The 230686-nt window shown below is 71.0% G+C and carries 205 protein-coding genes, 1 tRNA gene, 1 rRNA gene, 3 pseudogenes and 1 riboswitch (1 of these 211 cut by a window edge); of the genes and pseudogenes, 138 read left to right on the forward strand and 72 right to left on the reverse strand.

Translation table 11 applies throughout. The annotated features are described in order from the left end of the window. The 4 genes from rrf to ITJ60_RS15725 form a co-directional block, all read left to right on the forward strand. Window positions 1–109: ribosomal RNA gene (gene rrf / locus ITJ60_RS15710) — 5S ribosomal RNA — on the forward strand; the annotation flags it as partial. A 97-nt stretch (window positions 110–206) separates the two neighbouring features. After that, window positions 207–1337 carry an ROK family protein gene (locus ITJ60_RS15715; protein ID WP_194648619.1) on the forward strand — a complete coding sequence of 377 codons (1131 nt, stop codon included), beginning with the start codon at window positions 207–209 and terminating at the stop codon, window positions 1335–1337. A gap of 92 nt (window positions 1338–1429) precedes the next feature. After that, window positions 1430–3445 carry a beta-galactosidase gene (locus ITJ60_RS15720; RefSeq protein WP_194648620.1) on the forward strand — a complete coding sequence of 672 codons (2016 nt, stop codon included), beginning with the start codon at window positions 1430–1432 and terminating at the stop codon, window positions 3443–3445. Further along, window positions 3442–5604, forward strand: a complete 2163-nt coding sequence (locus tag ITJ60_RS15725; protein WP_323749200.1) for an alpha-galactosidase — start codon at window positions 3442–3444, stop codon at window positions 5602–5604. The genes ITJ60_RS15720 and ITJ60_RS15725 overlap by 4 nt, the downstream gene beginning before the upstream one ends. 45 nt (window positions 5605–5649) lie before the next feature. On the opposite strand, the gene ITJ60_RS15730 is transcribed toward ITJ60_RS15725, so the two are convergent. Next, entirely contained in the window at window positions 5650–8358 is a 2709-nt protein-coding gene (locus ITJ60_RS15730; protein WP_194648621.1) for a glycoside hydrolase family 2 protein, read from the reverse strand. Between the two features lie 117 nt (window positions 8359–8475). Here ITJ60_RS15730 and ITJ60_RS15735 point away from each other — a divergent pair, with 117 nt between their 5' ends. From ITJ60_RS15735 to ITJ60_RS19390, 6 genes are read left to right on the forward strand one after another with little or no spacing between them, the layout of a single operon-like run. Then, window positions 8476–10161, forward strand: a complete 1686-nt coding sequence (locus ITJ60_RS15735; protein WP_194648622.1) for an ABC transporter substrate-binding protein — start codon at window positions 8476–8478, stop codon at window positions 10159–10161. Between the two features lie 34 nt (window positions 10162–10195). Then, window positions 10196–11185 (forward strand): ABC transporter permease, encoded by a 990-nt coding sequence (locus tag ITJ60_RS15740; protein WP_111086984.1) that lies wholly within the window; start codon window positions 10196–10198, stop codon window positions 11183–11185. 12 nt (window positions 11186–11197) lie between these two features. Then, on the forward strand, window positions 11198–12232 hold the full coding sequence (locus ITJ60_RS15745) for an ABC transporter permease (protein WP_159573964.1): 1035 nt from the start codon (window positions 11198–11200) through the stop codon (window positions 12230–12232). Then, on the forward strand, window positions 12229–13101 hold the full coding sequence (locus ITJ60_RS15750) for an ABC transporter ATP-binding protein (RefSeq protein ID WP_181437678.1): 873 nt from the start codon (window positions 12229–12231) through the stop codon (window positions 13099–13101). The genes ITJ60_RS15745 and ITJ60_RS15750 overlap by 4 nt, the downstream gene beginning before the upstream one ends. Then, window positions 13098–13991, forward strand: coding sequence for an ABC transporter ATP-binding protein (locus ITJ60_RS15755; RefSeq protein WP_194648623.1), 894 nt, complete (start codon window positions 13098–13100; stop codon window positions 13989–13991). The genes ITJ60_RS15750 and ITJ60_RS15755 overlap by 4 nt, the downstream gene beginning before the upstream one ends. Further along, complete coding sequence (locus tag ITJ60_RS19390; RefSeq protein ID WP_194648624.1) at window positions 13952–16099, forward strand: glycoside hydrolase family 36 protein; 2148 nt, start codon at window positions 13952–13954, stop codon at window positions 16097–16099. The genes ITJ60_RS15755 and ITJ60_RS19390 overlap by 40 nt, the downstream gene beginning before the upstream one ends. Before the next feature lie 102 nt (window positions 16100–16201). Here ITJ60_RS19390 and ITJ60_RS15765 read toward each other — a convergent pair whose 3' ends face one another. Together ITJ60_RS15765 and ITJ60_RS15770 are read right to left on the reverse strand one after the other, a co-directional pair. Next, entirely contained in the window at window positions 16202–17011 is an 810-nt protein-coding gene (locus ITJ60_RS15765) for an ABC transporter permease (protein WP_194648625.1), read from the reverse strand. Then, window positions 17008–17847, reverse strand: a complete 840-nt coding sequence (locus ITJ60_RS15770) for an ABC transporter ATP-binding protein (RefSeq protein ID WP_194648626.1) — start codon at window positions 17845–17847, stop codon at window positions 17008–17010. The genes ITJ60_RS15765 and ITJ60_RS15770 overlap by 4 nt, the downstream gene beginning before the upstream one ends. Window positions 17848–18139: 292 nt before the next feature. Here ITJ60_RS15770 and ITJ60_RS15775 point away from each other — a divergent pair, with 292 nt between their 5' ends. Next, entirely contained in the window at window positions 18140–19072 is a 933-nt protein-coding gene (locus ITJ60_RS15775) for an NADP-dependent oxidoreductase (RefSeq protein ID WP_194648627.1), read from the forward strand. 111 nt (window positions 19073–19183) lie between these two features. On the opposite strand, the gene ITJ60_RS15780 is transcribed toward ITJ60_RS15775, so the two are convergent. After that, window positions 19184–20395: a hypothetical protein gene (locus ITJ60_RS15780; protein WP_194648628.1), complete on the reverse strand. Its 1212-nt coding sequence runs from the start codon at window positions 20393–20395 to the stop codon at window positions 19184–19186. A gap of 196 nt (window positions 20396–20591) precedes the next feature. On the opposite strand from ITJ60_RS15780, the gene ITJ60_RS15785 reads away from it, so the two are divergent. The 3 genes from ITJ60_RS15785 to ITJ60_RS15795 all read left to right on the forward strand — a co-directional run bounded on the left by ITJ60_RS15785 (window position 20592) and on the right by ITJ60_RS15795 (window position 23785). Beyond that, complete coding sequence (locus ITJ60_RS15785) at window positions 20592–20912, forward strand: nucleotide pyrophosphohydrolase (RefSeq protein ID WP_194648629.1); 321 nt, start codon at window positions 20592–20594, stop codon at window positions 20910–20912. Beyond that, window positions 20899–22611 carry a DNA/RNA helicase domain-containing protein gene (locus tag ITJ60_RS15790; RefSeq protein ID WP_194648630.1) on the forward strand — a complete coding sequence of 571 codons (1713 nt, stop codon included), beginning with the start codon at window positions 20899–20901 and terminating at the stop codon, window positions 22609–22611. Before ITJ60_RS15785 ends, ITJ60_RS15790 begins: the two co-directional genes overlap by 14 nt. A gap of 379 nt (window positions 22612–22990) precedes the next feature. Continuing rightward, window positions 22991–23785 (forward strand): hypothetical protein, encoded by a 795-nt coding sequence (locus tag ITJ60_RS15795; RefSeq protein WP_194648631.1) that lies wholly within the window; start codon window positions 22991–22993, stop codon window positions 23783–23785. Here the strand turns inward: ITJ60_RS15795 and ITJ60_RS15800 are convergent. The 7 genes from ITJ60_RS15800 to ITJ60_RS15830 form a co-directional block, all read right to left on the reverse strand. Beyond that, on the reverse strand, window positions 23770–24177 hold the full coding sequence (locus tag ITJ60_RS15800) for a (deoxy)nucleoside triphosphate pyrophosphohydrolase (protein WP_194648632.1): 408 nt from the start codon (window positions 24175–24177) through the stop codon (window positions 23770–23772). The genes ITJ60_RS15795 and ITJ60_RS15800 overlap by 16 nt on opposite strands. Continuing rightward, window positions 24141–24626, reverse strand: coding sequence for a DNA mismatch endonuclease Vsr (gene vsr, locus ITJ60_RS15805; protein ID WP_194648633.1), 486 nt, complete (start codon window positions 24624–24626; stop codon window positions 24141–24143). The genes ITJ60_RS15800 and vsr overlap by 37 nt, the downstream gene beginning before the upstream one ends. A gap of 64 nt (window positions 24627–24690) precedes the next feature. Next, window positions 24691–25716 (reverse strand): MupG family TIM beta-alpha barrel fold protein, encoded by a 1026-nt coding sequence (locus ITJ60_RS15810; protein WP_194648634.1) that lies wholly within the window; start codon window positions 25714–25716, stop codon window positions 24691–24693. After that, complete coding sequence (locus ITJ60_RS15815; RefSeq protein WP_194648635.1) at window positions 25716–27269, reverse strand: PTS transporter subunit EIIC; 1554 nt, start codon at window positions 27267–27269, stop codon at window positions 25716–25718. Before ITJ60_RS15815 ends, ITJ60_RS15810 begins: the two co-directional genes overlap by 1 nt. 50 nt (window positions 27270–27319) lie before the next feature. Next, window positions 27320–28246 (reverse strand): N-acetylmuramic acid 6-phosphate etherase, encoded by a 927-nt coding sequence (gene murQ / locus ITJ60_RS15820; protein WP_194648636.1) that lies wholly within the window; start codon window positions 28244–28246, stop codon window positions 27320–27322. An 8-nt stretch (window positions 28247–28254) separates the two neighbouring features. Further along, complete coding sequence (locus tag ITJ60_RS15825; protein ID WP_194648637.1) at window positions 28255–29160, reverse strand: MurR/RpiR family transcriptional regulator; 906 nt, start codon at window positions 29158–29160, stop codon at window positions 28255–28257. Window positions 29161–29245: 85 nt separating this feature from the next. Continuing rightward, window positions 29246–29890 (reverse strand): NUDIX hydrolase, encoded by a 645-nt coding sequence (locus ITJ60_RS15830; protein ID WP_194648638.1) that lies wholly within the window; start codon window positions 29888–29890, stop codon window positions 29246–29248. A gap of 91 nt (window positions 29891–29981) precedes the next feature. On the opposite strand from ITJ60_RS15830, the gene ITJ60_RS15835 reads away from it, so the two are divergent. After that, window positions 29982–30923 carry an ADP-ribosylglycohydrolase family protein gene (locus tag ITJ60_RS15835; protein WP_194648639.1) on the forward strand — a complete coding sequence of 314 codons (942 nt, stop codon included), beginning with the start codon at window positions 29982–29984 and terminating at the stop codon, window positions 30921–30923. Window positions 30924–31070: 147 nt separating this feature from the next. Here the strand turns inward: ITJ60_RS15835 and ITJ60_RS15840 are convergent, their stop codons facing one another. The 4 genes from ITJ60_RS15840 to ITJ60_RS15855 form a co-directional block, all read right to left on the reverse strand. Next, window positions 31071–31547, reverse strand: a complete 477-nt coding sequence (locus ITJ60_RS15840) for a DUF4395 domain-containing protein (RefSeq protein ID WP_194648640.1) — start codon at window positions 31545–31547, stop codon at window positions 31071–31073. Beyond that, window positions 31544–32008, reverse strand: a complete 465-nt coding sequence (locus tag ITJ60_RS15845; protein WP_194648641.1) for a TlpA family protein disulfide reductase — start codon at window positions 32006–32008, stop codon at window positions 31544–31546. The genes ITJ60_RS15840 and ITJ60_RS15845 overlap by 4 nt, the downstream gene beginning before the upstream one ends. A 134-nt stretch (window positions 32009–32142) precedes the next feature. Then, complete coding sequence (locus ITJ60_RS15850) at window positions 32143–32514, reverse strand: hypothetical protein (protein ID WP_194648642.1); 372 nt, start codon at window positions 32512–32514, stop codon at window positions 32143–32145. An 18-nt stretch (window positions 32515–32532) separates the two neighbouring features. Further along, complete coding sequence (locus ITJ60_RS15855; protein ID WP_194648643.1) at window positions 32533–33132, reverse strand: TMEM175 family protein; 600 nt, start codon at window positions 33130–33132, stop codon at window positions 32533–32535. A gap of 33 nt (window positions 33133–33165) precedes the next feature. Between ITJ60_RS15855 and ITJ60_RS15860 the strand changes: the two genes are divergently transcribed. Then, window positions 33166–33411 (forward strand): DUF1653 domain-containing protein, encoded by a 246-nt coding sequence (locus ITJ60_RS15860; RefSeq protein ID WP_173168319.1) that lies wholly within the window; start codon window positions 33166–33168, stop codon window positions 33409–33411. On the opposite strand, the gene ITJ60_RS15865 is transcribed toward ITJ60_RS15860, so the two are convergent. Genes ITJ60_RS15865 through ITJ60_RS15875 form a run of 3 tightly spaced genes read right to left on the reverse strand, consistent with a single transcriptional unit; the run spans window position 33384 to window position 37830 of the window. Beyond that, entirely contained in the window at window positions 33384–34748 is a 1365-nt protein-coding gene (locus ITJ60_RS15865; protein ID WP_194648644.1) for a hypothetical protein, read from the reverse strand. The two genes, ITJ60_RS15860 and ITJ60_RS15865, sit on opposite strands and share 28 nt — an antisense overlap. Continuing rightward, a complete protein-coding gene (locus ITJ60_RS15870) occupies window positions 34745–35458 on the reverse strand; it encodes an ABC transporter ATP-binding protein (RefSeq protein WP_194648645.1) in 714 nt (237 codons plus the stop codon). Before ITJ60_RS15870 ends, ITJ60_RS15865 begins: the two co-directional genes overlap by 4 nt. Beyond that, window positions 35455–37830, reverse strand: coding sequence for a phosphotransferase (locus ITJ60_RS15875; protein WP_194648646.1), 2376 nt, complete (start codon window positions 37828–37830; stop codon window positions 35455–35457). Before ITJ60_RS15875 ends, ITJ60_RS15870 begins: the two co-directional genes overlap by 4 nt. A gap of 298 nt (window positions 37831–38128) precedes the next feature. On the opposite strand from ITJ60_RS15875, the gene ITJ60_RS15880 reads away from it, so the two are divergent. Then, the gene (locus ITJ60_RS15880) at window positions 38129–41623 is read left to right on the forward strand and encodes a TM0106 family RecB-like putative nuclease (RefSeq protein ID WP_194648647.1); all 3495 of its coding nucleotides are present in this window, start codon (window positions 38129–38131) and stop codon (window positions 41621–41623) included. 225 nt (window positions 41624–41848) lie between these two features. Here the strand turns inward: ITJ60_RS15880 and ITJ60_RS15885 are convergent, their stop codons facing one another. From ITJ60_RS15885 to ITJ60_RS15900, 4 genes are all read right to left on the reverse strand, one after another. Then, window positions 41849–42265 carry an SseB family protein gene (locus ITJ60_RS15885; RefSeq protein WP_194648648.1) on the reverse strand — a complete coding sequence of 139 codons (417 nt, stop codon included), beginning with the start codon at window positions 42263–42265 and terminating at the stop codon, window positions 41849–41851. Window positions 42266–42369: 104 nt separating this feature from the next. Then, window positions 42370–43173 carry an SDR family oxidoreductase gene (locus ITJ60_RS15890; protein WP_194648649.1) on the reverse strand — a complete coding sequence of 268 codons (804 nt, stop codon included), beginning with the start codon at window positions 43171–43173 and terminating at the stop codon, window positions 42370–42372. Between the two features lie 103 nt (window positions 43174–43276). Further along, on the reverse strand, window positions 43277–43942 hold the full coding sequence (locus tag ITJ60_RS15895; protein ID WP_165932341.1) for a GOLPH3/VPS74 family protein: 666 nt from the start codon (window positions 43940–43942) through the stop codon (window positions 43277–43279). A gap of 76 nt (window positions 43943–44018) precedes the next feature. After that, window positions 44019–44807, reverse strand: coding sequence for an HNH endonuclease family protein (locus ITJ60_RS15900; protein WP_194648650.1), 789 nt, complete (start codon window positions 44805–44807; stop codon window positions 44019–44021). A 157-nt stretch (window positions 44808–44964) separates the two neighbouring features. On the opposite strand from ITJ60_RS15900, the gene ITJ60_RS15905 reads away from it, so the two are divergent. Then, window positions 44965–45744, forward strand: coding sequence for an aldo/keto reductase (locus tag ITJ60_RS15905; RefSeq protein ID WP_228510542.1), 780 nt, complete (start codon window positions 44965–44967; stop codon window positions 45742–45744). 50 nt (window positions 45745–45794) lie between these two features. On the opposite strand, the gene ITJ60_RS15910 is transcribed toward ITJ60_RS15905, so the two are convergent. Beyond that, a complete protein-coding gene (locus ITJ60_RS15910) occupies window positions 45795–49238 on the reverse strand; it encodes an SNF2-related protein (protein ID WP_194648651.1) in 3444 nt (1147 codons plus the stop codon). Between the two features lie 127 nt (window positions 49239–49365). Here ITJ60_RS15910 and ITJ60_RS15915 point away from each other — a divergent pair, with 127 nt between their 5' ends. Then, a complete protein-coding gene (locus tag ITJ60_RS15915) occupies window positions 49366–49563 on the forward strand; it encodes a hypothetical protein (RefSeq protein WP_123292404.1) in 198 nt (65 codons plus the stop codon). Between the two features lie 185 nt (window positions 49564–49748). Here the strand turns inward: ITJ60_RS15915 and ITJ60_RS15920 are convergent, their stop codons facing one another. The 3 genes from ITJ60_RS15920 to ITJ60_RS15930 form a co-directional block, all read right to left on the reverse strand. Then, entirely contained in the window at window positions 49749–49934 is a 186-nt protein-coding gene (locus tag ITJ60_RS15920) for a hypothetical protein (RefSeq protein WP_159573692.1), read from the reverse strand. 27 nt (window positions 49935–49961) lie between these two features. Beyond that, window positions 49962–50633, reverse strand: a complete 672-nt coding sequence (locus ITJ60_RS15925; protein ID WP_194648652.1) for a D-alanyl-D-alanine carboxypeptidase family protein — start codon at window positions 50631–50633, stop codon at window positions 49962–49964. A 433-nt stretch (window positions 50634–51066) separates the two neighbouring features. Further along, entirely contained in the window at window positions 51067–52488 is a 1422-nt protein-coding gene (locus tag ITJ60_RS15930; RefSeq protein WP_159573690.1) for an amino acid permease, read from the reverse strand. A gap of 190 nt (window positions 52489–52678) precedes the next feature. Between ITJ60_RS15930 and ITJ60_RS15935 the strand changes: the two genes are divergently transcribed. Further along, window positions 52679–53170, forward strand: a complete 492-nt coding sequence (locus ITJ60_RS15935; protein WP_123292406.1) for a DUF427 domain-containing protein — start codon at window positions 52679–52681, stop codon at window positions 53168–53170. Window positions 53171–53195: 25 nt separating this feature from the next. Here the strand turns inward: ITJ60_RS15935 and ITJ60_RS15940 are convergent, their stop codons facing one another. Continuing rightward, window positions 53196–53531 carry a hypothetical protein gene (locus tag ITJ60_RS15940; protein ID WP_194648653.1) on the reverse strand — a complete coding sequence of 112 codons (336 nt, stop codon included), beginning with the start codon at window positions 53529–53531 and terminating at the stop codon, window positions 53196–53198. 76 nt (window positions 53532–53607) lie between these two features. Between ITJ60_RS15940 and ITJ60_RS15945 the strand changes: the two genes are divergently transcribed. The 3 genes and pseudogenes from ITJ60_RS15945 (at window position 53608) to ITJ60_RS15955 (ending at window position 55216) form a co-directional block, all read left to right on the forward strand. Beyond that, entirely contained in the window at window positions 53608–53988 is a 381-nt protein-coding gene (locus tag ITJ60_RS15945) for a hypothetical protein (RefSeq protein ID WP_194648654.1), read from the forward strand. Beyond that, window positions 53955–54497, forward strand: a pseudogene (locus tag ITJ60_RS19015) (DUF6264 family protein); the annotation flags it as partial. The gene ITJ60_RS15945 and the pseudogene ITJ60_RS19015, both read left to right, overlap by 34 nt. A 281-nt stretch (window positions 54498–54778) precedes the next feature. Then, the gene (locus ITJ60_RS15955) at window positions 54779–55216 is read left to right on the forward strand and encodes a hypothetical protein (RefSeq protein ID WP_194648655.1); all 438 of its coding nucleotides are present in this window, start codon (window positions 54779–54781) and stop codon (window positions 55214–55216) included. Window positions 55217–55244: 28 nt separating this feature from the next. Here ITJ60_RS15955 and ITJ60_RS15960 read toward each other — a convergent pair whose 3' ends face one another. Next, window positions 55245–55865 carry a hypothetical protein gene (locus tag ITJ60_RS15960; RefSeq protein ID WP_123340324.1) on the reverse strand — a complete coding sequence of 207 codons (621 nt, stop codon included), beginning with the start codon at window positions 55863–55865 and terminating at the stop codon, window positions 55245–55247. 308 nt (window positions 55866–56173) lie between these two features. Continuing rightward, the gene (locus tag ITJ60_RS15965) at window positions 56174–57628 is read right to left on the reverse strand and encodes an APC family permease (protein ID WP_123292412.1); all 1455 of its coding nucleotides are present in this window, start codon (window positions 57626–57628) and stop codon (window positions 56174–56176) included. A 98-nt stretch (window positions 57629–57726) separates the two neighbouring features. On the opposite strand from ITJ60_RS15965, the gene ITJ60_RS15970 reads away from it, so the two are divergent. Beyond that, window positions 57727–58155: a DUF6892 domain-containing protein gene (locus tag ITJ60_RS15970; protein WP_159573685.1), complete on the forward strand. Its 429-nt coding sequence runs from the start codon at window positions 57727–57729 to the stop codon at window positions 58153–58155. 21 nt (window positions 58156–58176) lie between these two features. On the opposite strand, the gene ITJ60_RS15975 is transcribed toward ITJ60_RS15970, so the two are convergent. The 3 genes from ITJ60_RS15975 to ITJ60_RS15985 are packed head-to-tail and all read right to left on the reverse strand — an operon-like array spanning window position 58177 to window position 60862. After that, entirely contained in the window at window positions 58177–58797 is a 621-nt protein-coding gene (locus tag ITJ60_RS15975) for a uracil-DNA glycosylase (protein WP_194648656.1), read from the reverse strand. 1 nt (window position 58798) lies between these two features. Continuing rightward, window positions 58799–60016, reverse strand: coding sequence for a glycosyltransferase (locus ITJ60_RS15980; protein WP_194648657.1), 1218 nt, complete (start codon window positions 60014–60016; stop codon window positions 58799–58801). Between the two features lie 9 nt (window positions 60017–60025). Continuing rightward, a complete protein-coding gene (locus ITJ60_RS15985; protein WP_194648658.1) occupies window positions 60026–60862 on the reverse strand; it encodes a DUF429 domain-containing protein in 837 nt (278 codons plus the stop codon). A gap of 32 nt (window positions 60863–60894) precedes the next feature. On the opposite strand from ITJ60_RS15985, the pseudogene ligD reads away from it, so the two are divergent. Continuing rightward, a pseudogene (gene ligD / locus ITJ60_RS15990) lies at window positions 60895–61914 on the forward strand (non-homologous end-joining DNA ligase). A gap of 20 nt (window positions 61915–61934) precedes the next feature. Here the strand turns inward: ligD and ITJ60_RS15995 are convergent. The 3 genes from ITJ60_RS15995 to ITJ60_RS16005 form a co-directional block, all read right to left on the reverse strand. Next, window positions 61935–62078, reverse strand: a complete 144-nt coding sequence (locus ITJ60_RS15995) for a hypothetical protein (protein WP_159573682.1) — start codon at window positions 62076–62078, stop codon at window positions 61935–61937. Then, window positions 62075–62236: a hypothetical protein gene (locus ITJ60_RS16000; RefSeq protein ID WP_159573681.1), complete on the reverse strand. Its 162-nt coding sequence runs from the start codon at window positions 62234–62236 to the stop codon at window positions 62075–62077. The genes ITJ60_RS15995 and ITJ60_RS16000 overlap by 4 nt, the downstream gene beginning before the upstream one ends. Window positions 62237–62374: 138 nt before the next feature. Further along, window positions 62375–63418, reverse strand: a complete 1044-nt coding sequence (locus tag ITJ60_RS16005) for an ATP-dependent DNA ligase (RefSeq protein WP_194648659.1) — start codon at window positions 63416–63418, stop codon at window positions 62375–62377. A gap of 159 nt (window positions 63419–63577) precedes the next feature. On the opposite strand from ITJ60_RS16005, the gene ITJ60_RS16010 reads away from it, so the two are divergent. Beyond that, window positions 63578–64621 (forward strand): MBL fold metallo-hydrolase, encoded by a 1044-nt coding sequence (locus tag ITJ60_RS16010; protein WP_194648660.1) that lies wholly within the window; start codon window positions 63578–63580, stop codon window positions 64619–64621. Between the two features lie 2 nt (window positions 64622–64623). Here the strand turns inward: ITJ60_RS16010 and ITJ60_RS16015 are convergent, their stop codons facing one another. From ITJ60_RS16015 to ITJ60_RS16040, 6 genes are all read right to left on the reverse strand, one after another. Next, window positions 64624–65256: an FMN-dependent NADH-azoreductase gene (locus tag ITJ60_RS16015; protein ID WP_194648661.1), complete on the reverse strand. Its 633-nt coding sequence runs from the start codon at window positions 65254–65256 to the stop codon at window positions 64624–64626. A gap of 193 nt (window positions 65257–65449) precedes the next feature. After that, entirely contained in the window at window positions 65450–67081 is a 1632-nt protein-coding gene (locus ITJ60_RS16020; RefSeq protein WP_194648662.1) for a putative Ig domain-containing protein, read from the reverse strand. A 205-nt stretch (window positions 67082–67286) separates the two neighbouring features. Next, window positions 67287–68729, reverse strand: a complete 1443-nt coding sequence (locus ITJ60_RS16025) for a hypothetical protein (RefSeq protein ID WP_194648663.1) — start codon at window positions 68727–68729, stop codon at window positions 67287–67289. A gap of 230 nt (window positions 68730–68959) precedes the next feature. Beyond that, window positions 68960–70471, reverse strand: coding sequence for a hypothetical protein (locus ITJ60_RS16030; protein WP_194648664.1), 1512 nt, complete (start codon window positions 70469–70471; stop codon window positions 68960–68962). A 183-nt stretch (window positions 70472–70654) separates the two neighbouring features. Beyond that, window positions 70655–72499, reverse strand: a complete 1845-nt coding sequence (locus tag ITJ60_RS16035) for a cadherin repeat domain-containing protein (protein ID WP_194648665.1) — start codon at window positions 72497–72499, stop codon at window positions 70655–70657. A 200-nt stretch (window positions 72500–72699) separates the two neighbouring features. After that, window positions 72700–73602, reverse strand: a complete 903-nt coding sequence (locus tag ITJ60_RS16040) for a LysR substrate-binding domain-containing protein (protein WP_194648780.1) — start codon at window positions 73600–73602, stop codon at window positions 72700–72702. An 81-nt stretch (window positions 73603–73683) separates the two neighbouring features. Between ITJ60_RS16040 and ITJ60_RS16045 the strand changes: the two genes are divergently transcribed. From ITJ60_RS16045 to ITJ60_RS16055, 3 genes are all read left to right on the forward strand, one after another. Beyond that, on the forward strand, window positions 73684–77154 hold the full coding sequence (locus ITJ60_RS16045; RefSeq protein ID WP_194648666.1) for a proline dehydrogenase family protein: 3471 nt from the start codon (window positions 73684–73686) through the stop codon (window positions 77152–77154). A 157-nt stretch (window positions 77155–77311) separates the two neighbouring features. Further along, window positions 77312–77752 (forward strand): VOC family protein, encoded by a 441-nt coding sequence (locus tag ITJ60_RS16050; RefSeq protein ID WP_194648667.1) that lies wholly within the window; start codon window positions 77312–77314, stop codon window positions 77750–77752. Window positions 77753–77799: 47 nt separating this feature from the next. Continuing rightward, window positions 77800–77949, forward strand: coding sequence for a hypothetical protein (locus ITJ60_RS16055; RefSeq protein ID WP_194648668.1), 150 nt, complete (start codon window positions 77800–77802; stop codon window positions 77947–77949). Between the two features lie 44 nt (window positions 77950–77993). On the opposite strand, the gene ITJ60_RS16060 is transcribed toward ITJ60_RS16055, so the two are convergent. Both ITJ60_RS16060 and ITJ60_RS16065 read right to left on the reverse strand, forming a co-directional pair. Continuing rightward, on the reverse strand, window positions 77994–78437 hold the full coding sequence (locus ITJ60_RS16060) for an acyl-CoA thioesterase (protein WP_194648669.1): 444 nt from the start codon (window positions 78435–78437) through the stop codon (window positions 77994–77996). After that, entirely contained in the window at window positions 78434–79042 is a 609-nt protein-coding gene (locus tag ITJ60_RS16065) for a QsdR family transcriptional regulator (protein ID WP_194648670.1), read from the reverse strand. The genes ITJ60_RS16060 and ITJ60_RS16065 overlap by 4 nt, the downstream gene beginning before the upstream one ends. A 47-nt stretch (window positions 79043–79089) precedes the next feature. Between ITJ60_RS16065 and ITJ60_RS16070 the strand changes: the two genes are divergently transcribed. Then, window positions 79090–80283, forward strand: a complete 1194-nt coding sequence (locus ITJ60_RS16070; RefSeq protein ID WP_123672576.1) for an acyl-CoA dehydrogenase family protein — start codon at window positions 79090–79092, stop codon at window positions 80281–80283. A 124-nt stretch (window positions 80284–80407) separates the two neighbouring features. Here ITJ60_RS16070 and ITJ60_RS16075 read toward each other — a convergent pair whose 3' ends face one another. Then, on the reverse strand, window positions 80408–82477 hold the full coding sequence (locus tag ITJ60_RS16075) for an alpha/beta fold hydrolase (protein ID WP_194648671.1): 2070 nt from the start codon (window positions 82475–82477) through the stop codon (window positions 80408–80410). Further along, window positions 82474–83370 carry a patatin-like phospholipase family protein gene (locus tag ITJ60_RS16080; RefSeq protein WP_194648672.1) on the reverse strand — a complete coding sequence of 299 codons (897 nt, stop codon included), beginning with the start codon at window positions 83368–83370 and terminating at the stop codon, window positions 82474–82476. The genes ITJ60_RS16075 and ITJ60_RS16080 overlap by 4 nt, the downstream gene beginning before the upstream one ends. A 113-nt stretch (window positions 83371–83483) precedes the next feature. Here ITJ60_RS16080 and ITJ60_RS16085 point away from each other — a divergent pair, with 113 nt between their 5' ends. After that, window positions 83484–84293, forward strand: a complete 810-nt coding sequence (locus ITJ60_RS16085) for a hypothetical protein (protein WP_194648673.1) — start codon at window positions 83484–83486, stop codon at window positions 84291–84293. Window positions 84294–84334: 41 nt separating this feature from the next. Continuing rightward, window positions 84335–84520 carry a hypothetical protein gene (locus tag ITJ60_RS16090; protein ID WP_148053868.1) on the forward strand — a complete coding sequence of 62 codons (186 nt, stop codon included), beginning with the start codon at window positions 84335–84337 and terminating at the stop codon, window positions 84518–84520. Between the two features lie 70 nt (window positions 84521–84590). Here the strand turns inward: ITJ60_RS16090 and ITJ60_RS16095 are convergent, their stop codons facing one another. Further along, window positions 84591–85622: an NADPH:quinone reductase gene (locus ITJ60_RS16095; RefSeq protein ID WP_194648674.1), complete on the reverse strand. Its 1032-nt coding sequence runs from the start codon at window positions 85620–85622 to the stop codon at window positions 84591–84593. 164 nt (window positions 85623–85786) lie between these two features. Beyond that, window positions 85787–86149, reverse strand: a complete 363-nt coding sequence (locus ITJ60_RS16100) for a winged helix-turn-helix transcriptional regulator (protein ID WP_111086871.1) — start codon at window positions 86147–86149, stop codon at window positions 85787–85789. Between the two features lie 112 nt (window positions 86150–86261). Here ITJ60_RS16100 and ITJ60_RS16105 point away from each other — a divergent pair, with 112 nt between their 5' ends. Beyond that, window positions 86262–86909, forward strand: a complete 648-nt coding sequence (locus ITJ60_RS16105; RefSeq protein ID WP_194648675.1) for an NAD(P)-dependent oxidoreductase — start codon at window positions 86262–86264, stop codon at window positions 86907–86909. 219 nt (window positions 86910–87128) lie between these two features. On the opposite strand, the gene ITJ60_RS16110 is transcribed toward ITJ60_RS16105, so the two are convergent. Further along, window positions 87129–88451, reverse strand: a complete 1323-nt coding sequence (locus tag ITJ60_RS16110) for an MFS transporter (RefSeq protein WP_123292432.1) — start codon at window positions 88449–88451, stop codon at window positions 87129–87131. A gap of 159 nt (window positions 88452–88610) precedes the next feature. Here ITJ60_RS16110 and ITJ60_RS16115 point away from each other — a divergent pair, with 159 nt between their 5' ends. After that, window positions 88611–89468, forward strand: coding sequence for a LysR substrate-binding domain-containing protein (locus ITJ60_RS16115; protein ID WP_123292823.1), 858 nt, complete (start codon window positions 88611–88613; stop codon window positions 89466–89468). 38 nt (window positions 89469–89506) lie between these two features. Here ITJ60_RS16115 and ITJ60_RS16120 read toward each other — a convergent pair whose 3' ends face one another. After that, entirely contained in the window at window positions 89507–90598 is a 1092-nt protein-coding gene (locus ITJ60_RS16120) for a hypothetical protein (protein WP_194648676.1), read from the reverse strand. A gap of 155 nt (window positions 90599–90753) precedes the next feature. On the opposite strand from ITJ60_RS16120, the gene ITJ60_RS16125 reads away from it, so the two are divergent. Then, window positions 90754–91722: an aldo/keto reductase gene (locus ITJ60_RS16125; RefSeq protein WP_194648677.1), complete on the forward strand. Its 969-nt coding sequence runs from the start codon at window positions 90754–90756 to the stop codon at window positions 91720–91722. A gap of 115 nt (window positions 91723–91837) precedes the next feature. Here the strand turns inward: ITJ60_RS16125 and ITJ60_RS16130 are convergent, their stop codons facing one another. Continuing rightward, on the reverse strand, window positions 91838–92473 hold the full coding sequence (locus tag ITJ60_RS16130) for an NADPH-dependent F420 reductase (RefSeq protein ID WP_194648678.1): 636 nt from the start codon (window positions 92471–92473) through the stop codon (window positions 91838–91840). 76 nt (window positions 92474–92549) lie between these two features. Between ITJ60_RS16130 and ITJ60_RS16135 the strand changes: the two genes are divergently transcribed. The 4 genes from ITJ60_RS16135 to ITJ60_RS16150 all read left to right on the forward strand — a co-directional run bounded on the left by ITJ60_RS16135 (window position 92550) and on the right by ITJ60_RS16150 (window position 94389). After that, on the forward strand, window positions 92550–92846 hold the full coding sequence (locus ITJ60_RS16135; RefSeq protein ID WP_111087034.1) for a GNAT family N-acetyltransferase: 297 nt from the start codon (window positions 92550–92552) through the stop codon (window positions 92844–92846). A gap of 22 nt (window positions 92847–92868) precedes the next feature. Then, entirely contained in the window at window positions 92869–93330 is a 462-nt protein-coding gene (locus ITJ60_RS16140) for a VOC family protein (RefSeq protein WP_194648679.1), read from the forward strand. 82 nt (window positions 93331–93412) lie between these two features. Then, entirely contained in the window at window positions 93413–93883 is a 471-nt protein-coding gene (locus ITJ60_RS16145; RefSeq protein ID WP_194648680.1) for a MarR family winged helix-turn-helix transcriptional regulator, read from the forward strand. Continuing rightward, complete coding sequence (locus ITJ60_RS16150; protein WP_194648681.1) at window positions 93880–94389, forward strand: metallophosphoesterase family protein; 510 nt, start codon at window positions 93880–93882, stop codon at window positions 94387–94389. Before ITJ60_RS16145 ends, ITJ60_RS16150 begins: the two co-directional genes overlap by 4 nt. A gap of 55 nt (window positions 94390–94444) precedes the next feature. Here ITJ60_RS16150 and thiD read toward each other — a convergent pair whose 3' ends face one another. The 3 genes from thiD to thiM form a co-directional block, all read right to left on the reverse strand. Further along, on the reverse strand, window positions 94445–96064 hold the full coding sequence (thiD, locus tag ITJ60_RS16155; RefSeq protein ID WP_194648682.1) for a bifunctional hydroxymethylpyrimidine kinase/phosphomethylpyrimidine kinase: 1620 nt from the start codon (window positions 96062–96064) through the stop codon (window positions 94445–94447). Next, the gene (thiE, locus tag ITJ60_RS16160) at window positions 96061–96810 is read right to left on the reverse strand and encodes a thiamine phosphate synthase (protein ID WP_194648683.1); all 750 of its coding nucleotides are present in this window, start codon (window positions 96808–96810) and stop codon (window positions 96061–96063) included. The genes thiD and thiE overlap by 4 nt, the downstream gene beginning before the upstream one ends. Continuing rightward, window positions 96807–97679 carry a hydroxyethylthiazole kinase gene (thiM, locus tag ITJ60_RS16165; RefSeq protein ID WP_194648684.1) on the reverse strand — a complete coding sequence of 291 codons (873 nt, stop codon included), beginning with the start codon at window positions 97677–97679 and terminating at the stop codon, window positions 96807–96809. Before thiM ends, thiE begins: the two co-directional genes overlap by 4 nt. Next, window positions 97668–97763: riboswitch (TPP riboswitch) on the reverse strand. It overlaps the preceding gene by 12 nt. An 82-nt stretch (window positions 97764–97845) precedes the next feature. Between thiM and ITJ60_RS16170 the strand changes: the two genes are divergently transcribed. Next, window positions 97846–98751, forward strand: coding sequence for an NUDIX domain-containing protein (locus ITJ60_RS16170; protein ID WP_194648685.1), 906 nt, complete (start codon window positions 97846–97848; stop codon window positions 98749–98751). 5 nt (window positions 98752–98756) lie between these two features. Here the strand turns inward: ITJ60_RS16170 and ITJ60_RS16175 are convergent, their stop codons facing one another. Continuing rightward, window positions 98757–100001 carry an MFS transporter gene (locus ITJ60_RS16175; RefSeq protein WP_323749201.1) on the reverse strand — a complete coding sequence of 415 codons (1245 nt, stop codon included), beginning with the start codon at window positions 99999–100001 and terminating at the stop codon, window positions 98757–98759. Further along, on the reverse strand, window positions 99998–100639 hold the full coding sequence (locus ITJ60_RS16180; protein ID WP_194648686.1) for a GntR family transcriptional regulator: 642 nt from the start codon (window positions 100637–100639) through the stop codon (window positions 99998–100000). The genes ITJ60_RS16175 and ITJ60_RS16180 overlap by 4 nt, the downstream gene beginning before the upstream one ends. 138 nt (window positions 100640–100777) lie before the next feature. Here ITJ60_RS16180 and ITJ60_RS16185 point away from each other — a divergent pair, with 138 nt between their 5' ends. The 3 genes from ITJ60_RS16185 (at window position 100778) to ITJ60_RS16195 (ending at window position 103675) form a co-directional block, all read left to right on the forward strand. Further along, window positions 100778–101524, forward strand: a complete 747-nt coding sequence (locus ITJ60_RS16185; protein WP_123292443.1) for a phosphotransferase enzyme family protein — start codon at window positions 100778–100780, stop codon at window positions 101522–101524. Then, entirely contained in the window at window positions 101521–102612 is a 1092-nt protein-coding gene (locus ITJ60_RS16190) for a winged helix DNA-binding domain-containing protein (RefSeq protein ID WP_194648687.1), read from the forward strand. The genes ITJ60_RS16185 and ITJ60_RS16190 overlap by 4 nt, the downstream gene beginning before the upstream one ends. Window positions 102613–102709: 97 nt before the next feature. After that, on the forward strand, window positions 102710–103675 hold the full coding sequence (locus ITJ60_RS16195) for a J domain-containing protein (RefSeq protein WP_194648688.1): 966 nt from the start codon (window positions 102710–102712) through the stop codon (window positions 103673–103675). A 31-nt stretch (window positions 103676–103706) separates the two neighbouring features. Here the strand turns inward: ITJ60_RS16195 and ITJ60_RS16200 are convergent, their stop codons facing one another. Then, entirely contained in the window at window positions 103707–104069 is a 363-nt protein-coding gene (locus tag ITJ60_RS16200; protein ID WP_123292446.1) for an RNA-binding S4 domain-containing protein, read from the reverse strand. Between the two features lie 33 nt (window positions 104070–104102). Here ITJ60_RS16200 and ITJ60_RS16205 point away from each other — a divergent pair, with 33 nt between their 5' ends. Together ITJ60_RS16205 and ITJ60_RS16210 are read left to right on the forward strand one after the other, a co-directional pair. Beyond that, window positions 104103–104360 carry a hypothetical protein gene (locus ITJ60_RS16205; protein ID WP_323749202.1) on the forward strand — a complete coding sequence of 86 codons (258 nt, stop codon included), beginning with the start codon at window positions 104103–104105 and terminating at the stop codon, window positions 104358–104360. A gap of 236 nt (window positions 104361–104596) precedes the next feature. Next, window positions 104597–105754, forward strand: a complete 1158-nt coding sequence (locus ITJ60_RS16210) for a hypothetical protein (protein ID WP_194648689.1) — start codon at window positions 104597–104599, stop codon at window positions 105752–105754. Window positions 105755–106005: 251 nt separating this feature from the next. Here the strand turns inward: ITJ60_RS16210 and ITJ60_RS16215 are convergent, their stop codons facing one another. Next, window positions 106006–107523: a S1C family serine protease gene (locus ITJ60_RS16215; RefSeq protein WP_228510546.1), complete on the reverse strand. Its 1518-nt coding sequence runs from the start codon at window positions 107521–107523 to the stop codon at window positions 106006–106008. Between the two features lie 177 nt (window positions 107524–107700). Here ITJ60_RS16215 and ITJ60_RS16220 point away from each other — a divergent pair, with 177 nt between their 5' ends. The 5 genes from ITJ60_RS16220 (at window position 107701) to ITJ60_RS16240 (ending at window position 111790) form a co-directional block, all read left to right on the forward strand. Beyond that, window positions 107701–108741 carry a FecCD family ABC transporter permease gene (locus ITJ60_RS16220; protein ID WP_194648690.1) on the forward strand — a complete coding sequence of 347 codons (1041 nt, stop codon included), beginning with the start codon at window positions 107701–107703 and terminating at the stop codon, window positions 108739–108741. Window positions 108742–108743: 2 nt separating this feature from the next. Continuing rightward, window positions 108744–109748 carry a FecCD family ABC transporter permease gene (locus ITJ60_RS16225; RefSeq protein WP_194648691.1) on the forward strand — a complete coding sequence of 335 codons (1005 nt, stop codon included), beginning with the start codon at window positions 108744–108746 and terminating at the stop codon, window positions 109746–109748. Window positions 109749–109861: 113 nt separating this feature from the next. Next, window positions 109862–110341 (forward strand): FHA domain-containing protein, encoded by a 480-nt coding sequence (locus ITJ60_RS16230; protein WP_123292449.1) that lies wholly within the window; start codon window positions 109862–109864, stop codon window positions 110339–110341. Continuing rightward, window positions 110341–111045 carry a MerR family transcriptional regulator gene (locus ITJ60_RS16235; protein WP_194648692.1) on the forward strand — a complete coding sequence of 235 codons (705 nt, stop codon included), beginning with the start codon at window positions 110341–110343 and terminating at the stop codon, window positions 111043–111045. Before ITJ60_RS16230 ends, ITJ60_RS16235 begins: the two co-directional genes overlap by 1 nt. 184 nt (window positions 111046–111229) lie before the next feature. Beyond that, the gene (locus ITJ60_RS16240) at window positions 111230–111790 is read left to right on the forward strand and encodes a MerR family transcriptional regulator (RefSeq protein ID WP_111085817.1); all 561 of its coding nucleotides are present in this window, start codon (window positions 111230–111232) and stop codon (window positions 111788–111790) included. A 440-nt stretch (window positions 111791–112230) separates the two neighbouring features. Here the strand turns inward: ITJ60_RS16240 and ITJ60_RS16245 are convergent, their stop codons facing one another. Further along, window positions 112231–113052, reverse strand: a complete 822-nt coding sequence (locus tag ITJ60_RS16245) for a ParA family protein (protein ID WP_123939176.1) — start codon at window positions 113050–113052, stop codon at window positions 112231–112233. A gap of 60 nt (window positions 113053–113112) precedes the next feature. On the opposite strand from ITJ60_RS16245, the gene ITJ60_RS16250 reads away from it, so the two are divergent. The 3 genes from ITJ60_RS16250 (at window position 113113) to ITJ60_RS19175 (ending at window position 117285) form a co-directional block, all read left to right on the forward strand. Then, entirely contained in the window at window positions 113113–116523 is a 3411-nt protein-coding gene (locus ITJ60_RS16250) for a pyruvate carboxylase (protein WP_194648693.1), read from the forward strand. Window position 116524: 1 nt separating this feature from the next. Continuing rightward, complete coding sequence (locus ITJ60_RS16255; protein WP_123292453.1) at window positions 116525–117028, forward strand: peptide deformylase; 504 nt, start codon at window positions 116525–116527, stop codon at window positions 117026–117028. A gap of 125 nt (window positions 117029–117153) precedes the next feature. Then, a complete protein-coding gene (locus ITJ60_RS19175) occupies window positions 117154–117285 on the forward strand; it encodes a hypothetical protein (RefSeq protein WP_260095359.1) in 132 nt (43 codons plus the stop codon). A gap of 123 nt (window positions 117286–117408) precedes the next feature. On the opposite strand, the gene ITJ60_RS16260 is transcribed toward ITJ60_RS19175, so the two are convergent. Next, window positions 117409–119382 (reverse strand): AMP-dependent synthetase/ligase, encoded by a 1974-nt coding sequence (locus ITJ60_RS16260; protein ID WP_194648694.1) that lies wholly within the window; start codon window positions 119380–119382, stop codon window positions 117409–117411. 122 nt (window positions 119383–119504) lie between these two features. Here ITJ60_RS16260 and ITJ60_RS16265 point away from each other — a divergent pair, with 122 nt between their 5' ends. From ITJ60_RS16265 to ITJ60_RS16275, 3 genes are all read left to right on the forward strand, one after another. Continuing rightward, on the forward strand, window positions 119505–120458 hold the full coding sequence (locus ITJ60_RS16265) for an ROK family glucokinase (protein ID WP_111085799.1): 954 nt from the start codon (window positions 119505–119507) through the stop codon (window positions 120456–120458). Window positions 120459–120519: 61 nt separating this feature from the next. After that, window positions 120520–121245, forward strand: coding sequence for a lysophospholipid acyltransferase family protein (locus tag ITJ60_RS16270; protein ID WP_123292455.1), 726 nt, complete (start codon window positions 120520–120522; stop codon window positions 121243–121245). Between the two features lie 93 nt (window positions 121246–121338). Then, the gene (locus ITJ60_RS16275; protein WP_123340362.1) at window positions 121339–122724 is read left to right on the forward strand and encodes a class II 3-deoxy-7-phosphoheptulonate synthase; all 1386 of its coding nucleotides are present in this window, start codon (window positions 121339–121341) and stop codon (window positions 122722–122724) included. 299 nt (window positions 122725–123023) lie between these two features. On the opposite strand, the gene pknB is transcribed toward ITJ60_RS16275, so the two are convergent. Both pknB and ITJ60_RS16285 read right to left on the reverse strand, forming a co-directional pair. After that, on the reverse strand, window positions 123024–125090 hold the full coding sequence (pknB, locus tag ITJ60_RS16280) for a Stk1 family PASTA domain-containing Ser/Thr kinase (RefSeq protein ID WP_194648695.1): 2067 nt from the start codon (window positions 125088–125090) through the stop codon (window positions 123024–123026). A gap of 82 nt (window positions 125091–125172) precedes the next feature. After that, a complete protein-coding gene (locus tag ITJ60_RS16285; protein WP_323749203.1) occupies window positions 125173–126474 on the reverse strand; it encodes a LysM peptidoglycan-binding domain-containing protein in 1302 nt (433 codons plus the stop codon). Between the two features lie 171 nt (window positions 126475–126645). On the opposite strand from ITJ60_RS16285, the gene ITJ60_RS16290 reads away from it, so the two are divergent. Continuing rightward, a complete protein-coding gene (locus ITJ60_RS16290) occupies window positions 126646–127002 on the forward strand; it encodes an Rv2175c family DNA-binding protein (RefSeq protein ID WP_111085815.1) in 357 nt (118 codons plus the stop codon). Between the two features lie 70 nt (window positions 127003–127072). On the opposite strand, the gene ITJ60_RS16295 is transcribed toward ITJ60_RS16290, so the two are convergent. After that, window positions 127073–128191: a polyprenyl synthetase family protein gene (locus tag ITJ60_RS16295; RefSeq protein ID WP_111085795.1), complete on the reverse strand. Its 1119-nt coding sequence runs from the start codon at window positions 128189–128191 to the stop codon at window positions 127073–127075. A gap of 110 nt (window positions 128192–128301) precedes the next feature. Between ITJ60_RS16295 and ITJ60_RS16300 the strand changes: the two genes are divergently transcribed. The 26 genes from ITJ60_RS16300 (at window position 128302) to ITJ60_RS16425 (ending at window position 158067) form a co-directional block, all read left to right on the forward strand. Continuing rightward, window positions 128302–128703 (forward strand): DUF3040 domain-containing protein, encoded by a 402-nt coding sequence (locus ITJ60_RS16300; RefSeq protein WP_131846264.1) that lies wholly within the window; start codon window positions 128302–128304, stop codon window positions 128701–128703. A 622-nt stretch (window positions 128704–129325) separates the two neighbouring features. Next, entirely contained in the window at window positions 129326–129757 is a 432-nt protein-coding gene (gene mraZ, locus ITJ60_RS16305) for a division/cell wall cluster transcriptional repressor MraZ (protein WP_071254530.1), read from the forward strand. A 106-nt stretch (window positions 129758–129863) separates the two neighbouring features. After that, window positions 129864–130841, forward strand: coding sequence for a 16S rRNA (cytosine(1402)-N(4))-methyltransferase RsmH (rsmH, locus tag ITJ60_RS16310; protein ID WP_194648696.1), 978 nt, complete (start codon window positions 129864–129866; stop codon window positions 130839–130841). 1 nt (window position 130842) lies between these two features. Then, window positions 130843–131559, forward strand: coding sequence for a hypothetical protein (locus tag ITJ60_RS16315; RefSeq protein WP_194648697.1), 717 nt, complete (start codon window positions 130843–130845; stop codon window positions 131557–131559). A gap of 49 nt (window positions 131560–131608) precedes the next feature. Next, a complete protein-coding gene (locus ITJ60_RS16320) occupies window positions 131609–133378 on the forward strand; it encodes a peptidoglycan D,D-transpeptidase FtsI family protein (RefSeq protein WP_194648698.1) in 1770 nt (589 codons plus the stop codon). Between the two features lie 14 nt (window positions 133379–133392). Beyond that, a complete protein-coding gene (locus ITJ60_RS16325) occupies window positions 133393–135057 on the forward strand; it encodes a Mur ligase family protein (RefSeq protein ID WP_194648699.1) in 1665 nt (554 codons plus the stop codon). Further along, window positions 135054–136562: a UDP-N-acetylmuramoyl-tripeptide--D-alanyl-D-alanine ligase gene (locus ITJ60_RS16330; protein WP_194648700.1), complete on the forward strand. Its 1509-nt coding sequence runs from the start codon at window positions 135054–135056 to the stop codon at window positions 136560–136562. The genes ITJ60_RS16325 and ITJ60_RS16330 overlap by 4 nt, the downstream gene beginning before the upstream one ends. After that, a complete protein-coding gene (gene mraY / locus ITJ60_RS16335) occupies window positions 136559–137662 on the forward strand; it encodes a phospho-N-acetylmuramoyl-pentapeptide-transferase (protein WP_194648701.1) in 1104 nt (367 codons plus the stop codon). The genes ITJ60_RS16330 and mraY overlap by 4 nt, the downstream gene beginning before the upstream one ends. 4 nt (window positions 137663–137666) lie before the next feature. Continuing rightward, the gene (gene murD / locus ITJ60_RS16340; RefSeq protein WP_194648702.1) at window positions 137667–139196 is read left to right on the forward strand and encodes a UDP-N-acetylmuramoyl-L-alanine--D-glutamate ligase; all 1530 of its coding nucleotides are present in this window, start codon (window positions 137667–137669) and stop codon (window positions 139194–139196) included. Further along, window positions 139165–140424, forward strand: coding sequence for a putative lipid II flippase FtsW (ftsW, locus tag ITJ60_RS16345; protein WP_194648703.1), 1260 nt, complete (start codon window positions 139165–139167; stop codon window positions 140422–140424). The genes murD and ftsW overlap by 32 nt, the downstream gene beginning before the upstream one ends. After that, complete coding sequence (locus ITJ60_RS16350) at window positions 140421–141536, forward strand: UDP-N-acetylglucosamine--N-acetylmuramyl-(pentapeptide) pyrophosphoryl-undecaprenol N-acetylglucosamine transferase (protein ID WP_194648704.1); 1116 nt, start codon at window positions 140421–140423, stop codon at window positions 141534–141536. Before ftsW ends, ITJ60_RS16350 begins: the two co-directional genes overlap by 4 nt. Next, the gene (gene murC, locus ITJ60_RS16355; RefSeq protein ID WP_123672599.1) at window positions 141533–142936 is read left to right on the forward strand and encodes a UDP-N-acetylmuramate--L-alanine ligase; all 1404 of its coding nucleotides are present in this window, start codon (window positions 141533–141535) and stop codon (window positions 142934–142936) included. The genes ITJ60_RS16350 and murC overlap by 4 nt, the downstream gene beginning before the upstream one ends. Further along, window positions 142933–144309 (forward strand): FtsQ-type POTRA domain-containing protein, encoded by a 1377-nt coding sequence (locus ITJ60_RS19395; RefSeq protein WP_194648705.1) that lies wholly within the window; start codon window positions 142933–142935, stop codon window positions 144307–144309. The genes murC and ITJ60_RS19395 overlap by 4 nt, the downstream gene beginning before the upstream one ends. A 145-nt stretch (window positions 144310–144454) precedes the next feature. Then, on the forward strand, window positions 144455–145615 hold the full coding sequence (ftsZ, locus tag ITJ60_RS16365; protein ID WP_111085783.1) for a cell division protein FtsZ: 1161 nt from the start codon (window positions 144455–144457) through the stop codon (window positions 145613–145615). A gap of 7 nt (window positions 145616–145622) precedes the next feature. Further along, on the forward strand, window positions 145623–146348 hold the full coding sequence (locus ITJ60_RS16370) for a YggS family pyridoxal phosphate-dependent enzyme (protein WP_194648706.1): 726 nt from the start codon (window positions 145623–145625) through the stop codon (window positions 146346–146348). Between the two features lie 43 nt (window positions 146349–146391). Further along, window positions 146392–146973 (forward strand): cell division protein SepF, encoded by a 582-nt coding sequence (locus ITJ60_RS16375; protein ID WP_194648707.1) that lies wholly within the window; start codon window positions 146392–146394, stop codon window positions 146971–146973. 70 nt (window positions 146974–147043) lie between these two features. Further along, the gene (locus tag ITJ60_RS16380) at window positions 147044–147340 is read left to right on the forward strand and encodes a YggT family protein (RefSeq protein ID WP_111085780.1); all 297 of its coding nucleotides are present in this window, start codon (window positions 147044–147046) and stop codon (window positions 147338–147340) included. 253 nt (window positions 147341–147593) lie between these two features. Further along, entirely contained in the window at window positions 147594–148280 is a 687-nt protein-coding gene (locus tag ITJ60_RS16385) for a DivIVA domain-containing protein (protein WP_194648708.1), read from the forward strand. Between the two features lie 2 nt (window positions 148281–148282). Then, window positions 148283–149014 carry a signal peptidase II gene (gene lspA, locus ITJ60_RS16390; RefSeq protein WP_228510548.1) on the forward strand — a complete coding sequence of 244 codons (732 nt, stop codon included), beginning with the start codon at window positions 148283–148285 and terminating at the stop codon, window positions 149012–149014. Continuing rightward, a complete protein-coding gene (locus tag ITJ60_RS16395; RefSeq protein WP_194648709.1) occupies window positions 149011–149940 on the forward strand; it encodes an RluA family pseudouridine synthase in 930 nt (309 codons plus the stop codon). Before lspA ends, ITJ60_RS16395 begins: the two co-directional genes overlap by 4 nt. A 456-nt stretch (window positions 149941–150396) precedes the next feature. Continuing rightward, complete coding sequence (gene dnaE / locus ITJ60_RS16400; protein WP_216834008.1) at window positions 150397–153879, forward strand: DNA polymerase III subunit alpha; 3483 nt, start codon at window positions 150397–150399, stop codon at window positions 153877–153879. Window positions 153880–153892: 13 nt separating this feature from the next. Further along, entirely contained in the window at window positions 153893–154243 is a 351-nt protein-coding gene (locus ITJ60_RS16405) for a DUF2200 domain-containing protein (RefSeq protein ID WP_194648710.1), read from the forward strand. After that, a complete protein-coding gene (locus ITJ60_RS16410; RefSeq protein ID WP_194648711.1) occupies window positions 154240–155115 on the forward strand; it encodes a hypothetical protein in 876 nt (291 codons plus the stop codon). Before ITJ60_RS16405 ends, ITJ60_RS16410 begins: the two co-directional genes overlap by 4 nt. 12 nt (window positions 155116–155127) lie before the next feature. Next, a complete protein-coding gene (gene hisD, locus ITJ60_RS16415; RefSeq protein WP_123340378.1) occupies window positions 155128–156435 on the forward strand; it encodes a histidinol dehydrogenase in 1308 nt (435 codons plus the stop codon). Between the two features lie 13 nt (window positions 156436–156448). Continuing rightward, window positions 156449–156994, forward strand: coding sequence for a transcriptional regulator NrdR (gene nrdR, locus ITJ60_RS16420; protein WP_194648712.1), 546 nt, complete (start codon window positions 156449–156451; stop codon window positions 156992–156994). Window positions 156995–157059: 65 nt separating this feature from the next. Next, complete coding sequence (locus ITJ60_RS16425; protein WP_416371917.1) at window positions 157060–158067, forward strand: quinone-dependent dihydroorotate dehydrogenase; 1008 nt, start codon at window positions 157060–157062, stop codon at window positions 158065–158067. 225 nt (window positions 158068–158292) lie between these two features. Here the strand turns inward: ITJ60_RS16425 and ITJ60_RS16430 are convergent, their stop codons facing one another. Next, window positions 158293–158868, reverse strand: coding sequence for a DUF3043 domain-containing protein (locus tag ITJ60_RS16430; protein ID WP_260213429.1), 576 nt, complete (start codon window positions 158866–158868; stop codon window positions 158293–158295). Window positions 158869–158921: 53 nt separating this feature from the next. On the opposite strand from ITJ60_RS16430, the gene ITJ60_RS16435 reads away from it, so the two are divergent. The 6 genes from ITJ60_RS16435 to ITJ60_RS16460 all read left to right on the forward strand — a co-directional run bounded on the left by ITJ60_RS16435 (window position 158922) and on the right by ITJ60_RS16460 (window position 165778). After that, window positions 158922–160349 (forward strand): dipeptidase, encoded by a 1428-nt coding sequence (locus ITJ60_RS16435; RefSeq protein ID WP_194648714.1) that lies wholly within the window; start codon window positions 158922–158924, stop codon window positions 160347–160349. Window positions 160350–160407: 58 nt separating this feature from the next. Further along, window positions 160408–160779: a HesB/IscA family protein gene (locus ITJ60_RS16440; RefSeq protein WP_111085771.1), complete on the forward strand. Its 372-nt coding sequence runs from the start codon at window positions 160408–160410 to the stop codon at window positions 160777–160779. A gap of 268 nt (window positions 160780–161047) precedes the next feature. Continuing rightward, window positions 161048–161950: a cytochrome c oxidase subunit II gene (gene coxB / locus ITJ60_RS16445; RefSeq protein ID WP_111085770.1), complete on the forward strand. Its 903-nt coding sequence runs from the start codon at window positions 161048–161050 to the stop codon at window positions 161948–161950. Between the two features lie 11 nt (window positions 161951–161961). Next, on the forward strand, window positions 161962–163698 hold the full coding sequence (gene ctaD / locus ITJ60_RS16450; protein ID WP_173168381.1) for a cytochrome c oxidase subunit I: 1737 nt from the start codon (window positions 161962–161964) through the stop codon (window positions 163696–163698). Window positions 163699–163702: 4 nt separating this feature from the next. Beyond that, window positions 163703–164119 (forward strand): cytochrome c oxidase subunit 4, encoded by a 417-nt coding sequence (locus ITJ60_RS16455; protein WP_111085768.1) that lies wholly within the window; start codon window positions 163703–163705, stop codon window positions 164117–164119. A 285-nt stretch (window positions 164120–164404) separates the two neighbouring features. Continuing rightward, window positions 164405–165778 carry a glucose-6-phosphate dehydrogenase gene (locus tag ITJ60_RS16460; RefSeq protein WP_194648715.1) on the forward strand — a complete coding sequence of 458 codons (1374 nt, stop codon included), beginning with the start codon at window positions 164405–164407 and terminating at the stop codon, window positions 165776–165778. A gap of 102 nt (window positions 165779–165880) precedes the next feature. Here ITJ60_RS16460 and ITJ60_RS16465 read toward each other — a convergent pair whose 3' ends face one another. Continuing rightward, window positions 165881–167788, reverse strand: coding sequence for a glycoside hydrolase family 15 protein (locus ITJ60_RS16465; protein ID WP_194648716.1), 1908 nt, complete (start codon window positions 167786–167788; stop codon window positions 165881–165883). Window positions 167789–167885: 97 nt separating this feature from the next. Further along, on the reverse strand, window positions 167886–168950 hold the full coding sequence (locus tag ITJ60_RS16470; RefSeq protein WP_111085765.1) for an App1 family protein: 1065 nt from the start codon (window positions 168948–168950) through the stop codon (window positions 167886–167888). 256 nt (window positions 168951–169206) lie between these two features. Here ITJ60_RS16470 and ITJ60_RS19025 point away from each other — a divergent pair, with 256 nt between their 5' ends. The 13 genes and pseudogenes from ITJ60_RS19025 to holA all read left to right on the forward strand — a co-directional run bounded on the left by ITJ60_RS19025 (window position 169207) and on the right by holA (window position 186310). After that, window positions 169207–169737, forward strand: a complete 531-nt coding sequence (locus ITJ60_RS19025; protein ID WP_248703474.1) for a TetR/AcrR family transcriptional regulator — start codon at window positions 169207–169209, stop codon at window positions 169735–169737. A 215-nt stretch (window positions 169738–169952) separates the two neighbouring features. Then, window positions 169953–170876: an ABC transporter ATP-binding protein gene (locus tag ITJ60_RS16480; RefSeq protein WP_123292493.1), complete on the forward strand. Its 924-nt coding sequence runs from the start codon at window positions 169953–169955 to the stop codon at window positions 170874–170876. Further along, entirely contained in the window at window positions 170873–171589 is a 717-nt protein-coding gene (locus tag ITJ60_RS16485) for an ABC transporter permease (protein ID WP_194648718.1), read from the forward strand. Before ITJ60_RS16480 ends, ITJ60_RS16485 begins: the two co-directional genes overlap by 4 nt. Then, complete coding sequence (locus ITJ60_RS16490; RefSeq protein ID WP_111085762.1) at window positions 171586–172314, forward strand: ABC transporter permease; 729 nt, start codon at window positions 171586–171588, stop codon at window positions 172312–172314. The genes ITJ60_RS16485 and ITJ60_RS16490 overlap by 4 nt, the downstream gene beginning before the upstream one ends. Then, entirely contained in the window at window positions 172311–173231 is a 921-nt protein-coding gene (locus ITJ60_RS16495; protein ID WP_194648719.1) for an ABC transporter substrate-binding protein, read from the forward strand. Before ITJ60_RS16490 ends, ITJ60_RS16495 begins: the two co-directional genes overlap by 4 nt. A 274-nt stretch (window positions 173232–173505) precedes the next feature. Beyond that, window positions 173506–174918, forward strand: a complete 1413-nt coding sequence (locus tag ITJ60_RS16500) for a cytochrome ubiquinol oxidase subunit I (protein ID WP_131920548.1) — start codon at window positions 173506–173508, stop codon at window positions 174916–174918. Between the two features lies 1 nt (window position 174919). Beyond that, window positions 174920–175924: a cytochrome d ubiquinol oxidase subunit II gene (gene cydB / locus ITJ60_RS16505; protein WP_123340389.1), complete on the forward strand. Its 1005-nt coding sequence runs from the start codon at window positions 174920–174922 to the stop codon at window positions 175922–175924. A gap of 10 nt (window positions 175925–175934) precedes the next feature. Further along, window positions 175935–177596, forward strand: coding sequence for a thiol reductant ABC exporter subunit CydD (gene cydD, locus ITJ60_RS16510; RefSeq protein WP_194648720.1), 1662 nt, complete (start codon window positions 175935–175937; stop codon window positions 177594–177596). Further along, window positions 177593–179281: a thiol reductant ABC exporter subunit CydC gene (cydC, locus tag ITJ60_RS16515; RefSeq protein ID WP_194648721.1), complete on the forward strand. Its 1689-nt coding sequence runs from the start codon at window positions 177593–177595 to the stop codon at window positions 179279–179281. Before cydD ends, cydC begins: the two co-directional genes overlap by 4 nt. A 60-nt stretch (window positions 179282–179341) precedes the next feature. Then, window positions 179342–181882, forward strand: coding sequence for a leucine--tRNA ligase (leuS, locus tag ITJ60_RS16520; RefSeq protein ID WP_194648722.1), 2541 nt, complete (start codon window positions 179342–179344; stop codon window positions 181880–181882). A gap of 161 nt (window positions 181883–182043) precedes the next feature. Then, window positions 182044–182844 (forward strand): helix-hairpin-helix domain-containing protein, encoded by an 801-nt coding sequence (locus ITJ60_RS16525; RefSeq protein WP_194648723.1) that lies wholly within the window; start codon window positions 182044–182046, stop codon window positions 182842–182844. Between the two features lie 588 nt (window positions 182845–183432). After that, window positions 183433–184668, forward strand: a pseudogene (locus ITJ60_RS19455) (ComEC/Rec2 family competence protein); the annotation flags it as partial. Between the two features lie 622 nt (window positions 184669–185290). After that, window positions 185291–186310, forward strand: coding sequence for a DNA polymerase III subunit delta (holA, locus tag ITJ60_RS16540; protein WP_194648724.1), 1020 nt, complete (start codon window positions 185291–185293; stop codon window positions 186308–186310). A 213-nt stretch (window positions 186311–186523) separates the two neighbouring features. Here holA and rpsT read toward each other — a convergent pair whose 3' ends face one another. After that, entirely contained in the window at window positions 186524–186784 is a 261-nt protein-coding gene (gene rpsT, locus ITJ60_RS16545) for a 30S ribosomal protein S20 (RefSeq protein WP_111085752.1), read from the reverse strand. 199 nt (window positions 186785–186983) lie between these two features. On the opposite strand from rpsT, the gene ITJ60_RS16550 reads away from it, so the two are divergent. Next, on the forward strand, window positions 186984–188150 hold the full coding sequence (locus ITJ60_RS16550; RefSeq protein WP_194648725.1) for a pyridoxal phosphate-dependent aminotransferase: 1167 nt from the start codon (window positions 186984–186986) through the stop codon (window positions 188148–188150). Window positions 188151–188430: 280 nt separating this feature from the next. Then, window positions 188431–190278, forward strand: a complete 1848-nt coding sequence (gene lepA / locus ITJ60_RS16555; RefSeq protein ID WP_111085750.1) for a translation elongation factor 4 — start codon at window positions 188431–188433, stop codon at window positions 190276–190278. A 7-nt stretch (window positions 190279–190285) separates the two neighbouring features. Here lepA and ITJ60_RS16560 read toward each other — a convergent pair whose 3' ends face one another. Then, window positions 190286–190777, reverse strand: coding sequence for a hypothetical protein (locus ITJ60_RS16560; RefSeq protein ID WP_194648726.1), 492 nt, complete (start codon window positions 190775–190777; stop codon window positions 190286–190288). Window positions 190778–190917: 140 nt separating this feature from the next. Here ITJ60_RS16560 and ITJ60_RS16565 point away from each other — a divergent pair, with 140 nt between their 5' ends. Continuing rightward, on the forward strand, window positions 190918–191565 hold the full coding sequence (locus ITJ60_RS16565) for a DUF1990 family protein (RefSeq protein ID WP_111085748.1): 648 nt from the start codon (window positions 190918–190920) through the stop codon (window positions 191563–191565). A gap of 68 nt (window positions 191566–191633) precedes the next feature. Here ITJ60_RS16565 and ITJ60_RS16570 read toward each other — a convergent pair whose 3' ends face one another. Further along, window positions 191634–192326 carry an HAD family hydrolase gene (locus ITJ60_RS16570; protein WP_185003103.1) on the reverse strand — a complete coding sequence of 231 codons (693 nt, stop codon included), beginning with the start codon at window positions 192324–192326 and terminating at the stop codon, window positions 191634–191636. 28 nt (window positions 192327–192354) lie between these two features. Between ITJ60_RS16570 and hemW the strand changes: the two genes are divergently transcribed. Then, window positions 192355–193596: a radical SAM family heme chaperone HemW gene (gene hemW / locus ITJ60_RS16575; RefSeq protein WP_123292547.1), complete on the forward strand. Its 1242-nt coding sequence runs from the start codon at window positions 192355–192357 to the stop codon at window positions 193594–193596. Window positions 193597–193661: 65 nt separating this feature from the next. On the opposite strand, the gene ITJ60_RS16580 is transcribed toward hemW, so the two are convergent. After that, on the reverse strand, window positions 193662–194069 hold the full coding sequence (locus ITJ60_RS16580; RefSeq protein ID WP_228510551.1) for a DUF4870 domain-containing protein: 408 nt from the start codon (window positions 194067–194069) through the stop codon (window positions 193662–193664). Window positions 194070–194157: 88 nt separating this feature from the next. Between ITJ60_RS16580 and hrcA the strand changes: the two genes are divergently transcribed. The 15 genes from hrcA (at window position 194158) to ITJ60_RS16655 (ending at window position 209716) form a co-directional block, all read left to right on the forward strand. After that, entirely contained in the window at window positions 194158–195180 is a 1023-nt protein-coding gene (gene hrcA, locus ITJ60_RS16585; RefSeq protein WP_123340397.1) for a heat-inducible transcriptional repressor HrcA, read from the forward strand. Window positions 195181–195229: 49 nt separating this feature from the next. Beyond that, on the forward strand, window positions 195230–196342 hold the full coding sequence (gene dnaJ, locus ITJ60_RS16590) for a molecular chaperone DnaJ (RefSeq protein ID WP_111085744.1): 1113 nt from the start codon (window positions 195230–195232) through the stop codon (window positions 196340–196342). Next, window positions 196342–197079: a 16S rRNA (uracil(1498)-N(3))-methyltransferase gene (locus ITJ60_RS16595; protein ID WP_194648727.1), complete on the forward strand. Its 738-nt coding sequence runs from the start codon at window positions 196342–196344 to the stop codon at window positions 197077–197079. Before dnaJ ends, ITJ60_RS16595 begins: the two co-directional genes overlap by 1 nt. Before the next feature lie 40 nt (window positions 197080–197119). Beyond that, window positions 197120–197473: a histidine triad nucleotide-binding protein gene (locus tag ITJ60_RS16600; protein ID WP_194648728.1), complete on the forward strand. Its 354-nt coding sequence runs from the start codon at window positions 197120–197122 to the stop codon at window positions 197471–197473. 70 nt (window positions 197474–197543) lie between these two features. Further along, window positions 197544–198605: a PhoH family protein gene (locus ITJ60_RS16605; protein ID WP_228510585.1), complete on the forward strand. Its 1062-nt coding sequence runs from the start codon at window positions 197544–197546 to the stop codon at window positions 198603–198605. Beyond that, window positions 198602–199063: an rRNA maturation RNase YbeY gene (gene ybeY / locus ITJ60_RS16610; protein WP_111085740.1), complete on the forward strand. Its 462-nt coding sequence runs from the start codon at window positions 198602–198604 to the stop codon at window positions 199061–199063. The genes ITJ60_RS16605 and ybeY overlap by 4 nt, the downstream gene beginning before the upstream one ends. A 3-nt stretch (window positions 199064–199066) precedes the next feature. After that, on the forward strand, window positions 199067–200386 hold the full coding sequence (locus ITJ60_RS16615) for a hemolysin family protein (protein WP_194648729.1): 1320 nt from the start codon (window positions 199067–199069) through the stop codon (window positions 200384–200386). Next, window positions 200383–201321: a GTPase Era gene (gene era, locus ITJ60_RS16620; protein ID WP_194648730.1), complete on the forward strand. Its 939-nt coding sequence runs from the start codon at window positions 200383–200385 to the stop codon at window positions 201319–201321. Before ITJ60_RS16615 ends, era begins: the two co-directional genes overlap by 4 nt. A 67-nt stretch (window positions 201322–201388) precedes the next feature. After that, window positions 201389–202687: a sensor histidine kinase gene (locus ITJ60_RS16625; protein ID WP_307860986.1), complete on the forward strand. Its 1299-nt coding sequence runs from the start codon at window positions 201389–201391 to the stop codon at window positions 202685–202687. After that, a complete protein-coding gene (locus ITJ60_RS16630; RefSeq protein WP_194648731.1) occupies window positions 202684–203373 on the forward strand; it encodes a response regulator in 690 nt (229 codons plus the stop codon). The genes ITJ60_RS16625 and ITJ60_RS16630 overlap by 4 nt, the downstream gene beginning before the upstream one ends. Before the next feature lie 111 nt (window positions 203374–203484). Beyond that, complete coding sequence (locus tag ITJ60_RS16635) at window positions 203485–204237, forward strand: ABC transporter ATP-binding protein (RefSeq protein WP_111085736.1); 753 nt, start codon at window positions 203485–203487, stop codon at window positions 204235–204237. Next, window positions 204234–205634 carry an ABC transporter permease gene (locus ITJ60_RS19400; RefSeq protein WP_194648732.1) on the forward strand — a complete coding sequence of 467 codons (1401 nt, stop codon included), beginning with the start codon at window positions 204234–204236 and terminating at the stop codon, window positions 205632–205634. Before ITJ60_RS16635 ends, ITJ60_RS19400 begins: the two co-directional genes overlap by 4 nt. 402 nt (window positions 205635–206036) lie before the next feature. Further along, window positions 206037–207812: a 2-isopropylmalate synthase gene (leuA, locus tag ITJ60_RS16645; protein WP_159574049.1), complete on the forward strand. Its 1776-nt coding sequence runs from the start codon at window positions 206037–206039 to the stop codon at window positions 207810–207812. Between the two features lie 261 nt (window positions 207813–208073). Then, entirely contained in the window at window positions 208074–208922 is an 849-nt protein-coding gene (gene recO / locus ITJ60_RS16650; RefSeq protein WP_194648733.1) for a DNA repair protein RecO, read from the forward strand. Then, window positions 208919–209716, forward strand: coding sequence for an isoprenyl transferase (locus tag ITJ60_RS16655; protein WP_131846220.1), 798 nt, complete (start codon window positions 208919–208921; stop codon window positions 209714–209716). The genes recO and ITJ60_RS16655 overlap by 4 nt, the downstream gene beginning before the upstream one ends. An 8-nt stretch (window positions 209717–209724) precedes the next feature. On the opposite strand, the gene ITJ60_RS16660 is transcribed toward ITJ60_RS16655, so the two are convergent. Then, a complete protein-coding gene (locus ITJ60_RS16660; RefSeq protein ID WP_194648734.1) occupies window positions 209725–210741 on the reverse strand; it encodes a LysR family transcriptional regulator in 1017 nt (338 codons plus the stop codon). A 70-nt stretch (window positions 210742–210811) separates the two neighbouring features. On the opposite strand from ITJ60_RS16660, the gene ITJ60_RS16665 reads away from it, so the two are divergent. The 4 genes from ITJ60_RS16665 to ITJ60_RS16680 all read left to right on the forward strand — a co-directional run bounded on the left by ITJ60_RS16665 (window position 210812) and on the right by ITJ60_RS16680 (window position 214393). After that, complete coding sequence (locus ITJ60_RS16665; protein ID WP_194648735.1) at window positions 210812–211867, forward strand: aminotransferase class V-fold PLP-dependent enzyme; 1056 nt, start codon at window positions 210812–210814, stop codon at window positions 211865–211867. A gap of 105 nt (window positions 211868–211972) precedes the next feature. After that, window positions 211973–213358: a glycine--tRNA ligase gene (locus ITJ60_RS16670; protein WP_123340409.1), complete on the forward strand. Its 1386-nt coding sequence runs from the start codon at window positions 211973–211975 to the stop codon at window positions 213356–213358. A gap of 94 nt (window positions 213359–213452) precedes the next feature. After that, a complete protein-coding gene (locus ITJ60_RS16675; RefSeq protein ID WP_194648736.1) occupies window positions 213453–214187 on the forward strand; it encodes a DsbA family oxidoreductase in 735 nt (244 codons plus the stop codon). Then, entirely contained in the window at window positions 214184–214393 is a 210-nt protein-coding gene (locus ITJ60_RS16680) for a hypothetical protein (RefSeq protein ID WP_123672642.1), read from the forward strand. Before ITJ60_RS16675 ends, ITJ60_RS16680 begins: the two co-directional genes overlap by 4 nt. A 161-nt stretch (window positions 214394–214554) precedes the next feature. Here the strand turns inward: ITJ60_RS16680 and ITJ60_RS16685 are convergent, their stop codons facing one another. Continuing rightward, a complete protein-coding gene (locus ITJ60_RS16685; RefSeq protein WP_134193560.1) occupies window positions 214555–215040 on the reverse strand; it encodes an aminoacyl-tRNA deacylase in 486 nt (161 codons plus the stop codon). A gap of 47 nt (window positions 215041–215087) precedes the next feature. On the opposite strand from ITJ60_RS16685, the gene dusB reads away from it, so the two are divergent. The 11 genes from dusB (at window position 215088) to ITJ60_RS16740 (ending at window position 228790) form a co-directional block, all read left to right on the forward strand. Continuing rightward, complete coding sequence (gene dusB, locus ITJ60_RS16690) at window positions 215088–216242, forward strand: tRNA dihydrouridine synthase DusB (protein WP_123340413.1); 1155 nt, start codon at window positions 215088–215090, stop codon at window positions 216240–216242. Further along, a complete protein-coding gene (locus tag ITJ60_RS16695) occupies window positions 216239–217576 on the forward strand; it encodes a deoxyguanosinetriphosphate triphosphohydrolase (RefSeq protein ID WP_194648737.1) in 1338 nt (445 codons plus the stop codon). The genes dusB and ITJ60_RS16695 overlap by 4 nt, the downstream gene beginning before the upstream one ends. Before the next feature lie 112 nt (window positions 217577–217688). Next, entirely contained in the window at window positions 217689–219602 is a 1914-nt protein-coding gene (gene dnaG / locus ITJ60_RS16700; RefSeq protein WP_194648738.1) for a DNA primase, read from the forward strand. An 815-nt stretch (window positions 219603–220417) separates the two neighbouring features. After that, complete coding sequence (locus ITJ60_RS16705) at window positions 220418–222049, forward strand: ABC transporter substrate-binding protein (RefSeq protein WP_194648739.1); 1632 nt, start codon at window positions 220418–220420, stop codon at window positions 222047–222049. Window positions 222050–222166: 117 nt separating this feature from the next. Then, window positions 222167–223243 carry an ABC transporter permease gene (locus ITJ60_RS16710; RefSeq protein ID WP_123340547.1) on the forward strand — a complete coding sequence of 359 codons (1077 nt, stop codon included), beginning with the start codon at window positions 222167–222169 and terminating at the stop codon, window positions 223241–223243. 2 nt (window positions 223244–223245) lie between these two features. Further along, window positions 223246–224250 (forward strand): ABC transporter permease, encoded by a 1005-nt coding sequence (locus ITJ60_RS16715; protein WP_123340417.1) that lies wholly within the window; start codon window positions 223246–223248, stop codon window positions 224248–224250. Next, window positions 224247–225923 carry an ABC transporter ATP-binding protein gene (locus ITJ60_RS16720; protein WP_194648740.1) on the forward strand — a complete coding sequence of 559 codons (1677 nt, stop codon included), beginning with the start codon at window positions 224247–224249 and terminating at the stop codon, window positions 225921–225923. Before ITJ60_RS16715 ends, ITJ60_RS16720 begins: the two co-directional genes overlap by 4 nt. Window positions 225924–226098: 175 nt before the next feature. Beyond that, the gene (locus tag ITJ60_RS16725) at window positions 226099–227028 is read left to right on the forward strand and encodes an ATP-binding cassette domain-containing protein (protein WP_123292572.1); all 930 of its coding nucleotides are present in this window, start codon (window positions 226099–226101) and stop codon (window positions 227026–227028) included. Further along, window positions 227025–228026 (forward strand): D-isomer specific 2-hydroxyacid dehydrogenase family protein, encoded by a 1002-nt coding sequence (locus ITJ60_RS16730; protein WP_194648741.1) that lies wholly within the window; start codon window positions 227025–227027, stop codon window positions 228024–228026. The genes ITJ60_RS16725 and ITJ60_RS16730 overlap by 4 nt, the downstream gene beginning before the upstream one ends. Before the next feature lie 126 nt (window positions 228027–228152). Beyond that, window positions 228153–228225 (forward strand) — tRNA-Asn (locus ITJ60_RS16735). Between the two features lie 76 nt (window positions 228226–228301). Beyond that, entirely contained in the window at window positions 228302–228790 is a 489-nt protein-coding gene (locus ITJ60_RS16740) for a hypothetical protein (protein ID WP_194648742.1), read from the forward strand. 59 nt (window positions 228791–228849) lie between these two features. Here the strand turns inward: ITJ60_RS16740 and def are convergent, their stop codons facing one another. Continuing rightward, window positions 228850–229425 carry a peptide deformylase gene (def, locus tag ITJ60_RS16745; protein WP_194648743.1) on the reverse strand — a complete coding sequence of 192 codons (576 nt, stop codon included), beginning with the start codon at window positions 229423–229425 and terminating at the stop codon, window positions 228850–228852. 39 nt (window positions 229426–229464) lie between these two features. Between def and ITJ60_RS16750 the strand changes: the two genes are divergently transcribed. Continuing rightward, complete coding sequence (locus ITJ60_RS16750; RefSeq protein ID WP_181437562.1) at window positions 229465–230376, forward strand: DMT family transporter; 912 nt, start codon at window positions 229465–229467, stop codon at window positions 230374–230376. A 195-nt stretch (window positions 230377–230571) separates the two neighbouring features. Beyond that, on the forward strand, window positions 230572–230686 hold the start of the coding sequence (locus ITJ60_RS16755) for a glycosyltransferase (protein ID WP_194648744.1). It continues 1097 nt past the right edge of the window; 115 of the gene's 1212 nt are visible here — the first part of the coding sequence; its start codon is at window positions 230572–230574; its stop codon lies beyond the right edge, outside the window.

Below are 230686 nucleotides of genomic sequence, written 5' to 3' on the forward strand. Positions count from 1 at the left end.
TCATAGCGAGAGGGAAACGCCCGGTCACATTCCGAACCCGGAAGCTAAGCCTCTCAGCGCCGATGGTACTGCAAGGGCGACCTTGTGGGAGAGTAGGACGCCGCCGGACTTAACGTACGCAACACCAGGGAACCCTTGACCGATCCGGTCAGGGGTTTTCTGCGTTTCCGGGCTGAGCCGTAGGATCAGCCGACGACGGAGGAACGATGACCGAAGCCTGGCCGGCACTGCCCGAGGGTTCCCGCTTGGCACTGCGGGAGATCCTCATCCACGGGACGCTCTCGCGGGCGGAGATCGCTCGGTCGCTCGGGCTGTCGCGCGCGAGCTTGACCCGGGCGATGCGGATCCTCGTGGCACACCGGCTCGTGGTCGAGGTCGGCACTGACGTGCGTGGGGCCACCGGTCGGCCGTCGGAGCTGCTGCAGTCGAGTTCGGGGCAGTGGGAGTTCCTCGGCGTCAAGCTGACCCGGGAGCGCCTGTACGCCGCGGTGACCGACCTGGGCGGGCGCGTGCTCGCCCTGCACGAGGAGACCGTCCCGTCGACCGTGCCGGAGGACCTGGCCGACCAGATCAGCACCGTGCACGAGCGCCTCCGTGCCGTGCACCCTGCGATCTGTGCCGTCGGGGTGTCCCTGCCCGGTGACGTCCTCACCCGGGGCGGAGAGGCCGTCGTGGCGTCGTCGCCGTTCCTCGGGTGGACCGACGTCCCGTTCGCACGGATGGTCTGGGAGCGGACGGGGCTCGCAGCCTTCACGGCGAACGACGTCCACGCCCTGACCGTCAAGGAGCACTGGTTCGGTGCCGGTGCCGGCCGCGGGTCGATGGCCCTGGTCACGGTGGGTGAGGGGCTCGGCCTCGGGCTCATCGTGAACGGGCAGGTCTCCACCGGCGAGCACGGACGACTCGGTCGGATCGGGCACCTGCCGGTCCTCGGTGGTGGGCCCGACTGCGGCATCGGGCACGCGGGGTGTGCCTCGAGCTACCTGCCGAGTCCGGTGATCGTGCGGAACGCCGGGCGCGAGGGATCGTCGTACGAGCAGGTCGTCGAGCTCGCGCGGAACGGTGACGAACGGGCCGTGGTGGCGTTCGAGGACGCCGGGCGAGCACTCGGTGTCGTCCTGGCCACCGCGGTGCACATCGCCGACCCTGCCGCGATCGTCCTGACCGGCGACGGGCTGCCGGTGTACGACCTGGCGCGGACCACGGTGGACGAGTCGCTCCGTGCGGCCCTGGCTCCGTACCGGCAGCCGGTGACCGTCGAGGTGCAGCCGTTCGAGTTCTCGGAGTGGGCGCGAGCGGGGGCGGTCCTGGCGATCCGGCAGCTGCTCGAGACCTGATGCGGCACCACTGACAGCGCGTTAGTTACACACGTTGACAAACACCGCCGGAGACGGGAGGCTGGTGCGGTCCACCCATCGAAGGAGATGCCGTGACCGCTGCCCCCACCGTCCCGTGGCCGACCGACGGCCTGTCGTTCGGCGGCGACTACAGCCCTGAACAGTGGCCGCGCGAGGTCTGGCTCGAGGACGTCCGCCTGATGCGCGAGGCCGGGGTGAACCTGGTCACGATCGGGGTCTTCTCGTGGGCGCTGCTCGAGCGGTCGCCGGGGGAGTACACCTTCGACTGGCTCGACGACGTCATCGCCCTGCTGCACGACAACGGCATCGCCGTGGACCTCGCGACGCCGACCGCCGCCCCGCCGAACTGGCTGCTGACCGCCCACCCCGAGGTGCTGCCGGTGGACGCCACGGAGCGACGGGAGCGCCCGGGTGGACGCCTCGGGTGGTGTGCGGCGTCGACGGTCTTCCGCGAGCACGCACTGCGGATCGTCGGTGCCCTGGCCGAACGGTACGGTCACCACCCGGCGGTCCGGCTGTGGCACGTGAGCAACGAGCTCGGTGGCGGGAACAGCCGCTGCTACTGCGAGGAGTCGGCAGCGGACTTCCGACGCTGGCTGGCCGACCGGTACGGGGACGTCGACACCGCGAACGCCGCGTGGGGAACGGCCTTCTGGGGGCACACCTACACGTCCTTCGACGAGGTCTCACCCCCGCGTGGCGTCGGCGGCGCACCGAACCCCGGCCTCTTCCTGGACTTCGAGCGGTACTCGTCCGACGCCCTGCTCCGGCACTTCGACGCCGAGAAGGCCGTCATCGAGCGGCACTCGGACGTCCCCGTCACGACGAACTTCATGGTCGGTGCGGGATCGCAGGTCGTCGACTACGCCGAGTGGGCGAAGCACGTCGCGATCCCGGCGAACGACCACTACACGCTCGTCGACGACCCGCACCGCGAACAGGACCTCGCCCTCGCCGCGGACCGGATGCGCGGCATCACCGCCGGCCGTACCCCCTGGTTGCTCATGGAGCACTCGACGGGCGGCCCGAGCTGGCAGCAGCGCAACCGGGCGAAGGAACCGGGCGAGATCCTGCGGAACTCGCTCGTGCACGTCGCTCGCGGGTCCGACGGCGCACTGTTCTTCCAGTGGCGGGCCTCCACCGCGGGGGCCGAGCAGTTCCACTCCGCGATGGTCCCGCACGCCGGCACCCGCACCCGGATCTGGCGCGAGGTCGTCGCGCTCGGCCGGGCACTCCGCGACCTCGCCCCCGTGCAGGGCAGCCGCGTCGAACCGGCCCGGGTCGCGATCGTCGTCGACGAGCCGTCCGGCTGGGCACTGCAGTCCGGGCTGAAGCCGCACCGAGGACTGCGGTACTCGCGGGAGCTCCGTGCCTGGTACGCCGCGTTCCACGACCGGCAGGTGCTCACCGACGTCGTGCCCTCGGACGCCGACCTCGACGGCTACGACGTGGTGGTCGTCCCCACGATGCTCGTCGTCGACGACGCCACCGCCGCACGGATCGCCGCGGTGGTCGACCGCGGCGCGACCCTCATCGTCACCTACCTGTCCGGCGTCGCCGACGAGACCGCCCGCATCCGTGCCGGCGGCTACCCGGGCGCGTTCCGGCAGGTGCTCGGCGCCTGGAGCGAGGAGTTCACCCCGCTGCAGCGCGACGAGACCCGCACGCTCGACGACGGCGGTACCGTCACCGACTGGGCCGAGGCCGTCGTGGTCGACGACGCCGACGTCGTGCTCCGGTACACGGACGGACCGCTCGCGGACCGCGCAGCGGTCACCCGCCGCGCCGTCGGCGGCGGCGCCTGGTACGTGTCCGCGATGCTGCCTGCCCAGAGCACCCAGCGGCTCGTGGACCGGGTCATCGAGGAGCGCGCGCTCCCGCGGACGGTCACCGCGCCTCCCGGCCTGGAGGCGGTGCGCCGCGTCCACGACGACGGATCCGTGTTCCTGTTCCTCGTCAACCACCGTGCGGACGACGTGACGGTCGTCGCGTCCGGTACGGACCTGCTCGACGGCTCCGGCCACGGGCCGGAGACCGTCGTGCCCGCCGGTCGCGTCCGCGTCCTGCGCGAGGAGCGTGCGTCGTGACCATCGTGGACCGCGACCCGGCGCCGTCGCGCGCACTCGACGGACGGCAGGTGCAGGTCCTGCGCGGCGGCGGGGTGTCACTCGTGCTGGCGACCGCCGACGACGGGCTGCCCGAGGTGCTGCACTGGGGCCGCGACGTCGGACCCGTCACGGACGGCGACGGCGCCGAACTGCTGCTCGCGGTCGGACGGCCGCTCGGACCGAGTGCCCTGGACGCCGCCTGGCCACTGACCGTGCTGCCGACCGAACGCGACGGGTGGGAGGGTCGACCCGCGATCGCCGGGCACGTCGACGGGCTGCCGCTCGTGCCGCGGTGGCGCGACGTCGAGCTGACCGCGGAACCGGGCGTGCTGGTCGTGACCGCGGTGTCCGACGAACTGCTGCTGCGGAGTGCCTTCCGGCTCGACGCCGCGGGGGTGCTGCGCGTCGGGCACTCCGTGACGAACGGGGCCGCCGTGCCCGTGCACCTGCAGGCACTCGAGGCGACGCTGCCCGTGGGCGAACGGGTCGGCGAGGTGCTCGACCTGGCCGGACGCTGGACCCGGGAGCGCACCCCGCAGCGCCGGACCCTGACCGCCGGCAGCCACGCGCGGGAGAGCCGCCGCGGTCGCACCGGCCACGACGCCCCGACGTTGCTCGTGCTCGGGACGCCGGGCTTCTCGGACGCTTCCGGTGAGGTCTGGGGCGTGCACCTGGCCTGGAGCGCCGACTCGGTGCACCGGTACGACCTGCTCGCCGAGGCGCGACCGCTGCTCGGTGCCGGGGAACTCCTGCGCGCCGGCGAGGTCGTCCTCGGGCAGGGGGAGTCCTTCGCCGCGCCCGACGCCGTCTTCGTCTGGAGCGACGCCGGGCTCGACGGCCTGTCCGACCGGCTGCACGACTCGCTCCGCGGCCGCCCTGGTCACCCGAAGCGCCCCCGACCGGTGGTGCTCAACACGTGGGAGGCCGTCTACTACCGGCAGGGCCTCGCGCCCCTGGTGGCCCTGGCCGAGACCGCCGCGGACATCGGCGTCGAGCGGTTCGTGCTCGACGACGGCTGGTTCCTCGGGCGCCGCTCGGACTCGACGTCGCTGGGGGACTGGCGCGTCGACCCGACGGTGTGGCCGGACGGCCTCGGACCGCTCGTCGACCGGGTCCGCGGACTCGGCATGGAGTTCGGGCTGTGGTTCGAACCCGAGATGGTGAGCCCGGTGTCCGAGCTCGCGGCCGCGCACCCCGAGTGGCTGCTGCAGCGCCCCGAGGACGACGTCCGCACCTGGCGGAACCAGTACGTGCTCGACATGGCGAACCCGCTCGCGCGGGCGTTCGTGCTCGAGGCGATGTCCGCCGTGATCGGGGCGCACCACGTCGACTTCGTGAAGTGGGACCAGAACCGCGACATCGTTCACGCGGTCCACGCCGGACGTGCCGGCATCGACGCGCACACCCGCGGGGTCTGGACGCTGATGGACGCCCTGCGCGCCCGGCACCCGTGGCTCGAGATCGAGGCGTGCGCGAGCGGCGGCGCCCGGGTCGACCTCGGCGTGCTGGAGCGCACCGACCGGGTGTGGCCGTCGGACTCGAACGACGCGTTCGAACGCCTGCCGATCCAGCGCTGGACCGAGGCACTGCTGCCGCTCGAGCTGATCGGCTCGCACGTCGGCCCCGAGGTCTCGCACACCACCGGCCGGCACCTCGACCTGGACTTCCGGATGGCGGTGTCGCTGTTCGGGTCCGCCGGCATCGAGACCGACGTCACCCGGCTGTCCCCGACGGAGCTCGACCGGCTGCGGGCGTGGACGGCGTTGTACAAGCGGGAGCGTGGGCTGCTGCACACCGGCCGGCTGCGGCACCTGGAGCTCGGCGACCCCGGGCTCGTGGCGACCTCGGTCGTGGCCGTCGACCGGTCGCGGGCGCTGGTGCGGGTCGCACGGACCGAGACCGGGCCGCAGTCGCTGCCGGTGCCGCTCCGGATGCGGGGGCTCGACCGGGCTCGGCGCTACCGGCTCGCCCCCGTCACGGGGCTGCGGGTGCCGCACGGACTCGACATGGTGCCGCCGGCGTGGCTCGTGCGCGGGCACCTGGAGCTGTCGGGTGCGGTACTCGAGGACGTCGGGGCGCGGCTGCCGTTGCTGGCCCCCGCGACCGCGATCGTGTTCGAGCTGCACGCCCTCGACTGACCCGCTCGCGGATCGCCCGCCGTCGACGACGGCGGGCGGCCCGCGTCAGGGGAGGAGCGAGCCCGCGTGGCGGAGGACGAGCGGGCCGACGAGTGCCTCGGGGTCGATGCCCGGCGCCCCCGTCACCGTGAAGGTCACCGACTCGCCGGCCAGCAGGGACACCAGCCCGTCGTCGACCCGAGCGGCGGGGTCCACGCGGTCCGGGAACAGCGAGACGTCCCGCGCGTAGGACGTCGCCGTCACCGTGACGACCGCCCCGCCGTCCGTCCCCGTGACCGACGTGGACAGCGGTGAGCGGGCGAGCACCTGGTCGACGACCTCGGCGAAGTCGAACACCGTGCGGGTTCCGGCTCCGGTGACGACGAGCACCTCGGACCCGGCGTCCCCGGGGACGGCGAGCGAGGCCGGCAGCGTGACCCGGTCGGCGTCGGCGGGTCCGGCGGCCAGCGAGAACGACGAGGAGTCGAGCACCGTGCCGTCGAACGCGACGCGGGCGACCGTGACCTCGTCGGCGACCGGTGCCCCGGACGCGTTCACGAGCACGACGTCGAGCCCACCAGCAGTGCCGGCCGCGCCCGCAGCCCCGGCCGCGCCCGCAGCCCCGGCAGCAGACGGCTGCACGGTGAGCAGCACCGGCTGGTAGGCCTGCCGCACCGCGTACCAGACGGGCTTCCGGATGCCCGCGTGGTCGACGAGCGCCCAGGACACCACGGGCCAGTCGTCGTTGAGCTGCCAGACGATCATGCCGGTGTTGTCGGGCGTGCGGGACCGGAACCACTCCATGCCGAAGCGGATCGCGTGCGCCTGGTTGAGCTGTGACGCCCAGTGCCAGTCCTCGATGGGCCAGTCCTCGATGCTCGTCGGCGTCGGCAGGTGCCCACGCATGCCGTCGGCGAGCTTCCGGTTGCCCTGGTCGGCCTTCTGGTGCACGAGCATCTCGTGGCCGTCGGGGTCGAGCGGCTCGTCGTGCACCACGGCGGTCAGGGTCGACCACGCGGGCGGCCCCTGGAACCCGAACTCCGCGACGAACCGCGGGTTCCAGTCGGCGTAGGCGCGGTAGTCGAGCCGGTTCCAGACGTCCCAGATGTGCACGCTGCCGTTCCGCTCGTCGTTCGGCGTCAGGTACTCGTCGAACGAGAACGGGCTGCCCGGCGTGTACGGACGGGTCGGGTCGAGCTCGGCGATGATGGAGGGCAGCAGCGAACGGTAGTAGCCGTTGCCCCAGGTCCGGCCGACGAGCGACGGCCGCCAGCCCCACTCGGCGTACGCGACGAGGTTCTCGTTGTTGCCGTTCCACACCACGAGCGACGGGTGCGGGCTGAGCCGGGTGACGGCTTCGCGGACCTCGGGCTCGACCTCGTCGGCGAGCCAGGGCTCCTCGGCGTAGGCGGCGCAGGCGAACAGGAAGTCCTGCCAGACCAGCACCCCGAGCTCGTCGCAGCGGTCGTACAGGTCGTCGGACTCGTAGATCCCGCCGCCCCAGATGCGGAGCAGGTTGACGTTCGCCTCGATCGCGTCGTCGATCCGGTCGGCGTAGCGCTCGGGCGTCATCTCGGTCAGGTACGCGTGGTCGGGGATCCAGTTCGCGCCCCGCACGATCACGGGCCGGTCGTTCACCCGGAGCAGGAACGGGGCTCCGCCGGCGTCGGCGGCGGTGTCGAGCGTCACGGTGCGGAACCCGACGCGGCCGGTCCAGACGTCGTCGCCGACCTCGACCCGGACGTCGTACAACGGCTGCTCGCCCTCGCCGCGCGGCCACCAGACGGCGACGTCGGGGACCGCGAGCCGCACGACGGCGGAGCCGTCGACGACGGCGCGCACGCTGGTGACGGACGTCGCGCCCGGCGCGGACGGGCGGCCGGGAGGCACGGTGCCGGACCCGACGGGCTTCGCCGCCGCCTCGGTGCCGCTCGCGCCGGGGGCGGACGTATTCTGCTCGGCCAGGGCGGCGCCGTGGCCGTCGGCCCCGCCGGGGGTGACGTGCGGGGTCAGGGTGACCCGCGCCTCCAGGCCGGCCCGACCGGACACCCCTGCGACCGGAGCCGACCCGATGTGCTGGGAGAAGGCCCCGGTGGAACCTGCGGACTCGACGTCGACGTGCGCGGTGAGCACGCCGGTGGTGCCGTCGACGTCGACCAGGGGGCGGACGGCCGCGATGCGGGCGCCGCTCCACGACTCGATGCCGATCGACTTCCAGATGCCGCTCGTGGCGACGTCGATGCCCCAGTCCCAGCCGAAGTTCGACGCGTTCTTGCGGAGCGCGTTGTACGGATGGTGGTTGACGTGGGGGAGTTCGCCGCCGTGCAGGGCGGACAGCCGCTCGGCCGCGGGCACCGGGGCGTCGAAGGTGATCACGAGCTCGTTCGTACCGGGGCGCAGCAGGTGCCCGACGGGGAACCGGTACGCGCGGTGCTGGTTCGCGGTGGTGGCGACGACGATGCCGTTCAGCTCGATCGTCGCGAGGGTGTCGAGTCCGTCGGCGACGAGGTCGTGGCGGTCGTCCGTGGTGGGGCCCGTGCCGGTCTCGCCCGACCACGTGAAGGTGCGGCGGTACCGCCAGACCGTGTCGCCGATCCACTGGGTCGCGGCCTCGTTGTCGCCGTCGAACGGGTCGGGGATCCGGCCCGCCCGCAGCAGGTCGGTGTGCACGCAGCCGGGGACGATCGCAGCGACCGGCTCCCGGTGTGCATCGGCCTGCGCCGGGCCGTGCACCGCCTCGACCGTCCACGTGCCGTCCAGGGTGGTCCGCTCCATTGCGTCTCCTCAATCGTGACGGGGCCGTGACCCGACCCCTTGACCGCCTTAGTTTACGCGTGTAACAATCGCGCTCACAACGTGGATCCTGCGACGACGCAGACCGAGAGGACAACGATGTTCAACCCAACCCGTTCACGGCTCGCCATCGGCGCCGCCGTCCTCCTCGCCGCCGGCCTCGCGCTGAGCGGCTGCAGCGCGAGCGGCAACGCCAGCACGAAGGACGACGCCGCCTCGACCCTGGTCGCCTACACCGGTCAGTCCGGCGACTACCAGATCAACTTCAACCCGTGGTCACCGTCCAACATCGGCGGCGTCGGCACGATCTACGAGTCGCTGTTCTTCATCACCAACGTCAACACGAACGACCCGAAGCCGCTGCTCGGCAAGTCGTACGAGTGGAACACCGACGGCACGCAGCTCACCATCACGCTGCGCGAGGGGGCGACCTGGAGCGACGGCGAGCCCTTCACCTCGAAGGACGTCGTGTTCACGCTCGACATGCTCAAGAAGCAGAAGGCCCTGAACTCGATCGGCTACGACGGCACCGCGAAGGCCGACGGCGACTCCAAGGTCGTCGTCACCTTCGACAAGCCGTCGTTCGTGCTCGGCCCGAACCTGCTCGGCAAGACCTGGATCGTGCCCGAGCACCTGTGGAAGGACATCGACCCGACCACCGACGTCGTGCGCGAGCCCGTCGGCACCGGTCCGTACACGCTCGGCACCTTCAAGGCGCAGGCCTTCACCCTCGAGGCGAACAAGAAGTACTGGGACGGCGCCCCGGCCGTGAAGACCATCCGCTACCTGTCGCTCTCCGGCAACACCGCCGGCGCCGACGCGCTCAAGCAGGGCTCGATCGACTGGCAGACCGGCCCGGTGCCGAACATGGACGACATCGCCGGCAACTACAACGGCTACGACGGCATCACCGTCGGCCAGAACCAGATGGCGCTGCTCACCTGCGCGAACACCGACCTCGGCTGCACTGGCCCGCAGACCGACCCGGCCGTCCGGCACGCCATCGCCGACGCGATCAACCGCAAGCAGCTCAACTCGCTGGCGTTCGAGAACACCGCGAGCGAGATCTCGCCGACCTTCGCGCTCACCACGACGCAGAAGGACACCATCTCGAAGGACATCGAGCCGGCCGTGATGCCGGAGACCGCCGACAAGGCCGCCGCCGCGTCGTCGCTCGAGGGCGCCGGGTGGAAGAAGGGCGCCGATGGCATCTACGCCAAGGACGGCAAGAAGCTGTCCCTGACCGTCGAGGTCGTCACCGGCTGGACCGACTACATCACCGCGATCGACACCATGACGCAGCAGCTCAAGGCCGCGGGCATCGAGCTCAAGGCGCAGCAGTCGTCGTGGAACGAGTGGACCGACAAGAAGACCAAGGGCAACTTCGAGCTCGCCATCGACTCGCTCGGTCAGGGCCCGACGGCGAACCCGTACTACCTCTACAACAACTACTTCACGACGGCGAACACCGCGAAGGTCGGTGCAGCAGCCCCGATGAACATCTCGCGGTACAGCAACCCCGACGTGGACAAGGCCATCGCGAAGCTCTCCACGATCAACCCCGAGGACACCGCCGCCACGCAGCCGGAGCTCGACACGATCCAGCAGCACATCGTCGAGGACCTGCCGTACATCCCCGTGATGACCGGCGGTACGACGAGTGAGTTCCACGCGGCGAAGTTCACTGGCTGGCCCACGAAGGACGACCTCTACGCCTTCCCGGCCGTCTGGGCGAGCCCGGACAACGCCGAGATCTTCAAGGCACTGAAGCCGGCGAAGGGCTGACCACGATGGGATCGCGACCGAGGAGCACTCGACGATGACCTACTTCCTGCGCAAGATCGGCTTCTACATCGTCGCGCTGTGGGCGGCACTGACGCTGAACTTCATCATCCCGCGGCTGCTGCCCGGGAACCCGGTGGACATCCTGCTCGCCAAGCTCCAGCAGCGCGGCGGGCAGGTGACCCCGGCGACACGGCAGGCGTACGAGCTGCTCCTCGGTGGCGATTCCTCGGAGCCGCTGATCTCCCAGTACGGCCACTACCTGGTCAACGTGTTCCGCGGTGACCTCGGAGTGTCCGTCAGCTACTTCCCGGCCCCCGTCACCGAGGTCATCGCGAGCTCGCTGCCGTGGACCATCGCCCTGGTCGGCATCGCCACCATCCTGGCCGCCATCATCGGCGTCGGCCTCGGCGCCTTCGTCGGCTGGCGTCCGGGCACCTGGCTCGACTCGTTCGTGCCGGCCACCACCCTGCTCGCCGCGGTGCCGTACTTCTGGCTCGCGCTGATCCTGGTGTACTTCTTCGCCACCGGCATCCACCTGTTCCCGGCGCAGGGCGGCTACGACGTCATCCTGACCCCCGGGTTCAACTGGGACTTCATCGCCTCGGCGATCCAGTACGGGGTGCTGCCGGCCGTGACGATCGTGCTCGCATCGCTGGGCGGCTGGCTGCTCGGCATGCGCAACATGATGGTGTCGACGCTGTCCGAGGACTACATCACCACCGCCCAGGCCAAGGGGCTGTCCGACGGCAAGATCCTGCGGAACTACGCCGCCCGGAACGCCGTGCTGCCCTCGGTCGCCGGCTTCGCGATCTCCCTCGGGTTCATCGTGTCCGGCTCCGTCGTCACCGAGCAGGTGTTCTCGTACCCGGGCATCGGGTCGAAGCTGCTGTCCGCCGTCACCAACAACGACTACGCGCTCATGCAGGGGATCTTCCTGTTCATCACCCTGGCGGTCCTCGGCGCGAACCTCGTCGTCGACCTGCTGTACGGGCTCATCGACCCGCGGACGCGGGCGCGGAGCTAGGGAGGACACGCCATGACCAACATCCAGCAGGACACCGAACCCACCATCGGCGCACTCGCCGAGGAAGCCGACGCCGGGTCGACGCGGAGCATCGCCACGGCCCGAGCGTCACGACCGAAGGGCGGCATCCGCCGTTTCCTGCCGACCCTGACCCCGTGGCTCATCACGGGCATCGCGCTCGTCGCCGGCGTCACGCTCTTCGGCGTCGTCGGGCCGCTGCTCGTCGGCGACCCGACCACCATCCGCGACTCCGGACTGCAGGGACCGAGCGGCGAGAACCTCCTGGGGACGACCCAGACCGGGCAGGACGTGCTCGCGCAGCTCGCCTACGCCACCCGCGGCAGCCTGCAGATCGGCCTGATCGTCGGCGTCCTCGCCACGGTGCTGTCCGCGTTCTTCGGGATCCTCGGCGCCTACCTCGGCGGGATCATGGACGAGGCGTTCTCGCTGTTCTCGAACGTGTTCCTCGTCATCCCCGGCCTGCCGCTCGTGATCGTCATCTCCGGCCTGGTCCCGCGCGAGGCCCGCGGGCTCTGGACCATCGCCGTCGTCCTCGCGATCACCTCGTGGGCCGGGTCCGCCCGGGTCCTGCGGGCGCAGACGATGTCGATCCGGAACCGCGACTACGTCTCCGCCGCCCGGGTCGCCGGCGAACGACCCTGGCGGGTCATCGCCGTCGAGATCCTGCCGAACCTGCTGCCCGTCCTGGCGTCGCAGTTCGTGTTCGCGGTGATCGCCGCGATCCTCGGGGAAGCGGGATTGTCGTTCCTCGGCCTCGGGGCGTCGAACTCGTCGACACTCGGCACCATGCTCTTCTACGCCCAGAACGGCTTCGCGCTGGCGAACGGCGCCTGGTGGTGGTTCGTGCCGCCCGGCCTGCTCATCGCCCTGCTCGGCATGGGGCTGTCCCTGGTGAACTTCTCGATCGACGAGGTCATCAACCCACGACTCGCGAACGTGCGCGCCCAGCGGCGGCGCGAACGTCGCGCCAAGCGGGCCGCCCGCGCCTCGCGGTCCGCACGCACCACGAAGGAGTTCGTCCGATGAGTGCCGAAGCCGTGCTGACGATCGACCACCTCGACGTCGTCTACGAGACCGAACACCCCGTGCACGCCGTCAAGGACGTGTCGCTCACCCTGGCCCCCGGCGAGATCCTCGGGCTCGCGGGGGAGTCCGGCTGCGGCAAGACGACCCTGGCCTACGCCATCACCCGGCTGCACCGACCGCCGGCGAAGGTCGCCTCGGGCAGCATCACGTTCCACGACCGCGACGGCACCGACATCGACCTGCTCGGGCTGCCGCACGAACAGCTGCGGGCCGTGCGCTGGTCGAAGCTGTCGATGGTGTTCCAGGGCGCGATGAACGCCCTCAACCCGGTCACCACCATCCGGGCGCAGCTCGACGACGCCCTGAAGGAACACCGGCGCGACCTGGGCCGCAAGGAACGGCGCGCGATCGCCGAGGACGCCCTGAGCCGTGTCGGCGTCGACCCGTCCCGCATCACCGCGTACCCGCACGAGCTGTCCGGCGGCATGCGCCAGCGCGTGATGATCGCGATGGCGATGCTGCTCGAACCGCAGATCATGATCATGGACGAGCCCACCACCGCCCTCGACGTCGTGGTGCAGCGCGAGATCCTGCGCGAGATCGTCCGACTGCGCGACGAGCTCGGGTTCGCCGTCGTGTTCATCACGCACGACCTGCCGCTGCTGCTCGAGATCAGCGACCGCATCGCGATCATGCTGCGCGGCGAGGTCGTCGAGTGCGACCGGGCCTCGGTCATCCAGCACGACCCGAAGCACCCGTACACGCAGAAGCTGCTGCAGTCGTTCCCGAGCCTGTCGGGGGAGCGCGGCGCGTTCATCCGCTCCGGCGTCGACGACCACGCAGCCGCCGTCCACGAGGAGATCCGATGACCAGCGTGACCGTCAGCCACCTCGGCAAGGACTTCCACACCCGCAAGGGCCTCAAGCGCACCACCCTGCACGCCGTCGACGACGTGTCGTTCGAGCTGCTGCCCGGGAAGACCGTGGCGTTGGTGGGCGAGTCCGGCTCGGGCAAGTCCACCATCGCCCGGATGCTCGCCAAGCTCGAGAGCACCACCCGCGGCTCGATCGACGTGCGGCTCGATGACGGCACCCCCGTCGTCGGCAGCATGTACCGCCGGCACGTGCAGATGGTGTTCCAGGACCCCTTCGCGTCGCTCAACCCGTTCCACTCGATCGAGCACCACATCGCCCGGCCGCTCCAGCTGCACCACCGAGCCCGGGGTGCCGACGAGACCGCCGAGAAGGTGCGCGAACTGCTCGGCCGCGTCAACCTCGACGAGGACTTCGCGAGCCGCCGCCCGCACGAGCTCTCCGGCGGGCAACGGCAGCGCGTCGCCATCGCCCGCGCACTCGCCCCCGGAGCCCAGGTGCTCATCGCCGACGAACCGGTGTCGATGCTCGACGTGTCGATCCGGCTCAGCGTGCTCAACCTGATGGGCCGCCTGCAGCGCGAGGACCACCTCGCCGTGCTGTACATCACGCACGACCTGGCGACCGCACGGCACTTCTCCGACGAGATCCTGGTGCTCTACCGCGGCCGGGTCGTCGAACGCGGGCCCTCGGACGCCGTCATCCTCGACCCGCAGCACGACTACACCCGGCTGCTCGCCGAGGCCGCCCCCGACCCGGAGCGCACCGACCGCAAGGTGACCTCGGGCAGCGCGCTCGACCGCTCGAAGATCGACAACACCACCTGCTACGACCACGGCATCGGGGCGTGGGTGTCGAGCGAGCCCGCTCCGGTCGGCGCACGGTGAGCGACCGGCCGACGTTCGTCGACTGGATCACCGACGGGTTCGCGGCACGCTTCCGGATCGGCGACGACCAGCCCGCGGCACTCGTGTCGTTCGTGGCTGCCGGCGGAGCGCTCGCCGACGCACCCGACGATCCGCAGCCGCTGGTCGAGCTGGCCACCGTCGGGCACGGGCGGTTCCCGGGCGGGTACCGGCACGTGGACTCCACGATCGGGGCGCGACTGCGACCCGTGTCGTGGCGTGTGTCCGACGACGCGACCGATCCGTGGTTCCGGATCGTGCAGGCGGACGCGGCCACGGGCCTCCAGGTCGAGTCGGTGTTCCGGGCGCGCGCCGACGCACCGGCATTCCAGACGTGGACCGAGGTGTCCGCCGACGGCGGCGAGCACGTCGTGGACTTCGTCTCGTCGTTCGCGTCCGGGGCGTTCCTGACCGACTCCGGGGTCGGCATCGACGACCTGGCCCTCGTGCACGCGGACAACGACTGGGCGGCCGAGAGCCGGTGGCGGACCGACCCGCTGCGGTCGATCGGACTCGCAGCGATCGACCGCGAGGCGCAGCACCACCCGCCCCGCAGCCGCGCCGTCGTGCAGAACCGCGGGTCGTGGTCGACGGGCGAGGCGCTGCCGATCGGCGTGCTGACGCCGGCTCCGTCCGCTGGTGCTGGGCCCTACGCCCTCGTCTGGCAGGTCGAGCACAACGGGCCGTGGCTGTACGAGCTCGGGGAGACCCGACGGCACGCGTACGTGCTGCTGAGCGGGCCGACCGACCAGGAGCACCAGTGGACGGCGGTCGTGGCCCCGGGGCAGCCGTTCGTGTCCGTGCCGGTGTCGGTGGGGATCGCCGGCTCGGTCGGTGGGGCGTTCGAGGTGCTCACGGCGCAGCGTCGCGCGTTCCGGCACGGGCGCGAGGCCGATCGAGCCCTGCCGCTCGTGTTCAACGACTACATGAACACGCTCATGGGCGACCCGACCACCGAGAAGCTGCTGCCGTTGATCGACGCCGCTGCCGATGCCGGAGCGGACCTGTTCTGCATCGACGCCGGCTGGTACGCCGAGGGGCACTGGTGGGACACCGTCGGGGCCTGGGAAGAAGCTGCTTCGCGGTTCCCGACCGGGCTCGGGTTCGTCATCGACCACATCCGGTCGCGGGGGATGCAGGCCGGGCTGTGGCTCGAGCCCGAGGTCATCGGCATCCACTCGCCGCTGGCCGCGACCCTGCCGGACGACGCCTTCGTGCACCACCACGGCGTGCGGGTCGCCGAGCACGGACGGCACCTGCTCGACCTCCGGTCACCGGCCGCGCGGGCGCACCTCGACGCGGTCGTCGATCGACTCGTCGGGTCGCTCGGCGTGACGTTCTTCAAGATGGACAACAACACGATGACCGGGCCGTTCACCGGGATGCTCGACCACCAGCGTGCGCTGCTCGACTGGATCGACGCGGTGCAGGATCGGTACCCGGCACTGCTCATCGAGAACTGCGCCTCGGGAGCGATGCGCGCCGACTCCGCGATGCTGTCCCGGCTGCACATGCAGTCGACCTCGGACCAGCAGGACCCGGTGCTGTCGGCATCGATCGCGGCTGCTGCCCCCGCCGCGATGCTGCCCGAGCAGGCCGGGAACTGGGCCTACCCGGCACCGTCGATGTCGCCCGACCTGTTCGACCTGTCGCTCGTCAACGGGGTGCTCGGGCGGATGTACCTGTCGGGCTACCTCAACTCGATGAGCACATCGCAGCGGGCGGTCGTGCGTTCTGCGATCGAGGCCCACCGGACAGTGCTCGAGGTCATCGAGTCGTCGGTGCCGGAGTGGCCGCTCGGGCTGCCGGCCTGGGAGGACCCCTGGCTCGCGCTCGGCTTGCGGGCTGCGTCGGGCGATCTGTACTTGTCGGTGTGGTCGCTGCCCGGAGCTGGCTCGTCGGTGTCGTTGCCGCTTCCGGCGTTCGCCGGGCAGACGGTCGTCGTCGAGCCGCTGTTCCCGACGGCGCTCGGGTCGTGGTCCGTGGCGTGGGACGCCGCCTCGGGCTCGCTCGAGGTCGCCAACGGCGGGGCGACCCCCACAGCGCGGGTGCTCCGCGTCCGACCGGAGGGGGCGGACGCGGAGCACTGAGCGGGGCGCGCGTCGCGATGGCAGGGCGCGCGTCACATGGTGAGCAGAAATGGTCGGGTCCCGGTGCCGGTACCCGACCATTTCTGTTCACGAAGTGGGGGCTCAGGAGTCCTTGCGGTTCCAGCGGAAGGTGAGCGCGCAGGCCACCGTGCCCCCGACCAGCCACGCGACCAACACGAGCGTTCCGAGGGCGAGGTGCCACGCGCCTCCCGGCTCGGCGGACGCGAACGCGTCTGGTAGGAAGACGGACCGCATGCCGGACGCCATCCAGCGCAGGGGGAAGACCGACGCAACGTTCTGCAGCCAGTCGGGCAGCTGCGTGAAGGGCAGGTAGACGCCGGAGATGAACTGCAGCACCAGGACGATGGGGACGATCGTCGCCGTGGCGCGGCGGCCCTCGCGGGGGAGCGCCGAGATCGCGATGCCGAGGACGCAGCTGGTGGCGATGCCGAGGACCATCACGCCCGCGAAGACGCCCCAGTTGCTCGCGTCGGTCGGCAGGTCGACACCGAACACCAGGCTCGCGATCCCGAGCAACAGTGCCGTCTGCACGATGGTCGTGACGAGCACCATGCCGATCTTGCCGACGAAGTAGCTCAGGACCGGAAGCGGTGTGCCGCCGAGGCGCTTCAGCGTGCCGTCGCTGCGTTCGGTCGCGATGTCGACGCCGAGGGACTGGGTGCCGGAGAGCAGGATGCCCGTCGCGACCAGGCCCGGCAGGTAGTAGGTGGCGTAGTCGACGCTGATCGGTCGGCCGTTGCTGGCGACGGCGCGGATCGGGTCGGCGTCCGCGAAGGCCACCGAGAACAGCGCCAGCATGATGATGGGGAAGAGGAACGTGAAGAAGACCGCGTCGGGGGCGCGGAAGTAGGAGCGGATCTCGTACGCGATGCGGCTGGTCGCGGTGTTCACTTCTGGCCCACCATTCCGAGGTAGACGTCCTCGAGGGACGGGCGGATGACTTCGAGGTCGTGCATGGCCGTGGTGCTGCTGCGGACGAGCGCGGTCGGGTCGGTCGTGCGCTCGTCGTGGAGGTCGCCGGAATCGTCGCGCCAGCGGACTCGTGGTGTGCGGGCTTCGGCGCCGCCGATCTCGTCGATCGGGGCGATGTCGAGGAGCTTCCCGTCGGCGATCACCGCTGCCCGGTCGGCGAGCTGGGCGGCTTCGTCGAGGTAGTGCGTGGTGAGCAGGATCGTCGTGCCCTCGGACTGCACCTGGCGCAGGAGGTCCCAGAACTGCCGACGGGCCTCGGGGTCGAAGCCCGTGGTCGGTTCGTCGAGGAACAGGACCTCGGGGCGGCCGATGATGCCCAGGGCGACGTCGACACGGCGGCGCTGGCCGCCACTCAAGCGAGCGATGCGGGTGTTGCGCTGCTGCTCGAGGCCGGTCGCTGCGAGGAGTTCCTCGGTGGTGCGGTGCTTCGGGTACAGCGTCGCGAAGTGGTTCAGCTGCTCGGCGACGGTGACGTTCGGGGACTCGGCGCTGGTCTGCAGGACGATGCCGATTCGTTCCCTGTGTCGTCGGGACGCCTTGTTCGGGTCAACGCCGAGGACGCGGACCTCGCCTGCAGTGCGGGAGCGGAACCCCTCGAGGATCTCGACCGTCGTGGACTTGCCGGCGCCGTTCGGGCCGAGGAGGGCGAAGGTCTCGCCGGGCTGGATGGTGAAGCTGACATCATCGACGGCGACCTTGCCGGTGGCGTACTGCTTGCTGAGGTGCTGGACCTCGATGGCGGGGGACTCGGGCATGGGTCCAGCCTGGCCGGTGGGGCGCCGCGGGGGATCGGTGGGGGCGGTGGTGCTGCATCCTCCGATCGGGGGATGGCGTGGTTTCCCTGCCGGGTGCTCGCACAAGGGGAGGGCATGTTTCGTTTTTCGGCGGTCATGGCGTAACGCGATATCGCGCTTCCTGCATGGTTGCGCTGGGCGGTGGACGTGACCGTCTTCTGTCTGGAGGCCCGTGGCGGGCTGGCACGGTGCCTCCCGTCCGATGGTGGGTCGCGTCAGGTTGCGTCAAGCAACGTCCGCGTAGACCGGGAGGATGCAGGTCGTCGGAGTCGAACAGTTCGGAGGGCCGGAGGCCCTCGCCGTCCACGAGGTGCCGGAGCCGCACGCCGGTGCGGGGTCCGTGCGGATCCGGGTCCAGGCGTTCGCCGTGAACCCGACCGACACGGGCGTGCGTGCCGGACAGCGGGACAGCTCGCAGGCCTCGCCACCGTACGTGCCCGGGATGGACGCAGCCGGGGTCATCGACGAGGTCGGGCCCGACGTCACCGGGTGGGAGGTCGGCGACGAGGTCATGGCGATCGCGTTGCCGCTCAGCACGCACGGCGGGGCGTACGTGCAGGAGCTCGTGGCGCCGGTGGGGTCGTTCACGCGGGTGCCGCGCGGGACGTCGCTGCTCGCTGCCTCGACCGTGCCGATGAACGGGCTGACCGCGTTGCAGATCCTGTCGCTCGCGGGGCTGTCGCGGGGGGACACGCTCGCCGTGACCGGGGCGGCCGGGTTGCTCGGGAACTACGTGGTGCAGCTCGCCGTCGCCGCTGGGCTGAACGTCATCGCTGATGCCGCTCCGGCGGACGAGGCGCTGGTGCGGTCGCTCGGGCCGGCGCACATCGTGCCGCGTGGTGACGGGTTCGCTGCCGCGGTCCGTGCGCTCGTGCCCGACGGGGTCGATGCGCTCGCCGATGGTGCGGTGCAGCGTGGGGTCGCCGTCGATGCTGTTCGAGACGGGGGAGTGTTCCTGGACGTGCGGGGGTGGTCGGGGGACGGCTCGCGGGGGATCCGGTTCGAGCAGGTGGCGGTGTTCTCGGAGTACCGGTCGTTCGACAAGCTCGAGCAGCTGCGGCACGCGGTTGAAGGAGGGACTGTGGTGCCGCGGGTGGCGGAGGTGTTGCCGGCTGCGCGGGCTGGGGAGGCGCATGAGCGGTTGGAGGCTGGGGGGACGCGGGGGCGGTTCGTGTTGACGTGGTGAGGTGACGACGGTGTGAGGGACGGGAGGCGCGGTGCCGGTTGGCGCAGTGCCTCCGGTCCATGAGGCGGCCGCTGCTACTGCTCGGCTGCTGTCCGGAAGCAGTCGCAGGGCTCACTCGCTAGGAGTCGGGGACTTCCGCGAACGGAAGAGGCCGGCGACCTTGCCGCCGACTGCATCAGCGGCGCCGGCCACGCGTCCGCTGACCTGCTTGGCCGCAGTGAGCGCCTGCGCTTCATCGGGCACCCCGTCGCCGTCCAGATCGACTCGCCGGAAGACCCGCGTGGCGGTGCTCGCCGCTCCGGAAACACCCGTACCGACTGCTCCAGCAGCCGCACTCACCCGACTACCGGTCGACCGCGCAGCAGCTTCCAACGCCGCCAGAGCATGGCTCTCGGAAGCCGCGTCTTCGGAGTCCGTGTCGGCCGAGATCGTGAGGTGTTCCGGGAACGTCTCCGGCGCTTCGGGGAAAGCGGTGCGGGATGACTTCACGACGTCGCGGCCGAACACGAAACGGGCTACTCCGCCCGTCACTGCGCCGACGCCGTACTCGACGGTCGCGCGCTGCTTGCCGGTCATCCCCTCGCGGATCGGGTCGAGCTCGCCGGTCTGGATCGTACGGACGAGGCTCTGGGCGGCGCCACCCGGCAACGCGTTGGACAGCGTCGAGGCCCAGTGCGACCAATCGTCCCGACCTGCAGCGATCGCCTGACCGGTGCCCACCGTGCCGCCGGCCGATACCTCGGCGACGTCGCTCGCCATCGCGGCGATCTGCTGCTGACTCACCCGCTCGTTGGTGAGGCCGAGGATCAGTGCTTGCGCCTGGTCCTTGTCGAGGTCCATGTCGTGGAGGTCGGCAAGCGCGAGACCGAAGACTGCCGTGATCTCGAACTGCAGCTGCTGATCTCCAGCCGGGAGCAGACGTGCTGCCGCGCCTCGGGCCCCGGTCTGTGCGGCGTTCTTGGCGAGGTTCTTGGCGGCCACCTTCATGGCACCCTTCGTGCCGGCCTTCGCTGCCTGTGCGCCTGCGCTCTTCGCCCCGGCGACAGCAGGGCCCGCAACGGGGATCGACGCGATCGCGATGTCAGCCGCGATCGATCCCACCGTGATCGCGGCCCCTGCCGTCGTGATCGACGTCGTGTAGTGGCGTTCGAGCAGCTGGACGATGTCTGCGGGGGTGGCCGACGGGTTTCGACGACGCAGCCACTTCACGTACTGCCGGGCGAGGGCGCGACGGCCGGTCACGGCCTTCGCGATGTTCCGAGTCACGTCTTCCTCGGGGACCTCGGCTTCGAGGGTCACGTCGGCAGGGTCGGGTTCGGTCATGTTCGGTTGTCCTCTAGCGTGAGCCGCGCTCGGGTACGCGGTGTTGGTCGACATCGTCGCATGAACTGCGGACCTCGCGATACGTCGTGGCGACGGCTCGCGTTCGGAGGGCCCCCGCCACGGGCAGAGCACTGTGCGCATCGTGTCGGATGGCCTTGGTTGTAGGGGATCTTCGCTGGCCTGCTAGCGTGCCGACATGGCGGATGAGGAGCTGCGCGAGGAACTCCGTGAGTTCGTCGCAGAACGCGACTGGGCGCAATTCCATTCCGCGGAGAACCTGGCAAAGAGCATCTCGATCGAGGCAGGAGAGCTGCTCGAGTGTTTCCAGTGGACATCTGATGCCGACGAGGCGCGTGTTCGTCTCGAACTCGCCGACGTCCTCACCTACTGCCACCTACTCGCCGATCGACTCGGCTCCGATCCCGCAGAGATCATCCGCGAGAAACTCGCCATCACTCGGGACAAGTACCCGGTCGATCAGGCCCGAGGACGAAGCACGAAGTATGACCAGCTTTGACATCGCGCAGCTCCCGTTCAACGAGCGGCACCTGCGGCTGTGGCGCGAAGAGGATCCTCGGTTCCTGAACTGGCCGGTCGTCTACATCCTCGACGACGGCAAGCGTGTGTACGTCGGCGAGACGCTCAACACGGCTTCCCGCATGCGGCAGCACCTCGATTCCGTGGAACGTCGGTCGTTGAAGGCTGTGCGCCTTGTGCTCGACCGAACCTTCAACAAGTCGGTGTGTCTGGACCTGGAGTCGCAACTCATCGGCCTGTTCGCTGGGGACGACAAGTACACGGTGCTGAACAGCAACAAGGGCGTCGTCAACGCGGACTACTACGACCGCGCGCGGTACCGAGAGACCTTCGAGGAGATCTTCGAAGCGCTGCGCAAGCAGAAGCTCTTCACACGCAGCATCGCCGAGATCGAGAACAGCGAGCTGTTCAAACTCTCGCCGTTCAAGGCGCTCAACCGTGATCAGGCCGTCGTGATGGAGGACATCCTCGAGGGGTTGTTCGATGACATCTCAACAGGCTCTGGCAGCACGATCGTCGTGCAGGGCGACCCGGGGACAGGCAAGACGATCGTGGCGGTCTACCTGCTCAAGTTGCTCCGCGACATCGCGAACGGTATTGGGGTCGACGAGGTGGATGGCGACTCGATGTTCTCGGACTACTTCACCGAGGAGAACCGTGAGCGCCTCGCTGACTTCCGCGTCGGCCTGGTCATCCCGCAGCAGGCGCTCCGCGCTTCCCTGAAGCGCGTGTTCCGCAAGACCCCTGGCCTCGAGAAGACCATGGTGCTCACCCCGTTCGAGGTGGGGAAGAGCGCTGAGAAGTGGGACCTGCTGGTCGTCGACGAGTCCCACCGACTGAACCACCGTGCGAACCAAGCATCGGGACCTCAAAACAAGGCCTTCGGTGAGATCAATCGCCAGCTCTTCGGCGCTGATGCTGACCACTACACCCAGCTCGACTGGATCCGAGACCGGAGCAGACACCAGATCTTCTTGCTTGACTCAGAGCAGAGCGTGCGGCCGGCGGATCTGCCGCAGGAGCTGCAGGCGGACCTCGTGCAATCGGCGCGACAGAACGATCGGTACTACCGGCTCTTCACGCAGATGCGCGTGCAAGGCGGCGCCGACTACGTGTCGTACGTGCGGGCGATCATGCGAGGAGAATCGCCCGAGCCACGATCGTTCGGCGACTACGAATTCCGGATGTTCGATGACCTGGGGGAGATGCACGATGCCATCCGGGCACGCGACGACGAAGTAGGTCTCTCACGGCTCGTCGCTGGCTACGCCTGGAAGTGGAAGAGCAAGCACGACAAGAGCGCCATCGACATCGAGATCGACGGTCGCGAGTTCCAGTGGAACCAGACACAGACTGACTGGATCACCTCACCGGGTGCCGTCGACCAGGTGGGCTCGATCCACACTGTGCAGGGGTACGACCTGAACTACGTAGGGGTCATCATCGGCCCTGACATGCGGTTCGACCCGGTCTCGAAGGAGATGGTGTTCGACCGGTCGAACTACTTCGACAAGAAGGGCATGGAGAACAATCCGCGGCTCGGGATCTCGTACTCAGACAGCGACCTCCAACGTTTCGTGAGCAACATCTACTCGGTGCTTCTCACGCGCGGTGTCCGAGGAACGTACGTCTACGTGGCCGACACAGCGTTGCGCCGTCGCCTCGGGCAGTTTCTCTGAGCGCTCTGTAACGACGTGGGTTCTGGCTTCTAGGAGAAGCCACTCCGTGGGACTCGAGTGACGTGTTTGCCCCGTTCGCCGACTTAGCGATGTTGTTGCGGCTCGATGGTCCGCGCTGAGCGGAAGACCACAGAGACCGCATCGAGGGCCGCGGAGGACTTGGCTCTTCGGAATTCCGTTCGTTAGCCTCTCACCTGTTAGGAAAACGGGCGATGGGGCAAGCGTGCGGATCTTCTGGGTCAACCAAGGGCAGACGTTCGAAGAAGAACTGAAGGCAAGTATGCTCTGGGCGCCGAAACGTTCGCGTCCGAGACCGGGTCAGAGCACGGGAACTGCTCGCGCGCATTGGGATCGGTTGCTCGACGCTGACGAGGGTGACGTGGTCATCCACTACTCCCGCAAGGCGATCCGCGGTTGGAGCACGGTTGTCCGGCCGGCGTTTGACGGGCCCCCACCGTTCGACCACTCGAGGACGCCATGGTCAGTTGACGGTCGTCTGCTCCAAGTGAGCATCCGGGAACTGGAGCTTCCCATCGTCCTCGCGGACATCCCACACGAGCTACGGACCGAGCGGGACGTCACGAGCTGGCCGTTCTCGAGAGATGGCGCGGTCAAGCAGGTGTACCTGTCGGAGGTGACGGGCTCTCTCGCGAACTGGTTGTTGGATGAGGTCGGGCTGCGGGTCGACGCAGCGCAGCTGACCTCCTGGCCGGAGCTCGATGAAGCGGGAACCACTGTCGACTACCGCGGGGACCGACAGGTCGTGGTTCAAGTCCGCGGCGAGCAGACTCGCTTGCGGAGGTACTTGTTCGGGGCCGATGTCGTGGCTCCCTGCGCCCTCTGTGGCCGTGACCTTCCTGTTGCGATGCTCGTGACTGCGCACATCAAACGACGCGCCGAGACGACGAACGCCGAACGGCAGCGCACAGACACAGTGATGGCCGCTTGCCGGCTGGGGTGCGACTCGATGTTCGAGCTCGGTTACGTGGTGGTCGGGCGGAGCGGAGTGATCGAGCGCGGCCCCCGGAGGACTCCGATGAGCGCGGACCTCGGGCTCGCCATGGAAGCGATCGTCGGCCGGACTTGCGCTGCTTGGAGTGAGACCACGGAGCGGTACTTCGCCCATCATCGCCGTTGGCAGAAGGCTGAGAGCCGACGTTACGGGCTTGACTGACCTTGGCGCAGAGCGGCGACCGCTTTCAGGTCAGGTAGCGCCCAGTGCAAGCCATTCAAGTGTTCGGGGCTCGTCCACCGCATTTCGTCGTGGTCGGTACTCCGTAGCGGTTCGTCGCCGATCAGCGCCGTGCGGTAGCAAGCGAGGTCGATCAGCAAGTCCCCGACAGCTGTCGTGTCCCGAGTGATCAAGTCACCTATCTCTCCCTCGATAGCCAGCTCCTCACGGAGCTCTCGTCTGAGGGCATCTCGGGCGCCCTCGCCCTCCTCTACCTTGCCGCCGGGGAACTCCCACATCCCTGCCGACGCGCGGCCCACGGCGCGTCTGCAGACGAGGATCTTCCCGTCTGCTCGTGTCAGAACTGCCGCGACGACTTCGATGGTCTGCTGCACCGTTCCGTTGTACACGGGCGACGTCGGTTGATGATCGAGCTCCATTGCTCGAGCTCGTGTTCCACACGATCTGCGGATCGAGAGACGTCGTCGTGCTCCCAGGCTCTGATGACTCGCCAGCCCTCGGCGACCAAGATCGCTTCGTTCTGCGCATCGCGCTGACGGTTGGCCAGCAGCTTCCGGCGCCAAAGGTCGGCATTGGCCTTCGGGAGGTGGGCGTGCTCCTCGCAGTAGTGCCAGAAGCAGCCATCGATGAACACCGCGACCTGGGCGCGAGGGAAGACGAGGTCAGGCCGCACCCGACAACGCGCGCTCACCCGCCGGTCGACGAAGAAGCGCCGCCCACGTCGGTGCAGTTCGCGGCGAACAGCCAACTCGGGCGCCGTGTCGCGACGACCGAATCGGGCCATGTGTAGTCGCCGCGCGTCATCCGCTTCCCAGTGCTCCATTGCCGGAATCTTGGTCGAAGGTCGGCGCCTCGTGGGATGGGCGCGCGGATCAGCGGAATCGGAGTCAGCCGAGGACGATTGTGAGCGACTGGTCTCCCAACGCCGCCAAGGGCACGGTGAGTGCTCCGAGGACGGCGACACGATCGTCAGCAGGCAAGTCCCGCAGCGTGATCGTCACCTCCCCGCAGTACCTCCCCGCCGCCGCCAACTGAACGGTGACGGAACCCGTCGGCCTCGACTGCCCACCCACCTCGGGCAGCGGCAACCCGGCGAACCGCTCCCGCGAATGCTCCAGCCGGATCATGGCCTCAGCCGCATCAGGGCGGTTCCGATCGGGGACCGCCAGCGCCTCGATGACCGCCGGATGCACACCCGGGGCAGCGATGCCGTCGAGCACGACGAGGTTATCCCGGACGAACGACCCGAGCCGCGACCACGTGTGATCGGTGAGGGCCGGATCGCCGACGTACACATCGTCCACGCCTACATCGACGAGTTCGAGCGCCTGGAACAACGGCGGCATGGTTCGGTGGGCCTCGACGGTCGGCAGCCCCTCGCCGAGCGGCCCACGCCGCACGGAGTCGCCGGCGATGAACGCGCCGACCCGCCAGCCGAACTGCCGAGCAACGGCGACCGACGACGCCACTGACGAACGCGCCAGCCCGGTCCACTCACGCGGGTAGAAGTTGTGGATCAGCTCGACGTCCAGGTCAGCGAACGGCGCCAGGTCGGCGGCTCGCAGCGTGCTCGCGTTGAGGGCGATCGGCAGGACGGCAGCGATCGAGAGGATCTCAGGGACCGAGAACCCGAAATCGATCCTCGCCCGGGCCACTCCGATCGACCGCAGGAAGTCCCACGGCGAATCCCCGAGCAACCGAGCGGTGTTCGGGGAGACATCGGCGACGACGGACAACCCCGAAGACGCAGCAGCCGACACGATCGCGGTCGCAGCGGCTCGGGCACCCGAAGGGGAGTCCTCCGGGATGTGCAGCGAGGTGAACGCGAGCGTCGCACCCGCGGCCGCGGCAGCCTCGAAGGTCGGACCAGCCAGCGGACCATGCGCCAGGTACGCGCTCGCGCCCAACCGCATCAGCGCGCAGCTCCCACGGAGTCAGCCGGCGTGACCTGCACGTCGAGCGGGGCGTCCGGAGCGACGGGGTCGCCGGACGGTGCGGACGACTGCGCCTCGAGGTCGGCTCGCACCGAGTCGGACACCCCGAACAGCAACGTTGCCACGAACCCGACGACGTACGCCACGATGAGCCCCGACCCGTACCCGAGAAGGGCCCACCCGTACCCGGACGAGCCGTTCAGCAGCGGGAGCAGGGACAGATCTGAGGCGCCGATGGCGATCGCCCCGACGGAGTGCCCGAGCTGGTCGAACAGCCCGACGACACCGCCACCGAACGCCCCACCGATGCACGCGGTGATGAACGGCCGGCCGAGGGGCAGCGTCACACCGTAGATGAGGGGCTCGCCCACACCGAGGAGCCCGGCGGGCAGCGCACCACGGATCGTGCGGGAAAGAGCCTCGTTGCGACGGAAGCGCATCCAGAGCGCGAGCGCCGCACCGATCTGGCCGGCCCCACCCATCGCGAGGACGGGCAGCAACACGGTCCACCCGGTCTGGTCGATCAGGGTGGTGTGGATCGGCGTGAGGGCCTGGTGCATGCCGGTCATGACGAGCGGCAGGAAGAAGCCTCCGAGGACGAAGCCGGCGAATGCACCACCGTTGGCGAGCAGCCATGTCGCAGCGGTCCCGATCGCAACGGAGACGACACCGGCGACGGACATCAGGATCCCGAGGGTGATCGACCCAGCGACGAGGACGGTCACGGTCGGGACGACGATGAGCGCGATGACGTCGGGGGTGACCTTGCGCATGAACCGCTCGACGTAGGCGGCGAGGATGCCGCCGGCCATGGCGCCGAGCACGCCGCCCTGCCCGGGAGCCAGGGTCTCGCCGAACACGGTGACGTTCGCGACACCGGCCGCGACGATGATGCCGCCGACCGCACCGCCGAGGATGGGCGTGCCGCCGAACTCCTTCGCAGCGTTCATCCCGACGAACACGGCGAGCAGCGACAGGAAGCCGGACGACAGCACACCGAGGAACGGCGTCACCCCGGGCAGCCATCCGAGGTTCGTCAGGATGCCGTTGATCCCGGCGATGAGCCCGCAGGCGATCAGTGCGGGGATGAGCGGGATGAAGATCGCGGAGATCTTCCGGATCGCACGCATCGTGCGGCCGTCGGAGCGGGACCGTGCGGACGCCTTGATCGACGCGCCGCGAGCGGCGAGCTCCTCGGGTGACGCACCGGACGCACCGGACGCACCCGACTCGGCAGCGGCACTGGTTGCACCAGCCCCACCAGCCGCAGCCGCCGGGGCGGACGCGCGCAGGGCCTCCAGGTCGACGGCCACGCGGTCGACGAGACCCGGGCCGAGCACGATCTGCAGGTTCGAGCCGGCCGCGATGGCGGCCATGACGCCGTCGGTGGCCTGCAGCGCCGGCAGGTCGACCGACGCGGGAGACGAAACCTCGACCCGGAGTCGGGTCATGCAGTTCTCGACGTCGGCGATGTTCGCGGAACCACCGACCGAGTCGAGGATCTGCTGGGCGAGTTGCTGTGCATCGGGCATTGCTGTGCTCCTCGGGGGAAAGGAAACGAACGGAGAAAAGGGAGAACGGGTCAGGAGATGACGGCGCGCAACGAGCCGGAAGCAGCGACGAGGCGCTCACGGGCCGAAGCAGCCGAGGCGCCGGTCAGGATCACGGCGATGGCGGTCTTCACCTCGCCGTCCGAGGCATCGAGCGCCGCCTGGACGTCGGCGGAAGGGGCGCCAGTGACGTCCTGCACGAGCGAGAACGCCCGCGCGACGAGCTTCGCGTTCGTGGCTCGCACGTCGACCATGCGGTTGCCGTACGTCTTGTGGCTGCGCACCATCGCGAGCGTGGTGAGCATGTTGAGCACGAGCTTCTGCGCAGTGCCCGCCTTCAGGCGGGTCGAGCCGGCGATGAACTCGGGGCCGACGACGACGTCGATGGCGATGTCCGCCTCCCGCCCCGCGGCCGAGTCGGGGTTGCACGCGACGGAGACCGACAGGGCGGAGCGGCGACGGGCCTCCAGGATGGCTGCGATCACGTAGGGCGTCCTGCCGGACGCGCTGATCCCGACGACCACGTCGTCGGCCGTCAGGCCGAGCGCGTCGAGGTCGCGGACGGCCGCTGCTTCGTCGTCCTCAGCGCCCTCGACGGCGGTGGTCAGGGCGACGTCGCCGCCGGCGATGACGCCGACCACCTGCGAGGGATCGGTGCCGAAGGTGGGCGGGCACTCGCTGGCATCGAGGACGCCGAGCCGGCCCGGCGTGCCCGCGCCGACGTAGACGAGTCTGCCGCCGCGCGCGAACGCTGCGGCGATCGAGTCTGCCGCCAGGGCGATGGCCGGGAGGCACGGCTCCAGTGCCGCAGGCACGCTGCGGTCGCCGGCGTTCATGCGCTGGGCAGCTTCCAGCGTGGAGATCGTGTCGATGTCGTCCAGTGCGTGGTCGGTCGCCTCGGTGGTGAGGGCGGCGAGCTCGTCGCGGAGGGCGTCGTGGCTGTCGTGCTTCGTGGTCATGGTGGTGCTCAGTTCCGGTGGTGGGTGCGGACGGCGTCGCGGCTGCGGGCGAGGAGCGGCTGGGACCGCTCGTCGGTGCGCTGCGCGACGACGATGAAGAGGGCGTCGACGATGGCGAGTTGGCTCATGCGGCTGCCCATGGCGGCGGGGCGGAGGGCGCTCTCGGCACCGGCGACGCCGAGCAGGACGTGGTGGGCCGCGGTGGCGAGCGGGGCGTTGGCGTGGCCGGTGATGGCGACGATCGTCGACCGCTGAGCTGCGGCGGCGTGGGCGACCTCGAGCGTCTCGGTGGTGGAGCCCGAGTGGCTGACGAGCACCAGGACGTCGTGCTCACCGATGACGCTCGCGAGGGTCAGGGCGTTGTGCGGGTCGTCGGCGATCGAGCTCACGATGCCGATGCGTTCGAGCTTGAGGTGCAGGTCACGCGCCACGATGCCGCTCGCGCCGACGCCGTACAGGACGACGCGGCGGGCACTGCTCACGGCTGCGGCCGCTGCTTCGAGGGCGTGCGGGTCGAGCGCGGCGCGGGTGTCGGCCATCACGGCGCGGACGTCTTCGGTGACCTTCGCGATCACGGTGGCGACGTCGTCGTCGACCGCGACCCCAGCGTGGATCTCGGTGTGCTCCCGCTCGTGGATGCCCCGTTCGACGGCCCGGGTCATGCTGCGCTGCAGGCCGGCGAAGTTCGCGAAGCCGAGGTGCTGGGCGAATCGGGAGACGGTGGCGGGGGAGACGCCCGCGCGGCCGGCGAGTTCGGCGGCGTTCGTGGTGGCTGCGGCTGCCGGGTCCTCGAGGACGGCGTCGGCGATGGCGCGCATGCTCGACGGCATCGTGGCCGACTGGGTGCGGACGAGGGCGAAGGCGTCGGCGCGCTCGACCCGGTCGGGCCGCTCTGACCGCTCGGTGATCGTCATCCCGCTATGAAAGCGTCTTTCGTACGCGAGCACCAGGGGTGAAAGTAAATTGCGTGTTACGGGTGGACGGTCGTGCGTCCGGCAGTCACCGCCGGCGGTACCGCGTCGCCGGCTTCCCCGGCCCCGCCGCCCGCTTCGTGTCCGTCGCGACCAGCTTCGGCAGCATCGCTCGCCGGAACGAGTCCGGCAGGAGGCGCTCGCCGAGGACCGCCTCGTGCAGCTGCCGCAGCTCCGACATCGTGAACGGCTCATCGAGCAGCCCGTGCGGATCCGGAGCGTCGCTGTAGACGGAACGGAGCCGAGCGACCGCGAACCCGAGGATGTCGTCGTGCCCGTGCACCATCTCGCGCGCCTCGATCACCGGCGCGAGTCGTCCCTGGGGCTCGTCCAGGTCCAGAGCATGCGCCGGCACCACGTCGAGGTGCGCCACCGACAGCACCCATCCACGGTCGTCCCGCGCCGGGTCGTCGAACACGTGGAGCTGCTGTGGTGCGAGCCCGCTCACGCCCGCCTTCTCGCGGAGTGACCGCAGCACCGCGTTCGCCAGCCGCTCACCCTCGTGCACGAACGTCCCCGGCAGGCGCCAGTCGCCCTCGGCGGCATCGCGGACCTGCACGACGGACAGCGGTCCGCCGGTGGGGACGGTCAGCACGGCGGTGTCCACGGCGACGGAGGGCCGCGGGTAGTCCGTCAGGCGTCGGCCGCTCGCGTCGCGGTACTCGTCGGTCATGTTCGTGAGTTTACGCACACTTGCGCAAACATGACGAGTGGTGCAGGATCGGTTTTACGCAATCTCGCGCAAACCCGATCCGGAGGTCCACATGACCACCACGCAGATCCACGACCGAGCAGTCGGCGCCGTCCTCGGCTCCGCCGCCGGCGACGCCCTCGGCGCCGGGTACGAGTTCCGACCGGCAGTGCCCGAGCCGACCCCGATCACGATGACCGGCGGCGGCTCCTTCGGCTGGGCGCCGGGGGAGTGGACCGACGACACGAGCATGGCCGTTCCGATCCTCCGCACGGTCGCCCGCGGCGGCGACCCGGCTTCGGAGCCAGCCCTCGACGGCCTGGTGGCCGCCTGGGCGGCGTGGTCGGTCAACGCGCCCGACGTCGGCATCCAGACGCGCAACGTGTTGACCGGTCTGGAGGCGCGGATCGCCTCCGTCGCGCGGGCTTCGGCCCGGCAGGAGCACGAGTACAAGGGCCGCTCCGCCGGCAACGGGTCGCTCATGCGCACCGCACCGTTGGTGCTCGCCTACCTGCGCGGTCACGTCGGCGAAGAGGAACGGCTCGCAGCGGCGGCTCGCGCGATCAGCGACCTGACGCACTACGAGTCCGACGCGGGGGACGCGTGCGTGCTCTGGTGCGTGGCGATCCGGCACGCGGTGCTGACCGGCGAGCTCGACCTCCTGCGTGGCGTCGACCTGCTCGACCTCGACCGGCGCCGAGTGTGGGTGGACCGGATCGTCACGGCCGAGCACTCGCAGCCGGTGGACTTCACGGAGTCGAACGGGTGGGTGGTGTCTGCGCTGCAGGCTGCCTACGCCGCGGTGCGCCAGAGCTCTTCGCTCGAGGACGCCCTGGTCCGCGCGGTCCGCACCGGCAACGACACCGACACGGTCGCCGCGATCGCCGGCGGGCTCGCGGGTGCGCTGTACGGAGGGTCGTCGTTGCCGGCCCAGTGGCGGGAGCTGCTGCACGGCTGGCCGAACCTGCGCGCCGACGACCTCGTCGCGCTCAGTGAGCAGGCGCTCGCCGTTTGACCGACCCGGCGTCGGAGGCTGCTGTGGGGGGAGCCTCCGCCGTCGGGCTGATCGTTCTCGTGGGGCCGACCCACCGCTCTGGAGGCGACCATGTCGGCAGCGCGGGTGGCGGGGCGGAGGTGAGCCGGGCCTCCCGGTCGACCGCCGTCAGGCGATGCCGCGTCGCGGACGGAAGACGCCCGCGCGGACCAGCCACACGTAGAGCAGGCAGCCGATGCAGACGTCGAACACGGCGTTGAGGAACGCGGCGATCAGGGCGACGGCGGCGCCGATGGGGGCTGCGTACGGCACACCGAGCAGGGCGAGGAGCAGCGCCACAGCGGTGACGAACAGGCCGACCTGCTGGGCGAAGGTCGGGGGTTCGGGGGCCTCGAGCTCGGCGGGAGGGGCGAGCCGCGGCCGGACGAAGCGACGGAAGAGCGCGCCGTACGGGTGGCGGCGGATGCCGGCGATGCCGCCGACTGCGAAGAGCGCCACGATGACGGCGAGCAGGACGATGCCGACGACCCATGTTGCGGGGATCAGCGTCAGGACGATCGTCAGGGCGAGCAGGACCGTGGTGATAGCGGCTCCGAAGCGTGGGGAGCGTGGGTCGATGCCTGCGTTGTCAGGGGCGGTGGTCATCGGGACTCCTGTGGGCCGGTGAGGACGGTGTTGAGGGCTGCGGCGAGCTCCGGTGGGCGGGGTGGGCCTCCGAAGCGGGTGCGGACGGCGTGGGAACCGTCGACGAGCAGGACCGTGGGGGTCTGCAGGACGTTGAAGCGCGTTGCGAGGTGCGGGTACTCGGCGAGGTCGATCTCGAGCCGTTCGACGCCGGCGTGCTGCGCTGCGAGGCTGTCGAGCTGGCGGGCCGTCGCCGGGCAGCGGGCGCAGGTCGGCGTGGAGAACTGGACGAGGGTGGCGCGGGTTCCGAAGGCGGTCGGGGGAGCGATGTCGTCGACGCTGCTGTTCGGGTTGGCCGGCGTGTTGCGCGCGCGGCCGGTCTGGGGAACCGCTCGGCCCGTTCTCGTGCGCAGGAGCAGGCCGATCACGGTGGCGAGTGCGAGGACTCCCGCCAGGACGGCGACGGCCACGATGACGGTCATGCCGTGACGGTACGTCGTTCCGGTGCAATCTGCTGCGTTCGGTGCCAACGTGACGGCACGTGACGGCGGCAGGGCGCGCTGTCGCGTCGACGTCGGCGGCGGCGGCGGCGGCGTCGGCGTCGGCGGCATCGTCGTCAGAGCGCGGCGCGCGCCCGGTCGATCCGCTCGATGAACGCTCGAACGCCCCAGATGACGAAGGTCAGGCGCTGCCCGTCCTGCAGCACGACCTGCATCTGCCGCGAGACGTTGCGTGAGGTGTCGTGGAGCTCCGCGATGGAGTCGAGCGGGATGCCGAACGTCGGCCGGACGAAGTTGAACGGGTGCGCTCGGAACCAGAGGACCGCGGGGGTCAGGGTGAGTCGGCCTCCCGCGGCTTCGTGGCGGCGCATCCCGAACCACCCGGGTGCTGCGATCGAACGAACGAGGCCGGCCTCCGCTGCCGCTTCGTCGATGACGAAGTTCGCGTTCTTGCGTGCCAGTACGGTCTCCGCATCCCCCAGTCCCATGCGCCGACCGTACCGTGCTCAGACGCGACGGAGCAGCCGAGCGACGGTGCCCTGCAGCACGAGGAGCAAGGCCCAGAGCAGGCCGATGCTCGGGAACACCACCGACAGGATCAGGGCGAGCGACAGCAGGCCGGCGGCGATGAGCCCCCGCGCCGAGTCGCCCAGCGGCGTGGAGAGCAACTCGGGGTTCCGTCGGAGCACGAGTTCGATTCCGGTGAGCGCCAGGCTCGTCACGACCATGCTGCCGAGGTAGAGCGCGTGTGCCACACGGTCGTCGTTCTCGCCGCTGTTGAGCAGGTTCGCGGCGAAGGGCAGGAACACGATGCTGATGAGCCACACGAAGTTCAGCTGCATGACCCGGGCGTTGTAGGAGCGGACGTGCTCGAACACCTGGTGGTGCAGGACCCAGAACCGCGAGATCAACCAGAACGTGATGAGGAACTCGAGCAGGGCTGGCCAGTGGGCTCTGAGCAGGTCGCCCGCGCCCTCGCCGTCGCGCAGGTCACTTGCGATGTCGACCAGCGGCAGGATCAGGAGCGTGATCGCGATGGCGACCGTGGCGTCCGAGAAGTTGACGAGTCGGTCGAGGCCGCGGTCCGTTCGAGCGTGCTCGGTCATGGCCCGAGTGTAGGAGCGCTTAGGGTCGCGGGTGTGAGCGACGACGTGACTCCTGGCCGGTACCGCCACTTCAAGGGCAACGACTACGAGGTGCTGCTCGTTGCCCGTGACGTCGAGACCGAGGAACCGGTCGTCGTCTACCAGGCGCTGTACGGCGAGCGGGGGCACTGGGTCCGCACGCTCGCCGACTTCACGGCGCACGTCACCCGCGACGGGTACGACGGGCCGAGGTTCGTGCCCGTCGGAGACGGTCAGGTGCGTTCGACACCTCCGCGATGATGGCGACGGCGGTGGTGGAGAACGACGCCGACGAGCTCGCTGCACACGAACACCGCCGCAGTGCCGAGCGTCGCCGTGAGAGCGGAGACGAGTGGCACGGTCGGGTCCACGGCCGCGAGCCACGAGGCATCCACGCCGCTCGCGAACGCGACCAGGGCCACACCGAGGGCCGCACCGAGCCCGATCAGGGACCCGCTTGCGCCGATCGCGACGGCTGCCACGGAGAGTGTGGTGATCGTGCCGCCCTGGGTGGAACCGACGTGCCTGAGCGTGGCGAGGTCGCTGCCGGTCCCGCGGCTCTGTGCGAGCGCCGAACCCACCGATGCTGCGGCGGCGATGCAGAGCGCCGGACCGAGTGTGAGCCCGAGTTCGACCAGGCCCGCTCCGGCCCGTTCGCTCGCCAGGCTGCTCGCGACGGTTGCGGTCATGGTCCTCGTGACCGTCAAACCGACCCCGGCTGCGACGAGCGTCGTGAGCGCGCCGAACAACCCGATTCGGGCTCGGGCCAGGCAGAGTCCGATGAACGGCGAGAGCGGACCGGAACGCAGGAGGCGGGCGGCGATCCCGACCATGGTCTGGGATGCGTCCGAGGCGACGATGGCTGCCGCGCCGACGAGTCCGAAGCCAGCGGCGGACATCACGATGAGCGGACCGTCGGACGAGTCGAGCACGGTCAGGCGGCTGGCAGCTGTCTCGTCTCCGGCGCCGCTCACCACGCTCATCAGGTGCGGCGCGAACGCAACCGCGAGCACCGAGGGCGCCACGAACAACGCTGCCACCGTGAACGCACCGACCGCCCTCCAGGCGCGACCGGACCGGACGACGGCGAACCGGCCAGCTCGGAGCCCACTCCACCAACCTGCTGCACAGACGACCGCGAGCAGACACGTGATCACACCGCTCGGGACGCCGCCTGAACGAGGAGCCGTCACGCCGAGGGCCTCCGCCAGACCGACGACCCAGCTCGTCCGAAGCCGTTGTTCGACCACGACAGCGAACAGCACGGCGACGACCGCTGCGGAGGAGACGACCACGGCTCCGAACGTCCAGAACGTCATCCAGCTCGCACCCAGTGCTCGAAGGCAGCGCGTCTCCGGCAGCAGCGAGATCGCGAGCCCCCGCGCCGACATGAATGAAGCGACTGTCGAACTGAGCGCCGTGAGCTGCATGACCGCTTCGAGTGCTCGTGCGGTGTCCGGGTGGGCGCCCGCGAGATCGAGCCCGCCGCCGACCACCACTCCGAGCCCGATCACGGCGGCGACCACCGTGATCACGAACCCGAGCGCCGGACGGAGATCAGCGCGAACCGTGCGAGCCAGAGCGAGGAGAGCGATCACGAGGGCACCGTCATGAGGCGGCGGACCTGCTGCTCGGTCGGACGATCGAGCAGCGCTGTCGTCCGGCCGTCGACCAGCTGAACGATCCGGTCGGCGTCCGCTGCCAGCTGGAAGTCGTGGGTGACGGCGACCACTGTCCTGCCCGAGGTCGCCGCGCCCCGGAGGACTCCACGGACGAGCCCGGCATTCGAGTCATCCAGCGCCGTGGTCGGTTCGTCGCAGGCCAGCATCGCCGTACCGGCCGCGCACGCTCGTGCGAGGGCGACTCGCCTCCGCTGCCCGCCCGACAGTTGCTGTACCGGTGTTCGCCGAACGTCACGGTCGAGGTTGAGCGCCGCGCACACCCGTTCCGCGAACGATCGGTCGATCCTGCGAGCGAGACGTTGACCGAGCAGGACGTTGTCGTCGACCGACAGCGCATCGATGAGGTCGTCACCTTGTCGTGCTGCGGCGAACACCCGCGCTCGCAACCGTGCTCTGCCGGAGTCCGTGGCAGGGTGCATGCGCGTGTCGCCGAGTAGGACCGAGCCGGTCGCTGGCACCTCGATGCCCGTCACCAGGTCGAGCAGGGTCGACTTGCCGGCTCCGGACGGTCCGACGATGGCGGTCAGGCTGCCGGGCTCGGCGCGGAAGCGCACGTCGCTGATGATCCTGCGGCCGTCTGGACGGATCGAGCGTGCCGAGATCCCGAGGACGGAGAGCGCGATCATCCGTGTCCGCCGCGGAGGAACGACGGGACATCGTGTTGCAGGCCGCGACAACGTTCGAAGTCCTCGATCGCGGCCAGGGCGGTGAGGACGCCTGCTCCGCCATGGCCCCAACCGTCGTCGACTGCTCGGAGATGCTGATCTGGGTAGGCAACCCCGTCGGGAGTCTGGAGCCGGTGCAGCGCGAGACGCCGGCGGTGCTCGTCCAAGCGCGTGGCGACGGACTCGGCATCGAACGGTGCGATCCCGATCTCGCCGACGTCCACGAGGAAGTGGATGAGTCCCGCGCGTCCGTCGAGCAGGCCCGAATGCGCGGTGAACTCCGGCGACGCTGCTTCGGCCACGCTGTGGAGCACCGGCAGGAGGTCCTGGTCGGTCGTCGCGCGGAACACCTGCACGAGCGCGACCCCGACGCCGGCGGAGCCGGACCCGAGGAAGGGCACGAGTCGGCCGCTGTGGCGGAGCTGCCGGCCCCACCCCTGTCGGTGCTCCAGGCGGTGCAGGTCGATCTCCAGCATGCGTCGGGAGGCCTCGACGGCCGCAGCATCATCGTGCAGGCGTCCGTGCAGCGCCAGGAACAACGCAATGCCGGACGGTCCGTTGCGGAGGCCGGCAGGCAGGCGCAGAGCACGGTTGTCGTCGTGGCTGAACTCCGTGAGACGTTCCGCGATCACGTCCACGGTGTCCCGGTGGACGCTCCGCGTCGGAGCGCTGAGGAGCGCGAGGCCGATCCCCGCGAGCCCGTCCTCGAGATCGACGCGCAGCATGCCGCGGACCTCGTCCCGCAGTCGGGCGAGGAACGTCGGCGTCGTCCTGCCCAGGAGTACCTCAGAAGCCCGGCCGGAGAACAGGCCCGCGCCTGAGGGCGCTTCGCTCGAGAGCGGACCCGGGGGAGTTCTCGTGTCGGGCTCAGACCGTTGCAGCGCAAGTGCGAGGCCGTCCGCTCCGCGCTCGAGGCCGGGCCGGTGCGCAGACCCGGGCGCTTCCCTCCGCGATCTGATCGCGTCCCGGAGCTCGGCAACACTGGGTGGCGTCATCCGCGCAGTGTTCCCGTCCGGCAGGGCAACGCATCGGCCGATGACGCTCCGCAGCGCGTCCACTGGTGCGGTCGGGAACCAGACCCGGGCCGCGGCGAGTACTTCATCGATCTTCCCGGGGTCCAGTGGGAAGAGCGTCGTGAGGGGAACGAGTGCGGCGAGGTGCAGGCATGCGATCGCGAACAGATCTCGGTCTGGCCCACGGACCGCGTTCGGCGCGCTGAAGCCCGGTGTCGTTGGCCCGACCGTCCCAGAAGGTTCCCCGACTGTGCACGATTCGAAATCGATCAGCCGCGCGGCTGTCGGAGACTCCACGAGCACGTTCCGCGGTGAGATGTCACCGTGGACGGCTCCGAGCGCGTGCAGTCGCTCGACTTGACGCTCGATCGCGCGCACGGCCTGGCGGACGCTCGCTGCGTGTTCGTCGAGCGCCGTGCGGTCAGCCTCGGCGGCGGTGAGCGGGTTCTGCGACATGACTGCGCGGTTGAACGGAGTGCCCGGCACGGGTTCGCTCATCATGAACGCCGAACCTCCGGCGCGGAACGTGCCGTGGACGCGCGGTGCAACCCCTGAACGTTCCAAGTGCCGAAGGGCCGCGTACTCGTCCTCCACGCGAGCAGCAGCGTCGCGGCCAGCCTGTTCTCCGACGTACTCGCGCCCCTCTTTGAGGACCACTTCGCCGTGCGCGTCGTGCAACGCTCGGTACACGCCGCCAGCGTTGGAGAACGAGTACGCGCCGGAGACGCGCATCCGTGAGAGCGGCTCGTCGACTCCACCTGATCGAAGCCGTTCGGCCACGACCCAGTTCGGCAGCTCGACCCAGTCCGGCGGGTCGAACACGACCCCTCGGCGGTCCGGCACGAGGGCACCGCTCGGATCTCGGATGGCAGGCTTGCCGTCCCAGTCGGAGAGCGAACGGAACGCTCCGTAGCGAACGTGCACCACGGACTTCCGCCACTGGAGGTCGCCGAGGATCCGTGGCCCGCGACAGTCGCCGAAGATCGCAGCCAGATGGTCGAGCAGCGCTTCGTCGACCGCGGACGCCGGAGGGTAGATCGTCACGAACTTCCCGCTGCTCGTGCGAGGCGCATCCTTGGCGTTGGCTCGTTCGAGGACCGTCCTGGTCGTCAAGTACTTGAACGACCACTCCGCGGTCCTGCAGAAAACGGCAGCCAGCGATCGAACCCGCTCGGCATCCTGCAGCCGAGCTGACAAGTGGATCTTCCAGCCTTGGTCGGGCGGTCCTCCCTCGGCCTGTCGATGGTGAGTCCAGTCGAGGTCTCTCGCCGTCCGCCACCCTGTCCAGTCGCCGCCCAGCCGTGCCCACCCGGTTCCCATGTCGAGATCGTGGCACCGGAGTGTTGACATGTCAAACACTACGTGTGTACGTTCGCAGTGTTCGATCAACGACGAAAGGATGACCGATCATGAACACCCACGATCTGCAGGCCATCGAGGCCGACACTCCCGAGGACGGCAGCCACATCTTGCTCTCCTCGATCAGCCTCTACATCTGCTGGTAGCTCGAGTACACAGCGAAACGGGTCGGACTCCTGACAAGGAGTCCGACCCGTTCTCGTTCCGTGTCGGCGCTCGCCCATAGGCTTTCAAGGCACCAGAAAGCAAGGGGGAACGCATGCAGATCGGCGTCGACGGGCACGTGCTGCTCAGCCCGAGTGACCTCAGCACGTGGTCGGCCTGCGAGTGGGCGTTCCTGCGTCGGCTCGACGTCAAGCTCGGTCGGGGCGAACCCCTGCCCGAGGCGCACGACGACATGCTCGAGCGCACCGCCCGGCTGGGGGACCAGCACGAGCTCGACTACCTCGACATCCTCAAGCAGACCCGGAACGTCGTCGAGTTCGACCGCCCCGCCCCGCCGGACTACGCACGCGCCGCAGCCGAGGCGCGACAGGCCTTCGCCGACGGCGCCGACGTCCTGTACCAGCCGACGTTCCACGCGGCACCCACGGCGGGCAGCCCGGGCTTCATCGGCTTCGCGGACTTCATCATCCGCAACGACCAGGGCGAGTACGAGGTCTACGACACCAAGCTCGCCCGGCACGCCAAGATCAGCGCACTGCTGCAGCTCGCCGCCTACGCCGAGCAGATGCAGGCACACGGCATCCCCACCGGAGCGCAGGTGCACCTGGTGCTCGGCGACCGGACGACGACCACGCACGACCTCGCCGACATCGCGCCGGTGTACCGCACGCAGCGCGCCGAACTGCAGCGCGTGATCGCCGAGCGGAACACTGCCGACGCCGAACTGCAGTGGGGCGACCCGCGCTACTCCAGCTGCGGGCGCTGCGACGTCTGCTCGACCCAGGTGGCCGAGCATCGCGACCTCGTCCTCGTCGCGGGCATGCGCCTCGACCAGCGGGCGAAGCTCATCAAGCACGAGGTGCGGACGATCGACGACCTGGCGGTCCGCACCCGGGCAGTGCCGGGCTTGTCCCGCGCGACGCAGGATCGGCTGGTGCGCCAGGCGAGCCTCCAGATCGAGACGGAGACCGCCCGACGGAACGGCGCCGACGGGCCGGACCAGCCCGCGAAGCCGCGCTTCGAGGTCCTCGATGCCCGCGCGCTCGATGCGATCCCGGCCCCCGACCCCGGCGACGTCTTCTTCGACTTCGAAGGCGACCCGCTGCACACCGAGGACGGCGTGCACTGGGGCCTCGACTACCTGTTCGGCCTGGTCGACGACCGCGCGGAGTTCACCACGTTCTGGGCGCACACGATCCGCGACGAGCGAGTTGCGCTGGAGCAGTTCCTCGCGTTCATCGACGCCAGGCGGCAGCAGTACCCGGGCATGCACATCTACCACTACGCCGCCTACGAGCGGACGCACCTGCTGTCGCTCGCCGCCCGGCACGGGGCCGGCGAAGAGGCCGTCGACGACCTGCTGCGCGCCGGCGTCCTGGTCGACCTGTACCCGATCGTCCGCAAGGCCCTGGTCGTCGGCAGCCACAGCTACTCGATCAAGAAGCTCGAGCCGCTGTACATGGGCGACGACCTGCGGCTCAGCGATGTGACGAACGCGGCCGACAGCATCACCGCCTACGTCGACGCGATCGAGGAGCTCCGCAACGGAGACCCCGTCGCCGGCCAGCACATGCTCGACGAGGTCGCCGACTACAACGCCTACGACTGCCGCTCGACCCTGCGCCTGCGGGACTGGCTCCGGTCGCTGCGCACCGACGACCCGGACGCAGCGGATCCGGCACTCGAGCTCGACGTCCCGCCGATCCCCGTCGAGCGCGAGCCGAACCCGGTGTACGTCGCGCTCGCGTCACACCTGGAGGACGTCGACGCCCTCGACCGCACGCCCGACGAGACCGCGCTGGCGCTCGCCGCAGCCGCGATCGACTACCACCGGCGCGAGGCGAAGACCTTCTGGCAGGACCACTTCGACCGCCTGCGCAACCCGGTCGACGACTGGGCCGACACCCGCGACGTCCTCGTCGTGGAGCGCGCGTCCGTCGAGCGGGACTGGGACACGCTGCCGCGTGCCCGCTCGCAGTCGCGGGAACTCCGGTTGTCGGGGACGCTCGCGCCCGGTTCACGGCTCCGGACTGGAGGCACGCCCCACCTCGTCTACGACGACCCACTTCCGCCGTCGGTCATGTCTCCGGGCCCCGGGTCGAAGGGCGCGTCATCCCGCGCCGTGATCGTGGACGTGCGGGACAACGGCGACGCCGTCGAGGTGCTCGTGAAGGAGGGCCTGCCCGTCGGGGCGGAACCGCACCACGACTTCCCGGTCGCGCTCGCACCGTCGGCACCGCCCCGTGCGAAGCCGCAGCCCGAGGCGATCGCCGAGTGGGGGCAGCAGGTCCTCGACGAGCTGCCCTCGATGGTGTCGGACCCGGCCTTCGACCTGCTGCGCCGGGTGCCGCCGCGCGGTGCGATCGTGCCCGTGCAGGGTGACGACACGGTGTCCGCCGTGGTGGCGACACTGCTCGGCCTCGACCACTCGTACCTGGCGATCCAGGGCCCTCCCGGCACGGGCAAGACCTACGTCGGGTCGAACGTCGTCGCACGGCTCGTCCGCGAGTACGGCTGGCGCGTCGGGGTCGTCGGGCAGTCCCACGCGACGTCGGAGAACTTCCTGTCCTCGGTCGTGAACGCCGGCGTCCCCGCGGACCGGGTGGTGAAGGTGCCGAAGTCCGGTGCGACCGAGGACGAACTCGATGCCGCCGCGTGGACGCCCGTGAAGAACGGTGCTGCGGTCGCCGCGTTCCTGTCGTCGTGCGAGGCATCGGGCACCGGCGGCGTGGTCGGTGGCACCGCGTGGACGTTCGCGAACGCGTCGACGATCGAGCGCCGCTCCCTCGACCTGCTCGTTGTCGACGAGGCCGGGCAGTTCTCGCTCGCGCCGACCATCGCGTCCTCGATCGCCGCGACCCGACTCCTGCTGCTCGGGGACCCGCAGCAGCTCCCGCAGGTGTCCCAGGGCTCCCACCCGGAGCCCGTCGACGAGTCCGCGCTGGGCTGGCTGGCGGACGGCGAGCACGTCCTGCCGCCGGAGTTCGGCTACTTCCTGGCCCGCACCCGGCGGATGGAGCCGGCGCTGACCGAGTCCGTGTCGGCGTTGTCCTACGACGGGCAGCTCGCGTCGATGGTGTCCGGTCGGCACCTCGACGGCATCGACGCGGGCGTGCACCCCGTGCCGGTCGTGCACGCGGGCAACACGACCTCGTCACCAGAGGAAGCCGCCCGCGTGGTGGCCCTCGTCGGCGATGTCGTCGGCCGCACGTGGACCGACGGCTCGGGCGCTCGTGCCCTGACCGACGAGGACGTCATCGTCGTCGCCCCGTACAACGCGCAGGGTGCCCTGATCCGTCAGGAGCTCGACCGTGCAGGCTTCACCGGCACCCAGGTCGGCACGGTCGACCTGTTCCAGGGCCGTGAGGCCGTGGTGTCGATCGTGTCCCTGGCAGCGTCGAGTGCAGCCGACATCCCGCGCGGGCTCGACTTCCTGCTCATGCCGAACCGGCTGAACGTGGCGATCTCGCGGGCGAAGTGGGCGGCGTACCTGGTGCACTCGCCGGCGCTCACCACCGGGCTCCCGCCCTCGATCGCCGGCCTGTCGCTGCTGTCCCGCTTCATCGAGCTCGTCCAGCCCGCTCGCTGACGCCCGCGCCGGCCGCGCCGCCGCCGCTCGGTGGCGGAGCCCGGCGTGTCGCCGGGTGCGTGACGGTCCTGGTTCACGACTCCCGGCGATCGTGAACCAGAACCGTCAGCATGCCAGAGCGCCAAGCCGCGCAGCCGCGACCGTGACGCCAGAACGAGGGCTGGTCCCGACACCTGTCGTCCTGGGACGGTGGACAGCCGCCCGCGCACTCGCTCGGAAGGAGCCTCAGTCGTCGGCCGTCGGGACGCCACCCTGCATCTGCACCCGCATCTGGGCGAGGACGTCGGCGTGCAGGAAGTTCGCCGCCTCGGCACTCGTCGGGTCGACCACGATGCCGAACTCCTCGGGCAGCGCGGCCACGAGCTCGGACAGCGGAACCGGACGCCCCTCGGCCTCGGGCAGGCCAGCGGAGAGTTCGGCGGGGTCGGTGAAGACGGGCACGAACGGCTTGTCACGGATCATGACGTGGGCGACGCTGCCCGCCTCCGGAGTCCCCGCCGGCTTCCACGGCACCCACGCCGCGCTGCGCAAGAAGCCCGCCGGCGAGGCTGCCATCCGGCGGCGGAGTTCGGCGGCCGCGGTGGGCGGGGCCTTGTCGACGCCTCGGCCGAAGGCGGATCCGTTCGTCTCGTCGTTGCTCACGCCAACCATGCTGTCACGCTGGGCGGACACGCCGGGGCCGAGTCGCGCCTCCAGGTCGTCACCAGGCGCACGAGGAGGTGCGCCGGGCGTCGGACCGGTGCGGCTCAGTACGCGGCCGACTGCCCACCGTCGATCGGGACGACCGTCGCGTTGACGTAGGACGCGTCGTCGGACAGCAGGAACGCGACGACGGCGGCGATCTCGGGAGCTTCGCCGTAGCGCTTCGTCGGGTTGACCTGGATGAACTCCTCGGCGGCCTTGCGGGGGTTCTCCGCGTCGAGCTGCTTCATCGAGTTCTCGACCATCGGCGTCCAGATGGCTCCGGGCGCGATGGCGTTGATGCGGATGCCGTAGCGGCCGTACTCGACGGCGGAGTTGCGGGTCAGGCCGACGACGCCGTGCTTGGCGGCGGCGTACCCGGACTGGTTGCCGATGCCGCGGATGCCGCCGACGCTCGCGGTGTTCACGACCATGCCGGAGCCCTGCTCACGCATGACCTTGAGGACCTTCTCGAGCCCGAGGAACACGCCACGCAGGTTGATCGACACGACCTTGTCGAACTCGGCGGCGGTGAACGACTCGGTGGGGTTCTGCTTGCCCTCGATGCCGGCGTTGTTGAAGAAGCCGTCGATGCGGCCGAAGCGCTCGGTGGTGGCGGCGACGTAGGCGTCGACCTGGGCCTCGTCGGAGACGTCGGCGACGGTGGTCAGGACCTGGGCGTCGGGGGTGGCCTCGAGCACGGCGGCCTTCGAGGCCTCGAGTCCCTGCTCGGAGACGTCGACGAGGGAGAGCGCAGCGCCCTCGGCGGCCAGGCGGACGGCGGTCGCACGGCCGAGGCCGGAGCCACCGCCGGTGATGAGGACGACACGGTCGGTGAAGCGGGACGTGACGGAGTTGGTTTCGGGCATGGGGAGGCCTCCTGAGGTCTTCGACGATGAATTCCCTTTAGGCTACACCTGTCGTTTTGCAGGGTGGTCAGGGGTTGCCGAGGACTGCCCGGTGGTGCCGACTTCAGCTCGTGATGACCGTGGTCGTCGTCGCGGTGGTCGCCGCCATGATGACGATCATCGCCGCGGCCTGGATCTCCTCGAGCACGGCCTTCACCGCGGGGCTCGCCCAGGTGCCCGAGGTGATCTCCTTCACCAGGCCCTTGTCGACCGCGCCGAACTGCTTGCGGAGCGTGTTCGTCGCGTCGAGCAGCCCGATGACCGCAGCGGAGAACGGTGTCGGGGTCGCCCGCCGAGCCAGGACGTCCGCGATGCCCGATCGCAGCAGTGCCTCCGGGGCTCCGTCGCGCTCCGGGTGCTTCGTGGTGGGGAAGAGCCCGAGCACCTTGCCCTGCTCGACGCTGATGATCCCTCGCTCGACGAGTCCGGCGAAGACGTCGTCGCGGAGCCGCTGCTTCCCGAGCCGGCTCACCCACCACTTCGCCTTGCGCGGCGCGCCGGACGCCGCGATCGAGCCGACGACGCCGTCGAGCACCGGGTCGCCCGTGGCGGCACCGTCGACGACGGTGACCAGGCCGTTCTGCAGCGAGACGGCACCGCGGAGTGCCAGGTCGGCGAGGACCGCTCCCGCGAGACCGGTGTCCAGCGTCTGCCCGTCGAGGGACTTCCGGCCGTCGGGCTCGACCTGGAGGAGCGCGAACGCCTGCGGGACCGTGAGTTGCTCAGCCATGTCCGCAGCCTGCCACGCGGGGCGGAGGTACGCCGGGCCTCCAGGTCGACGCTCAGCGGCGGCAGACCGCCCGACGTCAGCAGGCGTTCAGCACCCGCTCCATCGCATCGCGCTCAGCGGGCACGACCCACAGTCGGTACTCGGCCTTCACGGACACCTGGTGCTCGATGTAGGTGCAGCGGAAGGCCTTGTTCGCCGGCAGCCAGGTCGCGGCGTCGCCCGAGCGCTTCTGCGAGTTCGACCGTCCGTCGACGGCGAACAGGTTCGACGGGTCGTTCGCCAGGGCCTCCCGCTCCGACTGGCTGAGCTGCTGGGCACCGGTGCGCCAGGCGTTCTCGAGCGCGACGACGTGGTCGATCTGCACGAGGGTCGAGGTCGTGTTGCCGCGCACGAAGTCGATCGTCGCACCGGTGTACGGCGACACGAGCGTGCCGGTCACCACCTTGCACGGCCCCTGCCGCACGATGCCGCTGAGGTCGCGCGCGAGCACGTCGTTCCGGGTGTCGCAGCCGTTGTGGTCGACGTCGATCCACGCGCTGCCGAACTCGCCCGTGCGGTCGTAGTCGGTGCCGGGGGCCTTGCCCTTGACGGGCAGCGCGGCGAGGAGCGCGCGGGCGTCCGCAGCGTCGGTGTCGGTCGACGTGCTGACGGTCGGATCCGTCGGTCTGGAGGCCCGGCTCGGCTCCGGTGCGTCGCGCTCGGTGCCGACCGTGGCCGTGGCGACCGCCGTGGGCCCGGCGGCCGCGTCGGCGTCCGGTCCGAGGACGCCGGTGGCGTCGAGCGCGTAGCCACCGACTGCGAGGGCCAGGACGACGAGGACGGAGGTGAGGCTGATGCGGGTGCGGCGGCGTCGGCGGGACGTCATGGGTGCGTGGAACTCCTGGTGGTGCGGCGGTGCGGTGGTGCGGTGCCGGGGTAGCCCGGACGATGGTGCCGGAGACCGATCATGCCGGAGACCTCGGACACGGCTGCGGACCGCCACGCTCCGAACGGCCGAACGACCACGGCGTAGACAGGTCCGCATGACCGATTACGCGAATCCGTCCGTGTCCGTCACCGGTGGGTCGATGCCGCTCCTGGGCTTCGGCACCTGGCAGATCCCCGACGGCGAAGCCCCCGCCGCCGTCGGCGAAGCACTGGCGGCCGGGTACCGCCACATCGACACCGCCACCGGCTACAGCAACCAGCGCGGCGTCGGCAAGGCCCTCGCCGAGTCCGGCCTCGCCCGCGACGACGTGTTCGTGACGACGAAGTTGCCGCCGGACAACGCCGACCGGGTGCGCGAGACGATCGAGGAGAGCCTCGACCAGCTCGGCCTCGACCACCTGGACCTCTGGCTCGTGCACTGGCCGCCGAACGGCGAGGCCCGCCCGGACGTGTGGGAGCAGGTCGTCCAGGCACAGGCCGACGGACTGACCCGAGCCGTCGGTGTGAGCAACTACTCGCTCGACCAGATCGACGAGCTCGTCACCGCGACCGGCACCGCCCCGGCCGTGAACCAGATCAAGTGGAGCCCGGTCGAGTACGACCAGACGATCGCGGACGGGTTGGCCGAGCGCGGGGTCGTGCTCGAGGGCTACAGCCCCTTCAAGGCGAGCAACCTGCAGGACCCGACGCTGCTCGACGTCGCGGGCGAGCACGACGCCGACAGCGCCCAGGTCATCGTCGCCTGGCACGTCGCGCACGGCTTCGTCGTCATCCCGAAGTCGTCGAACCCGGAGCGCATCCGGTCGAACGCTGCCGGTGCCCGCATCGAGCTGTCGGCGGACGAGGTCGCGGCGATTGACGCGCTCGCCCGCTGACCGCTCGCCCACGCTCGCCTGACGCGCAACCGCGCACTACGCCCCGCGCGTCAGGCGAGCAGCGAGCGGATGTCGTCGGCGGTCAGATCGTCGGCGAACAGGGCGTCGTCGTCGATCATCGTGGCGAACAGCTCGGCCTTGCGCGCGGCGAGGGCCAGGACCTTCTCCTCGATGGTGTCCTCGGCGATGAAGCGCTGCACGCTCACCGACCGGGTCTGCCCGATGCGGTGGGTCCGGTCGACGGCCTGGGACTCGGCGGCGGGGTTCCACCAGGGGTCGAGCACGAACACGGTGTCCGCCTCGGTCAGGGTGAGCCCGAAGCCGCCGGCCTTCAGCGAGATGAGGAACGCGGGCGCGGTGCCCTGCCGGAAGCGCTCGATGACCTGTGGGCGTTTGCGGGTCGAGCCGTCGAGGTACTCGTAGCCGACGCCCCGTTCGTCGAGGGCATCGGACACCATCCGCAGGAACGACGTGAACTGGCTGAACACCAGGGCGCGTCGACCTTCCGCTGCGAGCTGTTCGAGTTCGTCGAGCAGCAGGTCGAGCTTGGCGGAGGGGATCGGCGTCGACGGCGACAGGGGCGAGTCCGACCCGTTCGACACGAGCGCCGGCGACAGCGCGAGCATCCGCAGCAGCGTCAGCGACCTGAACACGATCATCCGGTTCTTCGACAGGTCGTCGATCAGGTCGAGGACCTTCAGTCGCTCGCGGTTGAGCGTGCGCTCGTACAGCTCGCGGTGCGCTGGGTCGAGCGTGACCCGGACGACCTGTTCCTGCTTCGGCGGCAGGTCGGCGGCGACGGCCTGCTTCGTCCGGCGGAGCATGAGCGGCCGGATCCGCCGCCGGAGCTTCGCGGTGAGCTGCTGGCGGGCATCGCCCCGGAGCTCGGGGGAGGCGAGCGGCTTCACGTAGTCGTCGCCGAACCGGGTCCAGGTGGACAGCAGCCCGGGCGCGACGATGTGGAACAGCGCCCACAGGTCGGTCAGCCCGTTCTCGAGCGGGGTGCCGGTGATCGCGAACTTCACGGGTGCCTGCAGCTCGGATGCCACACGGTGGGTCTGCGACTGCGGGTTCTTCACGAACTGCGCCTCATCGAGCACGAGCGCCGACCACGGCAGGTCGGTCCATGCCTGCGAGTCGAGCCGGAGCAGCGCGTACGAGGTGACGACGACGTCGGCCTGCGAGGCCGTGCGGGCGACGAGACCGGGGTCCTTCAGCGACGTCGAGGTGACGGCCGCCACCCGCAGTGACGGCGTGAACTTCGCCGCCTCGGCCACCCAGTTGCCGACGACCGAGGTCGGCGCGACGACCAGGAACGGCGCCCCGTCGGGCTCGGCGGCACGGCGCGCGGCGACCATCGCGAGCACCTGCAGGGTCTTGCCGAGGCCCATGTCGTCGGCGAGCACCCCGCCGATGCCGTGTGCCGCCAGGAACGACAGCCAGGCGTACCCGGCGTGCTGGTACGGCCGCAGCTCGGCGTGCACGGTGTCCGGCACCGGGACGTCACCCGGGGGAGTCGCCCCCATCAGCCCCGCGGTGATCGCCTGCCAGCGCTCGTCGTGCGAGGTCTCGTCGGCGAGCAGGTCGAACTCGGTCCACAGCCCGGCCTGCAGCGGCGTCACCTGGATCGGCTGGTCGGGCTCCCACTCGTCGAGGTCGCGGGCCTCGTCGATGAGTTCCTTGAGCCGGTCGAACGCGGGGTCGGCGAGCGACAGGTACGAGTTGTCGACGAGCTTGAGCCGCCGCTGCCGACCGGCCAGCGCCGTGAGCAGCGGGGTGAACGGGATCTGCTTGCCGTTCACGCTCACGATGATGCCGAGGTCGAACCAGTCGTGCTTGTCCGACGGCATCGTCGTGACGCGGATGTGCGGCCGCCCGCTCAACCGTTCGTAGTCGAGGCGCTCGCCCTGCACGACGGTCCGGACGCCGAGCGCCGGCAACTCGGGCAGGAACTCGTTCGCGAACACCGCGACGTCGGCCCCGTCGATGGTGCCGTCCTGGAACCAGTCCAGTCCGCCACCGGGTCCGGCAGGGCGGACGGGAGGCTCGCCAGACGTCGCGTCGTCGGCTCGCGCCGTCGACGTGGCCGGTTCCAGGGCCGCGGGCACGTCGGTGCTGGCCGGGTCGTCGGTGCTGGCTGGAACGTCGGTGCTGGCGGGATCGTCCGCGGCGCGGAGTCCCGTCAGGTCGGGGAGCGGGCCGTGCAGCGACACCGGGTCCTTGCGCCCGTCGACGTGCCAGCGCCAGTGCAGGTGCACCCGGTCGTCGGTGCGGGGCGCCCGGGCCGGCTCGAACGTCGCCGTCAGCACGAGTTCGGGCGGGGTGCGCTCCGGTAGCTCCACCGACCCGTCGGAGCTGACGAGCCCGAGGGCACCGCGCAGCCGGGGCGACCAGTCGGCCAGGAACTCGTCGACCTCGGCCGTCGGCACCGTGATGCGGGTGCCCTCGAGGAGCATGCGCCGTTGGTCGTCGGGCACCGGGGCCGGGGTCGGTGCGAGCCCGACGGTGAACTCCGGGCTCTCGCGGAACACGTACACGCCGTGGTCGCCGACCATCCGCGCGGCACCGGGGACCACCGGGCGGCCGTCGAGCACCGCGCTCGCGCCGATCACCACGGCGTCGTCGTGCCGGGCGACACCGGGCCGAGAGACATCGAGCAGCACCTGGGCCTGCTCGCCGAGGACCACCCCGCCCTCGCGCTTGCCGGTCACGAAGGCGATGTCGAGCCCCGACGCCTGCCGGAGCAACGGCCAGAGCAGCGGGCTGCGGAAGTCGTCGAGGTGCAGCCAGTCGCTCTCGCCGGGCAACCCCGCCAGCTGGCCGGCACGGTGCAGGGCCGCGAGCTGCATGAACCACCCGTGCTGCTCGGCGCCGAGGCCCAGGCGGTTCTGCGAGTAGGGGAGCGTGCCCCAGGTGAGCTGCCCGCGCACCCAGTTGCCGGCGTCGCTGCGGGTCACCGGTCGGACCCCGAGCCGGACCGTGCGAGACGGCGCCGGTAGGGCGCGGCCGGCGGCCCGGGCGCGGGCCGCAAGTGCTGCGGGGACCGCGTCACGCAACTCGAACTGCAGACCCATCCGGGTGCCCTGCGGGGCGACCGCCTGCTCGTCGTCACCGGCGAGGCGGGCGAGGTCGTGCCTCCAGTCCGAGGGCGGCGGAGCCGGCGCTTCCGGACGCGGGCCGGCGTTGGCGGCCAGGGCGCGCGCGTTGATGGTGAGCAGTGCAGCGGCGACGTGTTTGCAGTCGCCGCCGAGGGGACAGCTGCACGAGCTGCGGACCGGGCGGATGAAGTCGCCGCGGGCCACGGTCATGTCGATGCGGCACTCGTAGGGGTCGTCGGCGGTGCCCGAGACGGTCGCCGTGACGGTGCCGTCGTCGGCGTTCCAGACGGCATCGTCGACCAGACCGGCGCGCACGACGTCGCGTGCGCGACCGAAGGTCTGCGGCCCGACGAAACGGATGACGTCGACGGCGTCGATCATCGGGGCTGCTGGCACGGGTCAATCGTGCCAGCTGCCACCGACGCGCGGAGCCGCCGACCCGAACGGCACACATCGAGCAGGGCTACCGTCTGGGTGGACGGGCGACGACTGCTCGCCGCTCTCCACTCGATTGGACACGCTCATGCCGGACCGCTTGCGGTGGGTGCACGATTCTGCAGACCACTGGAACGTGTGGCTCGGCTCCGAGGTCGTCTGCGACGTCACCCGGACGGACCAGTTCACGGTGGACTCGCCGGACCACTCGATCAACGGGGCGCACTCGTCGCTCGAGAGCGCTGCGGCGCAGGTGCAAGGCTGGGTGCGCTGGAGCGGACGCTAGGGCGTCGGTTCGCTACGGCTTCGTCGTGTTCGTGGGGTCGGCCGCGGCCAGCTCCGTGACGAACTCCGTTGACCTCCGGACGATCTGGCCGAGTTCCTTCATTCCCGACGGGCAGTAGCGCCACGACGGAAACGCCCCCACCCTGCGAGGGTGGGGGCGTTCGTGCTTCCGGTTCGGAGCGTGCCTCAGGAGGAGGGTGTGACCTGCCCCTGGAGAGCAATCGCCTTCCACAAGTCGAACGTGCGGTCGTTGCCCTTCGTGACCGACCCGTAGAGCGCGAGTGCAGCCTGGAACTGCTCGCTGTTCAGCGAGCGGAAGTAGCCCGGACCGATGATTGCGCTGCCACGCGTTTCACCCTGGATGATCTTCATGATGTGCCTTTCGTCAGAGTTGAGCTGTTAGAAGCGAACGCTTTGCCCCTGCAGGGCGACGGCTTTCCACACGTCGTACTGCCTGGTCGTACCCTTGTGCGCGGGGCCGAGCAGCACCGTTGCGGCGGAGACGAACTCGTCGGTCGCCAGCGTCCGGTAGTAACCGGGACCGATCACCGCGGTGGTGCGGTCCGGCGCGGCGATCACGACAAGTCCGTCGTCGTCGGCTTCGACCTCTGGACTGGTCGGTTCGACCGCGGAGTAAGCCCTTGTGTAGTTGAAGTGCCAGTTCTCGTTCCCGTAGACCGCGAAACCGTAGGTCGCGCAGGTCGACCGCAGCCACGCGAGGTTTGCGGAGGTCATGTCGGCCTGCAGGAAGTCGACCGCGGCTCCCCAACCATGGTTCGAGGTGCCCGGCTCGGCACCGAGATCGGGGTTGTGACCCCAGTAGTCCCACCAGTACTGCTGGCCCGCGAGGCTGCGGTACCCCTCGTTGACGCGGAGGTAGGCACCGAAGTGCGACCGGAACGCCTTGAGCCACGACAGCAGGTCTCGGGCCGCATCGGGCCTCATGTAGACCTTCGCCAGCGAGCCCGGGAAGCTGTTCGCCACCACCCCCGGGTAGTCGACGATGGTCAGCGCATCGAGCGGGATCTGACCGTTGGAGTAGCCGCCCCAGCCGGTCGCCAGAACGGACATCTGCCCGGACGCTGATGCCTCGGGATACGCCGCCGTGGAAGACGACGCCGAGGCGGCTGTCCCACGCAGCAGGTCCGAACCGAGAGCGGCGGAAGCAACCGCAGCTCCCGCGAAACCCAGCATCTGGCGCCGACTTGGCTGCGTCAACGCCCCATTTCTTTCCGTCATCATTCCCCTAGTCATTTGATCACGAGCTGTCGGCATTGATCAGCTGCATGAACCCTCTCAGAGGGCAGAACGACTGCACTACCCCGCGTTCAGGGGGTGGCGCCGAGGTGCATTCCTGTCAGGCTTGCGCGCAATACTCGACGCGGCTGAGTCGTCGGTAACCCACATCGTCACCCCGCTCGAGGCGAAGGACGTCAAGGAGTTCCACCGCCCTGCCGCGTCCGCCTGCTGAGCTCGACCGCCGATTCTGCGGACGATCTGCGGTCTACGGGGTCTGAGGCGCCTCGGTTGCCGCCAGCTTGCTGTGCTTCCGCGAGTAGCCGAAGTACACGCCCAGTCCGATCGCGAACCACACCGCGAACCGCACCCACGTCTCCCACTGCAGGAACGTCACGAGCCACAGCGACGCGATGACGCCGATGATCGGGATGACGGGCATGAACGGCAACCGGAACTGACGGTCGAGGTCGGGCTGGCGGTAACGGAGCACGATCACCGCGGAACAGACCACCACGAACGCGAGCAGGATCCCGATGTTCGTGAGCTCGGCGACGACACCGATGGGCAGGACGCCCGCCAGGATCGCCGACGCGATGCCGAGGATCCACGTGACGCGGGTCGGGACGTGGCGCTTCGGGTCGGTCTTCGAGAACCACTTCGGCATCAGGCCGTCGCGGCTCATCGAGAACCAGACGCGGCTGGCGCCGAGCATGAACGTGACGAGCACCGTGACGATGCCGACGATGGCGCCGATCGCGATGACGTTCGCGACACCACCGAGGCCGACCGATGCGAACGCCGACGAGAAGCCCGAGGCCGGGTCGATGTCGGTGTACTTCTGCATCCCGGTCAGCACCAGCGTCGCCAGCACGTACAGGACCATCGAGATGCCGAGGGACAGCAGGATCGCCTTCGGCATGTGCTTGCGGGCGTCGACGGACTCCTCGGCCGCGGTGGACATGGCGTCGTACCCGAACACCGCGAAGAACACCGTCGCGGCACCGGTCATCACACCGCCGAAGCCGAACGGGAAGTACGGGGAGTAGTTCGCGCTGTTGATGTGGAACACGCCGAGCACGACGATGAGCACGACGAGCGCGACCTTGATGCCGACGGCGACGAACTCGAACCGGGCGGCGCTGCGGATGCCGCGGGTGAGCACGAACGCGGTGACCAGGCACAGGATGATCGCGAAGACGTCGATCACGTGTCCGTCGCCGGTGCCGGGCGCGCCGAGCATCCACGCGGGCAGGTCGATGCCGAACTGGCCGACCAGGAACCCGACGTAGCCGGAGATGCCGATCGCGACCACCGCCACGATCGCGGTGTACTCGAGCAGCAGATCCCACCCGATGAACCACCCGACGATCTCGCCGAGGACCGCGTAGCCGTACGTGTACGCGCTGCCGGCCTTCGGGATGAGGCCGGCGAACTCGGCGTACGAGAGCGCTGCGGCAGCACTCGCGACGCCGGCGACCAGGAAGCTGATGAGGACCGCGGGACCGGCGACGCCGTTCGCCACGGTGCCGGCGAGGGTGAAGATCCCCGCGCCGATGATGCCGCCGATGCCGATCGCGGTGAGCTGCCAGAGGCCGAGGTGCCGTTTCAGGCCACCCTCGGCTCCGGTGTCGTCATCGATCGTCTCGATGGGCTTCCGTCGGAAGAGCGTGCGTGTCGTCGTCGTCACCCGCCCATGGTGCACCTTGCGGCGGTCTCGTGCGCGGGCGGCGGGCCGCGCCGAGTGTCGGGCTGAGCGACAGTTCCCGCGCCGCCGGGCCCGTGAAGTGTCGCCCAGCCCGAGACTCGGGCCCGCCCGGCCGAGACTCGTGCCGGCCCCGCCGAGCCCGACCGCAGCCGCACGGCGTAGACACGATCCCATGCGCCATCCCACACGGATCGAACCCGGTCCCGGACAGGAATCGGTCTGGGACTACCCCCGCCCGCCCGCCGTCGAGCCCGTCACCGCCCGCGTCGTCGTCCGGTTCGGCGGCACCGTCGTGGCCGACACGACCGATGCCGTGCGGGTCCTCGAGACGTCGCACCCGCCGGTGTACTACCTGCCGATGGCCGACCTCGACCTCCGCCCCGCCCAGGGGTCGAGCATGTGCGAGTTCAAGGGCCGGGCGCGGTACTTCGACGTGGTCGGCGGGGACGGCACCGTCGCGAGCCGCGCCGCGTGGAACTACCCGACCCCCGAGCCGGGCTACGAGTCGCTCCGGGACCGCGTCGCGATCTACCCGTCGGCGATGGACTCGTGCGAGGTCGGCGGCGAGGTCGTGCAGTCGCAGGACGGTGACTTCTACGGCGGCTGGATCACGTCGGACGTCGTCGGACCGTTCAAGGGCGCGCCCGGCACGCTCGGCTGGTGAGCCGTCGCTCGGCCGGTGACCCGCGTCAGCGGTTCGCGTAGGGCGACCAGAACGGCGGTGGGAACGCCCCGGCGGTCGCGATGACGAGCAGCTGCCAGAGGATCATGACCAGCCCGGCCGCGCCGATGACGATGCCGATCCACGCCCAGACCTGCACCGCCCGGCGACGGCGACCGGCGATGACGATCGCGCGCCAGCCGCTCAGCACGCAGACGATGCCGAACGCAGCACCGAGCAGGACGTGCCGGACCGTGCCCTGCGCCGGCACGATGATGCCGAGGTAGAACGCGACCGGGCCGAGCAGCACGGCGCACGTCGCTGGGGCTGCTGGCGGTTCGTGGTCCCGAGAGGGTGCTCCCATACGTCTGAATGTACCGAGCCGGTCGGGTTCCGTACACGTGCGAGCACCGTTGCCCGGGAGCAGGCACGATGGAGGCATGCGTTCCTTCCTCCGCGTCCTGCTCGGCCTGGCGCTCGTGTTCGCCGGCACGAGTCACCTCACCTTCGCGCGCAAGGAGTTCACGGCCCAGGTCCCGGAGTTCGTGCCGCTCTCCGAGGACACGACCGTGCTGGCCTCCGGTGTCGCCGAGATCACCCTCGGCTCGGCGCTCGTGCTCGCACCGAAGCCGGCCCGACGCTTCGTCGGCTCAGCCGCTGCACTGTTCTTCACGGTGATCTTCCCGGGCAACCTGTCGCAGTGGGTCAACCGCCGCGACGCGTTCGGCCTGGACACCGACGAGAAGCGCGTCGCGCGCCTGTTCGGGCAGCCGCTGCTCATCGCCGCGGCCCTCTGGTCCACGCGCGGCCGGCGGTCCTGATGGACGGGCCCGCCCGGTCGTCCGGTCCGGCTGACGCCGGTTCGGCGCCTCGGTCGGGTCCGGAGTCGGTGCCCGGCTCGGGTCCGGAGTCGGTTCCGGGGGCGCGTCTCGATCCGCTCGGGTCGGCTCCGGCACGGTTCGGACGGGAGGCCCGCCACCCCCTGGCAGGCCGCCGCCGCGTCGCGGACGTGGTCGCCTCCATCGCCCTGCTCGTCGTGCTGACGCTCGAAGCGTTGGCAGCGGGGTGGGGCATCAAGCTCATGTCGTTGGCGTTCGTGTCGTGCGCTGCCCCGGGGAACACCTGCAACGCGGGGCTCGGTGACTCGGTCGTGACGGTCGGGCCGATCCTGATCGCACTGGTACTCGTCGCCTCGATCGTGGTGTGCATCCTGCGGCTGGTTCGGCGTCGGCTGGCGTGGCCGGTCGTGCTCGTCGGGATGGCCGCCGTCGTCGCGGTGTTCTTCGCGGCGCTGCTCCTCATCGAGAGCTCGGTGACGCACGGCATCTGAGGGGCGCCGCCGTCCCGAGGTTCCGAAATCTCGGCATGTCGGCGCCCTGTTCGTCGAGATCTGGAACCTCGGCGATCAGCGTGCGGCATGTCGTGGAACCTCGCCGAGCCGGTCGGGTTCGGACTGGAGGCCCGTCCAGCGACCGCGGGAGCGTCGGGATCGCCGCAGTCGGACGGCTCGCGGCCTCAAGCTGTCCTCCACAGGTGGCTGCGGCGGCGAGGTTGTCCACAGATGCGCACGGTGGCCGTCAGTGTGCGGGCCGGGTTCGCGACGCTGGAGTCATGCCTGACACCGACACCCTCGACCGCCTGATCCGAACCCCTGTCCGTACCGACGACGACGTCGTCCAACTCGTCGCCGCCCTGGTCGACCGCCCGGTGCGCCGGCAGTGCTGGGTGGTGTTCCTCGACGAGCTCGGGATGTCGATCCCGTTCCTGCTGCCCATCGCGGACCTGCCCTACCAACCGGACGAGCACGTCAGCGACTTCGCGTCGTTGATCTCCGAGATCGTCGGGCAGCTCGGCGCGGTCGACGTCGTCCTCGCGTGGGAGCGGCCCGGTGTCGACCGGGTGCACCCGGTCGACTGGGAGTGGGTCGACGCGTGCGCCTGCGCCCTCGACGAGCACGCGATCCGGCTGCGCGCGCAGGTCGTCGTCCACGACGGCGGTGCCGCGATGGTCGAACTCGACGAGCACGACCAGGACCAGGACGTCGCGTGACCGTCGGGCCCGGCGGTCTCGTGAACGGTCAGCCCTGCGGGGCGGTGTCCGGCACGGTCTCGCCCGTCAGCCCCTCGACGACGGCCTTCGCCGCGGGCCAGGACTTCGCGTAGTGCTCGGGGTCCGAGTTGATCTGCACCGCGTGCGCCATCTGCGTCGGCGTCATCGTCTTCCAGCCGGGGACCTTGACGAGCTTCGCGTAGAACATCGACGCCGCCGTGTACGGGTCCATCCGCTGCTCGTACGTGCCCCAGGCGCCGTTGTCGCGCTGCTGGAACAGGCCGCGGCTGTCCGGTCCCGCGGCGTCGCCGTGGTCCAGGTTCACCAGGCTCGACTCGCCGATCGCCGTCATGACCCCGACGGCCTGGGTGTGCGGCCCGATGCCGACTGCCTTCGCGGCCTGGATCACCGACGCGGCGTTCACCAGGCGGTCCTGGCAGAAGCCCGCGATGGGGCCGGCGGGGACGACCATGCCGCCGACGGTCTTCGAGGCGACCTTCGGGCACGTGGGGGTGGCGTCGGCGGCGCTGGACTTCGCGATGCCGGCGATCGAGTTGACCGCGATCACGACGAGCACCACCACCCCGATCCCGACGACCACGATGCCGGCGCCGAACACCGACGCGAGTGTGATGCCGACACGGCGCATGACGGGACCTCTCGACGGACGGGGCGGGGCAGGCGGAGCACGACGAGCGTACGGGCGCCGCCTGGGAACCGCACCCGCCCGATCGGGGGCCGCCGTGACGAACTGACGGTCCTGGTGCTCCGAACACGGGGTTCGGGCACCAGGACCGTCAACGGCGACGTGAGGGTCATCCCGGCGTCAGCGGCGTCAGCGGCGTCGGTGTCAGCGTCGGCGGCGGCGCGACCTGCTCCGACCCCATCCGCCGGCGGACAGGGAGGCGAGCGCGATGGCGGCGATGACGATCGTCCAGATGACGGCGGTCGCGTCCATCAGACGTCGCGGTGGTCGTGCGGCGGGTGCTGCACCTTCGTCGGTTCGGTGACCAGGCCGGTCGGGGCCTTCTCGGGCTGCTTGCGACCGTGCGTGAACCAGGTCAGGATCCACAGCAGCACACCCAGGGCCAGCAGTGCACCGGCGATCTGGTACTGCTGCGGGTCACGGCCGGACGAGAACGGCAGCACGAGCCACAGGCAGGTGATGATGCCGATGACGGGGATGATCACGCCGGCTCGGAAGTGCTTGTGGTCGACCTTGTCGCGGCGGAGCACGAGCACCGTCAGGTTCACGACGGCGAACACCGTGAGCAGCAGGAGCGAGGTTGTGCCACCGAGGACCACCACGATCGGGGAGTCCGGGTCGAGCGAGACCCAACCGATGAGCAGCAGGGAGATCGCGGTGGTGAAGACGATCGCGTTCGACGGGGTGCGACGGGCGGGGGAGATGCGGGCCAGGAAGCCCGGCAGCACGCCCTGCTTGCTCATGCCGTACAGCAGTCGCGACGCCATCATCATGTTGATCAGGGCGGTGTTGGCCACGGCGAACATCGAGATGAACGGCAGCAGGTCGGCGATCGGGAAGTCCGGTGCGGCGGTCTGCACGACGGTCACGAGCGGGGTCTCGTTGCCGGCGAGTTCACCGATCGGCACGACGGCCACGGCGCAGATCGACACGAGCGTGTAGATCACGGCCGTGATGCCGAGGCCGGTGAGCATCACCTTCGGGAAGATGCGCGAGGGGTCCTTGGTCTCCTCGGCCATGTTCACCGAGTCCTCGAAGCCGACCATCGCGAAGAACGCCAGCGACGTCGCCGTGGAGATCGACATGAGCAGGGTCTTGTCCTCCGGGGTCTCGAACATCACGACCCGCGAGAAGTCCGCGTTGCCGCCCGCGATCGCCCAGAAGCCGATCAGGATCACCATGACGAGACCGGACAGCTCGACCAGGGTGAGGACGACGTTCGTCTTCACGCTCTCACTGACACCGCGGAAGTTGATCGCCATCACCGCGAGCATGAAGCCCATGGCGATGAGCATCACGACGGCGTTCGGCAACTCGAGGCCGAACCCGACGCCGAGGTTGGCGGCGAACGCCCGCGACGCCGTCGACGCCGAGGTGATGCCGGAACACATCACGATGAAGGTCACGATGAAGGTGATGAAGTGGACGCCGAACGCCTTGTGCACGTAGAGCGCAGCGCCCGCGGTCTGCGGGTACTTCGTCACGAGCTCCAGGTACGAGAACGCCGTCAGCAGGGCGACCGCGAAGGCGATGAGGAAGGGGAGCCACGCTGCTCCTCCGACCTCTGCCGCGACCTGACCGGTGAGCGCGTAGACACCCGTTCCCAGGATGTCGCCGACGATGAACAGCAGCAGGAGCTTGGGACCGATGACCCTGCGGAGCTCGGGCTGCTCCTGCTGTGGTCGGTCCGTCTTGGTGGTGGCCATGCGTCACCCTTGCGCGCGAGACGCCTTGCTGTCTAGTCCCACAGGAAGGTTTCTCGCGATCGCAACACGGTCGCTCGGCGACGGATACTCTCCGGGCCATGGACCACGAGTCGAACACCACCGAAGAGCCCGTCGAGTTCGCCGACTTCAACGCGAAGCTGCTGGTGCTCGACGTCCTCTGCTACGACCTCGACGTCCTCGACCCCTACGACCCGGAAACGGCCGACGAGACGGACGAGGACCTCGACGTCGACGGCCAGGACGACCGGGCCCGTGAGTACTACGACGACCTGGAACTCCTGCCGTCGCACCTGTCGCTCGTCACGGAGCTCACCGTCGACACCGAGCTCGAGGTGCTCCAGGACGTGCACCCCGGGTGGGAGGGCTCCGACGACCGCTTCGACCCGCAGAACTGGGACGACGTCCTCGACCTGCCGGCACTCCGCACCGTGTACGCAGCTGCGCCGCTGCCCGCCCACGTCGCCGAGGCCCTGGCCGCGAAGGGCGTCGAGGTCCGCTCAGCCTGACGGAGGGACCGGCGCAGGGAACTACAGCGAGCGGTCCAACGCTCGCAGCTGCTCGGTGAACTGCTTCGCGCCACCCTGCGCAGGGTGCCGGACGGCGATCGCCTCGATGCCGGCCAACGCGAGCGCACCCTGGGCCTTCCGCCCCACCGCGACCACCCGGACCCGGTCGACGCCACCGAGGGCATCGAGCAGTGCGAGGGCCACGGGTGCTCCCGACCGCACCTCGGCCGGACGGGGTGTGCGGTTCGTCAACCGGTCCGGCGCGACGAACGGGTGGTGCGGGAAGATCGCCCACGCCACGGGGAGCGGCCCGGCCCAGTCGGACAGCGCCGCCTGCACCACGCGCGACGAGGCCTCCCACGGGGCGGTCGGCTCCGGCGGCACCAGGTAGTCGTCGCCGAAGCGGTCCGTCCCGAGCTCGCGCATGCTCGTGAACGGGATGCCGGTGTTCGTCATGCCGCGCCACCCGGGTGCCTCGGCCACGAGCAGGGTGTCCGCCGCCGGCCCCAACTCCTCCAGGTACCGCTGCAGGTTCGATCGCCGCAGCCGCCCCTCGGCCGAACCGAGGTCGTACAGTGCCTCGGCGTCCGCCTCCACGGGCACGGCGTCGAGCGCTGCCCAGAACGCGTCGAACGCCGTCATCTCACGATCCGACCCGCGACCCGCGGCCGAGCACCCGGCGGTACACGTCCTCGAGCCCCGAAGCCGATCGTTCCCAGCTCAGACGCTCCGCGTGCTCCCGCCCGGCCGAGGACAGCGCGGCCGCGTACCCGGAGTCCGTCAGGATCCGCTCGATCTCGGCAGCCCACACCGACGGCTCACGGGACTCCAGCACGACACCCGTCTCACCGTCGACCACGGCCTCACGCAGCCCCCCGGCAGCCGCGGCCACGACCGGCACCCCGGACGCCGAGCCCTCCAGCGCCACGAGGCCGTACGTCTCGGAGTGCGACGGCACGAGCACGGCTGCCGCGCCACGGAACAGGAACGCCAGGTCGGCACGCGACTGCGGCCCGATGAAGGTGACGCGGTCGGCGATGCCCCGCGCGGCGGCGAGCCGACGCAGTTCGTCCACGTAGTCACCCGCCTCGCTCGAAGCGTCCCCGGCGATGATCAAGGCGGGACGGGCCTCCTGGCTGATGCCCGCGATCGCCTCGATGGCCAGGTCGAGCCCCTTCAACGGCTGCACGCGAGCCGCCGCGACGACGTAGGGCGTGGCGGCCCGGCGCGCACCGGCAGCCGCCGGACGGAAGACCGACCCGTCGACCCCGGGCGGCACGATCCAGATCCGCGCGTCGGCACCGCCGAGCCTCGTCCGGACCGTCGACGCCTCGGCCTCGGACACCACGACGACCGCATCCGACTCACGCGCCAGCTGCTGCTCGCCCGTGATGCGCCCGGCGGACTCGGGTCGCTCACCCTCGGACAACGGCGTCTCGGGGTCGGCGGCGATCGAATGGAACGACTGCACGTGCGGGATGCCACGCTCACGGGCGACCGGCAGCGCAGCGGCACCGGAGAACCAGTGGTGCGAGTGCAGGACGTCGAACGGCCCGAGATGCTCGAGCTCGTGGCGGAACGGCTCGATGAACGCGTCGTGCTCACCCTTCGGCACCGGCTCCGCCGGACCCGCCGACAGGAACCGCAGGCACACACCCGGTACGAGCGACACCGAGTCCGGCTGCGTCGGCGCCGAACGCCGCGTGATGATGTCGACGTGGTGGCCACGATCGGCCAGCGCCTCGGCCTGGTGCCGGACGACGACGTTCATGCCGCCGACCTCGCCCGAGCCGGGTTCGTCTCCGGGGGAGGTGTGCAGCGACACCAGCCCGATGTGCAGGGGTTCGCTCGTCGTGCTCACCGGTCAACCCTAGCCGCGCGTGCCGCGCTGCGACGGGCGCGCGGGCGCCACCACGACCGGCTGGCGGCCCGCCTCGTCCACCGGGTCGGACGGGAGGCTCGGATCGCCTCCCAGGATCTGCACGCGCTGGTCACCGTGACGCTCCCAGAACGCCGCCGTCCAGGCACACAGGGCACCGTCGAGCAGGTCCTCGCGGTGCTTGTGCGTCGGACCGTGCAGCCCCGACGGGTCGGCGAGCCCCGCAGTCAGCGGATGCGAGTCGAGCTGCAACGGCGGGTCGAGCGGGGCCTCGCGCAAGCGCCGGACGAGCTCGTCGAACGCCTCGGCGCGGCGTGCCCGGGCCTCGGCTGCCGGCACCCTGAGGTCCAGGCGCTTGTACCGGGGCCGCTCGACGTCGTACCCGAGCTCCTCGACGCCGACCAGGGTCGTGTACGGGTAGCACTCGAACACCGCCGGGCCCGTCCTGGCGTGCATCGACGCCGTGTCGGACACGTACTCGACGCCCAGTGCGGTGAGCCGGTCGAGCAGGCGGGAGCCGGCGCTCGCCGCGGAGGCCTGGTTCGTCGGGTTCGCCGCGACCTTCCATCGGCCGTACCGTTGCCCCACCTGCCGTTCCGCTTCGCGGATGCCCGTCGGGTTCGTCACCACGAGAGAGGCGTCGACAGCGATGAGCGATCGCGGCCCGAGGTGTTCCGCGATCCATTCGGTGACGTCGTCGACCCCGCAGGCCCATCCGGCGTCGATGATCGTGCCGTCGGCCTCCATCGCGACCAGTCCGGTCTCGTTGGGCGCGCGGCTCGCGGTGCCGAGTCCCCACGCCAGGTCCACTCCGAGGTACGCGCTCACCCGTCCATCGTGCACCGAGTACCTTCCGCTGCATGGCGAGCGAAGCGACGACGGTGCGGGTGCCCGGTCCGGACGGGGACCGCGAGGTCCGGATCAGCAGCCCGTCCCGGGTGCTCTGGCCGGACGCCGGGATCACCAAGGCCGACCTCGCCGAGTACCTGGTGACGGTGGGCGACGCCTTCGTCCGCGCGAACGGCGACCGACCGATCTCGCTGCAGCGGTTCCCCGGCGGTGTCGACGGCGAGCAGTTCTTCTCGAAGAACCCGCCGAAGGGTGCGCCGGACTACGTGCGGTCGGTCACGGTGACGTACCCGAGCGGCCGGAAGCACCCGCAGCTCGTGGTCGACTAGCCGGCCGTCGCGGTGTGGGCCGCGCAGATGAACACCGTGGTCTTCCACCCGTGGGCATCGCGCGCCGAGGACAGCGACCACCCGGACCAGCTCCGCATCGACCTCGACCCGCAGCCCGGCACGGACTTCTCGGACACGGTGCCCGTGGCGCAGGAACTCCGGAAGGTCCTGGACGAAGCGGGTCTGACGGCGTGGATCAAGACGAGCGGCAACCGCGGTCTGCACGTGTTCGCCCCGATCGCCCCCGAGCACGAGTTCCTCGACGTCCGGCACGCCGTGATCGCCGCCGCCCGAGAACTCGAACGGCGGATGCCCGACCGGGTCACGACGGCGTGGTGGAAGGAGGAGCGAGGGCAGCGGGTGTTCGTCGACTTCAACCAGGCGAACCGCGACCGCACGATGGCCGGTGCCTACAGCCCGCGGGCACTGGCGCACGCCTCGGTGTCGACGCCGATCACGTGGGACGAGCTGCCGACGGCGGACCCGACGACCTTCACGATCCGGACCGTCCCCGAGCGCCTGGCGACGATCGGCGACCCGTGGCAGGCGATGCACGACGAGCCGGCGAGCATCGCGCCGTTGCTGGCGTGGTGGGAGCGCGACCTGGACAACGGCGAGGGTGAACTGCCGTTCCCACCGGACTTCCCGAAGATGCCGGGCGAGCCTCCGCGCGTGCAACCGTCCCGAGCGAAGAAGTCCTGACCCGGAGCCAGCGCGGACCGTCAGACGGCGGGCAGCGTGTCCGTCGAGCGGTCGGGGTCGTCGACGCGCGATGTCTGCATCGGCAGTCCGACGCTCGCCGTGTGCAGGCGGGTCAGGCGCGACCAGGTGCCGCGGTGCGCGTCGCTGATGCCGTCGACGATCACGAGCCCAGGCCGATCGTGACGAGTGCGAGCGCGGTGGCGGTCACGCCGGCGATGGCGCTGATGACCGCACTGAGCTGCAGGGTGCGCTGGCGGCGTGCCTCGCGTACCTCGGTGAAGGGGTTCCGCTGCGAGTGGCGGACAAGCGTGCTGGTGCTCATGTCGATCCGCTTTCGGTCCTGGGGCTCCCGGGATGGGTGCCTCGTGCTGCTGGTCTCCATCGTGGCAGCGTTTCGCTAGTTCGGCTAACTACTTTCCTGCGATCACCGGCAAGACGACGAAAAACGGACAACCACGTGTCAGGACAGGACATCCCGCAGGTCGTACGCCGACGGCACCTCGAGCTGGTCGAAACCGCACGACTCCGCGTCGCGGTCCGGACGCCACCGTTCGAACTGCACGGTGTGCCGGAACCGGTCGCCCTCCATCTGGTCGTAGCGGACCTCGAGCACGACCTCCGGCGCCAGCCGGACGAACGACGTGTCGCGACCCGACGAGAACCGCGAGCGTTCCCCGTCACCGGTGACGGGCCTCCCGTCCGCATCGCGGAGCACGACGGGCTCGAGCTCGTCGACCAGCGCGAGCCGGCGCTTGTCGGAGAAGGCGGACACGCCGCCGACCTGGCGGAGCTCACCGTCGTCGCCGTACAGGCCGACGAGCAGCGACCCGACGCCCGAGCCGCTCTTGTGGACGCGGTACCCGATCGCGACGACGTCGGCCGTCCGGTGGTGCTTGATCTTGAGCATCGTCCGCTTGCCCGGCTCGTACGGCTTGGCCCGGCGCTTGGCGACGACACCGTCGAGTCCGGCGCCCTCGAAGGTGGTGAGCCACTCGCGGGCCTGGTCGACGTCGAGCGTGGTGCGCGTGACGAACAGTGGTTCGGACATGTCGGTGGCGAGATGCTCCAGCCGCTCGCGGCGCTCGTCGAACGGCAGGTCGACCAGCTCGTCGCCGTCCGCTGCGAGCAGGTCGAACGCGACGAACTGCGCGGGCGTCTCGGCGCTGAGCTTCGCGATCCGCGAGGCCGCCGGGTGGATGCGCTGGGACAGTGCCTCCCAGTCGAGGCGTTCGGCTCCGGGCTCGCCCGAGCGCAGGATCACCTCGCCGTCGAGCACCACCGGGTGGTCGCGGCCGCCGAACTGCGCGCGGAAGGCCTCGACGAGTTCGGGGAAGTAGCGCGTGAGCGGCTTCGCCCCGCGGCTGCCGATCTCGACGTCGTCGCCGTCGATCGTCACGATGCCGCGGAAGCCGTCCCACTTCGGTTCGTACTGCAGGCCGCCGGTCACGCTGTCGGGTTCCGGGACCTCGGCGACGGCCTTGGCCAGCATCGGTGCGATCTCCATGCGTCGTGTCTACTCGGGCTGCGGTGGGCGGCGCTGCGCGCTTCGTGAGCAGGAATGGTCGGGTCCGACGCGACGACCCGACGTCTTCTGCTCACCGAGTGCGGCCGGGAGGCCCGGATCACCCGGGGCAGGTCGGCTCTCGTCAGTACTGTGGTGCGGGTGACGACCGTGCCCCCGTCGGCAGCGCCGACTCCGGAACCGATCAGCCCCGTGCAGGCCGCCGCGCTCCGCGACGGCGTCCTGCCGCCCGTCGAACAGGTCCGGCCGGGCATCTGGACCTTCGCGGTGCCGTTCCGGTTCGGGGTGCCCGACGCGACCCTGGTCTACGTCGTCGAGGGGTCGGACGGATCGCTCGCGCTGATCGACCCGGGGTGGTCGGCCGACGGCGGGCTCGACGAGGTCCGCGCCGCACTGTCGGCGATCGGCCGGTCGCTCGACGACGTGTCCCTCGTCGCCGTGACGCACCTGCACGCCGACCACCTCGGTGCCGCCGCCGCGATCCGCCGAGCGACCGGTGCGCGGGTCGCGATGCACGGGCTCGAGGTCGACGCGCTGGAGCGTGAGCGTACCGACGCGGCGCAGAACGACGCCGACATCGCCACATGGGGCCTGCCGCAGCACCTGCACGACGGGGTCGTCGCGGCCTGGGGGAGCGGGCGACGGATCGGGCTCGGGCGGAGCGAGGCGCCGTACGCCGACCTGCTGCTCGCCGAGGGCGATGTCCTCCCGATCCCCGGGCGCACCATCCGGACCCTCTGGACGCCCGGGCACACCGCCGGGCACGTGTGCTTCGTGGACCAGGCGGACGGGCTGCTGTTCACCGGCGACCACGTGCTGCCGCGGATCAACTCCGGGATCGGCCTCGGCGGTCGGACCGCCACGAACCCGCTCGGCGACTACCTGGCGTCGCTCGGCCGACTCGACGTGCACGCCGGACTCGAGGTCTGCCCGGGCCACGAGTACCGGTTCGCCGACGTCGTCGCCCGCGCGCAGACGCTGGCCCGACACCGCGAGGAGCGGTCGCGGCACGTCGCCGAGGCGCTCGACCTGCTCGACGGGCCCACGCTGTTCGAGGTCGCCGCACGCGTGCCGTTCAGTGGCGGGATCGAATCGATGACCGGGTTCCTGCTCGCGAGTGCACTGACGCAGACGGCGTTCCACGCGGAGCTGCTCGGCCGGTCCGGCGAGGTCCGTCCCGCCTGACCTCAGCCGAGCGTGGTGGCGAGGCGCTCGATCGTCGTCATCGCGTCGGCGAGCTCGGCAGACGCGTGCTCGGCGAGCGGGGCGAGGTCGGGCAGCCGGTCGGCGAGCGTCGCGCTGACGGTGATCGGGTAGAGCTTCATGCCGAGGGCCGTGCCGAGGATGAGGTGCAGGACCGGCGAGCCGTGGTCCCAGTCCTCGGTCGGGGTGCCGGCGTCGTAGGTCGCGCCACGGCTGACCACGGTGACCACCGGACGGCCGGCCAGGGGCTGCACGTCGCCCGCCAGGACCCCGGGGACGTGGATGCGGTCGATCCAGGCCTTGAGCGTCGACGGCACCGTGTAGTTGTACAGCGGCGACCCCACGACCACGACGTCGGCGGCGAGGAGTTCGTCGATGACCTCCTGGCGCAGGGCCTCGGCCTCGGGAGCGACGGTCTCGTCCGCGGTGCGGTCCGCTGCCGCCCAGTGCAGCGCCGAGGTCTCGAGGTGGGGGAGCTGGTCGACGTGCAGGTCGCGGCGGACCACCGTGTACTCCGGACCGCGGGCGCGCCAGGCGTCGGCGAACGCGGCGGTCAGCGCGCGCGAACGGGAGTGGGACAGGTCGGCCGAGGAGTCGATGTGCAGCAGCGTGGGCATGGTGCCCACGCTACCGACGGTGGGACGGAAACGGCCCCGCCGCCCCGGTGCGGGGTCAGGCGGGGCCGGGCCGGGCCTCCCGTCCGTCACGCGGGCACGCGACGGACGGGAGACGACGGGGACCGTCAGCGCCGGTCGTACGTCAGCGCTGGTCGTCCGTCAGCGCTGGTCGTACGTCAGCGCTGGTCGTCCGTCAGCGCTGTGCGCGGCGACGGCGCAGGGTGCGGGCGCCGATGAGGCCGGCACCGGCGACGAGCAGGCCGAGGGCCCAGGGCAGGGCGCCGGTGGCGTCCGAACCCGTGTAGGCGAGCTGGCCACGGTTCGTCGGGGTGACCGGGGCCGCCGCGACCGGGGTCGTCGGGGTGACGACGGTGGCGGCGGTCGGCTGGACATCGACGGCGAACGAGGTGCTGAAGGACCCGAGCGTGACGGACAGGTTGTGGACCGACGCGTGCGGGAACGTGACGTTCACGAAACCGAAGTCGCCGAAGTCGGGGTCCGGCGTGATGACGTCACTGGCGACGTCCGACGTGACGGTCGGTGCGACCGCCGGAGCGTCCTCGTCGAGCCCGCCGATCGTGTTGCCCCAGCGGTCGACGAGACCGCCCTGGACGACGAGCGTCCCGCCCTGCTTGATGGTCGGGTGACCGCCGACGGCGAAGTCGTCCTCGGTGATGGTGAGCACGGTGCCGTCGGGCTCGACGATCCAGGTCGTCCGGTCTTCGGTCTCGTCGTCGGTGAACAGGCCCGCGCGGTCGGTCGTGAACACCAGGACCCCGACCGGCGCGCCGGCCTCGACGGTGAGCGAGACGTACTGCGTGACCGAGACGGTGCCGCTCGTCGCGGTGACGGCGAAGTCCCAGTCCCAGGCGTCGGTCGTGGTGCCGCTGAGCTCACCGGTCGACGCGTCGAAGGTCAGGCCCTCGGGGAGCTGGTCCGCGGGGGTGGTCTCCTCCTCGGGGTACTCCTCGGCGTACTCCGCATCGTCCTGCGAGAACCAGTCGAGCTTGTACGTCGGCTCGGGTGAACCCTGCGCGCGGAACGTGTGCGAGAACGCGTCGCCGGCGGCGGTGCTCAGTTCGAGCGGGTGGTCGGCGTCGGCGCCGGCCGTGGTCGGCTTGCCGTCGGTGCCGAGGAACGCGGGGTCCTGGGTGACGGGCGCGGTCGCCGCGGAGGCCACCGAGGTCGTCTCGGTCGCGTCGGGCAGGGTGCCGGTCACCGTGACGGTGATCGTCTTGCGCACGTCGGTGGGGTCGATGCGGTACGTCGCGGTCTTCGACAGGACGTTGCGGTCCTGGTCGGCCCAGACGTACTTGTACGTGGAGTCCTCGTCGAAGCCGGTGACGACGGCGCTCAGGAGCGTGCCGACCTTCGCTGCACCGTCGATGGTGACGGTCGCGTCGACGGCCTTCGTGGTGACGTCCGGGGTCGGCGTCGCGGTCGGTGCCGGGGTCTCGACGGCCGGAGCCGTGGTCTCGGGCGCGGAGGGCTCGACGGCCGGAGCGGTCGGGGCGGTGGTGCTCGTCCCGTCGCCCGCCGGAGCGCCGTCGTCGCCGGTGGTGTCACCGGTCGTGTCGCCGGCGGCAGGGGTGCCGTCGGTCGCACCGGTGTCGGCCGCGGGCGTGCCCGTGCCGTCCGTCGCGGAGTCGCTCGGCGTGGTGCCGTCAGCGGCGCCGGTCGTCGCCGGGGCGGAGACGGCCGGGGCCGGCTCGGCGGCGGTGGCGGCGGTGGCGGTCATGACGCCCAGACCGGTCGTGAGACCGATCAGCGCGACGGTGGTGCCGACGGCGCACGCGCGTCGGACGGTGGAGGTGCTACGGCGCACTTCTTCCCCCAGGGGTTCAGTCCGGTCGGGTGCCGGAACATAAGAATCCGCCGAGAATCCTCGGCTTGCTCGGATCGTATTGGTAAGCGCGCGCGGACACGACCGTCTTGATCGGAATGTGACCACGGTTGGGGGTTCCCGCACGACGGACGGGAGGCCCGGTACCAGCTGGCACCGGGCCTCCCGTCCGATCGTCGGTCGCGTCTCAGGCGCGACGGCGACGCAGGCGGTGGACCAGCAGGCCGCCGCCGGCGGCCAGCAGGCCGAGGGCCCAGGCCAACGGCGTGGTCTCGTCGGCGCCGGTGTAGGCGAGGGTGCTGCCGGTGCCGCTCGTCGTGGTCGCCACAGCGGCCGTGGCGACGGGTCGGACGGCGACGACGAACGTGGTCGAGGCGCCACCCTGGGTGATGGTGAGACGGTGGTCCGAAGCGTGCGGGAACGTCACCTTCGAGGCGTCGCCGCGGGGATCGGCTGCGACCTGGTCCGATGCGACCGAGCTCGTCACGGTCGCGCCGAACCCGGTGCTCACGGAAGCCGGTGCGGTCGGGTTGCCGAACCGGTCGACGGCGAGGCCGGACACCACCAGCGAGCCGCCCTGCTGGACGGGGATCGACGCGACGGTGCCGAGGGGCTCGCCACCGCCGGAGAACGCGCTGATGACGCCACCGGGGGCGACCGACCAGACGGTTGCGCCGGGCGTGCCGGTGTCGACGATCGCGAGGACCCCGACGGGTGCCGCCGGCAGGACGGTCAGGCGCACGTACTCCGTGGCGGTCGCGGTGCCGCGGAGCGCGACGACCTCGAAGTCGTACGTGCCCGCGGTGGTCACCGTGCTGGTGAGCACCCCGGTCTCGACGTTGACGGTCAGGTCGGACGAGGGCGCGTCCTGGATCGCGTACGCCAGCGAACCCGTGCCGCCCGTGGTGCGGAACGTGTGCGTGAACGTCGCGCCGGCGGTGGCGGTGAGGGCGAGCGGCTTCGCCTTCGTCGACGGCTCGGTGAAGACGACCGGCGACGGCGAGACGGTCAGGCGGACGTACTCGGTCACCTGTGTCGAGCCGCTGAGGGCCACGACCTCGAAGTCGAACGTGCCGGCGGTCGTCGGCGTGCCGCTCAGCACGCCGGTCTCGACGTTCACCGTGTAGTCCGCCGACGGAGCGTCCTGGATGGCGTACGCGACGGTGCCGTCGCCGCCCGTGGTGGTGAAGGTGTGGCTGAACGGCGTGCCGACCGTCGCGGTGAGTGCGAGCGGGGCGGCCTGGGTCGACGGCTCGGTGAACGCGAGGTCGCTGCCGTCACCCGGTGCTGCCGCCGGGGTGGCGCTGTCCGAGGCCTTCGCGGCGGGGCCGGCGCTTTGCGTCGGGCTGGCGCTGGGCGTCGGGGTGGCGCTGGGCGTCGGGGTGGCGCTGGGCGTCGGGGTGGCGCTGGGCGTCGGGGTGGCGCTGGGTGTCGGGCTGGCGCTGGGTGTCGGCGCCTCCGCCGTCGGGTCGGCGCTCGGCGTCGCAGTGGCCGTGGTGCTCGTCGGTTCCGTCGGCGTCGCCGCCGTCGCGGACGTGCCGACGCCGATGACCGAGCCGATGGCGGTCGCCGCCACGACGATGCCGATCGTCGCCGCGCGGCGGACGGGCGGCTTGGTGGACTGGTGCATGGTTCCCCCCCTTGGGAGTCCGGGTCGCGAGCGCCCGGTGATCGTGCGCTCGTCAGTGCTGACATTACGGTTCGCGGACCCGTTCCGAGCCCCGCCGGAGATCACGGTTTCATCTCGGTACTACCCGCTCTCATCTGGGGTTTCTCACAGGATCACGCGACGACGGACGGGAGGCGCGGGGCGGTCGTGCCCCGCGCCTCCGGTCCGTCAGGCGGTCGCCGTGACGTGCCTCAGCCGAGTCGGCGACGGAGGCGCCAGACGAGCAGGCCGGCGCCCGATGCCAGGAGGCCGAGGGCCCACGCGAGCGGGCCGGCCTCGTCGGCGCCGGTGTACGCGAGGGTGCCCGATGCGGTCGGCGTGTGGGTGGTCGTGACCGTGGTCGTCGCCGTCGGCTGCACCTCGAAGCGGATGGTGCTCGTCACGTCCCCGGACGCCACGGTGACCGTGTGCGGCGACGCGTGCTCGAAGGTCACCCACGTGGCCGCAGCCTCGGGGTCGTACTCGATGCGGTCGCTGGCCACGTCGCTCGTGAAGGTGAGGTCGGTGTGGTCACCGACCGGCTGCCCGTCGGCGTCCACGGCCAGGGCGCGGATCTGCACCCGGTCACCCTGTCGGGCCGGGATCGCGTCGACCCGCTGCGCGTCGCCGTCCGCCGGGTAGTAGGTGATCACGTCGCCCTCGACGCCCCACCGGTCCCCGGACGTCTCGTCCGCGGGGAGCACCCCGACGGCGATGCCGGCGACGGGAGCGGGGGCCTCGGAGACGCGGACCGTGAACGAGGTCGAGACGCCGCCCTCGGACACCGTCAGCGTGCGGGTACCCGGCTCCGAGAACGTCACCGTGTTCGCCGACCACTTCGGGTCCCAGACCACGCCGTCGGACGCGGTGGTGCTCGTGACGGTCGACCGCGGGTACTCGTCGCCCGGGGTGGTGCGGTTGCCCAGCGCGTCGACGGCCAGCCCCGCGAGGGTCATCGAGGAGCCGACGGTGGCGGGGACCTCCGACACCACGGTCTCACCGGTGCCACCCGGCGTGTACTCCCGGATCGTCCCGTCGGCGTCGACCTGCCAGCTCACGTCGGAGTCCGGGATGTCGACGCCGAACGTCACTCCGACAGGGTCGCCGGGGGAGACGGTCAGTTCGACGTACTCGGTGATCTGGGTCGAGCCGCTGAGCGCGACGACCTCGAAGTCGAACGTGCCGGCCTGCTTCGGGGTGCCGCTCAGGACGCCGGTCTCCACGTTGACGCTGTAGTCCTTCGACGGCGCGTCCTGGATGGCGTAGCCCACCGTCCCGTTGCCGCCGGTGGTCGCGAAGGTGTGCGAGAACGGCGTTCCCGCGGTGGCGGTGAGCGCGAGCGGGGCGTCCTGCGTGGACGGCTCGGTGAAGGCGAGGTCGCTGCCGTCGTCGGTGGCGGCGGGTGCGGGTGCGGAAGCGGCAGGCCGTGGGGTCTCCGACTCGTCGGCGGGAGCCGGCGTCGGATCGGGCGTCGTGCCTCCCGGCTGCCCGTCGGGTGCGTCGGTCGGGGCGGGGCCGTCGGTCGCGGCGGGCGCCGCGGGTGTCGCGGTGCTCGTCGTCGGTTCTGCGGCGGCGACGGCGGTCGTCGTGCCGCTCGTCGTCGGTTCCTCGGCGGCGACGGCGGTCGTCCCGCCGATGCCGAAGGCCGACGACGCGGCGACGATCGCGACCGCGGCGCCGATGACGGCAACGCGTCGGGTGGTGGACGTGCAGGGCTGGTTCACGAGATCCCCCTCGGATGCTGGACGGGCTGCCGATCGGCGCCCTCACTCAGGATTGTCGCGAGGCGACCGATCCTGACGCGGGACGAGGTCACGAGCTGGTCACGGTCGACGGACGCTCACGACGCGGAACGGGCCGCACCCGGAGTGGGGGCGGCCCGTTCGCGTCGGACGTCGGACGTCGGGTCAGGCGCGACGGCGGCGCAGGCGGTGGACCAGCAGGCCGCCGCCGGCGGCGAGGAGACCGATTGCCCACGCGAGGGGGCCGGTCTCGTCGGCGCCGGTGTAGGCGAGCGTGCCGGACGCCGGACGGGTCGTCGAGGTCCCGACGGCGTCGGCGTGCGCTCGGACATCGACGCGGAACGAGGTCGCGACCCCGCCGTCGGACACGGTCAGCGTGTGGATCGACGCGTGCGGGAAGTCGACCTGGCTGGACTCTGCCTCCGCGACCCAGGTGATCCGGTCGGTGGCCACATCGCTCGTCACGACGGGGTGCGGGCTGCCCGGGGTCGTCGTGCGGTTGCCGTCGGCGTCGACGGCGACGGCCTTCACGAACAACGGGATGCCCTGGTCCGCCGGCACGCTGTCGACCGACTTCGTCTGCACCGACCCCGCAGCGTCGATCGTGTACTCGGTGACCGTTCCGTCGGGTGCGACCTCCCACTCCGGGCCCTCAGCGCCGGAGTAGACCGAGGCCAGGACGCCGACCGGGGCGCCTGGCTCGACCGTCAGGGTGACGTGCGCCGTCGCGGTCTCGGACCCACTGCGTGCGATCACCTCGAAGTCGTACGCCGTCGCGAGGCGCGGCGTGCCGGCGAGGACCCCGGTGCTGGGATCGATCGTGAACTCGGAGCGGAAGAAGTCGCCGTCCCCGATGACCGCACCGCCGTCGGCGCCGGCGAGCGAGTACTCGACCGGGCCGGTCGCGCCCTGCACCGTGAACCGGTGGCTCAACGTGGTGCCGGACGTCGCCGTCAGGTCGAGCGGCGCGTCGGAGGAGGACTTCTCGGTGAACGCGAGCGGGGTGTCGGCGACGTCGACCGGGATCGACAGCGAGAGCCCCTCGGCCCGCACCGTCAGCTCGTGGCGCCCGACGTCGGAGAAGGTGGCCTTCCAGCGGTTCGTGACGTCGTCGAAGGAGAGGACGTCACCCGGAGCACTGCTGGTCAGCTCGGTGGCGGACGACATCTCGGGGCCGTCCTGGGGATTGCCGTAGCGGTCGAGCAGTGCGGATGCGAGCCACAGGGACTGGCCGGGCTTCGCGGGGATGGCGGACACGGCCTCACCGAGGTCCCCGTGGCTCCACGGTCGGACCGCGTCTTCGGTGACCTCCCACGCCGGGGCGAAGCCATCGGCCGTCGAGGTCACGGACGTGGCCAGGGTGACCGCCGCGGCGGGCTCGACGGTGATCCGGATCCACTGCGTGTCGGTGTGTCGTTGGTCGGTCGCGAGGACGCTGAACTCGTAGACCCCCGGCGTCGTCGGGGTGCCGCGGAGGAGCCCGGAGTCGTCCCAGCGGAACTCCTTCTCGTACTGGTCCCAGTCGCCGATGGGGGCGAAGCCGTACTCGAGCGCCCGGTCGCCGCCCTGCGCCACGAACTGCTGCGAGAACGCTTCGCCGGCGGTCGTCGTGAACTCGATCGGCTTCTCGCGGCTCGACGGCGTCGGCCACGTGACGGCATCGTCAGCGGGAGCGTCCGCTGCCGGGGCCGCTGCCGGGGCCGGGGCCGGCGTCGGACTGGGGGACGCGGTCGGAGTGGTGTCGGCAGGGGCGTCGGTCGCCGTTGCCTCGGGGATCGGAGTCGGGGTCGCGGTCGCGGTCTCGGGCGTCGGTGCCGTTGTTGCCGGCGTCGCCTGGTCGGTGTCGGTGCCGGTGCCGGTGCCGGTGCCGGTGGTGACGGACGTCGACGCGTCGGCGGTGTCGGCGACGGCGGTGGTCGCGCCGACGCCCATCATCGAGACGGCGACGAGTGCGACGGTGGCGCCGACGGCTGCGGTGCGTCGGACTGCGGGTGGTGCGGACTGCTTCACGGGGATCCCCCTCGGATACCAGGACTGGACGCCGGATCAGCGTCCTCCACTCAGGGAATGTCCCGACGGGAGCAGACCTGACGATCATTCGGTCACGGATTGGTCACGACCTGCACCGAGACCGGCGCGACCGCCGAGGCGGACCCGCACCGGGCCTCCAGGCCGCCCGTCCCGCGGCTGTCCACGGAGGACGCGCTCGTTCAGTCTCCGACCACCGCGGCCGCGCGCTCGAGGGCCGCGCGCAATGCGCGGACCGCGGGCGAGGACGCACCGGCCGTTCGCACGACGGTGAAGATGGTCCGCCGGGGCTGCTCGGGCAGCTCGAGCAGACGGCAGGTGGTCGTCCGACCCGTCCACATGAGGTCGGGCATCAGGCTGACGGCGTTCCCGGACTCCACGAGCCGGATCTGCGTCTGCAGGTCGGCGGTCTCGTAGCGGACGTCGGGCTCGAAGCCCCAGCGTCGGCAGACCTGCTCGGCGAAGTGCCGCGACGCGGTCCCGCGGGGCTCCATCACCCAGGGCAGCGCGCCTGCGTCCTCGATCGACGACACCGGTACGAGCGCGGTGTCCACCGGGGGCAGTGCGAGCCGGACCGCGTCGGTGGTCAGATCCGACCGGTCGAGCCCGGGAAGGTGCGGAGCCGCGTGCGCGGGGTACTGCTCCGCGATGACCACGTCGAAGTCCCGGGCCCACGTCTCGTGCAGGGCCGTCTCCGGTTCCCGCTGCACCATCTCGATGCGGACGTCCGGGTGCTCGGTCGCCATGGCGTGCAGGGCGTTCGGCATGAGGGCGAGGGCCGCGGACTGGAACACCGCGACACGGATCCGCCCCTGCACGGTCGGCATGGTCTCCTCGACCTGCGACTGCGCCAGCTCGAGGACGTCCAGCACGTGCCCGGCCGCCTGCACCAGGACCTCGGCCTGCGGGGTGAGCTGCAGGCGCCGGCCGGCCTTCCTGAGCAAGGGCACGCCGGCCTCGCGCTCCAGGGTGCTGAGCTGCTGCGAGACGGCCGACGGGGTGAAGTTCACGGCCTCGGCGACCGCGGCGATCGTGCCCCGGATGGAGAGCTCACGGAGCAGGACGAGACGGCGGACATCGAGCACGTGCTCACGGTAGCGGAACTTACGGGTACCCATCACGAACCGTTGCTTCCGCTGATGAGTCGGGCGCTCCACACTGAACCCATGACGACCCTGCACGAGCACCCCGCCACCGACCACGACGCCTTGGCGGACCAGTCCGTCGCACTCGTCCGACAGTGGCTGGCCGAGGCCGAGTCGTTCCCGGTCGACGGCTCCGCCAAGCAGCTCGCCGGGGTGCTCGCCGACCCCGCCGGTCTGGACTTCGCGGTCGGCTTCGTGGACGGCGTCGTCCGCCCGGAAGACCTGGCCGTCGCCGCCCGCAAGCTCCGGCAGATCGCACCTGCAGCCCCCGGGTTCCTGCCCGCAGCGATGCGCGGACTCGTGCGCCTCGGTGGCGGCATGGCCCCGGCCCTGCCGACCGTCGTCGTGCCCATCGCCCGCCGGGTGCTCCGGGGCATGGTCGGCCACCTCATCGTCGACGCGACCGACTCGAAGCTCGGGCCCGCCATCGCCAAGATCAAGCGGGACGGCGTCCGGCTCAACGTGAACCTGCTCGGCGAGGCCGTGCTGGGCGAGCGCGAGGCCGCACGCCGGCTCGAGGGCACGCACGAGCTCCTGGCGCGCGACGACGTCGACTACGTGTCGATCAAGGTCTCGTCGACCGTGCACCCGCACTCGCCGTGGGCGTTCGACCACGCCGTCGACGACATCGTCGAGCAGCTCCGCCCGCTGTTCGAGCGCGCCGCGGCCTCGACCCCGGCGAAGTTCATCAACCTCGACATGGAGGAGTACAAGGACCTCGACCTGACGATCGCGGTCTTCACCAAGCTCCTCGACGAGCCGGCGTTCCTCGGGCTCGAAGCCGGCATCGTCCTGCAGGCGTACCTGCCCGACGCGCTCGCCGCGATGGAGCAGCTGCAGGAGTGGTCCGCTGCCCGCCGCGCCCGCGGTGGTGCCGGCATCAAGGTCCGCCTGGTCAAGGGCGCGAACCTGCCGATGGAGCAGGTCGAGGCCTCGGTGCACGGCTGGCCGCTCGCCACCTGGCACACCAAGCAGGACTCCGACACCAACTACAAGCGGGTGCTCGACTGGGCGCTCACCCCGTCGCGCGTCGAGAACGTCCGCGTCGGTGTCGCCGGGCACAACCTGTTCGACGTCGCGCACGCCTGGCTGCTCGCCGGCGAACGAGGCGTTCGGGACGGCATCGAGTTCGAGATGCTGCTCGGCATGGCGCAGGGCCAGGCGTCGGCAGTGAAGAACACGGTCGGTTCCCTCCTGCTCTACACGCCGGTCGTGCACCCGGGGGAGTTCGACGTCGCGATCGCGTACCTGATCCGTCGCCTCGAAGAGGGCGCCTCGCAGGACAACTTCATGTCAGCGGTCTTCTCGCTCGTGTCGTCGCCGCCGCTCTTCGCCCGCGAGGAAGAGCGCTTCCGCGCCTCGCTCGTGCCGCTCGCCACACCCGAGGGCCTCGCCGCTCCCGCGTCCCACCGCGTCGCCGACCGCTACGCGGCCGTCGGACGCCCAGGGCCCGGCCGGTTCGAGAACACGCCGGACAGCGACCCGTCGGTCGCGTCGGTGCGCCAGTGGGGTTCGGCCATCACGGACCGGATCGCGTCGTCGACGCTCGGCGTCCGCGCCGTCCAGGAGGCCCGGGTCGACTCCGCCGCGTCGCTCGACTCGGCGCTCGCTCGCGTCCAGGCCGCCGGTGCGGTCTGGGGGACCTGGTCCGGTGCCGCTCGTGGCGCCGTGCTGCACGCCGTCGGCGACGCGCTCGAGGCGAACCGCGCAGCACTCATCGAGGTCATGGCCGCGGAGACGGGCAAGACCATCGACCAGGCCGACCCCGAGGTGTCCGAGGCGATCGACTTCGCGCACTTCTACGGCTCGCTCGCGTCCCAGCTCGACGACCTCGACGGTGCGACGTTCACACCGGCCACGCTCACCCTCGTCGCGCCGCCGTGGAACTTCCCGGTCGCGATCCCCGCCGGCTCGACCCTGGCCGCACTCGCTGCCGGGTCCGCCGTCGTCCTCAAGCCTGCGCCGCCCGCCGAGCGCTCCGGGGCCGTCCTCGCGTCCATCATCGAGACCGCGCTCGACGCCCACGGGGCCCCGGCCGACGTGCTCGCGTTCCTGCAGGTGTCCGAGAACGAGCTCGGCCAGCAGCTCATCGCCTCGCCGATGGTCGACCAGGTGATCCTCACCGGTGCCTACGAGACCGCCGAGCTGTTCCGCTCGTTCCGCCCGGACCTGCCGCTGCTCGCCGAGACCTCGGGCAAGAACGCCGTGATCGTCACCCCGTCGTCGGACCTCGACCTCGCGGTGAAGGACGTCGTCGCCTCGGCCTTCGGGCACGCCGGCCAGAAGTGCTCGGCCGCGTCGCTCGTGGTCATGGTCGGCTCGGTCGCGAAGTCGAAGCGCTTCCGCAACCAGCTCCTCGACGCCGTGTCCTCGCTCACCGTCGGCTCCCCGACCGACCCCACCACCCAGATGGGCCCGATCATCGAACCGGCCTCCGGCAAGCTGCTCGCCGGCCTGACGACGCTCGGCGCGGGGGAGTCCTGGGCCGTCGAGCCGAAGCGGCTCGACGAGACCGGCAAGCTCTGGACCCCCGGCGTCCGCCAGGGCGTCCGCCGCGGCTCGGAGTTCCACCGCACCGAGTACTTCGGCCCGATCCTCGGCATGATGACCGCCGACACCCTCGACGAAGCGATCGACATCGTCAACGAGGTCGACTACGGCCTGACCTCGGGCCTGCACTCGCTCGACCCGGCCGAGATCGGCACCTGGCTCGGGCGGATCCAGGCGGGCAACCTCTACGTCAACCGCGGCATCACGGGCGCCATCGTCCGTCGGCAGCCGTTCGGTGGCTGGAAGAAGTCGGCCGTCGGCGCGGGCACGAAGGCCGGCGGGCTGAACTACCTGCTCGGGCTGGGGTCGTGGGCGCCTGCTCTGTCGACTGCTGCGTCCGTTCCTTCCGCTCCGGTCAGCGCCTTCGTCCGTGCGGCCGGGGTGATCTCGGAGGTGCTCGACCGGTCGCTGGCGTCCGACGAGCAGGCCTGGTCGACGCTGTTCGGCACCGCGACCGACGTCTCGGCTCTCAGCGCCGAGCGGAACATCGCGCGGTACCTGCCGTTCCCGTCTGTTCACGTGCGGCTCGCTGCGGTTGCCGACGCTGACGCTGACGCCTCGGTGGTCGAGCTCGTGCGCGTCGTCGCGGCTGCGCTCCGGGCCGGCACCACGATCGAGGTGTCGACGGCAGCCGGGCTGCCCTCGTCCGTCGCCTCCGCGATCCGATCGTTGCAAAACGTGCGCTCCGTGTCGCAGTCGGTCTCCGACGAAGCCTTCGCGTCGTCGATCGCGGCGGGCCCGTCGACCCGGGTCCGGCTCATCGGCGGCGACACCTCGGCGCTGTCCTCGGCGATCGGCGGGCGTCCTGACGTCGCGGTGTACGGCGGCCCGGTGACGGAGGCCGGTCGGCTCGAAATCCTGCCGTTCGTCCGCGAGCAGGCGGTCTCGATCACGGCGCACCGCTTCGGCACGCCGAACCACCTGACCGACGACCTCATCTGACCGGACCGCGGCGCTGGCGTTCGGGTCCAGCGCCGCTGTCCGGTCGCCGCACGCTGTCGGGCTGCACCGAGGCGGCAGGGGTTGCCTCGGGTGCGCGTCGCAACCACGGCGCGCACCCGACGGCCCTGCGTCGGGTCGAACCCGGAGGAGCTCCACCATGACCGAACCGTTCGCACGCCCGACAGCCCTCGCCCACGTCCGCGTCACCGTGACCGACATCCACCGCAGCAAGGCGTTCTACCAGCAGCTGTTCGGCACCGACCCGGCGATCGACTTCAGCGACCAGGTCGACGAGCCCGGGGTGCGCGAGGATCGTGAGCGCTTCTACGGCGGCTCCGTGTTCCGGCTCGGCGACCAGGTCTTCGGTCTCCGCCCGGTCGCTCCGGCGGGGCAGACGTTCGACCCGGACACGGTGGGACTCGACCACGTGAGCTTCGTCGTGGGGTCGGTCGACGAGCTGCACCAGGCGGCCGCACGTCTCGATGCCGCGGGGGTCGAGCACGGCGAGGTGACCGACCTCGGCGACGCCGGCATGGTGATCCTGTCCGTGCAGGACCCCGACGACATCAACCTCGAGCTCGCTGCCCTCAAGTCCTGAGCGGTCCTCGGCCCGCGGGCTAGCATGAAGCGACGAGAGGGGACGTCATGCGCATCATGCAAGCCGTGGGCCGGGGGATCGGCTTCGTGGTGTCGACCGTGGCGAAGGTGCTCGGGACCCTGAACGGCGCGAAGCCCGCGGGCGACGATCTCGCTGCGCGGCTGAACCAGCCCCGTCGCGACGACTACCGCCCCTGACCTGTTCTCGGTTGCGGGACGACGGCGGGCGACGGCGCGCGGGATCAGTCGGCGACGGCGGGCTCCTGGGCGACCATCGTGCCGTTCACGAGCGCGCGCAGCGACTCCGGCAGGGGGATCGGTCGGCGTGCACCCTCGCGGTCGATGATGACGTGCGCGAACTCGCCGGTGGCGAGCAGGGCGCCGTCGGACTGCCGGAACAGGCCGAACTCCCACGACAGGCTCGTGTTGCCGAGGTGCTTGGACCGCATCCCGACCTCGATGACGTCCGGCCACACGGCGGACTCGACGAAGCGGCAGCTCGACGACACCAGCACTGCGATCCACTCCGACGTGAACGGGTCCAGGCCCGCTTCCTCGCGGAACCAGTACGTCGACGCGTTGTCCATCGCCGAGTAGTAGATCGTGTTGTTGACGTGCCCGAACATGTCGTTGTCGTTCCAGCGCGTGGGGTAGAGGCGGCGGAACGGGTACTCGTCGATGGTCATCGGTCTCCGATCGGAGGTGCGGGTGTGGCGTGATCGGCGGCGGGGCGCAGCACGTACTCGAACGCGGCGCGTGCCCGGTCGGGGTCGGGGGCCTCACCGGAGATGAACTCAGCGTAGGTGAACGACTCTGAGATCCGGACGAGCAGCCGGGCGAGCTCCTCGGCGGACAGCGGGGCCGGATCGAACTCGCCGGACGACTGCTCCTCGACCACGAGCGCGGTGACCCGCTCGACGAACCGGCTCTGGACGTCGCTGTCCGAGGTGGTCAGCAGGCGCATCGCCCGCGCGGGTTCGCGGGTCAGGAACGCGCGGAAGTAGGTGGCGTCGATGAGGTCGGCGGTGAACCGGTCGAGCACGTCGACGATGCGCGCCGCTCCGGAGGACCCGATCGTGTCGGCATCGCGGGACGCCCGGTCGAGCGTCGGGACTGCGAGGGACCACAGGATCTCGGAGAGCAACCGGTCACGGTTGCCCACCCACCGGAACAGTGACGTGCGGTCCACGCCGAGTGCGGCAGCCAACGCGCCCATGTCGATCCGTGCGCCGTCGATGAAGGTGTGGCGAGCCTCCCGGAAGGCGCGCAGCGCAGAATCCGATGTGTACACGCGACCCTCCCTTGCAACGTTTTCGAGAATGATGCATCGTAGGTGCTATGTCAACGCTGACGCCCACGACGGGCCTCCTCGAATCGGACTTCTACGGCTTCCAACAGCAGCTGACCGAGCCGGAGCGCGCGTCGATCGGGCGACTGCGCGAGTACCTCGAGCGCGAGGTCGCGCCCATCGCCGACGGGTACTGGGCACGTGCCGAGTTCCCGATGCAGGTGATCGCCCCGCTCGCCGAGCTCGGGATGTACGGGCCGGGGATCCCGCTCGTGCGCCAGTTCGAGAACTCGGCCGTGTACCGCGGGTGGGCGGCGCTCGAGCTCGGACGCGTCGACGCCAGCGTCGCGACGTTCATCGGCGTGCAGTCGGGTCTGGCGATGAACTCGATTGCCGTCGCCGGCAGTGAGGAACAGCAGCGCGAGTGGCTGCCGCGCATGGCGGCCGGCGAGCTCATCGGGGCGTTCGGCCTGACCGAACCGCTGTCCGGCAGCGACTCCGCCCGTGGCCTGCGCACCACTGCCCGCCGCGACGGCGACACGTGGGTGCTCGACGGTGAGAAGCGCTGGATCGGCAACGCCACCTTCGCCGACGTCGTGGTCATCTGGGCGAAGGACGTCGCCGACGAGCAGGTGAAGGGCTTCCTGGTCACCACGGACACCCCCGGCTTCACCGCCACCAAGATCGAGGACAAGATCGCGCTGCGCGGGGTGCAGAACGCCGACATCGTCATGCAGGGGGTGCGGGTGCCGGAATCGCGTCGGCTCCAGCGCGCCGACTCGTTCCGGTCGACGGCCGAGGTGCTCCGCCTGACCCGCACCGAGGTGGCCTGGCAGGCCGTCGGCATCGCGGTCGGTGCCTACGAAGCAGCGCTCGCGTACGCCCGCGAGCGGATCCAGTTCGGCAAGCCGATCGCGTCGCACCAGCTCGTGCAGGACCTGCTCGTGAAGTCGCTGTCGAACATCACGGCCTCGATCGCGCTCTGCACGCAGGCCTCGGCCATGCAGGACGCCGGTGTCGGTGGCGACGAGCACTCCGCACTGGCCAAGGCGTTCGCGACCGCGAAGATGCGCGAGACCGTCGGCTGGTGCCGCGAGGTGCAGGGCGGCAACGGCATCGTGCTCGACAAGGGTGTCGCCCGGTTCTTCGCGGACGCCGAGGCGATCTACTCGTACGAGGGCACGCGTGAGGTGAACACGCTGATCGTCGGTCGTGCGATCACCGGGCAGGCCGCGTTCGTGTAGCGGGCCGGGTCGGGCCGGGCCGGGTCGGGTCGGTCGGGTCGGTCGGGTGGATCCGACCCGGAACGACGTTCTCGATGTCGTGCGACGTCGATCGTGTCGTTCCGGGTCGACCGCCACGCCCGCGCTACCCGAGCACCTCCGGCCGCTTCCATTCCTGGCCCAGCACGTGCTGCCCGAGGAACGCGAACACCGTCTCGTACCAGACCACAGCGTGCTGTGGCGAGAGCACCCAGTGGTTCTCGTCCGGGAAGTACAGGAACCGGTGCGGCATCGTGCCGTCGTCGGCCGCATGGTGCTCGGCGAGTTCGGACCACAGTCGCAGCCCCTCGCCGATCGGCACCCGGTAGTCCTTGTCGCCGTGGACCACGAGCATCGGTGTCGTGATGTCGGCCACGAACCGGTGCGGGTCGTTGGCCTCGACGCCGGCGGCGTCGAAGATCGACGACCAGTACTGCGACGCGTCCGTCGTGCCGTTGAACTGGTCGAGCGCCCACAGGCTCGCGTGCGTGACGATCGCGCGGAACCGGTCGGTGTGCCCGGCGACCCAGTTCGCCATGTAACCGCCGAACGAGCCGCCCATCGCCGCCGTGCGGGTCTCGTCGATGTCCGCTCGGGCCTCGACCACGTCCGTGATCGCCAGCAGGTCGGTGTACGGCGCCTGACCCCACGCGTTCCACCCACGGTTCACGAAGTCGAGTCCGTAGCCGGTCGACAGCGCCGGGTCTGGTAGCAGCACCGCGTACCCGCGCGCCGCCAGGAGCATCGGGTTCCACCGCCACGACCACTGGTTCCACGAGTTGAGCGGCCCGCCGTGGATCCAGAGCAGCAGCGGGTGCGGCCCGTCACCCTCCGGCACGACCAGCCAGCCGCGCACGCGCGCGCCGTCGGCCGCGGTCGTCTCGACCTCTTCCAGATGCGCGGGGACCTCGGGCAGGGGCGCGGGCGTCGCGAGCGGGGTCACCACCCCGTCCGTCGCGATCCGCACGGGGTGCAGTGGTGCCGCCCAGGAGGCCCGGAGCGCCACGACCGCGCCGCTCGCCTCCGCCACGCGCAGGCTCGAGTACGCCCAGTCGTCGTGGGTCAGCTGTTCGACGGCTGCGCCGTCGAGCGGGATGCGGAACACGGGTGCCCGGCCGTCCTGGTCGGCCACGGCGAGCAGTGCGCGGTCGCCGTGCTCGAACACGAGCTCGCTCGGCCAGCGGTCCCACTCGGTGGCGATGCGGCGCGGGTCCGACCCGTCGATGCCGGCGGTCCAGACCTCTTGCTGGTGCGCACCGGCGGGGGTGGAGCGCACCGTCCGGACCCAGGCGATCGTGCGGCCGTCGTGGCTCAGGGTGGGCATCTCGTGGTCGACGTCGGCGTCGTCGAACAGCACCGTGCGGTGGCCGCTGGTGCAGTCGATCGTGACGAGCGTCGAGCGGTCCCCACGGGCCTCCCGGACTCCCACGGCTGCCAACAGGACGGAACCGTCGGGCGTGAGTGCCCCGGCGACGTGGTCCAGCGACCGGCCCGGAGCCGGCGTCCGGTCCGTGAGGTGGGGGAGCCCAGCCGAGTGCCCGGCGTGGTCTTCGGCCAGGGCTTCGGCCAGGTCGAGCGTGAGGACGTGCGTCTGGTCGGGGCCGAGGTCGTGGTCCCAGTACCGGACCGGGTACGTCTCGTGCAGGATCGCGCGGACCTTCTTGTCCGTGCGGGCCTTGCGGAGCTCGGCGTCGGCGTCGAGCACGCTGGTCGGGTCGGAACCGGCGCTGGGCAGCAGGTCGGCGGTGAGCGCGACGGTGTCCGCGGCCGCAGCGGTCGCGAGGACGCCGCCGACCCCGCCGGTGAGCCGCGTGAGGGGGCGGGCCTCACCACCGGCCGCAGGCAGGACCCAGAGCTGAGCGGCCTCGACGTCGGTGGCGTCGGCGTCGGGGCGGGCGGAGACGAATAGCAGGTCGCCGGTGCGGGTGAAGGCGATGCCGCCCTCGCCCTTGGCGGAACGGGTGAGGCGGACCGCGATACCGGTTGCAGCGCTGCTGGCCGCGGCGCTGCCGGCCGCGGCGCTGGGCACCTGCCAGATCGAGCGGCGGTACCCGGTGCGGTCCGGGTCGAGCGCACTGACCGTCAGGGCGACGCGCTCACCGTCGGGGCTGATCGCGATCCCGTCGACCCGGGGGAGCGCGATGTACTGGTCGAGGTCGGAGAACGGCGTCGTCATGCGACCACGCTCACCAGGTCGTCGGCCCAGAAGGCGGCGATCTGCTCGGCGACCGCCGTGCCCTGGGCGCGGCCGGCTTCGGCCGAGGGGGCCTGGGTGGCCAGCGAGAGGGAGTTCGTGCCGAAGGCTTCCTGCGCGGCACTGTCCGCCACGACGACCTCGACCGAGCTGCCGCCGGCGCGGAGCGACTCGACCGCGACGTCGAGCCACGGGCCGACCGGGGACGGACCCTCAGGACCGCAGGCGATGACGAGGACACGCTCGTGCCCGGCCGCGGCATCGGCGTTCGTGCCGGAGCGGACCCCGCCGTCGACGTACGGTCGGCCCTCGATGCCGACGGGCGACCACACGAAGGGCACGGAGCAGCTCGCGGCGACCGCGCGGGGGAGCGGGACACCGTCGGCCGCGGTCAGCAGTCGGAACGTGCCGTCGGTGGCGTCGACCGCGGTGATCGCGAGCGGCTTCGCCGGCCAGTCGGTGGACGGCAGGGTCTCGGTGAAGGTCGCCACGCGCTCGTCGTCGGACTGTCCGTCGGTGACCTGCTGGGCGGCGAGGCCGAGGCGGGCGCGGGCGTCCTGCTCGCCGGTCGCCCCCTCGAGCGCGGCACCGATGCGCTGCTGGACGGCGTCGGTGTCGATGGCCGGCGGCTCGACGTAGGTCGTCGGTGCGGGGGTGTGCTGCTGGTCGTACGCCTGCTGCACCGCGCAGTTCCGGACGAAGACGCCGACGACGCTGCCGGCGCTCGTGCCGACGACCAGGTCTGCGGCGTCGAGGTCGACGCCGGCGTCCTGCAGGGCGGTGAGGACACCGACCTCCCAGGCGATGCCGGCGACACCTCCGCCGCCCAGGACGAGGGCTCTGGATCCGGGAACGGGCGTGCTGGCATCGGTCATGGGTCTTGCTTACCAGCTGCGCGCGACGGGCTGTTGGAGGCCGACACATCCTGTGGAGAACCGACCTGTGGACAACTCCGTGTGCGTCGGTGGCGTGACCTAGCGTCGTGGTCATGGGGCAACAGCGTTCAGGACGGGTCGGCACGGTCGGGTGGCCGATCGTGGTGGCGGCCGCGCCCACTGCGGCGTTCCAGCTGCCGAACCTGTTCGTCACCCCGGCGGTCCGACTGTCGCTCGTCGTGTTCGGGCTCGTCGTGCTGGCCGGTGCCGTGGCGGTGCAGGTGGTCCGGATCCGACGCAGCGACGCTGCGCGGGCGGTGGCCGAGGAGAACGCGACCGGGGCCGAACTCGAACAGTCGACGGCGGTCCGGTACGCGTTCGGCCAGATCGCCACCCGGCTCGTCCGGTTCACCGAACTGCCCCGTTCCGAGCGCCACGGTGAACTCTCCGTCGTCGCGGACCGGGTCGCCGTGGCCCTGGCGTTCTACCTGCTGCCGAAGGTGCCCGACGTCCGCGCCAACGTGTACCAGCTGTCCACCGATCTGCGTGCGCTCGAGCCGATCGGTCACGGGGGTGCCGGCGACACCGCCGGGGTCTTCCGCGCGGGCACGCCCTACGGCGACCGCAACCTCGAGTGGGTGCTGGTCGGGGGATCACCCCGGATCGTCGGCGACCGCTCGGCCGACGTCGACGTGGACCAGGACCTGCCGGGTTTCGAACCGCGCTACTCGTCGTACGTCTCGGTGGTGATCCGGTCCGACCAGTACTCGTTCGGCATGCTCACCGTCGACTCCCCGGTCCCCGACGCCTTCACCGAACTCGACGCCAAGAACATCGCGATGATGGCGTCGTTCATGGCCGTGGCGTTCTCGTTGACCTACTCGTTCCCCGAGCGCGACCGCAATCCAAGGAAAGGCCCGTGATGCTCACACGCTCTGTCGGACGCTCGACGTACGATGCCCTCATGACGACCGTGAACCCTGCTCCGCCGTCGTTCGGGCGTGCCCGGATCTCATCGCCCAACTGGAACGACACCACCACCGACGCCGACTACGAAGACCTCGACGTCATCGCCGCCAACATCGAGCGCGAGCGCGAAGCAGCCCGGTCCCGGGTCGCCGCAGCCATCGCCGCGCGCCTGGGTCGCTGACCCTTCCCGCATCGTCCACGACGAACGGCTCCCACGTGTGTGGGAGCCGTTCGTCGTCTGGGCGTCGAGGCTACTGCGCCTCTGGCACGTCGATCAGCACCTTGCCGACGGTGTCGTGTTCGACGGCGTCGTGGGCGGCATCGGTGTGGGCGAGGTCGAAGCGGGTGAGCGGCAGACCCGCGTCCGCGCCGACCGCCAGCACGCCGTCGTGCAGCGCCTCGGTGACGTCCTCGGCAGCGGCGGCCAGGGCCTCGTCGCCGATCGTGTAGAGCAGCAGGAACTGGTAGCGCGCATTCACGCTCATGTTCGGGCGGATCGGCAACGTGGCCTCGTCGCCACCGTTGTTCGCGTAGATCGACACGACGCCGTGGTTCGCCAGGACGTCGGCGACCAGCTCGGCGTTCTGGGGGATCGACACCTCGACGACGATGTCGACGCCGTCCGGCGCGATCTCGCGGATGCGAGCGGCGGCGTCGTCCTGCCGGTAGTTCACGACGTGGTGGGCACCCGCCGCGGTGGCGAGAGCGGCCTTGTCGTCCGAGCTGATCGTCGTGATCACGGTGGCGCCGGCCCAACGGGCGAGCTGGATCGCCGCGTGCCCCACCGCTCCGGCGCCACCGGCGACGAGCACCGTGACGCCGTCGAGCGCACCGGGGCCGAGGCGCGCGGGGCCGTCCTCGTGCGTCGTGAGGGCGCGGTGCGCGGTCATCGCCGGGACACCGAGCGAGGCGCCGATGTCGAAGCTCGTCTCGTCGGGCAGGCGGACCGCTCGGGTCTCCGGCACGACGGTGTACTCCTGTGCGGTGCCGGTCGGGCGCGAGGCGGCGGCCATGAAGAGCCACACGCGGTCACCGACGGCGAGGTCCTCGACTCCCGGGCCGACCGCGTCGACGACACCGGCGCCGTCCTGGTTCGGGGTGACCTCGGGGAAGGGCAGGCCGTCGCCGTAGGTGCCGCCCGCCCGGGCCTTCCAGTCCGTGGGGTTCACGCCGGAGACGACGACGCGGACGCGGACCTCGCCGGCGCCGGGTTCGGGGACGTTCCGCTCGACGAGTTCGAGGACGCTGCTGTCACCGGGCTTCGTGTAGACGATCGATCGCATGTCCCCAGGCAACCACTCGCCGCCGTCGAGGATTCCGAGTGTGGGCGTGGCGGCACTTCGTGAGCAGAAATGGTCGGGTGTGCGCTGCCGACCCGACCATTTCTGCTCACGAAGCGCCCCGCGCCCCGCCCCCGCCGCGCCCCCGCCCAGCCACCCCCGGCGGGTCAGCGCGCGTCGTACTCCACGCGCGACACCGCGACGTCGTCCATGTGGGACGTCGCCCACGCCTCGAGCGGCTCGAGCACCCGGCGGAGCGACCGCCCGCGATCGGTGAGCTCGTACTCGACGTGCGGCGGGATCTCGGGGAAGACCGTGCGGGTGACGAGCCCGTCCCGCTCGAGCGCCCGGAGGGTCTGCGTGAGCATCTTCTGCGACACGCCCTGCACCCGGTTCGCGATCGCCGAGTACCGTTGCGGCCCGTCGGCGAGGGTACCGATCGTCAGCACACTCCAGCGGTCGCCGATGCGGTCGAGCAGCTGTCGGCTGGGGCAGTCCGCCGCGTAGGGGCTGTACTCGAGTGCTGACATCTGGCCTGGCCTCCGTGGCGAACGAGCTCCGTTACGCACCGTGAGGTGCCTACTTACTCAAAGAGAGTAACTCTTGTACGGTGAGCAGCACCAGCCCCACGAAAGGAACAGCATGACCAGCATCGTCGTCTTCGGAGGCACCGGCTACGCCGGCTCCGCCATCACCCGCGAAGCCCTCTCCCGTGGCATCGCCGTCACCGCCGTCGCGCGCGACACGAGCAAGCTCGACGCCGCCGAGGGCTTGACCCTGGCGCAGGGCGATGCCTTCGACGCCGACTTCGTGGCCGAGGTCACGAAGGACGCGGACGTCATCGTCGTCGCACTGCACGCGGTCCAGTCGGACGGCAGTGAGCTCAAGGACAAGTTCCAGCACTTCGTCGACGCCGCGGCCAGCGCCGGTGCGCGTCTCGGCATCGTCGGCGGCGCCGGTTCGCTGCTCGTCGCCGACGGTGGACCGCGCCTGTTCGACTCGGCCGAGTTCCCGGACGCGTTCAAGGGCGAGGCGAAGAGCCACGCGCAGATCCTCGACGCGCTCCGTGCCTCGGACACCGACGTCGACTGGTTCTACGTCAGCCCGGCCGCCGGTTACGGCAGCTACAACCCGGGCGAGCGTCGTGGCACCTACCGCACGACCGACGAGGTCCTGCTGACCGACGCCGAGGGCAACTCGGACATCTCCGGCGACGACTTCGGCCTGGCCTTCGTCGACGAGATCGCGAACCCGGCGCACCACCAGGCGCGTTTCGGCGTGGCGTACTGAGGCAACCGCTCACCGGACGGGAGGCGCGTGGCGGGGCAGCCCCGTGCCTCCCGTCCGTCCGGGACCGCGTCCGCGCCCTGTTGCGGGCATTGCGCCCCTGTGTGTCGGGGCGCGACGCCCGCAACAGGGCGCAACGCCTTGGCGCGCGCCGGACGGGAGGCCCGTGGCGACGCCGCCACGCGCCTCCCGTCCGGCGCGCCGGTGCGCCCACCGCCCGGCTCAGTGGGCGACGATCGCGGGCAGCGGCACGTGGTGGCGCATGCGCACGGCGAGGTGCAGGCCACCTCGGCGGGCGAGGACGAGCGCGATCACGGCAGCGGCGGCCGCGGGCACCCCACCGGCGACCATCATCCCGACGTGCGCCCCGAAGTGGTCGACGACCTGGCCCATGAGCGGCCCGCCGATCGCCTGGCCGCCGAGCAGCACGAGCACGTAGAGCGACATCACGCGGCCGCGGATCGCCACGTTCGACGACAGCTGCACGAGCGAGTTCGACGCGGTCTGGAACAGCAGCTGCGACATCCCGACGGCGACGAGCGCCACGGTGAACGGCGCGATCACGGGGATGGAGCCGGAGACCACGAGCAGCACCCCGGTCCAGAACACCCCGCCGACGATGGTCCGGAGCCGCACGACCGCCCGACGTGTGGAGAGCAGGGCGCCGACGAGCGCACCGATCGCCACGGCCGAGTTGAACACGCCGTACCCGGCGGCGCCGACGTCGTACACCTGTGACGCGAAGGCCGACAGCAGCACGGGCATCGTCAGCGCGAACACCGAGAAGAACGCGACGAGGATCACCGGCACGATGATCGTGGGCTTGTTCACGGCGTAGCGGAGCCCCTCGATCAGCTGCCCCTTGCCGCGGGGTGCCGGGGGCGTCCGGTGCAGCTCCGAGACCTTCAGGAACCCGAGCGTCACGACGACGGCGACGCAGGCGATGGCGTTCACGCCGAACGACCACCCGGCCCCGACCGCGACGAGCAGCGCGCCGGAGAGCGCGGGCCCGATCATGCCGCCCAGCTGGAACACCGACGAGTTCACGCTGATCGCGTTGCGGAGGTGCTGGTGCCCGACGATCTCGGTGACGAACACCTGGCGGGCCGGGTTGTCGATCACGGTCACCATGCCGACCAGGAACGCGATCACCCAGATGTGCCAGGCCTCGACCACCCCGGCGAGCGTCAGCACGGCGAGCAGCGCGGACAGCACCGCGAAGGCGCCCTGCGTGATCATCATCAGCGCGCGCTTCGAGAACCGGTCGACGAGCACGCCGCCGAGGAGCCCGAACAGCAGCATCGGCGCGAACTGGCAGGCGACGGTGATGCCGACCTGCGCGACCGAGCCGGTCAGCTGCAGGACGAGCCAGTCCTGGGCGATGCGCTGCATCCACCCGGCGGTCATCGCGACGAGGTTGGTGGCCGTGAACAGCCGGAAGTTCGGCACGGACAGGGCGATGAGGGTGTGCCGCCAGGGCGGGCGGGTGGCCTGGATCGGGAGTGGTTCGGTGGGCGGGGGGAGGGTCGTCGATGACGCACTCACGGTGAGGGGTTCTCCGGACGTCGTTGCGGATCTGGTACCCCATCGAAACTACGTGGCCGCGGGCCATTCGACACCCCTATGGTGGCTATCAATCCATTGCGATGTCGAATGACCGCGCGAACGACCGCGCGACAGTCGCGCGAACGAACGAGGTGCACCGTGCTCGATCCGGTCCTGCTGCAGACCTTCCTGGCCGTCGCCGAGACGCAGAGCTTCACGCAGGCCGGAGCCCGCCTCGGCATCAGCCAGCCCACCGTCTCCCAGCACGTCCGGCGGCTCGAGACCGCGGTGTCCCGCACCCTCGTCGCCCGCGACACCCGTGGCGTCACCCTCACGGACAACGGCGACGCGATGGCGGGATTCGCCCGGACGATCCTCGCGGCGCACGCCACCGCGGACGCCTACTTCTCGGGGTCGGCGACGCGTGGGCGCCTCCGGTTCGGTGCGGCCGACGACCTCGCGATCACGCAGTTGCCGCGCATCCTCCGCGACTTCCGGCGGCTGCACCCACAGGTGAACCTCGAGCTGACGGTGAACCAGTCGTCGCCGCTCCTCCGCCGGGTGCACGCCGGGCAGCTCGATCTCGTGTTCATCAAGCAGACCGCGGGGGAGTCCGCCGAGGGCACCCGGGTCGCGACCGACCAGATGGTGTGGATGGCGCAGGACGGCATCGCGGTCGAACGCGACGAGCCCGTGCCGCTCATCGCGTACCAGGCGCCGAGCATCAGCCGGCAGATGGCGATCGACGCCCTCGAGGCCGCGGGCCGCACCTGGCGGATCACCTGCAACACCCGCGACGTGAACGGCGTGCTGGCGGCGGTGCGGGCGGGGATCGGCGTGGCGGTGTTCCCGCACTCGCTCATCCCGGCGGACCTGGTGAAGGTGTCGCAGCGGCTCGGGCTGCCGGACCTGCCGGCGGTCGACTACGTCCTCATCGCGAACCCGACGGTGCAACGCGAGCCGATCGATGCCCTGACGAACGCGATCCTGTCGCGCGGCGTCGTCCGCGCGGTCTGATCGCGCCAGCCGAGGGGCCGAACCGGCGCCCGAGACCGTTACGGCGCGAGGGTCGGGGTCGTCCCGGTCCCGGTCAGGTCGGGCAGCGTCACCCCGGCGAGCGGCAGCAGCGCCGACGCGACGGCCCACAGCAGCACGAGCGTGCCGACGCCACCGAGCACGGCGCCGAGCAGCGCGACCGGCCGCTGCCACGTCGCCGCACGGTCGCGCAGCGTCATGAGCGACACCACCAGCGCGAGGAGTCCGAGCACGACACCGACGCCGTGCACGGTCGCCGGCGCGGTGAACCACCACGCCGCGAGTCCGAGCGTCGCGATGCCCGCCACGGCACCCAGGACCGCCCCGGGCGTCGCACCGAGTGCACGGCGCGGCTCCGGCTGGGCGGCTGCGGCCACGGGTTGGTCGAGCAGTTCGGTCGGGAGGCCTGGCTCGGCCCCGACGGACGCACTCGCCTCGGCACGGGGTGCGGTCACGGGCACGACCGGGTTCGGCGCCATCGGTGCGGTCGACGAGGCGGTCGGTACCGACGGCGCCTGCAGGACCGCGTCGAAGGAACGCACGTGGGCGGACGCCGGCGTCGGTACCGGTGTCACGGTGGCGGCGGCCTGCTGGTGGGCGAAGCGGCGGGGCGTGCGGAAGCCGATCGGGCCCACCGGTTCGGGCTCGGTGCCCTCGACGACGACGTGCTCCAGGCCGGGCACCGAGAACCGGGGCTGTCCGGCGGCGGGCACGGGCGACGCTGCGGGGGTCGGCGCGGTGCGCGGAGCGGCGTCGATCGGTGAGACGGGGGCCGGTGCGGAGGCCACGGCGGCGGTGTCGAACGGCACGGTGTGCACGGTCGGTGAGGTCGGGGCCGGCGGCAGGAGGTCCTGCTGCGGCGGGTAGTCGGGGACCGTGACGTCGTCCTCGACCAGGGTGGCGATGGACGCGGGCTCCGGCGTCGGCGCTGCGGTCGGGTCGAGCGTGGCCGTCGGCTGCGGGGCGGAGCCGACCACGGCGGTGGGAGCCGGCGCACCGTGGGTGGTGCGCGACGTGGCGGGGGTGGGACGGGCCTCCTGGCCGGTGCTCGCTGCGGAGTCGGAGGCGACCCGCCGGGCGGACTCGGCCGGTTCGACGACCGGTGCGGTCACCCAGGACGGGACGGGACGGCGCGGCCGTTCCGAATCCTGCATGCGATGCGACGCCACTGCGGTGCTCCCTTCGTCGACTGATCCATCGTCAGTTCTAGTGGCAACGGTCGCGGATGTCGCAGCCCCAGTTCCGGGGTCGCCGGTACGTTCGGGGCATGACCGGAATCGAACACCGTCCACTGGGTCCCTCGGGGCTCGTCGTCTCCACCGTCGGCCTCGGCTGCAACAACTTCGGGCGGCCGGGGACCGCCTCCGAGTCGCAGGAGGGCACGGACGCCGTCGTGCGCGCGGCACTCGACGCCGGGGTCACGCTCTTCGACACGGCCGACATCTACGGCGGCCGGCCCGGCATGTCCGAGGAGATGCTCGGCCGGTCGATCGCTGGGCGGCGTGACGAGATCGTGCTCGCGACGAAGTTCGGCATGGACATGCAGGGCGCGAACGGCCCCGACTGGGGTGTGCGCGGGTCGCGACGGTACGTCCGGTTGGCCGTCGAGTCGTCGCTCCGTCGCCTCGGGACGGACTGGATCGATCTGTACCAGATGCACCGTCCCGACGACGTGACCCCGATCGAGGAGACGCTGTCGGTCCTCGACGACCTGGTCCGCGAGGGCAAGATCCGCTACGTCGGCCACTCGAACTTCGCGGGCTGGCAGATCGCCGAGGCCGAACTGACCGCGTCGATCGCCGGCACCACGGCGTTCGTGTCCGCGCAGAACGAGTACAGCCCGCTCGCCCGTGCCGCCGAGGCCGAGGTGCTGCCGGCCGTCCGCGCGTACGCCCTCGGGTTCCTGCCGTTCTTCCCGCTCTACAACGGGCTGTTGACCGGCAAGTACACGAAGGCCGGGGGGCCGGCCGACGGGCGGCTGTCGACGTCGAAGCCGCAGCTGCTCGAGGACGCCCCGTGGGACGTCCTCGACGACTACCAGCGGTTCTGCGACCACCGCGGTGTCACGATGCTGCAGGCGACGTTCGCGTGGTTGCTCGCGCAGCCGGGGCTGTCCAGCGTCATCGCGGGGGCGACGAAGCCGGAGCAGATCACGCAGAACGTCGAGGCCGGCACCACGTGGGAGCCGACCGAGGACGACATCGCCGACATGACGGTGATCTTCGACCGGGCGTAGCGGGACGCTGGCCGCCGGGCCCGAGTCTCGGGGTGGGCGACAGTTCTCGCGGCTGTCGGCACGAGGACTGTCGCCCAGCGCGAGTCTCGCCTCGGCGGGGCCGAGACTCGGGCCGTCAGCGGGTGGCTGCCTGCAGTGCTTCGCGCAGCTGGGCGGCGGTCAGACGCGGGCCGTAGCCGGGGGTGTCCCGCTGGATGCGCCAGCCCTCGGCGAGGGGTCCGGCGTCGACGACGTCGAAGCCGAACTCGTCGATGAGGTCCGCGGCGACCTGCTTCGCCTCGGCGTCGTCGCCCGCGATCACGAGGGCGCGACGGTCCGGGGTGCCGGCCGGGGTGGCGTGGCCGGTCAGGTCCGCGGCGCCGATGTGGTTGAACGCCTTGACGACCCGGGCGCCGGGCAGGTGGTCCTGCAGCAGCTCGGCCGTCGTCGTCGACTCGTCATCGAGCGCGGCGATGCGGCCGTCGCGCTCCCAGTAGTAGTTGTTCGTGTCGATGACGACCTTGCCGACGAGCGGCTCCGCCGGGATGGTCTCGATCGCGGCGAGCGGCACCGTCACGACGACGACCTCGCCCGCGGCGGCGGCTTCGTCACGGGTGACCGCACGGGCCTGGTCGCCGAGTTCGGCCACGAGGTCGGCCAGGGTCTCGGGGCCGCGTGAGTTCGCGATCACGACCTGGTGGCCGTGCTGCACCGCGAGCCGTGCGAGTTGGGATCCGATGTTGCCTGCGCCGATGATGCCGATCGTTGTCATGGTGTCCATCCAACGCTCGGCGGCCACGAGCATTCCCGGTGGAGCACGTGCGCCCCGGGCGGAGCATGATGGCGGCATGGACCACGAGTTCCGCGACGAGACCGACCAGGACCGCTACGCGATGTACGTCGGCGGCGAGCTCGTGAGCGTGCTCGACTACCGCGAGAACGGCGACGCGATCGCGTTCCCGCACACGTACACGGTGCCGAAGCACCGCGGGCACGGCTACGCGGCCGAGCTCGTCGAGTACGCGGTCGCCGACGTCGAGACGAACTCGACGAAGCGGGTCGTGCCGATGTGCTGGTTCGTCGGCAAGTGGTTCGACGAGCACCCCGAGAAGTCAGACCTGCTCATCCGCAGTGCCGCGGACTGAGCCGACGCGAGAAGAGCGCCCCATGCCCACCATCACCCCCTTCCTCTGGTACGACGACCAAGCCGAGCAGGCCGCCCGGTACTACGTCGACCTGTTCCCCGGCAGTTCGGTCGACAGCGTGGCGAAGGCCCCGGACGGCGCGACCCTGGTCGTCGAGTTCACGTTGCTCGGGCAGCCGTACCGGGCGATGAACGGCGGCCCCGGACACCCGCACACCGATGCCGTCTCCTTCCAGGTCGACGTCGACACGCAGGACGAGCTCGACCGCATCTGGGACGCCCTGCTCGCCGACGGCGGGAAGCCGAGCATGTGCGGCTGGCTGTTCGACCGCTGGGGTGTCGCCTGGCAGGTGACCCCGTCGATGATGGGCGAGCTCATGACCGGTTCGGGCGACCCCGAGGCGAACGCCCGTGTCTTCCAGGCGATGATGACGATGCAGAAGCTCGACATCCCCGCGCTCCGGGCTGCAGCTGCAGGTCACTGAGCCCGAATCTCGCGTACCGACCGGTATGGTGTCGGCACAGAAGACCGCCGGCCGGCGCCGGCACCGAAAGGCTGGAGCCACGATGGACCACCCGAGCTCCGGGATCCGGAACAGCGAGATCGGCCGGGCCTACACCGAGCTGGCCCGGATCACCCGACGTGCGAGCATCCGTGCCCGCGGATCCGACCAAGCACTGAGCGTCGTCGACCAGTCCCTCGTCGACTTCGTGGTGCAGCACCCCGGCTGCATGGCGATCGACATCGCCCGGTACCTGCGCCTGAACCGCTCGACGATCTCGCGGCAGCTGTCCGGGCTCCTCGCCACGAAGCTGATCGAGACGACCGACGGCGGCACCGGCAACGCGAAGCCCCTCGTGGCGACGGACGCCGGCCGCACCGCGCTCGAGCGCTCCGTGCAACTGCACCGGGATGCGCTGGAGGAACGGCTCGCCGGCTGGTCCGACGACGACATCGCCCTGCTCGCCGGACTGCTCGAACGGCTCGGCGCCTCGGACGAGGCCGGACTGCCGATGCCCGGACGCACCCCGTCGTGACCACGTCGTTCGTCCTGCTCTCCGACACGCACCTGCCGAAGCGGGCGAAGGACCTGCCCGCCGCGCTCTGGTCCGCTGTCGACGCCGCCGACCTGGTGGTGCACGCGGGGGACTGGGTCGACCTCGCCACCCTCGACGCCGTGCAGGCCCGATCCCACCGGTTCGAGGGCGTGCGCGGCAACAACGACGGCCCCGAGTTCGACGACCGGCTGCCGCTCGTCGCGCACTTCGCGGTCGAGGACCTGCGGTTCGCGCTGGTGCACGAGACCGGTGCCGCGACGGGCCGGGAGCAGCGCATGGCCGCCGAGTACCCGGACGTCGACGTGCTCGTCTTCGGGCACTCCCACATCCCGTGGGACACCGTCGCACCGTCCGGGTTGCGGCTGCTCAACCCCGGCTCGCCGACCGATCGCCGTCGGCAGCCGGACTTCACGTGGATGCGCGGCACCGTGACCGGCGCCGACCTGGCCGTCGAGCTGGTGCGGCTGCCGCCGCCCGCCCGCTGACCCGAGACTCGGGCCAGGCGACAGTTCTCGGGCCGGGCGCCGCGAGGAGTGTCGCTCACGCCGAGACTCGGGCCACCGGAACCGTCAGCGGCATCGCGAAGAACGCCAGCTCCCACTCGGTCGAGCGGCGGAACGCCCGCGCCATCCGGCCCCGCTCGGACGGGGTCGCGGCTGCCGCCATCTCCTCGACCAGACGGGTCGCCTCGGCACTCGACGCCGCGAACCCCGGGTCGCCGTAGGCCGTGATCCAGTCCGCGAACGCGTGCTCGTCCGGCGCCGAGCCGAGCTGCGCCCCCACCCAGGCGTAGACCCGGAAGCAGGGGAGCACCGCCGCGGCGAGCACGGCCGCCGACCCGGAGTCCGCCGCCTCCTGCAGGTGTGCGAGGTACCCGGCGCACGTCGGGTGGACGGGATCGTCGGCGTGGGTGCCGGCGAGGCGTCGGTGGTGCAGGTCGCGGGCCTCGGCGGCGCACCCCTCGGACGCCGCCGTCCAGAAGGCGGCAGCCACAGGACCACGACCAGCGCCGGCAGCCGCAGGGCCGGCGCCGGCAGCCGCACGACCGGCGCCGGCAGCCGCAGGGCCGGCAGCCGCAGCACCAGCACCAGCGCCCGCAGCGCTCGCAGCGCTCGCAGCGCTCGCAGCGCTCGCAGCGCTCGCAGCGCCCGCCGCGCTCGCAGCCAACGCCGCCAGGTGCTGCTCGTATGCCCGCAGGTAGTGCACGTCCTGCGCGAGGTACCCGGCGAACACCTCCGCATCGAGCGTTCCGTCGCGCAGCCCGACCAGGAACCCGCACTCGATCGTGGCCTCCAGCACGGCGCTGACGTCGGACCACCACACGTCGGTGAAGGGGACCACGGGGAGCAACGCTCGGCTTACGGCGCCGTGGTCGATCGGCCCGTTGCCGGACCCGACCTCCAGGGCATCGGCTCCCCGCAGGGCTGCCGTCAGCCAGGGCTTCGCCACCCCGACCGCGAGTTCCCAGTCCCCGTACCGGGCAGCGAGCGTCGCGATGGCGCTCGACAGGGAGCACCCGGTGCCGTGCGTGTTGGCCGTCGCGACGCGGGGAGCGGTGAACTGTCGAGCGGACCCCGACGGCGACACGAGCACGTCGTCGGAGGTCGGCCCCTCGTCGTGCCCGCCCTTCGCCAGCACGAGCACGTCCCACGTCGACGCCACGAGCCGCGCAGCGTCCAGCGACGACAACGAGGCAGGCGCCGGAGCCCCAGCCAGCTCCGCCAACACCTGCAACTCGGCCCGGTTCGGCGTCACCAGGTCGGCCAGTCCGAACAGCGCAGCACCCATCGCCGAGGCGGCGTCCTCGTCGAGCAACCGGTCACCACTCGTCGCCACCATCACCGGGTCCACGACGACCACGGGTGGCCGGTGCTCCCGCAACCAGTCCGTCACGACGCGGACGACCGGTGCTGTGCCGAGCATCCCGATCTTCACGGCGTCGATCGTGACGTCGTCCGACACCGCGTCGAGCTGCTCCCGCAGGAACGCGACGTCCGGCACGTGCACCGACCGCACCCCGTGCGTGTTCTGCGCGACGAGGGCGGTGACCACGCCCATGCCGTACCCGTCGTGCGCCGCGATCGCCTTGAGGTCGGCCTGCAGCCCGGCGCCGCCCGTCGGGTCGGTCCCGGCGATGGCCAGCACGCGCGGGACGCTCACGACTCCGCCCCGTGGTGCGACGAAGCCCCCGACGGGAGGAACGGATCGCCCGCCGCGAGCCGCCCCGGCTCCGCCCCGTGGCCGGGTCCAGGGCCCCACGCGGCCACGTACGCGGCCGCTGCGGAACCGGGATCGGCCGCGGCGCAGACGCCCGACACGATCGCGACCCCGGCGGCGCCCGCTGCCCGGAGCGGCGCGACGTCGTCGAGGGTCACCCCGCCGATCGCCACGCACGGCACGTCCGTCGCCGCCGCGAGCCGGGCGAACCCGTCGTGCCCGAGTGCCGGCGGGTGGTCGGCCTTCGTCGTGGTGGGGTGCACGACCCCGACGCCGAGCAGGTCCACGGTGCCGCGGGGCAGCCGGGCGACGACGGCCAGGTGCTCCGGGGTGTTCGCGGTCAACCCGACGTGTGCGTCCGGCCCGAGCAGGGCACGAGCAGCGGTCACGGGGACGTCCGACTGGCCGAGGTGCACCCCCGCGACCCGGTGTCCCGCGTGCCGAGCGGCGAGGGCGACGTCGAGCCGGTCGTCGACCACCACGGCGGCGCGGTCGCCCACGGCGTCGGCCACGGCAGCGGTCAGTGCCAGGAGGTCCCGTGCCGAGGCGTCCTTGTCCCGCACCTGCACGATCCGGACCCCGGCGTGCACCGCGGCGCAGACCACCCCGAGCACACCGACACCGTGCCGGTCGGCCAGGGCGCCGTCGGTGACCAGGTACACGCCGAAGTCCTCCCGCAGCCCGCTCACGCCGGCACCACCAGGGACGCAGGCGCGGCCTCGACCGTGATCCGGGCCTCGCGGACGACGTCCTCGGGGGTGAGCGACGCCAACCGGTCGAGGAACAGCGGCTGGAAGGTGCCGGGGCCGCCGGCCTCCCGGGCGGCGAGCTCCGCGGCGATCGTGTGCACCACGGTCGCCGCGACGGCGGCCGCACCGGCGTCGTCGGGCGCGACCGACGTGAACGCGGCGACGACCGCACCGAGGGCGCACCCGCCCCCGGTGATCCGCGTCAACAGCTCGGTGCCGTTCGCGACCCGCACCACACCCGTGCCCGGCGCGACCAACAGGTCGACGGGACCCGACACGGCCACCGCGGCCACGAGCCTCCCGGCCGCCTGACCGGACACGGCGTCGACCGCAGCCGCACGGGCGTCCTCGGTGCCCACCGTGCTGTCGACACCGCGGCCACCGGCCGACGTGCCGAGCAGGGCGAGGACCTCGGACGCGTTGCCGCGCAGCACCGTCGGGTGCAGCGCCAGCAGGTCGCGGGCCAGGGCGGTGCGCACCGGCAGCGAGCCGACCGCGACGGGGTCGAGTACCCAGGGGGTACCGGTGTCGCGGGCGGCGTGCGCGGCCTCGAGCGCCGCGACCCGGGGTTCGGCGTGCGGGGTGCCGGTGTTCACCAGCAGGGCGTCGGCGACCCGGGCGAACGGTCCCGCCTCGGTCGCCACGTCGACCATCGCGGGCGAGGCCCCGAGGGCGAGCAGCACGTTCGCGGTGACGTTCTGCACCACGGTGTTCGTGATGCACTGCACCAACGGGCTCCGGGCCCGGACGGCCTCGAGCAGTTCGGCGGTTCGGTGGGCCCAGGCAGGGGAGGGCGCAGCGGATTCCATGGACGATCCCTTCGCGAGTACGAGCTCGAGCAGGTTCGACGGGTGTGATCTCAGCCGCTGGTTGCGGCACCCCGTGTCTCGATCGACACCGTACACGAGCAGCCGTGCCCTGCCACGGCCCGTCGTCTCCGGTCACATGTCCGGCCCCGTGTGACAGGGTTGACGGGTGCCAGACTCCACGCCTCCCGGACCGCCACCAGGCCCCCGCGACCCCGGCGACGCCTGGGCGGTCGGTCCCGACGGCACCAAGGCCTGGGGACTCTTCGGTGCCGCTGGGCTGCTCGTCGACGACGGCGCCGGACGCGTGCTCCTGCAGCACCGCGTCGAGTGGAGCCACCACGGCGGCACGTGGGGCATCCCCGGCGGCGCACGCCACCAGGGCGAGGACGCCGTCACCGGCGCGCTCCGCGAGTCCGCCGAGGAAGCCGGTGTGCCCCACGACGGCGTCGACCTGCGCCACACGGCACTGCTCGACCTGGGGTTCTGGACCTACACGACCGTGGTGGGGCGTGCCGGTCGGCCGTTCGAACCGGTGATCGCGGACCGCGAGAGCCTCGCCCTGTCCTGGATCCCCGTCGACGAGGTCGACGACCTGCCGCTCCACCCCGGGTTCGGGAAGTCGTGGCCGGCGCTCCGAGCGTCGCTCACCACCACCCCGCACGTCGTCGTCGACGCGGCGAACGTCGTCGGCAGCGTGCCCGACGGCTGGTGGAAGGACCGGGCGGGAGCCGCCGCACGCCTGCTGTCGTCGGTGACGGCGCTCGCCGCGTCCGGGGTGACGGCCGACGTGCTGGCGCTGCCGTTCGCCCGGTGGTGGCCGCGGTGGACCGTGGTGCTCGAGGGCGAAGCCCGGGCGGCCTCCGGGTCGTCGGACGGCGCACTGCCCCGTGCACTCGACGTCGTCGCAGCGCCGGGTTCGGGGGACGACGCCATCGTGGACGCCGCTCGTGCCGCGGTGGAGGCCGGGGACGGTCCCGTCGTGGCCGTCACGGCTGATCGCGAGCTCCGTGCACGCGTCGAGGCGCTCGGTGCCGTGGTGCACGGGCCGTCCTGGTTGCGCGACCAGTTCTAGCGGCGCTACGCCGTCGGCAGGTACCGCCGCGACGACACGAGCACCGCGCACCACGACACGACACCGAGCCCGACGATCACCCAGAGGACGACGGGCAGCGCCACCACGTTCGCGATCGCCGCGATCACGGCGGGCGCCAGGAACCCCGCGTACGCCGCCGCGTAGAACACCCCGGTCAGTCCGGCCAGGTCGCGGGACCCGGCGATCCGCTGCACCTCGAGCAGCGACGACACCAGGGCGAGCCCAATCCCGACGCCGATGACGACGTTCGCGACGAGTCCGACCACGACGGACTGCAGCTCGATCGCGACGACGACCACGGCGATGCCGGCGGTCATGCACGCGAGGGCCGTCGTGAGTCCGCGGGCCGAGGTCAGCGAGTGCACGCGCCGCGCGAGCGGTTGGACCGCACTGGACACCCCGAGGGCGACGACGGTCGCGGCGGTGGCGAACAGCAGGCCCCACGCGCCGGTGGCCCCGGTGAGCCGGGTCGGCAGGTAGCCGTACCCGATCGCCGCCGAGCCGAAGATCCACGGGGCGGTGACGAGCACCACTCGGGTGAACCGTCGGTGCCCGGCGCTCGGCACCCGCAGCTGGCGCCACCACGGACCGGGGACCCCGCCGGAGCGGTTGGTCTCGGGGGTGCGCCAGACGACGACGGCGAAGGGCAGTGCGACGATGATGTGGACCAAGAAGGGCAGCACCTCGGGGATCGGGCCCCACTGTGCGATGAGCCCGGCGACCAGTGCGCCGGATGCCGAACCGAGCGTGAACGCCAGCGAGGCCCGGCGGGCACCGGACCCGGCATCGGCGGATGGGTCGAAGCGTCCCTGCGACAGCTCCTTCACCCAGCTGTTGCCGACGGCCATCGCGATGCCGACGGTGATGCCGGAGAACAGCCGCCCGGCCGCCAGGAACCCGGGGCCGAGCGGTCCGAGCGCCAGCAGTCCGCTGCCGACGACGGCGGACAGGATGGCGGCGAGCATGAGGGGCTTGCGGCCGTGCCGGTCGGACAGTGACCCGGCGACGAGCAGCGCCGGCGCGAGGCCGAGCACGTAGACGCCCAGGAAGACGTTGACGACGACCGACGAGTAGTGCTCGCGGCCCTCGTACATGAGCAGCAGGGGCGAGAACTGGTTGCCGCCCCACGAGCAGACGAACACCGCGCCCCACACCGCGACCCAGGGCATCACACGCGCCGAGGGGACGGACAGCGAGCCGGTGGTGGGGATGCTCCCCGTCGCGCTCACAGGGCACCCCGGTGCGAGGCGACGTGGGCGTGCAGGACCTCGGCGTAGCGGGCCGCGTCGCCCGCTGCCAGGGCTGCCGCGAGGGCTCGGTGGTCGTCGAGCGAGGCCTGCAGCTGCGACGGCTGCACCCGCATCAGCTGGTGTCGGAGCCGGTTCTGCCGGTCACGGAGCGTCTGCGCGAAGCGCACCGCGATCGCGTTCCGCGACGCGCCGATCACCGCACCGTGGAACGCCGCGTCGACCTCGATGAACCGGTCGACGTCGCCCGTCGCGACCGCCTGCTCCTGCTCCGTCAGCATGGCCTGGAGGCCCGGGGTGACGTCCGCCACGCGGCCGTCGGTCACGACGCGGGCCGCCGCCGTGGCCTCGATCGCCTCGCGCATCTCGAGCACGTCCGCCGCCTCGTTCGGGGACATCGGGCGCACCACCGCACCCTTCCGGGACTCCAGGGTGAGCAGGTCCTCGGCGGCCAGGCGCAGGAAGGCCTCGTGCACGGGGGTGCGAGACAGCCCGATCTCCTGGCACAGTGCGTTCTCGCTGATCGCGGTCCCACCCGGGAGGTCGCCGCGGATGATCGCCCGCTTGACGTGGTCGTACGCGCGCTCGGATGCGGCCTGGGTCGTCGTGTGCTGCTCCACGTGAACGATCCTACGCCCTTGCATGCAACGCTGCATGCCGTCACGTGACGTGTTGTTCACACCACCGCGTCACACACGGCGGCACACGTCGATACGCTGGCCGGACGTCAACGGAGACGCACACACAGGAGGTTCCCCATGGAGCGGATCACCAGGGCCGACGACCGAGTCCACCGCCCGGCCGGACCGTGGACACCGACCGTCCACCGGCTGCTCGCACACCTGCACGAACAGGGGTTCGTCGCGGCACCGGAACCGATCGAGCACGGCGACACCCTCGAGACGGTGTCGTTCGTCCCCGGGGTCGCGGGGGAGTACCCCTGGACCGAGGACGTCGCGAGCGAAGCCGCCCTCGTCACGAGCGCACGACTGCTCCGGCACTTCCACGACGCCGCGACCACGTTCCCGCGTGACGGGGCACGCGACTGCTGGTCACAGGCCGAACGCACCCCCGTCGAGACGATCGTGCACGGCGACTTCGCCCCCTACAACTGCGTCTACGACGGCATCCAGGCCGTGGGGCTCATCGACTTCGACACCGCACACCCCGGGCCACGGGTCTGGGACGTCGCGAGTGCCGTGTACCGGTTCGCCCCGTTCACCACCGGCGCCGTCGAGGGCATGACCGCCCCGGACCTCGACGACCGGCTCGCCCGCGCAGCCGAGTTCTGCCGCGCCTACGACCTCGACGACCGCTCCCGCAGCGTCCTCGCCGAGACGATGGCCGCGTCCCTCGTCGCGATGGTCACCACCATGGAGACCGAGGCCGCCGCCGGCAACCCGAAGTTCGTCAGCGACCTGGCGCACGGGCACGCCGACCTGTACCGGGCCGACGTCGCCTACATCGAGCAGCACGCCGACGCCATCGCCGCCGCCGTCGCGTGACCCCGACCCCTGCGCAGCTCCGCACCCTGCGGCTCGCCGCGCAGGGGATCGCCGTCCCCGGCACCAGCCCCACCGGTGCGGTCGAACGGATGACCGCCGTGCAAGGGCAAGACCTCGGCCAGGTCCTCTGGGCCATCGGGGTCCGCACACCCGGGGCCACCCGTGACGACGTCCGCGCCGCCTTCGACCGCGGCGAGCTCGTCCGCTCCTGGCCGATGCGGGGCACCCTGCACGCCGTGCGACCCGACGACCTGCGGCTCCTGCTCTCCCTGACCGCCGAACGGACCCTGCGCAGCATCGCCCGACGCGCCACCGAACTCGGCATCGACCAGCCCCTGCTCGACCGAGCACGGCACACCACCGTCGCCGCACTGTCCGGCGGCCGCGCCCTCGTCCGCGACGAACTCTTCGACGAGTACCGCGCCGCCGGCATCGACCCCACCGCCGGCCGTGGCTACCACCTGCTGCTGCAGCTCTCGCAAGAGGGACTCGTCGCCTGGGGGCCCACCGCCCGCGTCGGCCAGGCACTCGTGCTCCTCGACGAGTGGGCACCGACGCTCACCGAGGTCCCCGACCGCGACGAAGCACTCCGCCGGGTCCTGCTCGGGTACCTCCGCGGCCGGGGCCCCGCCACCGAGGCCGACGCCGCCAGCTGGACGAAGCTCCCGCTCGGCGACCTCCGCCGCGCCCGGGCCGCCGCCGGCGACACCGTCGAGGACCTCGGCGGCGGACTCCTCGCGCTCGCCGACCGTCCCACCACCGGCGGCACACCCACCGGCCACCTGCTGCCCGGGTTCGACGAGTACCTGCTCGGGTACGCCGACCGCTCCGCCCAGCTCGACCCCGAACACGCCGACCGGGTCGTCCCGGGCGCCAACGGCATGTTCCTGCCCATGGCCGTCGTCCGCGGTCGGGTCGTCGGCACCTGGAAGCGGACCGAGCGCGCCAGCAGGGTGGCCGTCACCGTCACACCCTTCGCGGAACTCGACGACACCTCGGTGCGCGCGCTCGAGGCGGCCGCCGCCCGGTACGCGCGGTTCCTCGACGCGCCCGTCGCGTTCGGGGTGGTGGAGGCGACCAGCCGCTGACCGCAGCCGGTGGGGTCGAGCGCATCCCATCCCTCCAGGCCGTCCCCAGCAACCACGCGGCGGACTCGTACCCTGCCTCGGGTAATGTCGCAGGGCCATGACCGACAGCCCGGCCGACGCCACCCCGTACGAAGTCCTCGGCGTCCCCGCGACCGCCGACGACGACGCGCTCCGCCGCGCCTACCGGCGCGCCGCCCGCGAATCCCACCCCGACCTCGGCGGCGACGCCCAGCACTTCCGCCGCGTCCAGCTCGCCTGGGAACGCATCGGCACGCCCGCAGCACGCCGCGCCTACGACGCGGGATCCCGCGGCGCGTTCAGCAGCAGCGGTGCCGGCCCGTTCGGCGCGTCCGGTGCGTCCGGTTCGTCGACCGGGAGGCCCGACACCGGTCGCGACGCCTACGCACCCCCGTCAGCCCGTCGCGACACCCGCCCCCGCGCCCGGTCCCACGGACACCCCGGCGGACGGTCGCGAGAGGTCTTCCTGCAGGCAGAACGCGAATGGGTCGGACTCGGCGACCCCATCGAGGACCCCTACGACCCCACCCTCATCCGTTCCGCGCCCCGCCACATCCGACGGCTGCTCGGCGAAGCGCTCGCCGAAGAGGCCACCGCCTCGATCGTCTCGGACATGGGCATCGGCGTTACCGTCTGGCACGACCTCGACGCCGGGGCCGAGGGCAAGCTCGACCACGCCGTCCTGACCCCGAGCGGGCTCTGGGCCGTCGAGTCGATCGACTGGGGAGCCCCCGTCCGGGTCGAGCACGGCGACATCGTCGGGGAGACCCTGGCGCCCGGCGAGCGTCCGGTGAAGGAACTCGTCCGCGCCGCCCGTGCCGTGCAGAAGCAGACCCGGGTGCGGTTCACCGGCCGGCTGCTCGTCGTGCCGGACTCCGCGGTCGAGGTCGACGTGCAGCTCGTCGGTTCCCCGAAGAAGCCGACCGCCCTGGTCGTCCGCCGCAGTGCGCTCGGGCAGGTCCTGAACGGCGTGTGGTCCCCGCCCGGTTCGGTCGACGTGTTCGAGATCCGCGACCGCCTGCAGCAGACCGTCCGCTTCGTCTGACGTCCGGCCCGCACGGCGTCGGGGGCCGGCGTCAGTAGCCGCGGAGCTTCTCGAGGTCGCGGCGCTCCCGCTTGCTCGGGCGTCCGGCACCGCGGTCGCGCATCGGCACGAACCCCGCCTCTTCCTTGGACAGCCGCGGCGGGGTCTTGTCCTCGAAGTGCTTCGCGGCCTCTGGAGCACTCGTCCGCTTCAGGATGATGCCGGTGACGACGACGATCCGGTCGAAGCCGTTCTGCCGCACCCGGACCTCGTCGCCGGGGCCGATCGGCTGCGCGGGCTTTGCGCGCTCCCCGTTCACCCGGACGTGCCCGGCCTTGCACGCGGCGGTCGCAGCGGAGCGGGTCTTGGTGATCCGCACCGCCCAGATCCAGCTGTCCACGCGAGCCTTGGCCATCCCCTCACTCTAGGCGGCCCCTACGCTGGGCGGGTGAGCACCGGGGAACAGGCGGCGATCGCGCGGGTCCGTGCGCTCGGGGTCCTGCACGACGCCGCGATCGGTGACCGGCTCGTGGTGCGGGCACACCACGGCGACGGTGCACAGGACGCCCTCGGGGACCTCGTCGCCCGCACCCCCGACACCGTGACGATCGCCACCCGCCGCGGCCCAGTCGAGGTCCGGCTCGCCGACGTCGTCGCCGCGAAGCCCGTCCCGCCGCCTCCGGCCCCGCGCGCGCCCCGACGCTGAGGCGTGCGAGTGGCGACTCGGTGCGAGGTTGCACACCCGGTGCGAGCTTGTTGCGCGGCACGGAGTGGTCAACCTCGCACCACGCGAAGCGCACCGCGCCACGCGCCGCGCCGCGCGCCGCGCCGCGCGCCGCCGCGCCACCGCGCCACGCGCCGCGCCACCGCGCCACGCGCCGCGCCACGCGCGCACGGCGAGCCGCACCCCTCCGCAGCCCGCACCCGACGTAGCCTCGTGCCATGGCAGTCCCCGTCCCGCTCGGCACCGAGGACCGCACCGCCCGCCTCACCCTCCGCCGCCCCGACCAGTGGCGCCGCGAGGACTCTGCCCAGGCGGACCTGCGCGTCACCGGCGACGACGTCGTCCTCACCGTCCGATCCCGACCCAGCGACCGCGCGATCGGCGACGAGAACACGGGCCTCCTCGCGAGATTGCCCGGTTCCGTCGAGGGGCTGCTGCTCGTCGGCTGCGACACCTGGACCGCCGCCGGGGCTCCCGCGCGCCTGGTCGAGTACGTCCGTCCCGATGAACACGGCGACGTCGCGGGTGCGCACCTGCTGTTCGTCACCGGGCGGCACCGCGTCGACCTCACGATCGAACGCCCCCTGGCACGCCTGCTCGAGACCGACGAGCTCGTGTTCGCGGTCCTCGAGAGCGTCCGCGCCACCGAGCCGTCCCCGGTCCGCCCCGAGCGCGACCTCGAGCCGCTGCCCACCCCGGCGCCCGGCCCGGAGCTCGACGGCCCCCGCCTGAGCGCCGACGCGGTCGGCACGCTCAAGAGCCTCGCCGGACGCCGGTGGAACCCGACGCTCCTCCGCACCGCGGCGGGCCGCGAACTCATCGAAGCGGGCCTCGTCGGCCGGCTCGGCACGCTGCCGGAATCGACCCAGACCCTGCTCGAGCCGTGGCAGGGCGATGCCCAGCCGGTCACGCTGGAACAGCACTTGCCCGACGGTGGCGAGTCGCGCCTCCAGGCCTGGTCGCAGACCGTCGTGGACGGGACCGCCGAGGCGGGCGCGGTGGTCGCGTCCGTCACGCCGGACCGCGCGGTCGCGCTGACGGCCGGGAGGCTCGGCATCGGCCCGACGTGGACCTTCCCGTTCCGCACGGGGTCGCTCCCAGGGCACCTGCTCGGCCGCCGGCTGGCCGGCGGCTCCGACGCACCGGACCTGCCGGAAGCCCTCGTCGAGGCGGACCCGCGGCTCGCGCGCTTCTGGGCCGCGCCCTGGACGGTGTCGTACCTGCGTCGGCCGGGCAAGCCGAAGCCTGTGACGATCGTGCACGCCGAGGGGATCGGCTTCGCCCGCGTGGGCAAGACGGAAGCCGGGGAGACCGTCTTCCAGACGGACTCCCCGGCCAACGTGTACCGATCGGTGGTGCGGGCGCTGCTCGGCTGAACGGATTCCAGACACTGTGCCCGCTGGGCCAACGTGTACCGGTCGGTGGTGCGGGCGCTGCTCGGCTGAACGGATTCCAGACACTGTGCCCGCTGGGCCAATGTGTACCGGTCGGTGGTGCGGGCGCTGCTCGGCTGAACGGATTCCAGACACTGTGTCCGCTGGGCCAACGTGTACCGGTCGGTGGTGCGAGCGCTGCTTCCTTCCGCTCAGGCGGCCGGGGCGACGCTCGCTCGCGCTTCTGCTTCCGCTCAGGCGGCCGGGCCGGCGGTCAGGGTGACGGTGACGGTCTTGGCGGCGCCGGTGCTGTCGGTGTAGCCGACCACGACCTTGTCGCCGACGGAGTGCGACTGCACGGCGGCGGTGAGCTCGTCCGACGTCGTGACCGTCTTGCCGCCGAGGCTCGTGATCGTGTCGCCCTCGGCCAGGCCGGCGCTCGCGGCACCAGACCCCTCGACCGTGCCGGCGACGGCGACGCCGCCCGTGGTGCTGGCGGTGCTGCTGACCTGGACGCCGAGGAATGCGGGCAAGCCGATGGTGATCGTGTTCGAGGACTCCCCGGCCAGGATCTTCTCGGCGATCGCCTTCGCGGTGGTGATCGGGATGGCGTAGCCGGTGACGTCCGCGGTGCCCGAGGACGCCGCGGTCGCCATGCCGACGACCTCGCCCTCGCTGTCGACGACGGGGCCGCCGGAGTCGCCGGAGACGATGTTCGCCGCGATCTCGATCAGACCGGACAGCGACTCGGTCCCGGTGCCGGACTCGCTCTGCACCTGGATGTCCTGGTCGGTGGCCGTGACGGTGCCCTCGGCGGCGACGAGGTTGCCCGTGCCCTCGGCGTTGCCGACGTCGGTGACGGTGTCACCGGTGCTCGGCTCGCCGTCGTCGTCGAGCGTGACGGTGGAGAGGCCGGAGGCGTCCTCGAGCTTCAGGACGGCGACGTCGTTCGTGGCGTCGGTGCCGACCACGTCTGCCTTGTACTCCTTGCCGGTGGTCTCGTCGGTGACGGTGATGCTCGTGGCGCCCTGGATGACGTGGTTGTTCGTCAGGACCGTGCCGTTCGAGCTGAGGATCATGCCGGTGCCGGCCGCCTGCGAGGACTCGTCGTAGTTCAGGACGGTGTTGATCGTCACGACGCCCTTCTTCTGGGCGGCGGTCGCTGCGGTGGCGGCGGACTCGGTGCTCGTGCCGCTGCTGCCGTTGCCCGTGGTGCCGCTGCCGTCGGTGCCGGTGCCGGTGCCGCTGCCGTCTCCGGGGACGGTGAAGCCGTTCGTGCCGTCGCTGCTGCCCGTGCCGTTGCCGGTGTCGGGCAGCGTCGTGGTGCCCTGCGACTGGCTCGACGTCGTGGTCGTGCTCTGCGAGGACAGGCCGAGGGCCGTGCCGCCAGCGGCACCGACGATCGCGAGGGCCGCGATGCCGGAGCCGATCATCAGCCCGAGGCGACGCGGGCGCTTCGTGTTCGCTCCCGGGTGGTTCGCCGTCGCCGCGGTGTGCGCCCAGGCGTGGTGGGTGCCGGTGAGTGCCGGGCTGCCGATCAGGTACGGGCCGCGGCCGTCGGGGGAGTAGGCGTAGGGACCGGAGCCGTCCGGGCCGTACAGGTACGGGCCGGAGCCGTCGAAGGCGTAGGCCGGACGGAGGGTGGCGGGGTCGGCGTGGGGTGCCTCCCAGCGCATCCCGTACGCCTGCTGCTGCGTGCCGTCGGTCCGGGCGGTGCCCTGCTCGTCGTGTTCGCGGTCGGCGTCGGCGGCGGGGTTCGGGGTCTCGTTCATCGGTGCTCTCCGGTCGTCCCTCGACGACCCGGGCGGGTGTCGATGGAGATCAGTACAGACGGCGATCCAATGACGAGCCTATGAACGGACCCAGCGACTGCTCCGGGCTTGCTCGGGGGACGCCGAGTGGGCTGCCGGTTCGGTCGCCCGTGGTCCATTAGGGTTGCCTTACTTCCCATGCGCTCCTCCACGTCCACGTCCACGCCACCGGCGCCCGCCTCCGTCTCCCGCCTGGTCGGGGCGACCGTGCTGGCCGTCGTCGTCCTCGTCGTGGCGTGCGCGCTGTCGATCGCCTACGGATCCCGGCCGATCCCGCTCCACACCGTGCTCGACACCGTTCTCCACCCGTCACGGAACGACGAGGTCGGGCTGATCGTGCTCGGCAACCGCGTCCCGCGCACCGTCGTCGGGCTCCTCGCGGGTGCTGCCCTCGGTGTCGCCGGCGCGGTGATGCAGGGCGTGACCCGAAACCCGCTCGCCGACCCGAGCGTCCTCGGCATCAACTCCGGGGCGGCCCTCGCCGTGGTCGCCGGCATCGCGCTCTTCGGGGTGAGCGGCACGGCCGCCTACCTGCCGTTCGCCTTCCTCGGTGCTGCCCTCGCGGCACTGTTCGTCTACGGGATCGCCGCCGTCGCCCGGCGTGGACTTTCGCCGGTCGGCCTCGCACTGTCCGGTGCCGTGGTCGCCGCCGCGCTGTCGTCGATCACGACGGCGGTACTCGTCACGAACGCGAGCCTGCTCGACCAGCTGCGGTTCTGGCAGGTGGGTGCCCTCGCCGGCAAGGACCTCGGTACCGCCGGCATCATCACGGCGCCCGTGCTGATCGGTCTCGCGATCGCGTTCGGCCTGGGCCGCTCGCTCAACACCCTCGCCCTCGGCGACGAGCTCGCGGCGTCGCTCGGGCAACGCGTGGTGCTCGTCCGGGCTGTCGGCGGACTCGTGACCGTGCTGCTCGCCGGCTCCGCCGTGGCCGCCGCCGGGCCGATCGCCTTCGTCGGGCTCGCCGTGCCGCACGCCGTCCGTCGGCTGAGCGGCCCCGACCACCGGTGGACCATCCTGCTGTCCGCGATCGTCGCGCCGGCGCTGCTGCTGGTGGCCGACGTCATCGGTCGCGTCGTGGCGTACCCGGGGGAGCTGCAGGTCGGCATCGTCACAGCCCTCATCGGTGCGCCGGTGTTCATCGCGCTCGTGCGGTCGAGGGCGGTGCGGGGCCTGTGACGGTGTCGACGTCCCTTCGGGGTGCGCTCGTCGGTGTCCGACGCGAGCTCGTGGTCCTGGCGGTCGTCGTCGTCGTGCTCGTCGCGCTGGTGCTCGTCGGACTCGGGGTCGGCTCGATCCCACTCACCCCGGCGCAGGTCGTCGGCGCCCTGTTCGGCCAGGGCGACCGCATCTCGGACTTCGTCATCGGGCAGCTGCGCGGCCCCCGGGTGCTCGGAGCGATCCTGGTCGGCGCCAGCCTGGGGGTCGCCGGCGCCATCGTGCAGAGCGTCGTCCGCAACCCGATCGCGAGCCCGGACGTCATCGGCATCACCTCGGGTGCCAGTGCTGCGGGTCTCACCGCGATCGTGCTGTTCGGGGCGTCCGGCGGCACCCTGTTCTCGGTCGTGCTCGTCGGCGCGGTCGTGGTGTCGATCGTGATCGCCGGACTGGCCTGGCGGCGGGGGATCACCGGCAACCGGGTCGTTCTCGTCGGGATCGGCGTCTCGGCGATCTGCCTGAGCATCACGGGGTGGATGCTCACCAGCGGCACCGTCACCCAGGCCGGCACCGCGCTGCTGTGGTTGTCCGGCAGCCTGAACGCCGTCGACCGGAACCTGGTCGGCGTGCTCGGCGTCGCGTTCGTCGTGCTGTTCCTGCTGGCCCTGCTGCAGTCGTCGCGCCTGACCGTCCTGACGCTCGGCGACGAGGTGTCGGCGGCCCTCGGGCTCCGGCCGGACCGCGCGAAGGTGCTGCTGCTCCTCACCGCGGTGTGCCTGACCGCCGCCGCGGTCGCCACGGCGGGGCCGGTGTCGTTCGTCGCGCTGATGGCGGCGCCGATCGCCCGTCGGCTCGTCGGCGGAGGCCGCGTCGCCCTCGGGCCGGCCGCCGCGGTGGGAGCGGCGATCACCCTCGGCAGCGACCTCATCGCCCAGTTCGCGATCCCCGGCAACGCCCTGCCCGTCGGCGTCGTGACGGGTGTCGTCGGCGCCCCGTACCTGCTCTGGTTGCTCGCGCGCGGTCGCTGAACCCGGACCGCACGTTCGCGCACCGCGGACGATCGTCCACAGGCCCAGTTCGGGGCTGCCGCTGGAGCCCTCCTTTCCGATACGCTGGTGGGCCAAGAGGAGGAGGTCCACCGATGCCAGATCCAGTGGTCCCGCAGCCGGACGGTCAGAAGACCCCGGAGCAGCGGCTGGTCGACACCACGTTGACCTTCAGCATGGACATGGGCGCGGCGCTCACCGCCGAGTCCGGTGTCTCAGCGGAAGAGCGCGAGGCGGTCAACGCCCTGCCGTCCGGATCGGCGCTGCTCGTCGTGCGCCGCGGTCCGAACGTGGGTGCGCGGTTCCTCCTCGACTCCGACGTCACGACCGCCGGCCGACACCCCGACGCCGACATCTTCCTCGACGACGTCACGGTGTCGCGCAAGCACGCGCAGTTCCTGCGGCACGGCACGGCGTTCACCGTCAAGGACAACGGTTCGCTCAACGGCACGTACTTCGACGGTGACCGCATCGACGAAGCGCCCCTCACCGACGGGGCCGAGGTCCAGGTCGGCAAGTTCCGTCTGACGTTCTACGCGTCCCGGGTCGACCTGGCGCGCCTGGCGAACGCGTAGTGGCCGCACGGTCCGCTGCGGCCCGGGCGGGGTCAGCGGCACCGGACCTGCTCACGATCGGGCAGGTCCTCGCTCGCCTCAAGCCCGAGTTCGCGGACCTGTCGAGTTCCAAGCTGCGCTTTCTTGAAGAGCGCGAACTCGTCACGCCGATCCGAACGGCCAGCGGGTACCGCAAGTTCTCGGCGGCCGACGTCGACCGCCTCCGGGTGATCCTCGGCCTGCAGCGCGACCACTACCTGCCGCTCAAGGTCATCAAGGAGTACCTCGCCGACCTCGACGCCGGGCGCGAGCCCGTACTGCCCGGTGGTGGGGACGCCCCGCGTCCCTCGATCCTCGGGCGCGAGCGCCGGTACACCCGTGACGAGACGGCCCGAGCGGCCGGCGCGTCCCCGATGCTCCTGGCCGACGCGGTCTCCGCATCGCTGCTCCCTGCCACCGAGACCTACGGCGAGGACAGCGTGTCCGTCCTCAAGGCACTCGTCGAGCTGCAGCGGACCGGCATCGAGCCGCGGCACCTGCGCACGCTCCGCAGCACCGCCGAGCGCGAGGTCGGACTCATCGAATCCGCGCTCATGCCCGTTTCACGCCGGGGTGATGCGACGTCGCGAGCGAAGGCCACGGAACTCGCACGCGAGATCGCCGTCCAGCTCGAGGTCATCCGCTCGAGCCTCATCCGCGCGGCGATCGGTCGTCTCGACGCATGATCCGTTCCGGTGCTCCGCGGGGGCTTGTGCGTCAGTGGGTGGGGCGTATCCTCGACACGCCGGACGCGCCGAGTCGGATGTCCCGCGCCGGAGCGGTCGGAGTCGCTACCGTTGACCTCGGAACAACTCTCAACCCGTCGTTGAACCTTCGGGTGGGAGCTCGATCGTCGTGGAAGGCAAGCGCATGAGTGGGAACGACACCCCAGGCACCGAGTCGGACACGACGCGGTACGACCTCGGGCTGCTCTTCACCGACGGCCTCCCCGAGCACGACGAGCAGAACGGCTACCGCGGCACCGTCGCCGCACGTGCAGCCGGCATCTCGTACCGCCAGCTCGACTACTGGGCACGCACCGAGCTCGTGCAGCCCACCATCCGCGGCGCTGCCGGCTCCGGGTCCCAACGCCTGTACGGCTTCCGCGACATCCTCGTGCTCAAGCTCGTGAAGCGCCTGCTCGACACCGGCATCTCGTTGCAGCAGATCCGCACCGCTGTGAACCAGCTCCGCGAGTCGGGCGTGTCCGACCTCGCCCAGACCACCCTGATGTCCGACGGCGCCTCGGTGTACCTGTGCACCTCGGACGACGAGGTCATCGACCTGGTGTCCCGCGGTCAGGGTGTCTTCGGCATCGCGGTCGGCAAGGTCCTGCGCGAGGTCGAGACGTCCCTGGTCGAGCTCGACGCCTCCGCGGCGGCCGACCCGTCCGACGAGCTCGCCGCGCGCCGCGCTTCCCGCGCTTCCTGACCGCGCCGCTCGCCCTCGTCCGGACGTCTCCCGGTCGTCCGTCTGCGCGGTCGCGCGGTCGTCCGTCTGCCCCCGAGGCTCCGAAATCTCGGAACCTCGACGCGCTCAGGGCTCGGGAGTGGAACCTCGGCGAACCTGAGCGGCGAGTTCTGGAATCTCGACGACGGCGGGCAACCCGAGGCGCGACCTCGGCGGACGCAGCACTCGAACGCGAGCACCGCGTCGTCCCGCCCTCGAGGTACCGAAATCTCGGAACCTCGACGCGCTCAGGGCTCCGGAGCGGAACCTCGGCGAACCTGAGCGGCGAGTCCTGGAACCTCGACGACAGCGAGACGACAGCGAACCACCCCCGCGCCGAACGAACTCGACGCCGGGGACACACGAACGCGCTACGAACGACCGCCTACGCGCCTACGCGCTACGAACGACCGCCTACGCGCCTACGCGCCTACGGCACCCGAACCGTCGGCGTACGGCCCGATCTTGCCGGTCCGCATGATGCGCTCGAGCAGCTGGTCGAAGTTGCGCGCCATCTCCTGCGCGGACTCGCCGGGCCACACGTGCAGGGGCTTCGCGGCACCCTGCGCCTGCTGCAGCGAGGTGCGCTCGGGCAGCTGCGGCGACAGGACGAGCGGCCCGAACATGTCGCGGAGTTCCTTGATGCGGAACTGGTGCTCGAGCGACTGGACGCGGGCACGGTTCACGATGATGCCGAGCGGCTGCAAGCGGGGGGAGAGACCGCGGCGGATCTCCTCGATGGCGCGGAGGGCGCGGTCGGCGGCGGCGACGGAGAACAGGCCGGGCTCGGTGACGACGGTGACGCGGTCGGACGCTGCCCACGCGGTGCGCGTCAGGGCGTTCAGCGACGGTGCGCAGTCGATGAGCACGAGCTCGTAGTCCTGCTCGACGTTGGCCAGGGCCTCTTCGAGCTTCCAGATGTCGCGGATGGAGGGGTGCGGCCCGTCGAAGTTGATCGCCGAGGGCGACCCGACCATGACGTCGATCTTGCCCTGCGAGCCCTTCGTCCACCCGGAGGGGGCGATCGCCTGACGGACGATCTTCTCCTTCGGGTTCTCGAGGACGTCGGCCACGTTGAGGTGTCCGGCGAGGTTGATGTCGAGGCCGGTGGAGACGTCGGACTGCGGGTCGAGATCCACCACCAGCGTGCGCAGTCCCTTGGCGAAGGCGGCCGAAGTCAGGCCGAGCGTCACCGTCGTCTTGCCGACACCGCCCTTGAGGGAGCTCACGCTGAGTACATGCACGATCAGCAACGTTACCGCCACTAGGGTTGTCTCACCTCAACCCGGGCTGAAAGGGACGTCGTGTTCAGCAAGATCCTCGTGGCGAACCGTGGTGAGATCGCCATCCGCGCATTCCGTGCCGCGTACGAACTGGGGGCGCGCACCGTCGCCGTCTACCCCTACGAAGACCGGAACTCCCTGCACCGTCTGAAGGCCGACGAGGCCTACCTGATCGGTGAGCGGGGCCACCCGGTCCGGGCGTACCTGGACGTCTCCGAGATCATCCGCGTGGCGCGCGAGTCGGGCGCCGACGCGATCTACCCGGGGTACGGCTTCCTGTCCGAGAACCCGGAGCTCGCCGCCGCGGCCGCGGCAGCCGGCATCACCTTCATCGGTCCGGGCGAGCACGTGCTCGAGATGGCCGGCAACAAGGTGACCGCGAAGGAGCACGCGATCGCGGCCGGCGTGCCGGTCCTCGCGAGCACCCCGGCGAGTCGTGACATCGAGGAGCTCATCGCCGGCTCCGACGCCATCGGGTTCCCGGTGTTCGCCAAGGCCGTCGCCGGCGGTGGTGGTCGTGGCATGCGCCGCGTCGAGACCAAGCCCGAACTCCGTGCAGCGCTCGAAGCAGCGATGCGCGAGGCCGACAGTGCGTTCGGCGACCCGACCATGTTCCTCGAGCAGGCGGTGATCCGGCCGCGGCACATCGAGGTGCAGATCCTCGCCGACGCGACGGGTACCGAAGCGGGGACGATCCACCTGTTCGAACGGGACTGCTCCGTGCAGCGCCGCAACCAGAAGGTCGTCGAGATCGCCCCGGCGCCGAACCTCGACCCCGCCGTCGCCCAGGCTCTGCACCGGGACGCGGTCGCCTTCGCCCGCTCGATCGGCTACGTGAACGCCGGCACCGTCGAGTTCCTGCTCGACACCGAGGGCGAGCGCGAGGGCCAGCACGTCTTCATCGAGATGAACCCGCGCATCCAGGTCGAGCACACCGTCACCGAAGAGGTCACCGACGTCGACCTGGTGCAGTCGCAGATGCGCATCGCCTCGGGCGAGTCGCTCGCCGACCTCGGCCTGACGCAGGACACCGTCTCCGTGCACGGGGCCGCGCTGCAGACCCGCATCACGACCGAGGACCCCACGCAGGGCTTCCGGCCGGACACCGGCCGCATCACCACGTACCGCAGCCCCGGCGGTGCCGGCGTGCGTCTGGACGGCGGCACGGTCGCCACCGGTGCGCAGATCAGCCCGCACTTCGACTCGATGCTCGCCAAGATGACGTGCCGCGGACGCGACTTCCCGACGGCCGTCGCCCGTGCGAAGCGGGCCCTCGCCGAGTTCCGCATCCGCGGCGTCAGCACGAACATCCCGTTCCTGCAGGCCGTGCTCGAGGACCCGGACTTCGCCCGCGGCGACGTCTCGACGAAGTTCATCGAGGAGCGTCCGCAGCTGTTCAGCGGCCACGTGTCGAAGGACCGCGGCACCAAGGTCCTGAACTGGCTGGCCGACGTCACGGTGAACAAGCCGAACGGTGAGCGGTCGCCGCTGGTCACCGACCCGAGCGCCAAGCTCCCCGCCCTCGACCTCAGCGCCCCGGTGCCCGAGGGCCAGCGCGACCTGCTGCTGGCGCAGGGTCCGGCCGAGTGGGCGAAGGCGCTCCGTGCTCAGACGCGGCTCGCCGTGACGGAGACGACGATGCGGGACGCGCACCAGTCGCTGCTCGCCACCCGCGTCCGCACGAAGGACCTCGTCGCCGTCGCACCGTACGTCGCGCGGCTGACGCCGCAGCTGCTGAGCGTCGAGGCCTGGGGTGGTGCGACGTACGACGTCGCCCTCCGGTTCCTCGGCGAGGACCCGTGGGAGCGCCTGGCCTCGCTGCGCGAGGCGATGCCGAACATCCCGATCCAGATGCTGCTGCGCGGCCGCAACACGGTCGGCTACACCCCGTACCCGACCGAGGTGACGGACGCGTTCGTCGCCGAGGCCGCCGCCACGGGCGTCGACGTCTTCCGCGTGTTCGACGCGCTCAACGACGTCAGCCAGTTGCGACCGGCCCTGGAGGCAGTGCTCGCGACCGGCACGGCCGTCGCCGAAGCGGCGCTCTGCTACACCGCCGACCTCCTCGATCCTGCCGAGGACCTGTACACGTTGGACTACTACCTCCGCCTGGCGGAGCAGATGGTCGAGGCCGGTGCGCACGTCATCGGCATCAAGGACATGGCCGGCCTGCTCCGCGCCGGCGCCGCCGAGAAGCTCGTCGGCGCCCTGCGCGAACGCTTCGACCAGCCCGTGCACGTGCACACGCACGACACCGCCGGTGGGCAGCTCGCGACGCTCCTCGCCGCCGCGCGTGCCGGTGCGGACGCGGTGGACGTCGCCTCGGCGCCGATGGCCGGGACGACGAGCCAGCCGAGCATGTCCGCGCTGGTCGCCGCCCTGGCCCACACGGAGCGCGACACCGGACTGTCCCTCGACGCGGTCGGCGACCTCGAGCCCTACTGGGAGGCGGTCCGTCGGGCCTACGCCCCGTTCGAGTCCGGGCTGCCCGGTCCGACGGGTCGGGTCTACAAGCACGAGATCCCCGGTGGTCAGCTGTCGAACCTCCGCCAGCAGGCGATCGCGCTCGGCCTGGGCGACCGGTTCGAGCAGGTCGAGGACTGGTACGCCGAGGCGAACCGGATCCTCGGACGCCCGACCAAGGTCACGCCGTCGTCGAAGGTGGTCGGTGACCTCGCGCTGCAACTCGCCGCGGTGAACGCCGACCCGGCCGACTTCGAGCAGAACCCGGACAAGTACGACATCCCGGACTCCGTCGTCGGGTTCATGGCCGGCGAGCTCGGTGACCTGCCGGGTGGGTGGCCGGAGCCGTTCCGGACGAAGGTCCTGGCGGGCCGCGACGTCCGCCTCGAGATCACCCCGGTGCCGGACGCCGAGCGCGCGCACCTCGACGCCCAGGGGCCCGAGCGCCAGCAGGCGTTGAACCGGCTGCTGTTCCCGCAGCCCACGGCGCAGTTCGAGCAGGTGCGCGAGCAGTACGGCGACCTGTCCGTGGTCCCGACCGTCGACTACCTGTACGGGCTGCGCCCCGGGCAGGAGCACGTCGTGCCGCTCGGCAAGGGCGTCAACCTGTTCGTCGGGCTCGAGGCGATCGGCGAGGTCGACGACAAGGGCATCCGTACGGTCATGGCCACGATGAACGGGCAGCTCCGCCCGGTCTCGGTCCGCGACCGGTCGATCGAGGTCGAGACGAAGGTCGCCGAGCAGGCCGACAAGTCCGACCCGAAGCACGTCGCCGCGCCGTTCTCCGGTGTGGTGACGCTCAAGGTCGCCGTCGGTGACGTCGTCGAGGCCGGAGCGGCCGTGGCGAGCATCGAGGCGATGAAGATGGAAGCGGCCATCACGGCGCCCGTGGCGGGCACCGTCGGCCGTCTCGCGATCCCGGCGACCCAGCAGGTGGACGCCGGCGACCTCCTGGTGGTGCTGCAGTAAATTGACCGTCCGTCCCATCCGCCTGTTCGGCGACCCCGTCCTCCGTTCGCCTGCGGACCCGATCGCTCCGGCGGCACTCGGGTCGAGCGGGGTCCGCGACCTCGTGCAGGACCTGATCGACACCGTCAAGGAGCCCGGCCGAGCCGGTGTGGCCGCGCCGCAGATCGGTGTCGGACTCCGCGCGTTCTCGTACAACGTCGACGGCGAGGTCGGGTACGTCCTGAACCCCGAGGTCGTCGAGGTCTCGGGGGAGCCCGAGCTCATGGAGGAAGGGTGCCTGTCCGTCCCCGGGCTCGGCTACCCGACCCGGCGGCACCCGTACGCCAAGGTCCGTGGCGTCGACGTCGACGGCGCCGAGGTGGTGCTCGAGGGCACCGGGCTGATGGCCGAGGCGCTGCAGCACGAGGTCGACCACCTGGACGGCACCGTCTACGTGATGACGCTCGAACCAGAGGTCCGACGGCAGGCGTTGCGGGACATCCGGGCGCAGGAGTGGTTCCACTGATCCGCTGGTCATGAGTGCCTGCTCATGACACCCCCACGGGGGATTGTCGCTTTGTCCTGACGAAGAGGTACCGTATCGGCGTCGGCCTCCCACCGGCGACCATCCCATCCCCCCAGGACTCCCGCATGACCAGTCAGACTGACGAGCTCAGCTCCCACCGCACCCGCACCAACCGTCGTCCGGCCGACACCACGGTCGCCACCGGTTCGACCGCCGTCCTCGACGCCCCCGCGACGGAGCAGTCGCCGGAGGCTTGACCCCCGCACCTGGCGGAATCGGGCGTACCTGGTCGGAAGAAACGACCCGGTACGCCCGAACCGGCCCGGTACGCCCGAACCGGCCTGAACCGGCCCAGCCCGGTACGTCGAGACGGCGGGACGCTACGCGCGGCGCCCCCGACGCTCCTCGATGACGGGCGTCGCAGTCGTCTGCACCTTCGACCCCGAGTAGATGTGGTCGATGTCGGCCGCGAAGTCGCGCAGGATGACCGAGCGCTTGATCGTCAGCTTCGGCGTCAGGTGTCCGGAGCCCTCCGTCAGCTCGGTGTCCAGGATCGTGAACGACCGGACCGACTCGGCTCGTGAGACCCGGCCGTTCGCGGTGTCGATGGCCTCTTGCACGGCGGTGAGCACGCGCTCGTCGTACGCGGCCTCGTGCGCGGAGAGCGCCGGCGTGATCCCGCGGCTCTCGCACCACCCCGGGAGCATCTCGCGGTCGAGTGTGACGAGGGCGGCGACGAAGGGCTTGCCCTCGCCGACGACCACGACCTGCCCGATGAGCGGGTGCTCGCGGACGCCGTCCTCGAGCGGTGCCGGTGCGACGTTCTTGCCGCTCGCGGTGACGATGAGCTCCTTGGCGCGTCCGGTCACCGTCAGGATGCCGTCGTCGTCGAGCCGTCCGAGGTCGCCCGTGCGGAACCAGCCGTCGTCGGTGAAGGCCTGCTCGGTGGCCTCGTCGTTCCGCCAGTAGCGGTCGAACACGTCGACGCCGCGGATCAGGATCTCCTGGTCGTCGGCGATCCGGATCTCGACACCGGGCAGGGCCCGACCGACCGTGCCGATGCGCAGCTCCGCAGCACGGTTCACGGTCGCGGGGGCCGTCGTCTCGGTGAGCCCGTAGCCCTCGAGGATGAGCACCCCGATCGAGCGGAAGAAGTGCGACAGCCGCGGCGAGAGCGGCGCAGAGCCGCTGACCGCGTACTCGGTGCGACCACCGAGGGCGTTCCGGAGCTTCGCGTAGACGAGCTTGTCGAACAGCTTGAACTTCAGGCCGAGCACGAGCGGGACCCGACCGGCGGCCAAGGCCTCGGAGTGGGCGACCGCGGTGTCCGCAGCGGCCCGGAAGATCTTCCCCTTGCCAGCGAGGTCGGCCTTCTGCTCGGAGGCGTTGTAGATCTTCTCGAACACCCGGGGGACCGCCAGCAGGAAGGACGGCTTGAACGACGACACGGCTTGCATGAGGTCCTTCGTGTCCGGCTCGTGGCCGACCAGCACCCCGGCCGACACGGACATCGCCGCGATGAAGCGGGCGAACACGTGGGCCATCGGGATGAAGAGCAGGGTCGAGGCGCCGTCCGCGACGACCTCGGGCATCGCGACACTGGCGTTCTCGACCGTCGCGGTGAAGTTGTCGTGCCGCAGGACGCACCCCTTCGGGCGTCCGGTCGACCCGGAGGTGTAGATGATCGTCGCGTCGTCGTGGCCGTGCACCGATGCCGTCCGCGCGTCGAGTTCGTCGTCGGTGACGTCCTCGCCGAGCCGGGTCAGGTCGTCGAGCCCGCCGCCGTCGATCGTCCAGTGCTGCCCGAGGTGCGGCAGGTCCGGGGCGATCGAGGCGACCCGACGCGCGTGCTCCTCCTGCTCGACGACGATCGCGACGGCCTCGGAGTCGGAGAGGATCCACCGGACCTGGTCGGGAGAACTCGTCTCGTAGACGGGGACGGAGACCAGGCCCGCCGTCCACACCGCGAAGTCGACGAGCGTCCACTCCAGGCGGGTGCGGGACAGGATCGCGACGTGGGCGCCGGGCTCGAGGCCGGCGGCGACGAAGCCCTTCGCGATGCCGCGGACCCGTGCGAGCACCTCGCCGGCGGTGATCGTCGTCCACGTGTCGCCGTGGCGCTGGGCCAGGATCGGACGCGACGGCGTCAGCCGGGCGCGGTCGCCGAGCAGCCGCGCTGCAGAGCCGTGGTCCGGGGCGACGGGGCCGCTCGTCGGACGCGAGGCGTGCCTCCCGGTCGGAACGCCGACGCTGTCGGTGACCGCACCGTCGGGACGTGCGCCGTCGGTGACCGCGCTGTCGGCGAGAGCACCGTCGGTGGTGACGCTGGCGCGTTCGGGTCGCTGATCGTTCACGGTGACTCCCTTGTCTGCCGGTTCGATTCGAGGGCGCCTCATCCTGCGAGGCGACACAGCCAGCATAGGACGCGTCACCGGGCGTTCCGTGAGTTCGCGGTGAACCGGTAGGCTCTTGGACCGTGCACGCCATCGGAATCGACATCGGGGGCACCAAGATCGCGGGAGCGGTCGTGACGGAACTCGGCGAGATCATCGCCGAGGACCGCGTGGCCACCAACGCTGCGGACCCGAACGCCATGCTCGACGACGTCGTCTCGATGGTCGAGCGACTCAGCTCAGGTCACGAGGTCGGCGCGGTCGGCGTCGCGGCCCCGGGCTTCATCGACGCCTCGCAGTCGATCGTCTACTACACGCCGAACATCCGGTGGCGGAACGAGCCCCTGCGCCAGAAGCTGCAGCAGCGCCTCGGCGACCTGCACATCACGGTCGACAACGACGCCAACGCCGCCGGGTGGGCTGAGTTCCGCTTCGGCGCCGGCCGGCTCGTCTCCGACATGACGATGCTCACCATCGGTACCGGTGTGGGCGGCGCCATCGTGACCGAGGACCGCCTGTTCCGCGGCGGGTTCGGCACCGGCGGCGAGATCGGCCACCTGCGCATCGTGCCGAACGGTCTGCCGTGCGGCTGCGGCGCGCGTGGCTGCATCGAGCAGTACGGATCCGGCCGTGCCCTGCAGCGGATGGCGAACGACGTCGCCGACGCCGGCGGCATCGGCTCCGCGCTGGCCGACGCGCGCGAAGCCAACGGCGGCGAGCTCGACGGGCACATCGTGGGCGACCTGATCCTGGCCGACGACCCTGGTGCCCTCGCGGCGCTCCGTCGCCTCGGCCGTCACCTCGGTGAGGCCTGCGCTTCGCTGTCCGCGGTGCTCGACCCGCAGCTGTTCGTGTTCGGCGGCGGGGTCGCCAGCGCGGGGGACCGGCTGCTCGACCCGATCAAGCAGGCGTACCTCAACAACCTGCCGGCGCGTGGCTACCACCCCGAGCCGGACTTCGTGATCGCCGAGCTGGTGAACGACGCCGGAGTCGTCGGCGCCGCCGACCTGGCCCGCATCCACGCCCGCACGGCGTAACCGCGTACCGGCCCGCACGGCGTAGGGTCGCTCAGGCCCACCCCACCACCTGGAGTCGTCGATGACCTACTGGCTGCTGAAGAACTTCCTGCTCGGCCCGCTCATCCTCACCCTGTTCCGCCCGTGGGTGGTCGGCCGCGAGAACGTCCCCGCCAAGGGCCCGGTCATCTTCGCGTCCAACCACATCTCGTTCATCGACTCGGTGATCCTGCCGGCCGTGCTCGACCGGCGGCTGTCCTTCCTGGCGAAGAGCGACTACTTCACCGGGCGGGGGCTCAAGGGCTGGGCGACGAAGACCTTCTTCAACGCCATCGGCCAGCTGCCGATCGACCGCTCCGGCGGCAAGGCGTCCGAGGCCTCGCTCCGCACCGGCCTGCAGGTCCTGGCCCGCGGCGAGCAGCTCGGCATCTACCCGGAGGGCACCCGCAGCCCCGACGGCAAGCTGTACCGCGGTCGCACCGGGATCGCGCGGATGATCCTCGAGGGCCGGGTCCTCGTCGTCCCCGTCGCCATGGTCGGCACGCGTGAGGTGCAGCAGATCGGGCAGCGCTTCCCGAAGATCAAGCGCGTCGGCGTGGTGTTCGGCAAGCCGCTCGACTTCTCGCGCTTCCAGGGCTTCGAGACCGACCGGTTCATCCTGCGCAGCGTCACCGACGAGGTCATGCACGAGCTCGCGGGGCTGAGTCGTCAGGAGTACGTCGACGTCTACGCCACGAGCGTCAAGGAACGCGCGAGCTCGGCACGCGAGGCAGTCATGCGGGAACGGAAGTCGTCGCCCGCACGTTAGGCTCTGATGGTCCCGGCACTCCGCCAGGACGCCCGTTCTGCCGCCTTCCGGCGGCCAGGCGGGCCGCCCGCACAGAACACCGAGGTAACGCCCTTGTTCGAGTCGACCGACTTCGTCGCCCTGCAGGATCCGGACGTCATCGAGGGTCTCGACTATTGGCGCACGCTCCCCATCAAGCAGCAGCCCACGTGGCCCGACGCCGCGGCGGCCGAGGCAGCCTCGGCCGAGATCGCCACGCTGCCGCCCCTCGTCTTCGCGGGCGAGGTCGACAAGCTCCGCGAGCGGCTCGCCGCCGCCGCACAGGGCAAGGCGTTCCTGCTGCAGGGCGGTGACTGCGCCGAGACCTTCGCCGGCGCGACCGCCGACTCCATCCGCGACCGCGTCAAGACGATCCTGCAGATGGCCGTCGTCCTGACCTACGGTGCGTCGATGCCCGTCATCAAGATGGGGCGCATGGCCGGGCAGTTCGCCAAGCCGCGCTCCAGCGACTTCGAGACCCGCGGCGACGTCACGCTGCCCGCCTACCGCGGTGACATCGTGAACGGCTACGACTTCACGCCGGAGAGCCGGACGGCCGACCCGCGCCGCCTGGTGCAGGGGTACCACACGGCCGCGTCGACCCTGAACCTCGTCCGTGCCTTCACGCAGGGTGGCTTCGCCGACCTGCGCCAGGTGCACTCGTGGAACAAGGGCTTCGCGTCGAACCCGGCGAACGCCCGGTACGAGCACCTCGCCAAGGAGATCGACCGCGCGATCCGCTTCATGGACGCCTGCGGTGCCGACTTCGAGGCACTGAAGCACGTCGAGTTCTACGCGTCGCACGAGGGTCTGCTCATGGACTACGAGCGCCCGATGACCCGGATCGACTCGCGTTCCGGTCTTGCCTACGACACCTCCGGCCACTTCATCTGGATCGGGGAGCGCACGCGTGACCTCGACGGTGCGCACGTCGACTTCCTGTCGCGGGTGCGGAACCCGATCGGCGTGAAGCTCGGCCCGACCACGAGCGTCGACGACATGAAGGCCCTGGTCGACAAGCTCGACCCGAACCGCGAGCCCGGCCGTCTGACGTTCATCACGCGCATGGGTGCCGGCAAGATCCGCGACGAGCTCCCAAAGCTGCTCGAGGCGATCAAGGGCATGGACGCCAACCCGCTGTGGGTCACCGACCCGATGCACGGCAACGGCCTGACCACGCCCACCGGCTACAAGACCCGTCGCTTCGACGACGTCGTGGACGAGGTCCTCGGCTTCTTCGAGGCGCATCGGCAGGTCGGCACCTACCCGGGCGGCATGCACGTCGAGCTCACCGGTGACGACGTCACGGAGTGCCTCGGCGGGTCGGAGCACATCGACGAGGCCACCCTCGCCACCCGCTACGAGTCGCTCTGCGACCCGCGGCTGAACCACATGCAGTCGCTCGAGCTCGCGTTCCTCGTGGCCGAGGAGCTCGGCGCGCACCCGCACGTGCGCGCGTAGCGCGCAGCGGGTCGCGTCAGTCCCGCCAGAGCGACAGAACCCCGCGAACTGTTCGCGGGGTTCTGTCGCTTCCGCGTGTCGGACGGGAGGCCCGTGGCGGCTCCGTGCCGCGCCTCCCGTCCGGCGTGCCGGTTGCGTCCACTGCCCGCTTCACGAGGCATCGGCCGCGCCGGTCCGCGAAAGCGACAGTGTGCCGCCGATGTCCGACGGCACACTGTCGCTTTCGCGGTGCCTTCGGCGAGGCCGTGCGGACAGGTGTCGCTTCGGCGGACCGGACCGGACGGGGCGGGCGCGACCGCCTACTGGTCGTAGGAGAGCGTCACCGTGTCGCCGCGGTACACCGTGGCTCCGGGGCCCGGGTCGGTGCCGGTCACCGGCAGCGACGACTTCCAGTCGTAGAAGCCGCACAGGATGTTCGTGCAGTCGGGAACGGCGACCTTGAGGCCGAGGCCCTCGAGGGTCGCGGTGGCCTCGTTGATGGTCGAGCCGACGACGCCGTCCTCGGGCAGGGTGATCGGCGTCGGGCCCTTCGAGACGACGACGTCGATCGCGCTGCCGCGCACGGCGGGGGAGTCCTGCACCTTCGCGGAGACGATCTGCCCGGAGGGGACGTCCTCGTCGAACTCCTCGGTCTGGGCGCCGAGGATCAGGCCGACCGCGTCGAGCTCGGCGGAGGCCTGCTCGACGGTCTTGCCGACGACGTCCGGAACGGCGCCGAGGGACACCGTCAGCGTGACCGGGCCGGTCTCGCCGTAGGCCTTGACCGACGTCAGGTCGAGGGCCTCGCCGCCCGAGGCCCGGCCGGTCGCCGCGATGACGGTGTCCTTCGCAGCGTCGGCCGAGAACTCGTACCGGTTGTCCTGCAGCTCGAAGTCGTCGTCGAGCGCCGCGGTGACGGTCGAGATCGGCTGCCCGACGATGGCCGGCAGCGCGATCATCTTCGGCCCGTTCGACACGACGAGCTGCACCGACGTGCCCTTCTGCACCTCGCGCTTCGCGGCCGGCTTGGTGATGGACACCTGTCCCTTCGCGACGACGGCGTCGAACCGGGTTCCGGTCTTCGACGCCGCGTGCAGGCCCTGGGCTTCGAGCAGCTGCCGGGCCTGCGAGACCGACTTGCCCGTCACTTCGGGGATGCGCACGTTGCCACCCGGCCCCGGCCCGAAGTACCAGCCGAAGCCCGCGCCGATGAGCAGGAGCACGACGAAGACCGACAGCGCGATCCAGCCGCGCTTGCGACGCTTCGCGGAGAGGTCGGCCAGGCGCTGTCCCGCGGGCGAGAGCACCCCGGGCTGCGCGCCCGTGCGGCGCGGGCCCGGACCGGTGTTGCGGTTTCGTGCCGTGGGACGCTGGCGGTCGGGGCTGTCGATGATCGCCGTGGCATCGGTGGCAGCCGGTGCGTCGGCGGCAGCAGCGCGGGCACCAGCGGCAGCAGCGCCGAGCCCGGCAGCGGCCTCGCCGCCGGACGGCAGGATCGCGGTCGCGTTCTCGGGCCGCAGCACGGCGGTCCGGTACTGGCCCGTGGCGCGCTGCTGGTTGCCCGCCATGTGGTCGAGCATCTCGCGGGCGTCGCGCGGACGGTCCTCGGGGTCGCGGGCGGTCGACCAGGCGACGAGTTCGTCGAGCTCGGGCGGGACGCCGGACACCGCGGCGCTCGGGACCGGCACCGTGTCGTTCGCGTGCTGGTAGGCGATCTGCATCGGCTGCTCGCCCTTGTAGGGCTGTTCGCCGGTGAGCATCTCGTAGAGCATGATGCCGAGCGCGTAGATGTCGCTGCGCGAGTCGGCGGCGCCACGGGTGACGAGCTCGGGGGAGAGGTACGCGATCGTGCCGAGCAGGGCGGCCCCGGTCGCGGTGTTGGCCGTCGTCGCCCGGGCCAGGCCGAAGTCGCCGAGCTTGATGCGGCCGTCGTCGGCGAGCAGGACGTTCTCGGGCTTCAGGTCGCGGTGCACGATGCCGGCGCGGTGGGCCGAGGCGAGGCCGGCCAGCACGGCCCGCAGGATGTCCGTCGCCTGCTCCGGCGTCAGGGCATGGTGCTCCTGCAGCAGATCCCGCAGCGTGATGCCCGGGATGTACTCCATGACGATGTAGGCGGTGTCGTCCTCGGCGCCCTGGTCGTAGACGCCGACCAGGTTCGGGTGGGACAGCCGCGCGGCGGACCTCGCCTCTTGGATGAAGCGCTCACGGAAGGCCTGGTCGTCGGCCAGGTGCCCGTGCATGATCTTGATCGCGACGCGTCGCTCGAGGCGGACGTCGGTCGCGAGGTACACGGTCGCCATGCCCCCGCGCGCGATGCGGGAGCGGACGCGGTACCGCTGATCGATCATGCGACCGATCATCGGATCCGTGGCGGCGTTGGTGGTCATCGGCGGCATTCTACGAATCGAGACTGCACGACACCGCACCGGCGCACCGGTCGTGACCCAATCTCGATCTTCCGGATGAGACTCAGAGGGTGGCCAGCCAGCCCTGGGCGGCGCTCGCCCAGTTGGCGTAGGCCTTGGGGTACGCGGAGAGCTGCACGGCCTGGGCGGCGTCGGTGATGCTCATCGACGACCACCCGGGCACGTCGAGCAGCCCGCGGGTCTTGCCGACGTTCGGGTTGCTGCGACCGCCGAAGAACAGCTTCGTCGCGTACGCCGGGTCCTGCAGCTTCGCCGCGCTGCCCCAGCCCTGGCTCGGCCGCTGTTGGAACAGGCCGACCGAGTCGCGGTCGCCGTGGGGCAGGTTGCGCAGGCTCGACTCCTGCATCGCGGCGGCCAGGGCCACCACGATGCCGCGGTCGGACACCCCGAGGGAGCGGCCGACGGCGACGATGGTGGCCGCGTTCTGGCGCTGCTCGGCACTCAGTCCGACGGCGGCGCTCACCGCGGCGCGCGACGGCGCCGTGGCGGTCGTCGCAGCAGTGCTCGACGACGGGATGACGAGGGTCTTGCCCGCGTAGATCGTGCTCGTGTAGGTCAGGCCGTTCGCCGACAGCAGCGCGGCGACGGAGACGTGGTGGGACGCAGCGATCGAGCCGATCGTGTCGCCCGAGGAGATCTTCACACTCGACTTCGACTTCGACGAACCTGACGACGCTGCGGCCGTGGACACCGAGCCGCCACCGGACGAGCCGTGCGGTACCCGGAGCGTCTGGCCGGGGTAGATCACGCTGCGCTGCGAGAGCTTGTTGGCGCTGAGGAGCGCGGTCGTCGACACGCCGACCCGCGACGCGATGCCGGACACGGTGTCGCCCGACTTCACGTGGTAGCTCGAGGTACTCGATCCCGACCCGGACCCGGACGTCGATCCGGCGCTCGTGGTCGTGCGCGCCGTCGTCACCGCGGGTGTCGACGCCAGGTGCAGCGTCTGCCCGGGGTGGATGATCGTGTTCCAGCCGAGGCCGTTGCGCACCAGGACCTCCTGCGCCGACAGGCCGAAGCGGGCGGCGATGCCCGAGACCGTGTCGCCCTGACGGACGGTGTAGGTCGTGGGGGCGGCTGCCTTCGTCGTCGCGGCGACCGTCGTGACGACGGTCTGCGACGGACGTGCGACCGCGGTGCCGAAGACCGGACGGTTGCCGACGTTGCGGTCCTGGTCGACATGGCGCTTGTGGTTCGAGTCCGCGTCGTCGTGGCGCGGTTCGGCGTGCGCGATGGGGCCGGTCAGGCCGGCGGTCACCGCGATCGTGCCCGCGAGGACGATGGGCATGGTCGCGAACCGGGCGGATCGTGCGCGCCGGGCGGCTTCGTCTGCAGCGTTGTCCACGGTTTCTCCTGATCTCGACTGTCCCGTGCGCGTGCATGCGCGCACTCACAGGTGGCACAACGCTGGCATGGTGTGATTCCCAAGTCAACCAGAGAGCCGGATGTGGTGCGTGTGACGAATGTGACGAACGGTGCGTACTCACTCGGTGCCCCGCTCTGGCACCATGGGCGTGTGAGTGCTGCACCCGTCGACGACCTCTCCCTCTCCGAGCGCTGGCTGACCGTCCCCGAACTGGTGGACCTGTTCAGCACCAGCCCCGGCCGGATCCACCGCCTGTTCGAGGAGAAGACCCTGCTGGCGGCCCGCGTCGGCGGTGTCCTGCGCGTGCCGAGCGAGTTCCTCGAGGACCGCGAGCCCATGCCCGAGCTGCGTGGCACCCTGACCGTGCTCAGCGACAACGGCTTCACCGACGACGAGGCGGTCCGCTGGATGCTCACCGTCGACGACTCGATGGGCGTCTCGCCCATCGCGGCGCTGCGCGCCGGTCGCAAGGCCGAGGTGCGTCGCGTGGCCCAGTCACTGCTCTAGACGCGTTCCGAGCAGACGGGAGGTCCGGTGCCAGCTGGCACCGGGCCTCCCGTCTGTCCTGGTGTCGCGTCTACGACGACCGGCGGCTGACCGTGTCGGCCAGCGACGCGAGCTGCTCCCGTGCCGACGGCGTCAACGGCGACGCGTCGAGCGCCGCCTTCGCGCGCTGCACGTGCCGGTCGATGGAACGCTCGACCGCGGCGACCGCACCGGACTCGGTGAGGGTGGCGCGGAGCATCTGCACCTGCTCCTCGTCGAGGTCGGGGTCGCCGAGGAGCTCGTCGAGCAGCTGCCGCGGGCCACTGGCCAGCGCCTTGCGGGCCGAGGCGATGAGCACGGTCCGCTTGCCCTCGCGCAGGTCGTCGCCGGCGGGCTTGCCGGTGACCTCGGGGTCGCCGAACACGCCGAGCATGTCGTCGCGCAGCTGGTAGGCGACGCCGAGGGGGAGCCCGAAGGCGCGGAGGCCCTCCAGCTGCGAGTCGCTCGCGCCGGCCACCAGCGCGCCGATGACGAGCGGTGCCTCGATCGAGTACTTCGCGGACTTGAAGACGATGACGCGCTGGGCGCGGAGCAGGTGCTCGGACTCGTCGATGACGGGCCAGGCCGTTTCCTCGTGCACGTCGAGGTACTGGCCCGCGGTGACGTCGAGGCGCATCGCGTGGAACTCCTGGCGCACGATGCGGGCGCGCACCGGGTCGAGGAGCGCGAGGCCCTCGTCGAACACCGAGTCGCTGAGGGACAGCAGCAGGTCACCGAGCAGCAGCGCCGAGTTCGTGCCGTACTGCCCGCGGTCGCCGACGAAGCCGGACTCCTGGTGGAGGGACTCGAACCGGCGGTGTGCTGCGGGACGCCCACGGCGGGTGTCCGAGCGGTCCATGATGTCGTCGTGCACGAGCGCCGCTGCGTGGAAGACCTCGAGCGCTGCGGCGACCGTGACGATCGCCTCGGCCGTGGTCTGGCGGGAGCCCTCGGCGAGCGGGTCGAACGAGCCCGAACGGCCCGCCACCGACTGCCATCCCCAGTAGCAGAACAGCGCCCGGAAGCGCTTGCCGCCGGACAGCAGATCTCGGGCGTACAGGTCGAACGGTGCGAGATCGGGGCTGATCGCGAGGAGCCGTTCACGCTGCTCGTCGAGTGCCCGGTCGATACGCGCCGATACGAGGTCCACTAATCGCGTACTCTCAGCCACAGTCCCTACCCTAGTGGAGCGGTTGGGACATAGAATCGGTCCACTCAACCGAGTGTTTTCCAGCCCGGTTGTTCAACCCCGCGTCGATCCCAGGAACAGAGGGAACCAAGATGCCGCTCTCGGAACAGGAGCAGCGCCTTCTCGAAGAGATGGAGCGCAGCCTCTACCAGAACGATTCCGATTTCGTGGCGCGTGTCACACGTCGACAGGGTCGTCCGACGTACACAGCCATCACGCTCGGAGTGCTCGGTGCACTCGCCGGCGTCGCGATCGTGATCGTCGGTCTCGTGATCAAGGCCCCGCTGCTGGGCATCCTCGGCTTCGTCGTGATGCTCGCCGGTGTCCTCTTCGCGTTGCGCCCGGGCATGCGTGCCCCGAAGGCGAAGCCCGCCCGACCGGGTGCTCCGGCGTCCGGTGGTTCGGCTCGTCCTGCCAGTGGCGGCGGTGGCGGCGGGTCCTTCATGGACCGCATGAACGACCGCTGGGACAAGCGGAACGACCAGGGGCAGTAGCAGCCCTCCACACTCCTCCCTCGTGACGGGGCCGGCCTTCGGGCCGGCCCCGTTTCGCGTGCCCGGGGCGTCCCGCGTCGAGCGTCGTCGAGCGTTCCCGGGGGCGCCCCGCGTCGAGCGTCGTCGAGGTTCCGAAATCTCGGCATCTCGCGCGCTCGGGCGTCCCTCCGTGGAACCTCGGCGACCTGCGCGCGGCATGTCGTGGAACCTCGGTGCGATGGCTCGGGCGTGGTGAGAGCGTGGCAGGGGGCGTGGCAGGGGCGTCGCGGGAGCGATCGGGCGCAGACGCCACGGCGCCGAGCACCGCCGAGCAGCAGCGCGCCACACGCCGGCGCACCCTCGCCACACGCCTCCGCACCCCCGCCACACGCCGCCGCACCTCGCCGCGCCACGGGGCGCTCCACTGGCTGCGAAAGTCCTCCACTTTCCTCCACACCCGCCGCTCCCGCCCGGATCCCCGGCACGACGGGCATCCGCCACGGCTGTGCGGCTCTCAAAGCTGCCGAAACGGCCCCAAAAGGGGTGCCACAGGCCGAAAAGGGAGCGGAATCCTGGCCGGGGGGAGGGCAGTGGAGTAAAGTGGGGCTTGCAACGGTCCGGTGGAGCGGAGGGGAGGCCCGACGTGCTGCTCGGTACTCATGCCCCGAAGCTCGACGAGAAGGGTCGCGTGATCCTCCCCGCAAAGTTCCGGGACGAACTGTCCGGGGGACTCGTGATGACCCGCGGCCAGGAACGCTGCGTCGTGGTCTTCAGCGCCCGGACGTTCGAGGAACTCCACGAGCGCATCCGGACCGCACCGATGACGTCGAAGCGCACCAGGGACTACATGCGCCTGTTCCTCTCGGGGGCCAGCGCTGAACAGCCCGACAAGCAGAACCGCGTGACGATCCCGCAGAACCTCCGTGAGTACGCGGGGCTCGAGCGGGACCTGACGGTCATCGGCAGCGGTGACCGTGCCGAGATCTGGTCGACCACTGCGTGGGAGGCCTACTACGCCGAAGCCGAAGAGGCGTTCGCCGACAACGACGAGGAGGTGATCCCGGGGATCTTCTGATCCGTGGATCGGGACTCCCAGCCGTGAAGCCCTGACATCACTTCCCCGATGTCAGGTCGCATGGATGGGGATCCGGACCCGCGGCCCGGAAGACGAGGGGCTGCACATGGCCGACAACGACAACGACAACGACAACGGGACACCACGCTTCCCGCACACCCCGGTGATGCTCGAGCGCATCGTCGACCTGTTCACGCCGACGCTCGACGGGCCGGGCAAGGTCGTCGTGGACGCCACGCTCGGCATGGGCGGACACTCCGAGGGGCTGCTCGAGCGCTTCCCGGACCTGACGCTGATCGGCCTCGACCGTGACACCGACGCCCTCGGCATCGCCGGGGAGCGCCTCGCCCGGTTCGGCGACCGCGTCCGCCTGGTGCACACCGTGTACGACGGCATCGTCGACGCGATCGAGGGCGAGGGCTTCCGTCAGGTCGACGGCGTGCTCTTCGACCTCGGGGTCAGCTCGCTGCAGCTCGACCGGGCCGAGCGCGGCTTCGCGTACAGCCAGGACGCCCCGCTCGACATGCGCATGGACCGGACCGAGGGGCAGACCGCAGCCGACGTCCTGGCCACCTACGACGAGGGCGAACTGCGCCGCATCTTCCAGCGCTACGGCGAGGAGAAGCTCGCCGGCCGCTACGCCCGGGCCATCGTCGACCGCCGCGCGAGCGTGCCGTTCGAGATGTCGGGCGACCTGGTGCAGGTGCTCCACGACGCGACCCCGGTCGCGATCCAGCGCCAGGGCCACCCCGCGAAGCGCGTGTTCCAGGCGCTGCGCATCGAGGTGAACGCCGAACTCAGCGTCCTCGAACGCGCGATCCCGGCGGCGCTCGACGCCATCGCGGTCGGCGGTCGCATCGTCGTCGAGTCGTACCAGTCGCTCGAGGACCGCATCGTCAAGCGGGCACTGGTGGCGCGCACGAAGTCGAGCGCCCCCGCCGGGCTGCCGGTCGAGCTCCCCGAGCACGCCCCCACCTTCTCCCTGATCGTCAAGGGCGCCGAGCTGGCCGACGAGGCCGAGCGCGCCGCCAACCCCCGAGCAACACCCGTGCGCCTGCGCGCGGCCGAGCGGATCCGGAAGTGACATGAGCACGAACCTCGCACTCGTCGACCCCGCCGTCGTCCCGTCCCGCGCCCCGCGCCCGGACCGCCAGCGCCGACCGGAGCTCGTCGAGGTCACGCCGACCGCGGCCCAGCGCCGTGCACGTCCCCGCATCGGCTACGCCGTCACCGCGGTCGTCGCACTCGGCGTCCTGCTGCTCGCCCAGCTCGGCATCAGCATGGTGCTCAGCCAGGGGGCCTACACGCTGAGCGCGCTCGGCACGGAGCAGACGAACCTGTCCCGCACGCAGCAGTCGCTGTCCGAGGAACTCCGTGTGCTCGACTCGCCGCAGAACCTGGCCCGCAACGCGCAGTCCCTCGGGATGATCGCGAACTCCACACCGGTGTACCTCGACCCGAAGACGGGCCGGGTCTACGGCACGCCGACCCCGGCGGTCGCCGACCAAGCCACCGCGAGCACCGAGAACCAGGTGCCGAACTCCCTGCTGAACGACGTCCCCCTCGCTGCGAAGCAGGGCGACACGTCGACGAGCAAGGAGACGGGCTCGACGACCGGCACCGCCAGCGCCGGCACCGCCAGCGCCGGCACCGCCAGCGCCGGCACCGACAGCGCCGGCACCGACAGCACCGGCACCGCCGCGTCTGAGAAGACGAGCGGCGCCAGCGCGTCGGACGGGGGTTCCTCGAAGTCCTCCGTAGAGTCCGACGCGAACCAGCTCCAGGCGCCCTCCACCCGGTGACCTGCGGGTCTGAACCACCCTCAGCACCATCCGGGAAGGACCGCACCGCGTGACGAAGACGATCCGCAACCGCCGACTGCGCTACAGCATCGTGATGATCGCCGTGATCGCCCTGGTGGGTGTCTTCGTGGTCCGCCTCGTCGACATCCAGGTCGTGCAGGCCTCGGCCCTCAACGAGCAGTCGACGCAGAAGCGCAGCATCCCGGTGACGATCTACGGCACCCGCGGGTCGATCGTCGACCGCAACGGCACGGAACTCGCCGACAGCGTCACCCGGTACAACATCACCACCGCCCCGCGCCTGGTCAAGGCCTTCAAGGGGAAGCTCGGCGGGACCCGGGTCAAGGACATCAGCGTGTCGACGGCGCTCACCGCCCTGGCGAAGGCCTCGGGTGGCGACGTCGCGACCATGCGGAAGAACATCGCAGCGAACCCGAAGTCGGACTTCGCGTACCTGGTCAAGGGCCTCGACGTGAAGCACTACGAGGCCGTCACCGACCTCGGCATCCCCTGGATCTACAAGGAGCAGCAGGCGTCGCGGGTCTACCCGACGGGTGCGACCACGGGCAACGTCACCGGCTTCATGGGCACCGACGGCGCACAGGCCGGCCTGGAGTACGCCTACAACAAGTGCCTCGCCGGCACGAACGGCTCGGAGACGTACGAGCGCGGTGAGGATGGTGTCCAGCTGCCCGGCAGCACCGTGACGAAGAAGCAGGCCAAGGACGGCGGCACGCTCGTCACCACGATCGACAGCGACCTGCAGTACATGGCGTTGCAGACCATCGCGTCCGCCGCGAAGTCCCTGCAGGCCGAGTCCGCCACGGCCACGGTCACCAGCGTGAAGACGGGTGAGCTGCTCGCGGTCGCCGACTACCCGACCGTCGACCCGAACGACGTGGACGCCACCACCGACAAGGGGGCGTTCGGTTCCCGGGCGCTCACGGCGAGCTACGAGCCCGGATCGACGATCAAGGCCGCCATCGCCGCGGCCCTGATCGACCAGGGCAAGTCGAGCCCCACCGACCAGGCGGTCGTGCCGTACTCGCGCACCTTCCCCTGGGGCGGCACGATCCACGACTCCGAGTTCCACGAGACCGAGAACCTGACGCTGACCGGCATCCTGCAGAACTCGTCGAACGTCGGCATCACCGAGCTCGGGGCCCGGCTGACGGCTCAGCAGCGGTACGACTACATGCAGAAGTTCGGACTGTTCGAGCCGGAGTCGGCGATCGACTACCCGGGCCAGCCATCGATGGACTACGGCTCGAGCCCGAACTGGGACCAGCAGACGAACATCAACTCGATGTTCGGCCAGGGCATCTCGACGACCGCGGTCCAGGTCGCCAGCGTGTTCCAGACCATCGCGAACGACGGTGTCCGGATCCCGCTGCACTTCGTCAAGGGCTGCACCACCTCGGACGGCACGACCATCGACGCGCCCGACGTGCAGAAGCAGCGCGTCGTGTCCGCCGATGCTGCGACCCAGGTCACCGACATGCTCCAGAGCGTGGTCACGGGCGGCACGCTCGTGGGCATGAAGCCGATCTCCGGCTACAACATCGCCGCGAAGACCGGTACCGCCGAGGTGGCCGAGGGCTCGAAGGGCTACGGCGGTCAGCGCATCACCTCGGTGGCCGGAATGGCACCCGCCGAAGACCCCCAGTATGTTGTCACGGTGACGTTCACGAAGCCGCAGACCAACAAGTGGTCGAGCGGAGCGGCTCCGGCGTTCCGCACACTCATGTCCCAGGTGCTCGAGAAGTACCGAGTAGCCCCCTCCGCGTCCGAGGCGAAGCTCTACCCGTCCACGTGGTGAGGAAGAAGGAACACTTGTCCGCACGGATCCCCCCGGTCCTCCGGCCCGAACACCCGACCCCGAGGGCGGTCGCCGAACTCGCGAACGCGTTCGGCCTCCGCGTCGTCGGTTCCCTCGACGCCGTCGAGACGACCGGTGTCACGCTGAGCGCCGCCGAGGTGCAGCCGGGTGACGTCTTCGTCGGCGTGCACGGTGCGAACCGGCACGGCGCGGAGTTCTCCGCCGAGGCCGCCGAGCGCGGTGCCGTGGCCGTCCTGACCGACGACGCGGGCGTGGAGAGCGCACGAGCGGCAGGCCTGCCGGTCCTCGTCGTGGACGACCCCCGTGCTGCCCTGGGCGACGTGTCCGCCTGGGTGTACCGCACCCACCCGGACGAGGCCACCGACCTGCCGCAGCTGTTCGCCGTCACCGGCACGAACGGCAAGACCAGCACGTCGTACATCCTCGAGGGGATCCTCAAGCAGCTCGGCCTGGTCACCGGCCTGAGCTCGACCGCCGAGCGCCACATCGGCACGCTCAGCGTGACGAGCCGCCTCACCACGCCCGAGGCCAGCGAGATGCACGCGCTCCTCGCCCGGATGCGCGAGAGCGAGGTGCGCGCGGTCGCCGTCGAGGTGAGCGCGCAGGCCCTCAGCCGCCACCGGGTCGACGGCATCGTCTTCGACGTCGCGGCCTTCACGAACCTGTCGCACGACCACCTCGACGACTACGCCGACATGGAGGAGTACTACCAGGCGAAGCTCCCGCTGTTCCAGCCCGAGCACGCCCGTCGCGGCGTCGTCTCGCTGGACACCGACTGGGGCCACCGCGTGGTGCAGGACTCCCGCATCCCGGTCACGACGATCACCGTGCACCCGGACGTCGAGGCCGAGTGGCACGTCGACATCGTCGAGGCGCACGCCGCGTACACCGAGTTCCGCCTGACCGGTCCCGAGGGCCGCGAGCTCACCACCCGTGTGCCCCTGATCGGCTGGCACATGGCCGCGAACGCCGCACTGGCGATCGTCATGCTGGTCGAGGGCGGTTTCGAGCTCGGGGCCATCGCGCACGCGCTCGACAGCAACCACCGCCGCTACCCCGACGAGGACGACCGCGACGAGCACGAGGCCCGAAGCGACCGCGACGGCGACGTGCGCCGCGTCTCCGCCATCGAGTGCTACCTGCCCGGCCGGACCGAGCGTGTCTCGGGCGAGCACGGCCCGAGCGTCTACGTCGACTTCGGCCACAGCGCCGATGCGTTCGAGAACACCCTCGCGGCCGTCCGCCAGTTCACGTCCGGCAAGGTCCTCATGCTGTTCGGCGCCGACGGCGACCGCGACACCACGAAGCGCGGCGACATGGCCCGCGTCGCGGCGGCCGGCAGCGACATCCTCGTCGTCACCGACCACCACCCCCGCTTCGAGGACGCCGCGTCGATCCGGAAGACCCTGGTCGACGCTGCGCTCGAGGCGTTCCCGGACCACGAGCTGCACGAGGTGAGCCCGCCCGAGGCCGCCATCCGCCTGGCCGTCGGTCTGCTCGGCGAAGGCGACTCCATCCTCTGGGCCGGCCCGGGTCACCAGGACTACCGCGACATCGCCGGTGTCCGCACCCCCTACTCGGCACGCGACGAGGCCCGTCAGGCCCTGCGCGAAGCCGGTTGGGAGCCGAACTCCGGTCCGGCCGAGGACCTCCGATGATCGCGCTCACCCTCGCCGAGATCGCCACAGCGGTCGGCGGCGAGCTGATCGGCGGTGCCCAGGCGACCGACGTCGCCGAGCCCGGCGACCTGGTGGTGGAGGGCTCGGTCGAGACCGACTCCCGCCTGGTCCGCCCCGGCAGTGTCTTCTTCGCCCTGCCCGGCGAGGTCACGGACGGGCGCCGATTCGTGCCCGCCGCGACCGAAGCCGGTGCCGCGTTGGTCATCACGCCCGAGCGCGTCGAGACCACCGCGCCGCAGATCGTCGTCGCGGACGGGTACGCAGCACTCGCTGCGCTCGCCCACGAGGTCGTCACCCGGGTCCGGATGGCCTCCGCCGACCGCGTCGACGCCGAGGGGCGTCCGGCACCGCTCAAGGTCGTCGGCATCACCGGCTCGAACGGCAAGACGAGCACGAAGAACATGCTCCGGACGATCCTCGAGCAGCACGGCGAGACCGTCGCGCCCGAGGGGTCCTTCAACAACCACGTCGGGGCACCGATCTCGATGCTCCGGGTCACGGACGACACCCGGTTCCTGGTCGTCGAGATGGGGGCCAGCGGCGTCGGCCACATCGCGGCGCTCGTCCGGATCGCCGAGCCGGACGTCGGTGTCGTGCTCAAGGTGGGCCTGGCGCACGCCGGCGAGTTCGGCGGCATCGAGGCGACGCAGCGCGCGAAGTCAGAGATGGTCACCGACCTGCCCGCCTCCGCGACCGCACTGCTCAACGTCGACGACGACCGGGTCGCGTCGATGCGCGACCTGACGGCCGCCCAAGTGGTCGGCTTCGGCACGTCGGCGGATGCCGACTACCGCATCACCGGCATCGAGACGGACCGCAGCGGCACCCGCTTCACCCTCACCGCGCCTCCCGTCGATCAGGAAGGCGACCGTCCGACGGACGGTACCCAGCCTGGAGGCCCGGATCACGTGGACGTGCGCCTCGCGATCCTGGGTGAGCACCACGCGATGAACGCGGCCGCCGCCCTGACGGTCGCCCACCGCTGGGGCGTCCCGCTCGCCGACGGCGCCGCGGCGCTCGCGTCGATGACGCGCGCCGAGCGCTGGCGCATGGAGCTGCTGCAGGGCGGCCCCGAGGGCGTCACCGTCATCAACGACGCCTACAACGCGTCGCCGGACTCGACCGCAGCGGCGCTGCGGACCCTCGCGCAGATCGTGCGTCCGGGGGAGCGGACCGTCGCCGTGCTCGGCGAGATGGCCGAGCTCGGCGAGTTCTCGACCGAGGAGCACGACCGCATCGGTCGGCTCGTCGTCCGTCTCGGCATCGGACAGCTCGTGGTCGTCGGCCGCGGCGCGATGCCCATCCACCAGGCCGCCACCCTCGAGGGATCGTGGGACGGCGAGTCGGTGTTCATCGAGGACGTCGACGACGCCGTCCGGTCACTCCAGGACATGCTCCGCCCCGGCGACGTGGTCCTGGTCAAGTCCTCGAAGTCGGCCGAACTGCGATTCCTCGGCGACCGCCTCGGAGGTGTCACCGAATGATCGCGCTCCTCATCGCCGGCGCTACGTCGCTGGTGTTCACGTTGCTGCTCACCCCGTTCTTCATCAAGCTCTTCCACCGTCTCGGGTGGGGGCAGTTCATCCGTGACGACGGTCCGCAGTCGCACCACACCAAGCGCGGCACCGCGACGATGGGCGGCATCGTCCTCATCATCGGCGCCGTGATCGGGTACTTCGTCGGCCACCTGGTCGGACGTGACTCGATCACCCTGTCCGGCCTGCTCGTGCTGTTCCTCATGGTGGGGCTGGGCTTCGTCGGGTTCATCGACGACTTCCTCAAGGTCCGGCGCCAGCGGAGCCTCGGGCTCGGCGGGTGGGCCAAGGTCCTCGGCCAGGTCATCGTCGGCGTCATCTTCGCCACGGTCGCCCTCGTGGTGCCGACGTCGAACGGCAGGCCCCCGGCGTCGACCATGATCTCCGCGATCCGGGACATCCCGTGGCTCGACTTCATGGCGCTCGGCACGGTCATCGGCACCGTGCTGTTCCTGGCCTGGATCGTGCTGCTCACGGTGTCGACGTCGAACGGCGTCAACGTCGCGGACGGCCTCGACGGTCTCGCGACCGGCTCGAGCATCCTGGCGATCGGCTCGTACGTCATCATCGGCTTCTGGCAGTCCAACCAGATCTGCGGTGGTGCCCGTCTCGACGCGAACACGGAGCACGCCTGCTACACCGTGAGCAATCCGCTCGACCTGGCGGTCGTCGCGGCCGCGGTCTGCGGTGGGCTCATCGGCTTCCTCTGGTACAACACCTCGCCGGCGCAGATCTTCCTCGGCGACACCGGTTCGCTCGGCCTCGGTGGGGCGCTGGCGGGTCTCGCGATCCTCAGCCGCACCGAGCTCCTGCTCATCCTGATCGGCGGCCTGTTCTTCATCGTCACCGGCTCGGTCATCCTGCAGCGGGCGTACTTCAAGATCACCCACGGCAAGCGGATCTTCCGGATGAGTCCGCTGCACCACCACTTCGAGCTGAAGGGGTGGGCCGAGGTGACGGTCGTCGTCCGGTTCTGGATCATCGCGGGGCTCTTCGTCGCCGCGGGGGTCGGCCTCTTCTACCTCGAATGGATCGCACGCGTTGGTTGACCCGGTGTCCTCGTCCTCCCGCCTCCAGTCCCTCGACAGCTGGTACTCCGAGGGGTGGAAGGGCCTGAACGTCGCCGTCCTCGGGCTCGGCGCGACCGGGTTCTCGGTCGCCGACACCCTGGTGGAGCTCGGCAGTGCGGTGACGGTCTACTCGTCCGACGCGCCGTCGGACAGCGTCGAGCTGCTCGACGTCATCGGCGCGCGCTTCGTGCAGACGCCGCTCGACACCGTGCCGGCCGCGCTGCAGGAGCAGGCACCGGACGTCGTCATCGTGTCGCCCGGCCTGCCGCCGCACAACGCGACCGTCGAGTGGTCCGCCCGGAACAGCACCGTCTGGGGCGACATCGAGCTCGCCTGGCGCGTGCGCGACAAGGTCGTGCGCGGTCCGGTCGCGGCGCCGTGGATCACGATCACGGGCACGAACGGCAAGACCACCACGACGCAGCTCACGACCGCGATGTACGAGGCCGGCGGCCTGCGCGCGGTCGCGTGCGGCAACATCGGCGTGCCGGTGCTCGACGTCGTGCGCGACCCGGACGGCTACGACGTGCTCGTCGTCGAGCTCTCCAGTCACCAGCTGCACTACATGGCGACCTCGGGCGACGGCGCGGTCGTGCCGCTCGCGAGCGCCTGCCTGAACATCGCCGACGACCACCTCGAGTGGCACGGCTCCGCCGCGGCGTACCGCGCCGCGAAGGCCAAGGTCTACGAGCGCACCGTGATGGCGTGCGTCTACAACACCGCCGACGACGTCACGCGCGACATGGTGCAGGACGCCGACGTCGTCGAGGGCTGCCGCGCCGTCGGCTTCACGCCGGGCGTGCCCGCGCCCGGTGACGTCGGCATCGTCGAGGACGTCCTCTGCGACCGCGCCTTCACCGAGGACCGTCGGAACAGTGCGCTCGAACTGTCGACCGTCGCCGACCTCGAGGTCGCCGGGCTCGCCAGCCCGCACATGACCATGAACGTCCTGGCCGCCGCGGCCCTCGCCCGAGCCGGCACCGTCCAGCCGAGTGCGATCCGCTCCGCCGTCCGGGCCTTCCGCGCCGACCACCACCGTACGGAGCTCGTGGCGGAGTCGGCCGGCATCGCGTGGGTCGACGACTCGAAGGCCACGAACCCGCACGCCGCCACCGCCTCGCTCGCGTCGTTCGACACCGTGGTGTGGATCGTCGGCGGTCTGTTCAAGGGCGTCGACGTCGACGGGCTCGTCGCACGCTTCGGCCCGGAGGTCCGTGCCGTCGTCGTGATCGGCACCGACCGGACCCCCGTCCTGGAGGCATTCGCGCGACACGCGTCCGGGGTGCCGGTGCTCCAGGTGGAGACGACGGACACTGATCAGGTCATGCCCGAGGCGGTCCGGCATGCCGCATCGGTCGCGAGGCCGGGCGACACGGTCCTCCTCGCCCCGGCGGCTGCGTCGTTCGACCAGTTCGGCTCCTACGCCGACCGGGGGCGTCGTTTCGCGGCGGCGGTCCACGAGCACCTGGGAGGCAACGCCGATGGCGACGACGGATCTTCCGAACAGTCGTAGCACGCCGGCGACGGGCAACCCGCGTCGCACGAACGGTGCACTCGTCGCCGTCAAGAACGTCTTCGTCGCCGAGTCCAGCACCTTCTACACGATCCTCGGCGTCACACTCTTCCTGGTCGTCTTCGGCGTCGTGATGGTGCTGTCGTCGTCGAGCGTCGAACAGTACGCCGCGACGCACGACTTCTTCGGTGCAGCGTCCCGCCAGGGTCTGTACGCCGTCCTCGGCGTCCCGCTCATGCTCATCGCGAGTCGTGTCCCGACGCGGCTGTGGCGGAAGTGGGCGATGCGACTGCTCGGCGCTGCCCTCGTCCTGCAGCTCCTCGTGTACACACCGCTCGGCATCGACGTCCAGGGCAACCGGAACTGGATCGGCATCGGCTCGTTCACCGCGCAGCCGTCCGAGGTCGTGAAGCTCGGGCTGGTGCTGGGCATCGGCGCGATCATGTACGTCAAGCGCGACAAGCTCGACGACTGGAAAGAGGTGTTCATCCCGATCGGGATCGCCTCGCTCCTGTCGCTCGGCCTCGTGATCCTCGGTGGCGACCAGGGCACCGCGATGATCATGCTCATCCTGATCCTCGGCGCGCTCTACGTCGGCGGGGCCCGCGCGCGGCACCTGCTCGTCGGCCTGGCGGCGATGGCGGTCATGCTGCCGTTCGTCACGATGGCCTCGTCCTCCCGTCAGGTGCGCATCAGCGCGTGGCTGTCCGGCTGCACCGACTCGAACCAGTACGCCGACCTGTGCTGGCAGCCCGTGCACGGCATGTGGGCGCTGGCGTCCGGCGGCGTGTTCGGCGTCGGACTCGGCAACTCGAAGGCGAAGTGGTCGTGGCTGCCCGAGGCGGACAACGACTACATCTTCGCGATCATCGGCGAAGAGCTCGGCCTGATCGGCGCCGTCGTCGTCCTCGCACTGTTCGTCGTGCTCGCCGTCGGCATGATCAAGATCATCCGGCAGTCTCGCGACCCCTTCGTGAAGACGGTCACGGGCGGCATCCTGGCGTGGATCATCGGCCAGGCGCTCGTGAACATCGCCGTGGTGCTCGGCCTGCTGCCGGTCCTCGGCGTCCCACTACCGCTGATCTCGGCCGGCGGGTCCGCGCTCATCATGACCCTGGTGGCGATCGGCGTCGTGCTGTCGTTCGCCCGCGACCTGCCCGGCAAGAACGTCCCGCGCACCACGAACGCGCCCCTCGACAGCACCACCACGAACGGACGACTCCGGTGAGCAAGTACCTCTTCGCCGGCGGGGGCACCGCCGGACACGTCAACCCCCTGCTCGCGGTCGCCGACCGGCTGACCGAGCGCGAGCCGGACGCCGAGGTGCTCGTCCTGGGCACCGCCGAGGGCCTGGAGTCCCGCCTGGTGCCGATGCGCGGCTACGAGCTCCTGACGATCCCGCGCCTGCCGTTCCCCCGGAAGTTGAACGGCGCGGCCCTGCGCTTCCCGCAGCGCTTCGCCGCGGCGGTCAAGCGCACCGAGCAGATCATCCTCGAGCACGAGGTCGAGGTCGTCCTCGGCGTCGGCGGCTACGCGGCGGCGCCGGCGTACATCGCAGCTCGTCGCACCGGCACCCCGATCGTCGTGCACGAGCAGAACGCGAAGCCGGGGTTGGCGAACCGCCTCGCCGCGTTCCTCACCGAGCACGTCGGCCTGACCTTCTCGAACACCCGACTGCGGCACGGCCGGGTCGTCGGCATGCCGCTCCGGCGCGAGATCGAGTCGCTCGACCGCCGTGCCAGCCGCGCTGAGGCCCTCGCCGAGTTCGGGCTCGACCCGGCTCGCCCGGTGCTCCTCGTCACGGGGGGCTCCTCGGGCGCGCGCAGCATCAACCGCACGATCAACAAGTCGGCGGCGACCATCGTGGGCGCCGGCTGGCAGGTCCTGCACGTGGTCGGGGCGGCGTCGGACATCGGCCCGAGCGACCTCGACGGCTACCACGTGCTCGCCTACTGCGACCGGATGGACCTGGCGTACGCGGCGAGCGACTTCGTCGTGTCGCGCTCCGGCGCCGGCATGGTCTGCGAGCTCACCGCGGTCGGGCTGCCGAGCGTGCTCGTGCCGTACCCTGTCGGCAACGGCGAGCAGCGGCACAACGCCAAGGACGTCGTCGACGCCGGGGGAGCAGTGCTCGTGGCGGACGGGGAATTCGACCCCGACTGGGTGACGTTCCAGCTCCTGACGATCCTGCAGGACCGGGCCCGCATCGCGGACATGACGGTCAGGGCGGGCAGCGTCGGACACCGCGACGGCGCGGACCGGATGACCGACCTCGTCCTGGACGCAGCACGAGGCACCGCACGAGGCAACGGCGCCGCCAGCACCACGGAGGAACCATGACCATCAAGCCGGACCTGACGCAGCCGATCCCGGACGACCTCGGCACCGTCCACTTCGTCGGCATCGGCGGCGCCGGCATGAGCGGCATCGCCCGGATGTTCCTCGCCGCCGGCCACCGCGTGACGGGCAGCGACTCCCGCGAGACCGAGACGACGGGCATCATGCGCGACCTCGGCGCCGCGGTGCACATCGGCCACGACGCTGCGAACGTCGGCGATGCGGACACGATCGTCGTCACGAGCGCGCTCTGGCCGGACAACCCCGAACTGCTCGAGGCGCAGCGCCGCGGCCTGCCGGTGCTGCACCGGTCCCAGGCCCTCGCCGCCCTCATCGCCGAACACCGCCTCGTCGCGGTCGCCGGCGCGCACGGCAAGACCACGTCGACCGGCATGATCGTCACCGCGATGGTCGAGCTCGGCCTCGACCCGAGCTTCGTGAACGGCGGCGTCATCCAGTCGCTCGGCACGAGTTCGGCGCCGGGCTCGAGCGACCTGTTCGTGGTCGAGGCCGACGAGTCCGACGGCTCGTTCCTGCTCTACGACGTCGCCGTGGCCCTGATCACGAACGTCGACGCCGACCACCTCGACCACTACGGCAGCGAGGAGGCCTTCACCGAGGCGTTCGTCGAGTTCGCCGCGAAGGCGAGCGAGCGCGTCGTGATCTCGAGCGACGACGCCGGCGCGAAGACCGTCACGGCGGGCATCCGCGCTCGTGCCGATGCCCCCGAGGTCGTCACCTTCGGCGAGGCCGTCGACGCCGACGTGCGCATCGAGCGGATCATCGAGTCCGCGGGCGTCGAGGTCGCATTCCGCGCCGGCGGCGAGGCACACCACCTGACCCTCCGCGTGCCGGGTCGGCACAACGCGATCAACGCCGTCGGTGCCTTCGCGGTCCTGACCGGCCTGGGGGTGAGCGCCGCCGACGCGATCCGCGGGCTCGAGGCCTTCGGCGGGACCCAGCGCCGCTTCGAACTGCACGGTGTCGAGCGCGGGGTGTCGGTCTACGACGACTACGCGCACCACCCGACCGAGGTCGCCGCGGCGCTCAAGGCCGCCCGCAACGTCGTCGGCGACGGCCGCATCATCGCCATCCACCAGCCCCACCTGTACTCGCGCACCCGTCTGATGGCCGGTGACTTCGCGCGGGTCTACGAGGAGCTCGCCGACCACACGGTCGTCCTCGACGTCTACGGTGCGCGCGAGGACCCGGAGCCCGGGGTCACCGGCGCCCTGGTGCAGGAACGGTTCGCCGACCAGTCCCGCGTGGAGTTCCTGCCGGACTGGGACGAGGCCGCCGCCCGTGCCGCCGCGGTCGCCCGCGACGGCGACATCATCATGACGCTCAGCTGCGGTGACGTGTACCGGATCATCCCGCAGGTGCTGGGAGCGTTGGGCCGGTGAGGCGACCCGAGGGGTTCGACGAGGGGGACGCCCGCAGGGACACCCCGGTCGAGGGCGCCGACGCGCCCCGGCAGCGTCGTGGCCCCTCGATGCCGCGGCTCCCGTTCCGCGGGCGCACACCCGACGACCGGGAGGCCCGTCCCACGCCCGACGAGTCGGCTGCGGTCGACGAGGCCCCGGCCTCCACCACCCCGGCCACCGGGCTCTCCGGGACGCGCCCCCCAGCGGTCGGTGCGCCCCCGAGCGTCGGGGCGCGACGACCGTCCGCGGGCGCGGATCCGACCACCGATGCCGCCGACTCGACGCGCGACCGCGTCGGCACCCTCGCGGGCGCGGCCGGCCGCCGCGTCGGCGCCGGCTTCGGGGCCGTCGCCGACCGCCTGCGCGAGTACACACCGGACGAGGACCACCGCGACTCGCGCCCCGATGCGGGCAACGCGCCCCGAGGAGACGGGGCGCGACGACCGTCCGGGGGCGCGGCGGGCAGTGCAGGCGACCACGACGCGACCGTGACCGACGTGCTCGACGCGGGGAGTGCCTCCCGGCCGGTCCAGCACGACGACGCACCCATCGGTGCCGGCGTCCGCGCTGCCGAGACCGCGCGTGAGGCGCGCATCGCGAAGCGTCGCCGTCGCCTGCTCGAGCGCGCCGAGGTGCGGCGGTTCACCCGGCGCAGCCGCCACCGTCGCGCCGCCGGGATCACCGCGGCCGGCATCGTGCTCGTGCTCGGCGTCTCGATCCTGGTGGCCGTGTTCTCGCCGCTCATGGCGCTGCAGACGATCGAGATCAAGGGCACCGACCGCGTCGACGAGACCGCGTTGCGACAGGCCCTGTCCGACCAGATCGGCACGCCGCTCGCGCGGCTCGACTTCGACGAGATCAAGCAGGACATCGCGGGCTTCCCGCTCATCGAGAGCTACGTGACGGAAGAGGCGCCGCCGCACACCCTCGTGGTGACGGTGACCGAGCGCACGCCCGTCGTCGCCGTGCAGTCCGGCAGCTCGTTCGACCTCGTCGACCCGGCCGGCATCGTCGTCCAGTCGGCGCCGAAGCGTCCGGACACCATGCCGCTCGCCGACATCGCCCGTGCGCGCCTCGGGTCCTCGAGCTTCCGCACCATGACCGAGGTCGTGCTGGCGCTGCCGTCGACCGTCCGGTCGCAGGTCACGCGGGTCGCCGGGTCCACCGCCGACGACGTGACCCTGACGCTGCGCGACACGTCGACGGTGGTGTGGGGGAGCCCGGACGACTCCGAGGCGAAGGCTGCGCTGCTCGCCGCGCTGGTGAAGGACCACGCGGCGCGGAACCCGGGTGTCGTCGTCGAGTACGACGTGTCGGCGCCGGACAACGGCGTGATCCGCGCGAAGGACTGAATTGCCGACCTGATCGGCGACACGCGGCGTGGCGGGGCGACAGTGCGCGGAACCCACCCGTAGCGTCGAAGACAGCACCACATCTACCAGCATTGCCCCTGAACTTCAAGTAGAGGTTGAGGGTTCAACCGGAGGCCTGACTGACGTGACCACGAACCACAACTACCTCGCCGTCATCAAGGTCGTCGGTGTCGGCGGCGGCGGCGTCAACGCCGTCAACCGGATGATCGAACTCGGCCTCCGTGGGGTCGAGTTCATCGCGATCAACACCGACGCGCAGGCGCTGCTGCTCAGCGACGCCGACGTCAAGCTCGACGTCGGCCGCGAGATCACCCGCGGCCTCGGCGCCGGCGCGGACCCCGAGGTCGGCCGTCGTGCCGCCGAGGACCACGCCGAGGAGATCGAAGAGGCCCTCGCGGGTGCCGACATGGTCTTCGTCACTGCGGGTGAAGGCGGTGGGACCGGCACGGGTGGTGCGCCCGTCGTCGCCCGCATCGCCAAGTCGATCGGCGCCCTCACCATCGGCGTCGTCACGAAGCCGTTCAGCTTCGAGGGCAAGCGTCGCCAGTCGCAGGCCGAGAACGGTGTCGCCGGGCTCAAGGACGAGGTCGACACGCTCATCGTCGTCCCGAACGACCGCCTGCTCGAGATCAGCGACCGCGGCATCTCGATGGTCGAGGCCTTCGCCACGGCCGACCAGGTGCTCCTCGCCGGCGTGCAGGGCATCACCGACCTCATCACCACCCCGGGGCTCATCAACCTCGACTTCGCCGACGTCAAGTCCGTCATGCAGGGTGCGGGTTCCGCGCTCATGGGCATCGGCTCGTCGCGCGGTGCCGACCGTGCCATCAAGGCCGCCGAGCTCGCCGTCGCGTCCCCGCTGCTCGAGGCCTCGATCGACGGAGCGCACGGTGTGCTGCTGTCGATCCAGGGTGGCTCGAACCTCGGCATCTTCGAGATCAACGACGCCGCGCGTCTGGTGCAGGAAGCCGTGCACCCCGAGGCGAACATCATCTTCGGTGCGGTCATCGACGACACCCTCGGCGACGAGGTCCGCGTGACCGTCATCGCCGCGGGCTTCGACGGCGGCGAGCCGGCGCAGCAGCAGAAGGAGCGTCGCTCGAGCTACGTCGACCCCGAGTCGAGCGCGACGGCCCCCGTCGCCGCGTCGACCGGTGCGATCGAGGACTCCAGCACGTCGAGCCCCTCCTGGGCCTCGCAGGAACACCAGCCGCCGGTGCAGCGCGCCGCCGACCCGGCGTTCGACGACGACGACGAGCTCGACGTCCCCGACTTCCTGAAGTAACCGTTCCATGGCAGGTGATCCGCGCCTCCCGTCCGCCTCGTCCCACGACGACGGACTGGAGGCGCGCGTTGCGTCCGTCCGGAGCGGCATCGCCGACGCGGCCCGCGCCGCAGGGCGTTCGGCCGACGACCTCACGCTGATCGTCGTCACGAAGTACCACCCGGCGTCGCTCGTCCGTGGGCTGGCGTCACTCGGCGTCACCGACGTGGGGGAGAACCGCCACCAGGAGGCACAGGCCAAGGCTGCCGAACTCGCCGACCTCGACCTGATCTGGCACTTCATCGGGCAGCTGCAGTCGAAGAAGGCCCGACAGGTCCGTCGCTACGCGCACGTCGTGCAGTCCCTCGACCGCACGTCGGTCGTGGATGCCTTCGCACCGACCGAGGCCGAGCCGGAGCCACCGGTGATCGACGGGTTCGTGCAGGTCAACCTGACCGACGACCCCGGCCGCGGCGGCGTGCAACCGGACGACGTCGAGGCGATGGCCGAACGCGTACTCGAGACCGGCACCATCCGGTTGCGCGGGGTCATGGCCGTCGCGCCGCTGGACGAGCAGCCCCGTGCGGCGTTCGCCCGACTGCGGGCGATCTCGGACCGGGTCGTGGCGCTCGAGCCCGGCGCCACCGACATCTCGGCCGGCATGAGCGGCGACTACGCCGACGCCGTGCTCGAGGGCGCGACACACCTGCGGATCGGTACCGCAATCACCGGAAATCGGCCGGCGGCACCCTAGCCTCGTTGCAGGGCATCCACGTGCACCAACCTCCGGAGGAACCATGGCCAACCCGCTGAAGAAGACGATGGTCTACCTCGGCCTCGCCGACGAGGAACTCGACTACGAGGACGAGCAGCCGCAGCAGACCGCGCCCGCGCGCCAGCAGGCTCCGGCCGCTCCTGCCGCTGCACCTGAGAGTCCCGCACCGGCGGCTGCCCCGGTCGCCACGACTGCTCCGGCCGCGGCGCCCGCAGCTGCACCGGCTGCGACGAAGACGCACACCCACCAGCGCGGCGCTCAGGTCACTCCGCTCCGCCGCTCGCACACGACTGCACAGAAGGCGACCCCGGTCCAGGAAATGAACGAGATCCTCACCGTCCACCCGCGCGAGTACAAGGACGCCCAGTCCATCGCCGAGAGCTTCCGCGACGGGATCCCCGTCATCATCAACCTCTCGCAGATGACCGAGAACGACGCCCGACGCATGATCGACTTCGCCTCCGGCCTGTCGCTCGGCCTGTACGGCAAGATCGAGCGCGTCACGAACAAGGTCTTCCTCCTGTCGCCCGCACACGTCGCAGTGAGCGGTGAGCCGGCTGAGGTAGAGTCCGACATCGAGGCGAACTTCTTCGCCCAGTCCTGAGCCGCACCCGGCCACCCGCCCGTGAGCGTCGTCGCATGACGGCACTCGCCCGAGACGAGCGAGCCCCATCGTGTCCGTGATCCTAGGGATCATCTCCCTCGCCCTCCTGCTGTACTTCTTCGTGATGTGGGGGCGGTTCGCGCTCGACCTCGTGCAGAACTTCAACCGGTCCTGGCGGCCGCGCGGGGGACTGCTCGTGGTCTCCGAGTTCGTCTACACGATCACCGATCCGCCGATCCGCGCGGTTCGGCGGGTCCTGCCGCCGCTCCGCATGGGGCCGGTGGCACTCGACTTCGGCTGGACGATCGTCATGCTCGTCGTGATCATCGCCCGGGTCGTCGTCAACGGCATCGCCGTCGCGGTCTGACCCGATCCAGGTCCGATCCTGACCCGGTCAAGGTCCGATCCTGGCTCGATCCTGGCTCGATCCTGGCTCGATCCAGGTCCGCGACACGCGCCGCGCCGATGCAGCGATCGTCGTTCCTGCCCGTCGTCGGTGTACGGTGGTCGGGATCGATGCTCGCCTCCGGCGCGGCATCCGCACCACACGTGGTGACTGGTACGTTCGGTCACGACGCAAGTGGTTCCACACGTTCAGCAGTTCTATTGAGGTGACGGCAATGGCTTTGACGCCGGAAGACGTAGTCAACAAGCGGTTCCAGCCGACGAAGTTCCGCGAGGGCTACGACCAGGACGAGGTCGACGACTTCCTCGACGAGGTCGTGGTCGAGCTGCGTCGCCTGACCGCGGAGAACGACGAGCTCCGCCAGCGCCTGCAGGCGGCCGAGTCGGCCCCACAGTCGGCGCAGACCGAGCAGCCCGCTCCCGCGGCAGAGCCCGAACCGGAGCCCGTGCCGGCCCCGGTCGAGGCGGCTCCGGAGCCCGCTCCGGTCGCAGCGGCCGCCCCGGCGACCACGGTCCCGGCGGACGAGGACACCGAGGGCACCACGAACCTCCTGACGCTCGCGCGTCGTCTCCACGAGGAGCACGTCCGCGAAGGTGTCGAGAAGCGTGACGCGCTCATCGCCGAGGGCACCGCCCAGGCAGCGCGTCTCGTGTCCGAGGCCGAGGCCAAGCAGCGCCAGATCATCGCCGACACCGAGAACACGAACCGTCAGCGTGTCCAGGTGCTCGAGCAGGAGCAGCGCCAGCTCGAAGGCAAGATCGACGAGCTCCGGACGTTCGAGCGCGACTACCGCGCCCAGCTCAAGAGCTACATCCAGGGGCAGCTCTCCGAGCTCGACTCCTCGAACGAGCAGTCCGGTCTCACCCCGGCGCCGGCATCGGCGCAGGGCTTCGGCAACTGACGTTGTCGCGACCAGCATCACGAGCGAAGGTCAGTGTCCGCGCGATCGCGGCACTGGCCTTCGCCGCTGTCGTGGTGGTGGCGTTCGACCAGGTCGCGAAGGCGCTGGTCGTCGCGAACCTGCCGTACGGCGCCCCCGTCCCGATCCTGGGCGGGGCGCTCCAGTTCCTCTACGTCCGGAACCCCGGGGCGGCGTTCTCCTTCGCGGTGAACATGACGTGGGTGTTCTCGATCATCTCGGCGGCGGTCGTCGTCGCGATCATCATCTACTCGCGCCGGATCCGGTCGATGTGGTGGGCCGTCGTGCTCGGCATGCTGCTGGGCGGCGCGCTCGGCAACCTGATCGACCGACTCTTCCGTGAGCCCGGCTTCGGCCGCGGCCACGTGGTCGACTTCATCTCGACGCCGTGGATGATGCCGGCGATCTACAACGTCGCCGACTCGTTCATCTGCATCAGCATGGTGGTCTTCGTGCTGCTGGTGATCCTCGGGGTGAACCTCGACGGGTCCCGCACGGTCTCCGCCAAGCGCGCTGCGCAGGCGGACACGACGGAGCCGCTCGACGGCGGGGCCGCGTTCTCGGTGCCCGCAACCGACGCAGCAGCGCCCGCGACCGACGCTGCAGCGCCCGCAACCGGCACTGCAGCACCCGCAGCGGACCTGCCGGAGCCGGAGCGGGCCTCCCGTCCGGCACAGCACGACCGGCGCGACGCGCTGGGGCACGACGCCACGTGACCGAGTCGCGTTCTCTTCCCGTCCCCGACGGGCTCGCCGGCGAGCGTGTCGACGCCGCCATCGCGAAGCTCCTCGGGTTCAGCCGGTCGTTCGCGGCCGACGTCGTCGCCGCCGGTGGGGTCCGGGTCGACGGCGTCCCCGTCGACAAGTCCGACCGCTTGCACGCCGACTCGTGGCTCGAGGTCGAGTGGTCCCCGAAGGAGCCGCCGCGCATCGTGCCGGCGGCCGTGCCCGGGATGACGATCGTGCACGACGACGAGGACATCGTGGTCGTCGACAAGCCCGTCGGCGTCGCCGCGCACCCCTCGCCCGGTTGGGACGGTCCGACCGTGCCCGGGGGCCTCGCCGCAGCGGGGTTCACCATCGCGACCTCGGGCGCCGCCGAGCGCGCGGGCATCGTGCACCGCCTCGACGTCGGCACGTCGGGGCTCATGGTCGTCGCGAAGACCGAGCTCGCGTACACCCACCTCAAGCGCGCCTTCAAGGAGCGCACGGTCGAGAAGGTCTACCACGCGCTCGCGCAGGGGCATCCCGACCCGACCTCCGGCACCGTGGACGCCCCCATCGGTCGGCACCCGTCGAGCGACTGGAAGTTCGCGGTCACGGCCGACGGCAAGCCGAGCGTCACCCACTACGAGACCCTCGAGGCGTTCCGGTCGGCGACCCTGCTCGAGGTGCACCTCGAGACCGGGCGCACCCACCAGATCCGCGTGCACATGGCCGCGACCCGCCACCCGCTGGTCGGCGACACGATGTACGGCGCCGACCCGGTCCTGGCGCAGGAGCTCGGGCTGACCCGCCAGTGGCTCGATGCCGTCCGGCTCGGGTTCGACCACCCGCGCACCGGCGAGTGGGTGTCGTTCCAGGCGGAGTACCCCGACGACCTGCGCCTCGCACTCGACCGCATCCGAGCCGCTTCGTCCTGACGCGCGCGCGCCGGTCGCGTGGTTCGCGTCGTCGCGTCGGTCGCGTCGGTCGCGTCGGTCGCCGAGGTTCCGAAATCTCGGCATGTCGGCGCGCTGTGCGTCGGTCTGTGGAACCCCGGCGGGGCGCACGCGGGGTGTTGTGGAACCTCGACGGGGGAGCGACGGGCGTGCCGCATCCGTCACGTTCAGACCCCGGCCGGGAGGCCCGTGGCGACGCCGCCCCGTGCCTCCCGTCCGCCGCGCGCGGGCTCCACCGCCATGCGGACACGGTCCTGCCCCCTCGCCGCACTGCGCCCGGCGTGTCGTGCGACCTCGGCATCGGACCGCTCGGACACGCGCGGATTTGTCCGCGGTCGCGGTTAGGCTGTTCGCGTCCCGCAAGCAGCTCGTTCGACCGGAGGTTCCGTGGCGGATTCCGACTCCTTCGTCCACCTGCACGTGCACAGCGAGTACTCGATGCTCGACGGCGCTGCCAGGCTCGGCGACCTCGTGCAGGAGACCGCTGCGCAGGGCATGCCGGCCGTGGCGGTGACCGACCACGGCAACATGTTCGGCGCCTTCGAGTTCTGGAAGGCCGCCAAGGCCGGCGGCGTCAAGCCGATCATCGGGACCGAGGCGTACATCACCCCCCGGACGCACCGCACGGACAAGACCCGTGTGCGGTGGGGCGACGGCGGTGGGGACGACGTCTCCGGTGCCGGCTCGTACACGCACATGACGATGTTCGCCGAGAACACGACGGGCATGCACAACCTGTTCCGGCTGTCGTCGAAGGCGTCGCTCGAGGGCTACTACTTCAAGCCGCGCATGGACATCGAGCTGCTCGAGGAGTACCACGAGGGCATCATCGCCACGACGGGGTGCCCGTCGGGCGAGGTCCAGACGCGCCTGCGCCTCGGCCAGTACGACGAAGCCGTCAAGGCCGCCGCCGACTACCGCGACATCTTCGGCAAGGAGAACTACTTCGCCGAGGTCATGGACCACGGACTCGAGATCGAGCGCCGGATCATGAGCGACCTGATCCGGCTGGCGAAGGACCTCGACATCCCGCTGGTCGGCACGAACGACCTGCACTACACGCACTCGCACGACGCCAAGTCGCACGCCGCCCTGCTGTGCGTGCAGTCGGGTTCGACGCTGAACGACCCGAACCGGTTCAAGTTCGACGCCGACGAGTTCTACCTGAAGTCCCCGCAGCAGATGCGGCACGTCTTCCGCGACAACCCCGAGGCCTGCGACAACACGCTGCTCATCGCCGAGCGGTGCAACGTCGAGTTCGACACCTCGGCGAACTACATGCCGAAGTTCCCAGTGCCGGCGGGCGAGACCGAGCACTCCTGGTTCGAGAAGGAGGTCGCGAAGGGGCTGGACTACCGGTACCCGGACGGCATCCCGGCCGAGGTGCAGGAGCGTGCCGACTACGAGGTCGGCATCATCAACCAGATGGGGTTCCCGGGGTACTTCCTCGTGGTCTCCGACTTCATCCTGTGGTCGAAGAACAACGGCATCCGCGTCGGTCCCGGCCGTGGTTCCGGTGCCGGCTCGATGGTCGCGTACGCGATGCGCATCACCGACCTCGACCCGATCCGGCACGGCCTGATCTTCGAGCGGTTCCTGAACCCGGACCGCGTCTCGATGCCCGACTTCGACGTCGACTTCGACGACCGGCGCCGCGGTGAGGCGATCAAGTACGTCACCGAGAAGTACGGGTCGGAGCGCGTTGCGCAGATCGTCACGTACGGCACGATCAAGGCGAAGCAGGCGCTGAAGGACTCCTCGCGCGTCCTCGGGTTCCCGTTCGGCATGGGCGAGAAGCTCACCAAGGCGATGCCGCCGCCCGTGATGGGCAAGGACATCCCGCTCACCGGGATCTTCGACAAGGACCACCCGCGCTACAAGGAAGCCGTCGACGTCCGCACCGTGGTCGAGAACGACCCCGAAGCGAAGACCGTCTTCGACACCGCGCTCGGGCTCGAGGGGCTGAAGCGCCAGTGGGGGGTGCACGCGGCCGGCGTCATCATGTCGAGCGATCCGCTCATCGACATCATCCCGATCATGAAGCGGGAGCAGGACGGCCAGGTCGTCACGCAGTTCGACTACCCGGCAGCGGAGTCGCTCGGCCTGATCAAGATGGACTTCCTGGGGCTCCGCAACCTCACGATCATCAGTGACGCCCTCGACAACATCAAGAACAACCGTGGCATCGAGCTCGACCTCGAGACCATGGGACTCGAGGACCCCGAGGCGTACGCGCTCCTGCAGCGCGGTGACACACTCGGCGTCTTCCAGCTCGACGGCGGGCCGATGCGCGGGCTGCTGCGCCTGATGAAGCCCGACAACTTCGAGGACATCTCCGCCCTCATCGCCCTGTACCGTCCGGGCCCCATGGGTGCGAACTCGCACACGAACTACGCGCTCCGCAAGAACGGTGAGCAGGCGATCACGCCGATCCACCCGGAGCTCGAAGAGCCCCTGGCGGAGATCCTCGGCGGGACCTACGGCCTGATCATCTACCAGGAGCAGGTCATGGCCATCGCGCAGAAGGTCGCGGGGTTCTCCCTCGGCCAGGCGGACATCCTCCGCCGCGCGATGGGCAAGAAGAAGAAGTCCGAGCTCGACAAGCAGTACGCGGGCTTCGAGAAGGGCATGTTGGACAACGGCTACTCGGCCGCGGCGATCAAGATGCTGTGGGACATCCTGTTGCCGTTCTCCGACTACGCCTTCAACAAGGCGCACTCCGCCGCGTACGGTGTCGTCTCGTTCTGGACCGCCTACCTCAAGGCGCACTACCCGGCCGAGTACATGGCGGCGCTGCTCACCTCGGTGGGCGATGCCCGCGACAAGCTCGCGCTGTACCTCAACGAGTGCCGCCGCATGGGCATCAAGGTCATGCCGCCGGACGTCAACGAGTCGATCGGCTTCTTCGCCGCCGTCGGCGAGGACATCCGGTTCGGCATGGGCGCGATCCGCAACGTCGGGTTCAACGTCGTCGACGACATCGTGAAGGCCCGCACCGACAAGGGCGCGTTCGAGTCGTTCCACGACTTCCTGCGCAAGATCCCGATCTCGTCGGCGAACAAGCGGACCGTCGAGTCGCTCATCAAGGCGGGTGCCTTCGACGAGTTCGGCGACTCCCGCCGCGCCCTGGTCGAGATCCACGAGGGCGCGGTCGAAGGCGCCGTCAAGGTCAAGCGCGACGAGGCCCACGGCAACGTCGGCTTCGACTTCGACTCGTTGTTCGCCGAGGTCGCCGAGGAGTCGCCGGCCACCGGTCCGGTGTCGCAGGTGCCCGACCGTCCGGAGTGGTCCAAGCGCGACAAGCTCGCGTTCGAGCGCGACATGCTGGGGCTCTACGTCTCTGACCACCCGCTCGCGGGTCTCGAGATCGAGCTCGCGAAGCACCAGTCGATCACCATCGCCGACCTCATCGCGGCCGACGACTCGGTCGAGGGGGAGACCGTCACGGTCGCGGGGCTGTTGACGAGCGTGCAGCACCGGGTGGCGAAGACGAGCGGCAACCCGTACGGCATCGTCGACATCGAGGACTTCGGCGGCCAGATCGGCGTGATGTTCCTCGGCAAGACCTACCAGGAGTTCGGACCGTCGCTCGTGGCCGACTCGATCGTGGTCCTGCGCGGGCGCGTGAACGTCCGCGACGACGGCAAGGCCCTGCACGCGGTGAGCATGTTCCAGCCGGCGATCGGCGACGCGATGGGCTCCGGTCCGCTCACGTTGTCGCTGCCGGAGCGGCAGGCCACCACCTCCACGGTGACGGAGCTCGCCGCAGTGCTCGGACGGCACCAGGGCGAGACCGAGGTCCGGCTGAAGCTGCTGAAGGACGACGTCGCGCGCACGTTCGAGCTGCCGTTCCCGGTGAACCTGACACCCGACCTGTTCGGCGAGCTGAAGAGCCTGCTCGGGCCGCGCTGTCTGGTGTAGCAGGGATGTGACCGTGGCCGGACACCGGATCTTCGGGACGCCCTTCGCGGCGGTCTACCCGCACTACCTGGCGAAGGTGGAGCGGAAGGGCCACACGAAGGGTGATCTCGACGCCGTCATCACGTGGCTGACCGGGTTCGACGACGCAGCGCTCGCACGGCACCTGGCGGACGAGACCACGTTCGAGGACTTCTTCGTCGCCGCGCAGCTGCACCCGAACGCGCCGCTCATCACGGGCGTGATCTGCGGAGTGCGGATCGAGGAGATCGACGACCCGCTCATGCGGCAGATCCGGTACCTCGACAAGCTCGTCGACGAGGTCGCGAAGGGCCGTCCGATGGCGAAGGTGTTGCGGACCGCGTGACCGGAGCCGACGGGAGCGTTCCCGGCGCCGAGGTGCTGCGTGCCTTCGGGGTCGCCGAGTCCACGCCTGTGCCGCTCGCGGGCGGGCGCGGGCTGACCTGGCGTGCCGAGGGCATCGTCCTCCGGCCCCACGACGATCCGGCGGTGACCGACTGGCGTGCCGGCGTTCTGGCGGAACTCGAACACGCAGCGGAGTCCGAGCACCCGGCTGAGTTCCGCACGCCTCGGCCCGTGGCCGCCCGCGACGGCAGCTGGAGGTCGGGGGACTGGGAGGCGTGGGAGTTCGTGCCCGGTGCGGCCGACGAGTCCCGCGTCGAGGACGTGATCCGGGCGGGCCGTGCCTTCCACCGCGCGATCGCCGGCCTGGAGCGGCCCGCGTTCCTCGGCACGGATCCCGGCGCCGTCACCGCCCCGTGGGCCCGTGCCGACCGGATGGCGTGGGGCGAGGAACCGCTGCCGGCGGACCCGATCCTCGCCCGGCTCGCCGCGGCGTTCCGGCTGGTCCGAGCGCCGTCGCAGCTGGTCCACGGTGACCTGCTCGGCAACGTGCTGTTCGCTGACGGGCAGCCGCCGACGATCATCGACTGGCCGCCGTACTGGCGTCCAGCGGAGTTCGGCGCAGCGATCGCAGCCGTCGACGCTGTCTGCTGGCACGGCTTCCCGATCGGGCGACTGGCAGCCCTCGGCAGGACCGCGCACGGGGCTGCGGCCGAGGCAGACGAGCCGGAATGGACGTCGCTGCTGACCCGGGCGCTCGTGTTCCGCATCGCCACACTGCACCTGCTCGGTGTCTGGGACGCCGCGGCCGTGGCACACCACCGGCCGGTCGTCGACGCACTCGTCGGACGGCGGACGCCCACGTCACCTCGGTAGGCTTGTCCCCTGATGATGCAGCGAATCGACCTCCGCGGCGGCCTGCCCGCCCGTGCCGAACTCCTCCGACTCATGCCGCGCGCCGTGGGTGACGTCTCGCACGCGGTCGACGCCGCCCGCGAGCTCGTCGAGGACGTCCGACACCGCGGAGCGGACGCACTGCACGACCAGGCCGAACGCTTCGACGGGGGAGCCCCGGCCAACGTCCGGGTGCCGGTCGCCGAGATCGCGGCGGCCGTCGCAGGGCTGACCCCCGAACTGCGGGAAGCGCTCGACGAAGCCATCCGCCGCGTCCGAGCCGCCAGCGCCGCACAGGTGCCGGCCGGCTCCGTCACCACCCTCGCCGACGGCGCTGAGGTGCACCAGCGCTGGCAGCCGATGCGCCGCGTCGGGCTCTACGTGCCCGGTGGCAAGGCCGTCTACCCGTCGAGCGTCGTCATGAACGTCGTCCCGGCGCAGGTCGCCGGGGTCCGGTCGATCGCGCTCGTGTCCCCGCCGCAGCGCGACCACGGCGGTGCGGTCCACCCGACGATCCTGGCCGCGGCCGGGCTGCTCGGCATCGACGAGGTCTACGCGATGGGCGGCGCCGGCGCGATCGGCGCGCTGGCGTACGGCGTGCCCGCGATCGACCTCGAGCCCGTCGACCTGGTCACCGGTCCTGGCAACAACTACGTCGCCGCCGCCAAGCGCCTGGTGCGCGGTGTCGTCGGCATCGACGCCGAGGCCGGCGCGACCGAGATCCTCGTGATCGCCGACGAGACCGCCGACCCCGGGTTCGTCGCCGCCGACCTCATCAGCCAGGCCGAGCACGACGAGCAGGCCGGCAGTGTGCTGGTGACGACGTCGGCGACGTTCGCCGATGCGGTCGAAGCCGCCATCCCGGAACGCACGGCCGTGCTCGGGACGGCTGCGCGCCTCCAGACCGCCCTGGACGGACCGCAGTCCGCGATCGTGCTGGTGGACTCGCTCGCCGACGCCGCGACCGTGAGCAACGCGTACGGGCCGGAGCACCTCGAGATCCAGACGGCGGACGACGACGCGGTGCTCGCCGACATCGACGCCGCCGGAGCGGTGTTCGTCGGGCCGAGCACGCCCGTCAGCCTGGGGGACTACCTGGCCGGGTCGAACCACGTGCTGCCCACCGGTGGCCAGGCGCGCTTCGGTTCCGGCCTGTCCGCGTCGACGTTCCTCCGGCCGCAGCAGGTCATCCGGTACTCGGCGTCCGCGCTCGACGAGGTCGCCGCGCACATCGTCGCGCTGTCGACCGAGGAGCAGCTCCCCGCGCACGGCGCAGCCGTGACGGAGCGCACGAACCGATAGCCTGGGCGACGACATGTTCTGCCCTTTCTGCCGCCACCCGGACTCCCGCGTCGTCGACTCACGGACGAGCGACGACGGAACCTCCATCCGCCGCCGTCGACAGTGCCCGAACTGCGGACGACGCTTCTCGACCACCGAGACCGCGTCGCTCAACGTCGTCAAGCGCAACGGCGTCACCGAACCCTTCAGCCGCGACAAGATCGTCTCCGGCGTGCGCAAGGCCTGCCAGGGGCGCCCGGTCACCGACGGCGACCTGGCCGTGCTCGCGCAGCGCGTCGAGGAGACCGTGCGGTCGTCCGGCTCGAGCCAGATCGACGCGAACGACATCGGCCTCGCGATCCTCGCGCCGCTCCGTGAGCTGGACGAGGTCGCGTACCTGCGGTTCGCCAGCGTCTACCAGGCCTTCGACTCGCTCGAGGACTTCGAGGACGCCATCGGCCAGCTCCGCCGTGACCACCACGGTGTTGCGGCTGGCGGGGTTGCGGGTGCGGGCTCGCCTTCGGGTGCCGCTGGCTCGCCTTCGGGTACCGCCGGCTCGCCGGCGGGTGCCGGCGCGTGAGCGGCGTCGCGGAAGGCCTGGTCCGCTCCGGGTACGCCGTCGTCTTCCGGTCGGTCTTCGCCAAGATGGACCCCGAGCGGGCCCACCACCTGGCGTTCGCCGTCATCAAGGCGCTGCCGCACGTGCCGTTCGTCGGCGGTCTGGTCGAGCGGTACTCCCGACCGGCAGCTGCTGACGGCATCACGACGATGGGCATCCACTTCCCGTCGCGCTTCGGCCTCGCCGCCGGGTTCGACAAGGACGCCCGCGGCATCGGCGGCCTCGGCCTGCTCGGTTTCGGCCACGTCGAGGTCGGCACGATCACGGCGAAGCCCCAGCCCGGCAACGAGCGCCCGCGCCTGTTCCGCCTCGTCGAGGACCGTGCGCTCATCAACCGCATGGGCTTCAACAACCACGGTGCTGGTGCTGCTGCCCGACGGCTCGAGCGCGCCCGACGCAACCCGGGCCGCCCGGTCATCGGCGTGAACATCGGCAAGAGCCGGGTCGTCGCCGTCGAGGACGCCATCGACGACTACCTGGAGTCGACGCGTCGCCTCGCGCCGTTCGCCGACTACCTGGCGGTCAACGTCAGCTCCCCGAACACGCCCGGACTGCGCGGCCTGCAGGAACTCGACCAGCTCCGACCGCTGCTGTCCGCCGTCCGCGACGCCGCCGGCGACACGCCCGTGCTGGTGAAGATCGCGCCGGACCTGACCGATGAGCAGGTCGACGCCATCGCCGGCCTCGCGGTGTCGCTCGGGCTGTCGGGCATCATCGCCAACAACACGACGATCTCCCGTGAGGGGCTCACCGCGGACCCGGCCGACGTGGAGGCCATGGGTGCCGGGGGACTCTCCGGTGCTCCTGTCGCCGCGCGCTCGCTCGAGGTGCTGCGTCGGGTCCGTGCCGCGGTGCCCGCCGAGTTCTGCGTCATCGCCGTCGGCGGGGTGACGACCGAGCAGGACGTGCAGGACCGCATCGACGCCGGGGCCACCCTGGTGCAGGGCTACACGGCGTTCCTCTACGAGGGGCCGAGCTGGGCCACGCGCATCAACCGCTTGCGCCGCAAGCGGCTGCGCCGCGCCGCGCGCTGAGAGCGCGCGGGCGCGGCCCGTCCGGCGTTCCCGGTGCCCTCCAGGTTCCGAAATCTCGGCATCTCGCGGCCCTCGGCGGCCGTCTGTGGAACCTCGGCGGCGTGCACGCGGCGAGTCGTGGAACCTCGCCGCGCAGCCCGACCAGCCCGCGCAGCCCGCGCACGCCGGGACGACGAAGCGCCGCCCGGCGAGGCCGGACGGCGCTTCGGGACAGCGACGCTGGGGTCAGAGGGCGGGGTACTCCCCGCGCTTGACCTGGGGCTTCGGCAGGCGCAGGAACCGCAGCTGCCACGCCCGCGTCAGGATGTAGAGGAACGTGCCGCGCTGCAGCTCGCCGAACTTGGCGGTGAGCTTGCGACGCATCGACAGCCAGAGGACCACGCAGTCGATCACGAACAGGGCCACGAACGCCCACACGAGCAGGAGCGAGTACGAGGCGATCGCGGTCTGCGAGGCGGCGAACCCGACGATCAGGAACAGCACGAGCACCGGCATCATGATCTCGCCGACGTTCCAGCGCGCGTCGATCCAGTTGCGGAGGAAGCGACGCTGCTCACCGCGGTCCTTCGCCGGCAGGTAGCGCTCCTCGCCGTTGGCCATGCCGACCCGGGCACGCTCGCGGTCGGAGTTGAGACGCGCGCGGGCGGCCTTCTTGTCGACCGGCGTGTTGCCGACGAGGGGGCGGCGGTTCGCTGCCTCGCGCTCACGGCGGGACGGCGTCGGGCGGCCCTTGCCCTGCTCGAGGAGTTCTTCCTCGGTGGGGTTCACGGTCGTGTTGGTCTTGGGGGCTGCCTTCGCCACGGTGCGTTCCTAACGGCGTTGTGCGTGCGGGATCGTCCTCTAGATTACCGGGCATGACCGACACCGCACAGCCCAGCTCCGCGACCGACCCCGCTCTCCTCGACGCCCTGCGCGAACAGGTGCAGGGTGCACTGCCCACGACGATCGCCGATCTGTCCGCGCTGGTGCGGATCCCGTCGGTGTCGTGGTCGGCGTTCGACGAGTCGCACGTGCTCGCGAGCGCGCGTGCCGTGGCGGACCTGGCGCTGAGCACCGGGGTCTTCGCCGAGGACCAGGTGGAGATCATCCGTTCAGCGATCAGCGACGACGAACCGCTCGAGCTCGGCCAGCCCGCAGTGCTCGCCGTCCGCCCGGCCCGGACCGGCAAGCCGACCGTCATGCTCTACGCCCACCACGACGTGCAGCCGCAGGGCGACGACGCCCTGTGGGAGACCCCGCCGTTCGAGCCGACCCTCCGCGGTGACCGGCTGTACGGTCGCGGCGCCTCGGACGACAAGGCCGGCGTGATGACGCACATCGCGTCGCTCCGGGCGATCCACGCGCAGTTCGGCGACGACCTCGACCTCGGTGTCGTCCTGTTCGTCGAGGGTGAGGAGGAGTTCGGCTCCCGGTCGTTCCGCACCTTCCTCGCCGACCAGAAGGAACGGCTGGCTGCCGACGTCATCGTGGTCGCCGACAGCGACAACTGGTCGGTGGACGTGCCGTCGATCACCGTGTCGCTCCGCGGCAACGTCACCTTCAAGCTCACCCTGACGACCCTCGAGCACGCCAGCCACAGCGGGATGTTCGGGGGAGCGGCGCCGGACGCCATGATCCCGATGGTCAAGCTGCTCGCGTCGCTGCACGACGACGCCGGCTCCGTCGCGGTCGACGGGCTCACGTCGTACGAGGCCGACGTCCCGGCTCGCACCGACGACGAGCTCGCCGTCGACGCGGCCCTGGTGGCGGGTGTCCGACCGATCGGCACCGGCGAGGTCCTGTCCCGCATGTGGTTCCAGCCGTCGATCACCGTGACCGGCATGGACGTGCCGAGCGTCGCGAACGCCTCCAACACGCTGCTCCCGACCGTCTCCGCCCGCGTCTCGGTGCGGGTCGCACCCGGCCAGCCCGCCACGGAGGCGTACGCGGCCGTCGAGCGGCACCTGCGGGCACACGTGCCCTTCGGTGCCCGGATGGAGATCTCCGAGCCGGACAGCGGCGACGGCTTCCTCGTCGACACGGCCGGCTGGGCCGTCCAGGAGGCCCGCACGGCCATGCGCGAGGGCTGGGGTGCCGAGGCGGTCGAACAGGGCATCGGCGGCTCGATCCCGTTCGTCTCGGACCTCGCGGCAGAGTTCCCGGAGGCCCAGATCCTGGTCACCGGGGTGGAGGACCCGGACACCCGCGCCCACAGCCCGAACGAGTCGCAGCACCTCGGCGTCCTGCACCGGGCCATCGCGTCCGAGGCGATCCTGCTCGCCAGGCTCGCGACGCGCAGCTGACGGTGCTTACAATCGACGCCAGGCGCGGTGAACCGCACCGCCCGGAGGGAGACGCGCGATGAGCGACACCATCACCACCGACGCACCGGTGACCGAGGCGGCCTCGCACGGCGTCCTCCTGAGCGACGCCGCGGCCGGCAAGGTGGCGAGTCTCCTCGAGCAGGAGGGCCGCGACGACCTGCGCCTGCGCCTCGCCGTCCAGCCCGGGGGATGCTCTGGTCTGATCTACCAGCTGTACTTCGACGAGCGCCTGCTCGACGGTGACGTCACCGCCGAGTTCGACGGGGTCGAGGTCGTCGTCGACAAGATGAGCGTCCCGTACCTCGACGGCGCGACGATCGACTTCGAGGACACCATCCAGAAGCAGGGCTTCACGATCGACAACCCGAACGCGCAGGGCAGCTGCGCGTGCGGTGACAGCTTCCACTGATCACCAGCCGATCCGACACGCGAGCGGGGAGCGACCGACACGGTCGCTCCCCGCTCGCGTTCGTCGGGGGATGCGGTCGCAGTGTGACCGGGGAAAACGGCCGGTCAGGAGTGCGGATCGCGGCGATGAGCGTGTCGGGTGTGCGCGAGCGGTACCGAGCTGCGAGTAAGCTAGGAGTGTTCCAATCAAGCTGGGAGCCAGCCAAGTGTCGCCTTCGTGCGGCTCGGCGGGTTCGGCTCCGAGCTCACGTCTTTTGCGAGAGGTAACAGTGCGTTCGAATCGCCGTATACGTTGGGCGGCCGTCCCGGTGGCCGTCGGTCTGGTCATCGCACTGGCTGGCTGCACGCAGCAGCAGATGAACGGATGGCTCCCCGGCACGGAGGAGACGAAGGACGTCACCAACCACACGAGCCGCATCGTCGGCCTGTGGACCACCAGCTGGGTGGTGCTCCTCGCCGTCGGTCTCATCGTCTGGGGCCTGATCATCTGGGCCGCCATCGTGTACCGCCGCCGGAAGGGCCAGACCGGCCTGCCCGTGCAGATGCGCTACAACATGCCGCTCGAGATCTTCTACACGATCGTGCCGCTCATCCTCGTGCTGGGCTTCTTCGCCTTCACCGCGAAGGACCAGGCCGCGATCGAGAAGCCGTTCGACGACCCCGACGCCACCGTGCACGTGTACGGCAAGCGCTGGGCGTGGGACTTCAACTACATCAACAAGGACAACCCCGAGGACAGCGTCTACTACCAGGGCATCCAGGCCCAGGAAGAAGAGAACGCCAAGGGCGCCATCGACGAGTCGCAGCTGCCGACCCTGTACCTGCCGCAGGGCAAGAAGGTCGCGATCGAGCTCTCCTCGCGCGACGTCGACCACTCCTTCTGGATCATCGACTTCCTGTACAAGAAGGACATGCTCCCCGGCAAGACGAACTGGGAGTACTTCATCCCGGAGAAGCTCGGGACGTACCAGGGCAAGTGCGCGGAGCTCTGCGGTGAGTACCACTCGCTGATGCTCTTCCAGGTGAAGGTCGTCACGCCGGCGCAGTACCAGGACTACCTCGACACCCTGAAGGACCAGGGCAAGGTCGGGCTCCTCGGTGACGAGTACAACACCAACACGAACGAACCGAACAACAAGGCGCCGGTCGAGGCGTCCAGCGAGAACAAGTAGGGGCTCGTCAGATGACAACGTCTTTCGTCGGCCAACCGACCCAGACTGCTTCGCCGGACTTCCAGGCGTCGAAGGTGGGCCGGAAGGGCAACATCATCGTCCGGTGGATCACCTCCACCGACCACAAGACCATCGGGTACATGTACCTGATCGCGTCCTTCGTCTTCTTCCTGCTCGCGGGTGTGATGGCCCTGGTCATCCGTGCCCAGCTGTTCGAGCCCGGCCTGCACGTGGTCGCGACGAAGGAGCAGTACAACCAGCTCTTCACGATGCACGGCACGATCATGCTGCTCATGTTCGCGACGCCGCTCTTCTCGGGCTTCGCGAACGCGATCATGCCGCTCCAGATCGGTGCTCCCGACGTCGCCTTCCCGCGACTCAACGGCTTCGCGTTCTGGCTCTACCTGTTCGGCTCGCTCATCGCGGTCGGCGGCTTCCTCACCCCGCAGGGTGCGGCCTCGTTCGGCTGGTTCGCCTACGCGCCACTGAGTGACACGACGTTCACACCAGGGCTCGGCGGCACACTCTGGGTCTTCGGACTCGGCATGACCGGCTTCTCGACGATCCTCGGCGCGGTGAACTTCATCACCACCATCATCACGATGCGTGCCCCGGGTCTGACGATGTTCCGCATGTCGATCTTCACGTGGAACACCCTCGTGACGGCGTTGCTCGTCCTGATGGCCTTCCCGGTGCTCGCCACCGCGCTGTTCGGCCTCGGGCTCGACCGGGTGTTCGACGCGCAGATCTTCAACCCGGCCAACGGCGGTGCGCTGCTCTGGCAGCACCTGTTCTGGTTCTTCGGGCACCCCGAGGTGTACATCATCGCGCTGCCGTTCTTCGGCATCGTGTCCGAGGTCTTCCCGGTCTTCAGCCGCAAGCCGATCTTCGGGTACAAGACGCTCGTCTACGCGACCATCGCGATCGCGGCCCTGTCGGTCACGGTCTGGGCGCACCACATGTACGTCACCGGTGGCGTCCTGCTGCCCTGGTTCTCGCTCATGACGATGCTCATCGCGGTCCCGACCGGCGTGAAGATCTTCAACTGGGTCGGCACGATGTGGCGCGGCTCGGTGACCTTCGAGACCCCGCTGCTGTGGGCCGTCGGCTTCCTCATCACGTTCACGTTCGGTGGCCTCACCGGTGTGATCCTGGCGTCGCCGCCGCTCGACTTCCACGTGTCCGACTCGTACTTCGTCGTGGCGCACTTCCACTACGTGGTCTTCGGCACCGTCGTCTTCGCGATGTTCTCCGGCTTCTACTTCTGGTGGCCGAAGTGGACGGGCAAGATGCTCAACGAGCGTCTCGGCAAGATCCACTTCTGGCTCCTGTTCATCGGGTTCCACACCACGTTCCTCATCCAGCACTGGCTGGGCGTCATCGGCATGCCGCGTCGCTACGCGACCTACCTGCCGAACGACGGCTTCACCTGGATGAACCAGCTGTCGACGATCGGCTCGATGATCCTCGCGATCTCGTTCCTGCCGTTCATCTTCAACGTCTACGTGACGGCCCGGAACGCACCGAAGGTCGCCGTGAACGACCCGTGGGGCTACGGCCGCTCGCTCGAGTGGGCCACCAGCTGCCCGCCGCCCCGCCACAACTTCACGTCGATCCCGCGGATCCGTTCCGAGTCCCCGGCCTTCGACCTGAACCACCCCGAGGCAGGTGTGCCGATCGGTGTCGGCCCCGCGAAGGACGCCCCGGATGCCCCGACCTACGACGCCGCGAAGGGCGAGGTGAAGTAAGCCGATGCGCGCGAACACCAACCTGTTCTGGATCCTCTTCGGGTTCTTCATCCTCGCGGACGCCGCGTACACGATCTGGGCGCTGCTCTACTACGGTCACCCGGAGTGGGTCGGCACCGTGGCGATCGGCCTGACCGGCATCATGTCCGCGTTCATCGCCTTCTACCTCGGTAAGGTCATGGCGTCCCAGGGCGGCGTGCTGCCCGAGGACCGCCCCGACGCCAACATCGAGGACGGCGACGCCGAGCTCGGGCACTTCAGCCCGTGGTCGTGGTGGCCCATCCTGCTGGCCGCAGCGGTCGCCGTCTGCTTCCTCGGTGTCGCAGCCGGCCTGTGGATCGTCCCGATCGGACTCGCCCTGGTGGCGGTCACCCTGGTCGGCTGGGTCTACGAGTACTACCGCGGCAACTTCGGGCACTGACCTGACGCTGCAACGCACCTGACACTTCGGGCGGCACCACATCCGGTGCCGCCCGAAGTGCGTCCAGGCGCTGCACGACCGCAGCACACGACCCGGCGCTGCGAGCGCAGCACACGACCCGGCGCTGCCAACGCAGCGCACGACCCGGCGCTGCCAACGCAGCGCACGACCCGGCGCTGCACACCACAGCGCCCCACGATCTCCGGTCCCCGATCCGGAACAAACGGGCCCGCCCGCGGCTTGACTGGAGCGGACCTCCCACCACAGCGAAAGGAGTCACCTCAGGTGACCGACAAGCGCACCCTCATCATCTTCGGCGCGACGGGCGACCTCGCCTCCCGCCTGCTGCTGCCGGGCCTCGGCACGTTCCTGCAGAGCGGTCGAGCGGTTCCCGTCCAGCTCATCGGCACGGGCCGCAGCGCCCGCAGCGAGGAGCAGTGGAAGGACATCGTCACGAAGTCCTTCGCGTCGCAGGACGTCAAGGGACCCGAGGTCGACGCCACGCTCGCGTCGACCCAGTTCATCCAGGGCGACCCCACCGACCCGGAGCACCTCACGGCACTGCTCGACGCGGCCGAGGCCGAGCCGATCCTCTACTTCGCCCTGCCCCCGCAGATCGCCTCCGACATCTGCGAGGCACTGCAGCAGGTCGAGCTCCCCGCTGGCACCACCCTCGCCTTCGAGAAGCCGTTCGGCACCGACGTCGCGAGCGCCCAGGCCCTCAACGAGACCGTGCTGAAGCTGGTCCCGGAAGAGCGCGTGCACCGCACCGACCACTTCCTCGGACGCACCACGGTCCTGAACATCATCGGTCTGCGCTTCGCGAACCGCCTGTTCGAGCCGATCTGGAACGCCGACAACATCGAGAAGGTCGACGTCTTCTACGACGAGACCCTCGGTCTCGAGAACCGCGCCCAGTACTACGACGAGGCCGGCGCGATGGTCGACATGATCCAGTCGCACCTGCTGCAGATCCTCGGCATCGTGACGATGGACGCCCCGGCGGACATCGACGCGGTCGAGTTCCGCTCGTCCCTGGCCCGGGTGCTCCGTTCGACCCAGCTCAAGGGCGGCGACCCGAAGATCGCGTCGCGTCGCGCCGTCTACACGGCCGGCACGATCGACGGCAAGGAGTTGCCGTCCTACCAGGACGAGGACGGCGTCGACAAGTCGCGGAGCACCGAGACGCTCGCCGAGATCTCGGTCGAGGTCGACACTGCCCGCTGGAAGGGCGTCCCGTTCACGCTGCGGTCCGGCAAGGCACTCGGCACCAGCCGGAAAGAGGTGCTGATCACCTTCAAGCCGGTCACCCGTCTGCCCTCCGGCCTGAGCGGTCGCCCGAAGGCGGACACGCTCCGCATCGTCCTGAACCCGGACGAGATCGAGTTGACCGTGTCGGCCAACGGCGGTGGCAACCCGTTCGAGATGGGCCAGGTCACCCTGTCGTCGTCGTTCAGCGACGGCGAGCTGACCCCCTACGGCGAGGTCCTGAACGGCATCTTCCACGACGACCCGCTGCTCTCGATCCGCGGCGACGTGGCCGAGCGCTGCTGGGAGATCGTCGAGCCGGTCGTCAAGGCCTGGAAGGCCGACGAGGTCCCGCTCGAGGAGTACCGCGCCGGTTCGCGCGGCCCGGCGGACTGGGAGTCGTCGTCCTGACGGACGTGACCGTCGCGCCCTGAACGGGCGGAACTGCGGACGGGAGGCACGGTGCCAGCTGGCACCGTGCCTCCCGTCCGTTTCATGGTCAGCACCACCGCATCAGGCGGGGGTGCCGGCGCGCTCGCCCTCGCCGGTCCACGAGCGGGTGCCGCCGTCGTGCACGGGCAGCCGCGTGCGGTGCCCGGTCGACGCGCCCCGCGCCCGCGCGATGGCGTCCGACGCGGACACGAGCGTCAGGTGCGACAGCACCTGGGGCGTGTTGCCGACGTGGTGTCCGGTGGCGACGTCGATCTCCTCGGAGAGCATGCCGACGTCGTTGGCGTACCCGACGAGCACGTCCATGAGGCGCTCGGCGTCGTCGATCCGGCCCGATGCCGCGTACTGCTCGACCAGCCAGAACGAGCACGCCAGGAACGGGTGCTCCGCGCCGGTGAGCCCGTCGAACCCCGACGACGTCCGGTACCGCAGCACGAGGCCGTCGGCGCCGGTGGACAGGTCCTGCTCGATGGCGGCGACGGTGCCGGTCATGCGGGCGTCGTGGGCGGAGACGTACCCGATCTGCGGCAGGACGAGCAGGCTCGCGTCGACCTCGTCGGTGTCGTAGTGCTGCCGGTAGCTGCCGCGTGCAGCGTTCCAGCCGTGCTCCTCGATCTCGGCCCGGACCTGGTCGCGCAGGGTGCGCCAGCGGTCCACGGGCCCTTCGAGACCGAACTCCTCGACCGCGGCGACCCCACGGTCGAACGCGGCCCAGATCATCGCGCGCGAGTGCGTGAAGTGCCGTCGCGGGCCGCGCATCTCCCAGATGCCGTTGTCGGGCTCCTGCCAGTGCTCCTCGACGTAGCCGAGCAGGGCGCGCTGCAGGGCCCACGAGTCGGCGTTCTCCTCGACCCCGAGCTCGCGGGCGTCGTGCAGAGCGGCCAGGACCTCGCCGAACACGTCGCCCTGGTACTGCGTGTACGCACCGTTGCCGACCCGGACGGGCGTCGAGCCGGCGTACCCGGGCAGGTGCGGGAGCTCCCGTTCCGGCAGTTCGCGCTCCCCGGCGATGCCGTACATGATCTGCACGTCGGCGGGGTCGCCCGCGATGGCCCGGAGCAACCAGCCGCGCCAGTGCGCCGCCTCGTCGCGGTAGCCGTGCGCGATGAGCGAGGCGAGGGCGAGGGAGGCGTCGCGGAGCCAGACGTAGCGGTAGTCCCAGTTGCGTTCCCCGCCCGGGTCCTCCGGCAGGCTCGTGGTCACGGCGGCCACCACGCCGCCGGTCTCGCCGTGGGTCATCGCGCGGAGCAGCAAGAGCGAGCGGCGGGCGGCATCGGCGTAGCGACCCTCGGTGCGCGCCGTCGCCATCCAGTCCGTCCACCACGTCACGGTGCGGTGGAGTTCGGCGTCGACGTCGACGGGCTCCGGGGGCTCGCGGTGCGAGGGGTACCAGGTGAGCACGGTGTCGAGCACGTCACCGTCGTGGATGATCGCGGTGGCCGTGTGCCGGTGGTCCGAGGCCCGGAAGCGGGGACCGCGCACGATGACCGACCCGGGTCCGGCGGTGGCGAGCAGCGCCGGGTCCTCGTCGCCGCCGATCTGGCGCACCCACGGCAGCGCGAGGGCGTAGTCGAACCGGATCCGCAGGGTCTGCTGCACCTCGACCGAGCCGCTCAGTCCGCGGACCCGGCGGACGATGGACGGCCGGTGCGCGCCCACGGGCATGAACTCGGTCACCTCGACGGCACCGTCCGCCGTGGTCCACACCGTCGACAGGACGAGGGTGTCGCCGTGGTACTTCCGGTGCGCCGTCGCCGCGGGGTCGCTCGGGCGGAGCGTCCAGTGCCCGTGGTCCTCGGTGCCGAGCAGGGAGGCGAACGTGGCGGCGCTGTCGAAGCGCGGCAGGCACGCCCAGTCGATCGTGCCGTCGCGGCCGACGAGTGCGGCGGTCGAGGTGTCGCCGATGACGGCGTGGTCCTCGATCAGGTTCGGGGGAGTCGCGGGGGGCGCGGGTGCTCGCTCGGTGCTCATGCCCTGATCGAACACCCGGAGGCCGAGCGTCGTGGCCGCGCGGACGGGACGCCGGCCGTTTGGCGGCCGCGTGCCGTCCGTGTGCCTGAAGCCTCGCTCAGGCCGGGTCGGAGGCGTCCGCCTCGGCGAGCCCGACCCGCGCGAGTTCGGACCAGAGCCCGGCACCGTCCGGTGCGTAGACCCACGGCGCCGAGGTGTCGCGGGAGCGCTCCTGCGCCCGGGAGCGTCCGCCGGCCAGGACCGCCTCGCTCGTGGACAGCTGCCGGATCGCGACGCCCGCGACGTTCTCCGGGTGCTCGCGGGCGAACTCGCCGTACAACGACTCGTCGTGCTGGCCGTCGTCGCCGACGAGCAGCCACTGCACGTCCGGGAAGTCCTTCGCCAGGCGCCGCAGGTTCTGCTGCTTGTGCAGCTGCCCGCTCCGGAAGAACCGGTCGTGCGTGGGGCCCCAGTCGGTGAGCAGGAGCGTGCCGGACGGGTACATGTTGCGGGTCAGGAAGCGCTGCAGGGTCGGCGCCACGTTCCAGGCACCGGTGGACAGGTACACGGTCGGGGAGCCGGGGTGCTGTGCCTGCACGCGTTCGTACAGCACGGACATGCCCGGCACGGGGCGGCGGGCGTGCTCGGTGAGGACGAAGGAGTTCCACGCCGCCAGCATCGGACGGGGGAGTGAGGTCACCATGACGGTGTCGTCGATGTCGGACAGCAGCCCGAAGCGGGTGTCGGGGTGCACGACGAACACGTCCGCCTCGACGTCGCGCCCGCCGCCGGCCGACAAGCGGACGGTGCGCCAGCCCGGCTCGAGGTCGATCGGCACGATGGTGTCGACGACCCCGCCACGGTCGGTCTCGACGACGTGCGAGACCCCTCCGGCGGTGACGGTGACCTCGGCGTGGTCGACCGCGACGCTCGTGAAGCTCTTCCATCCGCGGACACCGGCGTACGAGACGTCGGAGGCGAGGCCACGGCGGGTCAGCAGCACGCGGCAGAGGATCCGGACCCATCCGGGAGCGCCGTAGCCGGTGTAGGGGACGACGGTCGGGACCAGGCCACGGCTTCGGGCGCGGTGCTCGCGGAACTCCTGGACGGCGTCCTCGATGCGGGCCGCGCGGTGCAGGAGCGGCTCGGCCAACGACGGCTCGTGGGGCGTCGGGTCGGGCATCGCCCCATCATCCCATGCAGGACCCGGAAGTCCACGTCCCGCGGCACCTGTGGTGAGTCGCAGCCATGTTCCAGCCGGTCTCTGCGAAAATCGTCATCGTCACACCAACCAACCGCGCTGGAGCGCAAGAGGAGAACACGTGCTCGTCACCGAGGTAACGAACGCTCTGCCGGGGGGATCATCACTGCTCAGGAACGAGCCGGTCCAAGCCCGCAGTTCGGCGCGCCTCGCGGGTCTGCTCGACGCTGCTGCTGCGGTGATCGACGAGATCGGGTTCGAGCGACTCACGACCGCGATGGTCGCCGAGCGGGCCGGAGCGTCCATCGGCACCGTCTACCGCTACTTCCCGGACCGCATCGCCGTGGTCGACGCCCTCGCCATCCGCTGCACGCAGCGGCTCGCCGCGCGCTTCGTCGCGGCGCTCGACGCGAGCGGCGCGGAGACCTGGCAGCAGGCCTGCGACGCGCTGATCGACGAGACCGCCGAGCTGTACCGCACCGAGCCCGGCTTCCGCGCGATCCGCTTCGGCGACACCGCGGACACCGGCACCGGTGACGCCGAGGACCGCATGGGAGCGCTCGGCGCCGCCGTCGGGCAGATCATGCGCGACCGGTTCGGGCTGCCCGACAACGAGCGCATCGCACGTGCCTGGGTCGTGCTGGCCGAGTCCGGCCACGCCGTGCTGGCGCGGGCGCACCGCGACCGCGAGCACCCCGACACGGCGCTCATCGCCGAGTACCGCACCATGAGCCGTGCCCACATGGAGTCGGTGGTCGCCGCCGGCTGACCGCCGCGGGACCCCGCACCCATCCGACGACGCCCGCGCCTCCGAACAGGAGGCGCGGGCGTCGTCGTCCGCGCTGGTTCCGTCGTGCGCTCGGTCCGGTCCACCGCGGTGCGCACCTGTCCGGGACGCGCCGCGTGCCAGAACGGGTGAACCTCTGTCGGACCCGACGGGTACTCTCATCCGGAGTCGGGCTACCTCCGAACAGAAGGGCACCCATGATCGAGTTCCGCTCGGTACGAAAGACCTACCCGGACGGCACCACCGCGGTCGACGACTTCGACCTCGTGATCCCGTCCCGGACCACCACCGTCTTCGTCGGCTCCAGCGGCTGCGGCAAGACGACGCTGCTCCGGATGATCAACCGCATGGTCGACCCCACCTCGGGTTCCGTGCAGATCGACGGATCCGACGTCTCCGGCGTCGACCCCGTGAAGCTCCGGCGGAGCATCGGGTACGTCATGCAGAACTCCGGTCTGCTGCCGCACCGCAAGGTCGTCGACAACATCGCGACCGTGCCCCTGCTCACCGGGGTGTCGAAGGCCGACGCCCGCACGCGTGCGCTCGAGCTCATGGACACCGTGGGACTCGACCGGGCGTTCGCCGACCGGTACCCGTCCCAGCTGTCCGGCGGGCAGCAGCAGCGCGTCGGTGTGGCCCGCGGCCTCGCCGTCGACCCGAACATCCTGCTCATGGACGAGCCCTTCGGTGCCGTCGACCCGCTGGTCCGCAACGACCTGCAGGACGAGCTCATCCGCCTGCAGCGTGAACTCGGCAAGACCGTCGTGTTCGTGACGCACGACATCGACGAGGCGTTCAAGCTCGGCGACCAGGTGGTCATCCTGAAGAAGGGCGGCGAGATCGCCCAGCAGGGCACGCCGTCCGAGATCCTGGCCGAGCCGGCGGACGACTTCGTCGCGAACTTCATCGGCGTCGGCCGCGGGCGTCGGTCGCTGCGCGTCGAGCACACCCCCACTGGCCCCATCGTCGTGGACGGCGACGGGCGTGCAGCCGGGGTCCTCACCGGACCGGTCAACGTCGTCGACGCCGCAGCAGCGGTGCAGGCCGACCCCGCATCGAACCAGGCCGGAGCGTCGCTCGACGCCCCGGGTGCTCCGGCGCAGGGTGAGGGCACGCGGTGAAGTGGGTCCTCGCGAACCTCGACACGATCCGTGACGACACGGTCTCGCACCTGGCGATCGCCATCCCGCCCATCATCATCGCGTTCCTGCTGTCCATCCCCATCGGCTGGCTCGTCGTCCGGCTCCAGCGCCCCGGCGGATCGCGGTTCGCCTCGGGTGTCGGCAGCGGCATCGTGACGTTCGCCGGTCTGCTCTACGCGATCCCGTCCCTGGCGCTGTTCGTGGCGCTGCCGGGCATCATCGGCACCGGGCTGCAGAGCCCGGTCAACGTCGTGATCGGGCTGACCCTGTACGGCCTCGCGCTCATGGTCCGGTCGACCGTCGACGGGCTCACCTCGGTGGACTCGGGGACGAAGTCGGCCTCGACCGCGATGGGGTACTCGTCGGCGCAGCGGTTCTTCCGCGTCGAACTGCCGTTGGCCGGGCCGGTGCTGCTCGCCGGGCTGCGGGTGGTCTCGGTGTCCACGATCTCGCTGACGACCGTCGGCGCCGTCCTCGGCATCCAGAGCCTCGGGTCGCTGTTCACGGACGGCCTCGGCCGTGGGATCTACGAGGAGATCATCTCCGGCATCGTCATGGTCCTCGTCCTGGCGTTCGTGCTCGACGGGATCCTGGTGCTGCTCGGCCGGATCGTCATGCCGTGGACCCGGACGACCTCGGTGTCGCGCCGCCGGGCCCGCCGCGTCCTGCAAGCAGCGGAGGTCTCCTCGTGATCATCGGACAGGCCTTCGCCTGGGTCTTCGACCCCACCAACTACTCCGGGTACAACGCGATCCCCGGCCGCCTCTGGGAGCACATCTGGATCACGCTGCTCGCCGTGGTGATCGCCTCGGTGATCGCCGTGCCGATCGGGTACGCCATCGGCCACACGCGCCGCGCACGGGGCTTCTCGATCGCCGTGTCCGGCGGGATCCGCGCACTGCCGACGCTCGGCGTGCTCTCCCTGTTCGGACTCCTGCTCGGCATCGGTCTGCAGGCTCCGCTCCTGGCGCTCGTCGTGCTCGCCATCCCCTCGGTGCTGGCCGGTGCGTACTCGGGCATCGAGTCGGTCGAACCGGTGACCGTCGACGCCGCCAAGGCCCAGGGCATGACGGGCTGGCAGATCCTGTGGAAGGTCGAGGTCCCGCTCGGCCTGCCCCTGCTGATCGGCGGCTTCCGCGCAGCCGTGCTGCAGGTCGTGGCCACGGCGACGCTCGCCGCGTACGTCGGTGCCGGCGGCCTCGGCGGCTACTTCTTCCTCGGTCTGAAGACCCAGGACTACGCCGAGATGCTCGGCGCCTCCATCCTCGTGATCGCACTCGCGATCGCGTTCGAGATCGTGTTCGCCGTGCTGCAGCGGGCGTCGGTGCCCAAGGGCACCGCCGACCCGTCGGCCCGGCAGCGCCAGGGATCGCGCGAGCGAGCCCGCAATCCCATCCCGGAAGGAAATCCATCGTGATCACAGCAAAGATCCGTGCGGGCGTCGCAGCAGCGCTCGCACTGGGCGTCGCCGCCGCCCTGACCGGCTGCGCGTCGAGCGACCCGCTCGACAGCGGCTCCAGCGCGTCGTCCGACTCCAAGACGATCGTCGTCGGCTCGCAGCAGTACTACTCGAACGAGATCATCGCCGAGCTGTACGCCCAGGTCCTCGAGAAGAACGGCTTCGAGGTCAAGCGCAACTTCAACATCGGGCAGCGTGAGGTCTACATCCCGCAGCTCGAGAAGGGCGCGATCGACGTCATGCCCGAGTACAGCGGCAACCTGCTGCAGTACTTCGACAAGGACTCGACGGCGAAGACCGCCGACCAGATCGACGACGGCCTCGAGACGGCGCTGCCGAAGGGCCTCCGGGTCCTCGACGAGGCCGAGGCGACCGACCAGGACAGCTACACCGTCACGAAGAAGTTCTCCGAGGACAACGACGTGACGAGCCTGGCTGACCTGAAGGACGTCAAGTCGAAGCTCACCGTCGGCGCGAACTCCGAGTTCCAGACCCGTCCGTACGGTCCCAAGGGCCTGAAGTCGGTCTACGGCGTCGACGTCGACTTCAAGGCGGTCGAGGACTCCGGCGGGGCCCTGACGGTCAAGGCGCTGAAGGACGGCACCGTCCAGCTCGCCGACATCTACAGCGCCGACCCGAGCATCAAGGCGAACGACTTCGTCACGCTCGAGGACCCGGAGAACCTGATCCTGCCGCAGAACGTCATCCCCGTCGTCTCCGACAAGGTGAACGACAAGGCCGCGGACGCGATCGACTCGGTCAACGAGAAGCTGACGCCCGAGGCCCTGATCGAGCTCAACACCAAGAGCACGGCGGACAAGGAGAAGGCGTCCACCATCGCCAAGGAGTTCCTGACCGACGAGGGCCTGCTGTAGCAGCAGTCCTCGTGCGTTAGACGACAGGCGTCGGGCAACTGCCCGGCGCCTGTCGTCGTTCCGCAGAGCGGGAATCGGCACATCGGTGCCGCACGGTTGTGCCGTGCAGCACCCTTGCACGTTCGTGCACGGAACATTTCTACAAGTTGTCGAAGTCGGTGGTGACGCGGTACCGTTGAAGAGTCCCAACGGCTGTGACATCTGATGTATCCGTTCCACAGGAAGACACTGACGTGCACCGACTGCGCGCGGCGACCCGACTGGGAAGTGCCGCATGACCGACCTCCTCGACCCGCTCATCCTGTCGCGGTGGCAGTTCGGTCTGACGACCATCTACCACTTCCTCTTCGTCCCGCTGACGATCGGCATGGCCGCCGTGGTGGCCGTGTTCCAGACCGCCTGGTACCGGACCGGTCGCGCGCACTACCTGCAGCTGACCCGGTTCTTCGGACGCATCTTCCTGATCAACTTCGCGATGGGCGTCGTGACGGGCATCGTGCAGGAGTTCCAGTTCGGCATGAACTGGTCGAACTACTCGCGCTTCGTCGGTGACGTCTTCGGCGCCCCCCTCGCGCTCGAGGGGATCCTGGCCTTCTTCTTCGAAGCCGCGTTCATCGGCGTCTGGATCTTCGGCTGGGACCGCTTGCCGAAGGGGCTGCACCTGGCGAGCATCTGGTGCGTGAGCGCCGGCACGATCATGTCGGCGTACTTCATCATCGCCGCGAACGCGTTCATGCAGCACCCGGTCGGCTTCTCGATGAACGAGGCCAAGGGGCGTGCGGAGCTCACCGACATCTGGGCGGTCCTCGGCAACAAGGTCGCTCTGGCAGCCTTCCCGCACACGTTGTTCGCCTGCTTCATGGTCGCCGCAGCAGTGATCATCTCGGTCGCCGCCTACCACCTGGCGCGGAACCAGAACCTCGAGACGATGATGCCGGCGCTCAAGTTCGGCATGTGGACCATGGTGGCGGCGGGTGCCCTGACGGTGCTCACCGGCGACCAGCTCGGCCTGACCATGGTCGACACCCAGCCGATGAAGATGGCCGCAGCCGAAGCGCTGTACAACACGGCGACCGGCAAGGACGCCTCGTTCTCGATCTTCACGCTCGGCACCCCCGACGGCGTGCACGAACTGTTCTCGATCCGGGTGCCCTACCTGCTGTCGTTCCTGTCCACGCACACCTTCAACGGCACGGTCGAGGGCATCAACGACCTGCAGGCGCAGTACACCCAGGTCTACGGGCCCGGCGACTACAAGCCGATCATCTGGGTCACCTACTGGTCGTTCCGCTGGATGATCGCGCTCGGCGTCGGTGCGGTCATGGTGTCGCTCGCCGGCCTCTGGCTGACCCGCAAGGGCCGCTTCCCGACGAAGCGCTGGATCTGGCGCGTCGCCACCTGGACCGTCCCGCTCCCGATGGCCGCGATGATCGTCGGCTGGATCTTCACCGAGATGGGTCGCCAGCCGTGGCTCGTGTTCGGGTTGCTCAAGACCAGCGACGGCGTCTCGCCGAACGTGACCGGGCTCGAGGTCCTCATCTCGCTCATCGTGTTCACCGTGATCTACGGCTCACTGGCGGTGGTCGAGTTCAAGCTCATCAAGAAGGTCGCGCAAGAGGGCCCTGCCGCTCCGGCAGAGGTCGACGAGGAGACCGGCGAGGTCAAGCACGAAGTGACGGTGTACTGAGATGGATCTGCCTGTCCTCTGGTTCGCGATCGTCGGCGTGTTCTTCGTCGGCTACTTCGTCCTCGACGGCTTCGACTTCGGTGTCGGCATGTCCCTGCCCTTCCTGGGCAAGGACGACACCGACCGTCGGGTGCTCATCAACACGATCGGCCCGGTCTGGGACCTCAACGAGACGTGGGTCATCGTCGCCGGCGCCTGTCTGTTCGCGGCGTTCCCCGAGTGGTACGCCACGATGTTCTCCGGGTTCTACCTGGCGCTGCTCCTCATCCTCGCGGCGCTGATCCTGCGCGGTGTCTCGTTCGAGTACCGGCACCAGAACAAGCACCTCGAGTGGAAGCGTCGCTTCGACCTGATGATCATCGTCGGGTCCGCCCTGCCGTCGTTCCTCTGGGGCGTCGCGTTCGGCAACGTCGTCCGCGGGATCCCGATGGACTCGGGGCACAACTACACGGGCACGCTCTTCGACCTGCTCAACCCGTTCGCGCTCCTGACCGGCGTGGCGACGCTGCTGGTGTTCTTCACGCACGGCGTCGTGTTCGTCGCGCTGAAGACCGAGGGTGAGATCCGCGAGCGGGCGAAGCGCCTGGCGACCCGGGCCGGCATCCTCACGATCGTCGTCGGCGCCGCGTTCCTGGTCTGGATGGCGTTCGTCCGGGCGACCCCGGCCTCGCTCGTGCTCTCGGTGGTCGCGGCGCTCGCGCTCGTCCTGGCCGTGCTCTGCAACGCCTGGGGCAAGGAGGGCCGGGCGTTCACGCTCATGGCCGTCACCATCGCCGCGATCGTGCTCGCCATGTTCACGGCGATCTTCCCGGACGTCATGCCCGCCACCAACGACCCCGCGAACAGCCTGAACGTGTACAACGCCTCGAGCGGCTCGTACACGCTGACGGTGATGAGCTGGGTGGCGCTGATCTTCGTCCCCCTCGTGTTCGCGTACCAGGCCTGGACGTACTGGGTGTTCCGCAAGCGTGTCTCGCGGGCCCAGGTCACCCAGGCCGCGCACTAGGCAGGCGACGGTGAAGCCGCTCGACCCGCGACTCCTGCGCCTGTCGCGGACGGCGCGCGGCTTCATCGTCGCGGCCGCCGGCACCGGCGTCCTCCGCACGGTCGCGACCATCGCGATCGCCTGGGGGATCGCCGCCGCCGTGACCCTCGGCATCGACGCGGTCCAGGACGGCCGTGTCCCGGGCACCTTCGGGCAGGCGCTCGCGGTGCTGGGCGGCGCGTTCGTGCTCCGTGCCGTGGCGGCCTGGGCGACCGACGACCTGGCGGCCCGCGCCGCGGCGAAGGTGAAGAGCGAGATGCGCACCACGGTGCTCGCCCGCGCCGCCGAGCGGGGTCCGTCCTGGCTGGCGGGCCGATCGAGTGCGGGGTTCGCCACCACCCTCGGGCCTGGCCTCGACGCGCTCGACGCCTACTTCGGTCGCTACCTGCCGCAGCTCGCACTCACCGCGATCGCCACGCCGCTGCTGCTGGTCGCGATCGGCCTCGGTGACCTGACGAGCGGGCTGATCATCCTGTTCGCCCTGCCGGTCATCCCGGTGTTCATGATCCTGATCGGACTCGCGACCCAGTCGTTGCAGCGGAAGCAGTCCGACGCCCTCGCCAAGCTCGGCGGCGCCTTCCTCGAGGCCGTCGAGGGCCTGGCCACCCTCAAGGTGTTCGGTCGCGCCCGGCGCCAGGTCGGCCGCATCGGCGCCGTCACGGACGAGTACCGGCGCGGAACGCTCGGGGTGCTCCGGCTGTCGTTCGTCAGCGGGTTCGCACTCGAGCTCGCCGCGAGCCTGTCCGTCGCCCTCGTCGCGGTGTCGATCGGCATCCGGCTGGTCGACGGCTCGCTCGGGCTCGGCGCCGCGATGTTCGTCCTGGTCCTCGCCCCAGAGGCGTTCGCCCCCGTCCGCCAGGTCGGCGCGGACTTCCACGCCGCCCAGGACGGCGTCGAGGCATCGGCAGCGGTCCTCGACGTCCTCGACGACGACGACACACAGTCCGCGCCGCGCGACGGTGCGGACCACACGGCGACCGCTCCGGCGGCCACGGCGTTGGCCGTGCTCGGTCTGACCGTCCGCCGGCCCGACGTGGTGATCGGCCCCCTCGACCTGCACGCCGACGCCGGCACCGTCGTCGTGCTCGCCGGCCCGAGCGGCTCGGGCAAGTCGAGCGTCATCGCCGCACTCCGCGGCGTCCTGCCGCACGACGGCACCGTGGTCGTCCCGGGCGCCGCCGGCACGACCACCGCCCAGCGCACCACCTGGGCCGACCAGCGACCCCGCCTCGTGCGCGGGACCGTCGCAGAGAACGTCGCGCTCAGCGCGACCCCCGACGCCGTGGACGTCCGGACCGCGTTGCGCGACGCGGGGCTGGGGGTCGACCCGGGCCTCCCGATCGGCGCCGGCGGCAGCGGACTGTCCGGCGGCCAGGCGCAGCGTGTCGCCGTCGCACGGGCGCTGTACCGCGCCCGCCGCGTCGGCACACCGTTGGTCCTGCTCGACGAACCGACGTCGGCGCTCGACGCCGAGGCCGAGGCCCACGTCGTCGCCGCGATCCGCGGCCTCGCAGCCGACGGCACGGTCGTCGTGGTCGCGAGCCACCGACCGGCGGTCGTGGCCCTGGCCGACGTCCGGGTCGACATCGGCACCGGTGGGTCGGTCACCGTCCGGACGGGGGTGCGCGCATGAGCCAGGAGGCCCGTGGAGCGTCGGTCCTGCGGCTCGCGATGCCGCACGGGTCGGGTTGGGCGAAGGCGGTCGCCGCCGGTGCGCTCAGTGCGGTCTGCGCCGTGGCGCTCCTCGCCGCGAGCGGCTACCTCATCACCCGCGCCGCGGAGCACCCGCCGATCCTCTACCTGACCCTCGTGATGGTCGGCGTGCGGGCGTTCGCCCTCGGGCGTGCGGCGCTGCGCTACGTCGACCGGCTCGCCGGGCACGACGCGTCCTTCCGGCAGCTCGCGGTGGTGCGCACCGAGATGTACCGGCGGCTCGCCTCGGTCGCACCGGCAGGGCTCGGCAGCACCGGCCGTGGCGACCTGATGACCCGCCTGGTCACCGACACCGACCGGCTGCAGGACCTGCCCATCCGCGTCGTCGGGCCGCTGGTGTCCGCCGGGGTCGTCGCCGTGCTGTCCGTCGTCGCGGTGGCGATCGTGTCGGTGCCGGCCGCCCTCGTGCTCGTGCTCGCCCTGGCGGTCGCGGCGCTGCTCGGGTCGGTCGTGACGCGGTCGATCGCCGAGCGCTCCGACCGTGAGACCGCGGCGGACCGTGGTCGGGTCGCGGACCTCGTGCTCGACACCGTGCGGACGCTCGACGTGTTCACTGCCTACGGCACCCTCGACGAGCGCCTGGCACACATCGCCCGTCTCGACGCCGGCGTCACCCGTGCGGTCCGCCGCCGTGGCACGGTCGAGGCGCTCGTCGGTGCCCTGGTCGGGCTGGTCGGCGGCGGCGCGGTGATCGGGATCCTGGTCGTCGGTGCACCCGCCATGGTGTCCGGGGCGCTCGACGGACCGCTCTGGGCACTGACCGTGTTCGTGCCGCTCGCGCTGTTCGAGGTCGTCGGCGGCGTCCCGCTCGCCGTCCTCACGCTGCGCCGCGTGCGCGCCGCCGCCGAGCGGGTCGAGCAGGTCGTCCCCGCACGGGTGCCCGCGGGCATCGTGCCCGAACCCGAGCAGGACGCCGACCCGGCCGAACTGACGGTGTCCGGTCCGGTCAGCGTGGCGGTGCGCGACCTGACCGTGCAGTGGCCCGGAGCCACGACGCCGGCGGTCGACGGGGTCTCGCTCGACCTGCACCCCGGCGAGGTCGTCGTGCTCGAAGGGCCGAGCGGCGCGGGGAAATCCACGCTCGTCGACGCGCTCGTCCGGTTCGTCGACCACCAGGGCTCGTACACGCTCGACGGGGTCTCGGCGAAGGACATGCACCCCGACGCCGTCCGCGCCCGCATCGGGCTCATCGAGCAGGACCCGTTCGTGTTCGACCAGTCCGTCCGACAGAACCTGCTGTTCGCCCGCGAGACCGCGACCGACGACGAGCTGCTCGCCGTGCTCGACCGGGTCGGCCTCGGCGAGTGGGTCGGGCGTCGCGGCGGGCTCGACGCGTCCGTGGGGGAGCGCGGTGGCCTCGTCTCCGGCGGACAGGCGCACCGGCTCGCCCTGGCACGCGCGCTCCTGCACGCGTTCCCGGTGCTGGTGCTCGACGAGCCCACGGCAGACATCGACCCGGACCTCGGCGACGCCGTCCTGCACGACCTCGTCACGATGGCCCGCGCAGCGGGCCGGACGGTCGTGATCGTGTCGCACGTGCCGGTCCGGGCGGATCTGGTCGACCGCACCCTGCGGATGGCCGCCGGCCGCCTCGTGACCCCCTGACGGACCGCAGGCGGTGCGGGCGGCGCGAGTCGGGCCTCCCGGCTTATATCCTTGTCAACCGTGACCACCGAGCAGCACGCCGAGGACCCGAACGCCTACGACTTCCGTCGTATCCAGGAGAAGTGGCAGCCCCGCTGGGAAGAGCTCGGGCTCTTCACCACCGACCTGGACGACACGCGTCCGCGCAAGTACATCCTCGAGATGTTCCCGTACCCGTCCGGCGACCTCCACATGGGGCACGCCGAGAACTGGGCACTCGGCGACTTCGTGGCGCGCTACTGGCGCCAGCAGGGCTTCAACGTCCTGCACCCCATCGGCTGGGACTCCTTCGGCCTGCCCGCCGAGAACGCCGCGATCAAGCGCGGGGTGGACCCGAAGGACTGGACCTACGCGAACATCGCGCAGCAGAAGGCGTCCTTCAAGCGCTACGCGCCGTCGTTCGACTGGAGCACCGAGATCCACACCTCGGACCCCGAGTACTACAAGTGGAACCAGTGGCTGTTCCTGAAGATGTACGAGAAGGGCCTGGCGTACCGCAAGGACAGCTGGGTCAACTGGGACCCGGTGGACCAGACCGTGCTCGCGAACGAGCAGGTCCTGCCCGACGGCACCTCGGACCGCTCCGGCGCCGTCGTCGTCAAGAAGAAGCTCACGCAGTGGTACTTCAAGATCACGGAGTACGCCGACCGCCTGCTCGACGACCTCAACCAGCTCGAGGGTCGGTGGCCCGCCAAGGTCATCGCGCAGCAGCGCAACTGGATCGGCCGGTCGGTCGGCGCTGACGTCGACTTCCTCATCGAGGGCCGTGACGAGCCCGTCACGGTGTTCACGACGCGCCCCGACACCATCCACGGCGTGACGTTCCTGGTCGTCGCACCGGACTCGGACCTGGCGGCGTCGCTCGTCTCGTCTGCTCCGGACGACGTCCGTGCTGCGTTCGACTCGTACCTGGTCGCCACCCAGAAGACCTCGGAGATCGACCGGCAGAACGCCGACCGCCCGAAGACCGGTGTGCCGCTCGGCCGCTTCGCGATCCACCCGCTGACGGGGGAGCACCTGCCGATCTGGGCCGCCGACTACGTGCTCGCCGACTACGGCCACGGGGCGGTCATGGCCGTGCCGGCGCACGACCAGCGCGACCTCGACTTCGCCCGGGCATTCGACCTGCCGGTGAAGGTCGTCGTCGACACCAACGCCGCGGTCACCGGAGCGATCCCGGTGATCACCGAGGACACCGAGCTGCCCGACCTCAACCCCGCCACCACGGGCGAGGCGCTGACGGGTCAGGGCCGGATGATGAACTCCGGCCCCCTCGACGGCATGTCGAAGCAGCACGCGATCACCGCCGCGATCGCACTGCTCGAGGAACGCGGGACCGGTCGCGCCGCCAAGACCTACCGCCTGCGTGACTGGCTCATCTCGCGCCAGCGCTTCTGGGGCACGCCGATCCCGATCATCTACGGCGCCGACGGCAGCGAGCACCCCGTGCCGCTCGACCAGCTGCCGGTGCGGCTGCCCGACACCGAGGGGCTCGACCTCAAGCCCAAGGGCACCTCGCCGCTCGGCGGAGCGACCGACTGGGTCAACGTCCCGAACCCCGTCGACGGCACGCCCGCGCTCCGTGACACCGACACGATGGACACCTTCGTCGACTCGTCGTGGTACTTCCTGCGCTTCCTGGCAGCGAACGACGACACCCAGGCGTTCGACCCCGCGGTCGCCCGCAAGTGGGCGCCGGTCGACCAGTACATCGGCGGGATCGAGCACGCGATCCTGCACCTGCTGTACGCGCGCTTCGTCACCAAGGTGCTCTTCGACCTCGGCTACCTCGACTTCACCGAGCCGTTCTCGGCACTGCTCAACCAGGGCATGGTGCTGTCCGGCGGCTCGAAGATGTCGAAGTCGAAGGGCGGTGTCTCGCTCGGCGACGAGCTCGACGCGAACGGCGTCGACGCGATCCGCCTGGTGATGGGCTTCGCCGGCCCGCCCGAGGACGACATCAACTGGGAGGACGTCTCCCCGTCTGCCTCGGCACGCTTCCTGGCCCGCGCTTACCGCCTGGCGACCGACGTCACGTCGACCCCCGACGTCGTCTGGGCCGAGGGTGACCGCGCCCTGCGCCAGGTGACGCACCGGTTCCTGGCCGATGCGCCGGGCCTGATGGAGTCGTTCAAATTCAACGTCGTGATCGCGCGGCTCATGGACCTGGTCAACGTGACCCGCAAGGCAATCGACAGCGGCCCCGGTGCCGCCGACCCCGCCGTGCGCGAAGCCGTCGAGACCGTCACGCTCGGCCTCGCCGTGTTCGCGCCGTACACCGGCGAGGAGATGTGGGAGCAGCTCGGGTACGAGGCCACCGTCGCGCTGCACGGTTGGCGGAAGGCCGACCCGACGCTGCTGGTGCAGGAGACCCTCACCGCCGTCGTGCAGGTGAACGGCAAGGTCCGCGACTCGTTCGAGGTGTCGAAGTCGATCGATCCCGCCGAGCTCGAGGCACTCGCGCGCAACTCGGCGAACGTGCAGCGGTACATCGGTGACCGCGAGATCGTGAAGGTCATCGTGCGGGCGCCGAAGCTCGTGAACATCGCCATCAAGGGGTAGCCCTCAGGCGGCGCGGCCGTCCACGGGGTGGGCGTCTGACCGTCCACAGGGTGGGCGTCCGACGTACCTGTCCACAGACCAGCACTCCGGAGCCCGGCCGATCGGCCGGGCTCCGTAGCGTTCGGGGCATGTCGTCGCCCTCGTCACCGGACCCTCGGTCAGTGGACGGTGCGCCCGCATCGGGACGCGTGCTCTGGTCGCGCCTGGTGCTCTCGCCGCGGGCCGCGGTGGTGCTGGCAGGGGTCGTCGTGGCTGTGGCACTCGTGGTGGTCTTGGTCGGGTCGCTGCCGGGGCGCGGTGGTGCGGGGGCGGGCGGGGTCGTCGTCAGTGGTGTGCCCACCGCCGGTGCACCCACTGTCGGTGCGCCGACCGCCGGTGTGCCGTCCGCCGGTGCGCCGTCCGCCGGCGGGCCGACCGCTGGGTCGTCGAGCGCTGGTCCTGCGTCCGGTGGGGAAGCGGCTGCCACTGGTGCGGGTCGTGTGGTGGTGCACGTGCTCGGGGCGGTCGAGCGCGACGGCGTGGTGCGCCTGCCGCCGTCGAGCCGAGTCACCGACGCGATCGAGCGGGCCGGCGGCGCGACGGCGGACGCGGACCTTGACCGACTGAACCTGGCGCGGGTCCTGACCGACGGCGAGTGGCTGTACGTGCCGCGCGTGGGCCAGGACGAGGTGCCGGCGGCGCTCGATCCGGTCGGCGGCGGTGCGGCCGCAGCGAGCGGCGGCAGGGACGGCGGTACGGGCGCCGCGGGTGCTTCCGGAACCGGTGCTGACTCCGTCGTCGACCTGAACAGTGCCGACCAGGCTGCGCTCGAGACCCTGCCCGGCATCGGTCCGGGGTTGGCCGGCCGGATCCTCGCCTGGCGCGACGATCACGGCCGGTTCACCGCGGTCGAGGACCTGCTCGACGTCAGCGGCATCGGCGACGTCCGGTTCGCTGAGCTTCGTGACCGCGTGCGGGTCTGAGCCGTGCCCGTGCAGCTGCGGCCGAGCGCGACGGACCTGGGGGTGGCGGTGCCGGTGGCGGTCGCCTGGATCGTGACGACCGTGCTCGTCGGGGGACCGGCGGCAGCGCCCGTGGTCGGGATCGTGGCCGCCGTACTGGCCGTGCTGGCCGGAGGGAGTGCGATCGTCGCGAGTCGTCGTCGCTCGGGCCGTCGATGCCGCACCGTGACCGCCGGTGCCGGCCCGGTGCTCGTCGCGGCGGCGCTGACCGCGTTGCTCGCCGTGTCGGTCACCGTGGGGGAGACCCGACGAACGCCGGAGGTGCTCCGGGCCCCCGCGTCCGGGGCGGGCACCGTCTCGTTCGAAGCGGCCCTGTCGCGCGACCTGGGCCCGGGTGACCGCTCGGTGCTCGCGACGCTCGAGCGTGCCGACACGGTGCGTGCGCTCCGGGTACCGGTCCGGCTCGTGCCGCCGGGCGACGGTGCGCTCGTGCCGTCGGGTGACGATCACGACCGCGTGCTGGCCGCGGGAACGCGGGTGACCGGCTCCGGGACGCTCGAGGCCGACGTCCCCGGGTCCACGACCGCGTTCGTGCTGTTCCTCCGGGGGGTGCCCGCCACCGAGCCACCCGGCGGACTGCTCGGAGTCACCGACACCGCCCGCCGGGCTTTAGTCCGTGCGACGGCCGACCTGCCCGAGCCCGGAGCCGCACTCCTGCGTGGCCTGGCGATCGGCGACCGGTCCGGTCTCGACGCAGCGACCGAGGCAGCGATGGAGACCTCGGCGCTGACCCACCTGACCGCGGTGTCCGGGTCGAACTGCGCGGTGATCGTCGGCCTGGTGGTGGTGGTCGGCCGACTCTGCGGGGCGCCGCGGTGGGTCCGGGCAGCGTCAGCCGTCGCCGTGCTGCTCGCGTTCGTGGTGCTCGTGCGGCCCGACCCGTCGATCGTCCGGGCCACCGTGATGGCGGTCGTCGTGCTGGTCGTGCACCTGTCCGGTCGCCCCGTTCGCGGTCTACCGCTCATCGCCCTGGCCGCGATCGGCATGCTGGTGGTCGATCCCTGGTTCTCGCGGTCGTTCGGGTTCGCGCTGTCGGTGCTCGCCACGACCGGCATCGTGGTGCTCGGACCACCGCTCACCACGCTCTTCGCCCGACGGCTGTGGCCACCGGCGGCCGCTGCCCTCGCCGTGCCGGTGGCGGCGCAGGTCGCCTGCTGGCCCGTGACGATCCCGCTGTCCGCGGCGCTGCCGACCTACGCGGTGCCGGCGAACCTGCTGGCCGAGCCCCTGGCACCGATCGTCACCGTCGTCGGCCTCGGTGCGTGTCTGCTCGCGCCGGTCTGGCCGTGGGGTGGGTCGGTCCTGGCAGCCGTTGCCTGGGCCCCCGCGTCGGCAGTCGGCGGCATCGCCCACGGTGCAGCGCTGCTGCCGTACGCGTCGGCGCCGTGGCCGGGTGGAGTCGTCGGGGTGGTCGGCGCCGTGGTCGTCAGCGCGAGCCTCGCGGTCGCCGTGCTGAGCACTCCGACGGTGCGGAGCCGCCTGTTGCTCGTCGCGGGAGTCGTCGTCGTGGTCGGTGTCGCCGCCGTCGCGGTTCCCGTCCTGGTCGTGCGCGGTTCCGTCCCGGGCACCTGGGCGGTCACGGCGTGCGACGTCGGACAGGGCGACGCCGTGCTGGTCCGTGGCGGCGACAGCACGGCTCTGATCGACACCGGGGACGATCCTGGTCGCCTCCGGGCATGCCTCGACCTGCTGGGGGTCCGCCGGATCGACCTGCTCGTCCTCACGCACTTCGACCGCGACCACGTGGGAGCGGTGGACGAGGTCACGGGCATCGTCGACACGGCGCTCGTCGGACCCGTCGGCCGTGCGTCGGACAGCCGCGTCGTGCAGGACCTGCAGCGCGGTGGCGTCGACGTCCGGCAGGCCGACGACCGGGTGTCCGGCGTGCTCGGGCCGCTCGGTTGGCGCGTGGTGTGGCCGCGGGCGGGCAGCCCGGACGCCGGCAACGACGCGAGCATCGTGCTCGTGACCGAGCCGCTGCCGGGCGACGACTGCCCCACGTGCGTGTCCGGGGTGTTCCTCGGCGACCTGGGGGAGACCGCCCAGCGTCGGGTCCGCTCCGGTGGTGCGCTTCCCGACGGCCCCGTCGACGTCGTGAAGGTCTCGCACCACGGTTCGGCCGACCAGGACCCGCTGCTGTACCGGCAGCTCGCGGCCCGCGTCGGACTCGTCGGCGTCGGCGCGGACAACACCTACGGCCACCCGACACGGTCGGCGTTGTCGATGCTCGCATCGTCCGGGACCGCCACGTACCGCACCGATGAACTCGGGACCGTCGTGGTGGGTCGGGCGGGCGCCGACGACCTGCGGGTGTGGACGGAGCACACGCCGTCGGTGGCCGCCCGTAGGATCGTCGGAGCACTCGTCGCACCGGCACCGTCCGGGTCGGCACCACCGGAAGGACCGCATGCCCGCCAAGAAGCCCGCGCGCGCCGCAGCGAAGATCGACCAGGTCCCGTGGTCGGGGATCCGCCCGGCCCCGGTCGTGCTCGTCACCGGGCCCGAGGCGTTCCTGGCGGACCGGGCCAGCAGCGTGCTCAAGGACCTGCTCGTGGGCGAGGACCCGGCGCTCGAGGTGCACGACCTCGAGGCCGACCAGTACGCTCCCGGGCTGCTCGCGACCCTCGCCAGCCCGTCGTTGTTCGGCGAGCCGCGACTCGTGCGGATCACCAACGTCGAGAAGTGCACCGACGCCTTCATCACCGAGACCATCTCGTACCTGCAGGCCCCGGCCGACGACGTCACCCTGGTGCTCCGGCACGGCGGCGGGGTGCGCGGCAAGAAGCTGCTCGACACGATCCGCAGCGGGGTCGGCGGTGGGGTCGAGGTCCTGTGCGACGAGCTCAAGCGCGAGACGGACCGCATCGAATTCGTGAACGCGGAGTTCCGCGCCGCCCGACGCAAGATCGCGCCGTCCGCGGTCCGCACCCTCGTGGTCGCCTTCGCGGACGACCTCGCCGAGCTCGCCGCTGCGTGCCGGCAGCTCCTGGCGGACGAAGCGCAGGAGATCACCGACAAGGTCGTCGACAAGTACTACGGCGGTCGCGTCGAGACGAACGCGTTCAAGGTGGCCGACATCGCCCTGGCCGGACGGTCCGCTCCGGCGATCGTCGAGTTGCGGCACGCCCTGGCCACGGGCGAAGCCCCCGTTCCGATCGTCGCGGCGTTCGCGAGCAAGATCCGCACGATGGCGAAGGTCAGCGCGTTCCGCGGGCCGAGCGGTCAGGCGGCGTCGGCGCTCGGCATGGCCCCGTGGCAGGTGCAGCGCGCGCAGCGTGACGTCGCATCGTGGAGTGAGACGGGTCTTGCGAACGCGATCACGAGCATCGCCGAGGCGGACACCGCGGTCAAGGGCGGCTCGCGCGACGCGCACTACGCACTCGAGGTCATGGTCCGCACCATCGCCCGACGCGGCGAGGCGCGCTGAGGCGACCCGCGCCTCCCGGTCGTCGCTCGCGCGTCGCGCGCCCACACCCGCGCACTTGGTGAGCAGAAATGGTCGAGTGCCGACTTGCCACCCGACCATTTCTGCTCACGAAGCGTGCCGCCCGCCCACGCCGCCCACGCCCCACGCACGCCCCCGCACACGACGAAGGCCCCGCACCGAACGGTGCGGGGCCTTCGTGCAGCGCTCAGGAGATCAGAGCGACGCAACCTTCTTCGCGATGGCCGACTTGCGGTTCGCGGCCTGGTTGCGGTGGATGACACCCTTGCTCACGGCCTTGTCGAGCTTCTTCGACGCGGTGGCCAGGGCGGCAACGGCCTTGTCCTTGTCGCCAGCGGCAACGGCGTCGTTGGTGTGACGGATGAACGTCTTCAGCTCCGACTTGTAGGCCTTGTTGCGCTCGGTGGCCTTGAGGTTGGTCTTGATGCGCTTGATCTGCGACTTGATGTTCGCCATGTGTAGCTCCTGCTTCGTCTCGTACGGGTGGGCGCGACCGCGGGGTAGAGGGGCCCTCGGTCGCATCGCGTTCCACCCGTGGGCGGGGAACGCGCAAGCCAGCCACCAACATTACCAGGCGAACGGCCCGCCACCAAAGCACGAAACACCGCCGGATCGGCGTGATCTCGCGGCAACACGCACCGGATACGGTGACGGCATGCCATCCCTCGCGCCTCGGATCGACACCGTGCCCGCCTCCGGCATCCGGAGGGTCTTCGAGCAGGCAGCGCTGCTGCAGTCCGCCGGCACCCCGGTCACGATGCTCGTGATCGGCGAACCGGACGTGCCCGTGGCGCCTCACATCGGTGACGCGGCCCGTCGCGCGTGGACCGAGGACCGGACCGGCTACACACCGAACGGCGGCATCGCGCCCCTGCGCGAGGCGATCCGCGACAAGCTCCGCCGCGAGAACCGCATCGAGGCGGACCTCGAACAGATCTGGACGACGATCGGTGCGACGCAGGCCCTGTTCCAGGCGATGACGCTGACGCTGAGCCCCGGCGACGAGGTCCTCGTGCCGGACCCCGGCTACACGACCTTCACGATGAACGCGCACATCCTCGGAGCCACGCCGGTGCCGTACCGGCTCGAACCGCAGCACGGGTTCGAGCCAGACCTCGAGGCACTCGAGGCGAGCGTCACCGAGCGCACCCGCGTGCTCGTGGTGAACTCGCCGTCGAACCCGCTCGGCTCGGTGTTCGGCGAGGACACCCTGCGCGCGCTGCTCTCCTTCGCGAAGCGGCACGACCTGTGGGTGATCAGCGACGAGGTCTACGAGTACTTCACCTACGGCACCCGCCACGTCAGCCTGGCTGCGCTCGACGAGGACGACCGGGTGTTCTCCGCGTTCTCGCTGAGCAAGACCTACGCCATGACGGGTGTCCGGGTCGGGTACCTCGTGACGCCGAAGGGCCTCGGGCCGACGATGCGCACCACGCAGGAGGCGATGATCAGCTGCGTCGCCGAACCCGACCAGTACGCGGCGCTGGCGGCGATCGTGGGGGACCACTCCGCGGTGCGCGACGCCCGCGAGCACTACCGCGCGAACCTCGAGGTCGCGAAGGAGGTCCTCGACGCCGCCGGCATCCGGTACCTCGACCCGCGCGGCGCCTTCTACCTCTGGGTCGACGTGTCGCACGCCTCGGACGGCGACGTCGCGGCGTGGGCGCTCGGCCTCCTGCAGCGCGAAGCCGTCGCGGTCGCGCCCGGCAGCGCGTTCGGCCGCACCGGCGAGGGCTGGATCCGCGTCTGCCTGGCCGCCACCCCCGACGACCTGCGGCGCGGCCTGGGCGTGCTGCCCACACCGGCGCACGCCTCCGTCTGACGGGCGATCGCGGCCAGGAGGCCCGGTGCCGGTCGGCGCGACAGCGCACGGTGCGCAGTCCTCCACCTGGTGCGAGGATGCTCGCCCCGTGCCGCGCAGCATGCGGTCACGGGGCGGTCAACCGCGCACGGGCCCTGCTGACCTCGCACCGTGCGGGGCCAGCACGCCGGCGCGATGGCGTACCAAGCGCGCGTCGCATGGACCCGCGCAGCCGCGCCGTGCCTCCAGAGCGGGTGAAGCATGGGAGACTGGGCCGACCGTCCGACCCACCTGAGGAACCGTGAGCCCACAAGCATCCGCTCCGCTCGAGCCCGCCGCGACCCCGGCCGGCGCGATCCGCAACTTCTGCATCATCGCGCACATCGACCACGGCAAGTCCACGCTGGCCGACCGCATGCTGCAGATGACCGGCGTCGTCGAGGAGCGCGCGATGCGCGCGCAGTACCTCGACCGCATGGACATCGAGCGCGAGCGCGGCATCACGATCAAGTCGCAGGCGGTCCGCATGCCGTGGGAACTCGACGGTGAGACCTTCGCGCTCAACATGATCGACACACCCGGGCACGTCGACTTCTCGTACGAGGTCTCGCGTTCCCTGGCAGCGTGCGAGGGCGCGATCCTGCTCGTCGACGCCGCCCAGGGCATCGAGGCGCAGACGCTGGCGAACCTGTACCTGGCGCTCGAGAACGACCTCGAGATCATCCCGGTGCTCAACAAGATCGACCTGCCGGCAGCCGAACCCGAGAAGTACGCGGCCGAGCTCGCGCAGCTCATCGGCGGCAAGCCGGAGGACGTCCTGCGGGTCTCCGGCAAGACCGGCGTCGGCGTCCCCGAGCTCCTCGACCTGGTGGTCCGGCGCGTACCGGCACCGGTCGGTGACGTCGAGGCCGCGCCGCGCGCGATGATCTTCGACTCGGTCTACGACAGCTACCGCGGTGTCGTCACGTACATCCGGATGATCGACGGCTCGATCAAGCCGCGCGAGAAGGTCCAGATGATGTCGACCAAGTCGACGCACGAGATCCTCGAGATCGGGGTGTCGAGCCCCGAGCCGATCCCGACGAAGGGGCTCTCCGTCGGCGAGGTCGGGTACCTCATCACCGGTGTGAAGGACGTCCGCCAGTCCAAGGTCGGCGACACCGTCACGAGCGCGCAGAAGCCCGCGACCGACGCCCTGCCCGGCTACACGGACCCGAAGCCGATGGTGTTCTCGGGTCTGTACCCGATCGACGGGTCGGACTACCCGGACCTCCGCGACGCGCTCGACAAGCTCAAGCTCTCCGACGCGGCCCTGGTCTACGAGCCCGAGACGTCCGTGGCACTCGGCTTCGGGTTCCGCTGCGGGTTCCTCGGGCTGCTGCACCTCGAGATCATCACCGAGCGGCTCTCGCGCGAGTTCGGCCTCGACCTCATCACGACCGCGCCCAGCGTGATCTACGAGGTCACGAACGAGGACAACTCCGTGACCGAGGTCACGAACCCGTCCGAGTTCCCCGGCGGCCGCATCGTCGAGGTCCGTGAGCCCATGGTCCGCGCGGCGATCCTGGCCCCGAAGGACTACGTCGGCGCGATCATGGAGCTGTGCCAGTCGCGCCGCGGCTCGCTGCTCGGCATGGAGTACCTCGGCGAGGACCGCGTCGAGATCCGCTACGAGATGCCCCTCGGCGAGATCGTGTTCGACTTCTTCGACCAGCTGAAGAGCAAGACGCAGGGCTACGCCTCGCTCGACTACGAGCCCATCGGTGACCAGGCAGCCGACCTCGTGAAGGTCGACATCCTGCTGCAGGGCGACCAGGTCGACGCGTTCAGCGCGATCGTGCACCGCGACAAGGCCTACGCCTACGGCACGCTGATGACCGAACGGCTGCGCAAGCTCATCCCGCGCCAGCAGTTCGAGGTCCCGATCCAGGCGGCCATCGGCGCGCGGATCATCGCCCGCGAGAGCATCCGCGCGATGCGCAAGGACGTCCTGGCGAAGTGCTACGGCGGTGACATCACCCGCAAGCGCAAGCTCCTCGAGAAGCAGAAGGAGGGCAAGAAGCGCATGAAGACCATCGGTCGGGTCGAGGTCCCGCAGGAAGCCTTCATCGCAGCGCTCTCCGGCGACGTGGAAGAGAAGAAGAAGTAGCGACGGGTCAGCGGGTCCGAGTGGCCCGCGCCCGCAGCACGGCCAGGCAGAGGGCCGGGAGGCTCGCGGCGGCCAGTCCCGCCAGTGCGGTCCGTAGGATGACCAGCCCGGCGGCCGCACCGAAGTCCGTCTGCTGGGTCGCGGCGATCCCGGACACCACTGCCCCGAGGGCCAGGACGATCGTCACGGCGCCGAGCCACTGCGGCATCCGCGTGGCCCGGTGCCGCCGCACGGCGGACACGAGGCTGGCGCCGAACAGCAGGACCCCGGCTCCGGCGCAGCACGCACCGACCGCGGCGATCGCGTTCGCGGTGTCGAACGCGTCCCACTGCGCGGCCGGCACGGCGACGTACCGCGCCGAGGAGCCGATGCTCGCCGTCGTCGCGTCGACCAGGACACGCGCGAGTGCGGCGGCGCCGAAGGCGACGAGCGTGAGCGCGGCGAGCGTCGCGGTCCGACGGTCGACGGACCGCCAGGGCGCGGGGGTGGAGCGGGGCACGCTGCAACGATAGGGGCGGTGCGGGCGGGTGTCGGGCCTCCAGTTCGGGGTGCACGCGAACCGGACGACGCGACCCGGACGACGCGACCTGAGCCGTGATCGGTTCGATCCGACGGGGCAGGCGCAAGTAGGCTGACGGCATGAGCATCCGCGGGAGCTACCGGACCGCCCTGACCTACGGCGCGGTGGGGGCGACCCAGGCGTCGGACCTCATGACGTACCCGCCCGAGGGGTTCACCCCCACCGAGTCGCGTGCCCGGATCGGGCACGGCGACCAGCGGTTCGAGACCGCGGTGACGCAGGCCCTGACGTGGCAGATCCAGGAGCGCAGTGGCATCCGCGTGCGCGTCGAGGAACAGCCCGACGACGACGAGGTCCGGTACAACCCGGTGACGTTCGACGACGACGGCGTCCCGATCGCCCCGGCCTCGATCGGCACGCCCCGGGTCGAGAAGTTCGCGCCGGACGGCACCCCGCTGGTGACCGCCGGCACGTCGGCGACGCTCACGATGCACGCCTTCGGGCGGACGGTGCAGGCGCCCGTCCGGGTCGTGTCCATCATCGACGAGCACGACCGCAAGGGCTTCGCGTACGGCACGCTCGAGGGGCACCCGCTCTCCGGCGAGGAGTCGTTCGTCGTCGAGCGCACGTCGGACGGCTCCGTGTGGCTGCAGATCCGGCAGTTCTCGCAGCCGTCGAGCCGGAAGTGGCAGTTCGTCGCGCCGCTGCTGCGTCGGCAGCAGAAGGTGATGGCGGAGCAGTACCTGGCGGCGCTGCGGGGCGACTAGCGGCGAGCGCGTGCTTGCGAGCGCCTGCGGGCTCGCGTGCGCGTGCTTGCGTGCGCGTGCGTGCTGTGTCAGCGCAGCGGCGGCAGCGCCGCGATGGCGTCCTCGATCAGCGCGGCATCGACCCGGCAGTCCCGCGCGACCGTGACCGCGTTGGTGACCCGCAGCGCCTCGACGTCGAACACCCCGGTGGCGACCGCCAGGAAGGGGATGCCGGCGGCGTCCGCGGCCTCGCCGTCACGCGGGGTGTCGCCGACGATGACGGCACGGGTGCCGGCGAGCTCCGCTGCCGCGCGGGTGGTGACGTCCGCGCGCTCCACCTCGGTGTCGCCGAAGTAGGAGTGGTCCCAGTCGAACAGGCCCTCGTCGAACCCGGCACCGGCCAGCTTGACGCGGGCGCGGTACTCGGAGTTGCCCGTGAGCAGGCCGTTCCGCCACCCGAGCTCGGCGAAGCGGGTGAGCAGCGCGGTGGCACCGGGGACGGGGGACCGGTGGTCGCCCGAGGCGTGCCGTTCGGCGGTGAGGTCGCGCAGGTGGCCGCTGACCGTCGGGATGATCGTGTCCTCGAACGCGTGCGCACGGACGTGCTCGGCGATGAGCCCGGCATCGGTCCGACCGTGCTGGTGCCCGACGCGCAGGGTGAGGTCGCGGCCGACGGCCCGCTCGAGCGCGAGGTGGTAGAGGTTGCCCGGGGACGACGCGTTCATCACGAGGGTGCCGTCGATGTCCCACAGGACCGTGGTGGGGACGGGGTGGTGCTCCATGCGTCCATCATGACGGACAATGGACTCCATGCCGAGTGCTCTCCCGATCGCCGATCCGGCACCCGCTGACGGCCTGATCGTGCCGCGAGCGGCGGCGGGCTCCGCCGCCGGTTCCGACCCGGCGGCTGTGCCGTTCGGGGTCTACGTCCACGTGCCGTTCTGCCGGGTGCGCTGCGGCTACTGCGACTTCAACACGTACACGGCGTCCGAGCTCCGCGGCGTGCGCCGCGACGACTACGCCGGCCACGCCGTGCGGGAGATCGAGTGGGCCGCGACCGTGCTCGACCGGTCGGGTGTGCCGCGTCGGCCCGTGTCGACCGTGTTCTTCGGCGGGGGCACCCCGACGATGCTGCCCGCGTCCGACCTGGCGATGATCCTTCGGGCCATCGACGACACGTGGGGGATCCTGCCCGGCGCCGAGGTCACGACCGAGGCGAACCCGGACTCGGTCGACGCGTCCTCGTTGCAGACACTGCGCGAGGGCGGGTTCAACCGGATCAGCTACGGCATGCAGTCCGCGGTGCCGCACGTCCTCGCGACCCTCGACCGCACGCACGACCCGTTGCGCGTGCCGGTCGTCGTCGACCTCGCGAAGCAGCAGGGCCTCGACGTCTCCCTCGACCTCATCTACTCGACGCCAGGGGAGTCCCTCGACGACTGGCGCACCTCGCTCGACGCCGCGTTGGCCTGCGAGCCGGACCACGTCTCGGCCTACTCACTCATCGTCGAGGACGGCACCGCGATGGGCCGCATGGTCGCGCGCGGCGAACTGCCGGCCCCCGACGACGACCTGGCCGCCGACATGTACGAGCTCGCCGACCAGGTGCTCGGCGACGCTGGGTACTCCTGGTACGAGGTGTCGAACTGGGCCCGCGGCGACGCGCACGCGAGTCGCCACAACCTGTCGTACTGGAAGGGCCACGACTGGTGGGGTGTCGGCCCCGGCGCCCACTCCGCGGTCGCCGGCACGCGCTGGTGGAACGTCAAGCACCCGGCCGCGTACGCGAACCGGGTGCTGTCCGGCGAGTCGCCGGCCGCCGGGCGCGAGGTCATCGACGACGAGACCCGCTACGTCGAGCGCCTGCTCCTCGCCGCGCGGGTCCGTGGCGAGCTCGCGACAAGCGAGATCCGCCAGGAGGCCCGTGGCCGGGTCGCGGGACTCATCGCACGGGGTCTCGTGGACGGGTCGGCCGCGGTGCGGGGACGCATCGACCTGACCCTGCAGGGTCGCCTGCTCGCCGACGCGGTGGTGCGGGAGCTGCTGGACTGACGCTGCTCGCTCCTGCACTGCACTGTGCTTGCTACTGCACTGTGCTCGCTCCTGCACTGTGCCCGCTACTGCTTGATGAACTCGATCGACAGGGGGTAGCGGTAGAACTGCCCCTGGTTCGCGGCGACGGCCGCCAGGATGCCGAAGACGATCGTCAGGACGGCGACGATCGGGAACAGCAGTGCTCCGATGAACACCACGGTCAGGATGCCGCACGCGACGTACGCGATCGCCACGGTGATGTGGAAGTTCAGTGCGACCCGGGTGTGCTCGCGGATGAAGCCGCCGCGGTCGCGCAGCACCAGGTAGGCCACGAGCGGGGCGACGAAGTTGAAGAAGATCCCACCGATGTGGGTCAGCGTGGCCCAGAGGCGCTGGTCCTCCGGGCTCATCGGCTGCGGCGGGGTGTACCCGCTCGGGTACTGGGGCCCGTTCGGGTTCTGCGGGCCACCGGGCTGCTGTCCGTAGGTCATGCCGGAAGCGTATCGGGGGTGCAGTCGTGCGGGCGTAGGATCAGCAGTCGACACGTCCGAGTGCCAGGTCGACCAGGAAGGAGCGCTCGTGGTCAGTGAACGCAGCCTCGAGGTCCTGAAGGCCATCGTGCGCGACTACGTGGCGTCGCGCGAACCGGTCGGCTCCAAGACGATCGTCGAACGGCACGCGTTCGGCGTCAGCGCCGCCACGATCCGCAACGACATGGCCCTGCTCGAGGACGAGCAGCTCATCGTCGCGCCTCACACCTCGTCCGGCCGGGTGCCGACCGACAAGGGCTACCGGCTGTTCGTCGACCACCTGGCCGCGGCGCGGCCGCTGACGAGCGCCCAGCGGCACGCCATCGAGACCTTCCTCGGCGCCCCGAACGACCTCGACGAGGTCCTCGGCCGCACCGTGCGCCTGCTCAGCCAGCTCACGAACCAGGTCGCCCTGGTCCAGTACCCCTCGATGGTGCGCGCCCGGGTGCAGCACGTCGAGCTGGTGCGACTCGGCGACGCCCGGCTCATGGTCGTGCTCATCACCGACACCGCCCGGGTCGAACAACGCGTCGTCGAGACCGACGTCGCGCTCGACGAGCCGCTGCTGACCGAACTCCGCACCGTGCTGAACGGCGCGGCCGTGGGACTCCTGCTGCAGGACGTGCCCACCGCGCTCCGTGCGGTGCCGCAACAGCTCCGGCCCGATGCCCAGGCGCTCGGCGGGGTCGTCGTGGCGACCCTCATCGAGCAGGTCGCGGCGAACCGGCAGGACCGCCTGGTGATGGCCGGCGCCGCGAACCTGGCGAAGAGCGAACAGGACTTCTCCGGTGGCCTCTTCCCGGTGCTCGAAGCGATCGAGGAACAAGTCACCCTGCTCCGGTTGTTCGGGGAGATGCAGGTGGACGACATCGCGGTGGCGGCCAGCATCGGCGTCGAGAACGCCGAGTACGGGCTCGACGCCACGAGCATCGTCGCCGGCGGGTACCTCGCCGGTGGCGGCGAGGTGGCACGCCTGGGTGTCCTGGGACCGACCCGGATGGACTACGGCACGAACATGGCGGCCGTCCGGGCCGTCGCACGGTACCTGTCCAAGCTCCTGGGCGAACACTGATCGACCGCAACACCGACCGACCGACCGAACACAACCGACTGAGGGATACGTGGCAGACCACTACGACGTCCTCGGCGTCCAGCGAGACGCCTCCGATGCCGACATCAAGAAGGCCTACCGCCGGCTGGCGCGCGAGCTCCACCCGGATGTGAACCCTGCTCCAGAGGCAGCCGAGCGGTTCAAGGACGTCACGCACGCGTACGACGTCCTGAGCGACCCGGAACAGCGGCGCCGGTACGACGCCGGGCCCCAGGCCGACAGCCCCTTCGGCGGCGGCGCCGGCGGGTTCAGCGACATCTTCGACGCCTTCTTCGGTGGCGGTGGCGGTGGCGGCCGGGGCAGTGGTCCCCGCAGCCGTGCCGAGCGCGGGCAGGACGCCCTGCTCCGCATCGACGTCGACCTCGACGAGGTCGTCTTCGGCACCCACAAGGACGTCGAGGTCGACACCGCCGTCCTGTGCGAGACCTGTCACGGGTCGTGCTGCGCACCCGGCACCAGCCCGCGCACCTGCGACATCTGCGGCGGGTCCGGCAACATCCAGCGCCAGGTCCGCTCGCTGCTGGGCAACGTCGTGACGAGCGCCCCGTGCGGCACCTGCCGCGGCTACGGCACCGTCATCCCGAGCCCCTGCCCGACCTGCCAGGGTCAGGGCCGCGTCCGCGCCCGTCGCACCGTGCCGGTCGACGTCCCGGCCGGCGTCGACTCGGGCCTGCGCCTGCAGATGCCCGGCCAGGGCGAGGTCGGCCCCGCCGGTGGCCCCTCCGGCGACCTGTACCTGGAGATCCGGGTCCGGCACGACGACGTCTTCAGCCGCGACGGTGACGACCTGCTCGCCACCCTCGAGGTCGCGATGACCGATGCGGTGCTCGGCACCACCACGACGATCGACGGACTCGACGGGCCCGTCGAGCTCGAGATCCGTCCGGGGGTGCAGAGCGCGGACGTCCTGGTGATCAAGGACCGCGGCATCACGAAGCTGCGCGGGAGCGGCCGCGGCGACCTCCGGGTCGGCGTGCAGGTCGTCACCCCGACGAAGCTGTCGCACAAGGAACGCCAGCTCGTCGAGCAGCTCGCGAAGTCGCACAAGGCGTCGGCGCCGCAGCTCGCCCGGTTCCAGCAGGGCATGTTCGGCAAGCTCCGCGACCGCTTCTTCAACTTCTGATGGCATCGCTCTACGTCGTGGAGTCGCTCGACGGGGTCGCCGTCGGTGGCTCCGTGACGCTCGACGGGGCAGAGGGGCGGCACGCCGTGACCGTCTCGCGCGTGCGGGTCGGTGAGACGTTGCGGCTCTCGGACGGACGGGGGACCGTGGTGTCCGGTGCGGTGGACTCCGTCGACCGCGACTCGCTGGTGTTGTCCGTGGCATCACTGTCCGTCGACCCGCTGCCGGTCCCGTCGCTGACGCTCGTGCAGGCCCTCGCCAAGGGCGGCCGCGACGAGATGGCGGTGCAGGCGTCGACGGAGATCGGTGTGGACCGGATCGTGCCGTGGTCGGCCGCGCGCAGCGTCTCCCGGTGGGAGGGCCCGAAGGTCGAGAAGGGCCGATCGCGGTGGACGGCCATCGCGCACGAGGCCGCGAAGCAGGCCATCCGGTCGCGCGTGCCCGAGGTCGGGCCGCTCGTCACGACGGCGCAGCTCGTCCCCGCGCTCGGTGCTGGTGCTGCGGTGCTCGTGCTCGACCTCACCGCGACCGTGCGGCTCGCGACCTGGGAACCGACGGCGGACCTCGACGAGATCGCCCTCGTGGTGGGTCCGGAGGGCGGCATCGACGGCTCCGAGCTCGAGCGGCTCGAGGCCGCGGGAGCGATCAGGGTCCGGCTCGGCGACAGCGTGCTGCGGACCTCGACCGCCGGTCCCGCGGCACTCGCGATCCTCCAGGCCGGACTCGGGCGCTGGTGAGGGAAGGCCCGAGGTCGGTCCTGCGTTCTACGATGGAGTCATGAGCACCAGCACGCCCAGCGTCTTCAGCAAGATCATCGCGCGCGAGATCCCGGCGACCGTCGTCGCCGAGGACGATCGCGTGATCGCGATCGAGGACATCGCCCCGAAGGCACCCGTCCACGTGCTGGTCATCCCCAAGACCGAGCAGTACGCGAACGTCGCCGAACTCGCGGCCGGTGACCCCGACCTCCTCGCCCACCTGGTCGCCACCGCGCAGCGCATCGCCGACGAGCGCGCCGGCGGCCAGTTCCGTCTCGTCTTCAACACCGGCGAAGCCGCCGGTCAGACCGTGTTCCACGTGCACGCGCACGTACTCGCAGGTGAACTGCAGGAAGGCAACATTGCCGGCTAACGAACCAGCACAGCCCACCACCGACGACGACCAGGTCGTCTCTGTCGCCCTCCAGGTCGACGGCATCGCCATGGTCCAGCTCCTCGGTCCCCAGGACCGCCTGCTGAAGACCGTCGAACGGCAGTACCCGGGCGTCAAGGTCGTCGTCCGCGGCAACGAGGTCACGCTCACCGGGCCCGAGCGCGAGGTCGCGCGGGCGAAGGCGCTCGTCGACGAACTCGTCGGCATGGTCAAGCGCGGGCAGGACATCGGCCCGTCGGACATCCCGATGTCGGCACGGATCCTCGACGACGACCGCAAGCCGTCCGACACCTTCGGCACGCCGATCGTGTCGAGCCGCGGCAAGTCCGTGCGGCCGAAGACCGACGGCCAGCGTGCCTACGTCGACGCCATCGACGAGCACACCATCACGTTCGGCATCGGCCCCGCCGGCACCGGCAAGACCTACCTGGCGATGGCGAAGGCCGTGCAGGCCCTGCAGCGGCGCGAGGTCACCCGCATCATCCTGACCCGTCCCGCGGTCGAGGCCGGCGAGCGGCTCGGGTTCCTGCCGGGCACGCTCACCGACAAGATCGACCCGTACCTGCGGCCGCTCTACGACGCCCTGAACGAGATGATGGACCCCGAGCTGGTCCCGAAGCTGCTGGCTGCGGGCACGGTCGAGGTCGCGCCACTCGCGTACATGCGCGGCCGGACGCTCAACGACTCGTTCGTCGTGCTGGACGAGGCGCAGAACACGACACCCGAGCAGATGAAGATGTTCCTGACCCGTCTCGGGTTCGGCTCGAAGATGGTCGTGACGGGTGACATCACCCAGGTCGACCTGCCGGGCAACGTGTCCGGACTCCGGCTCGTGACGCGGATCCTCGAGACGGTCGAGGACATCCACTTCGCCCGGCTCGGCAGCGAGGACGTCGTGCGGCACACGCTCGTCGGTCGCATCGTCGACGCCTACACCGTCTACGACGAGGAACGCCTCGCCGAGCAGGCCGGTCACCGTCCCGGTGGCCGGGGCACCGCGCCGGTCGGCAACCCCGACGGCGCCAACCGTGCCGAGCGCCGTGGTCGGCCGCCGCAGGACCGCCAGCGACCCCCGTACCCCCAGAACGACGCCCGAGGAGGCAACCGGTGAGCATCGAGCTCAACAACGAGTCCGGGGTCGAGGTGGACGAGGCAGCCATCCAGCGCCTCGCCGCGTTCGCCCTCGACGCGATGCACGTGCACGCCGACGCCGAACTCGCGATCGTCCTGGTCGACGAGGGCGCGATGGAGCAGTTGCACGTGCGGTGGATGGACGAGCCCGGCCCCACCGACGTCCTGAGCTTCCCGATGGACGAGCTCCGACCGGGCACCGAAGAGGACCCCACGCCCGCCGGCCTGCTCGGCGACATCGTGCTCTGCCCGCAGGTCGCCGAGGAACAGGCGAAGACCGCCGGGCACTCCAGCACCGACGAGATGCTGTTGCTCACCTGCCACGGCATCCTGCACCTCCTCGGGTTCGACCACGCCGAGCCGGACGAGAAGGCCGAGATGTTCGGCCTGCAGGGCGAGATCCTGACGGCCTTCGCGGCCCAGCGCCGGGGTCGGTAGCCGATGCTCGTCGTCGTCGGTCTGCTCGCGGTCGCGCTCGGGCTCGTCGTGCTCGGCGGGCTCCTCGCCGCGAGCGATGCCGCGCTCTCCGTGGTGTCCCGTGCCGACCTCGACGAGATCGCCCGCGGCAACAAGCGTCGTCGTGCGCTCGAGGCGATCGCGGACGACGTCGGCGCGCACGTCAACGCCCTGAACTTCTTCCGCGTGCTCGCCGAGACCGCCGCGGCCGTGCTCGTCACGATCGCCCTGGTGCGGGCGTTCGACAGCTGGTGGGTGGCGCTCATCGTCTCCGCCGCGATCATGACGGCCGTGTCGTTCGTGCTCGTCGGGTCGAGTCCGCGCAGCGTCGGACGAGCGCACGCCGAACGGCTGCTGGCGTCCACCGGCGGCCTGGTGCGCGCCGTCCGGATCGTGCTCGGTCCGCTCGCCGGCCTGCTCGTCCGGATCGGTGACCGCGTGACCCCGGGCCGCGGCCGCAGCGCCTCGACGGTGTCGAGCGAAGAACAACTGCTGTCCCTCGTCGACGAGGCCACCGAGAGCAACGTGCTCGAGGACGAGGACCGCGAGCTCATCCACTCGGTCTTCGAGTTCAGCGACACCCTCGTGCGCGAGGTGATGGTGCCGCGCACCGACATGCTCACCGTCGACGGCTCGGACACGCTCGCCGCGGGCATGGAGCAGTTCCTCGCCGCAGGGGTGTCCCGTATGCCCGTCACCGGCAAGGACAGCGACGACGTCCTCGGCGTCCTGTACCTCCGTGACGTGTCGCGGGCGCTGTACGAGCGACCGGGGTCCGGCAGCGAGCGGGTCACCCGGCTGTTGCGTCCGGCCGAGTTCGTCCCGGAGTCGAAGGCCGCCGACGACACCCTGCGGCACATGCAGGTCGCGAAGAACCACCTGGTCCTGGTCGTCGACGAGTACGGCGGCGTCGCCGGTCTCGTCACGATGGAGGACCTCATCGAAGAGCTCGTCGGGGACATCTCCGACGAGTACGACCGCGCCGTGGTCGACCGGGTCGAGGTCGAGCCCGGCCTCTGGCGCATCTCGGCCCGGCTGCCGGTCGACGAGCTCGGCGACCTGTTCGGCATCGAGCTCGACGACGACGACGTCGACACCGCCGGCGGCCTGCTCACCAAGGAGCTCGGCCACCTGGCGATCTCCGGTGACACGATCACGGTGTCCGGCGTCGTGCTGACGGCCGACCGGGTCGAGGGCAAGCGCCGCCACCTCATCACCGTGCTCGCCGAACGCACCGACGCCCTCGCGGGTGTCGAGGACGCCTTCGACGACGCCACCACCACGACGGGAACCACGCACGCATGACCGACTCCGACTCCACCCCCACCGCCTCGGGCAAGCCCTACCGCGCGGGCTTCGTCTCGTTCGTCGGGCGTCCGAACGTGGGCAAGTCCACGCTGACGAACGCGCTGGTGGGCCAGAAGGTCGCGATCACCTCGTCGAAGCCGCAGACCACCCGCCGCGCGATCCGCGGCATCGTGCACCGGCCCGACGGCCAGGTCATCATCGTCGACACCCCCGGTGTGCACCGTCCCCGCACCCTGCTCGGCGAGCGGCTCAACGACCTGGTGCAGTCCACCCTCGGTGACGTCGACGTCATCGGGTTCTGCGTCCCCGCCAACGAGCCGATCGGCCCGGGCGACCGCTTCATCAACGACACCCTCGACCAGTACCCGCGGGCCAAGAAGGTCGCGATCGTCACGAAGATCGACCGCACCTCGAAGGACAAGGTCGGCGAGCAGCTGCTGGCTGTCTCCCGGCTCCGCGACTGGGACTCGATCATCCCGACGTCCGGCACGAAGGGCCTGCAGCTCGAGGACCTCCTCGGCGAGATCACCTCGTTGCTGCCGGAGTCGCCCCAGCTGTACGACTCGTCGGCCGTGACCGAGGAGACCGACGAGGAACGCATCAGCGAACTCATCCGCGAAGCTGCGCTCGAGGGCGTCCGCGACGAACTGCCGCACTCGCTCGCCGTCGTGATCGAGGACATCGTCGAGCCGGACGAGGACGACGACGCCGAGGGACCCCTGCGCATCTTCGCGAACCTGTTCGTCGAGCGCGACAGCCAGAAGGCGATCGTCATCGGCCACAAGGGCGAGCGCCTGAAGGACGTCGGTTCCCGCGCCCGCGTCGAGATCGAGTCGCTGCTCGGCGGTCGGCACGTGTACCTCAACATCCGCGTGAAGGTCGCCAAGGAGTGGCAGCGTGACCCCAAGCAGCTCGGCCGCCTCGGCTTCTGAGCGTCCGGCGCCAGGAGTCATCCACACGAGGGACGCGCCCGTGAGCCGACCGCCGTACCGTGGACGCGTGTTCCGTCCCATGCTGCGCGCGCAGGTCATCACCGACGTCGTCATCGCCGTGGTGCTCGGCTCGCTCGTGCTGATCACCTCGGCGCGGGGGATGGACTCCCCGCTCGCGGTCGTCACGGTCGTCGGCATGAGCGCGGCGCTCGCGCTCCGACGGCTGTCGCCCGGACTCGCACTGGCCGTGGCCTGGGTGTTCGCGGTCTTCGAGATGGTCACGGGCCAGATGCCCGACCTGTCGAACGCCTTCATCGCCGCGGTGCTCTACACGACGAGCGCCTACGGCAGTCGGCGGGTGCGGCTGGCCGGACTCGTCTCGGCCATCGTCGGGTCCGTCACCGCGGCGCTGTACATCGGCGTCGACGACTACCGGAACCGGTTGACGATCGAGACCGCTTCGACGCCGTTCCAGGAGTCGGTGCAGGTCACGGTCTCGTACTTCGCCGTCGTCCTGCTCCTGTTGCTCCTGCCGTGGTTGGCGGGCCTCGTGGTCCGCACCCGTCGGTCGGCGAGCATGAGCCGCGAGGCCCAGCTGCTCGCCGAGCGCGACGCCGCCCGAGCCGACCGAGCGGTCGCGGTCGAACAGGAGCGCGTGCGCATCGCCCGCGACATGCACGACATCGTCGCGCACTCGCTCGCGGTCGTCATCGCCCAGGCGGACGGAGCCCGCTACGCGCTGAAGGCCGACCCCGCCGTCGCCGACCAGGCCCTCGGCACCATCTCGACCACCGCCCGCCGGGCCCTCGGCGACGTCCGCGAGCTCCTCGGTGCGCTCCGGCACGAGCAGGGGACCGTCCCGACGCCGGAGATCGACGACATCGACCGGCTCGTCGGCGAGATGCGCCAGGTCGGCCTCGACGTCCGGGTCGAGCGCGAGGGCGACCCTGCAGGCCTCCCCACCACGACGCAGCTCGCGGTGTACCGGATCGTGCAGGAGAGCCTGACGAACGCCTACAAGCACGGTGAACCCGGCACCCCGGTGCACGCATCGCTGACCTACCGCCCGGACACCGTCGAGATCGCGGTGGTGAACCGCCGAGCCGACGACGGCACCCGGGGTCCCGGCACCGGGCACGGCCTGGTCGGCATGCGCGAGCGTGCCACCATGACCGGGGGCACGATGACCGCCGGGGTCCGCGGCCCTGACTTCGAGGTCGCCGTCCGCATGCCCGCCGTCCCCGCGAGCGGGCAGATGCCCCGCGGTCGCATCACCCCGACCGCGAGCCCGACCGCGAGCCCGAACGCCGGGTCGGCCCCCGCCCCGACCATCAGTCCGACCGAGCAGGAGCGCACCGCCCGATGACCACCACCCCGCCGGCCGACGGCCGGATCCGCGTCGCCCTCGTCGACGACCAGGCACTCTTCCGCACCGGCATCCGGATGCTCATCGGCTCCCAACCGGACCTGCACTTCGTGGGCGAGGCGGGCGACGGTGCCGAGGGCGTCGAACTCGTCCGGCGCACCCGACCGGACGTCGTGCTCATGGACGTCCGCATGCCGGTGATGGACGGCATCACGGCGACCGCGCACATCGTCGAGCAGGCTGGCACCGACGGCGCCAAGGTGCTCGTGCTGACCACGTTCGACTTCGACGAGGCTGCGGCGAAGGCCATCCGGGCCGGGGCGAGCGGCTTCGTGCTGAAGGACGCCGACCCCGAGTTCCTGCTCGCCGCCGTGCGGACCGTCCACGCTGGCACCGCGGTCTTCGCGGCCTCGGCGACGCGGGAACTCCTGCGGCGCTACGACGACTCCGTCGAGCAGGCCGCCGCCGTGCCGGCGACGTTCGACGACCTCACCCCGCGCGAGCGCGAGATCTTCGACCTGGCGGCCCGCGGCTTCAGCAACAGCGAGATCGCGCAGCACGAGTACGTCAGCGAGGCGACCGTGAAGACCCACATCTCGCGAGTCCTGACGAAGCTCGGACTCCGTGACCGCGTGCGCCTCGTCGTGTTCGCACACGAGCACGGGCTGGTGAGCAAGGCCGACTGACGGACGTCATCCGATCGGATGACCCGTCCACAGGAAGTCGAGCCGAGCGGCTCATCCACAGGAGCCGCCCGACGGACGCGGGACGGGCCTCCCGGCCGTCATGGTTGGTGCATGACCACCAGCCACGCTCCGATCATCCGACTCGACCACGTGTCCAAGCACTACGGCGACGCCGCACGCCGGGTGACGGCGCTCGATGACGTCAGCGTCGACATCGGCGCGGGGGAGTTCACCGCCGTGATGGGGCCGTCCGGGTCCGGCAAGTCGACGCTCATGCACGTCGCCGCGGGCCTCGACGCGGTGTCCGCGGGCCGCATCGAGATCGACGGGGTCGACATCACGGGGCTCGGTGACAAGGACCTGACCGAGCTCCGTCGCCGCCGGCTCGGGTTCGTGTTCCAGTCGTTCAACCTGGTGCCGACGCTCGACGTCAGCGAGAACATCCGGCTGCCGTTCCTGCTCGGCGGGCACAAGCCGTCGAAGGACGAGAGCGCGTGGATCGACCGCCTGGTCGACCAGCTCGGACTCGGCAACCGGCTGTCGCACCGCCCGCACCAGCTGTCCGGCGGGCAGCAGCAGCGCGTCGCCATCGCTCGGGCGCTCGCCTCGCGGCCGGCGGTCGTCGTCGCCGACGAGCCGACCGGTGCCCTCGACTCGCGCACCGGTCGTGACGTGCTCGCGATCCTGCGTGGGGCCGTGCAGGAGTGGGGTCAGAGTGTCGTCATGGTGACGCACGACCCCGTCGCCGCCGCCAATGCCGACCGGATCCTGTTCCTCGCCGACGGCCGGGTCGTCGCCGACCGCCCGGCGATGGACGCCGGAGCGATCTCCACCACGATGCTGGGGATGGAGGCGGCAGCGTGAACGGCGTCCGCTCCTTCGCCCCCACCGTGCTGGTCGCCGCGCTCGGCACCACGTTCGGTTCAGCCCTCGTCATCGCCCCGGGCATCGTGACCGAGGCGCTCGGCGCCGCCGGGCTCGCCGACCTCGGGCCGGTCAGGGCGATCCTGTCGGTGGTCGGGTGGCTGTTCCTCGGCATCGCGCTGTACGTCGGCGCGATCGTCACCGCCAACACCTGCGCGACCCTCATCGCCGGGCAGACCCGCATCATCGCGCTGCAACGGCTCGTCGGTGCCACCGGTGCCACGCTCCGGGCCCGGATCACCCGGACCGGACTGGTCGTCGGGGTGCTCGGCGGACTGATCGGCGCCGTCGTGGGCACGGGGCTGTCGGCGCTGTTCGTGGTCGTCCTGCGCGGCAACGGGTTCCTGCCCGACACCGACTACACGCTCCTGCCGTGGGAACTCGTGCTGCCCGTCGTGGCCGTGGTCCTGGCGACCTGGGGGGCCTTCGCCGCGGGCTCCCGCCGGGTGCTCACCGTCACCCCGCTCGAGGCGCTGTCCTCGAGCGTCGAGCCGAGCCACGACGACGTCCGCTCGGGCACCGCCCGCAAGGTCTGGGCCATCGTGCTCATGGCCGGCGGCGCGGCGTTGATGCTCATCGGGCTCGCGGTCAGTGCGAGCTCGCCGATCGCGGTGCTGCCCGCGGCCCTCGGCGGGTTCGTGTCGTTCGCCGGCGTCGCGGTCGGGGCGACCATCGTGATGCCGCCGGTGCTCCAGCTCATCGGACGCATCGGCTCGCACGACCCGGTCGTCCTGCTCGCCGGCCGCAACGCCATGCGTGCGCCGGGTCGGTCCTCGCGGGCGACGATCGGGCTCGTCATCGGCGTCACCCTGCTCGTCACCTTCGCCGTCGCGCTGGGGATCATGCAGCACGTGCTCGAGGCCCAGCTGAAGGGCATGGGGCAGGGCCAGATGACGACCGAGATGGTGCAGGCGCAGCGCGACTTCTTCGTGCAGCTGAACGCCGTCGTCAGCGTCATCGTCGGGTTCTCGGCCGTGATCGCCGCCGTCGGGGTCGTCAACGCGCTGGCACTCGGGGTCCTCCAGCGCCGACGCGAGCTCGGGCTGCTGCGGGTGCTCGGTCTCACCGGGGCGCAGGTCCGCCGGATGATCGTGACCGAGGCCGTGCAGATGGTCGTCGCCGCCGTCGTCTCGGGGCTCGTGCTCGGCACGTTCTACGGCTGGGTCGGCGGGCAGACGCTGCTCGGGTCGCTCGGGCACCCGGTCACGCCCGTGCTGCCGCCGCTCACGATCGGGATCGTCGTCGTCGGGGCGCTCGTGCTCGCGGTCGTCGCGACGATCGCGCCGGTGCGGCGCGCGATGCGCGTGCCCCCGACCGAGGCGCTCGCGGTCGACTGACGCGGCGCCCTGGTCGCACCACGCGGCGGACGGGAGGCCCGGTGCAAGCTGGCACCGTGCCTCCCGTCCGCCGTGCTGCGCGCCCGCGCCCGCCGCGCCCGCGCCCGCCGCGCCCGCGCCCGCCGCGCCGCTCGCGTTCGTCGAGGTTCCACGATCTGCAGTTCTCGGCGGCGCTGGCGTCGATTCGTGGAACCGCGACGACCGACCGGCGGCATGTCGTGACCACTCGGGCGCCGACCACTGACGCGCTTGTCACACAGCAGCCCGCCGGTGCTACCGTGGACGCGATGTACTCGGCACTCCTCCTCCTTCGCTGCCGCGACGAGGCCTGACACACCGGCCCACCTCGTCGCGGAGTCCGTCGTGGCCGCCCTCACCCAGAGCACACGAAAGCGACGAACGATGCAGAACACGCAGCAGCCCTCCGGGATGCCGATCCACAAGTACGTCCCCTTCCACGAACAGATCGCGGTCGACCTGCCCGACCGCACCTGGCCGACGAAGCGCATCGAGCGGGCCCCGCGCTGGTGTGCGGTCGACCTGCGCGACGGCAACCAGGCGCTCATCGACCCGATGGACGCCGAGCGCAAGCGCGCCATGTTCGACCTGCTCGTCGGCATGGGCTACAAGGAGATCGAGGTCGGGTTCCCGAGCGCCTCGCAGACCGACTTCGACTTCGTCCGCAGCCTGATCGACGAGGGCGCGATCCCCGACGACGTCACCATCCAGGTGCTGACCCAGGCGCGCGAGCACCTCATCCAGCGCACGTACGAGGCGATCGACGGCGCGAAGCAGGCCATCGTCCACCTGTACAACTCGACGTCGATCGTGCAGCGCGAGGTCGTCTTCCGCACCGACGTGCAGGGTGTCGTCGACATCGCGGTGGCCGGCGCGAAGCTGTGCAAGGCGGCCGAGGCGACGCTGCAGCACGACACGACGGTCTACTACGAGTACTCGCCGGAGTCCTACACGGGCACCGAGCTCGAGGTCGCGCTGCAGATCTGCAACGCCGTGCTCGAGGTCTTCGAGCCCACCCCCGACCGCAAGGTCATCATCAACCTGCCGGCCACCGTCGAGATGGCGACGCCGAACGTCTACGCCGACTCGATCGAGTGGATGTCGCGCAACCTCGCCCACCGCCAGGACGTCATCCTGTCGCTGCACCCGCACAACGACCGCGGCACCGCCGTCGCCGCCGCCGAGCTGGGCTACATGGCCGGCGCGGACCGCATCGAGGGCTGCCTGTTCGGCAACGGTGAGCGCACCGGCAACGTCGACCTCGTCGCGCTGGGCATGAACCTGTTCACGCAGGGCATCGACCCGGAGATCTCGTTCGCGGACATCGACCAGGTGAAGCGCACCGTCGAGTACTGCAACCAGCTGCCGGTGCCGGAGCGTCAGCCGTGGGCGGGCGACCTCGTCTACACGGCGTTCAGCGGCTCGCACCAGGACGCCATCAACAAGGGCTTCGAGGCGATGAAGGCCAAGGCCGCCGCCGCGGGCAAGGACATCGACGAGATCGAGTGGGCGGTGCCGTACCTGCCCGTCGACCCGAAGGACATCGGCCGGTCGTACGAGGCCGTCATCCGCGTCAACTCGCAGTCCGGCAAGGGCGGCGTCGCGTACCTGCTCAAGACCGACCACGCCCTCGACCTGCCCCGCAAGCTGCAGATCGAGTTCTCCGGCGTCGTCCAGCGGCACACCGACACCGAGGGCGGTGAGTTCTCGTCGCAGCGCATCTGGGACGTGTTCCAGGACGAGTACCTGCCCGCCTCGACCGACGACGACAAGTGGGGCCGGTACGAGCTCACCAAGACGGCGACCTCGAGCGACTTCGACGGCACGACCTCGCTGTCGGTCGCACTCCGCGTCGACGAGGGCTCCGTCACCGCCGACGCCGTGGGCACCGGTCCGATCGACGCGTTCCTCAAGGTCCTCGCCGAGCAGGGCGTCCAGGTCACGCTGTACGACTACTCGGAGCACACGATGAGCGCCTCCGGTGACGCCAAGGCGGCGTCGTACGTCGAGCTCGACGTCGACGGCGTGCGCCTGTGGGGCGTCGGCATCGACGCCGACATCTCGACGGCCTCGCTCAAGGCGATCGTGTCCGCGGTGAACCGCGCGGTACGCGCCGGTGCCGCAGCCGGCGCCGACTCGCCGGAGCTCGTCTCCGCCTGAGACGCGACCAGACCGGGAGGTGCGGTGCGGGCTGGACTCGCACCGCGCCTCCCGTCTGTGCCCGGTCTTTCCCCCGTCACTTGCGATGGCAAGTCGAATCGGGCGTACCGGGTGCTTTCTTCCGACGAGGTACGCCCGATTCCGCTCGGTACCCCGGCGCGCGCGGCGCGCGCGGCGCGCGGCGCGCGCGGCGCGCGGCGCGCGCAGCGCGCGGCGCGCAGCGCGCGGCGCGGTGTCGGCGGGGCGGGGGATACTGGGGGCATGCCGCTGTACCGGGACGAGTGCGTCGTGTTGCGCACCCACAAGCTCGGGGAAGCCGACCGCATCGTCACCATGCTCAGTCGGCAGCACGGCAAGATCCGTGCGGTGGCCAAGGGCGTGCGGCGGACGGCGTCGAAGTTCGGCAGCCGGCTCGAGCCGTTCATGGTCGTCGATGCCCAGTTCTACGAGGGCCGCTCGCTCGACATCGTCACGCAGGCCGAGTCGCTCGGGGCCTACGGGGCGCAGATCGTCGCCGATTACGGCGCCTACACGGCAGCCAGTGCGATGGTCGAGACCGCCGACCGCCTGAGCGAGGCCGACGCCGGGCTGCAGCAGTACCTGTTGCTCGTCGGCGCGCTGCGGTCGCTGTCGCGCGGTGAGCACCACTCCAGCGCCACGCTCGACTCCTACCTGCTCCGTGCGATGAGCATCGCGGGCTGGGCGCCCTCGTTCAGCGACTGTGCGGTCACGGGGGAGCCCGGCCCGCACTCCGCGTTCGTCGTGCAGCTGGGCGGGGTCGTCGCCGACCGGGCTGCGCCTCCCGGCACGCCGCGGCTCGACCCGGCGACCCTCGGCGTGCTCGGTTCGCTGCTCGCCGGTGACTGGGCGAGCGTCGACGCCACCGACGAACGGACGCGGTCGCGGGCCTCCGGCGTGGTCGCGGCCTACGCCCAGTGGCACCTGGAACGATCGCTCCGGTCCCTGCCGCACGTCGACCGCTCGGAGCACCCGCTGCCCGTGCCGCTGACCCACGACGGACCCGAGGCGACGGCACGCGCGGTGGCCTCGACCCCCGCACCCGCCGTGCCCGAGCCCGATCCCGCTGTCGAAGGAACACCCACCGCATGAGCCCCCGCCGCCCCGACGACGCCGAGCCGTTCCGCCCGATCGACTGGACCGGTGAGACGCCTCCGGCGATCCCGGCCCGGTTCGTGCCGGACCACGTCGCGATCGTGATGGACGGCAACGGCCGGTGGGCCAACGGCCGCGGGCTCACCCGGATCGAGGGACACAAGGCGGGCGAGGCCTCGCTGCTCGACGTCGTCGCCGGCGGGATCCAGATCGGCGTCAAGCACATCTCGGCGTACGCGTTCTCCACCGAGAACTGGAAGCGTTCGCCGGAAGAGGTCCGGTTCCTGATGGGCTTCAACCGCGACGTGATCCGTCGTCGGCGCGACCAACTGAACGAGTGGGGCGTCAAGGTGCGGTGGGCCGGACGCCGTCCTCGGCTGTGGCGGAGCGTCATCGACGAGCTCGACCGTGCCGAGCAGATGACCGCGCGCAACGACGTGCTGACCCTGACGATGTGCGTCAACTACGGCGGCCGGAACGAGATCGTCGACGCCGTGCGGGGGATGGCCGAAGAGGTCGCCGCGGGACGCCTCAAGCCGAGCCAGGTCACCGAGAAGGCACTGGCGAAGCGGCTCTACGTGCCCGAGATGCCCGACGTCGACCTGTTCCTGCGCAGTTCGGGGGAGCAGCGCACGAGCAACTTCCTGCTGTGGCAGTCGGCGTACGCCGAGATGGTGTTCCTGGACCGCCTGTGGCCGGACTTCCGGCGCACGGACCTGTGGGGCGCGATCGAGGAGTACGCACGTCGTGACCGTCGCTACGGCGGTGCGGTCGACGCCCCGACCGCCTGACGCACCCGTCAGCCGGGCAGCGGCCCGTCGAGCAGGTGTGCCGCCGACCGCACCGCGTCCAGGGCCGCACGGACGCTCGGGACGCGCTCGGCCCCTCGGGCGATGACGACCTCGACCCGGCGGGCCAGGTCGTCGTCCACGGGGTCCACCCGGACCTCGGCGGGGATGACCGTCGTCGCGAGCGCCAGCCGAGGGAGCAGGGCCACGCCGAGTCCGGCGGCGACGAGCCCCACCACCGCAGCCGCGTTGTCGGTCTCGAGCACGATCTCCGGGGTGAACCCGGCGGTCGCACACGAGGCGAGCAGGTGGCCGCGGCACCGGGGGCAGCCGCCGATCCAGCGGGCGTCGCGGTGCGACGCGAGGTCCACGGCAGAGCCCACGGCGCCAGAGCCCAGGGCACCGGCGCCCTCGGCACCGGCGCCCACGGCACCGGCACTCACGGTGCGGGCGCTGCCCGAGCCTCCGGCCGGCGTCACCAGGGCGAGCGGATCCCGCCCGAGTGCCCGCGTGACGAGCCCGGGGTCCGGGGCGGACCCGACCTCGTCGCCGACGTAGGTGAAGGTCAGGGCGACGTCGACCTCCCCGCTCCGGAGCAGGTCGAGCGCCTCGGGCGGTTCGACCTCGACGTACGAGGTCGTCACCCCCGGAGCCGTCGACGCCAGCCGAGCGAGCACGGCGGGCACGAGGGCCGACGAGGCGCTCGGGAACCCGGCGAGGCGCACTCGACCGCGGGTCAGGCCCCCGACGGCGTCGAGGTCCTCGCGCGCGGCGGTCAGTGCGGCCTGCACGTGCAGGGCGTGGTCCGCGAGCACCCGACCGGCGTCCGTCAGGGTGGCACCGCGCCCGCCGCGACCGTCCTGCCCGGACCGCAGCACCAGGGTGTGCCCGAGCCGCCGTTCGGCCCGGGCGAGCAACTGGCTGACCGCGGGTTGGCTCGACCCGAGCGCTGCGGCGGCGCGGGTGATCGACCCACCGTCGGCCACGGCGCGGAGGACCCGGAGCAGCTGGGGATCGATGTCGTCCATCACGCGATGTTATCGGCTGCACAACGAACCCGGCCTGGTGTGATGGTGCACGAGCCGGGACGCTGTCCGCATGGACTCCTTCCCCGCCGGCCGTGGCTACCTCGCGGCGTGCACCGCCGGTCTGCCCAGCCGGGCCACGCTCGCCGCCCAGCGGGCCGACCTCGACGCGTGGTCACGCGCCGAGACCTCGCCGGCCCACTACGGGGCGTTGGTCGAGGAGGGCCGCGCGCTGTTCGCCGCCCTCGTCGGGGTGCCGGTGTCCCACGTGGCGACCGGCTCGCAGACCTCGGTGATGGCCGCGGTCGTCGCCGACGCCCTGCCGGACGGTGCCGAGGTGGTCGTGCCCGACGGCGACTTCAGCTCGGTCGTCTTCCCGTTCCTCGCCCAGGCGCACCGAGGCGTCCGCGTCCGGCACGTCCCGCTCGACCGGCTCGCCGCGTCCGTCGGGCCCGGCACCGCCCTCGTGGCGTGGTCCGCCGTGCAGTCCGCCACCGGCGCCGTCACGGATCCGCAGCCGGTCGTCGCTGCGGCCCGGCGGGTCGGTGCCCTCACCCTCTGCGACCTCACGCAAGCGGCCGGGGTCCTGCCCGTCGACGCGGCACTCTTCGACGTGACGCTGACGCACGCCTACAAGTGGCTCTGCGCCCCGCGCGGCGTCGCCTTCATGACGCTCTCCGACACCGCCCTCGGTCGGCTCCGCCCCGTGCAGGCCGGCTGGTACGCGGGGGCGGACGTCTGGTCCTCGTGCTACGGCCCCGACATGCGCCTGGCCGACGACGCCCGTCGCTTCGACGTCTCGCCGGCCTGGCAGGCGTGGCCCGGTGCCGTGGCTGCGCTCGAACACGCGGTCGCGCTCGACGGGCAGGCGGTCTGGAGGCACGCCACCGGTCTCGCGGATCGGCTGTGCGACGCCCTCGGGTCGCCTCGGCAGGGCGACGGGCAGGCGATCGTGACGTTCGCGGACGCCGATGGGTCGGCCCTCCGCGCCCTCACCGCCGCCGGGCTCACCGCGTCGGGGCGTGCCGGGCGACTCCGGATCGCGTTCCACCTGTGGAACGACGAGTCCGACGTGACCGACGTGGCGGCCGCGCTGGGCGGGGTGCGGGCGACCACGTCGGGGACGTGACCGGAGGGCGGACCGGGGGCGGGCCTCCCGGGTCACGAACGCCGGTAGTCTTGCCCGGACCGTTTCCGCACCGAGCACCCAGCTCGGCGACCTCTGGAGCACCCTTTGGCACAGCCCTCCCGTCTCGACAGCGTCATCGCCCTGGCCAAGCGCCGCGGCTTCGTCTTCCAGTCGGGTGAGATCTACGGAGGCTCCCGCTCCGCGTGGGACTACGGGCCCCTCGGTGTGGAGCTCAAGGAGAACATCAAGCGTCAGTGGTGGCAGCGGTTCGTCCGCGGCCGTGGTGACATGGTCGGCCTCGACTCCGCCGTCATCCTGCCCCGCAAGGTGTGGGAGGCATCCGGCCACGTCGCGACCTTCACCGATCCGCTCGTGGAGTGCCTGCACTGCCACCACCGGTTCCGCGAGGACCACCTGATCGAGGCGTTCGTCGCCAAGAAGGGCCGCGACCCCGAGGGCCGCATGGCCGAGATCGCCTGCCCGAACTGCGGCACCCGCGGTGAGTGGACCGAGCCCCGCGAGTTCTCGGGGATGCTCAAGACGTACCTCGGCCCGGTCGAGTCCGAAGAGGGCCTGAACTTCCTGCGCCCCGAGACCGCGCAGGGCATCTTCGTCGACTTCGCGCAGGTCGTGACGACCAGCCGGATGAAGCCCCCGTTCGGCATCGGCCAGGTCGGCAAGGCGTTCCGCAACGAGATCACGCCCGGCAACTTCATCTTCCGCACGCGCGAGTTCGAGCAGATGGAGATCGAGTACTTCGTGCCGCCGGCCGAGGCGGGCGAGCACTACGAGCAGTGGATCGCCGACTCGATCGCGTTCTACACCGAGCTCGGCATCGACCCGGAGAACCTCCGCCGCTTCGACGTGCCGGACGGCGAGCGGGCGCACTACTCCGACGCCACCGCCGACATCGAGTACCGCTTCGGGTTCACCGGCTCGGAGTGGGGCGAGCTCATGGGCGTCGCGAACCGCACCGACTTCGACCTCAACAACCACATCGAGTCGTCCGGCCAGGACCTGCGCTTCTTCGACCAGGCCGCCAACGAGAAGTACGTGCCCTACGTGATCGAGCCGTCCTTCGGCCTGACCCGTGCGCTCATGGCGTTCCTGCTCGACTCGTACCACGAGGACGAGGCGCCGAACGCGAAGGGCGGCGTCGACAAGCGCACCGTGCTGCGTCTCGACCCGCGCCTGGCCCCCGTCAAGGCCGCGGTGCTGCCGCTGTCGCGCAACGAGCAGCTCTCGCCGGTCGCCCGCGGCCTGGCCGACGACCTGCGCAAGAACTGGAACGTGGACTTCGACGACGCCGGGGCGATCGGTCGCCGCTACCGTCGCCACGACGAGATCGGCACGCCGTTCTGCATCACGGTCGACTTCGACACGCTCGAGGACAAGGCCGTGACCGTGCGCGAGCGCGACACCATGGCGCAGGAGCGGGTCGCCCTCGACCAGCTGCAGGGCTACCTGGCGCAGCGCCTGCTCGGCGCGTAGGGGCGTCGCGGGGCGTCGCGGGCGTCGCGGGCGTCGCAATCGCCGGAACCAGGTTCTGTGGGAATGCGCGCGCGACGCCCGCGTTGGGATCAGCATGAACGACTCCGTGAAGGTCGATGTCTGGTCCGACATCGCCTGCCCCTGGTGCTACATCGGCAAGCGCAAGTTCGAGGCCGGCGTCGCCGCGTTCGGCGCCTCGGCGGACGGCCGCCCGGTCGAGGTCGAGTACCACTCCTTCGAGCTCAGCCCGGACACCCCCGTCGACTTCGAGGGCACCGAGGCCGAGTTCCTGTCGGAGCACAAGGGCATGCCCGTCGAGCAGGCGCAGCAGATGCTCGACCAGGTCACCGGCATCGCGGCCTCGGTCGGGCTGGACTACGACTTCGAGGCCGTGCACCACACGAACACCGTGAAGGCGCACCAGGTCATCCACCTCGCCAAGCAGCACGGCAAGCAGCTGGACATGGTCGAGCGCCTGTTCACCGCCTACTTCGAGCGCGGCGAGCACGTCGGCGACGACGCGTCGCTGGCCGACCTGGCCGCCGAGATCGGGCTCGACCGCGACGAGGTCCTCGCGATGCTCCGCGACGACTCGCAGCTCGCAGCCGTCCGCGCCGACCAGGCCCAGGCGCAGGCCTTCGGCATCAACGGCGTCCCCTTCTTCGTGATCGACGGCAAGTACGGCGTCTCGGGCGCGCAGGACCCGGCGGCGTTCGAGCAGGTGCTGACGCAGGTCGTCGCGCTGCGTGGGACGACTCCGGACGAGGTCGCCTCGGCGACCGAACGCGCTGCGGACGACGCGAGCGCCGACGTGGCGGCGACCCGATGACGGGCGCGACGGTCACGGTCGGGGGTGGGGTGGGCCTCCCGTCCGCCCCGTCGGTTCCGGATGCGATCTCCGGTCTGGAGGCGCGCCCCGGCCTGCTCACGCTGGTCACGCCCGGCGGTGCGCCGGTCTGCGACGGTGATTCGTGCCTGATCGACGCCGGATCGTTCGCCGGTGCCGAGGGCGACTGGACCGAGGTGCCGGACTGACGGTTCCGTTGGTCGCGCCTCGCGCGCTGCGGGGGCCGCGTCGCGCGCTGCTGCTCTCGCGCCCCGCGCTGCTGCTCTCGCGCCCCCGTGCGGTCGTTGCGCCCCGACTCTGCGGGGCGCGACGGCTGTGCGGGGGCGCGATCCGTCGGTCGCCGGACCGATCAGGCGCGCTGCGGTTCCTCGTCGGTGATGTCGGCGACCGTCGCGCCGTACGCGGCGACGAGGTCGTCGGCGTCGACGAAGGCGCTCGCGCCGTGCCGACCCGCGCCGAGGGCGACCCGTCGACCGACGATGCGGTCGTCGGCGTAGACGGGCAGGTCGCCGGTCGCTCCGATGGGCGTGATCGTGCCGCGTTCGTAGCCGGACGCCTGGAGCGCGGTCGCCGCGTCGGGCATCGAGAGCTTGTTCACCCCGACGACGGTGCGGAGCTTCTTCCACGCGATGCTCCGGCCGCCCGGAACGAGCGCGAGCAGGAAGCCGCCGTCGTGCCGCTTCACGACGAGCGTCTTGACGATGTCGCCGGGGTCGATGCCGAGCAGTTCGGCGGCCTGCTGCAGGGAGTCCGCGGCGGGGCGTTCGACGACCTCGACCGTCAGGCCGCGGGCCGCTGCGTCGGTGTCGAACCGGGTGCTGGCGTCGATCGTCATGTGGAGAACGCTACCGGCGCGCACCGACGTGGGAGGATGGAGCAGGTATGACGATCACACAAGCCCCCGCACGGCCTCTGCGCATCGGCCCGATCGAGGTCGACGTGCCGGTCGTGCTCGCGCCCATGGCGGGCATCACGAACATGGCGTACCGCCGGCTCTGCCGCGAGTACGGCGCCGGTCTCTACGTCTGCGAGATGATCACCTCGCGCGCACTGGTCGAACGCACCCCCGTGTCGATGCAGCTCATCCAGCACCACGAGTCCGAGACCCCGCGGTCGATCCAGCTGTACGGCGTCGAGCCGAACACCGTGGCCGAGGCCGCGTCGATCCTGGTGGGCGAGGACCGTGCCGACCACATCGACCTGAACTTCGGCTGCCCGGTGCCCAAGGTCACCCGCAAGGGCGGCGGCGCGGCCCTGCCCTGGAAGCTCGAGCTGTTCCGCGAACTCGTCACGAAGACCGTCCGCGCCGCAGGGAACGTGCCGGTCACCGTGAAGATGCGCAAGGGCATCGACGAAGACCACCTGACCTACCTCGACGCCGCCCGCATCGCGCGGGATGCCGGCGTCGCCGCGGTGTCGCTGCACGCCCGCACGGCGAACGAGCACTACTCCGGTCACGCCGACTGGTCGGCGATCGCGACGCTGAAGGAAGCCGTCACCGACATCCCGATCCTCGGCAACGGGGACATCTGGTCGGCAGCCGACGCGCTCCGCATGGTCGACGAGACCGGCGTCGACGGCGTCGTCGTCGGGCGTGGGTGCCTCGGGCGTCCGTGGCTGTTCGGCGACCTGGCTGCGGCGTTCCGCGGCGAAGGGCTGCGGTACATGCCGACCCTGGGCGAGGTCGCTGACGGGTTCCGTCGGCACGCCGAACTGCTCGTCGAGTTCTTCGGGTCCGAAGACCACGGCTGCCGCGACGCCCGCAAGCACGTGGCCTGGTACTTCAAGGGGTACCCGATCGGCAGCGACGTGCGGTCCGGTCTCGCGCTGTCGTCGAGCCTGCAGGAGATCGACGACCTGCTCGGGCAGCTCGACCGCGACGCACCGTACCCCGGCGAGGGCGCTGAGGGCCCCCGCGGTCGCTCCGGCAACCCGAAGCGCACCGCACTGCCCGACCGCTGGCTCGAGTCCCGCGACGTCGACAGCGAGTTCCGCAAGGTCCTCGCCGCCGCCGAGCTGCACCACAGCGGCGGATGAGCGCCACCGCCTCGTACGGCCCGGCCGACGCCGAGCGCTGGCTCCCGGAAGAGCACGGCAACCGCCGATCGGACTTCGCCCGTGACCGCGCCCGGTTGCTGCACTCCAGCGCGCTGCGCCGCCTCGCCGCCAAGACCCAGGTGCTCAGCCCGACGACCGGGCTCGACTTCGCCCGCAACCGCCTGACCCACTCGCTCGAGGTGGCGCAGGTCGGTCGCGAGCTCGCGGACTCGCTGGGCCTCGACCCCGACGTGGTGGACACCGCGTGCCTGGCGCACGACATCGGCCACCCGCCGTTCGGCCACAACGGTGAGACCGCCGTCAACGCCTGGGCCGCCGGCATCGGCGGGTTCGAGGGCAATGCGCAGACGCTTCGGCTGCTCACCCGGCTCGAGCCGAAGGTGTACGGGCTCCGTCCGGGGTCGGGCGCCGCTGCCGTGGCTGGCGCGGGGGCTGGCGCTGGCGCTGGCGTCGAGCGTCCCTTCGGGCTCAACCTGACGCGCGCGTCGCTCGACGCCAGCTGCAAGTACCCGTGGCCGGCTGCGCAGGGCGTCTCCGAGTCGTCATCGGGTCGGACCAAGTTCGGCTTCTACGACGACGACCACGACGCCTTCGAGTGGCTCCGTGCCGGGGCGCCCCGGCGGCAGCGGTGCATCGAGGCGCAGGTCATGGACCTGTCCGACGACATCGCGTACTCGGTGCACGACTTTGAGGACGCCGTCGTCGCCGGGTTCATCGACGTCGCGGCGCTCGGCGACCGGGTCGGCGAGAACGACATCGTCACCGCGATGCACGCGTGGGTGGGCGACGACCTGAGTCGTGAGGAACTGCTCGAGGCCTTCGACCGCCTCCGGGCCCTGCCGCTCTGGATGACCTCGTACGACGGGTCCCGGCGCGACGCGGCACACCTGAAGAACCTGACCTCGCAGCTGATCGGACGCTTCGCGCGGACGGCGACGGCCGCGACCCGCGAGTCCTACGCCTCCGGGTCCCTGGTCCGGTTCGCGGCATCGGTGGTGACACCGCCGGAGATCATCGGCGAGATCGCGGTCCTCAAGGGGATCGTGGCGGCGTTCGTGATGACGCAGGGTGACCGGCAGCCGGTGTACGAAGACCAGCGTCGGATCCTGACGGAGCTGCTCGACGCCCTGGCGGCGTCGGGTGCGTCGGACCTCGAGCCCGGCTTCGCCGCCGACTGGCGTGCGGCGTCGGACGACGACGGGCGACTCCGTGCCGTGGTCGACCAGGTCGCGAGCCTGACGGACCAGGGGGCGATCGCCTGGCACCGTCGGTTGGTCGTCGGCGAGCGGGAAGCGGTCCACATCCCGGTGTGAGTGGAGCCGCAGTGGTTCGTCGACGTCTCGGGGCCGCCGTCGGCCTCGGTGGCTCGTCCACATCCCGGGGCCGCGGTCGGCCGAGGTCGGTCCCACGAACTAGGATCAGAGAGTGGCTGGCAGGATCGCGCGGAACGACATCGACGAGGTCCGCTCGCGTGTCAACATCGCCGACGTCGTCGGCGACTACGTCACGCTGAAGAACGCGGGCGTCGGCTCGATGAAGGGGCTCTGCCCCTTCCACGACGAACGCTCTCCGTCCTTCCACGTCCGGCCTCAGGTCGGCCGGTACCACTGCTTCGGGTGCGGCGAGGACGGCGACGTCTTCAGCTTCATCATGGCGCAGGACCACACCACCTTCGCCGAGGCCGTCGAGCGGATGGCCGCGAAGATCGGCTTCACCCTGCACTACGAAGAGGGCGACGGGCCGCGCACCGACTACAACACCCGCGCCCGGCTGATCGCCGCCAACGAAGCCGCGCTCGAGTTCTACACGGCGCAGCTCACCACCGCCGCGGCCGACCCCGCACGGCGGTTCCTGGGGGAGCGCGGGTTCGATCCCTCGGCGGCGCAGCACTTCGGTGTCGGCTTCGCCCCGAAGTCGTTCGACATGCTCAGGGACCACCTGCGCGGTCGGGGCTTCACGCTCGAGGAACTCACCTCGGCCGGGCTCGTCAGCCAGGGCGACCGGTCGCCGTACGACCGGTTCCGTGGGCGCCTGATGTGGCCGATCCGCGACGTCACCGGGGCGACGATCGGGTTCGGTGCCCGTCGTCTGCTCGACGACGACAAGGGTCCGAAGTACCTCAACACGCCCGAGACCCCGATCTACCACAAGAGCCAGGTGCTCTACGGGCTCGACCTGGCCCGCCGCGACATCTCGAAGCAGAAGCAGGTCGTGATCGTCGAGGGCTACACCGACGTCATGGCCTGCCACGTCGCCGGCATCACCACTGCGGTCGCCACGTGCGGCACCTCGTTCGGCGTCGACCACATCAAGGTGCTCCGCCCGATGCTCGGCGACCTTGCCGGCGCCGACCCGAACGCCAACGGCGAGGTCGTCTTCACCTTCGACCCGGACGAGGCCGGTCAGCGTGCCGCATCCCGCGCCTTCGCCGAGGAACAGCGGTTCGCCGCGCAGACCTTCGTCGCGGTGGCACCCGGTGGCCTCGACCCGTGCGACCTCCGGCTCGCCCGCGGGGACGACGCCATCCGCCGCCTGATCACGAACAAGCGCCCGATGTTCGAGTTCATGATCCGCCGCACGTTGGAGGGCCACGACCTCGAGACGGTCGAGGGCCGCGTCAGTGCCCTCCGCGCCGCGGCCCCCGTGCTCGCCGGCATCCGCGATCGGTCGCTCACGCAGGGGTACGTCCGCGAGCTCGCCGGCTGGCTCGGCATGGACATGCCCGAGGTCCGTCGATCGGTCGAGACCGCGCGTCGGCGTGCGGGGTCGACGGACGATCGGTCAGGAGGCCCGGGGCGCGACGGCCGCGCCGGTCACGCCACCGACGGGGCCGGTGTGGTCGAGGAGCCCGTCGCCGGGATCCGCTCGCTGCCGAACGACCCGATCAGCCGCATGGAGCGCGACGCCGTCATGGCGATGGTGCAGCAGCCGACCTCGGTGGGAGCGCCGCTGCTCGGGCTCGCCGCGTCCGCCACGTTCTCGGCGCCGATGCTCGCCGTCGTGCGGGACGCCGTGGTCGCCAACGTCGACGTCATCGGGGCGGGGGACTGGCTCGACCGGTTGCTCGCCGACGTGCCGACCCCCTTGCGCACCCTGACGCACGAGCTGGCCCTCGCGCCGATCCCCGCCCGCAACGCCGAGGACCTCGCCGCGTACTGCCGGAGCATCGTCGTCGCCCTGGTCGAGCGGGATCTGCTCGCCCGCAAGGCCTCGTTGCTCGGACAGCTGCAGCGTGCGGACCCGCACGAGCAGGCCGAGCGGCGCGCCGAGATCCAGCGGCAGCTTGTGGACATCGACGCGCAGCGCATGCGGCTCCGCGCCGACGCCGAGGCGTCCTAGCCCCGCGCCGCCGGAGCGCCAGGGGTCGTACGACCCGGTTCGACCCGTTCGACCCGTTCGACCCGCTCGACCCGGTCGACCCGTTCGACCCGCTCGACCCGGTCGACCCGTTCGACCCGCCGCCTGCCGTTCGCCCAGGTTCCGAAATCTGCGCATCTGGCCGCACTCGAGCGGCACTTCGCGGAACCTCGGCGAGCACGAGTGCCGAGGTGACGCGACCGCCCGACGTGACTGAGGCCGTGCGGCGCAACCACGTCGCAGAGGTGACGGTCGCTGCGGGGGTGTGCCGGGCCTCCCGGTCGGCGTGCCGAGGTTCCACGACATGCCGCGTGCGCGACGCCGGGGTTCCGATTCCGCCCCGTATGCGCGTCGAAATGCCGAGATTTCGGAACCTCGGGATGCGAAGGGGGCGAGGCGAGGCGGGACCGCAGGCGGGACGTGATCGGTCGGCGGAGGCAAGGGGGCGAGGGCGGGCCTCCCGGTCGGCGTGCCGAGGTTCCACGACATGCCGCGTGCGGGACGCCCAGGTTCCAGTTCCGGGCGATACGAGCGTCGAGATGCCGAGATTTCGGAACCTCGGGGGCCGGGGGCGGGGCCGGTTGCACCGCGCAACTTTCGTGTGCGGCGCGCCGGCTCGATGCGCACGAATGATGCATCACGCGACGGGTGCTTGCATTACAGCGGTGTAAACAAATCGCTCCCGGTTCGATCTGTTCCGTGACAGGGTGATACCAATGAGCGTTCCTGGCCGGGCACACAGACGTACCACCCGCCGGTCCGGACACTTGCACCCAACTTCAAGAGAGGCATCGAACATGGCATCCGTGTTCAAGAAGCACACAGCCACGTGGGGCAGGCGCGGCATCGCGCTCGGCGCCGGAGCAGCAGCGACGGCGCTGGTGCTGACCGGCTGCGCGAGCAGCAGCGTCAGCGACACCGAGCTGAACGGCCTGAGCATCGGGACGACGGACAAGATCACGTCCCTCGACCCGGCCGGCTCCTACGACAACGGCTCCTTCGCCGTGCAGAACCAGGTCTTCCCGTTCCTGATGAACACGCCCGTGGGCAGCCCGGACGTCGAGCCGGACATCGCCACGAAGGCGGAGTTCACGAGCCCGACCACGTACGAGGTCACCCTCAAGGACGGCCTCGAGTTCGCGAACGGCAACAAGCTCACCTCGAGTGACGTGAAGTTCTCGTTCGACCGCGAGCTCAAGATCAACAACGAGAACGGCCCGCAGTCGCTGCTCGCCAACCTCAAGAGCATCGACACCCCGGACGACACGACCGTGGTGTTCAACCTCGACCACGCCGACCAGACCTGGCCGCAGGTGCTCTCGAGCCCCGCGGGCCCGATCGTCGACGAGGACGTCTTCAGCGCGACGAAGCTCACCAGCGCCGACGACATCGTCAAGGGCAAGGCGTTCGCCGGGCAGTACCAGATCAGCTCCTACAAGGAGAACCAGCTGATCCAGTACAAGACGAACCCGAAGTACGACGGCCTGCTCGGCAAGGCGAAGAGCGACGAGGTGACGGCCAACTACTACACCAAGGAGACCGACCTCAAGCTCGCCGTGCAGAAGGGCGACGTCGACGTGGCGTACCGCTCCCTGACGCCGACCGACATCTCGGACCTGCGCAAGGACGACAAGCTCAAGGTCACCGACGGCCCCGGCGGCGAGATCCGCTACGTGGTCTTCAACTTCAAGACGCAGCCGTTCGGCACCGGTCAGGACGACGCCGACGAGGCGAAGGCCCTCGCCGTGCGCCAGGCCGCTGCTGACGTGGTCGACCGCGCCGCCCTGGCGAAGGAGGTCTACAACGACACCTTCACGCCGCTGTACTCGATGGTGCCGGACGGCCTCACCGGTGCGGTCCAGCCGTTCAAGGACATGTACGGCGACGGCGACGGTGGCCCCGACGTCGACAAGGCGAAGAAGACCCTCGCCGACGCCGGTGTCTCCGGCAAGGTGCAGCTCGACATCCAGTACGCGCCCGACCACTACGGTTCGGCCTCGGACGACGAGTACGCGCTGCTGAAGACGCAGCTCGAGGACTCGGGCCTGTTCACCGTCAACATCCAGTCGACGGTCTACACGACCTACGCGCAGGAGCGCACGAAGGACGCGTACCCGGAGTACCAGCTCGGCTGGTTCCCGGACTTCTCCGACGCCGACAACTACCTGTCGCCGTTCTTCACCAAGGAGAACTTCGTCCAGAACCACTACGACGACTCGGTCATCCAGGACCTCATCGCGAAGGAGCAGGCGGAGTCCGACCCGGACAAGCGTGCCGACCTGATCGAGCAGGCCCAGGAGCGCGAGGCATCGCAGATCTCGACGCTGCCCCTGCTGCAGGGCAAGTCCGTCGCCGTCGCCGGCAAGGACGTCAAGGGCCTGACCCTCGACGCCTCGTTCAAGTTCCGGTACGCCACCCTCAGCAAGTAGCACCACGCCCCTCGCGCAGGCCGCGGGCGTTCCCACGAGGAGCGCCCGCGTGCCTGCGCACCGGCATGAAAGGCACCCCTCCCCGTGACCCTGAGCACCCCCGAGGCGACCCAGGACGTGAACGGCACCGATCCGACCAAGCCACAGGCACAACGTCGTGCCAAGAGCAGTGGCGGCGGACTCGGCCGGTACGTCCTCGTCAGGTTCCTCCTCATCATCCCGACCGTCTTCATCCTGGTGACGCTCGTGTTCTTCCTGATGCGCGTCATCGGGAACCCGATCACCGCGTCGGTCGGCGGCCGACTCACCCCGACGCAGCTGCAGGAACGCCTGCACGCCGCCGGGTACGACCGTCCCGTGCTCGTGCAGTACTTCGAGTACCTCGGCGGCATCCTGCGCGGTGACTTCGGCAACGCGTCGACCGACAACCGGCCGATCACCGAGATCATCCTGCAGTACGGCGGCGCGACCGCCGAGCTCGTCTTCTACGCCCTCATCGTCGCGCTCGTGCTCGGCATCCCGCTCGGCATGCTGGCCGCGTACACGCGCGACAAGTGGCCCGACGTGCTGCTCCGTGCCCTCGCGATCCTGACGTACGCGACCCCGGTGTTCTTCGGCGGCCTGCTGCTCAAGCTCGTCTTCTCGGTGTGGCTCGGCTGGCTGCCCCTCGGCGACCGTGCATCGACCAGGGTGGAACTCATCCTGGACGGCATCCCCGGCGCGAGCGGCATCTACATCGTCGACGCGCTCCGGACCGGCAACGCGGCGGTCATCGGCGACGTGCTGCAGCACGCCGTCCTGCCGGCGCTGACCCTCGGACTGCTGACCGCCGGCATCTTCCTGCGCCTCGTGCGCGCGAACATGATCGGGTCGCTCGGTTCCGAGTACGTCGACGCGGCCCGCTCCCGCGGTGTCCGCGAGTCGCGGCTCGTCCGGACGCACGCGTTCCGCCCCGCCCTCGTGCCGATCATCACCGTGATGGGCCTGCAGATCGCGATGCTGCTGGGCGGTTCGGTCCTGACCGAGACCACCTTCGGGTGGCGCGGCCTGGGCTTCGAACTCAACCAGTACCTGTCGGCCCGTGACTTCGTCGCGGTCCAGGGCATCGTCGCGATGCTGGCGGTGATCGTCGCGGTGACCAACTTCATCGTCGACGTCGTCGCCGCCCTGATCGACCCGAGAGTGAGGTTCTGACGATGGCCGACACCACCCTCGTCGACCGCCACGAGCCGCTCTGGAAGCGGCTGCCCGTGGTGGTCCAGCTCCGCAAGAGCACCGGCTGGCAGCGCGCCATGCTCATCGTCGGCGTGGTCATCTGCGCCCTGTACCTGCTCGTCGCGGTCTTCGCGCCGCTGCTGGCCCCGTACGGCTTCGGCCAGCTGCAGGGCGCGGACGGCGAGAGCTTCCCACGCACCGGCGCGCCGAGCGCCGAGCACATCTGGGGCACCACCGTCGGCGGGTTCGACGTCTTCAGTCGCGTGATCTACGGCGCCCGGACGGCGGTCCTCGTCGTGATCGTCGCGGTCGTCGTGTCGATCATCGTCGGCGTGCTGCTCGGGCTGGTCTCCGGCTACCTGGGCGGCTGGCTCGACCGGGTCCTCGTCGTGGTCGCCGACGCGATCTACGCGTTCCCCTCGCTGCTGCTCGCGATCGTCGTGTCGATCGTGATCTCCGGCGGCAACTCGAGCTACTCGGGCGGCATCATCGCGGCGGCGATCTCGATCACCGTCGTCTACGTGCCGCAGTACTTCCGGGTGGTCCGCGCCGAGGCCGTGCGCCTGAAGAACGACGCGTTCGTCGAGTCGGCGCGCGTGATGGGCACGAACCCGTGGCGCATCATGATCCGCCACGTGCTGCGGAACTCGACCAGGTCCCTGCCACTCATCCTGACGCTCAACGCCAGCGACGCGATCCTGACCCTGGCCGGCCTCGGCTTCCTCGGGTTCGGCATCGGGCCGACGTCCGGCGCCGAGTGGGGCTACGACCTCAGCCGGGCGCTGTCCGACGTCGCGAGCGGCGTCTGGTGGACCGGTGTCTACCCGGGTGTCGCGATCGTGGTGCTCGTGCTCGGTGTGACGTTCATCGGCGAGAGCCTCAACGACATCTCCGACCCCCGTCTGCGTGCGCGCCGACGGCTGAAGCAGCTGGTGTCCACGCGCGACGCGCGCAACACGGCCACCGCGGAAGGATCGGGCGCATGACGACCGACACCGAGAACGCACCCGTGGTCGTCGTCGACGACCTCACCGTCACCTTCGCCACCGACGGCGGCGCCGTCGACGCGGTGAAGGGTGTCAGCCTCGACGTCCGCCCCGGCGAGGTCCTCGCCCTGGTCGGCGAGTCCGGCTCCGGCAAGTCCGTCACAGCGCGCGCCATGCTCCGGCTGATGCCCGAGACGGCGACGCTCGGCGGCGCAGTGCTGCTCGACGGCACCGACGTCGTCACCGTCGGCGCGCAGAAGCTGCGCAGCCTGCGGGGGACCGCCGGTGCGATGGTGTTCCAGGAGCCGTCGACCGCCCTCAACCCGGTCTTCACGGTCGGGTGGCAGATCGCCGAGGGGCTCCGCGCCCACGGTGGCATGTCCAAGAAGGAGGCGCGGGCGAAGGCCATCGACTACCTCGGCCGCGTCGGCATCCCCGACCCCGAGACCCGCGTCGACCACTACCCGCACCAGTTCTCCGGCGGCCAGAAGCAGCGTGTCGTCATCGCGAGCGCGCTCGCACTCGAGCCGTCGGTGATCATCGCCGACGAGCCGACCACGGCGCTCGACGTGACGGTGCAGGCCGAGATCCTCGACCTGCTCCGCCGCTGCCGCGACGAGTTCGGCACGGCGATCGTGATCATCACCCACAACATGGGCGTGGTGGCCGACCTGGCAGACCGCGTCGCCGTGATGTACCAGGGCGAGATCGTCGAAGAGGCATCGGCGACGGACCTGTTCGCGCGTCCGCAGGCCGACTACACGAAACGGCTGCTCGCCGCGGTGCCCCGGCTCGAGGCATCGACGGGCACCGCCCGCCGCGCGGCGATCACCGAGGACGTCACCCCGCTGGTCGAGGCGAAGGGACTCGAGATCGAGTACCCCGGCCGCCTCGGCTCGCCCGCGTTCCGTGCCGTGAAGGGCGTCGACCTGGCGATCCGTCCCGGCGAGGTCCTGGGCCTGGTGGGGGAGTCCGGCTCCGGCAAGACCACGATCGGTCGCGCCATGGCCGGACTGACGAAGGTCACCGGCGGCTCGCTGAAGGTCCTCGGCGCCGAGATGCTCGGCTACCGGGAGCGCGACTTCAAGCACCTGCGCAAGGACATCGGGTTCGTGTTCCAGGACCCGGCGACGTCGTTCAACCCGCTGCTCACGATCGCCGAGTGCGTCGCCGAACCGCTGGTCGTCCACAAGGAGGTCTCGAGCCCGCGTGCGGCCCGCACGCGCGTCGACGAACTCCTCGAGGCGGTCCAGCTGCCGAAGGCGTACGGGGACCGCTACCCGCACGAGCTCTCCGGCGGGCAGCGCCAGCGCGCGTCGCTCGCCCGGTCGCTCGCGCTCCGGCCGAAGCTGCTCATCGCCGACGAGCCGACGAGTGCGCTCGACGTGTCGGTGCAGGCCCGCGTGCTCGAGCTCTTCCTCGAGCTCCAGCAGGACCTGGGCTTCGCGTCGCTGTTCATCAGCCACGACCTGGCGGTCGTGGGCGCGCTCTCCGACCGGATCGCCGTGCTCTACCGCGGCGACCTGGTCGAGGTGGGCACGACCGCGCAGGTCCTCGGAGCGCCGCAACACCCGTACACGCAGCGCCTGCTGGCGTCGCTCCCGGTGCCGGACCCTGCGGAGCAGGCCGAGCGACGGCGTACGCTGGAGCAACTGGAGAACGTCGGGTCCTGACCCGATGCGACCCGCGTCGGGTCCTGACCCGGCGCGACCCGTCCAGGAGGCCCGTCCAGCGTCGTCGACGCACGCCGGGCCTCCTGGACGGTCGCCTCCACAGCTGTACGCACGACGGTCCTGCCAGCGCGGTCCGTCGCGAACCGCCGCCAGGGGGCGGCGTGGAAGGGGACCCATGATCGCGGTCAACGGACCGGCGGTCGTCGCGGACGACGTGTCGATCGAGTACCGGGGCGGACGGGGGTCCGAGTCGATCCGAGCGGTCGACGGGGTCAGCCTGACGGTGCGGCAGGGCGAGATCCTCGCGCTGCTCGGTGAATCGGGGTCGGGCAAGTCGACCTTCGCCGCCGCGATCGCGGGGCAGCTCGGGTCGCACGGCGAGGGTGACGGTGCGCTGCGCCGGCACATCGTCGGGGGCGAACTGACCGTCCTCGGCCAGAAGACCCGCGGCCTGCGCGGTTCGTCCCGCAAGCTCGAGCGGCTGAGCGGCCGCATCGGCTACCTGCCGCAGGACGGCGCCGACCGGCTCAGTCCGGACCTCACCGTCGGCGAGGCCATCGCCGAACCGATCTACCAGCGCGACCGCCGCTTCGACCGCAAGGAGGCGGGCCTCATCGTCGCGCGCCTGGTCGACGCCGTGCACCTGCCGCTCGGCGTGATGAGGCTGAACACCTGGGAGCTCTCCAGCGGACAGCGGCAGCGTGTCGCCCTGGCACGGGCCCTCGTGCTCGAACCCCAGCTCCTGGTCGCCGACGAACCCGCCCGCGGTGTCGACGTGCTCGTGCGCCAGTCGGTGCTCGAGGCCCTGGCGACCCTGCAGCGCAACCGGCAGTTCTCCGCAGTCGTGGTGTCCAGCGACCTGCGCGAAGCCGGCGCCCTGGCCGACCGCGTCGCCGTCATGGCCGATGCCCGGCTGGTCGGTCTCGGTACCTTCGACGAGGTCCTCGACAACCCCGTCGATCCCTACGTCAAGACCCTGGCCGCGACCGCGGCCCGCGGGGTGAAGCGTCGCCCGGCACCCACCGCCCCGCGCCGCTCGACGGCGCCACGCCGACCGGTCGCCGCCGGCACCGGCCCCCGCACGGACCGACAGGAGAACCCGTGAGCACCGCCACCCGAGGGCACCGCGCCGTCGTCCCCACCTCCGGCACCCCGCTGCCGATCGACGCACCGCAGTCCGGCCCCGTCGCCGTGCTGCCGGAGCCGACCGACCTGCACGTCACGGCGGTGACGGAGGCCGGTGGGACCGTCGCGCCGCTCGACGCGGACACCCGCGGGCTCGTCTGGCTGGACCCCCGCGACCCGTCCGGCCTCGCAGACGCGCTCGACGCCGCACCGGGGATCGGCTGGGTGCAGCTGCCGTTCGCCGGGGTCGACGCCTTCGCGCACCTCATCCAGGAGCACGGGGACCGCGTGCTCTTCACCTCGGCGAAGGGCGCGTACGCGGAGCCCGTCGCCGAGCACGCCCTGGCGCTGACGCTCGGGACGCTGCGGGTCCTGCAGAAGCGCGCCCGTGCACACTCGTGGGCCACCGAACCCGAGGGCGTGTCGCTGTACGGCCGGAACGTCGTCGTCATCGGCGCCGGCGGGATCGCGCTCGAGTACATCCGCCTGCTCGCCCCGTTCGACGTCGACGTCACCGTGGTGCGCCGCTCGGCCGACCCGGTGGACGGTGCATCGCGCACCGTCACCACCGACCAGCTCGACGAGGTCCTGCCCGACGCCGACGTCGTGATGATCGCAGCGGCCATGACCTCGGGCACCGCGAAGCTCTTCGGCGAGCGGCAGTTCGCGATCATGAAGCCGTCCGCCCGGCTCGTCAACATCGCCCGCGGGGGACTCGTCGACACCGACGCCCTGGTCGAGGCCCTGCGCACCGGTGCGATCGCCGCCGCAGGGCTCGACGTCACCGACCCCGAGCCGTTGCCCGACGGTCACCCGCTGTGGTCCGAGCCCGGCGCGGTCATCACACCGCACCAGGCGGACACCCCGGAGATGGTCGCGCCGCTGCTCGCCGAGCGGGTGCGACTCAACACCACGGCGTTCCTCGACGGCAGCGGCGAGGGCTTCGTCGGCGTCGTCGACCCGGTCGCCGGGTACTGAGGAACTGCGCAGCGCCGGGGCCCACAGCGCGGCGCGCCCGGGCGGCGTGTCCGATGCGGTGAGGGGCCCTGCGGTGCTGCTATGCTGTTACCCGTTGTTCGCACGACATTCGCCAGCGGACAGTGATCCTCGATAGCTCAATTGGCAGAGCAGCCGGCTGTTAACCGGCAGGTTGTTGGTTCGAGTCCAACTCGGGGAGCAACAGACCCCCACCCGCCCGGGTGGGGGTCTTCTGCGTTTCGTTGCTGCGCGGTGCCACCTGTTAGCGTTCACAGGTGCACCGATCTCGTCCGCCCCGCGCCGTGCTCCTCGGCGTGCTGCTCGCGGCGGTCATCGCGCCCGTGCTGGTCGGGTGCAGCGGTGCCGGACCCGACACCGACTCGTCAGAGGAACCCACCAGCTCGGAGACCGGGCTCGGGTCGGGTGCCTCGCCGGTCGTGTTCGCCTTCGTGTGCGACGACGGCGACCGCGAGACCTACACGACGTACTCGGCGGTGTGGGAGGACGAGCGGACCTCGTGCACCGCGAAGCGGCTCACGGGCTCGGTGCCGTCGACGCAGCAGCAGGCCGCCGTCGACGCGACCAGGGGTGACGCCACCCTCGTCGAGCTCGCGAGCACCTGCGCCGTGACCGGCACGGACCCGTGGACGTCGGCCGTGGCCGACGACGGCGCAGCGCACGTCGCCGCCGGCCTCCTGCAGTACTGCCCGGGGCACCCGGAGACCGACCACCTGCGCGACGCGCTGACGACGTACCGGAGCTGAGCCGGGCCTCCCAGCCGTCAGCTGACCACGGCAGGCGACGCGCGGGCCGGACCGACCCGTCAGCCCTCGGGGTGGTCGCGACCCGGCAGCCACGACTGGCCGGGGCCGCCCCAGCTGTTCTTGCGGATGGCCTTGGCGACCTGCTTGCCGTAGGGGTGCACCAGGCGGTCGGCGTAGAGCCAGCCGTCCAGGTGGTCGTACTCGTGCTGGAAGATGCGCGCGAGCCAGCCGTCGGCCCGGACCTCGAACGGGTCGCCGTGCTCGTCGAACGCCCGGAGCAGTGCGCTGCCGGAGCGTCGGAGCGGGAAGCGCTCGCCCGGCACGGACAGGCAGCCCTCGGACTCGTCGTCCTCGTCGAGCTCGTCGACCGACTCGGGGACCGGCGGGCTGATCCAGAGGACCGGGTTCACGGCCGCGGCGCGGTGCAGGACGTCGTCGTCGTCGGTGTACGAGTACACGAACAGGCGCTTGCCGACGCCGACCTGGGGTCCGGCCAGCCCGACGCCGGGGGCGAGGTTCATGGTCTCGAACATGTCGGCGACGAGGGAACGGAGGTCGTCATCGAACTCGGTGACCTCGGCTGCACGCTCGTGCAGGACGGGTTCGCCGGTGATGCGGATCGGGAGAACGGCCATTCACCCAGGTTATCCGGCGGTGGACGGTAGCCTCGACGCGTGACGACGGACCTCCAGCTGCCCGACGCGGTGAACCTGACGCCGTTCCAGGCCCTCATGATCCCCGTCGCGCTCATCGGTGCGGTGTTCCTGTCGCTGGGAGCGCAGTTCCAGAGCCGGGGCGTGCAACGGGTCGAGGCGCGGCTGGGGCGGCAGTCGAAGGGACTGAGCGTCCGGCACGTCGTGGGTCTGGTGTCGAGCGGCTACTGGGTGCTCGGCACGCTGATGCTCGGCATCGCCGTCGTCCTGCAGCTCATCAGCATCACGTACGCGCCGCTGATCGTCGTGCAGCCGCTCGGGGCGGTCGCGCTCGTGATCACCACGTGGTTCTCCTCGCGGTCATCGGGCGTGCCGCTGGGCCGTCGGGCGAAGCGTGCGGTGTGGACCTGCATCATCGGTGTCGCGATCTTCGTCGGCATCGCGGCGTTCGTCGGGCACGAGAGCGCGATCACCCGGCAGCAGCTGGTGACCGTCCTGATCATCCTGGCCGTGGTGCTCGTGCTGGTGCTGGTGTCGTTCCGGCTTGTGGCCAAGCACAAGAGCGCGCTCTACTACATCGTCGGCGCGGGCATCCTCTACGGGTTCGTCGCGACGCTCGCCAAGGTCGTGCTGAACCGGTTCGTGAACGGCACGTTCGACTGGTTGACGGTCCTGGCGATCATCGGGGTGGTCGTCGCGGCGTCGCTCGGCGGGTACTTCGTGCAGAACGCGTACTCGGCCGGTTCGGCGGACCTCGTCATCGCGGGGCTGACCGTGATCGACCCGATCGTCGCCGTCGGGATCGGCGTGGTCGTGCTCGACGAGGCGTCCGGGGCGCCGTGGGGTGCGGTCGCCGGGTTCGTGGTCGCGGCCGGCATCGCCATCACCGGGGTGTTCCTGCTCGCCAAGCACCACCCGCAGACCCGCGCCTGACCTCAGGGCCGCGGGGGCCGCGGGAGCCTCGGCGGCCGCGGGGGCCGAGGGAGCCTCGGCGGCCGCGGGGGCCGCGGGGGCCGCGTCACCCCGCGGTACCACGGGGTCCTCCGCGCGGCTGACGCGGCCGCGGAACCCGGTGCGGTACCGTCGGCAGTCCGACCAGCAATCGCCCACGAGAGGACGACGCCAGCCGTGTCAGGAGACGTCACCACCGCCACCGCCGAACCGACGGGTGCGACGGGCGGACACCGACCCTTGCGCATCCTGATCGCCGCGGACACCTTCCCGCCGGACGTCAACGGCGCCG

The organism is Curtobacterium sp. VKM Ac-2884, assembly GCF_015350945.1.
Taxonomy (GTDB): domain Bacteria; phylum Actinomycetota; class Actinomycetes; order Actinomycetales; family Microbacteriaceae; genus Curtobacterium.

What these genes read in the sequence shown, in the direction of transcription:
- ITJ60_RS15715 (WP_194648619.1), top strand. Translation starts at nt 207, where the DNA reads ATGACCGAAGCCTGGCCGGCACTGCCCGAGGGTTCCCGCTTGGCACTG.
- ITJ60_RS15730 (WP_194648621.1), bottom strand. Translation starts at nt 8,358, where the DNA reads ATGGAGCGGACCACCCTGGACGGCACGTGGACGGTCGAGGCGGTGCAC.
- ITJ60_RS15735 (WP_194648622.1), top strand. Translation starts at nt 8,476, where the DNA reads ATGTTCAACCCAACCCGTTCACGGCTCGCCATCGGCGCCGCCGTCCTC.
- ITJ60_RS15740 (WP_111086984.1), top strand. Translation starts at nt 10,196, where the DNA reads ATGACCTACTTCCTGCGCAAGATCGGCTTCTACATCGTCGCGCTGTGG.
- ITJ60_RS15745 (WP_159573964.1), top strand. Translation starts at nt 11,198, where the DNA reads ATGACCAACATCCAGCAGGACACCGAACCCACCATCGGCGCACTCGCC.
- ITJ60_RS15750 (WP_181437678.1), top strand. Translation starts at nt 12,229, where the DNA reads ATGAGTGCCGAAGCCGTGCTGACGATCGACCACCTCGACGTCGTCTAC.
- ITJ60_RS15755 (WP_194648623.1), top strand. Translation starts at nt 13,098, where the DNA reads ATGACCAGCGTGACCGTCAGCCACCTCGGCAAGGACTTCCACACCCGC.
- ITJ60_RS15770 (WP_194648626.1), bottom strand. Translation starts at nt 17,847, where the DNA reads ATGCCCGAGTCCCCCGCCATCGAGGTCCAGCACCTCAGCAAGCAGTAC.
- ITJ60_RS15775 (WP_194648627.1), top strand. Translation starts at nt 18,140, where the DNA reads ATGCAGGTCGTCGGAGTCGAACAGTTCGGAGGGCCGGAGGCCCTCGCC.
- ITJ60_RS15780 (WP_194648628.1), bottom strand. Translation starts at nt 20,395, where the DNA reads ATGACCGAACCCGACCCTGCCGACGTGACCCTCGAAGCCGAGGTCCCC.
- ITJ60_RS15785 (WP_194648629.1), top strand. Translation starts at nt 20,592, where the DNA reads ATGGCGGATGAGGAGCTGCGCGAGGAACTCCGTGAGTTCGTCGCAGAA.
- ITJ60_RS15790 (WP_194648630.1), top strand. Translation starts at nt 20,899, where the DNA reads ATGACCAGCTTTGACATCGCGCAGCTCCCGTTCAACGAGCGGCACCTG.
- vsr (WP_194648633.1), bottom strand. Translation starts at nt 24,626, where the DNA reads ATGGAGCACTGGGAAGCGGATGACGCGCGGCGACTACACATGGCCCGA.
- ITJ60_RS15810 (WP_194648634.1), bottom strand. Translation starts at nt 25,716, where the DNA reads ATGCGGTTGGGCGCGAGCGCGTACCTGGCGCATGGTCCGCTGGCTGGT.
- ITJ60_RS15815 (WP_194648635.1), bottom strand. Translation starts at nt 27,269, where the DNA reads ATGCCCGATGCACAGCAACTCGCCCAGCAGATCCTCGACTCGGTCGGT.
- murQ (WP_194648636.1), bottom strand. Translation starts at nt 28,246, where the DNA reads ATGACCACGAAGCACGACAGCCACGACGCCCTCCGCGACGAGCTCGCC.
- ITJ60_RS15825 (WP_194648637.1), bottom strand. Translation starts at nt 29,160, where the DNA reads ATGACGATCACCGAGCGGTCAGAGCGGCCCGACCGGGTCGAGCGCGCC.
- ITJ60_RS15830 (WP_194648638.1), bottom strand. Translation starts at nt 29,890, where the DNA reads ATGACCGACGAGTACCGCGACGCGAGCGGCCGACGCCTGACGGACTAC.
- ITJ60_RS15835 (WP_194648639.1), top strand. Translation starts at nt 29,982, where the DNA reads ATGACCACCACGCAGATCCACGACCGAGCAGTCGGCGCCGTCCTCGGC.
- ITJ60_RS15840 (WP_194648640.1), bottom strand. Translation starts at nt 31,547, where the DNA reads ATGACCACCGCCCCTGACAACGCAGGCATCGACCCACGCTCCCCACGC.
- ITJ60_RS15845 (WP_194648641.1), bottom strand. Translation starts at nt 32,008, where the DNA reads ATGACCGTCATCGTGGCCGTCGCCGTCCTGGCGGGAGTCCTCGCACTC.
- ITJ60_RS15850 (WP_194648642.1), bottom strand. Translation starts at nt 32,514, where the DNA reads ATGGGACTGGGGGATGCGGAGACCGTACTGGCACGCAAGAACGCGAAC.
- ITJ60_RS15855 (WP_194648643.1), bottom strand. Translation starts at nt 33,132, where the DNA reads ATGACCGAGCACGCTCGAACGGACCGCGGCCTCGACCGACTCGTCAAC.
- ITJ60_RS15870 (WP_194648645.1), bottom strand. Translation starts at nt 35,458, where the DNA reads ATGATCGCGCTCTCCGTCCTCGGGATCTCGGCACGCTCGATCCGTCCA.
- ITJ60_RS15875 (WP_194648646.1), bottom strand. Translation starts at nt 37,830, where the DNA reads ATGGGAACCGGGTGGGCACGGCTGGGCGGCGACTGGACAGGGTGGCGG.
- ITJ60_RS15880 (WP_194648647.1), top strand. Translation starts at nt 38,129, where the DNA reads ATGCAGATCGGCGTCGACGGGCACGTGCTGCTCAGCCCGAGTGACCTC.
- ITJ60_RS15890 (WP_194648649.1), bottom strand. Translation starts at nt 43,173, where the DNA reads ATGCCCGAAACCAACTCCGTCACGTCCCGCTTCACCGACCGTGTCGTC.
- ITJ60_RS15895 (WP_165932341.1), bottom strand. Translation starts at nt 43,942, where the DNA reads ATGGCTGAGCAACTCACGGTCCCGCAGGCGTTCGCGCTCCTCCAGGTC.
- ITJ60_RS15900 (WP_194648650.1), bottom strand. Translation starts at nt 44,807, where the DNA reads ATGACGTCCCGCCGACGCCGCCGCACCCGCATCAGCCTCACCTCCGTC.
- ITJ60_RS15905 (WP_228510542.1), top strand. Translation starts at nt 44,965, where the DNA reads ATGACCGATTACGCGAATCCGTCCGTGTCCGTCACCGGTGGGTCGATG.
- ITJ60_RS15915 (WP_123292404.1), top strand. Translation starts at nt 49,366, where the DNA reads ATGCCGGACCGCTTGCGGTGGGTGCACGATTCTGCAGACCACTGGAAC.
- ITJ60_RS15920 (WP_159573692.1), bottom strand. Translation starts at nt 49,934, where the DNA reads ATGAAGATCATCCAGGGTGAAACGCGTGGCAGCGCAATCATCGGTCCG.
- ITJ60_RS15925 (WP_194648652.1), bottom strand. Translation starts at nt 50,633, where the DNA reads ATGTCCGTTCTGGCGACCGGCTGGGGCGGCTACTCCAACGGTCAGATC.
- ITJ60_RS15935 (WP_123292406.1), top strand. Translation starts at nt 52,679, where the DNA reads ATGCGCCATCCCACACGGATCGAACCCGGTCCCGGACAGGAATCGGTC.
- ITJ60_RS15940 (WP_194648653.1), bottom strand. Translation starts at nt 53,531, where the DNA reads ATGGGAGCACCCTCTCGGGACCACGAACCGCCAGCAGCCCCAGCGACG.
- ITJ60_RS15945 (WP_194648654.1), top strand. Translation starts at nt 53,608, where the DNA reads ATGCGTTCCTTCCTCCGCGTCCTGCTCGGCCTGGCGCTCGTGTTCGCC.
- ITJ60_RS15955 (WP_194648655.1), top strand. Translation starts at nt 54,779, where the DNA reads ATGCCTGACACCGACACCCTCGACCGCCTGATCCGAACCCCTGTCCGT.
- ITJ60_RS15960 (WP_123340324.1), bottom strand. Translation starts at nt 55,865, where the DNA reads ATGCGCCGTGTCGGCATCACACTCGCGTCGGTGTTCGGCGCCGGCATC.
- ITJ60_RS15965 (WP_123292412.1), bottom strand. Translation starts at nt 57,628, where the DNA reads ATGGCCACCACCAAGACGGACCGACCACAGCAGGAGCAGCCCGAGCTC.
- ITJ60_RS15970 (WP_159573685.1), top strand. Translation starts at nt 57,727, where the DNA reads ATGGACCACGAGTCGAACACCACCGAAGAGCCCGTCGAGTTCGCCGAC.
- ITJ60_RS15975 (WP_194648656.1), bottom strand. Translation starts at nt 58,797, where the DNA reads ATGACGGCGTTCGACGCGTTCTGGGCAGCGCTCGACGCCGTGCCCGTG.
- ITJ60_RS16000 (WP_159573681.1), bottom strand. Translation starts at nt 62,236, where the DNA reads ATGAGCACCAGCACGCTTGTCCGCCACTCGCAGCGGAACCCCTTCACC.
- ITJ60_RS16005 (WP_194648659.1), bottom strand. Translation starts at nt 63,418, where the DNA reads ATGGAGATCGCACCGATGCTGGCCAAGGCCGTCGCCGAGGTCCCGGAA.
- ITJ60_RS16015 (WP_194648661.1), bottom strand. Translation starts at nt 65,256, where the DNA reads ATGCCCACGCTGCTGCACATCGACTCCTCGGCCGACCTGTCCCACTCC.
- ITJ60_RS16025 (WP_194648663.1), bottom strand. Translation starts at nt 68,729, where the DNA reads ATGCACCAGTCCACCAAGCCGCCCGTCCGCCGCGCGGCGACGATCGGC.
- ITJ60_RS16045 (WP_194648666.1), top strand. Translation starts at nt 73,684, where the DNA reads ATGACGACCCTGCACGAGCACCCCGCCACCGACCACGACGCCTTGGCG.
- ITJ60_RS16050 (WP_194648667.1), top strand. Translation starts at nt 77,312, where the DNA reads ATGACCGAACCGTTCGCACGCCCGACAGCCCTCGCCCACGTCCGCGTC.
- ITJ60_RS16055 (WP_194648668.1), top strand. Translation starts at nt 77,800, where the DNA reads ATGCGCATCATGCAAGCCGTGGGCCGGGGGATCGGCTTCGTGGTGTCG.
- ITJ60_RS16060 (WP_194648669.1), bottom strand. Translation starts at nt 78,437, where the DNA reads ATGACCATCGACGAGTACCCGTTCCGCCGCCTCTACCCCACGCGCTGG.
- ITJ60_RS16070 (WP_123672576.1), top strand. Translation starts at nt 79,090, where the DNA reads ATGTCAACGCTGACGCCCACGACGGGCCTCCTCGAATCGGACTTCTAC.
- ITJ60_RS16075 (WP_194648671.1), bottom strand. Translation starts at nt 82,477, where the DNA reads ATGACGACGCCGTTCTCCGACCTCGACCAGTACATCGCGCTCCCCCGG.
- ITJ60_RS16080 (WP_194648672.1), bottom strand. Translation starts at nt 83,370, where the DNA reads ATGACCGATGCCAGCACGCCCGTTCCCGGATCCAGAGCCCTCGTCCTG.
- ITJ60_RS16085 (WP_194648673.1), top strand. Translation starts at nt 83,484, where the DNA reads ATGGGGCAACAGCGTTCAGGACGGGTCGGCACGGTCGGGTGGCCGATC.
- ITJ60_RS16090 (WP_148053868.1), top strand. Translation starts at nt 84,335, where the DNA reads ATGACGACCGTGAACCCTGCTCCGCCGTCGTTCGGGCGTGCCCGGATC.
- ITJ60_RS16095 (WP_194648674.1), bottom strand. Translation starts at nt 85,622, where the DNA reads ATGCGATCGATCGTCTACACGAAGCCCGGTGACAGCAGCGTCCTCGAA.
- ITJ60_RS16100 (WP_111086871.1), bottom strand. Translation starts at nt 86,149, where the DNA reads ATGTCAGCACTCGAGTACAGCCCCTACGCGGCGGACTGCCCCAGCCGA.
- ITJ60_RS16105 (WP_194648675.1), top strand. Translation starts at nt 86,262, where the DNA reads ATGACCAGCATCGTCGTCTTCGGAGGCACCGGCTACGCCGGCTCCGCC.
- ITJ60_RS16125 (WP_194648677.1), top strand. Translation starts at nt 90,754, where the DNA reads ATGACCGGAATCGAACACCGTCCACTGGGTCCCTCGGGGCTCGTCGTC.
- ITJ60_RS16130 (WP_194648678.1), bottom strand. Translation starts at nt 92,473, where the DNA reads ATGACAACGATCGGCATCATCGGCGCAGGCAACATCGGATCCCAACTC.
- ITJ60_RS16135 (WP_111087034.1), top strand. Translation starts at nt 92,550, where the DNA reads ATGGACCACGAGTTCCGCGACGAGACCGACCAGGACCGCTACGCGATG.
- ITJ60_RS16140 (WP_194648679.1), top strand. Translation starts at nt 92,869, where the DNA reads ATGCCCACCATCACCCCCTTCCTCTGGTACGACGACCAAGCCGAGCAG.
- ITJ60_RS16145 (WP_194648680.1), top strand. Translation starts at nt 93,413, where the DNA reads ATGGACCACCCGAGCTCCGGGATCCGGAACAGCGAGATCGGCCGGGCC.
- thiM (WP_194648684.1), bottom strand. Translation starts at nt 97,679, where the DNA reads ATGGAATCCGCTGCGCCCTCCCCTGCCTGGGCCCACCGAACCGCCGAA.
- ITJ60_RS16185 (WP_123292443.1), top strand. Translation starts at nt 100,778, where the DNA reads ATGGAGCGGATCACCAGGGCCGACGACCGAGTCCACCGCCCGGCCGGA.
- ITJ60_RS16195 (WP_194648688.1), top strand. Translation starts at nt 102,710, where the DNA reads ATGACCGACAGCCCGGCCGACGCCACCCCGTACGAAGTCCTCGGCGTC.
- ITJ60_RS16200 (WP_123292446.1), bottom strand. Translation starts at nt 104,069, where the DNA reads ATGGCCAAGGCTCGCGTGGACAGCTGGATCTGGGCGGTGCGGATCACC.
- ITJ60_RS16210 (WP_194648689.1), top strand. Translation starts at nt 104,597, where the DNA reads ATGGCAGTCCCCGTCCCGCTCGGCACCGAGGACCGCACCGCCCGCCTC.
- ITJ60_RS16215 (WP_228510546.1), bottom strand. Translation starts at nt 107,523, where the DNA reads ATGAACGAGACCCCGAACCCCGCCGCCGACGCCGACCGCGAACACGAC.
- ITJ60_RS16220 (WP_194648690.1), top strand. Translation starts at nt 107,701, where the DNA reads ATGCGCTCCTCCACGTCCACGTCCACGCCACCGGCGCCCGCCTCCGTC.
- ITJ60_RS16230 (WP_123292449.1), top strand. Translation starts at nt 109,862, where the DNA reads ATGCCAGATCCAGTGGTCCCGCAGCCGGACGGTCAGAAGACCCCGGAG.
- ITJ60_RS16240 (WP_111085817.1), top strand. Translation starts at nt 111,230, where the DNA reads ATGAGTGGGAACGACACCCCAGGCACCGAGTCGGACACGACGCGGTAC.
- ITJ60_RS19175 (WP_260095359.1), top strand. Translation starts at nt 117,154, where the DNA reads ATGACCAGTCAGACTGACGAGCTCAGCTCCCACCGCACCCGCACCAAC.
- ITJ60_RS16270 (WP_123292455.1), top strand. Translation starts at nt 120,520, where the DNA reads ATGACCTACTGGCTGCTGAAGAACTTCCTGCTCGGCCCGCTCATCCTC.
- pknB (WP_194648695.1), bottom strand. Translation starts at nt 125,090, where the DNA reads ATGACCACCAACGCCGCCACGGATCCGATGATCGGTCGCATGATCGAT.
- ITJ60_RS16300 (WP_131846264.1), top strand. Translation starts at nt 128,302, where the DNA reads ATGCCGCTCTCGGAACAGGAGCAGCGCCTTCTCGAAGAGATGGAGCGC.
- rsmH (WP_194648696.1), top strand. Translation starts at nt 129,864, where the DNA reads ATGGCCGACAACGACAACGACAACGACAACGGGACACCACGCTTCCCG.
- ITJ60_RS16315 (WP_194648697.1), top strand. Translation starts at nt 130,843, where the DNA reads ATGAGCACGAACCTCGCACTCGTCGACCCCGCCGTCGTCCCGTCCCGC.
- ITJ60_RS16330 (WP_194648700.1), top strand. Translation starts at nt 135,054, where the DNA reads ATGATCGCGCTCACCCTCGCCGAGATCGCCACAGCGGTCGGCGGCGAG.
- mraY (WP_194648701.1), top strand. Translation starts at nt 136,559, where the DNA reads ATGATCGCGCTCCTCATCGCCGGCGCTACGTCGCTGGTGTTCACGTTG.
- ftsW (WP_194648703.1), top strand. Translation starts at nt 139,165, where the DNA reads ATGGCGACGACGGATCTTCCGAACAGTCGTAGCACGCCGGCGACGGGC.
- murC (WP_123672599.1), top strand. Translation starts at nt 141,533, where the DNA reads ATGACCATCAAGCCGGACCTGACGCAGCCGATCCCGGACGACCTCGGC.
- ITJ60_RS16370 (WP_194648706.1), top strand. Translation starts at nt 145,623, where the DNA reads ATGGCAGGTGATCCGCGCCTCCCGTCCGCCTCGTCCCACGACGACGGA.
- ITJ60_RS16375 (WP_194648707.1), top strand. Translation starts at nt 146,392, where the DNA reads ATGGCCAACCCGCTGAAGAAGACGATGGTCTACCTCGGCCTCGCCGAC.
- ITJ60_RS16385 (WP_194648708.1), top strand. Translation starts at nt 147,594, where the DNA reads ATGGCTTTGACGCCGGAAGACGTAGTCAACAAGCGGTTCCAGCCGACG.
- dnaE (WP_216834008.1), top strand. Translation starts at nt 150,397, where the DNA reads ATGCTCGACGGCGCTGCCAGGCTCGGCGACCTCGTGCAGGAGACCGCT.
- hisD (WP_123340378.1), top strand. Translation starts at nt 155,128, where the DNA reads ATGATGCAGCGAATCGACCTCCGCGGCGGCCTGCCCGCCCGTGCCGAA.
- nrdR (WP_194648712.1), top strand. Translation starts at nt 156,449, where the DNA reads ATGTTCTGCCCTTTCTGCCGCCACCCGGACTCCCGCGTCGTCGACTCA.
- ITJ60_RS16425 (WP_416371917.1), top strand. Translation starts at nt 157,060, where the DNA reads ATGGACCCCGAGCGGGCCCACCACCTGGCGTTCGCCGTCATCAAGGCG.
- ITJ60_RS16435 (WP_194648714.1), top strand. Translation starts at nt 158,922, where the DNA reads ATGACCGACACCGCACAGCCCAGCTCCGCGACCGACCCCGCTCTCCTC.
- ITJ60_RS16440 (WP_111085771.1), top strand. Translation starts at nt 160,408, where the DNA reads ATGAGCGACACCATCACCACCGACGCACCGGTGACCGAGGCGGCCTCG.
- ctaD (WP_173168381.1), top strand. Translation starts at nt 161,962, where the DNA reads ATGACAACGTCTTTCGTCGGCCAACCGACCCAGACTGCTTCGCCGGAC.
- ITJ60_RS16455 (WP_111085768.1), top strand. Translation starts at nt 163,703, where the DNA reads ATGCGCGCGAACACCAACCTGTTCTGGATCCTCTTCGGGTTCTTCATC.
- ITJ60_RS16465 (WP_194648716.1), bottom strand. Translation starts at nt 167,788, where the DNA reads ATGAGCACCGAGCGAGCACCCGCGCCCCCCGCGACTCCCCCGAACCTG.
- ITJ60_RS16470 (WP_111085765.1), bottom strand. Translation starts at nt 168,950, where the DNA reads ATGCCCGACCCGACGCCCCACGAGCCGTCGTTGGCCGAGCCGCTCCTG.
- ITJ60_RS16480 (WP_123292493.1), top strand. Translation starts at nt 169,953, where the DNA reads ATGATCGAGTTCCGCTCGGTACGAAAGACCTACCCGGACGGCACCACC.
- ITJ60_RS16500 (WP_131920548.1), top strand. Translation starts at nt 173,506, where the DNA reads ATGACCGACCTCCTCGACCCGCTCATCCTGTCGCGGTGGCAGTTCGGT.
- cydB (WP_123340389.1), top strand. Translation starts at nt 174,920, where the DNA reads ATGGATCTGCCTGTCCTCTGGTTCGCGATCGTCGGCGTGTTCTTCGTC.
- cydC (WP_194648721.1), top strand. Translation starts at nt 177,593, where the DNA reads ATGAGCCAGGAGGCCCGTGGAGCGTCGGTCCTGCGGCTCGCGATGCCG.
- holA (WP_194648724.1), top strand. Translation starts at nt 185,291, where the DNA reads ATGCCCGCCAAGAAGCCCGCGCGCGCCGCAGCGAAGATCGACCAGGTC.
- rpsT (WP_111085752.1), bottom strand. Translation starts at nt 186,784, where the DNA reads ATGGCGAACATCAAGTCGCAGATCAAGCGCATCAAGACCAACCTCAAG.
- ITJ60_RS16550 (WP_194648725.1), top strand. Translation starts at nt 186,984, where the DNA reads ATGCCATCCCTCGCGCCTCGGATCGACACCGTGCCCGCCTCCGGCATC.
- ITJ60_RS16565 (WP_111085748.1), top strand. Translation starts at nt 190,918, where the DNA reads ATGAGCATCCGCGGGAGCTACCGGACCGCCCTGACCTACGGCGCGGTG.
- ITJ60_RS16570 (WP_185003103.1), bottom strand. Translation starts at nt 192,326, where the DNA reads ATGGAGCACCACCCCGTCCCCACCACGGTCCTGTGGGACATCGACGGC.
- hemW (WP_123292547.1), top strand. Translation starts at nt 192,355, where the DNA reads ATGCCGAGTGCTCTCCCGATCGCCGATCCGGCACCCGCTGACGGCCTG.
- ITJ60_RS16580 (WP_228510551.1), bottom strand. Translation starts at nt 194,069, where the DNA reads ATGACCTACGGACAGCAGCCCGGTGGCCCGCAGAACCCGAACGGGCCC.
- ITJ60_RS16595 (WP_194648727.1), top strand. Translation starts at nt 196,342, where the DNA reads ATGGCATCGCTCTACGTCGTGGAGTCGCTCGACGGGGTCGCCGTCGGT.
- ITJ60_RS16600 (WP_194648728.1), top strand. Translation starts at nt 197,120, where the DNA reads ATGAGCACCAGCACGCCCAGCGTCTTCAGCAAGATCATCGCGCGCGAG.
- ITJ60_RS16605 (WP_228510585.1), top strand. Translation starts at nt 197,544, where the DNA reads ATGGTCCAGCTCCTCGGTCCCCAGGACCGCCTGCTGAAGACCGTCGAA.
- ITJ60_RS16615 (WP_194648729.1), top strand. Translation starts at nt 199,067, where the DNA reads ATGCTCGTCGTCGTCGGTCTGCTCGCGGTCGCGCTCGGGCTCGTCGTG.
- era (WP_194648730.1), top strand. Translation starts at nt 200,383, where the DNA reads ATGACCGACTCCGACTCCACCCCCACCGCCTCGGGCAAGCCCTACCGC.
- ITJ60_RS16630 (WP_194648731.1), top strand. Translation starts at nt 202,684, where the DNA reads ATGACCACCACCCCGCCGGCCGACGGCCGGATCCGCGTCGCCCTCGTC.
- ITJ60_RS16635 (WP_111085736.1), top strand. Translation starts at nt 203,485, where the DNA reads ATGACCACCAGCCACGCTCCGATCATCCGACTCGACCACGTGTCCAAG.
- leuA (WP_159574049.1), top strand. Translation starts at nt 206,037, where the DNA reads ATGCAGAACACGCAGCAGCCCTCCGGGATGCCGATCCACAAGTACGTC.
- recO (WP_194648733.1), top strand. Translation starts at nt 208,074, where the DNA reads ATGCCGCTGTACCGGGACGAGTGCGTCGTGTTGCGCACCCACAAGCTC.
- ITJ60_RS16655 (WP_131846220.1), top strand. Translation starts at nt 208,919, where the DNA reads ATGAGCCCCCGCCGCCCCGACGACGCCGAGCCGTTCCGCCCGATCGAC.
- ITJ60_RS16660 (WP_194648734.1), bottom strand. Translation starts at nt 210,741, where the DNA reads ATGGACGACATCGATCCCCAGCTGCTCCGGGTCCTCCGCGCCGTGGCC.
- ITJ60_RS16665 (WP_194648735.1), top strand. Translation starts at nt 210,812, where the DNA reads ATGGACTCCTTCCCCGCCGGCCGTGGCTACCTCGCGGCGTGCACCGCC.
- ITJ60_RS16675 (WP_194648736.1), top strand. Translation starts at nt 213,453, where the DNA reads ATGAACGACTCCGTGAAGGTCGATGTCTGGTCCGACATCGCCTGCCCC.
- ITJ60_RS16680 (WP_123672642.1), top strand. Translation starts at nt 214,184, where the DNA reads ATGACGGGCGCGACGGTCACGGTCGGGGGTGGGGTGGGCCTCCCGTCC.
- ITJ60_RS16685 (WP_134193560.1), bottom strand. Translation starts at nt 215,040, where the DNA reads ATGACGATCGACGCCAGCACCCGGTTCGACACCGACGCAGCGGCCCGC.
- dusB (WP_123340413.1), top strand. Translation starts at nt 215,088, where the DNA reads ATGACGATCACACAAGCCCCCGCACGGCCTCTGCGCATCGGCCCGATC.
- ITJ60_RS16695 (WP_194648737.1), top strand. Translation starts at nt 216,239, where the DNA reads ATGAGCGCCACCGCCTCGTACGGCCCGGCCGACGCCGAGCGCTGGCTC.
- ITJ60_RS16705 (WP_194648739.1), top strand. Translation starts at nt 220,418, where the DNA reads ATGGCATCCGTGTTCAAGAAGCACACAGCCACGTGGGGCAGGCGCGGC.
- ITJ60_RS16715 (WP_123340417.1), top strand. Translation starts at nt 223,246, where the DNA reads ATGGCCGACACCACCCTCGTCGACCGCCACGAGCCGCTCTGGAAGCGG.
- ITJ60_RS16720 (WP_194648740.1), top strand. Translation starts at nt 224,247, where the DNA reads ATGACGACCGACACCGAGAACGCACCCGTGGTCGTCGTCGACGACCTC.
- ITJ60_RS16725 (WP_123292572.1), top strand. Translation starts at nt 226,099, where the DNA reads ATGATCGCGGTCAACGGACCGGCGGTCGTCGCGGACGACGTGTCGATC.
- def (WP_194648743.1), bottom strand. Translation starts at nt 229,425, where the DNA reads ATGGCCGTTCTCCCGATCCGCATCACCGGCGAACCCGTCCTGCACGAG.